At 72.4% G+C, this 223,199-nt stretch carries 207 protein-coding genes, 1 tRNA gene, 1 other RNA gene and 2 pseudogenes (2 of these 211 running past the window's edge); 97 read left to right on the top strand and 114 right to left on the bottom strand.

Going from position 1 to position 223,199, the window contains the following annotated elements:
- The 4 genes from L7N97_RS05885 to L7N97_RS30155 form a co-directional block, all read left to right on the top strand.
- Positions 1 to 3,225: the 3' portion of a DEAD/DEAH box helicase gene (locus L7N97_RS05885; protein ID WP_237477409.1), read on the top strand. 171 nt of this gene lie to the left of the window's left edge; only the last 3,225 of its 3,396 coding nucleotides appear in the window; its start codon lies beyond the left edge, outside the window; it ends in the stop codon at positions 3,223 to 3,225.
- 563 nt (positions 3,226 to 3,788) lie between these two features.
- The gene (locus L7N97_RS05880) at positions 3,789 to 4,361 is read left to right on the top strand and encodes a hypothetical protein (RefSeq protein ID WP_237477408.1); all 573 of its coding nucleotides are present in this window, start codon (positions 3,789 to 3,791) and stop codon (positions 4,359 to 4,361) included.
- A 114-nt stretch (positions 4,362 to 4,475) separates the two neighbouring features.
- Positions 4,476 to 5,177 (top strand): response regulator, encoded by a 702-nt coding sequence (locus tag L7N97_RS05875; RefSeq protein WP_237477407.1) that lies wholly within the window; start codon positions 4,476 to 4,478, stop codon positions 5,175 to 5,177.
- A complete protein-coding gene (locus tag L7N97_RS30155; RefSeq protein ID WP_309242762.1) occupies positions 5,174 to 7,132 on the top strand; it encodes a DUF2809 domain-containing protein in 1,959 nt (652 codons plus the stop codon). Before L7N97_RS05875 ends, L7N97_RS30155 begins: the two co-directional genes overlap by 4 nt.
- On the opposite strand, the gene L7N97_RS05860 is transcribed toward L7N97_RS30155, so the two are convergent.
- On the bottom strand, positions 7,125 to 8,072 hold the full coding sequence (locus L7N97_RS05860; protein ID WP_237477406.1) for a beta-keto acid cleavage family enzyme: 948 nt from the start codon (positions 8,070 to 8,072) through the stop codon (positions 7,125 to 7,127). The genes L7N97_RS30155 and L7N97_RS05860 overlap by 8 nt on opposite strands.
- A gap of 385 nt (positions 8,073 to 8,457) precedes the next feature.
- Between L7N97_RS05860 and L7N97_RS05855 the strand changes: the two genes are divergently transcribed.
- The 5 genes from L7N97_RS05855 to L7N97_RS05835 all read left to right on the top strand — a co-directional run bounded on the left by L7N97_RS05855 (position 8,458) and on the right by L7N97_RS05835 (position 14,123).
- Entirely contained in the window at positions 8,458 to 9,369 is a 912-nt protein-coding gene (locus L7N97_RS05855) for an alpha/beta fold hydrolase (RefSeq protein ID WP_237477405.1), read from the top strand.
- Positions 9,370 to 9,452: 83 nt separating this feature from the next.
- Positions 9,453 to 10,634 carry a substrate-binding domain-containing protein gene (locus L7N97_RS05850; protein ID WP_237477404.1) on the top strand — a complete coding sequence of 394 codons (1,182 nt, stop codon included), beginning with the start codon at positions 9,453 to 9,455 and terminating at the stop codon, positions 10,632 to 10,634.
- A 14-nt stretch (positions 10,635 to 10,648) separates the two neighbouring features.
- The gene (locus tag L7N97_RS05845; RefSeq protein ID WP_237477403.1) at positions 10,649 to 12,142 is read left to right on the top strand and encodes a sugar ABC transporter ATP-binding protein; all 1,494 of its coding nucleotides are present in this window, start codon (positions 10,649 to 10,651) and stop codon (positions 12,140 to 12,142) included.
- Positions 12,126 to 13,109, top strand: a complete 984-nt coding sequence (locus L7N97_RS05840) for an ABC transporter permease (protein ID WP_237477402.1) — start codon at positions 12,126 to 12,128, stop codon at positions 13,107 to 13,109. The genes L7N97_RS05845 and L7N97_RS05840 overlap by 17 nt, the downstream gene beginning before the upstream one ends.
- Before the next feature lie 159 nt (positions 13,110 to 13,268).
- Positions 13,269 to 14,123, top strand: coding sequence for a hypothetical protein (locus L7N97_RS05835; protein WP_237477401.1), 855 nt, complete (start codon positions 13,269 to 13,271; stop codon positions 14,121 to 14,123).
- A gap of 40 nt (positions 14,124 to 14,163) precedes the next feature.
- Here L7N97_RS05835 and ptsP read toward each other — a convergent pair whose 3' ends face one another.
- From ptsP to L7N97_RS05810, 5 genes are all read right to left on the bottom strand, one after another.
- Entirely contained in the window at positions 14,164 to 16,122 is a 1,959-nt protein-coding gene (gene ptsP / locus L7N97_RS05830; RefSeq protein ID WP_237477400.1) for a phosphoenolpyruvate--protein phosphotransferase, read from the bottom strand.
- Between the two features lie 12 nt (positions 16,123 to 16,134).
- Positions 16,135 to 16,515, bottom strand: a complete 381-nt coding sequence (locus tag L7N97_RS05825) for a PTS glucitol/sorbitol transporter subunit IIA (protein WP_237477399.1) — start codon at positions 16,513 to 16,515, stop codon at positions 16,135 to 16,137.
- Positions 16,516 to 16,723: 208 nt separating this feature from the next.
- Positions 16,724 to 17,743, bottom strand: a complete 1,020-nt coding sequence (srlE, locus tag L7N97_RS05820) for a PTS glucitol/sorbitol transporter subunit IIB (RefSeq protein ID WP_237477398.1) — start codon at positions 17,741 to 17,743, stop codon at positions 16,724 to 16,726.
- A gap of 29 nt (positions 17,744 to 17,772) precedes the next feature.
- Positions 17,773 to 18,534, bottom strand: a complete 762-nt coding sequence (gene srlA, locus L7N97_RS05815; protein ID WP_237477397.1) for a PTS glucitol/sorbitol transporter subunit IIC — start codon at positions 18,532 to 18,534, stop codon at positions 17,773 to 17,775.
- Positions 18,535 to 18,558: 24 nt separating this feature from the next.
- On the bottom strand, positions 18,559 to 18,969 hold the full coding sequence (locus L7N97_RS05810; RefSeq protein WP_237477396.1) for a transcriptional regulator GutM: 411 nt from the start codon (positions 18,967 to 18,969) through the stop codon (positions 18,559 to 18,561).
- Positions 18,970 to 19,169: 200 nt separating this feature from the next.
- Between L7N97_RS05810 and L7N97_RS05805 the strand changes: the two genes are divergently transcribed.
- Complete coding sequence (locus L7N97_RS05805; protein ID WP_237477395.1) at positions 19,170 to 19,808, top strand: hypothetical protein; 639 nt, start codon at positions 19,170 to 19,172, stop codon at positions 19,806 to 19,808.
- A gap of 94 nt (positions 19,809 to 19,902) precedes the next feature.
- On the opposite strand, the gene L7N97_RS05800 is transcribed toward L7N97_RS05805, so the two are convergent.
- From L7N97_RS05800 to L7N97_RS05760, 9 genes are all read right to left on the bottom strand, one after another.
- Positions 19,903 to 20,652 (bottom strand): hypothetical protein, encoded by a 750-nt coding sequence (locus L7N97_RS05800; RefSeq protein ID WP_237477394.1) that lies wholly within the window; start codon positions 20,650 to 20,652, stop codon positions 19,903 to 19,905.
- Between the two features lie 151 nt (positions 20,653 to 20,803).
- Positions 20,804 to 22,264 (bottom strand): acetoin dehydrogenase dihydrolipoyllysine-residue acetyltransferase subunit, encoded by a 1,461-nt coding sequence (locus L7N97_RS05795; protein ID WP_237477393.1) that lies wholly within the window; start codon positions 22,262 to 22,264, stop codon positions 20,804 to 20,806.
- Complete coding sequence (locus tag L7N97_RS05790; RefSeq protein ID WP_237477392.1) at positions 22,264 to 23,262, bottom strand: alpha-ketoacid dehydrogenase subunit beta; 999 nt, start codon at positions 23,260 to 23,262, stop codon at positions 22,264 to 22,266. The genes L7N97_RS05795 and L7N97_RS05790 overlap by 1 nt, the downstream gene beginning before the upstream one ends.
- Positions 23,263 to 23,494: 232 nt before the next feature.
- A complete protein-coding gene (locus L7N97_RS05785) occupies positions 23,495 to 24,517 on the bottom strand; it encodes a thiamine pyrophosphate-dependent dehydrogenase E1 component subunit alpha (protein ID WP_237477391.1) in 1,023 nt (340 codons plus the stop codon).
- A 74-nt stretch (positions 24,518 to 24,591) separates the two neighbouring features.
- Positions 24,592 to 25,920: an NAD(P)H-dependent oxidoreductase gene (locus tag L7N97_RS05780; protein WP_237477390.1), complete on the bottom strand. Its 1,329-nt coding sequence runs from the start codon at positions 25,918 to 25,920 to the stop codon at positions 24,592 to 24,594.
- Positions 25,921 to 26,122: 202 nt separating this feature from the next.
- Positions 26,123 to 26,779, bottom strand: a complete 657-nt coding sequence (locus L7N97_RS05775; protein ID WP_237477389.1) for an HAD family hydrolase — start codon at positions 26,777 to 26,779, stop codon at positions 26,123 to 26,125.
- Positions 26,780 to 26,995: 216 nt separating this feature from the next.
- Positions 26,996 to 28,708 (bottom strand): glycerol-3-phosphate dehydrogenase/oxidase, encoded by a 1,713-nt coding sequence (locus L7N97_RS05770; protein ID WP_237477388.1) that lies wholly within the window; start codon positions 28,706 to 28,708, stop codon positions 26,996 to 26,998.
- Positions 28,709 to 28,719: 11 nt separating this feature from the next.
- Positions 28,720 to 29,754 (bottom strand): zinc-dependent dehydrogenase, encoded by a 1,035-nt coding sequence (locus L7N97_RS05765; RefSeq protein ID WP_237477387.1) that lies wholly within the window; start codon positions 29,752 to 29,754, stop codon positions 28,720 to 28,722.
- Between the two features lie 83 nt (positions 29,755 to 29,837).
- Positions 29,838 to 31,349, bottom strand: a complete 1,512-nt coding sequence (locus L7N97_RS05760; RefSeq protein ID WP_237477386.1) for an FGGY-family carbohydrate kinase — start codon at positions 31,347 to 31,349, stop codon at positions 29,838 to 29,840.
- A gap of 283 nt (positions 31,350 to 31,632) precedes the next feature.
- Between L7N97_RS05760 and L7N97_RS05755 the strand changes: the two genes are divergently transcribed.
- The 4 genes from L7N97_RS05755 (at position 31,633) to L7N97_RS05740 (ending at position 36,294) form a co-directional block, all read left to right on the top strand.
- Entirely contained in the window at positions 31,633 to 32,589 is a 957-nt protein-coding gene (locus L7N97_RS05755) for a substrate-binding domain-containing protein (protein WP_237477385.1), read from the top strand.
- A gap of 219 nt (positions 32,590 to 32,808) precedes the next feature.
- The gene (locus L7N97_RS05750; protein ID WP_237477384.1) at positions 32,809 to 34,293 is read left to right on the top strand and encodes a sugar ABC transporter ATP-binding protein; all 1,485 of its coding nucleotides are present in this window, start codon (positions 32,809 to 32,811) and stop codon (positions 34,291 to 34,293) included.
- A 13-nt stretch (positions 34,294 to 34,306) separates the two neighbouring features.
- A complete protein-coding gene (locus tag L7N97_RS05745; protein ID WP_237477383.1) occupies positions 34,307 to 35,296 on the top strand; it encodes an ABC transporter permease in 990 nt (329 codons plus the stop codon).
- 47 nt (positions 35,297 to 35,343) lie between these two features.
- Complete coding sequence (locus L7N97_RS05740) at positions 35,344 to 36,294, top strand: sugar-binding transcriptional regulator (RefSeq protein WP_237477382.1); 951 nt, start codon at positions 35,344 to 35,346, stop codon at positions 36,292 to 36,294.
- A gap of 13 nt (positions 36,295 to 36,307) precedes the next feature.
- Here the strand turns inward: L7N97_RS05740 and L7N97_RS05735 are convergent, their stop codons facing one another.
- Positions 36,308 to 37,324: a carbohydrate kinase family protein gene (locus tag L7N97_RS05735; RefSeq protein WP_255721615.1), complete on the bottom strand. Its 1,017-nt coding sequence runs from the start codon at positions 37,322 to 37,324 to the stop codon at positions 36,308 to 36,310.
- Between the two features lie 247 nt (positions 37,325 to 37,571).
- Here L7N97_RS05735 and L7N97_RS05730 point away from each other — a divergent pair, with 247 nt between their 5' ends.
- The gene (locus L7N97_RS05730; protein ID WP_237477381.1) at positions 37,572 to 38,375 is read left to right on the top strand and encodes a tetratricopeptide repeat protein; all 804 of its coding nucleotides are present in this window, start codon (positions 37,572 to 37,574) and stop codon (positions 38,373 to 38,375) included.
- A 337-nt stretch (positions 38,376 to 38,712) separates the two neighbouring features.
- On the opposite strand, the gene L7N97_RS05725 is transcribed toward L7N97_RS05730, so the two are convergent.
- The 4 genes from L7N97_RS05725 to L7N97_RS05710 all read right to left on the bottom strand — a co-directional run bounded on the left by L7N97_RS05725 (position 38,713) and on the right by L7N97_RS05710 (position 43,360).
- Positions 38,713 to 40,320: a hypothetical protein gene (locus L7N97_RS05725; protein WP_237477380.1), complete on the bottom strand. Its 1,608-nt coding sequence runs from the start codon at positions 40,318 to 40,320 to the stop codon at positions 38,713 to 38,715.
- A 12-nt stretch (positions 40,321 to 40,332) separates the two neighbouring features.
- Entirely contained in the window at positions 40,333 to 41,202 is an 870-nt protein-coding gene (locus L7N97_RS30040) for a protein-methionine-sulfoxide reductase heme-binding subunit MsrQ (protein ID WP_305069249.1), read from the bottom strand.
- A gap of 105 nt (positions 41,203 to 41,307) precedes the next feature.
- Positions 41,308 to 41,649: a cupin domain-containing protein gene (locus L7N97_RS05715; RefSeq protein ID WP_237477379.1), complete on the bottom strand. Its 342-nt coding sequence runs from the start codon at positions 41,647 to 41,649 to the stop codon at positions 41,308 to 41,310.
- Positions 41,650 to 41,728: 79 nt separating this feature from the next.
- Positions 41,729 to 43,360, bottom strand: a complete 1,632-nt coding sequence (locus L7N97_RS05710) for a hypothetical protein (protein ID WP_237477378.1) — start codon at positions 43,358 to 43,360, stop codon at positions 41,729 to 41,731.
- A gap of 188 nt (positions 43,361 to 43,548) precedes the next feature.
- On the opposite strand from L7N97_RS05710, the gene L7N97_RS05705 reads away from it, so the two are divergent.
- The 3 genes from L7N97_RS05705 (at position 43,549) to L7N97_RS05695 (ending at position 46,786) form a co-directional block, all read left to right on the top strand.
- Entirely contained in the window at positions 43,549 to 44,499 is a 951-nt protein-coding gene (locus tag L7N97_RS05705; protein ID WP_237477377.1) for an acetyl-CoA carboxylase carboxyltransferase subunit alpha, read from the top strand.
- Positions 44,500 to 44,540: 41 nt separating this feature from the next.
- Positions 44,541 to 45,182: a hypothetical protein gene (locus L7N97_RS05700; RefSeq protein ID WP_237477376.1), complete on the top strand. Its 642-nt coding sequence runs from the start codon at positions 44,541 to 44,543 to the stop codon at positions 45,180 to 45,182.
- 191 nt (positions 45,183 to 45,373) lie between these two features.
- Positions 45,374 to 46,786, top strand: coding sequence for a L,D-transpeptidase family protein (locus L7N97_RS05695; protein ID WP_237477375.1), 1,413 nt, complete (start codon positions 45,374 to 45,376; stop codon positions 46,784 to 46,786).
- Positions 46,787 to 46,947: 161 nt separating this feature from the next.
- Here L7N97_RS05695 and L7N97_RS05690 read toward each other — a convergent pair whose 3' ends face one another.
- From L7N97_RS05690 to L7N97_RS05680, 3 genes are all read right to left on the bottom strand, one after another.
- On the bottom strand, positions 46,948 to 47,592 hold the full coding sequence (locus L7N97_RS05690) for a class I SAM-dependent methyltransferase (RefSeq protein ID WP_237477374.1): 645 nt from the start codon (positions 47,590 to 47,592) through the stop codon (positions 46,948 to 46,950).
- Between the two features lie 4 nt (positions 47,593 to 47,596).
- Positions 47,597 to 48,376 carry a transcriptional initiation protein Tat gene (locus L7N97_RS05685; RefSeq protein WP_237477373.1) on the bottom strand — a complete coding sequence of 260 codons (780 nt, stop codon included), beginning with the start codon at positions 48,374 to 48,376 and terminating at the stop codon, positions 47,597 to 47,599.
- A gap of 61 nt (positions 48,377 to 48,437) precedes the next feature.
- The gene (locus tag L7N97_RS05680; protein WP_237477372.1) at positions 48,438 to 49,583 is read right to left on the bottom strand and encodes a glycosyltransferase; all 1,146 of its coding nucleotides are present in this window, start codon (positions 49,581 to 49,583) and stop codon (positions 48,438 to 48,440) included.
- Positions 49,584 to 49,750: 167 nt separating this feature from the next.
- Here L7N97_RS05680 and L7N97_RS05675 point away from each other — a divergent pair, with 167 nt between their 5' ends.
- From L7N97_RS05675 to L7N97_RS05655, 5 genes are all read left to right on the top strand, one after another.
- Positions 49,751 to 50,719 (top strand): SMP-30/gluconolactonase/LRE family protein, encoded by a 969-nt coding sequence (locus tag L7N97_RS05675; protein ID WP_237477371.1) that lies wholly within the window; start codon positions 49,751 to 49,753, stop codon positions 50,717 to 50,719.
- Complete coding sequence (locus tag L7N97_RS05670; protein ID WP_237477370.1) at positions 50,716 to 52,509, top strand: thiamine pyrophosphate-requiring protein; 1,794 nt, start codon at positions 50,716 to 50,718, stop codon at positions 52,507 to 52,509. Before L7N97_RS05675 ends, L7N97_RS05670 begins: the two co-directional genes overlap by 4 nt.
- 220 nt (positions 52,510 to 52,729) lie before the next feature.
- Positions 52,730 to 53,680 carry a hypothetical protein gene (locus L7N97_RS05665; RefSeq protein WP_237477369.1) on the top strand — a complete coding sequence of 317 codons (951 nt, stop codon included), beginning with the start codon at positions 52,730 to 52,732 and terminating at the stop codon, positions 53,678 to 53,680.
- Positions 53,673 to 54,320, top strand: coding sequence for a gluconate 2-dehydrogenase subunit 3 family protein (locus L7N97_RS05660; protein ID WP_237477368.1), 648 nt, complete (start codon positions 53,673 to 53,675; stop codon positions 54,318 to 54,320). The genes L7N97_RS05665 and L7N97_RS05660 overlap by 8 nt, the downstream gene beginning before the upstream one ends.
- Entirely contained in the window at positions 54,310 to 55,953 is a 1,644-nt protein-coding gene (locus tag L7N97_RS05655; protein ID WP_237477367.1) for a GMC family oxidoreductase, read from the top strand. Before L7N97_RS05660 ends, L7N97_RS05655 begins: the two co-directional genes overlap by 11 nt.
- A 137-nt stretch (positions 55,954 to 56,090) precedes the next feature.
- Here the strand turns inward: L7N97_RS05655 and rpoH are convergent, their stop codons facing one another.
- From rpoH to L7N97_RS05600, 11 genes are all read right to left on the bottom strand, one after another.
- On the bottom strand, positions 56,091 to 56,999 hold the full coding sequence (gene rpoH / locus L7N97_RS05650; protein WP_237477366.1) for an RNA polymerase sigma factor RpoH: 909 nt from the start codon (positions 56,997 to 56,999) through the stop codon (positions 56,091 to 56,093).
- A gap of 289 nt (positions 57,000 to 57,288) precedes the next feature.
- Entirely contained in the window at positions 57,289 to 57,552 is a 264-nt protein-coding gene (locus L7N97_RS30150) for a YdcH family protein (RefSeq protein WP_309242761.1), read from the bottom strand.
- A gap of 129 nt (positions 57,553 to 57,681) precedes the next feature.
- Complete coding sequence (gene murA / locus L7N97_RS05640) at positions 57,682 to 58,980, bottom strand: UDP-N-acetylglucosamine 1-carboxyvinyltransferase (protein ID WP_237477365.1); 1,299 nt, start codon at positions 58,978 to 58,980, stop codon at positions 57,682 to 57,684.
- Between the two features lie 362 nt (positions 58,981 to 59,342).
- Positions 59,343 to 61,028, bottom strand: coding sequence for a peroxidase family protein (locus L7N97_RS05635; protein WP_237477364.1), 1,686 nt, complete (start codon positions 61,026 to 61,028; stop codon positions 59,343 to 59,345).
- A 128-nt stretch (positions 61,029 to 61,156) separates the two neighbouring features.
- Positions 61,157 to 62,149: a type I pantothenate kinase gene (coaA, locus tag L7N97_RS05630; protein ID WP_237477363.1), complete on the bottom strand. Its 993-nt coding sequence runs from the start codon at positions 62,147 to 62,149 to the stop codon at positions 61,157 to 61,159.
- Positions 62,150 to 62,157: 8 nt separating this feature from the next.
- Positions 62,158 to 62,517 (bottom strand): phosphoribosyl-ATP diphosphatase, encoded by a 360-nt coding sequence (locus L7N97_RS05625; RefSeq protein WP_237477362.1) that lies wholly within the window; start codon positions 62,515 to 62,517, stop codon positions 62,158 to 62,160.
- Positions 62,514 to 63,290, bottom strand: a complete 777-nt coding sequence (hisF, locus tag L7N97_RS05620) for an imidazole glycerol phosphate synthase subunit HisF (RefSeq protein ID WP_237477361.1) — start codon at positions 63,288 to 63,290, stop codon at positions 62,514 to 62,516. The genes L7N97_RS05625 and hisF overlap by 4 nt, the downstream gene beginning before the upstream one ends.
- Complete coding sequence (gene hisA / locus L7N97_RS05615; protein WP_237477360.1) at positions 63,290 to 64,033, bottom strand: 1-(5-phosphoribosyl)-5-[(5-phosphoribosylamino)methylideneamino]imidazole-4-carboxamide isomerase; 744 nt, start codon at positions 64,031 to 64,033, stop codon at positions 63,290 to 63,292. The genes hisF and hisA overlap by 1 nt, the downstream gene beginning before the upstream one ends.
- A complete protein-coding gene (gene hisH / locus L7N97_RS05610; protein WP_237477359.1) occupies positions 64,030 to 64,683 on the bottom strand; it encodes an imidazole glycerol phosphate synthase subunit HisH in 654 nt (217 codons plus the stop codon). Before hisH ends, hisA begins: the two co-directional genes overlap by 4 nt.
- Positions 64,680 to 65,150 (bottom strand): DUF2628 domain-containing protein, encoded by a 471-nt coding sequence (locus L7N97_RS05605; RefSeq protein ID WP_237477358.1) that lies wholly within the window; start codon positions 65,148 to 65,150, stop codon positions 64,680 to 64,682. Before L7N97_RS05605 ends, hisH begins: the two co-directional genes overlap by 4 nt.
- A 100-nt stretch (positions 65,151 to 65,250) precedes the next feature.
- Positions 65,251 to 66,822, bottom strand: a complete 1,572-nt coding sequence (locus L7N97_RS05600) for a hypothetical protein (RefSeq protein ID WP_237477357.1) — start codon at positions 66,820 to 66,822, stop codon at positions 65,251 to 65,253.
- A 234-nt stretch (positions 66,823 to 67,056) separates the two neighbouring features.
- On the opposite strand from L7N97_RS05600, the gene holA reads away from it, so the two are divergent.
- The 13 genes from holA (at position 67,057) to L7N97_RS05535 (ending at position 80,864) form a co-directional block, all read left to right on the top strand.
- On the top strand, positions 67,057 to 68,076 hold the full coding sequence (holA, locus tag L7N97_RS05595; protein ID WP_237477356.1) for a DNA polymerase III subunit delta: 1,020 nt from the start codon (positions 67,057 to 67,059) through the stop codon (positions 68,074 to 68,076).
- Positions 68,077 to 68,200: 124 nt separating this feature from the next.
- On the top strand, positions 68,201 to 69,016 hold the full coding sequence (locus tag L7N97_RS05590; RefSeq protein ID WP_237477355.1) for an SCO family protein: 816 nt from the start codon (positions 68,201 to 68,203) through the stop codon (positions 69,014 to 69,016).
- 85 nt (positions 69,017 to 69,101) lie between these two features.
- The gene (locus tag L7N97_RS05585) at positions 69,102 to 69,776 is read left to right on the top strand and encodes a cytochrome c3 family protein (protein WP_237477354.1); all 675 of its coding nucleotides are present in this window, start codon (positions 69,102 to 69,104) and stop codon (positions 69,774 to 69,776) included.
- Between the two features lie 4 nt (positions 69,777 to 69,780).
- A complete protein-coding gene (locus L7N97_RS05580) occupies positions 69,781 to 72,762 on the top strand; it encodes a TAT-variant-translocated molybdopterin oxidoreductase (RefSeq protein WP_237477353.1) in 2,982 nt (993 codons plus the stop codon).
- A 2-nt stretch (positions 72,763 to 72,764) separates the two neighbouring features.
- Entirely contained in the window at positions 72,765 to 74,192 is a 1,428-nt protein-coding gene (nrfD, locus tag L7N97_RS05575) for an NrfD/PsrC family molybdoenzyme membrane anchor subunit (protein ID WP_237477352.1), read from the top strand.
- Positions 74,179 to 74,742, top strand: a complete 564-nt coding sequence (locus L7N97_RS05570) for a DUF3341 domain-containing protein (protein WP_237477351.1) — start codon at positions 74,179 to 74,181, stop codon at positions 74,740 to 74,742. Before nrfD ends, L7N97_RS05570 begins: the two co-directional genes overlap by 14 nt.
- Positions 74,739 to 75,278, top strand: coding sequence for a c-type cytochrome (locus L7N97_RS05565; RefSeq protein WP_237477350.1), 540 nt, complete (start codon positions 74,739 to 74,741; stop codon positions 75,276 to 75,278). The genes L7N97_RS05570 and L7N97_RS05565 overlap by 4 nt, the downstream gene beginning before the upstream one ends.
- Positions 75,275 to 76,363: a hypothetical protein gene (locus tag L7N97_RS05560; protein ID WP_237477349.1), complete on the top strand. Its 1,089-nt coding sequence runs from the start codon at positions 75,275 to 75,277 to the stop codon at positions 76,361 to 76,363. Before L7N97_RS05565 ends, L7N97_RS05560 begins: the two co-directional genes overlap by 4 nt.
- On the top strand, positions 76,350 to 77,171 hold the full coding sequence (locus tag L7N97_RS05555; protein ID WP_237477348.1) for a hypothetical protein: 822 nt from the start codon (positions 76,350 to 76,352) through the stop codon (positions 77,169 to 77,171). Before L7N97_RS05560 ends, L7N97_RS05555 begins: the two co-directional genes overlap by 14 nt.
- 19 nt (positions 77,172 to 77,190) lie before the next feature.
- Positions 77,191 to 78,135: a cytochrome c oxidase subunit II gene (gene coxB / locus L7N97_RS05550; RefSeq protein WP_237477347.1), complete on the top strand. Its 945-nt coding sequence runs from the start codon at positions 77,191 to 77,193 to the stop codon at positions 78,133 to 78,135.
- A 91-nt stretch (positions 78,136 to 78,226) separates the two neighbouring features.
- Complete coding sequence (gene ctaD / locus L7N97_RS05545; RefSeq protein ID WP_237477346.1) at positions 78,227 to 79,870, top strand: cytochrome c oxidase subunit I; 1,644 nt, start codon at positions 78,227 to 78,229, stop codon at positions 79,868 to 79,870.
- The gene (locus L7N97_RS05540; protein ID WP_237477345.1) at positions 79,867 to 80,538 is read left to right on the top strand and encodes a cytochrome c oxidase subunit 3; all 672 of its coding nucleotides are present in this window, start codon (positions 79,867 to 79,869) and stop codon (positions 80,536 to 80,538) included. The genes ctaD (L7N97_RS05545) and L7N97_RS05540 overlap by 4 nt, the downstream gene beginning before the upstream one ends.
- 5 nt (positions 80,539 to 80,543) lie before the next feature.
- Positions 80,544 to 80,864: an oxidase gene (locus tag L7N97_RS05535; RefSeq protein WP_237477344.1), complete on the top strand. Its 321-nt coding sequence runs from the start codon at positions 80,544 to 80,546 to the stop codon at positions 80,862 to 80,864.
- 1,298 nt (positions 80,865 to 82,162) lie between these two features.
- On the opposite strand, the gene L7N97_RS05530 is transcribed toward L7N97_RS05535, so the two are convergent.
- On the bottom strand, positions 82,163 to 84,346 hold the full coding sequence (locus tag L7N97_RS05530; protein WP_237477343.1) for a TonB-dependent siderophore receptor: 2,184 nt from the start codon (positions 84,344 to 84,346) through the stop codon (positions 82,163 to 82,165).
- 915 nt (positions 84,347 to 85,261) lie between these two features.
- Here L7N97_RS05530 and L7N97_RS30145 point away from each other — a divergent pair.
- On the top strand, positions 85,262 to 85,756 hold the full coding sequence (locus tag L7N97_RS30145; protein ID WP_237477342.1) for a tellurite resistance TerB family protein: 495 nt from the start codon (positions 85,262 to 85,264) through the stop codon (positions 85,754 to 85,756).
- A 3-nt stretch (positions 85,757 to 85,759) separates the two neighbouring features.
- Here L7N97_RS30145 and L7N97_RS05520 read toward each other — a convergent pair whose 3' ends face one another.
- From L7N97_RS05520 to coxB (L7N97_RS05485), 8 genes are all read right to left on the bottom strand, one after another.
- Positions 85,760 to 86,521 carry an SURF1 family protein gene (locus L7N97_RS05520; RefSeq protein WP_237477341.1) on the bottom strand — a complete coding sequence of 254 codons (762 nt, stop codon included), beginning with the start codon at positions 86,519 to 86,521 and terminating at the stop codon, positions 85,760 to 85,762.
- A complete protein-coding gene (locus L7N97_RS05515; protein WP_237477340.1) occupies positions 86,518 to 86,892 on the bottom strand; it encodes a DUF983 domain-containing protein in 375 nt (124 codons plus the stop codon). The genes L7N97_RS05520 and L7N97_RS05515 overlap by 4 nt, the downstream gene beginning before the upstream one ends.
- Positions 86,893 to 86,959: 67 nt before the next feature.
- A complete protein-coding gene (locus tag L7N97_RS05510) occupies positions 86,960 to 87,829 on the bottom strand; it encodes a cytochrome c oxidase subunit 3 (RefSeq protein WP_237477339.1) in 870 nt (289 codons plus the stop codon).
- Positions 87,830 to 88,045: 216 nt separating this feature from the next.
- Positions 88,046 to 88,636, bottom strand: coding sequence for a cytochrome c oxidase assembly protein (locus L7N97_RS05505; protein ID WP_237477338.1), 591 nt, complete (start codon positions 88,634 to 88,636; stop codon positions 88,046 to 88,048).
- A 14-nt stretch (positions 88,637 to 88,650) separates the two neighbouring features.
- Complete coding sequence (locus L7N97_RS05500) at positions 88,651 to 88,818, bottom strand: hypothetical protein (RefSeq protein WP_237477337.1); 168 nt, start codon at positions 88,816 to 88,818, stop codon at positions 88,651 to 88,653.
- Positions 88,819 to 88,825: 7 nt separating this feature from the next.
- Positions 88,826 to 89,770 (bottom strand): heme o synthase, encoded by a 945-nt coding sequence (locus L7N97_RS05495; protein ID WP_428980961.1) that lies wholly within the window; start codon positions 89,768 to 89,770, stop codon positions 88,826 to 88,828.
- Positions 89,771 to 89,865: 95 nt separating this feature from the next.
- Positions 89,866 to 91,536, bottom strand: coding sequence for a cytochrome c oxidase subunit I (ctaD, locus tag L7N97_RS05490; protein WP_237477336.1), 1,671 nt, complete (start codon positions 91,534 to 91,536; stop codon positions 89,866 to 89,868).
- Positions 91,537 to 91,559: 23 nt separating this feature from the next.
- Complete coding sequence (gene coxB / locus L7N97_RS05485; RefSeq protein WP_237477335.1) at positions 91,560 to 92,444, bottom strand: cytochrome c oxidase subunit II; 885 nt, start codon at positions 92,442 to 92,444, stop codon at positions 91,560 to 91,562.
- Between the two features lie 295 nt (positions 92,445 to 92,739).
- On the opposite strand from coxB (L7N97_RS05485), the gene glcF reads away from it, so the two are divergent.
- Positions 92,740 to 94,119 carry a glycolate oxidase subunit GlcF gene (gene glcF / locus L7N97_RS05480; RefSeq protein ID WP_237477334.1) on the top strand — a complete coding sequence of 460 codons (1,380 nt, stop codon included), beginning with the start codon at positions 92,740 to 92,742 and terminating at the stop codon, positions 94,117 to 94,119.
- 147 nt (positions 94,120 to 94,266) lie between these two features.
- Here the strand turns inward: glcF and phoB are convergent, their stop codons facing one another.
- The 8 genes from phoB to L7N97_RS05440 all read right to left on the bottom strand — a co-directional run bounded on the left by phoB (position 94,267) and on the right by L7N97_RS05440 (position 102,539).
- Entirely contained in the window at positions 94,267 to 95,010 is a 744-nt protein-coding gene (gene phoB, locus L7N97_RS05475; RefSeq protein ID WP_237477333.1) for a phosphate regulon transcriptional regulator PhoB, read from the bottom strand.
- Between the two features lie 16 nt (positions 95,011 to 95,026).
- A complete protein-coding gene (gene phoU / locus L7N97_RS05470; RefSeq protein WP_237477332.1) occupies positions 95,027 to 95,737 on the bottom strand; it encodes a phosphate signaling complex protein PhoU in 711 nt (236 codons plus the stop codon).
- 13 nt (positions 95,738 to 95,750) lie between these two features.
- On the bottom strand, positions 95,751 to 96,566 hold the full coding sequence (gene pstB / locus L7N97_RS05465) for a phosphate ABC transporter ATP-binding protein PstB (protein ID WP_237477331.1): 816 nt from the start codon (positions 96,564 to 96,566) through the stop codon (positions 95,751 to 95,753).
- Complete coding sequence (gene pstA / locus L7N97_RS05460; RefSeq protein ID WP_237477330.1) at positions 96,563 to 97,405, bottom strand: phosphate ABC transporter permease PstA; 843 nt, start codon at positions 97,403 to 97,405, stop codon at positions 96,563 to 96,565. The genes pstB and pstA overlap by 4 nt, the downstream gene beginning before the upstream one ends.
- A 7-nt stretch (positions 97,406 to 97,412) precedes the next feature.
- Positions 97,413 to 98,408, bottom strand: a complete 996-nt coding sequence (gene pstC / locus L7N97_RS05455) for a phosphate ABC transporter permease subunit PstC (RefSeq protein WP_237477329.1) — start codon at positions 98,406 to 98,408, stop codon at positions 97,413 to 97,415.
- Between the two features lie 225 nt (positions 98,409 to 98,633).
- Entirely contained in the window at positions 98,634 to 99,683 is a 1,050-nt protein-coding gene (gene pstS / locus L7N97_RS05450) for a phosphate ABC transporter substrate-binding protein PstS (RefSeq protein ID WP_237477328.1), read from the bottom strand.
- Between the two features lie 205 nt (positions 99,684 to 99,888).
- Entirely contained in the window at positions 99,889 to 100,932 is a 1,044-nt protein-coding gene (locus L7N97_RS05445; RefSeq protein WP_237477327.1) for an ATP-binding protein, read from the bottom strand.
- A 131-nt stretch (positions 100,933 to 101,063) separates the two neighbouring features.
- On the bottom strand, positions 101,064 to 102,539 hold the full coding sequence (locus L7N97_RS05440) for an MDR family MFS transporter (RefSeq protein ID WP_237477326.1): 1,476 nt from the start codon (positions 102,537 to 102,539) through the stop codon (positions 101,064 to 101,066).
- A gap of 187 nt (positions 102,540 to 102,726) precedes the next feature.
- Here L7N97_RS05440 and L7N97_RS05435 point away from each other — a divergent pair, with 187 nt between their 5' ends.
- Both L7N97_RS05435 and L7N97_RS05430 read left to right on the top strand, forming a co-directional pair.
- Positions 102,727 to 103,977, top strand: coding sequence for an NAD(P)/FAD-dependent oxidoreductase (locus L7N97_RS05435; protein ID WP_237477325.1), 1,251 nt, complete (start codon positions 102,727 to 102,729; stop codon positions 103,975 to 103,977).
- Positions 103,978 to 104,096: 119 nt separating this feature from the next.
- Complete coding sequence (locus tag L7N97_RS05430; RefSeq protein ID WP_237477324.1) at positions 104,097 to 104,678, top strand: GNAT family N-acetyltransferase; 582 nt, start codon at positions 104,097 to 104,099, stop codon at positions 104,676 to 104,678.
- On the opposite strand, the gene L7N97_RS05425 is transcribed toward L7N97_RS05430, so the two are convergent.
- The 3 genes from L7N97_RS05425 to L7N97_RS05415 are packed head-to-tail and all read right to left on the bottom strand — an operon-like array spanning position 104,639 to position 106,801.
- Positions 104,639 to 105,259: a ParB-like protein gene (locus tag L7N97_RS05425; RefSeq protein ID WP_237477323.1), complete on the bottom strand. Its 621-nt coding sequence runs from the start codon at positions 105,257 to 105,259 to the stop codon at positions 104,639 to 104,641. The genes L7N97_RS05430 and L7N97_RS05425 overlap by 40 nt on opposite strands.
- A 34-nt stretch (positions 105,260 to 105,293) precedes the next feature.
- On the bottom strand, positions 105,294 to 106,286 hold the full coding sequence (locus L7N97_RS05420) for a P1 family peptidase (protein WP_237482055.1): 993 nt from the start codon (positions 106,284 to 106,286) through the stop codon (positions 105,294 to 105,296).
- 53 nt (positions 106,287 to 106,339) lie between these two features.
- On the bottom strand, positions 106,340 to 106,801 hold the full coding sequence (locus L7N97_RS05415) for a hypothetical protein (protein ID WP_237477322.1): 462 nt from the start codon (positions 106,799 to 106,801) through the stop codon (positions 106,340 to 106,342).
- Between the two features lie 158 nt (positions 106,802 to 106,959).
- Here L7N97_RS05415 and L7N97_RS05410 point away from each other — a divergent pair, with 158 nt between their 5' ends.
- Entirely contained in the window at positions 106,960 to 107,691 is a 732-nt protein-coding gene (locus tag L7N97_RS05410) for a cytochrome c biogenesis CcdA family protein (protein WP_237477321.1), read from the top strand.
- Positions 107,692 to 107,807: 116 nt separating this feature from the next.
- On the opposite strand, the gene L7N97_RS05405 is transcribed toward L7N97_RS05410, so the two are convergent.
- Positions 107,808 to 109,145 (bottom strand): MFS transporter, encoded by a 1,338-nt coding sequence (locus L7N97_RS05405; protein WP_237477320.1) that lies wholly within the window; start codon positions 109,143 to 109,145, stop codon positions 107,808 to 107,810.
- 221 nt (positions 109,146 to 109,366) lie between these two features.
- Here L7N97_RS05405 and L7N97_RS05400 point away from each other — a divergent pair, with 221 nt between their 5' ends.
- On the top strand, positions 109,367 to 109,657 hold the full coding sequence (locus tag L7N97_RS05400) for a YggT family protein (RefSeq protein ID WP_237477319.1): 291 nt from the start codon (positions 109,367 to 109,369) through the stop codon (positions 109,655 to 109,657).
- Positions 109,658 to 109,746: 89 nt separating this feature from the next.
- Here L7N97_RS05400 and L7N97_RS05395 read toward each other — a convergent pair whose 3' ends face one another.
- Positions 109,747 to 110,760 carry a bile acid:sodium symporter family protein gene (locus tag L7N97_RS05395; protein ID WP_428981047.1) on the bottom strand — a complete coding sequence of 338 codons (1,014 nt, stop codon included), beginning with the start codon at positions 110,758 to 110,760 and terminating at the stop codon, positions 109,747 to 109,749.
- A 116-nt stretch (positions 110,761 to 110,876) separates the two neighbouring features.
- Here L7N97_RS05395 and L7N97_RS05390 point away from each other — a divergent pair, with 116 nt between their 5' ends.
- Positions 110,877 to 111,443 (top strand): GNAT family N-acetyltransferase, encoded by a 567-nt coding sequence (locus L7N97_RS05390; RefSeq protein WP_237477317.1) that lies wholly within the window; start codon positions 110,877 to 110,879, stop codon positions 111,441 to 111,443.
- A 27-nt stretch (positions 111,444 to 111,470) separates the two neighbouring features.
- On the top strand, positions 111,471 to 112,034 hold the full coding sequence (cobU, locus tag L7N97_RS05385) for a bifunctional adenosylcobinamide kinase/adenosylcobinamide-phosphate guanylyltransferase (protein ID WP_237477316.1): 564 nt from the start codon (positions 111,471 to 111,473) through the stop codon (positions 112,032 to 112,034).
- Here the strand turns inward: cobU and L7N97_RS05380 are convergent.
- The gene (locus tag L7N97_RS05380; protein ID WP_237477315.1) at positions 112,021 to 113,274 is read right to left on the bottom strand and encodes a cation:proton antiporter; all 1,254 of its coding nucleotides are present in this window, start codon (positions 113,272 to 113,274) and stop codon (positions 112,021 to 112,023) included. The two genes, cobU and L7N97_RS05380, sit on opposite strands and share 14 nt — an antisense overlap.
- Positions 113,275 to 113,596: 322 nt before the next feature.
- Here L7N97_RS05380 and L7N97_RS05375 point away from each other — a divergent pair, with 322 nt between their 5' ends.
- Both L7N97_RS05375 and L7N97_RS05370 read left to right on the top strand, forming a co-directional pair.
- Positions 113,597 to 114,565, top strand: a complete 969-nt coding sequence (locus L7N97_RS05375) for a ferritin-like domain-containing protein (protein ID WP_237477314.1) — start codon at positions 113,597 to 113,599, stop codon at positions 114,563 to 114,565.
- 188 nt (positions 114,566 to 114,753) lie between these two features.
- Positions 114,754 to 115,914 (top strand): MFS transporter, encoded by a 1,161-nt coding sequence (locus L7N97_RS05370; RefSeq protein ID WP_237482054.1) that lies wholly within the window; start codon positions 114,754 to 114,756, stop codon positions 115,912 to 115,914.
- Positions 115,915 to 115,941: 27 nt separating this feature from the next.
- Here the strand turns inward: L7N97_RS05370 and L7N97_RS05365 are convergent, their stop codons facing one another.
- Positions 115,942 to 116,934: a class 1 fructose-bisphosphatase gene (locus L7N97_RS05365; protein ID WP_237477313.1), complete on the bottom strand. Its 993-nt coding sequence runs from the start codon at positions 116,932 to 116,934 to the stop codon at positions 115,942 to 115,944.
- A 176-nt stretch (positions 116,935 to 117,110) separates the two neighbouring features.
- Here L7N97_RS05365 and L7N97_RS05360 point away from each other — a divergent pair, with 176 nt between their 5' ends.
- The 3 genes from L7N97_RS05360 (at position 117,111) to L7N97_RS05350 (ending at position 121,571) form a co-directional block, all read left to right on the top strand.
- Positions 117,111 to 118,613: a malonate--CoA ligase gene (locus tag L7N97_RS05360; protein WP_237477312.1), complete on the top strand. Its 1,503-nt coding sequence runs from the start codon at positions 117,111 to 117,113 to the stop codon at positions 118,611 to 118,613.
- A gap of 219 nt (positions 118,614 to 118,832) precedes the next feature.
- Positions 118,833 to 119,042 (top strand): cold-shock protein, encoded by a 210-nt coding sequence (locus L7N97_RS05355; RefSeq protein WP_237477311.1) that lies wholly within the window; start codon positions 118,833 to 118,835, stop codon positions 119,040 to 119,042.
- A gap of 177 nt (positions 119,043 to 119,219) precedes the next feature.
- Positions 119,220 to 121,571: an ATP-dependent helicase gene (locus L7N97_RS05350; RefSeq protein ID WP_255721613.1), complete on the top strand. Its 2,352-nt coding sequence runs from the start codon at positions 119,220 to 119,222 to the stop codon at positions 121,569 to 121,571.
- Positions 121,572 to 121,578: 7 nt separating this feature from the next.
- Here the strand turns inward: L7N97_RS05350 and L7N97_RS05345 are convergent, their stop codons facing one another.
- From L7N97_RS05345 to phaR, 5 genes are all read right to left on the bottom strand, one after another.
- Complete coding sequence (locus L7N97_RS05345) at positions 121,579 to 122,064, bottom strand: hypothetical protein (RefSeq protein WP_237477310.1); 486 nt, start codon at positions 122,062 to 122,064, stop codon at positions 121,579 to 121,581.
- 1 nt (position 122,065) lies between these two features.
- Positions 122,066 to 122,368 (bottom strand): hypothetical protein, encoded by a 303-nt coding sequence (locus L7N97_RS05340; RefSeq protein ID WP_237477309.1) that lies wholly within the window; start codon positions 122,366 to 122,368, stop codon positions 122,066 to 122,068.
- Between the two features lie 43 nt (positions 122,369 to 122,411).
- Positions 122,412 to 123,149, bottom strand: coding sequence for a COG4705 family protein (locus L7N97_RS05335; RefSeq protein ID WP_237477308.1), 738 nt, complete (start codon positions 123,147 to 123,149; stop codon positions 122,412 to 122,414).
- A gap of 201 nt (positions 123,150 to 123,350) precedes the next feature.
- The gene (trpS, locus tag L7N97_RS05330) at positions 123,351 to 124,391 is read right to left on the bottom strand and encodes a tryptophan--tRNA ligase (RefSeq protein WP_237477307.1); all 1,041 of its coding nucleotides are present in this window, start codon (positions 124,389 to 124,391) and stop codon (positions 123,351 to 123,353) included.
- Between the two features lie 100 nt (positions 124,392 to 124,491).
- Positions 124,492 to 125,103, bottom strand: coding sequence for a polyhydroxyalkanoate synthesis repressor PhaR (phaR, locus tag L7N97_RS05325; RefSeq protein WP_237477306.1), 612 nt, complete (start codon positions 125,101 to 125,103; stop codon positions 124,492 to 124,494).
- 266 nt (positions 125,104 to 125,369) lie between these two features.
- Here phaR and L7N97_RS05320 point away from each other — a divergent pair, with 266 nt between their 5' ends.
- Complete coding sequence (locus L7N97_RS05320; RefSeq protein WP_237477305.1) at positions 125,370 to 126,551, top strand: acetyl-CoA C-acetyltransferase; 1,182 nt, start codon at positions 125,370 to 125,372, stop codon at positions 126,549 to 126,551.
- A gap of 101 nt (positions 126,552 to 126,652) precedes the next feature.
- Here the strand turns inward: L7N97_RS05320 and L7N97_RS05315 are convergent, their stop codons facing one another.
- Positions 126,653 to 126,910, bottom strand: coding sequence for a hypothetical protein (locus tag L7N97_RS05315; RefSeq protein ID WP_237477304.1), 258 nt, complete (start codon positions 126,908 to 126,910; stop codon positions 126,653 to 126,655).
- 190 nt (positions 126,911 to 127,100) lie between these two features.
- Between L7N97_RS05315 and L7N97_RS05310 the strand changes: the two genes are divergently transcribed.
- Positions 127,101 to 127,334: a hypothetical protein gene (locus L7N97_RS05310; RefSeq protein ID WP_237477303.1), complete on the top strand. Its 234-nt coding sequence runs from the start codon at positions 127,101 to 127,103 to the stop codon at positions 127,332 to 127,334.
- A 31-nt stretch (positions 127,335 to 127,365) separates the two neighbouring features.
- Positions 127,366 to 127,605 carry a hypothetical protein gene (locus tag L7N97_RS05305; protein WP_237477302.1) on the top strand — a complete coding sequence of 80 codons (240 nt, stop codon included), beginning with the start codon at positions 127,366 to 127,368 and terminating at the stop codon, positions 127,603 to 127,605.
- A 43-nt stretch (positions 127,606 to 127,648) separates the two neighbouring features.
- On the opposite strand, the gene L7N97_RS05300 is transcribed toward L7N97_RS05305, so the two are convergent.
- The 3 genes from L7N97_RS05300 to L7N97_RS05290 form a co-directional block, all read right to left on the bottom strand.
- Positions 127,649 to 128,686 carry an aspartate-semialdehyde dehydrogenase gene (locus L7N97_RS05300; RefSeq protein ID WP_237477301.1) on the bottom strand — a complete coding sequence of 346 codons (1,038 nt, stop codon included), beginning with the start codon at positions 128,684 to 128,686 and terminating at the stop codon, positions 127,649 to 127,651.
- Between the two features lie 124 nt (positions 128,687 to 128,810).
- Complete coding sequence (gene cax, locus L7N97_RS05295) at positions 128,811 to 129,896, bottom strand: calcium/proton exchanger (RefSeq protein ID WP_237477300.1); 1,086 nt, start codon at positions 129,894 to 129,896, stop codon at positions 128,811 to 128,813.
- Between the two features lie 96 nt (positions 129,897 to 129,992).
- A complete protein-coding gene (locus tag L7N97_RS05290) occupies positions 129,993 to 130,382 on the bottom strand; it encodes a flagellar export protein FliJ (protein WP_237482051.1) in 390 nt (129 codons plus the stop codon).
- 507 nt (positions 130,383 to 130,889) lie between these two features.
- On the opposite strand from L7N97_RS05290, the gene ctrA reads away from it, so the two are divergent.
- The gene (ctrA, locus tag L7N97_RS05285; protein ID WP_237477299.1) at positions 130,890 to 131,591 is read left to right on the top strand and encodes a response regulator transcription factor CtrA; all 702 of its coding nucleotides are present in this window, start codon (positions 130,890 to 130,892) and stop codon (positions 131,589 to 131,591) included.
- A gap of 290 nt (positions 131,592 to 131,881) precedes the next feature.
- Here ctrA and L7N97_RS05280 read toward each other — a convergent pair whose 3' ends face one another.
- A complete protein-coding gene (locus L7N97_RS05280; RefSeq protein ID WP_237477298.1) occupies positions 131,882 to 132,247 on the bottom strand; it encodes a response regulator in 366 nt (121 codons plus the stop codon).
- Positions 132,248 to 132,266: 19 nt separating this feature from the next.
- Positions 132,267 to 133,055 (bottom strand): histidine phosphotransferase ChpT, encoded by a 789-nt coding sequence (gene chpT, locus L7N97_RS05275; protein WP_237477297.1) that lies wholly within the window; start codon positions 133,053 to 133,055, stop codon positions 132,267 to 132,269.
- A gap of 264 nt (positions 133,056 to 133,319) precedes the next feature.
- Between chpT and cysQ the strand changes: the two genes are divergently transcribed.
- Entirely contained in the window at positions 133,320 to 134,177 is an 858-nt protein-coding gene (cysQ, locus tag L7N97_RS05270) for a 3'(2'),5'-bisphosphate nucleotidase CysQ (protein ID WP_237477296.1), read from the top strand.
- Here cysQ and L7N97_RS05265 read toward each other — a convergent pair.
- From L7N97_RS05265 to L7N97_RS05245, 5 genes are all read right to left on the bottom strand, one after another.
- Entirely contained in the window at positions 134,114 to 134,605 is a 492-nt protein-coding gene (locus tag L7N97_RS05265; protein WP_237477295.1) for a YsnF/AvaK domain-containing protein, read from the bottom strand. The genes cysQ and L7N97_RS05265 overlap by 64 nt on opposite strands.
- A gap of 31 nt (positions 134,606 to 134,636) precedes the next feature.
- Complete coding sequence (locus L7N97_RS05260) at positions 134,637 to 135,911, bottom strand: DUF2382 domain-containing protein (RefSeq protein WP_237477294.1); 1,275 nt, start codon at positions 135,909 to 135,911, stop codon at positions 134,637 to 134,639.
- Positions 135,912 to 136,202: 291 nt separating this feature from the next.
- Positions 136,203 to 136,904, bottom strand: coding sequence for a YoaK family protein (locus tag L7N97_RS05255; protein ID WP_237477293.1), 702 nt, complete (start codon positions 136,902 to 136,904; stop codon positions 136,203 to 136,205).
- A gap of 8 nt (positions 136,905 to 136,912) precedes the next feature.
- Entirely contained in the window at positions 136,913 to 137,854 is a 942-nt protein-coding gene (locus tag L7N97_RS05250) for a Gfo/Idh/MocA family protein (protein WP_237477292.1), read from the bottom strand.
- A gap of 100 nt (positions 137,855 to 137,954) precedes the next feature.
- Complete coding sequence (locus L7N97_RS05245; RefSeq protein WP_237477291.1) at positions 137,955 to 138,563, bottom strand: FMN-dependent NADH-azoreductase; 609 nt, start codon at positions 138,561 to 138,563, stop codon at positions 137,955 to 137,957.
- A 71-nt stretch (positions 138,564 to 138,634) separates the two neighbouring features.
- Between L7N97_RS05245 and L7N97_RS05240 the strand changes: the two genes are divergently transcribed.
- From L7N97_RS05240 to L7N97_RS05210, 7 genes are all read left to right on the top strand, one after another.
- Positions 138,635 to 139,048, top strand: coding sequence for a winged helix-turn-helix transcriptional regulator (locus L7N97_RS05240; RefSeq protein WP_237477290.1), 414 nt, complete (start codon positions 138,635 to 138,637; stop codon positions 139,046 to 139,048).
- A gap of 125 nt (positions 139,049 to 139,173) precedes the next feature.
- On the top strand, positions 139,174 to 140,202 hold the full coding sequence (locus L7N97_RS05235) for an iron ABC transporter substrate-binding protein (protein WP_237477289.1): 1,029 nt from the start codon (positions 139,174 to 139,176) through the stop codon (positions 140,200 to 140,202).
- A gap of 85 nt (positions 140,203 to 140,287) precedes the next feature.
- Entirely contained in the window at positions 140,288 to 141,781 is a 1,494-nt protein-coding gene (locus L7N97_RS05230; RefSeq protein WP_237482050.1) for an ABC transporter permease, read from the top strand.
- A gap of 24 nt (positions 141,782 to 141,805) precedes the next feature.
- Positions 141,806 to 142,837 carry an ABC transporter ATP-binding protein gene (locus tag L7N97_RS05225; protein WP_237477288.1) on the top strand — a complete coding sequence of 344 codons (1,032 nt, stop codon included), beginning with the start codon at positions 141,806 to 141,808 and terminating at the stop codon, positions 142,835 to 142,837.
- A 79-nt stretch (positions 142,838 to 142,916) separates the two neighbouring features.
- Complete coding sequence (locus L7N97_RS05220; RefSeq protein ID WP_237477287.1) at positions 142,917 to 144,512, top strand: peptide chain release factor 3; 1,596 nt, start codon at positions 142,917 to 142,919, stop codon at positions 144,510 to 144,512.
- A gap of 285 nt (positions 144,513 to 144,797) precedes the next feature.
- A complete protein-coding gene (locus L7N97_RS05215) occupies positions 144,798 to 146,741 on the top strand; it encodes a PAS domain S-box protein (RefSeq protein ID WP_237477286.1) in 1,944 nt (647 codons plus the stop codon).
- Between the two features lie 90 nt (positions 146,742 to 146,831).
- The gene (locus L7N97_RS05210; RefSeq protein ID WP_237477285.1) at positions 146,832 to 147,554 is read left to right on the top strand and encodes a response regulator; all 723 of its coding nucleotides are present in this window, start codon (positions 146,832 to 146,834) and stop codon (positions 147,552 to 147,554) included.
- A gap of 127 nt (positions 147,555 to 147,681) precedes the next feature.
- Here L7N97_RS05210 and L7N97_RS05205 read toward each other — a convergent pair whose 3' ends face one another.
- From L7N97_RS05205 to pqqA, 5 genes and pseudogenes are all read right to left on the bottom strand, one after another.
- The gene (locus tag L7N97_RS05205) at positions 147,682 to 148,089 is read right to left on the bottom strand and encodes a c-type cytochrome (RefSeq protein WP_237477284.1); all 408 of its coding nucleotides are present in this window, start codon (positions 148,087 to 148,089) and stop codon (positions 147,682 to 147,684) included.
- 96 nt (positions 148,090 to 148,185) lie between these two features.
- Entirely contained in the window at positions 148,186 to 149,292 is a 1,107-nt protein-coding gene (pqqE, locus tag L7N97_RS05200) for a pyrroloquinoline quinone biosynthesis protein PqqE (protein ID WP_237477283.1), read from the bottom strand.
- Positions 149,289 to 150,310, bottom strand: a pseudogene (gene pqqC / locus L7N97_RS05190) (pyrroloquinoline-quinone synthase PqqC). The gene pqqE and the pseudogene pqqC overlap by 4 nt, the downstream one beginning before the upstream one ends.
- Positions 150,311 to 150,324: 14 nt before the next feature.
- Positions 150,325 to 151,221 (bottom strand): pyrroloquinoline quinone biosynthesis protein PqqB, encoded by an 897-nt coding sequence (gene pqqB / locus L7N97_RS05185; protein ID WP_237477280.1) that lies wholly within the window; start codon positions 151,219 to 151,221, stop codon positions 150,325 to 150,327.
- Positions 151,222 to 151,242: 21 nt separating this feature from the next.
- Positions 151,243 to 151,338: a pyrroloquinoline quinone precursor peptide PqqA gene (gene pqqA / locus L7N97_RS05180; protein ID WP_237477279.1), complete on the bottom strand. Its 96-nt coding sequence runs from the start codon at positions 151,336 to 151,338 to the stop codon at positions 151,243 to 151,245.
- Between the two features lie 145 nt (positions 151,339 to 151,483).
- On the opposite strand from pqqA, the gene L7N97_RS05175 reads away from it, so the two are divergent.
- Positions 151,484 to 152,110 (top strand): class I SAM-dependent methyltransferase, encoded by a 627-nt coding sequence (locus tag L7N97_RS05175; RefSeq protein WP_237477278.1) that lies wholly within the window; start codon positions 151,484 to 151,486, stop codon positions 152,108 to 152,110.
- A gap of 7 nt (positions 152,111 to 152,117) precedes the next feature.
- Here the strand turns inward: L7N97_RS05175 and L7N97_RS05170 are convergent, their stop codons facing one another.
- The 3 genes from L7N97_RS05170 to L7N97_RS05160 form a co-directional block, all read right to left on the bottom strand.
- Complete coding sequence (locus tag L7N97_RS05170; protein ID WP_237477277.1) at positions 152,118 to 152,444, bottom strand: c-type cytochrome; 327 nt, start codon at positions 152,442 to 152,444, stop codon at positions 152,118 to 152,120.
- A gap of 86 nt (positions 152,445 to 152,530) precedes the next feature.
- Positions 152,531 to 153,787 carry a PQQ-dependent sugar dehydrogenase gene (locus tag L7N97_RS05165; protein ID WP_428980960.1) on the bottom strand — a complete coding sequence of 419 codons (1,257 nt, stop codon included), beginning with the start codon at positions 153,785 to 153,787 and terminating at the stop codon, positions 152,531 to 152,533.
- A gap of 152 nt (positions 153,788 to 153,939) precedes the next feature.
- A complete protein-coding gene (locus tag L7N97_RS05160) occupies positions 153,940 to 154,473 on the bottom strand; it encodes a hypothetical protein (protein ID WP_237477276.1) in 534 nt (177 codons plus the stop codon).
- A gap of 85 nt (positions 154,474 to 154,558) precedes the next feature.
- Between L7N97_RS05160 and L7N97_RS05155 the strand changes: the two genes are divergently transcribed.
- Positions 154,559 to 154,999, top strand: coding sequence for an ABA4-like family protein (locus L7N97_RS05155; RefSeq protein ID WP_237477275.1), 441 nt, complete (start codon positions 154,559 to 154,561; stop codon positions 154,997 to 154,999).
- Here the strand turns inward: L7N97_RS05155 and L7N97_RS05150 are convergent.
- The gene (locus L7N97_RS05150; protein ID WP_255721611.1) at positions 154,986 to 155,615 is read right to left on the bottom strand and encodes a TetR/AcrR family transcriptional regulator; all 630 of its coding nucleotides are present in this window, start codon (positions 155,613 to 155,615) and stop codon (positions 154,986 to 154,988) included. The two genes, L7N97_RS05155 and L7N97_RS05150, sit on opposite strands and share 14 nt — an antisense overlap.
- A 169-nt stretch (positions 155,616 to 155,784) precedes the next feature.
- Between L7N97_RS05150 and L7N97_RS05145 the strand changes: the two genes are divergently transcribed.
- From L7N97_RS05145 to L7N97_RS05135, 3 genes are read left to right on the top strand one after another with little or no spacing between them, the layout of a single operon-like run.
- The gene (locus L7N97_RS05145; RefSeq protein ID WP_237477274.1) at positions 155,785 to 156,081 is read left to right on the top strand and encodes a hypothetical protein; all 297 of its coding nucleotides are present in this window, start codon (positions 155,785 to 155,787) and stop codon (positions 156,079 to 156,081) included.
- Positions 156,075 to 159,254: an efflux RND transporter permease subunit gene (locus L7N97_RS05140; RefSeq protein ID WP_237477273.1), complete on the top strand. Its 3,180-nt coding sequence runs from the start codon at positions 156,075 to 156,077 to the stop codon at positions 159,252 to 159,254. Before L7N97_RS05145 ends, L7N97_RS05140 begins: the two co-directional genes overlap by 7 nt.
- An 11-nt stretch (positions 159,255 to 159,265) precedes the next feature.
- The gene (locus L7N97_RS05135; RefSeq protein ID WP_237477272.1) at positions 159,266 to 160,432 is read left to right on the top strand and encodes an efflux RND transporter periplasmic adaptor subunit; all 1,167 of its coding nucleotides are present in this window, start codon (positions 159,266 to 159,268) and stop codon (positions 160,430 to 160,432) included.
- A 166-nt stretch (positions 160,433 to 160,598) separates the two neighbouring features.
- Here L7N97_RS05135 and L7N97_RS05130 read toward each other — a convergent pair whose 3' ends face one another.
- The 3 genes from L7N97_RS05130 to L7N97_RS05120 form a co-directional block, all read right to left on the bottom strand.
- Positions 160,599 to 160,856, bottom strand: a complete 258-nt coding sequence (locus L7N97_RS05130; protein WP_237477271.1) for a hypothetical protein — start codon at positions 160,854 to 160,856, stop codon at positions 160,599 to 160,601.
- 134 nt (positions 160,857 to 160,990) lie between these two features.
- Positions 160,991 to 161,335, bottom strand: coding sequence for a DUF1622 domain-containing protein (locus L7N97_RS05125; RefSeq protein WP_237477270.1), 345 nt, complete (start codon positions 161,333 to 161,335; stop codon positions 160,991 to 160,993).
- A 10-nt stretch (positions 161,336 to 161,345) separates the two neighbouring features.
- Positions 161,346 to 161,726 carry a DUF1622 domain-containing protein gene (locus L7N97_RS05120; protein ID WP_237477269.1) on the bottom strand — a complete coding sequence of 127 codons (381 nt, stop codon included), beginning with the start codon at positions 161,724 to 161,726 and terminating at the stop codon, positions 161,346 to 161,348.
- Between the two features lie 260 nt (positions 161,727 to 161,986).
- Here L7N97_RS05120 and L7N97_RS05115 point away from each other — a divergent pair, with 260 nt between their 5' ends.
- Together L7N97_RS05115 and L7N97_RS05110 are read left to right on the top strand one after the other, a co-directional pair.
- Entirely contained in the window at positions 161,987 to 163,891 is a 1,905-nt protein-coding gene (locus L7N97_RS05115; RefSeq protein WP_237477268.1) for an AMP-binding protein, read from the top strand.
- Between the two features lie 102 nt (positions 163,892 to 163,993).
- Positions 163,994 to 164,158, top strand: coding sequence for a hypothetical protein (locus L7N97_RS05110; protein WP_237477267.1), 165 nt, complete (start codon positions 163,994 to 163,996; stop codon positions 164,156 to 164,158).
- Positions 164,159 to 164,174: 16 nt separating this feature from the next.
- Here the strand turns inward: L7N97_RS05110 and L7N97_RS05105 are convergent, their stop codons facing one another.
- The 9 genes from L7N97_RS05105 to L7N97_RS05065 form a co-directional block, all read right to left on the bottom strand.
- Positions 164,175 to 164,387, bottom strand: a complete 213-nt coding sequence (locus L7N97_RS05105; RefSeq protein ID WP_237477266.1) for a hypothetical protein — start codon at positions 164,385 to 164,387, stop codon at positions 164,175 to 164,177.
- Positions 164,388 to 164,549: 162 nt separating this feature from the next.
- Positions 164,550 to 164,822, bottom strand: coding sequence for a hypothetical protein (locus tag L7N97_RS05100; protein WP_237477265.1), 273 nt, complete (start codon positions 164,820 to 164,822; stop codon positions 164,550 to 164,552).
- 66 nt (positions 164,823 to 164,888) lie between these two features.
- Positions 164,889 to 165,953, bottom strand: a complete 1,065-nt coding sequence (locus L7N97_RS05095) for a CgeB family protein (protein WP_237477264.1) — start codon at positions 165,951 to 165,953, stop codon at positions 164,889 to 164,891.
- On the bottom strand, positions 165,950 to 167,035 hold the full coding sequence (locus L7N97_RS05090) for a CgeB family protein (protein WP_237477263.1): 1,086 nt from the start codon (positions 167,033 to 167,035) through the stop codon (positions 165,950 to 165,952). The genes L7N97_RS05095 and L7N97_RS05090 overlap by 4 nt, the downstream gene beginning before the upstream one ends.
- Positions 167,032 to 168,162 (bottom strand): CgeB family protein, encoded by a 1,131-nt coding sequence (locus tag L7N97_RS05085; RefSeq protein ID WP_237477262.1) that lies wholly within the window; start codon positions 168,160 to 168,162, stop codon positions 167,032 to 167,034. Before L7N97_RS05085 ends, L7N97_RS05090 begins: the two co-directional genes overlap by 4 nt.
- 218 nt (positions 168,163 to 168,380) lie before the next feature.
- The gene (locus tag L7N97_RS05080; protein WP_237477261.1) at positions 168,381 to 169,457 is read right to left on the bottom strand and encodes a glycosyltransferase family 4 protein; all 1,077 of its coding nucleotides are present in this window, start codon (positions 169,455 to 169,457) and stop codon (positions 168,381 to 168,383) included.
- A gap of 23 nt (positions 169,458 to 169,480) precedes the next feature.
- Positions 169,481 to 170,770: a TIGR04295 family B12-binding domain-containing radical SAM protein gene (locus tag L7N97_RS05075; protein WP_237477260.1), complete on the bottom strand. Its 1,290-nt coding sequence runs from the start codon at positions 170,768 to 170,770 to the stop codon at positions 169,481 to 169,483.
- Between the two features lie 59 nt (positions 170,771 to 170,829).
- Positions 170,830 to 171,927, bottom strand: a complete 1,098-nt coding sequence (locus L7N97_RS05070) for an NAD-dependent epimerase/dehydratase family protein (RefSeq protein ID WP_237477259.1) — start codon at positions 171,925 to 171,927, stop codon at positions 170,830 to 170,832.
- Positions 171,927 to 173,039 (bottom strand): NAD-dependent epimerase/dehydratase family protein, encoded by a 1,113-nt coding sequence (locus tag L7N97_RS05065; protein WP_237477258.1) that lies wholly within the window; start codon positions 173,037 to 173,039, stop codon positions 171,927 to 171,929. Before L7N97_RS05065 ends, L7N97_RS05070 begins: the two co-directional genes overlap by 1 nt.
- Before the next feature lie 204 nt (positions 173,040 to 173,243).
- Here L7N97_RS05065 and L7N97_RS05060 point away from each other — a divergent pair, with 204 nt between their 5' ends.
- Both L7N97_RS05060 and L7N97_RS05055 read left to right on the top strand, forming a co-directional pair.
- A complete protein-coding gene (locus L7N97_RS05060; RefSeq protein ID WP_237477257.1) occupies positions 173,244 to 174,254 on the top strand; it encodes a M23 family metallopeptidase in 1,011 nt (336 codons plus the stop codon).
- A 192-nt stretch (positions 174,255 to 174,446) separates the two neighbouring features.
- The gene (locus L7N97_RS05055) at positions 174,447 to 174,866 is read left to right on the top strand and encodes a hypothetical protein (RefSeq protein ID WP_237477256.1); all 420 of its coding nucleotides are present in this window, start codon (positions 174,447 to 174,449) and stop codon (positions 174,864 to 174,866) included.
- Between the two features lie 278 nt (positions 174,867 to 175,144).
- Here the strand turns inward: L7N97_RS05055 and L7N97_RS05050 are convergent, their stop codons facing one another.
- A complete protein-coding gene (locus tag L7N97_RS05050; RefSeq protein WP_237477084.1) occupies positions 175,145 to 176,194 on the bottom strand; it encodes an IS110 family RNA-guided transposase in 1,050 nt (349 codons plus the stop codon).
- A 214-nt stretch (positions 176,195 to 176,408) separates the two neighbouring features.
- Entirely contained in the window at positions 176,409 to 176,816 is a 408-nt protein-coding gene (locus L7N97_RS30495; protein WP_428980959.1) for a hypothetical protein, read from the bottom strand.
- 462 nt (positions 176,817 to 177,278) lie between these two features.
- On the opposite strand from L7N97_RS30495, the gene L7N97_RS05040 reads away from it, so the two are divergent.
- The gene (locus L7N97_RS05040; RefSeq protein ID WP_237477084.1) at positions 177,279 to 178,328 is read left to right on the top strand and encodes an IS110 family RNA-guided transposase; all 1,050 of its coding nucleotides are present in this window, start codon (positions 177,279 to 177,281) and stop codon (positions 178,326 to 178,328) included.
- Positions 178,329 to 178,651: 323 nt separating this feature from the next.
- Here the strand turns inward: L7N97_RS05040 and L7N97_RS05035 are convergent, their stop codons facing one another.
- Both L7N97_RS05035 and L7N97_RS05030 read right to left on the bottom strand, forming a co-directional pair.
- Positions 178,652 to 179,755, bottom strand: a complete 1,104-nt coding sequence (locus L7N97_RS05035) for a 2OG-Fe(II) oxygenase (protein ID WP_237477255.1) — start codon at positions 179,753 to 179,755, stop codon at positions 178,652 to 178,654.
- Between the two features lie 560 nt (positions 179,756 to 180,315).
- Positions 180,316 to 180,405 (bottom strand) — tRNA-Ser (locus L7N97_RS05030).
- Between the two features lie 210 nt (positions 180,406 to 180,615).
- Between L7N97_RS05030 and L7N97_RS05025 the strand changes: the two genes are divergently transcribed.
- Positions 180,616 to 180,936 (top strand): hypothetical protein, encoded by a 321-nt coding sequence (locus tag L7N97_RS05025; protein ID WP_237477254.1) that lies wholly within the window; start codon positions 180,616 to 180,618, stop codon positions 180,934 to 180,936.
- 56 nt (positions 180,937 to 180,992) lie between these two features.
- Positions 180,993 to 181,649, top strand: coding sequence for a peptide-methionine (S)-S-oxide reductase MsrA (gene msrA / locus L7N97_RS05020; protein WP_237477253.1), 657 nt, complete (start codon positions 180,993 to 180,995; stop codon positions 181,647 to 181,649).
- Positions 181,650 to 181,665: 16 nt separating this feature from the next.
- Here the strand turns inward: msrA and L7N97_RS05015 are convergent, their stop codons facing one another.
- A complete protein-coding gene (locus L7N97_RS05015; protein WP_237477252.1) occupies positions 181,666 to 182,181 on the bottom strand; it encodes an RNA pyrophosphohydrolase in 516 nt (171 codons plus the stop codon).
- A gap of 198 nt (positions 182,182 to 182,379) precedes the next feature.
- Here L7N97_RS05015 and ssrS point away from each other — a divergent pair.
- From ssrS to L7N97_RS04965, 10 genes are all read left to right on the top strand, one after another.
- Positions 182,380 to 182,532: non-coding RNA, 6S RNA (ssrS, locus tag L7N97_RS05010), on the top strand.
- A gap of 28 nt (positions 182,533 to 182,560) precedes the next feature.
- A complete protein-coding gene (locus L7N97_RS05005; protein WP_237477251.1) occupies positions 182,561 to 183,136 on the top strand; it encodes a 5-formyltetrahydrofolate cyclo-ligase in 576 nt (191 codons plus the stop codon).
- Positions 183,137 to 183,140: 4 nt separating this feature from the next.
- Positions 183,141 to 183,965, top strand: coding sequence for a TIGR00282 family metallophosphoesterase (locus tag L7N97_RS05000; protein WP_237477250.1), 825 nt, complete (start codon positions 183,141 to 183,143; stop codon positions 183,963 to 183,965).
- 161 nt (positions 183,966 to 184,126) lie between these two features.
- Positions 184,127 to 185,302: a toxic anion resistance protein gene (locus L7N97_RS04995; protein ID WP_237477249.1), complete on the top strand. Its 1,176-nt coding sequence runs from the start codon at positions 184,127 to 184,129 to the stop codon at positions 185,300 to 185,302.
- Positions 185,303 to 185,332: 30 nt separating this feature from the next.
- Positions 185,333 to 186,610 carry a VWA domain-containing protein gene (locus L7N97_RS04990; protein WP_237477248.1) on the top strand — a complete coding sequence of 426 codons (1,278 nt, stop codon included), beginning with the start codon at positions 185,333 to 185,335 and terminating at the stop codon, positions 186,608 to 186,610.
- On the top strand, positions 186,607 to 187,272 hold the full coding sequence (locus tag L7N97_RS04985) for an FHA domain-containing protein (protein ID WP_237477247.1): 666 nt from the start codon (positions 186,607 to 186,609) through the stop codon (positions 187,270 to 187,272). Before L7N97_RS04990 ends, L7N97_RS04985 begins: the two co-directional genes overlap by 4 nt.
- 1 nt (position 187,273) lies before the next feature.
- Entirely contained in the window at positions 187,274 to 188,713 is a 1,440-nt protein-coding gene (locus tag L7N97_RS04980) for a hypothetical protein (RefSeq protein WP_237477246.1), read from the top strand.
- Between the two features lie 5 nt (positions 188,714 to 188,718).
- Entirely contained in the window at positions 188,719 to 189,852 is a 1,134-nt protein-coding gene (locus L7N97_RS04975; protein ID WP_237477245.1) for a hypothetical protein, read from the top strand.
- A gap of 64 nt (positions 189,853 to 189,916) precedes the next feature.
- On the top strand, positions 189,917 to 192,277 hold the full coding sequence (locus tag L7N97_RS04970; protein WP_237477244.1) for a serine/threonine-protein kinase: 2,361 nt from the start codon (positions 189,917 to 189,919) through the stop codon (positions 192,275 to 192,277).
- The gene (locus tag L7N97_RS04965) at positions 192,274 to 193,182 is read left to right on the top strand and encodes a protein phosphatase 2C domain-containing protein (RefSeq protein WP_237477243.1); all 909 of its coding nucleotides are present in this window, start codon (positions 192,274 to 192,276) and stop codon (positions 193,180 to 193,182) included. Before L7N97_RS04970 ends, L7N97_RS04965 begins: the two co-directional genes overlap by 4 nt.
- Before the next feature lie 46 nt (positions 193,183 to 193,228).
- Here L7N97_RS04965 and L7N97_RS04960 read toward each other — a convergent pair whose 3' ends face one another.
- Together L7N97_RS04960 and L7N97_RS04955 are read right to left on the bottom strand one after the other, a co-directional pair.
- Entirely contained in the window at positions 193,229 to 194,125 is an 897-nt protein-coding gene (locus tag L7N97_RS04960; RefSeq protein ID WP_237477242.1) for an MBL fold metallo-hydrolase, read from the bottom strand.
- A 112-nt stretch (positions 194,126 to 194,237) separates the two neighbouring features.
- Positions 194,238 to 194,629: pseudogene (locus L7N97_RS04955) on the bottom strand (VOC family protein).
- A 67-nt stretch (positions 194,630 to 194,696) separates the two neighbouring features.
- On the opposite strand from L7N97_RS04955, the gene L7N97_RS04950 reads away from it, so the two are divergent.
- Positions 194,697 to 195,077: a VOC family protein gene (locus L7N97_RS04950; RefSeq protein ID WP_237477241.1), complete on the top strand. Its 381-nt coding sequence runs from the start codon at positions 194,697 to 194,699 to the stop codon at positions 195,075 to 195,077.
- A 43-nt stretch (positions 195,078 to 195,120) separates the two neighbouring features.
- Here L7N97_RS04950 and L7N97_RS04945 read toward each other — a convergent pair whose 3' ends face one another.
- Positions 195,121 to 195,582 carry an Lrp/AsnC family transcriptional regulator gene (locus L7N97_RS04945; protein ID WP_237482045.1) on the bottom strand — a complete coding sequence of 154 codons (462 nt, stop codon included), beginning with the start codon at positions 195,580 to 195,582 and terminating at the stop codon, positions 195,121 to 195,123.
- Between the two features lie 165 nt (positions 195,583 to 195,747).
- Between L7N97_RS04945 and L7N97_RS04940 the strand changes: the two genes are divergently transcribed.
- On the top strand, positions 195,748 to 196,470 hold the full coding sequence (locus tag L7N97_RS04940; RefSeq protein WP_237477240.1) for an aspartate/glutamate racemase family protein: 723 nt from the start codon (positions 195,748 to 195,750) through the stop codon (positions 196,468 to 196,470).
- 718 nt (positions 196,471 to 197,188) lie between these two features.
- Here L7N97_RS04940 and L7N97_RS04930 read toward each other — a convergent pair.
- The gene (locus L7N97_RS04930; protein ID WP_237477239.1) at positions 197,189 to 197,656 is read right to left on the bottom strand and encodes a cupin domain-containing protein; all 468 of its coding nucleotides are present in this window, start codon (positions 197,654 to 197,656) and stop codon (positions 197,189 to 197,191) included.
- 238 nt (positions 197,657 to 197,894) lie between these two features.
- Between L7N97_RS04930 and fumC the strand changes: the two genes are divergently transcribed.
- From fumC to L7N97_RS04915, 3 genes are all read left to right on the top strand, one after another.
- On the top strand, positions 197,895 to 199,307 hold the full coding sequence (gene fumC / locus L7N97_RS04925) for a class II fumarate hydratase (protein ID WP_237477238.1): 1,413 nt from the start codon (positions 197,895 to 197,897) through the stop codon (positions 199,305 to 199,307).
- A 141-nt stretch (positions 199,308 to 199,448) separates the two neighbouring features.
- Positions 199,449 to 200,006: a hypothetical protein gene (locus L7N97_RS04920; RefSeq protein ID WP_237477237.1), complete on the top strand. Its 558-nt coding sequence runs from the start codon at positions 199,449 to 199,451 to the stop codon at positions 200,004 to 200,006.
- Positions 200,007 to 200,012: 6 nt separating this feature from the next.
- Complete coding sequence (locus tag L7N97_RS04915; protein WP_237477236.1) at positions 200,013 to 200,465, top strand: hypothetical protein; 453 nt, start codon at positions 200,013 to 200,015, stop codon at positions 200,463 to 200,465.
- A 52-nt stretch (positions 200,466 to 200,517) separates the two neighbouring features.
- Here the strand turns inward: L7N97_RS04915 and L7N97_RS04910 are convergent, their stop codons facing one another.
- From L7N97_RS04910 to bla, 4 genes are all read right to left on the bottom strand, one after another.
- Positions 200,518 to 201,498, bottom strand: coding sequence for a type II secretion system F family protein (locus L7N97_RS04910; RefSeq protein WP_237477235.1), 981 nt, complete (start codon positions 201,496 to 201,498; stop codon positions 200,518 to 200,520).
- 19 nt (positions 201,499 to 201,517) lie between these two features.
- Entirely contained in the window at positions 201,518 to 202,474 is a 957-nt protein-coding gene (locus L7N97_RS04905; RefSeq protein ID WP_255721888.1) for a type II secretion system F family protein, read from the bottom strand.
- A 35-nt stretch (positions 202,475 to 202,509) separates the two neighbouring features.
- Entirely contained in the window at positions 202,510 to 203,946 is a 1,437-nt protein-coding gene (locus L7N97_RS04900) for a TadA family conjugal transfer-associated ATPase (protein ID WP_237477233.1), read from the bottom strand.
- 149 nt (positions 203,947 to 204,095) lie between these two features.
- Entirely contained in the window at positions 204,096 to 204,989 is an 894-nt protein-coding gene (bla, locus tag L7N97_RS04895; RefSeq protein ID WP_237477232.1) for a class A beta-lactamase, read from the bottom strand.
- Between the two features lie 129 nt (positions 204,990 to 205,118).
- Between bla and L7N97_RS04890 the strand changes: the two genes are divergently transcribed.
- Together L7N97_RS04890 and L7N97_RS04885 are read left to right on the top strand one after the other, a co-directional pair.
- Entirely contained in the window at positions 205,119 to 206,075 is a 957-nt protein-coding gene (locus L7N97_RS04890) for a cation diffusion facilitator family transporter (RefSeq protein ID WP_237477231.1), read from the top strand.
- 14 nt (positions 206,076 to 206,089) lie between these two features.
- Positions 206,090 to 206,902 (top strand): SDR family NAD(P)-dependent oxidoreductase, encoded by an 813-nt coding sequence (locus L7N97_RS04885; RefSeq protein ID WP_237477230.1) that lies wholly within the window; start codon positions 206,090 to 206,092, stop codon positions 206,900 to 206,902.
- Here the strand turns inward: L7N97_RS04885 and L7N97_RS04880 are convergent.
- Positions 206,897 to 207,610, bottom strand: coding sequence for a sulfate transporter family protein (locus tag L7N97_RS04880; RefSeq protein WP_309242760.1), 714 nt, complete (start codon positions 207,608 to 207,610; stop codon positions 206,897 to 206,899). The genes L7N97_RS04885 and L7N97_RS04880 overlap by 6 nt on opposite strands.
- A gap of 92 nt (positions 207,611 to 207,702) precedes the next feature.
- On the opposite strand from L7N97_RS04880, the gene L7N97_RS04875 reads away from it, so the two are divergent.
- On the top strand, positions 207,703 to 208,092 hold the full coding sequence (locus L7N97_RS04875; RefSeq protein WP_237477229.1) for a response regulator: 390 nt from the start codon (positions 207,703 to 207,705) through the stop codon (positions 208,090 to 208,092).
- 57 nt (positions 208,093 to 208,149) lie between these two features.
- On the opposite strand, the gene L7N97_RS04870 is transcribed toward L7N97_RS04875, so the two are convergent.
- Entirely contained in the window at positions 208,150 to 208,854 is a 705-nt protein-coding gene (locus tag L7N97_RS04870) for a hypothetical protein (RefSeq protein WP_237477228.1), read from the bottom strand.
- 202 nt (positions 208,855 to 209,056) lie between these two features.
- Between L7N97_RS04870 and L7N97_RS04865 the strand changes: the two genes are divergently transcribed.
- From L7N97_RS04865 to L7N97_RS04855, 3 genes are all read left to right on the top strand, one after another.
- Positions 209,057 to 211,399: a hypothetical protein gene (locus L7N97_RS04865; RefSeq protein ID WP_237477227.1), complete on the top strand. Its 2,343-nt coding sequence runs from the start codon at positions 209,057 to 209,059 to the stop codon at positions 211,397 to 211,399.
- Between the two features lie 131 nt (positions 211,400 to 211,530).
- Positions 211,531 to 213,333: an ABC transporter ATP-binding protein gene (locus L7N97_RS04860; RefSeq protein ID WP_237477226.1), complete on the top strand. Its 1,803-nt coding sequence runs from the start codon at positions 211,531 to 211,533 to the stop codon at positions 213,331 to 213,333.
- Between the two features lie 51 nt (positions 213,334 to 213,384).
- Positions 213,385 to 213,639, top strand: a complete 255-nt coding sequence (locus L7N97_RS04855; RefSeq protein ID WP_237477225.1) for a hypothetical protein — start codon at positions 213,385 to 213,387, stop codon at positions 213,637 to 213,639.
- Positions 213,640 to 213,663: 24 nt separating this feature from the next.
- Here the strand turns inward: L7N97_RS04855 and L7N97_RS04850 are convergent, their stop codons facing one another.
- Both L7N97_RS04850 and L7N97_RS04845 read right to left on the bottom strand, forming a co-directional pair.
- Positions 213,664 to 214,452, bottom strand: coding sequence for a Crp/Fnr family transcriptional regulator (locus L7N97_RS04850; RefSeq protein ID WP_237477224.1), 789 nt, complete (start codon positions 214,450 to 214,452; stop codon positions 213,664 to 213,666).
- 163 nt (positions 214,453 to 214,615) lie between these two features.
- On the bottom strand, positions 214,616 to 215,008 hold the full coding sequence (locus L7N97_RS04845; RefSeq protein ID WP_237477223.1) for a response regulator: 393 nt from the start codon (positions 215,006 to 215,008) through the stop codon (positions 214,616 to 214,618).
- Positions 215,009 to 215,392: 384 nt separating this feature from the next.
- On the opposite strand from L7N97_RS04845, the gene L7N97_RS04840 reads away from it, so the two are divergent.
- Positions 215,393 to 216,109, top strand: a complete 717-nt coding sequence (locus tag L7N97_RS04840) for a Crp/Fnr family transcriptional regulator (protein WP_237477222.1) — start codon at positions 215,393 to 215,395, stop codon at positions 216,107 to 216,109.
- A gap of 34 nt (positions 216,110 to 216,143) precedes the next feature.
- On the opposite strand, the gene L7N97_RS04835 is transcribed toward L7N97_RS04840, so the two are convergent.
- Together L7N97_RS04835 and L7N97_RS04830 are read right to left on the bottom strand one after the other, a co-directional pair.
- Positions 216,144 to 220,889, bottom strand: a complete 4,746-nt coding sequence (locus L7N97_RS04835) for an AAA domain-containing protein (RefSeq protein WP_237477221.1) — start codon at positions 220,887 to 220,889, stop codon at positions 216,144 to 216,146.
- A 138-nt stretch (positions 220,890 to 221,027) separates the two neighbouring features.
- Entirely contained in the window at positions 221,028 to 221,294 is a 267-nt protein-coding gene (locus L7N97_RS04830) for a phosphopantetheine-binding protein (protein WP_237477220.1), read from the bottom strand.
- A 295-nt stretch (positions 221,295 to 221,589) separates the two neighbouring features.
- On the opposite strand from L7N97_RS04830, the gene L7N97_RS04825 reads away from it, so the two are divergent.
- Both L7N97_RS04825 and L7N97_RS04820 read left to right on the top strand, forming a co-directional pair.
- Positions 221,590 to 222,816: an acyl-CoA dehydrogenase family protein gene (locus tag L7N97_RS04825; protein ID WP_237477219.1), complete on the top strand. Its 1,227-nt coding sequence runs from the start codon at positions 221,590 to 221,592 to the stop codon at positions 222,814 to 222,816.
- A 38-nt stretch (positions 222,817 to 222,854) separates the two neighbouring features.
- Positions 222,855 to 223,199 carry the start of an amino acid--[acyl-carrier-protein] ligase gene (locus L7N97_RS04820; protein ID WP_237477218.1) on the top strand. 588 nt of this gene lie beyond the right edge of the window, so 345 of the gene's 933 nt are visible here — the first part of the coding sequence; its start codon is at positions 222,855 to 222,857; its stop codon lies off the right edge, out of view.

The raw sequence follows: 223,199 nt of genomic DNA, 5'->3' as shown, positions 1-223,199 counted from the left end.
GTGAAGGAGCGCAAGGGGCGGCTCAGCATCGTGGGCACCTGTTCGTGCCCGGTCGGGGCCGACTGCAAGCACGTGGCCGCGGCCCTCTACCAGGGCCTGGCGGTGCTGGCCGAGGCCCGCGCCGCCGCCGAGCGCACGCCCGAGCGGCGCCTCGCGCGTCTGACCGCGCCGCTGCCGCAGCCGGCTTGGCGGCCGCCGGAGCCCGCCGCGGGCGAGCTGCCCGGCGCCCTCGCGGCCTGGCTCACGGAGCTCGACCGGGCCGCGAAGACGGTGGACGAGGACTACCCGCCCGGCATCAACCAGCGCATCGTCTACCTGCTGGTGCCGCTGCGCGACGAGCCGCACCTGCCGCAGATCGGCGTGCAGCCCGTCACGGCGAAGCTCCGCAAAGACGGGACCTTCCTGCCGGAGGTGAAGCCCTATTCGGCCCACCGCGCCTCGTCGGGCGGCGCCAAATACCTGCGCCCGTCCGACGACCGCATCATGCGCGACCTCGCCCGCGTCCCCTCGGTCTACGGCGCGGCGACCCACCGCCTCGCCGGGGAAGGCGGCGCCGAGATCCTGGCCGCGATCCTCGACACCGGCCGGGCCCGCTGGGGTGCCGTCGGCGGGCCGGCGCTGGCGGGCGGGCCGGCGCGGGACGGCGCGCTGGCCTGGGGCGAGGTCGAGGGCGGGTCGCTGCTGCCGCGCCTCGAGGTCGACGGCGCCGACCACGTCCTCGCCGGGACGCCGCCCGTCTACGTCGACGTCGAGGCCGGCCTCCTCGGCCCGGTCGAGACGGGGCAGCCGGCCCGCATCGCCGCGGCCCTGCTCAGGGCGCCGCCCGTGGCGCCGGTCGCGCTGGCGGCCCTGAACGAGAAGCTCGCGCGCCGCCTGCCGTCGATGGCCGGGCTGACGCCGCCGACGCCGCCGGTGGAGCGCCGGACCGGGGTGGCGCCGCGGCCGAGCCTGCGCCTGCTGCGGGGCGCGACGCAGGGCACGCCGGTCTACAACGCCTACGGCATCTCGGCCGTGCAGATCACCCCCGTCCCCGTGGCCCTGGCGCGCCTGTCGTTCCGCTACGGCGACGCCGTCGTGCCGCTCGGCGAGACCAGGCCGACGGTGTCGCTCTACGCCGGCGGCCGGCTCGTCGAGGTCGAGCGCGACCCCGAGGCCGAGGCGGCAGCGGCCCGCGCGCTGATCGAGCGCGGCTTCGCGCCCGCGCCCGAGCTGCACCCGCACCTGGCGCGCGAGCACGCCCGCGACCTCGTGGCCGGGCCCGACGAGGATGCCTGGCTCGACGCCGTGTCGGACGCGGTGCCCGAGCTCGGGCGCCTCGGCTGGGACGTGTCCGTCGACGCGGACTTTCCCTACCGCGTGGTCCGGGCCGACGGGGCGATCGACGCCGACCTGCATCAGACGACGGGCATCGACTGGCTGGAGCTCCACCTCGGCGTCACGGTGGACGGCGAGCGCGTCGACCTCGTCGGGCCCATCGTGGGGCTGATCTCGTCGCCCGACTTCTCGCTCGACACCTTCGCGGCGCTGGCCGAGAACGACGACAAGCCGGTGTTCCTGCCGCTGCCGGACGGCCGCCTCCTGTCCATGCCCATGGGCCGGCTGCGCCCCATCGTCGAGGGCCTGCGCGACCTCGCCTTCGGGCTGGAGCGCGACGGGGCCGGCCTGCGGCTGTCGGCGCTCGACGCCGCGCGCCTGTTCGAGTTCGAGGCCGCCACGGCCGGCGCGGCCCTGCGCTGGCGCGGCGGCGAGGCGATCCGCGACCTCGGCCGCAAGCTCGCCGCAGCCGGCGGCGTGCCGCCCGTCGCGGTGCCGCCGGACTTCGCCGCGACGCTGCGGCCCTACCAGGCCGAGGGCGTCGCTTGGCTGTCGCTGCTGCGCGAGGTGGGGCTCGGCGGCATCCTCGCCGACGACATGGGGCTCGGCAAGACCGTGCAGGCCCTGGCCTTCCTGTCGATCGAGAAGGCGGCGGGCCGGCTCGACCGGCCGGCGCTGGTGGTTGCGCCGACGAGCCTCATGGCCAACTGGGCGCGCGAGGCGGAGCGCTTCGCCCCCGCCCTGCGCGTCCTGACGCTGCACGGGCCGGACCGGCACGCGCGCTTCGCGGAAATCGACGACCACGACCTCGTGCTCACCACCTACCCGCTGGTCGGGCGCGACCGGACCGTGCTGGCCGAGACGGAATGGCACGTGCTTCTGCTCGACGAGGCGCAGACGATCAAGAACCCGGAGGCCGCCACCACCAAGCTGATCCTGTCGCTCGGCGCCCGCCACCGCTTCTGCCTCACCGGCACGCCGCTGGAGAACAACCTCGCCGAGCTGTGGTCGCTGTTCTCCTTCGCCTGCCCGGGCCTGCTCGGGGACCGCAGGCGCTTCACGATCGACTGGCGCACGCCGATCGAGAAGACCGGCAACGCCGAGCGGGGCCGCCTGTTGGCGCGGCGCGTGCGGCCCTTCCTGCTGCGCCGCACCAAGGAGCAGGTGGCGCGCGACCTGCCGCCCAAGACCGAGATGGTGGAGCGGATCGCCTTCGAGCCGGCGCAGCGCGACGTCTACGAGACGATCCGCCTGTCCATGCACCAGCGCATCCGCAAGGCCATCGAGGACAAGGGCTGGGCCCGGAGCCGCATCGTGGTGCTCGACGCGCTGCTCAAGCTCCGGCAGGCCTGCTGCGACCCGCGGCTCCTGAAACTCAGGACCAAGGCGGCAGCCACGGCCGGCTCGGCCAAGCTGGAGCGGCTGGAGGAGATGCTGCGCGAGCTGCTCGCCGAGGGGCGGCGCGTGATCGTCTTCTCGCAGTTCACCTCCATGCTCGACCTGATCCGCCCGCGGCTCGACGCGGCCGGCATCCGCACGAGCCTGCTCACGGGCGACACGCGCGACCGCCCGGCCGCCATCGCGGCCTTCGAGTCCGGCGACGCCGAGGTGTTCCTGATCAGCCTCAAGGCCGGCGGCGTCGGGCTGAATCTCGTGGCGGCCGACACGGTGGTGCTCTACGACCCGTGGTGGAACCCCGCCGTCGAGGCGCAGGCGGTCGACCGCGCCCACCGCATCGGCCAGACGAAGCCCGTCTTCGTCCACAAGCTCGTCGCCTCGGGCACGATCGAGGAGAAGATGGAGGTGCTGAAGGAGAAGAAGGCGGCGCTCGCCGCCTCGCTCTTCGACCCCGACGGCGAGCCGACCCTCGCCATGACCGAGGCCGACATCGAGATGCTGCTGGGGGCGTGAGGGCGCGGCCGGGCGGGGCGTGGCGCCCCGCTCCGGGCCTTCCCCTCCACCGTCGTCGCGAGCGCGGCGAAGCGATCCGGCGCGCCCCCTCTGAGGGACGCGCCACCCGTGGGAGCGCCGACCGCGCGAGCGGCTCACGGCGGTTCTGGACCGCTTCGCTGGGGACGGCGGATCGGAGACCGTCTCCGGGCGGCCAGGCTCCCGGCCGCCGTCTGCACGGGATCTGCACGGGACCCGACATCGCCCTGCACGCGGGCCGGCGATCCTGCCCCCATGCAGAACACGCCCCCTCCGCCCCGCCCCTCGCTCCCGCGCCGCCTGCTCGACGACGCCTGGTGGCTCGCCGGTGCGCTCACGGTTCCCCGACCGGCCAGGATCATTCCTTTCCCCACGCCACGGCGTCTCGACGGCTCACGCGAGGCGTCACGATGACGGCGACAGCGATTCGCCGACACACAAGGAACCGCCGCCAGTTCGGCGCTAGCTGATCGAGCGGCTTGGTCGGCCGCGGCGTCCTGCTGCGGCCGCCTGAATAGCAACGATGCTGTAACGGAGATCGAGAGATGATCCGATGGATCGCCATTCTGTGCTTTATCGTTTCCGCGAATACCCTAGCGCGAGCAGAGGAAACATTCGATGCTGATTCTCTTGTGTTTCACAATGTTTTCTGCAGCAGAAAAGGTGATAGAGTGTCATATTCGATCGTCGGCACCGGAGCTTTTCGAGCGCCGCGAGTCGAGACCATCGAAACATTCATCGTGTCGTGGCTGAATCGACACCCGCACGCGACAGCGAGGATCGTAGAGCAGAGCACCTTGGGTCCGAAGCTGGGTCTGATGGATTACATCTGGATCGACAAGGGTAACGACAGCCTCAACATCGACCTTGTCAGGCAGGGCATCGTTCCAGGAGGCATGATGGCAGACGGAGTGGAGTACCTGACCTCGATCAAGGATGCGATCCATCTCGATCTCACCAGCCCTGACTTCCCCAAGCGCGTGATCGATGAGGGGGCGTATCATGTCTTCATGGACAGGGTCGTGATCGCCGAATCGGCAGCCCGGTCCGACAGGATCGGACTCTGGTCGGACGAGTATCGGGAGATGATGAAGCAGGAAGGATACATTCCAGAATGATCCATCAAACGATCATCCGCTCCTCCAAGCGTCAGCCTGTGCCGGAAGGCGGCTCATGCGCTATCCCGACGCTGCGGGCTTCATCGGCCGCGCGGCGACCATGACGGGTGACGGATGACGGCGGTGCCCTCCATCCTGGTGGCCGACGACGACCCCCACATCCGGGACGTCATCGGCTTCGCGCTCGGGCGCGCCGGCATGGCCGCCGCCATGGCGCGCGACGGCGCCGAGGCCCTGGCGCTGGTCCGCCGCGAGGCCTTCGACCTCGCCGTGCTCGACGTCGGCATGCCCGAGATGGACGGCCTCGCGCTCTGCCGCGAGATCCGCCGCGGCTCGGCGCTGCCGATCCTGTTCCTGTCGGCGCGCGACGAGGAGGTCGACCGCGTGCTCGGCCTGGAGATCGGCGGCGACGACTACCTCACCAAGCCGTTCAGCCCGCGCGAGCTGGTGGCGCGCATCCGGGCGATCCTGAAGCGCAGCCGCCCGGCGCCCGCCGCCGACGCCGCGCTGCGCCGCGGCCGCCTCGCGCTCGACCCCGAGGCGCGGCTCGTCGCCTTCGGCGGCACCGCCGTGCCCCTGACGGCGCTGGAATTCGCCATCCTCCAAGCCCTGATGGCGCGGCCCCGCATGGCCTTCACGCGCGACCGCATCCTCGACGCCGCCTACGGGGTCGGCGCCGCCGTGTCGGACCGCACGGTGGACAGCCACGTGCGCGGCATCCGCGCCAAGCTCGCCGCCGCCGGCTGCGCGGACGCGGTCGACACCGTGCACGGCGTCGGCTTCCGCCTCGGGGCCTGCGGCGGCACGGCGCCGTGAGCCGCGTGTGGCGCGACGGGCGGCCGAGCCTCGGCCTCGTGCTGGCGCTGGTGCTCGGCACCGTGCTGGCGCTGCCGCTGGCGGGCGTGCTCGCCTCCGGGGTCTACGACGACGGGCTCCTGCGCCGCACCGAGGCCGAGCTGATGGCGCAGGCGGCCGCCCTGGCCGCCGAGGCGGGCCGCACCGCCGCGGAAAGCCTGCCGCCCGACGCCCCGCTCGGCCCACCGGCGCCGGCCGGCCCGGCCCCGGACCTCGCGCCCGACCTCGGCGCGCTGCGGCCGCGGCGCCCCGACGCGGCCGAGCCCGCGGCCCCGCCGGCGCCGGCCTTCCTGGCGCTCGGCGCGCGGCTCGCGCCGGACCTCGCCGCCACGCAGGCCGTGACGCAGGCGGGCTTCCGGCTGCTCGACCCGTCCGGCACGGTGATCGCCGGGCGCGACGAGGTCGGCCGGTCGCTGGCCGGCGTCGAGGAGGTGGCGGCGGCGCTCGGCGGGCGGACCGCGGCGGCGCTGCGCCGGCGCGTGTCGAGGCACGCCTACCCGGCGCTCGGCTCGCTCAGCCGCGGCCGGCCGGCGCGGGTCTTCGTCGCCGTGCCGGTCGTGGCGCGGGGCCGGGTGGCGGGCGCCGTCTACGCGTCGCGCACGCCCGTGGACCTGCTCGGCAGCCTCTACGGCCAGCGCCGGGCCCTCGGCCTCGCCGCGGCGGCCGTGGTAGCCGCGGCCGTGCTGGCCGGGCTCGTGCTCCACCGCGCCATCAGCCTGCCGGTGCGCGAGCTGATCGGCCTTTCGGCCGCGATCGGGGCGCGCGACGCGGCCGCGGTGGCGTCGCACCGCCACCACGGCACGGTGGAGTTCGCGGCCCTCGCGGCGAGCCTGCGCGGCATGGCGCGGCGCCTGACGGAGCGCGGCGACGCCGTGTCGAGCTTCGCGGCCCACGTGTCCCACGAGCTGAAGTCGCCGCTGAGCGCCATCCGCGGCGCGGCGGAGCTGCTGCGCGACGACGACCCGGCCGACCCGATGGCGCCCGACGAGCGCCGCCGCTTCCTCGACCACCTGCTCGCCGACACGGAGCGGCTCGGCGCGCTGCTGGAGCGGCTGCGCGAGATGGCCCGCGCCGAGGCCGAGCCGACGGCGGGCCGCTCGGCGCTGCGGCCGGCGCTCGGCGCGCTCCGGGCCCGCTTCCCCGCCCTCGCGCTGCGGGCCGGGGGCGCGCTCGACGCCGAGATGCGCGTCTCGGCCGACAACCTCCTCGTTCTGCTGGGCCACCTCGCCGACAATGCGGGGCGGCACGGCGCCCGCGCGCTCGACGTGACGGCGCGGCCGGACGGGCCGGGCCTGCGGATCGAGGTCCGGGACGACGGCACCGGCATCTCGCCGAACAACCGGGCCAGGATCTTCGACAGCTTCTTCACGACGCGGCGCGAGGACGGCGGCACCGGCATGGGGCTCGCCATCGTGCGGGCGCTCCTCGGCGCGCACGGCGGCACGGTGGCCCTGCTCGACACGGAGGGGGGCGCCGGCTTCGCGCTGTGGGTGCCGGTGGCGGACGCCGCCGCGGCTCGGCGGCCCCGGTCCCGCCGCCGACGGCGGGTCCTCGCCGCGACGGCGCTCGTGGTGCTGGCCGGGCTGGCGCTGCGCGGGTGGGGCCCGGCGCTCGGGCTGCCCTTCGCCGTCACCAAATACGGCGGCTCGGTCCTGTGGGGCGCCATGGTCTACGGGGTCGCGGCGGCGCTGCGCCCCGCGGCCCGGCCCGGGCGGGTGGCCGCCGCGGCCCTCGCGGTCGCGGCACTGGTCGAGCTGTCGCGGCTCGCCCACGCGCCCGCCCTCGACGCCTTCCGCCTCACGGCGGCGGGCGCCCTGCTGCTCGGCCGCGTGTTCTCGCCCTGGAACCTGCTGTGCTACGCCGCCGGCATCGCGGCGGCGTGGGCCTGGGACCGCGGCGATCCGAGGGTCACGTGATCGCGTAGATCTTGCGCGCGTCGTCGTGGGTGGCGAGCGGGCGGCCGACCTCGCGGGCGATCTCCTGGACCTCCTGGAGGAGCTGGAGGTTCGTCGGGTTGCGGTCGGGGTCGTAGAACAGCTCGAGGCCGGTCTTGACGTGGCCGCCGAGTTCGATCGTGCGCTTGATGATCGGCCGCGTGTCGAGCCCGCCCTCGCCCCAGATCGAGATGCACCAGGGCAGCTTGTGCTTCGCCTCGGCGATCATGCCGAGGTAATAGTACAGGCTCTCCAGCGACGGCTCCATGCCGCAGGTGCCGATGGGCTTCGACGAGGTCAGGCCGTATTTGCCGACAAGGTAGAAGTCCCACATCGAGCCCGGGCTCGCCATGCCGCGGTCGACGTAGTGGCGCGCCACGCGCAGGTGGCCGGGCTCGTAGACGCCGAAGATCATGGCGATGTCGTTGGCCCGGCAGAAGTCGACCTGCCCGGCGACGCGCTTGAGGTTCCAACCGTATTCGCGGCCGAGGAGGTGGCCCCCCTCGTCCTCGTCGATCGCGAACATGTCGATGCCGGTGTCGACCACCGCGACCTGCACGTTGGCGGTCTTGTTGAGCACGGCCACGTGTTCGAGGCCGGTGTCGTCCTCGCCGCAGAGCAGGTTGTTGCAGGTGGTAGGATACCAGATCATGTCCGGCCGCGCCTTCAGAATGCGGTCCCAGGCCGGCATGTAGTCGTCGGCCGCGGCCGCCCCGCGCAGGTCGAAGTCCGAGTTGTGGACGTGGATGGCGCTGGCGCCCGCGTCCCAGCAGCGGATCGCGTCCTCCACCACCTCGTCGTAGGAGACGGGCGTGTTGGGGTTCATGGCCTTGGTGCGCACCCCGTTCTGGTGCGACTCGATCATCACCGGCGTGTCCCAGCTCGGCTTCATGTCGGCGAAGCGGTCGAGTGCGGTGGCCATCTCTGTTCCCTCCCTGTGTGTTCGACGATGCCGCCGCGGCGGGCGGCGCGGGTCGCAGATCGGATCGGTGCTGGGTTCGCGTCGGCGCGGTTCGGCCTCGCGCCCCGCGGGGCGCCCGAAGGCCATCGATCCTCCCGATCGCCGCGTTCGACCTTTGGGCGGCGTTTGACACATTTGTGCAGCGCGTGAACATCGCTGTCAAGCCGTACCCCCCGCGCCGCGGGGTTGAACATGGAGCGATGGGGGATAGATCGAGACGGTATGCCGGAAGCCGGCGAGACGCGCGCCATACAAATATAACGATACCGTTACAAAAGTACGGAAGGCCTCGCCTCGACGGGGCCGCGCGGGCGCCTCGACGGCGCCGCACCACCGGGGAGGGACCATGGCCGAGATCTTCGACCACGCCGGCAATCCTGTGAAGCACGGGCGCGCCCGCGCCAACGGCATCCGGATGCACTACGTCACGGCGGGGCAGGGCGAGCCGCTGCTGCTGCTGCACGGCACGCCCAAGAACCACTTCTACTGGCACAAGCTGATCCCGCTCTTGACCGAGCATTTCACGGTCGTCGCGCCGGACCTGCGCGGCTTCGGCTACACCGACAAGCCGCCGGCCGAGGAGGGCTACGACAGCGTCACCAACGCCCACGACGTCGCGGCGCTGATGGAGGGCCTGGGCCACGGCTCCTACCACGTCCACGGCGAGGACCGCGGCGCCGAGTTCGCCTACGCGCTCGCCGCCACCCACCGCGACCGGGTGAAGACGCTCTCCTTCTGCGAGATGCTCCTGTCCGGCGAGGGGCTGGAGGCCTGGTCCAACTTCACGCCCGAGAACGTCTCCGCCCAGTTCCGCGAGAAGGGCGTGTGGGTGTGGCACATCCCGTTCTTCTGGATCCCCCACCTGCCCGAGATGCTGATCACCGGCCGCGAGCGCGAGTTCTGGGAGTTCTGGATCAAGGCCGAGACCTACAACCCGACCGCCATCTCGGAGGAGGCGCTGGACGAGTGGATCTCCTGCCTCAAGGCGCCGGGCGGCCTGCGCGGCTGCATGGAGACCTATCGGGCCGCCATGAAGAACGCCCGCAACAACGCCGAGCTCAAGACGACGAAGCTGACGCTGCCGATCATGACGGTGGGGGCGCCGGAGTTCTTCGGCCCGCTGGTCGAGGAGCAGATGGCCCGGGTGTCCGAGGGCGTGGAGCGCGCCGCGGTCTTCGCCGAATGCGGCCACAGCCTCGCGCTGGAGGCCGAGGACCGGCTCGCCGCCATGCTGCGCGAGCACATGCTCGGGCGCTGAATCGCCCGGTTCCCACGCGAGCGGGCCGCGAGAACGCCCGCCGCGCCGGCACATCCCAACAACCTCCAGGAAGGAAACTCCCCGTGATCCGCACACCCTCGCGCGGCCTCGCCGCCGCCCTGCTCGCCGCCACCTGCCTCGCCGCCCCGGCCCTCGCCGCCGACAACATCGCCGCCGACATCAAGCAGCCGCTGTGGTATCAGGCGCCCTCGGCCAAGACGCTGGAGCTCGCCAAGATCGACGACCTGTCGAACACGGTGGTGAGCGACGGCCAGCGCGGCGAGAAGGGCGTGCTGGCCTCGACGCTGCACCTCACCGACGACCAGATCGCCAAGGTCAAGGCCGGCAACTTCACGGTCGCGATCTCGCTCGGCTGGCTCGGCGACGACTGGGCCTCCGAGCAGACCAAGGGCCTCAAGGAGACCTTCGCCAAGCTCGGCATCAAGGTCGTGGCCGAGACCAACGCCAACTGGGACGACGCCAAGCAGATCTCGGACCTCGACGCCATCGCGGTGCTGAAGCCGAGCCTGCTCGTGTCGATCCCGCTCAACGGCCAGACCACGGCGGCGGCCTACAAGAAGATCGCCGACGCCGGCACCAAGGTCGTGTTCATCGACCAGGCGGTCGACGGCATGAACCCCGGCAAGGACTACGCCTCGATCATCTCGTCCGACAACCTCGCGCTCGGCATGTACGTGGCCGACCTGCTGGCCAAGGCTGTGGGCGGCAAGGGCGACGTCGGCGCCATGTATTTCGCCAACGACTTCTACGTCACCAACCTGCGCTACGAGGGCTTCGTGGCGCGGCTGATGGCCAAGTACCCGGACGTCCACCTCGTGGTGGCGGCCGGCCACGACGACCCCAACAAGGGCCAGGAGGTCGCCCAGGCGGTGCTGGCGCGCTACCCCAAGATCAAGGGCCTCTACGGCTCCTGGAGCATCCCGGCCATGGGCGCCGCGACCGCCGCCGAGGTGGCGGGCAAGACGCCGGCCGACTTCAAGATCGTGTGCGAGAACTTCGACCAGATCGTCGCGGCCGACATGGCCAAGGGCGGCTTCATCGCCGGCATCTCGTCCCAGCGGCCCTACCAGCAGGGCGCCGCCGAGGCGACGGTGGGCGCCATGGCGCTGATCGGCGAGACGGCGCCCCCCTACGTCGTGGTGCCGCCGCTGGCGGTCGACCGCGCCAACCTGCCCGAGGCCTACCAGATCATCTACCGGACGCCGCTGCCGGCCGCGATGGTGGCCGACCTCAAGAAGTCCTGACCGGAGCCGGGGCCGTGGCGGAGGGCGACATCCTCGCGATGCGGGGCATCGAGAAGGGCTTCAACGGCATCCCGGTGCTGCGGAAGGCCTCCTTCTCCCTGCGCCGCGGCGAGGTCCACGCCCTGATGGGCGGCAACGGGGCCGGCAAGTCGACCCTGATGAAGATCCTGACCGGCGTCTACGCGCGCGACGCCGGCACGGTGGAGATCGAGGGCCGGGAGGTCGACTTCGCCGGCGCCATCGACGCCGAGCGGGCCGGCGTGGCCATGATCTTCCAGGAGTTCAGCCTCGTGCCCACCCTGACGGTGGCGCAGAACATCTTCCTCGCGCGCGAGCCGCGCCGCGCGCGGGGCCTGCTCGACGACGGCGAGGCGGTGCGCCGCGCCCGCGCCGTGCTGGCCGAGCTCGGCGAGGACATCGACCCGCGCACGCCGGTCGAGCAGCTCAGCGTCGGCCTGTGCCAGATGGTGGAGATCGCCAAGGCGCTGTCCAAGGAGGCGCGCATCCTCGTCATGGACGAGCCCACCGCCTCGCTCAGCGAGAGCGAGACCGAGGCCCTGTTCCGCCTCGTCGCGCGGCTGAAGGCGAGCGGCATCTCCATCGTCTACATCTCGCACCGCATGGCCGAGATCTTCCGCATCTGCGACCGCATCACGGTGATGCGCGACGGCGAGACCGTGCTGACCGACGAGGCGCGCGACCTCACGATGGACGGCCTCGTCGAGACCATGCTGGGCGGCGGCATGGAGGCCTCGCTGGCGTGGCAGGAGCGCGCCCACGCGCTCGGCGAGACGCCCGTGCTGGAGGTGGAGCGCCTGTCGCTCGCCGGCCAGTTCGAGGACGTGTCCTTCAAGGTCTACCCGGGCGAGGTGGTCGGCCTCGCCGGGCTGATGGGCTCGGGCCGCACCGAGATCGTCGAGACGGTGTTCGGCATCCGTCGCGCCGACTCAGGGTCCGTGACGCTCGACGGCAGGCCGATCCGCACGGTCGCGGAGGCGATCGCGGCCGGCGCCGGCCTCGTGCCGGAGAACCGGCGCACGCAGGGCCTCGTGCTCGACCACTCGCTGCTCCACAACGTGATGCTGCCGAGCCTCGGCCGCTTCACGCGCGGCTTCGTGCTCGACGAGGCGGCGGGCGGGCGGGCGGCGCGGGACTACATCGGCAGGCTCAAGATCAAGACCGACGGACCGAACAAGGTCGCGCGGCTGCTGTCCGGCGGCAACCAGCAGAAGATCGTGCTCGCCAAGTGGCTGGAGCGCAAGCCGCGCCTCCTCATCCTCGACGAGCCCACCATCGGGGTCGACATCGGCGCGAAGTCCGACATCGCCGCCATCGTGCGCGAGATCGCCGCCTCGGGCGCGGCGGTGCTGCTGATCTCGTCCGAGTTCGAGGAGCTGCTCGCCATGAGTGACCGGCTGCTCGTGGTCCACGACGGGTGCGTCAGCCGCGAGATCGACCGGCGCGACATCGAATCCGAGGAGACCCTGCACCATGCCGTCCAAGGTTGAGACGCGGGACCCGCGCCCGTCCTTCGCGATCCCCCGCTTCCGCGTGCAGCTCAACGACTACGTCGTCTACATCTGTTTCGCGGTGGTGATCGTCTTCTTCGGGCTGACGATCGGCGACAAGGGCTTCCTCACGGTCGCCAACCTGTTCAACATCACGCGCACGACCTCGATGATCGCCGTGATGGCGGTCGCCATGACGTTCGTGATCTCGGCCGGCGAGCTCGACCTGTCGGTCGGCTCGACGGCCGCCCTGGCGGCTCTGATGGCGGCGCTCGCCATCCAGGCCGGCTTCGGCGTCGCGGGCGGGGTCGCGGCCGCGGTGGCGTCGGGGCTGATCGTCGGGGCCGTGAACGGCTTCTTCGTCACGGTGGTCAACATCCCGTCGTTCCTGGTGACGCTGGGCATGCTGCAGTTCGTGCGCGGCCTCGACATGCGCGTGACCTACACCAAGCCCGTCGCCATCGCGAACGGCACCTTCACGGGCATCTTCGGCTTCGGCAGCGTGGCGGGCCTGCCCTCGCTGTTCCTGTGGTCGCTGCTCGCCGCGGTGCTGGGCCACGTCGTGCTGAAATATACGCCCTTCGGCCGCGCCGTTCTGGCGACGGGCGGCAACCGCCTTGCCGCGCGCTATTCCGGCATCCGGACCGCGCGGGTAAAGTTCATCTGCTTCCTCATCAGCGGCGGCGCGGCGGCGCTGGCCGGCATGCTGTATTCGGGCATGATGCAGACGGCCCGCTACTCCTTCGGCACGGGCGGCGAGCTCGCCGCCATCGCGGCGGTGATCCTCGGCGGCACGAGCCTGTTCGGCGGCAAGGGCACCATCGTCGGCACCTTCGTGGGCGCGCTGCTGATCGGCACGATCAACAACGGGCTCATCATCATGGGCCTCGACGTCAGCGAGCAGAACATGGTGGCGGGGGCGATCATCATCCTGGCGGTGGCGTTCGGAAGAAGGCCGGCGGGGTAGTGTGGGAGTCTGCGACCACCTAAGTGACAACTATAATCTCATCGCGACCGCATGGCTACGTGGGAGACTGAATCGACAGTGACATGGAGAAAATGCTACCTCCAAGCCTGTGAAATCACATATCATTGACGACGTCTCAAACGGGCTTGCAGGCTTCTTATGCGGGGCAAAAGAAATACGCTTTCGGTAATATACTCAAATGAGCTCCGGGGGGAGAAGCGCGTAGATCTCTTGCCGTGGTTGAATATAGGTATGAGCGTAGAAGGGATGTACGGATCGGGATCGCTTCCTGAAAAAACCTTTCACGATACAGAGGCGTTTATCTTCCTCCTTACTGAGGAGAGTAGCGACGTCGAAAATTTCCGAAGGCTGAGGCTGAGATTTCCGAAACGAAAAGTTGGCCTGATTTGGCTTGGGTCAAAAGCTGATGGATTGAAGAATGTACTTAGGATTAAGCCAAATAAATTTATTTCTGTATTACCGTCCGATCTCACGTCAGACTCGGTGAAGCTATTCGTCGATAATGTATTGGCAATTGAGTTTGAACGGGAGGCCAAGACCGTCAGGATGTCAATGTCTGAGCTGGCGGACAGGATCGATTTAGCAGCAAGTGCTGTTGGCGATCTCAGATTGAACTCAACAGGAGCCCTTGTAGATGGGCTTAGATCAATATCGGGTGAGTTGCGAGGCCTATCTCTCGATGGAGGTCGAAAAGGAGCTTTGGTCGGGAACCCTAGACCTGTCCTGCAAAGAGTCTTCGTTGCTATATCTTCTGTGTACGATGTTGTCGAGAATAGCGGAATAGCATCAATGGTTGTTGCGGGTTGTGTGACTGCTTTGGTGAGTTCCGGCGGTTGGTCATCAGTGACCTGTCTGGGGCTCACGCTGGCGAGTTGGAACGGCAAGGATACTTTCCTAGCCGCCATTGCCCGCCTGCCGGTAGCTATTGAGACTAAGCAGAAAAAGAAGAAGTCTCGCTTCGAACACGTGCACCCTAGCGTATCAGAAGGGTAATGCGCCGCCTCTGTTCCACATCGAAGGCTTGTAAGCGCGCCTACTCGGCCTCCATCACTGCCGCCTTCGCGCGCGGGATGGACGCCGGGCTCATCGACAGCTCGCCGACCCCGTAGCGCAGGAAGGTCGGGATCAGGTCGACTCGCGCCGCGGCCTCGCCGCAGATCCCGACCCAGATGCCGGCCTCACGCGCGGCCGCGCAGACCATCTCGACCGCGCGCAGCACCGCCGGCTGGTCGGCGCGGTTGAGGTCGGCGACGCGCGGGTTCAGCCGATCTGACGCCATGACGTACTGGGTCAGGTCGTTGGTGCCGATCGAGAAGAAGGCGACGTGCCGGGCGAGGTCGCCCGCCATCAGGGCCGCGGCCGGCGTCTCCACCATGATGCCGAGCTCGAACTGCCCGGCCTCGGCGCCCTCCGCGTCGAGCTCGGCCCGGCACTCGGCCACCAGCGCCTTCACGCGCAGCACCTCGTCCACCGTGCTGACCATCGGCACCATCACCTTGACGTTGCCCGACAGCGCCGCGCGCAGCAGCGCCCGGATCTGCGGCTTGAACACGTCTGGCCGGTCGAGGCACATGCGCACGCCGCGCCAGCCGAGGAACGGGTTGTCCTCGTGCGGGAAGGCGATGCCAGCCACCGGCTTGTCGCCGCCGATGTCGAGCGTGCGCACCACCACGGGGTGAGGCGCGAAGGCGCGGGCCAGCTCGGCGTAGGTGCGGGCCTGCTCGTCCTCGGAGGGCAGGCTCTTCCGCTCCATGAACAGCAGCTCGGTGCGGAACAGCCCGACCCCCATGGCGCCGGCCTCCAGGGCCGGGCCGATCTCCTTGAGGGAACCCAGGTTGGCCGCGACCTCGATCGGCCGGCCGCCGCGCGTCGCGGGGTGCACGCCGCGCAGGTGGGCCAGGGCGGCGCGGGCCTTGCGGTCGCCCGCGACCCGCGCCTCGATGCGCGCCGCCGTCGCGGCGTCGGGGTCGACCCACACGTCGCCGGTCGAGCCGTCGAGGGCGACGCGCGTCGCTGAGCGCAGCGCAGCGCCGCCGTCGCGCCAGCCGAGCACCGCCGGCACGCCGTGGGTGCGGGCCATGATGGCGAGGTGCGAGGTCGCGGCCCCTTGCGTGCACACGATGCCGGCGAGCCGGCCGGCCGGCACCTTGGTGAAGTCCCAGGCCGACACCTCGTCGGCCACCAGCACGGCGCCCTCCGGCACGGCGGACAGGTCGGCGTCGGCGCGGCCGAGCAGCGACAGGGCGAGCGCGCGGGTGACGCCGCCCACGTCCTCGGCGCGGGCGCGGATGTAGTCGTCCTCCACGCGCTCGAACGAGGCCGCCAGCGCCCCGCCGGCGCGGAGCACCGCCGTCACGGCGTCGCGCCCGGAGCGGATCTCCGCCTCGACGGCGCCGACGAACTCGGCGTCGCGCGCGACCTCGATCAGCGCGTCGATGATGCCCACGTCCTCGGGCGTGGCGCCGCCTTCGAGCTTGTTGGCGATCAGCGCGCCCGTGGTCGCGTCGAGCGCCGCGTGCAGCCGCGCGACCTCGTCCACCGCCTCGTCGGGCGGGACCGCGCGGTCGGGGGCGACGATCACCTCGGGGAAGAACGGGAAGGCCGGGCCGATGCCGGCGCCCTCGCTGGCCGGCACGCCGGCGGCGCGCGAGGGCAGGCCGGCCGGGGGCGGCGTGAAGGTGCCGGAGGCGGGCTCGGGCAGCCCCGCCGGCCCGGCCGTCGGCGCCGCCGTGCCGGCCTCGTGGGTGGCGAGGTAGGCCGAGAGCGCGTCGAGCGCCGCCTCGGCGTCGTCGCCCTCGGCCTCCAGCACGACCTCCTCGCCCTCCTTGACGGCGAGCAGCATCAGCTTGACGGCGCTCTTGGCCTTGGCGGGCGCCCCGTCCGGGCGGCGCAGGCTCACCTCGGCCACGTAGGTCTTGGCGAGCTTGGCGAACTCGGCGGCGGGGCGGGCGTGGAGCCCGTCCTTGCACGCGACGGCGACGGTGCGCTCCACGGGCGAGCCTCCTCAGGCCGAGATGGTCAGGACCGCGCCGGGCTTGATGGCGGCGAGGAGGTCGGGCGCCTCGACCCGGCTCGCCGAGATCTCGCCGGGGCGGTTCGTCTCGGTGCCGCCGTCGAAGTTGATCACCACGTGGCCGATCTCGGCGACCTTGGCCCAGGCGTAGCCGCCGATGGCGGTGAGCTTGGCGCTGAGCTCGCCGATCGTGATGGTGGCGCCGACGGGCGGCGCCTCGGCGGTCGGCCCCTGCTCGACGCGGTGCAGCACCGACACCTCGGCGAGCTCGGGCGGCGCGCCCTCGGCGAACAGGATCAGGATGCCCCCGTCGAGGAGGTCGGCGACGTCCGGGCCGACGGCCGTGAGCGCGGTGCGGTAATACGTGGTCATCGGGTCCTCGGGATGGATCGTTGCCGCGGAAGGGACGCGCCCTTCTCCCCTTCGGGGAGAAGGTGCCCGACAGGGCGGATGAGGGGAAACCCGACGCGTGCCGCATCACCCCTCATCCGGCGCTGCGCGCCACCTTCTCCCCCCGGGGGAGAAGGGCATACCTCCCAGCCGACGAGACTCGGCACGCCGCTTGGTCGGGAGAGGAAGCTCACATCACGAAGAGCGAGAACACGTAGGCGATGACCACGGACAGCGGCCCCATCACCTGCCGGCTGATCAGCACGGCCGGCACGCCGATCTCGATCGTCTTCGGCTTGGCCTCGCCGAGCGCGAGGCCGACGGGCACGAAGTCGCAGCCCACCTGCGTGTTGTAGGCGAACAGCGCCGGCAGGGCCATGGCGGGCGCGATGGTGCCGTTCTGGATCTGCGGGCCGATGATGGCGACGCCGATCACCTGGGCGATGACGGCGCCCGGCCCGAGGATCGGCGACAGGAACGGCAGGCCGCACACCGCCGAGATGACCAGCAGGCCGAGGATGTTGTTGGCGAGCGGGCCCATCGGCTTGGCGATGACGTCGCCGATGCCGGTGTAGAGGATGATGCCGATCAGCATGGTCACGAAGGCCATGAAGGGCAGCACGTTCCTGACCACCTGGTCGATGGTGCGGCGGCCGGCGTTGAAGAAGATGCCGACGACGCGGCCCATCACGCGGCCGATGGAGGCGATGAGCTCGATGAAGCCGCCCCCGCCCGTCTCGGGCGCCGGCGCGGGCTTGGCCGTGGCGGCCACGGCCGCCTTGGCGCCGATCGGCGAGGCGCCGGCCGCCACGGGCGCGGCGGAGCCGTCCGCGAACTCGATCTGCTTCTCCTTCACGCCGGACACGTAGATGTCCTCGGTGATGAACTGGGCGAGGGGCCCCGACTGGCCGACGGGCGTCAGGTTGATGGTGGGGATGCGCTTGCGGGGGTAGACGCCGCAGCGCGCCGTGCCGCCGCAGTCGACGATCACGCAGGCCATCTCGCTCTCGGGCGGGGGCTGGCGGAAGCCGTCGACCGCGGTGCCGCCCGTCATCTCGGCGATGAGCCTGGCGAGGGGCGGGATGCCGCCGCCCGTGACCGCGACGATCTTGTCGCGCTGGCTCGTCGGCTCGATGACGAGCGGGCCGCCCCAGCCGCCCGGGCCCGGGCTGACCTTGACGGCCTTGAACTTGGTTTCCAACAGCGCCATGGCGCGATCCTCCCCGATTGGCCTTGCGATCAGAGTTCCACGCCCTGGCGGCGCGCCATGAAGGCCGTCACGCGCTCGGTCACGATCCCCTTGAGGAAGATCACGATGAGGCCGACGATGAAGTACCAGATGGCCAACTTCACGTGGTACCCGTCCGGGATCACGCCGCGCTTCTCGAGGTCCAGCAACGCCACCAGAACGCCGCCCCACACGAAGTATTCGCCGGCATTGGCATGCGGGAACAGGCCGAGGATCGGGTGAACGAAGGACACAGCCGAGTCGTAGAAGGCCGGCTTGTGCTTCTCTTCGAGGAAGGTCCCGAACGTGTAGGCCATCGGGTTGGTGAGGAAGAACACGGACAGCACGGGCAGCACGGTGTAGCGCGTGAGCGCCGTGCGGCCCATGAGCTGGGCGAAGCCGTGCACCCGCTCCTCGCCCACCATGCCGGTCAGCGCGTAGAAGGCGGTCATCAGCACCACCAGCGTCGGGATGATGCCGGTGACGAAGCCGACGAAGACTTCGCCGCCCTTCTGGAACATGCCGATGAAGTGGGTGCCGATCGTGCCGAGCCAGCCGAGCTGGTCGGCGTTGGGCTTCAGGTTCTTGACCTCGTTCTGATACTTGGTGAGCGCGTCCGCGGCGCTGACGGGCGCCGGCTCGCCCGGCACGCCGACGTCGGTCGCGGCCAGGATCAGCCGGCCGGCGCCCCGCGCCGCGTGGGCGCCGAGATCGCCGACCCCGTGCAGCGTCGCCCAATCCGCCCCGTGGGCGATCGCCATCATCAGCGCCATGCGCGTCCCCTCCCTGTGCGGCCGTCAGGCGGCCTTCGATCGTTCTTCGCTTCGGGCCCGCCCGGCGGCCCGCTCGACCTGTTCGGCCGCGATCATGAGCGCCGCGCGGTCGGCCGGCCGCAGCGCGGCGTGATCAGCGACCGCGGCGAGCGGCAGGCCCTCGACCTCGGGCAGGCGCCGGAAGCGAGCGAAGACGGTGACGCCGCGCATGACGAGGAGGCGGCGCACGGCCCGGTCCGGGCCGACCACGAGCAGCAGCACCGTGCCGGCGCCCCAGCGCGACCGCGCCTTGCCGGTGCCGACGTAGCCGTCGCTCCAGGATCGGGTGGCCTGGCCCATCGCCGCGGAATAGTGCTGGATCTGGCGCCAGGTGCCGTAGGCCTGGAGCGACCAGGCGACGGCGAGGCCCGCGATGGCGAGCGCCATGGACGGCATGCTGTCCTCCCCCCGACGACCTTTGAACGGCCGCTCGACTGTTGCGGGACGCGATCGTACTTTTGTTTCGTCGGGTGTCAATATGTCCGAAAGCCGGGCCGGGGCATGACGGCGGAAAAACAACGTCGCCGCAGGCCGTCTTTCGGCCAAAGCGGCGTTGTCCCATCATCGCCTCATCCCGCGGCCGATCGAGAGAGACCATGGATCTGGAACTGCTGAATCAGGCCGAGGACGTCGCCGACATCCGCCACCGCGTGCGGCAGCTCCGCTGGTTCAAGACGACGTTCAAGCAGCACGCGCGGCTGATCGCCGGCCGCTACGGCGTGCCCTACGAGATCGACGACGGGCGGCTGACGGAGGCCTTCCTGAACTGGGCCGAGGCCTTCTCGCAGGACCTCGGCTATTCGGACCTCGACCGGCGCGACTTCATCACCTTCGCGGCCGGCCTGCTGGTGCGCGAGCTTCTGCGCAGCGCGCCCGCGGCGGCGACCGTGACGGAAGGCGAGCCGCCGATGCCGGGCGACGCGACGGGGTCGATCGCCCGCTCCTGGCCGGAAGGGTTCCTGTACACGAACTACTGCCTGTGCGTGCTGCACATCGTGCTGGAGCAGGAGGGCGTGAGGCTGACCCTGCCGACGCTGGCCGACGACCTCAGGACGTGGTGGTCCTATCGCGAGAACGTCGGCGACGACGCCAGCCTCGCCGTGCCGTTCTTCGACCTGCTGACCGGCAACGAGCCGAACTGGTATTTTCCGGCCTCGGTGGTCAGCCGCAAGGCCGTGCGGCGCGCGATCGAGCGCCGCATCGTGCCGAAGGCGCTGGCGAGCGAGCCGGCGTGAGGGGGACGCGAAGTGACTTCGGCGCCCTTCTCCCCGCGAGGCGAGAAGGGCGGACCCCGCCGGCCGGAGGGACGTGTGAACCGGCGAGGGTCCGTCAGGGCAGGAAGGGAACCAGCTTGCGGTATTCCGCCGCGACCGCCTCGGCGGCATCCTCGCCGGCCAGGGCCCGGCGGAACCGGTCGAAGCGGGCGTTGACGGCGCTGTCGGCGCTTTCCAGCAGGGCGGCGCCATCCCCGGCGGCCTCGGGCTGGGCGGACGCGACGGCGATCATCAGGCCCGCGACGAGGCCGCAATAGCGCGCCGGGGCGCCGGTGAAGTTGGTCTCGGTCGCGCCGGCTTGGTAGCCGAGCTGCCGCACGGCCCCGGTGCGCGCCACGGCTTCGGCCAGCACGGCGCAGGCCAGCACGGGGTCGACGCCGGCGCCCCCGGCGGGCAGGCGCTTCGCCACCGTGCTCCAGGCCGCGTCGAGCGCCTGTTCGGCCACGAAGACGCTCGGGCCGTGCTTGGCGTCGATGATGCGCTTGAGCAGTGCGAACATCTTGTCGACGAACTCGAAATGGTCGGCGAGGTAGCCGTCGACCGGCTCGACCACGACCTGGCCGCCGCGGCACGGGGCGCCGAGCAGGTCCATGGCGATGGTCTCGACCCGCGTCACGAGCCCGTCCGCCAAGCGGAAGGCGGGCATGCTCACCACCGAGCCGAGGCTGGTCAGGCGCCGCACCTCCCGGCTCTGCAGCGCGCGCGGGACCATCGAGCCGGGCATGTGGGCCTCGGCCCGGATCGAGTATTTGACGTTGCGGATCTGGTCCTTGAGGGCGTGGAGCAGGCTGTTCGTCGAACTCATGGAACGGGACCTCGATCTCGCCTGAGGCGGCACGGGTTCACATGAATCAATATAGACCGGCGGGATCATCCCGCCAACGTCCGCGTGGGTCGAAAACCCTGCGGCCTCAGAGCTTCGGCGGTCCGGGGCGGCGGCGCGCCCCGGAGCACGCCTAACCGCGCATCGCCTGCGCGATGATGGCCTGCACGGTCTCGCGCGCCTCGATCTGGGGCAGGTGGCCGACGCCCGGCAGCCGGTGCAGGGCGACGAGGGCCGGCAGGCTGTCGGCGTGGCGGGCCGGCACGATGCGGTCCGCCGTGCCGACGACGACGCGCACCGGGCAGGCGACGCGGGCGAGGTCGGCGCGGATCGAGAAGCTCTGCGTGCCGTCCGGGAACACCGCGGCGGCGATCCGGCGCTGGCTCTCGACCGCGGGCTCCCGCGCGCGCAGGCTCAGGCGCACGAAGGCCGGGGTCACGAGCGCGGGGTCGGCCACCAGCTCGCGCAGCCACGGCGCCATCGACGCCTCGGAGGCGGCCGCGAGGTAGCCCTGCACGAAGCCGCCGTTGATCTCCGGGCCGAGGCCGGCCGGGGCGAGCAGGACCAGCGCTTCGAGGTCCACCGCGCCCCGCGCTGCCACCGCGGCCGCGACCGCGCCGCCGAGCGAGTGGCCGACCAGGGTGAAGCGCCCGAGCCCCGCCTCGGCCAGCGCCGCCTCGACGTCGTCGACCAGCGCGTCGAAGCCGGCCGCCCCGTCGAGGGCCGCGCCGCCGTGGCCCGGCAGGTCGAGCGCCAGCACGGGCCGGCCGCCGTCGTAGCCCTGCAGGAAGGGCCGCCAGCCGTCGCGGTCGGCGCCGAAGCCGTGCAGCAGCACCAGCGGCGCGCCCGCGCCGTCGCGGAAGGTCGCGAGGCGGCCGGCGTCGGACCGGCGGGCCGGGGCGGATGCCGCGGGTGCCGGCGCGGCGGCGGGCGCCGGGGCAGGGGCGCGCGCGGCGACGGCCGGCGGCGTCGCAACGGCCGGCGGCACGTCGGTCGGCGCGTCGCGCAGCACCGCGACGGCCCCGGGAGCCGGGGGTGCCGTGGTGGCCGAGATGGCGGCCGCGGCCGCCACGGCGCCCGGCACGTCGGAGGCCTGGACGCGGCCGCGCGGGCCGGTGCCGTTGAGGCCGGCGAGGTCGTGGCCGCGCTCGCGCGCCAGACGGCGGGCCAGCGGGGTGGCGCGGGCGCGGTCGGCGGCGCCGTCCAGGCTCTGCGCGTGGCCGTTCGAGGCCTGAGCGGCGACCGGCGCGGCGGCGCCGGAGGCGGGCGGGGGCGCCGCGTCGGTCCGGCCGTCGCGCAGCAGGGCCTCGGTCGCGGCCGGAGCCGCGGGCGCGGCGGCCTCCGCTTCGCTCTCGCCGTCGCGGTAGATCAGGGCCACGACGCTGCCCACCGCCACGTCCTCGCCGCCGGCCTGCGCCAGGGTGCGGACCGTGCCGGAGGCCTCGGCCTCGATCTCCATCGCGGCCTTGTCGGTCTCGATCTCGAACAGCGGCTGGCCCTTCTTCACGGGGGCGCCGTCGTCGACCAGCCATTTCGAGATCTTGCCGGTCGCCATGTCCATGTCGACGCGGGGCAGGATGACTTCGCTGGGCATCAGACCCTCCCGCGGGCGAGGGCGCGGGCGCCCTCCAGGATGGACGCGACCTGCGGCACGGCGGCCTTCTCGAGATCGGGGTTGTAGGGGATGGGGCAGTCGGCGCCGCCGAGCCGCATGATCGGCGCGTCGAGGTAGTCGAAGGCCTCGCTTTCCGCGATGGCGGCCGAGATCTCGGCGCCGATGCCGAGCGTCTTCACGCCCTCGTAGACCGAGATCAGCTTGCCGGTCTTCTTCACGCTCTCGGCGATGGTGGCCGTGTCCATGGGGCGGAGCGAGCGCAGGTCGATCACCTCGGCCTCGATGCCCTCCTCGGCGAGCTTCGCCGCGGCGTCGAGGGCGCGGTGCACCATGATGGAGGTGGCGACGATGGTGAGGTGCTGGCCCGCGCGCCGCACCTCGGCCTTGCCGATCGGCACGGTGTAGTGGCCCTCGGGCACCGGGCCCTTGCTCTTGTAGAGCAGCTTGTGCTCGTAGATCATCACCGGGTCGGGGTCGGCCAGGGCCGCGAGCAGCAGGCCCTTGACGTCGTGGGGCGTGGAAGGCTGCACCACCTTCAGCCCCGGCACGTGGGCCAGCCACGCTTCCAGGCTCTGGCTGTGCTGGGCCGCGGCGCCGGTGCCGGAGCCCGACGGGAAGCGCATGACGAGCGGCACGCTCACCTCGCCGCCCAGCATGTAGCGCATCTTGGCGGCCTGGTTGACGATCTGCTCCATCGCCAGCGTGGCGAAGTCGGAGAACTGGAACTCGAAGATGGGCTTCAGGCCCGTCATCGCGGCCCCGACCGCGACGCCGGCGCCGCCGAGCTCGGAGATGGGCGTGTCCATCACCCGGTCCTCGCCGAAGCGGTGGACGAGGTCGCCCGTCACCTGGAAGGCGCCGCCGTAGACGCCGATGTCCTCGCCCATCAGCACGACGGTCTCGTCGGCCTCCATGGCGAGGGCCATCGCTTCCTGGATGGCCTGGGCATAGGTGAGTTCGCGGACGGCGGCGTCCATGGTCGTTCCCTCGTGTCGCGTTTCTTGTGGAGCGCCGCGGGCGGCGCGACGGCAGGATGAGCGGCCCGGAGCCGTGAGGTCCCGGTCTCCTCATCCTCAGTCGGCCGCGGGGCGGCCGTGTCGAAGGCGGAGCGTCGGGATCGTCCCGACCCGGCGTGAAGCCCCGGACCCCTCGTCAGGCTCGGGGCGGGCCCGGCTGAGGACGAGGGCAGGGGCTTCGGTCGGTCCGAGATCAGTCCGCGTAGACGAAGCGGGTCAGGTCGGCGGGGGTCGGCGCGGGGCTCGCGGCCGCGAAGGCGACCGCCTCCTCGATCTCCTTCTCGGCCTCGGCCCTGATCGCGTCGATCTCGCCCTGGTCGATCAGGCCGAGGCTCGCGAGTTCGCCCTCGAAGGCGAGGATCGGGTCGCGGGCCTGCCACTCGGCGATCTCCTCCTTGGTGCGGTAGCGGTTGCGGTCGGAGCGCGAATGGCCGCGGATGCGGTAGGTCTTGCTCTCGATGAGGCTCGGCCCCTCGCCGCGCCGCGCCCGGTCGACCGCCTCGAACGAGGCCGCCGCGACGGCGCCGAAGTCGTTGCCGTCCACGATCACGCCCGGCATGTTGTAGGCGACCGCGCGGGTGGCGACGTCCGGCACGGCGGTGGAGCGCGCCGTCGAGGTCGACATACCGTAGCGGTTGTTCTCGCACACGAAGACGACCGGCAGCTTCCACACGGCGGCCATGTTGAGGGCCTCGTGGAATGCGCCCTCGTTGTTGGCGCCGTCGCCGAAGAAGGACACGACCACGCTGTCGGTCTTGCGGCGCTTGGCCGAGAGCGCGGCGCCGACCGCGATCGGGATGCCGCCGCCCACGATGCCGTTGGCGCCGAGGTTGCCCTTCGACACGTCGGCGATGTGCATGGAGCCGCCGCGGCCGTGGCAGTAGCCCGTCTCCTTGCCGAAGAACTCGGCGAACATCCGCTTCACCTCGGCGCCCTTGCCGATGCAGTGGCCGTGGCCGCGGTGGGTCGAGGTGATGTAGTCGGCGTCGGTCAGCGGCATGCAGATGCCGACCGCACTGGCCTCCTGGCCTATCGACAGGTGCATCGTGCCGTGGATCAGGCCGCGCATGTAGGCCTGCTCGGCGCCCTCCTCGAAGAGGCGGATCAGGTGCATCTTCTTCAGGGCGCCGCGCAGGGCATCGGCGCCGAGGCGTCGGTAGATGTCCGGCAGGTTGCCCGCGGCGGCGGCCGGCGGGATCGTGGCGACGTCGACCATGGTGGGGCTCGTCCGCGAAAGGTGGGGAAACCCGCGGGCGGCGCCCGCGGGCATGGCTTCGTGGCCCGGAGGCGTCAGGCGGCCGCGCCGGTGACGAAGCGGGCGTCCGCCTGGTCGAGCCGGCGGCGGATCTGCGTGACGATGAGGGACTCGTCCGGCACGCAGTTGGCGTAGGTGATCTTCTCGCCCTTCCTGATCGGCTGGGTGACGCGGGCCTTCTCGGCGAGGCCGAGCGGCATGGCGCCCTCGCGGCGCGCGTCCTCCCAGGCCATGGCGAAGCCGCGGTAGTCGTTCATGCCGATGGCTTCCAGCGTCTGGCCGGGCTGGAGGTCGCGCTTCGCCACCGCGATGCTTTCCGCGACGGGGCGGTCGAGCGGCACCATGTCGGCGCGCCGGTGCAGCACCGCGCGGGCCGCCGAGAGCGGCACCTCGAGGCTGGTGAGGTGGTAGGGCCGCAGCAGCGAGAAGCAGGGGCCGGGGCCGACCTTGAGGTCCACCATGCGCTCGTTCACGCGGTCGTGGCGCGGCTTGACGATGCAGAACACGCCGGGCGCGACGCCCTTGCCGATCGAATAGTCGACCACGCCGGTCTTCTTGAGGATGCCGCCGTCGGCCTCGGTGCAGAGCACCTGGGCGAGCTGCTCGCGCGAGGCGGCGGGGCCGTGCATGCCGGGCACGTCGGGCACGAGGCCCGTGGCGTTGGCGATGGCGGTCATCTCGATGGCGGTCTTGGAGCCGTCCACGAACTCCACCAGCATGCGGGCGCTCATGTTGCGGGCGCGCGCCTGCTCCTCGTAGTCGGCCGGCATGGCGTCGAACTGAAGGGCGTTGTTCTTGCCCTTGCCGGCCGCCACGACCTCGAAGCCGCAGCTCTGGGCGAAGGCGATCAGCTCCAGCGCGCAGGCGGGCTCGTCGCCGGCCGCGCCGGTGAAGACCACGCCGGCCTTGTCGGCCTCCTCCTTGAGGTAGCGGCCGATGGTGATGTCGGCCTCGACGTTGAGCAGCACCACGTGCTTGCCGTTGCGCATGGCTTCGAGCGCCACGAGCGTGCCGACGTTGGGGTTGCCGGTGGCGTCGATCACCACGTCGATGTGGCCGGACGAGCAGAGCGCCTTGTAGTCCGCCGTGACGGCGATGCGGTTCGTCTCGATCGCGCGGTCGATGTCGGCCGCCGAGGACGCGTCGACGATGTCGCCGCGCTCGCGGCCCGACATGAGGATCGCGTCGATCGCGTTCTGCATCCTGAGCTCGGACACGGCGCCGATGCGCACGCCCGGCATCAGGCCGACCTGCACCACGATGTCCGTGCCCATCTGGCCCGCGCCGGCGAGGCCGATCGTGACCGGCCCGTGCTTCTCGGCATGGGCGGCGAGCTCCGCCGCGAGACCCACCATCCCGATCATGGCCATCCTCCCCCTGTGTTTATGCCCGGACCGTACTGAACATTTGTACGGTTCGCAATACAAATCATCGGCCGAACCGAGGCGTTTCGGCAGGGCGGGGTCGCGCCATACGAAGCCCGAGCCGGCGTGCGGCGTTCCGCATCCGGAGGTCGAAGACGCGAGCGTCACGATGCCTCACGGGCGCGGCTCCGCCCGGCGCCGGTCAGGCGGCGAAGAGCCGGCGCTCGACCTCGGCGAAGGTGGCGAGCGCGGCTTCGGCGCCGTCGGCGAGCAGCTTCGCCCCGTGGTCCGGCACGATGTGGCTGCCGCCGAGGAAGCCGATGGCCCGCATGCCCGCCGCCCGCGCGCCCTGCATGCCGAACACCGAATCCTCGATCACGGCGCAGCGCTCCGGCAGCGCGCCCATTCGTTCGGCGGCGAACAGGAACAGGTCCGGCGCCGGCTTGCCGCGCGCGACCATCTGCGAGGAGAAGACGTGCTCGCCGAAGAAGTCGGCGAGCCCGGTCTTCGCCAGGCTGAAGCGGATGCGCTCCAGGCTCGACGAGGAGGCGACGCAGCGCGGCCGGTCCCCCAGCCCCGCGATGAATTCGGCCACGCCCGGCATGGGGCGGAGGCTCCGGTCGAACAGGGCGCGGGTCGCCGGCCACAGGGCGTCCGCCACGGCGTCCGGCACCGCGACGCCGGTGTCACGCTCCACGCTCCGCAGGATGTCGGCCTGCTTCATGCCGAAGCAGCGGGCGATCATCGCGGGCTCCGCCGGCACGCCCGCCGCGACCAGAACCTCGCAGAAGGCCTCGACGGCCAGCACCTCGCTGTCGACGAGGACGCCGTCGCAGTCGAAGATCACGAGGTCGGGCATTCGGGGGACTCCGGAAAGCGTCGAAGGTCGGACGACCTGCAACCTCCTCCATCCTGAGCCGGGCGCGGAGCGCCCGTGTCGAAGGGCGCAGGCGCCCGCCGCGCGGCAGCGGCCTGCTGCTGTGTCCCCCCGATGAACTCGGGGCAGGCTCTTCGACACGGCCCTGCGGGCCGGCTCAGGATGAGAGGGGTAGCGGAAAGAGGAGCGTCACGAGGTTCAGGCGGCCTCGCCGGGCGCGAAGGCGCGGTCCATGCCGTGGAAGGCCGCGGCGCGCTCGCCCACGCGGCGCAGCTCGTCGGCCTGGCGCGCCGCGTCCCAGCCGAGCACGTCGCCGCCGACCGCGGCGGCGGCGCGCGCCACCTCCGGGGTCAGGCGGCCCGACAGGGCGATGTCGGTGCGGCGGAACAGCAGGTCGGTCAGCCGGCCCACCATCTCGTTCTCCATCATATAGCCGAGCTCGGCGCGCGTGTAGGCCGGCAGGGCGGGCAGGGGCGCGTCCTGGCGGTCCGCGCACCAGCGCGCCACCGCACCGGCCCGCGTGCCGTAGCGCTCCAGCAGCGTTTCGGCCCGGGCCGGCGAGGCCCCGGCGCGCGCGATGGCCGCGAGCAGGGCGCGCCGCTCATCCGCCGTCGCCGGATAGTCGCGCCCGCCGCCGATCGGCATGAGCTCCGTCGAGAGCCGCCGCGGCCGGCCGAGGTCCTTCAGGACGAGGTCGGCCGCCTCGGCCGCGAAGCCGCGGAAGGTGGTCCACTTGCCGCCGATGAGGGAATGCACCGGCGCGCCCGAGCCCGGCAGCCGGTCGGTGCGGATCGAGTGGTCGCGGCTCACCGAGCCCGGGTCGGAGGCGTCGCTGCGCGGCAGCGGCCGCACCCCGCAATAGGTGTAGACGACCTCGTCCGGCTTGATCGGGATATGCGGGAAGATCTCCCGCACCGTGCCGATCATGTAGTCGCGCTCCTCCGGGGTGCAGCGGACCTCGTCGGGGTCCGTCACGGGGATGTCGGTCGAGCCGACCAGCACGAGGCCCATGAAGGGGTAGAGCAGGGCGACGCGGCCGTCGGCGGCGCCGAAATACACCATGCGGCCGCCGAGCGCGTGGAGGAGCCGCGGGTTGTCGACGAGCAGGTGCGAGCCCTTGTTGCCGCCGATGTACCGGGTCGGCAGGCCGAGGGCCTCATTGGCGCCGTCGATCCAGGCGCCGGCGGCGTTCACCACGATGCCCGCCTCGACGCGGTGCAGCGCGCCCCCGACCGTGTCGCGCAGCAGCAGGGCGCCGCCTTCCGCGCCCTCCAGCGCGAGGTGGTTCACCGCGAGGCTGCCGGGGTTGGCCTCCATGCCGTCGAGGAGGAGTTCCAGCCCCAGCCGCTCGGCGTGGGTGATGCGGGCGTCGTAGTAGGTCGCGGTGGCGACGATGTTGTCCGCCATGTCGGGGAAGTCGGCGCGGGTGCGGGCGTGCAGCGCGACGCCGTGGCGCGGCATGACGCGGTGGCGCCGGCCGAACCAGTCGAACATGGCGAGGCCCGCCTTGGTGATGAGGACGCCGCGGTCCTTCAGCTTGGCGGGCCGGCCGAGGAAGCGCAGGATCGAGGGCACGATGCCGCCGAACCAGGACGGGATCGGCAGCACCGTCTCGATCGGCTTCACGTAGTGGGGCGCGTTCTTGAGCAGGAGGTTGCGCTCCAGCGTCGACTGCGCGACCAGCCGGAACTCGCCCGTCTCCAGGTACTTGATGCCGCCGTGGATCAGCCGCGACGGCCCCGCCGAGGCGCCGGCGCAGACGTCGTTGGCGTCCGCGATGAGGCAGTCCACGCCCTGCAGGCTGAGGTCGCGGAACAGGCCCGCGCCGTTGATGCCCGCCCCGACGATGACGACGGGATAGCGGGCCGCGGGGGCGCGGGCGCGCCGGAGGGCGGGGTCGGCGGACGCCATGATGCGGCTCCTCAGCTCAGGATCGCGACCTTGATGGCCGAGCCGCCCTCGGCGGTGGCGAGCGCCTCGCCGAGGCCGGCGAGGCCGAAGCGGTGCGTCACGAAGGGCTCGACGTCGATGCGCCGCGACGCGATGAGGTCGAGCGCCCGCTCGAAGTGGACGCGGCCGAGCCCGAACGAGCCCGTCACCAGGATCTCGCGGTAGTGGATGGCGTTGATGTCGATCTTCGCGCTGTCCCCGACCGAGAAGCCGGCGAAGAGGTTGACGCGCCCGCGCCGGCGCACGAGGCCGAGCGCGGCGTCGGCCAGGGCCGGCACGCCGATCGCGACGATCACCACGTCGGCGCCGACCCCGCGGGTCGCGCCCCTGACGATCTCGGCCAGGTCCTCGGCGGCCGGGTCGACGGCGATGTCGGCCCCGGCGTCGAGCGCGGCGCGGCGGCGGCCGGGGCTCGGCTCGCTGACGATCACGGAGCGGGCGCCCGACAGGCGCGCGAGCTTGACGTGGAGCAGGCCGATCGGCCCCGCGCCCAGCACCACCACGGATTCGCCGGCCGACACGCCGACGCGCTCCTGCCCGTTGATCACGCAGGCGAAGGGCTCGGCCAGCGCGGCCTGCTCGAAGGGCAGGTCGTCCGGGATGACGTGGACGTTGCCGCTCTCGACCGCGCGGGCCGGGATGCGGATGTATTCGGCGAAGGCGCCGTCGACCTCGTAGCCGATGGCGGTGAGGTTCTCGCAGATGTGCTCGTGGCCGAGCTTGCAATACGGACAGTGGCCGCACGGGATGGCGGGATCGACGCAGACGCGCTGGCCCGCGCGGAAGGGGCCGCCCTCGGGCGCCTCGGCGATCTCGCCCGAGAACTCGTGGCCGATCACGGACGGGTAGCGCACGCCGGCGGTCTTGCGGCCGCGATAGATGCGGATGTCCGTGCCGCAGACCGTGGCGGCGCGCACCTTGAGGATGAGGTCGCCCGGGCCGCGCTCGGGATCGGGCACGTCTTCCAGCACGAGCGTGTTGGGCGCCCTCAGCAGTCCTGCCTTCATGGCCGTTCTCCAGATGTCGCGTCGGGCCGCCAGGGCGGGCCGTCGAGCCCGTGCACGGGCTCGCGCTGTTCGATTGTCGCGCGTCAGCCGAAGTCGACGCGCGCCAGGGCGCGCGCGACGGCTTCGAAGCGGGTGTATTCGCGGTCGTAGATGGCGGCCCGCGCCGGGTCGGGCCGGTAGCGCCGCGCGATGCGGACCATGCCGTCCGCCGCGGCCTCCAGCGACGGGTAGTGGCCGAGCGCCACGGCGGCCGCCATGGCGGTGCCCTTGGCGCCGAGTTCGCCACCCTCGGGCACCTCGACGTCGAGGCCGAGCACGTCGGCGAAGACCTGGGGCCAGATGGGCGAGCGCGACGCGCCGCCCGCGAGGCGCGCCACGCGCGGGGCCGCGGCATCGCCGCCCGTCTTCAGCCTGGACACGTCCATCCTGTGCGCGAAGGCGATGCCCTCGAACACGGCCCGCACCACGTCGGCGATGTCGTGGCTGGCCTTGAGGCCGACGAGCCCGGCCGGGGCGCCGTCCGGCCCCCCGAACAGGAAGGGCAGGAACAGCACGCCGCCCGGCCGCTCCAGCGCCGTGCCGACCCAGTCGCCGCACAGGTCGTAGATGGACCGGCCGCCCGCGGAGGCGCGCGCCGCTTCGGCGCCCAGCACCGTGCGGCACAGCCATTCGAGGTTGCCCGCCGAGGTGGCCGAGCACTCGGTCGCGAGATACAGGCCGCCGATCGGGTAGGGGATCTGCAGCACGGGCGCGGAGGAGCGGCGCGGGGTCTCGTGCAGGGTCTGGTTGATCGAGAAGGTGCCGGCGATCACCGACATGGTGTCGACCGCGCCGACGCCGGACGCGACCGCGCAGGCCACCACGTCGGTCAGGCCGCGCACCACGGGGGTGCCCTCCCGCAGGCCAGTCGCGGCGGCGCCCTCGGCCGACACGGCCGCCGCCACCTCCAGCGAGGGCCGGATCGGCGGCAGCTTCGGCAGCATGCGGGCGAGGCCGAGCCGCTCGAACAGCGCCGACGCGTAGCCCCCCGTCGACAGGTCCGCGAGGCCGGACACGGCCGCCTCGGTGATGTCCGTCGAGATGTCGCCGGTGAGGCGGGCGCGGATGTAGTCCTTCGAGCCGAAGATCCCGGCCGCGCGCTCCAGCGCCTCCGGCCGGTGCCGCTCGAACCAGCCGAGCAGCGGCAGGGTCTGGCCGGGCCAGAAGCGCTGCATGATGGCGGCGCGGGCCGCCTCGCCGTAGCCGGCGGCCTCCCATTCGGCGCCGACGCTCCCGGCGCGGCTGTCGGTCGAGATGATGCCGGGGGCGACCGGGCGGGCCTCGGCGTCGACGGCGTGGAGCCCGTTGCCGTGGCCGGTGGTCGAGACCGCGATCACGTCGCGCGGGTCGGTGCCGCTCGCCTCCAGGGCGCCGCGCGCCGCGCGGCAGGCCGCCTGCCAGAACCCTTCCGGATCGACCTCGGTGTGGCCGGGCGCCGGAAACGAGACCGCGTTGGGGCAGCGGCTGCTCGCCACTTCAAGGCCGTCGAGGTCGAACAGCGCGGCCTTGGCCATGGTGCCGCCGGTGTCGATGCCCAGGATGCGTCGGGTCCCCACGGCGCGCCTCCCCTTTACGAAGGCCGCCTTCTCCTGGGCCGCCCCGGCGCAATCAGACATTTGTCCGCGCAGATGTCAATATGTCCAGGACGCGTCCGGCCCAGGCCGCGGCAGGACTGTCAACAGAACGGTCAGCACGCGCCGAGCCGCGCAGGATCCGTCCAACAATTGTATTGACGGCCGTACAATTTTCGAGAAAGCTCGCCGGAACGGCGTCGAGGTGGAACACCACGGGCGCTGCGCGAGCGGCGTCGGCCGCCGCGGAACCCGACGGAGGACGCCCATGGAACGCCGCCTGCTGACGACGACGCTGCTCGCCGGCCTTCTCGCCGCACCCGCCGCCCACGCGGCCGGCGGCGCCGACCAGAGCACCCTGATCCACCCGATCACCAAGCCGCTGACCGTGATCTTCGTGCCCAAGGTCATCCACCCCTGGTACGAGGTGGTCAAGGCCGGCTCGGAATTCGCCGCGAACGAATACAAGAAGCAGGGCATCAACGTCGACGTGATCTGGGACCAGCCGCCCCAGGCCGACGTGACGGACCAGAACGCCCGCATCGAGACCGACATCACCCGCCACCCGGACGGGCTCGTGGTGTCCTGCCTCGACCCCGCCACGAACAACCAGGTGCTCGACGAGGCCGTGAAGGCCGGCGTCAACGTGTCGACCTTCAACTCCTACTGCGCCGACCGCTTCCCCTTCGTGGGCCAGAAGGACTCCTACCAGGACGGCTACGACCTCGCCGAGTACCTGGCCAAGCAGATCGGCGACAAGGGCAACGTCGGCATCCTGTCGGGCAGCCTGACCGCGCAGGACCACATCCGCCGCATCCAGGGCTTCAAGGCCGCCATGGCCAAGCATCCGGACGTCAAGATCGTGTTCGAGCAGCCCGACAACGACGATCTCGACAAGGCCGTGCAGCTCACGGAGAACGAGCTGCAGGCGCACCCCGACCTCGTTGGCATCTTCGGCTGCAACGCGTCGAACCCGATCGGCGCGGCCCGCGCGGTGCAGAACGCCGGCAAGGCCGGCAAGGTGAAGATCGTCGGCCTCGACGACCTGCCGGAGACCATCCAGTTCATCAAGGACGGCGTGATCACCGCCACCATGGCCCAGCGCCAGTGGGAGCAGGGCTACTGGTCGGTGGTCTACGCCGTGGCCAAGAACCAGGGCCACACGATCCCGATGGACCACGAGACCGGCTCGCGCCTGATCACAAAGACCGACCTGACGAACTGAGCGGCCCACAGGGCCGCTCATCCCCGAGCATGCGGGGATCCAGCGCGAAAAGGCGGCCGCAGGCCGGCGAGATGACTGCGGGTCCTGCCTGGACGAGGGCGGGAGGACGTCGTCGGCCTTCGGCCGGGCATCATGCGCTGGGTCCCCGCCTTCGCGGGGACGAGCGGGGGAATCCATCCTCGCTGTCAGACGATTCCTGAACTTTCGGAACCCACCGCCATGACCCCCGACGTCTTCGAGGCCCGCGCGATCGAGAAGACCTTCGGGCCCGTGCGGGCGCTCGGCGGGGTGTCGCTCGGCGTGCGGGCCGGCGAGGTCCACGCCGTGATCGGCGAGAACGGCGCCGGCAAGTCGACCCTGATGAACATCTTCTGCGGGCGCCTCCAGCCCACGGCCGGGGAGCTGCTGCGGCACGGCCGACCCGTCGTCTTCCGCACGCCGGGCGAGTCCCAGGCGGCCGGCATCGGGATCGCGCCGCAGGAGGTCAACGTCGTCCCCAAGCTCAGCGTGGCCGAGAACGTCCTGCTCGGCGCGCAGAACGGCGGGAGGGCGCTGGTCGACTGGGCGGCGACGAGGAAGCGCGCCGCGGCGGCCCTCTTCGAGATCGACGAGTCGATCGACCCCGCGGCCCCGATCGACAGCCTGTCCAAGGCCCAGCAGCAGCTCGTGCAGATCGCGCGCGCCGCGGCCAGCGAGGCCGAGATCCTGATCTTCGACGAGCCCACCGCGGCCCTCACCACGCGCGAGACCGAGAAGCTCTTCGCCTTCATCCGCGCGTTCCGGGCGCGCGGCGGCTCCATCTTCTACATCTCCCACCGCCTCGACGAGATCCTGGCCCTCGCGGACCGGATCACCGTGCTGCAGGACGGCCGCTCGGTGGCGGCGCTCGATCCCTCCACGACCACCAAGGAGGAGATGGTCAGCACCATGGCGGGCCGCGAGGTCACCGCCACCCACGCGCCGCGGCCCTTCGTCGAGCGGTCCGAGATCGTGCTCAAGGTGCGCGGGCTGACCCGCGCGGGCGAGTTCCGCGGCGTCGACCTCGACCTCCACCGCGGCGAGATCCTCGGCGTCGCGGGCCTCGTCGGCTCGGGCCGCACCGAGCTCGGCAAGTGCCTGTTCGGCGTGACCGCGGCGGACAGCGGCACGGTCGAGGTCTTCGGCGAGCCCGCCGCGATCCGCCACCCGGCGGACGCGATCAGGCTGGGCCTCGTCTACCTGCCCGAGGAGCGCAAGGCCGAGGGCATCTTCCCGGTGCTGTCCATCGACGAGAACGCCGGCATCGCGAGCTATGGGCGCTTCGGCTCCTGGATGGGGCTCAACTTTGGCGAGATGGTGCGCGAGGTGGCCGAGCAGGTGCGCCGCATCCGCATCAAGATCGGCTCGGGGGCGGACCCCATCACGAGCCTGTCCGGCGGCAACCAGCAGAAGGTGATCCTGGCCCGCTGGCTGATGCGCGACACGAGGATCCTGATCCTCGACGAGCCGACGCGCGGCATCGACGTCCACGCCAAGTTCGAGATCCAGACGGTGCTGCGCTCGCTCTGCGACGCCGGCCTGTCGGTCGTCTACATCTCGTCGGAGCTGGCCGAGGTGCTCGAAGTGTCGGACCGCATCCTCGTGCTGCACGAGGGCGAGGTGAAGGGCGCGCAGCGCGCCGACGAGGCCACGCAGGAATCGCTGCTGCAGATGGCGATGAGCTGAGGGGGAGAGGGCCATGGCGGACCAGACGATGGAGGGGGCGCTCGCGCGCCCCGCCCGGCGCCGGGCGTCCCCGCTCGCGCGCTTCCGGCGCTGGGAGGCGAGCGGCGTGCTGGTCGCGCTCGTCGTGCTCTGCACGCTCCTGGCCGTGGCCTCGCCCAACTTCTTCACGCTGAGCAACCTGCCCATCGTGATGCGCAACGCGTCCTTCGTCGGCCTCGTCGCGCTCGGGCAGACGCTGGTGCTGCTGATCGGCGGCATCGACCTGTCGGTCGGCACGGCGGCGGGCCTCAGCGCCGTCGTGGGCGCGCTGATGCTGACCAAGCTCGGCCTCAACCCCTACCTGGTCTTCGTGCTCACCGCGCTGTTCGGCCTCTGCCTCGGCTTCTTCAACGCCGCCTTCATCGCCAAGCTGCGCCTGAACCCCTTCATCGTCACGCTGGCCTCGGGCGAGATCTTCGCGGGGCTCAACCTCGTCATCACGCAGGGCTACCCCGTGCGGCCGCTCGGGCCGACCTTCCGCTCGGTCGGGCAGGGCGAGGTGTTCGGCGTGCCGGTGCCGGTGCTGGTGTTCCTGTTCGCGGGGGCCCTCCTGTGGTTCGTGCTGTCGCGCACGCGCTTCGGCCGCAACATCTACGCGGTGGGCGGCAACCGCGACGCCGCCAACCTCGTCGGCATCCGCGTGTGGCGGGTCGAGTTCCTGGTGTTCGGGCTCGCGGGGCTCTTCGCCGCCCTGGCCGGCGTGCTCTACGCCAGCCGCATGGACGCGGCGCAGCCCTCCGTCGGCGAGGGCTGGATGCTGAGCGCCATCACGGCCGCCATCATCGGCGGCACCAGCCTGCGCGGCGGCGAGGGCACCGTTGTGGGAACGGTGCTCGGCGCGATCCTGTTGACCGTGTTGCAGAACGGCACTGTCCTGCTGAACGTTTCCGGCTATTGGCAGCGGGTCATCATCGGGTCTGTGGTGCTCGTCGCCGTGCTGGTCGACCTGTTCCGCCGGAAATAGGCGGTCGCGGGACCGGGCTGGGACGCCTGGGCGGCCGGGAGTTGCTCATGAACGGCGAAATCTTCGACCTCGACGCCGACGTGCGGACCCGGGCGGCCTGGCTCTACTACATGGAGGGTCTGACCCAGGACGCGGTCGCCCAGGCGCTCGGCATGACGCGCGCCCGCGTGCTCCGCATGCTGGCCTCCTGCCGGGAGGACGGCACGGTGCAGATCACCGTCACGTCCCCGATCACGCGTTGCGTGACGCTGGAGCGGCAGGTCGAGACGCGCCACGGCGTCGAGCGCGCCATCGTGATCCCGCGCCCGCAGGACCCGGCCGACACGGCCGACCTGATCGGCGCCGCCACCGGCACCTACCTGTCGTCGATCCTGACAGACGGCATGACGATCGGGCTCGGCTGGGGCCGCACGCTGAGCTCCAGCCTGTCGGCGCTGCCGCAGCGGCAGTTCGGCAAGTTCACGGTGGTGTCGCTGCTCGGCGGCCTCACCCGGGCGACGGCCTTCAACCCGTCCGAGTTCGCCTGGCGCTTCGCCGACCGGCTCGGCGCCGAATGCTACATGATGGCCGCGCCGGTCTTCGCGCCGAGCCCGGACGTGCGCGACGCCCTGGTGCGCCACACCGGGATGGAGGACGTGTTCGCCCAGGCGGGCCGGCTCGACGTGGCGCTGGTGAGCGTGGGCGAGCTGTCGCCCTCGTCCACGCTGGTGCGCTACAACCTCATCGGCAAGGACGACGTCAGCGCCCTCAGCCGCGCCGGGGCGGTGGGCGACATCCTGTGCCGCTTCATCGACGCCGAAGGGCGGCTGATCGACCACCCGCTCAACGACTGTGTGATCTCGGCCGATCCCGCGCTGCTGCGCCGCTCGCGCCGCATCGTGCTGTCGTCGGGCGGCTGGGAGAAGGCCACCACGGTGCTGGCCGCGGTGCGGCTGCTCAAGCCCGAGGTGCTGATCATCGACGAGGTCGTGGCCGAGTTCCTCGCCGAGCGGGACTGAGGACGGAGCGCCTTCAGGCCGCGCGCCGCTCGCGGTGGGGCGTGCGGAGCATGAAGTCCCAGGTGTGGTCGAAGCTTTCCACCCCGGCCTGCGAGCCGAGCCCGAGGGCGTTGAGGGCGGAGGTCGCCTGGGCGAAGCGCACGGCCGTCTCCGGATCCATGCCGCGCACCAGCGCCACCGCGAAACCCGCGTCGAAGGCGTCGCCGCAGCCGCAGGTGCAGCGCACGTCAATTTGGAACGCGGGCACGCGGAAACGCGTGCCGTCCCGGTGGTGGTAGTAGGCGCCCTCCGCCCCGAGCGTGAAGACGCAGCACCTCACCCCGCGATCGAGGAAGAACTCCGCCGTGCCTTCGAGGTCGCTCCGACCCGTCAGGGCGTGGGCCTCCTCGATCGAGGGCATGAAATAGTCGGTGTGGGGCAGGATGCTCGCAACGGCGGGCAGGTCGTCGGGCGAGCCCGCGAAGACGTCCGCCGTGGTGACCGCGCCGCCGGCCTGCGCCAGGCGCGCCAGTTCGGCGTTGCGGCCCCGGTCCATCGCGTCCATCAGGCCGACGCCGCCGAGATGCACGACGCGCGCGTCGATCACGGACGGCATCAGGTCGTCGTCGACGAAGAACTGCCCCGTCGCGCCCTTCATGTGGAGGGCCGGCCGCTGGCCGTCCGGCCGCGTCGTGACGATGGACGAGGAGGTGCGCCAGCCGGGCCGGCGCTGCATCGCCGCCGTGTCGACGCCGAACTGGCCGAGGCGCTGGAGCACCCAGTCGCCCATCATGTCGTCGCCGACCCCGCCCACCGCGCGGGCCGACAGGCCCATCTTGGCGGCCGCGATCACGGCCGTGCCGGCCGCCCCCGACACGGCGAGCGTGAGGTCCTGGATGAAATGCGTTCCGCCGCCCTCGGGGATGGCCGTCACGGGCCAGCCGAGGCAGTCGAAGGTGATGAAGCCGATGGACGAGTAGTCGAGGCGGCCTTGCTGCGCGCGCTCGGCTTCTCCCCGCGCGGCGTCCGCGCGATCGTGATGGTCCGCCAAAGACGTTCCCTCCCTGCTTCGGCCGCGGCGTCCTGTCGACGCTCTGCCGGCTCGCTCGAAGTCGCGCTCTTCGTACAATTGTCACGACGGTATGTCAATTGTACGAGGGCGGTCGGGGCGCAGATTTCGCGCCTCGACGGCCGCTCCCCGGCGCGCCCGCACGGTTAATACGGCGTTAGGCTCTGCGGATTATGCCCGTCCCATCCGGGGATCGGCCCGGATCCCCGACAGGATGGGCGCCGCCGCCATGCCGCAAGATGCCGCCCCGCCGCGCTCCGCCGTCCTCCGCCGCGCCGTCGCGGCCCTGGCACTGGCGTCGGCCCTCGGCGGCTGCGTGGCGGACCGCGACGCGACGGGCTCGATCAACGCCGCCTTGCCCGACGATCCCGCGGCGCTGAGGGCCTTCGCGGCCACCTGGCAGGCGAAGCACGAGGCCTCGCCCGGCGACGTCGAGGCGACGATCACCTACGCGCGCGCGCTGCGCGGCCTCACCCAATACGCCCAGGCCACGGCCGTGCTGGAGGCCGCCGCGGCCCAGCGCCCGAACGACATGCCGCTGCTCGCCGCCTACGGCAAGGCGCTGTCCGACGCCGGCCGGCCGCGCGAGGCCATGGCGGTGCTGGAGCGCGCCCACACGCCGGACCGGCCGGACTGGTCCGTGCTCTCGGCGCAGGGCGCCGCGGCGGATCAGCTCGGCGACCACGCGGGAGCGGTGAACTATTACGACGCGGCGCTGAAGCTGCGGCCCGGCGAGCCCGCCGTGCTGTCGAACCTCGGCCTGTCCTACGCGCTTGCCAAGGACCTCCCCAAGGCCGAGGAGATCATGCGGCTCGCCGCCGCCAACCCCAGGGCCGACGCGCGGGTGCGCCAGAACTACGCCCTGGTGCTGTCGCTGGAAGGCAAGTTCAAGCAGGCGGAAGGCGTGGCCGCGGTCGACATGCCGCCGGCCGACGCGGCCGCCAGCGTGGACGCGATCCGCCAGACCATCGCCGAGGATCCGCGCTGGCGCGGGGCGCGGGCCTTGCCGGCGGGAAGCAGCCCATCCCGGTAGGTCGGATCCCTCGCACGGGTCGGACGACATCGCCCGTCTTCGAACCTCATGATGCCGGATCGCACAGGCCGGCTGCTGAAGGCGACTCCGCCGTATATGGGCGCGAGTGAGGCGAAGAAGCCGAGGCCAAGCGCGATCACGACGGCGAGGCCCGGCGCCGGGCGATCGCGTCCTGCTCATGCTTCGCGTGCGGCATCGCCGACCGGCGACGGTCTCGACCGGGACGGACTTCAGGTCGGCCGTTCGGGAGCTCGATCGCGAGGCGCGGCAGCGGCGCGTCGGACGGGGCCCTGACGGCGCCATATGGGCTGCCGGAGGCGGAGCCCCGGCGCGCGCCTCACCCCCGCCGCAGCCGCCGCGCCTCCACGGTGCTCTCCGCGATGGCGCGCAGCAGCGGCACCTCGGGGGCGGGGCGGTCGCCGAGCAGCGCCGCGGCCGCGAGGGCGAAGCGGGTGGCCTCCTCGCGGGCGTCCGCGTCGGCGGTGATCAGCGCCGTCCAGGCCAGCATCTCGCCCCAGCGCCGGCGGCGCGGCGCCACCACGGCGTCGAGCACCACGTCCACCTTGCGCGCCCTGGACAGGCCCTTGCGGCCGAGCAACGCCTCGTCGACCGCGGCGTCGTCCTCGAACCAGCTCCCCATGAAGCCGTAGCGCGCCGGCCAGGTCGCGGCGTCGGCCAACACGTCGAGGCCGTCCGGCTCGCCCTCGTCCTCGCCGAGCGCCAGCGCCACCACGTCCTCGGGCGTCGCGGGTTCCGGATTGACGATGCCGAGGCCGAGCGCCTCGGCGGCGTCGAGCGCGCCGAAGGGCGGCGGCGCGCCCTCGGCGTTGAGGCCGAGCATGTGGGCCAGGAGCCGCCGCACGGTGGCGCTCGACACCGGCACGAGGTCGATCTCGCCCGCCACGCGGTCGACCTGCGCCCGCGCCTCGGCGCGGCCGAGGTCGCGATGCACCCACGCGTCGCGCACGCCGTGGCCGAGCTTGAACAGCAGCGACGCGACGGCGTGGCGCTTGCCGGCGCGCACCAGCGCGAAGACGCTGGCGGCGCCCGAGCCGTCGAAGCCCGAGATGCGGAGGTCCTCGACCGCGGACGCCGGCGGCGGGGCGGGTTCGGAGCCCTTGCGCCGCGCCGTCCGCACGGCCGCGTCGACGCCGGGCCGGGCCGCCGCGGGCAGCCAGTTGCGCACCGCCACGAGGCGGCGCAGCGCCGTGCCGCCGAGCCGGCCGGCCGCGGCCTCCTCGACCAGGGACCCGCACAGGGCGGGCGCGACCTCGGGGTCGGGGTCGAAGAGCCAGCCCAGCGCGGCGTCCCGCACGGGGTCGGCGTCGGAGGCGAGCATGAAGCTCGCCATGGCGAGGCGGTGGTCGATGGGGAAGGAGGAGGCGGTCTCGGACAGCTCGCCGTGGATCGCGAAGGCGTCGTCGCCGAGCTCGCGCGCCAGATCCACTAGGTGGCGCTCCATGTCGAGGTCGCCGGCCCCCGCTTCGGCGGCCTCGTCCGACTGCTCGTCGAGCATGTCGCCCATGGCGCCGCGCAGCTCCTCGCCGATGTCGAGCTTGGCCACCGCGAACTGCTTGGTCACGAGCATCAGCACGCCGGCGTCGGCCCGGTCCGAGCGGGCCTCGCGCACGAGGCGGCCGCGCACGGCGTCGAGCATGGCGGCCGCGTCCGGGTCCTGGCGCTCGACGCCGTAGCGCAGCGTTTCCAGCGCCTGCCCGCACATGAAGGCGAGGGCCGCGACGAGGTGGGCGTCCGGGCGGCGGCGGCGCGCCTCGCGGCCGATGAGCCCGACGATCTCCAGCGTCGCCTGCGGCATGGCGGCCAGCGCGTCGCCGACCGTGCCGGCCGTGTCGCCGCCGTGGCCGGCCCGCATCTCCTCGGCCACGGCGGCGCCGAGCTTGAGGAGGGCTTCGCGCTGGGCGGCGCGGTCGGTGCGCGGAGGCATATCAGGGAAACCTCATTCGGCCGCGGCCCGCAGGCGGCGGGCGGGCTGCGGGCGGCGGCTCCAGAGCGGGCGGGCGACGCGCAGCGCCACGACGAGGAGCCCGGCGATCAGGACGAGCCAGACCGGGCGCAGCCCGTCGTCGAGGCTGAGGTCGGCGGACAGCACGTCGGCCACGTCGATGCCGTTGCGGACGTGGTACCACCCGGCCTCGAACAGGGCCGTCACGACCGGCGCGGCGACCGCCAGGGCCGCGAGGGCGGGCAGGCTTTCGCCGCGCTTGAAGCGGTTGAGCAGGCGCCAGCCCATCAGCCACAGGAACAGGCCGACCAGCAGCAGGGGGGCGCTGACGTCGAGCTTGGTCTGCAGCATGTAGTGGATCAGCGCCAGCACGCCGATCGGGTAGGCCAGCGTGTGCAGCCTGTTCCAGCGCGCCGGGCCGATGCGCCGGATCATGGCGTCGGTCGAAGTGGCGCCGAGCGCCGCCAGGCCCAGCAGGGCCGCGAAGCCCACGGTGAGGTAGAGCCGGAGCGCGATCTCGCTCGCCACGTGGACGAGGTCGCCGCCCTGCTGGACGATGTAGAGCGTGAAATGCCCCAGCACGTAGAACAGCACGGCGACGCCCAGCATGCGGCGCACGGCGATGAGCTTGTTCCACCCCCCGATGCGCCGGAGCGGCGACACGGCGAGGGACACGATCAGGATCCGCACGGCCCACAGGCCCGACTCGTGGATGAGCGACTTCACCGTGTCGGAGTTCAGCCATCCGAGGTCGAATTGCACCGCGATCCAGGCGGCCGGCGCGAACAGGGCCACGAAGACGAGGAGTTTCAGGATCGACAGGTGGCCCGAGCGGTCCAGCCAGGGGAAGAAGCGCGCCTGCATCGATGATCGCTCGGACTGGGGGAATCGTCGACGACAGAGTGGTGCGCGACCGCGTCGCCATCAAGGCGACGCGGCGAAGGGCCCCTCACCGGACCGGCGGAGCCGTCAGGCCGCGTCGCGGCCGTGCGACTCGGCGGGCGGGGCGGTGGCCTCGACGGCCGTGAAGGTTTCGAGGATGCGGTAGGTGTGGGACGCGCCCTTCGGCACGACCCAGGAGGAGCCCTTCGCGAGCGTGGTCGTCTGCCCCTCGATCTCGAGCTCGGCGCGGCCCGCGATCACGTAGCCCACGGTCTCGTAGTCGCGGCGCACCGGGTCCTTGGTGGCGCCGGAGGGCTCGCCTTCCCACAGGCGCATCGACAGCGACCGGCCGCTGGCGAGATACTTCTGCCCTTCCGGGCCTTCGGCGGCCGAGCCCGCCTCGACCTTCGCCCCGCTCGCATCCGCCATGGCCCGTCCCCCGAGTTTCCGCGGCGGCGCCGGCCGCCGCCGTGGCACGCCAACGCCGGCCTCCGGCGAGGGTTGCCGGTCAGCCGACGCGGCGGCGCGACGGCGGGATGGTGCCGCGGAGGCCGAGCCGCGCGGCGGGCGCCGGCTCCGCCCGGCGCCGGGGGAGCGGCGACGGGCGGGGGGCGGGGACGGGGGCGGGCTCCACCAGCACGGCGCCGCAGGGGCGGCCGCCGCCGTCGAGCGCCCGGGCCGCGGCGGCGAGCGCCGCGGGGGGCACGTCGGCCGGCGCCGCGATGAGGACGAGGTCGGCGCTGGGCGCCAGCGCGGCGGGGTCGTCGCCGACCAGGATCACCGTGTCGAAGGCGTCGAGCCCGCGCAGCCGCGCGGCGCCCGGCCGGGCCGCGGCGGACGCGGCGGCCTCCGCCTCGCCGGGGTCGCTCGGCAGCAGGGCGACGGGGGCGCCCTCGGGGCCGAGCCGGTACAGGGTGCGGACCGCGCCGCCGGCCTCGATCGCGACCGGCACGGCACCCGCGGGGGCGAGGGCGCCGCGCAGCCGGCCGCGCGCGCGGGCCTCCATCAGCAGGGGGCGGCGACCCGCGGCCGCCGCGGCGAGCGCGAGCGCGAAGGCGCCGGCATCGGCGTCGCCGAGGGGGAGGTCGGCCGCGGGCGCCACCAGGACGGTCATCCGTGCCGCGGCCTCGCCGAAGGCGGCCCGCAGCGTGGCGTGGAGCCCCGCCATGGCCTGTGCCGAGGGGGCCGCGGAGGCCTGCAGGGACAGGCGCCCGAGCACCGGCACGCCGTCCGGGACGGAGGCCGGCGCCGGCTCGGGCGCGGGCCGCGGCGTCTCGGGCGCGGGGATGGGCTGCGGCTCCGGCACGCTGGCGAGCGCGGGTTCGACCCGGCGCACCGGGGACGGGAAGGCCCGCGGCCGGCGCGGGCGCAGCAGGCGCAGGGCCGCCCAGGCGGCGCTGAGGAGCGCCAGGCCCAGGGCGGCGGCCGCGAGGGCGAGGCCGCGCAGGGAATGGCGCGCGGGCGGAGCCGCGGCGGCGCCCGTGCGGTCCACGCGCGGCGCGGCGGCCGGCGCCGCGTCGGCGGGCGGCAGCGCCAGCGGCGAAGCGGCGCGGCGCGCGAGCGGGGCGACGGTGCCCGTGGCGTCCGCGCGGGCCCCGGCCGGGAGGGCGCGCGGCGGCGGGACGGCCGCCGCCGCGGCGAGGCGGCGCTCGGCCGCGGCCACGTCGGCGCGGGCGTCGGCGGCGTCGCGCTCGGCCGAGGCCAGCGCCCGGCGCGTGCCGGCGAGGAGCTGGCCGCGGAGGTCCTCGAGGAGCTGCTCGGTCGCCACCAGGGTCGGGTGCTGGTCGCCGAGGGTGGCGCGGTAGCCGGCGGCGCGGCGCTGGGCGTCGGCGTAGTCCGAGCGCAGCGACGACAGGCCGAAGGTGCGGTCGACCTCCGGCATCGGGTCGGTGAGGTGGGCCGGCTGGAGCTCGCGCTTGAGGTCCTCGATCGCGTCGGCCGCGCGGGCGGCGCGGTCCTGGGCCACCGCCAGGGCAGCGCGGTCCTGCGCGGCATCGTAGGCCGCCGGAGCCGAAGCCGTAGCCAGGGCCGGAGCCGCGGGCGCGGCCGGACGTGGGGGCGCCGCCAGGGCAGCGCCGGCCAGCACCAGGGCCACGGCGGCGGGCAGGGCGAGCCGTGCGGGGGCGGGGAGGGGCGGCATCGTGCGGTCTCGTCCGGCGCCCGAGGGGTGGGCTTCAGGGCACGTTAAGGACGAATCCTTACCAGTCCTTCACCCTGTCGGGCGCGCCGGCGCGCCTTGACGGGCGATCCCTGAGCCGTCACGGTCCCGCGCCTCCGCGGCGGAGCCCCTCCGGCGCGCCCCGCCGAACCCGCGAGTCCCCGGATCCCATGCGCCTCTTCCTCGACTTCGAAAAGCCCGTCGCCGAGATCGAGGCCAAGATCGAGGAGCTCCGGCAGGTGGCGAGCAACGAGGACGCCATCCCGATCGGCGACGAGCTGACGCGGCTGGAGGTCAAGGCCGCCCAGGCGCTGGCGGAGCTCTACAAGACCCTGACGCCCTGGCAGAAGACCCAAGTGGCGCGCCACCCGCAGCGCCCGCACTTCTCCGACTACTGCCGGAGCCTGATGACGGACTTCACGCCGCTGGCCGGCGACCGCGCCTTCGGCGAGGACGAGGCCATCGTGGGCGGGCTCGGCCGCTTCCGCGGGCGCGCCGTCTGCCTCATCGGCCAGGAGAAGGGCTCCGACACCGACAGCCGCATCCGCCACAACTTCGGCATGGCGAAGCCCGAGGGCTACCGCAAGGCGGTTCGCCTGATGGAGCTGGCCGACCGCTTCAATCTCCCGGTGGTGTCGCTGGTCGACACGGCGGGCGCCTTTCCGGGGATCGAGGCCGAGGAGCGCGGGCAGGCCGAGGCCATCGCGCGCTCGACGGAAGCCTGCCTGGAGCTCGGCGTGCCCAACGTGGCCGTGATCATCGGCGAGGGCGGCTCGGGCGGCGCCATCGCGATCGCGGCCGCCAACGCGGTCATCATGATGGAGCACGCCATCTACAGCGTGATCTCGCCCGAGGGCGCGGCCTCCATTCTGTGGCGCGACCCGGCCCGCGCGCAGGACGCCGCGACCTCGATGAAGATCACCGCGCAGGACCTGCTGCGCTTCGGCATCATCGACGCCGTGGTGGCCGAGCCCGCGGGCGGCGCCCACAGCGACCCCGGCGCCGCCATCGCGGCGGCCGGCGACGCCGTCGAGGCCGCGCTGGCGGGCTTCGACGGCTGGTCGCGCGAGCGGATCCAGGCGGCGCGGGCCGACAAGTTCCTGGCGATCGGGCGGCGCTGACGGCCCTTGCGCGGAGGTTCGCGGGCGGGGAAGGTGGGGCCATGCCGCTGCATCCCCTCGCCATCGACCGCTTCGCTTCCGCCCTCCTGGAGGACATGACGCCCGGCGAATGGGCCTCGATGCGCGACGTGGTGTCGGACCTCGTCGCCGCCTTCCGCGGCCAGCGCGAGGGCGGGCGGGCCGACGTCCGCCCCGGGCCGGACGCCCGCGAGGTGGTGGGCGACCTGATCGCCAAGCTCGAGGCGCCGCCGGTCGCCTCGGCCCTGCAGGCGCGCCTGTGGACCCTGTCCGACCGGCCGAAGCACCGCGCCGAGGGCGCGGCCTGGCTCGACGCCCATCCCGAGGCGGCGGCCGCGCCGGGCGGGCAGTTCGACGACGAGAACCTTGAGTTCGTGTTCGATGCGCCCTTCACGGAGGAGGACGAGACCGCGCTGCCGCGCATCCTGCGCGTCACGGCGGCCCAGGACCGCGAGATGGGCGGCTGGAACGCCAGCAGCCCGGACGGCCTCGCCATCCGGGCCCCGACCAAGGCCGAACTCCTGGATGGTCTGGCCGGGGCCGCGCCGGGCTTCCTGCGCGACCGGCACGGCCACGCCGGCCCGGCCACGGTGATCGTGGATTGGCACGAGGCGGGGCGCTCCCACAGCACGACGCTGTCGGTCGGCTCCGCGAAGCGCGGATGACCGTCTCGGCCTCGTCGGCCGACAAAGCGTCACCTCAAAGACGCAGATTGACTCAAAATTTACCGAACGGGTTGGAACCTTTTGGGGATCGTCGCCCACGAGTTGCGGTAACGCCGGCTTAAGCCTTAAAACCGCATCCGTGTGGCCGGCGAAATATCCGACCAGGGGCGCGAGCAGTGGACATCGGCGACATGCGGTCAGGACGCGCGTTGGGGATCCTCGGCCGGCTCGCCCTCGTGGCCGCCGGCGCGGCGCTTCTGGCGGGCTGCAACGAGGACCTCGGCGTCACCGGCAACGCGCGCGCCTATTCGCCGATCCCCGAGGCCACGCTCAAGTCGATGACCGCCAAGTCGACGACCAAGAACGCGCCGGTCCTGATCCGCGCCTACAAGAAGGAGGCGGAGCTCGAGATCTGGAAGCAGCAGGCGGACGGCCGCTACGTCTACCTGAAGACCTTCCCGATGTGCCGCTGGTCCGGCCAGCTCGGCCCCAAGATGCGCGAAGGCGACCGGCAGGTGCCGGAAGGCTTCTACACGATCACGCCGGGCTCGATGAACCCGAACTCGGCCTACTTCCTGTCGTTCAACGTCGGCTATCCCAACGCCTACGACCGCGCCTGGGGCCGCACCGGCGGCTCCATCATGGTGCACGGCATCTGCTCCTCCGCGGGCTGCTTCTCCATGACGGACGGGCAGATCGAGGAGATCTACGCCATCATGCGGGAAGCCTTCGCGGGCGGGCAGCACGCGGTGCAGATGCAGAGCTTCCCCTTCCGCATGACGGCCGAGAACATGGCCAAGGCGCGGCTCGACCCCAACATCGCCTTCTGGCGCGAGCTGAAGAAGGGCGCGGACGAGTTCGAGGTGACCAAGATGCAGACGCCAGTGGGCGTGTGCAACAAGCACTACGTCTTCGCCAAGGCCAAGGGCGGCGCGAGCTTCGACGCCGAATCGGCCTGCCCGCCGCTCGACCTCGACGGCGAGGTCGCCCGCGCCCTCACCGACAAGGAGGCGAAGGACGAGACGGAGATCAAGAAGCTCGTCGCCGAGGGCGTGAAGCCCGTCCGCATCGTGTACCAGGACGGCGGCCAGAACCCCGCCTTCGCGCACCGCTTCGCCGAGGTCAGCCGGCCCGACGCCATCGCGGCCGCCCCCACCGAGTTCGTGCTCGACGACGGACCGAAGGCCAAGCCCGCCGCGGTGCAGATCGCCGCCGCGCGCAAGTCCGTGGGCGACGGGCTGTCGAAGCCCGAGCCCGTCGTGGCGCTGGCCGCGGCCGCGATCCCGCCCGCCCCGGCGAAAGCCCTTCCCAAGGGCGCCAAGCCGGTGCTGACGGCCTCGGCCAAGCCCGCCACCATGCCCGACGTGACCGGCTCGGTGCCGGCGGCCTTCGCGGCCGCCCCCTCGGCCTACGCCAAGGAGGAGCCGAAGAGCGCCACCCGCGCCTTCTTCGACCGCCTGATGGGCAGCGCCGACGCGCCGGCCGAGGCGGCCCCCGCCGCGCAGGCCGCGGGACCGGCCGCCGCCAAGCCGGGGACCCAGGCCTCGGCCAGGAAGCCCGGCCTCGATCCGACCGCGGTAGCGCTGTCGCCCGCGGCGGAGTAGGCGGGGCGACCCCCGACCTCCTGAGCAGATCGAGGAGGGGCGCGACTCCTAACGTGCCTCGTCCTTCGACACGGCCGCTCCGCGGCCGGCTCAGGACGAGGCTCGTTGCAGGCCGTGTGGGACGCTGCCGAAGCTCATCGTGCCGAGATCACCGTCCCGCCTCAGCCTCTCACCCGCCACACGCCGCCGCGCTTGACGTCGGCGTCCTCCAGCAAGCGCATCACCGGCACGTCGTAGGCGGCCAGGGGCTCGAAGGCGGTCGGGTCGAAGTAGCTGCGGCCGGGGTCGCCGACGATCACGCGGGCGCCGCGCCGCGCGAGGCTCCGCAGCCAGGGCGTGACGGCGCCCGCCGTGTCGCGCTCGTAGAAGACGTCGGCCACCAGCACGGCGTCCCAGCCCTCGTCGCGGCCGACGAGGTCGTCCCCGCGCGCCTCCACCGCGACGCCGTTCTCCGCCGCGTTGAGCGCGATGGCGGCGAGCGCGAAGCCGTCGATGTCGGCGGCCTCGACGCGCGCGGCGCCCGCCAGGGCGGCGGCGATGCCGACGAGCCCCGAGCCCGACGCGAAGTCGAGCACGCGGGCGCCGCGGACCTCCTGGGGATGGTCGAGCACGTAGCGCGCCAGCGCCTGCCCGCCCGCCCAGGCGAAGGCCCAGAAGGGCGGTGGCAGGTTCGCCTGATCGAGGTCGGCCTCGGTCATGGCCCACAGGTCGGTCGCGTCGTCGGCCGCGTGGAGCAGCACCTCCGGCACCAGCGGCACGGGCCGGAGCCGGGTGTTGCGGCGGATGAAGGCGGCGCGGTCCGGCACGGGATCAGACCGCGAGGTGGAAGCCAGCGTCGGCGAAGGCCGGCAGCGTGCCGGTGGCGCCGGGCGTCAGCACCACGCCAGGGACGAGGTGGTCGGTGAGGGCCGCCGCGAGCTTGGCCTGCCCGGCCTTGTCGGGGTCGCGGCCCGAGGAGCCGAGCACCCCGGCGAGCCCCCACAGCGCAATGTGGCAGGCGAGGAACACGGCGCCGCGCGCCTGCAGCGCCGGGATTGAGGCGTCGTCGGCCGAGAAGGGGCCGCGGGGATCGCGGATCGGCGCCGGATCGCCGGCCTCGGGCGGCCGGGGCTGAAGGAAGACGTTGCTGTTCGGCGCCTCGGCGTCGAGCCCGGCGAGGCCGTACTTGTCCCAGGCCGGCTGATCGAGCAGCGCCATGAGGGCCGGCCCGCGCGTCAGCGAGGCGACGAGGAAGTCGGGGTGCCGGTAGCTGTAGACCTGCACGTCGAGGGCGTTGCGCATCGCCGTCAGCCACGGCCAGCCGAGCGCGGAGGCCGACCACACCTGCTTCGGCCCGCCGCCGTAGGCCAGCACGGCGGCGAGGGCCTCGGCGTCCCACTGCGACGGGTCGCTCAGCACCGCCGTCGTGGTCGTGACGTTGCGGCGGCGCGGCAGGGCGGCGAGCTTGAGGCCGAGGTCGCCAAGGGACGCGAAGCCGCCCCCCTGCGCGGCGGCCGGCGTCGCGGCGACGGCCGCCGCCGGGGCGGCCGCCAAGCCCAGCCCCGCCCCCAACAGCTTCAGCGCGCTGCGCCGGCTGGCCGCGTCGTCCATGGTCTCGTCCCCCTCCCGGATCATGTCGGTCCCGAACGCCTCGCCACCGCCAAAAGCTGCCTCACCGCAGCCCCTCCGCGAGCCCGCGGTAGACGCCGACGAAATCCGCCGCGACCCGCTCCGCTGTGAAGCCGTCGAGCACCCGCGCGCGGGCCGCCTGCGCGAAGCGCTCGACCAGCGCGGGGTCGTGGGCCAGCGTCACCAGCGCGTCCGCCAGCGCGTCGGCGTCGTCCGGCGGCACCACGAAGCCCTCGACGCCGTCGCGCGCGAAGGTGGCGCAGCCGGGCGTCGCGGTGGTGATCACGGCGCGCGCCGCCGCGGCGCCCTCCAGCAGCGAGCGCGGCAGGCCCTCGCCGCCGCGCGAGGGCACCAGCACGACGTGGTGGGCCCGCCACACGGCGGCGACGTCGCGCGCGTGGCCGTGCCACGCGATGCCGGGCTCGGCCCCCCAGGCGCGGAGCTGCTCCTCCGTCACCGCGCGGGGGTTCTCGGGGTCCGGCGCGCCGCAGAGCGACAGCTCGACGGGCGCTCCCGCGGCCCGCGCCCGGCGGACCGCCTCCACGGCCACGTCGACGCCCTTCGAATGCACCATGCGGGCCACGAGCGCGGCGCGCAGGGGCGGCATCGGGGGCAGGGGCTGCGCGGGCTCGCGCGCGGGGTCGATGCCGGCGCCGCCCACCACCGTCACGCGCGGCCCGTCCGGGTCCATCCCGAGCAGGGCCGGGTCCTCGCGGTTCTCGAAGACGTGGTGGGCGCGCTTCCCCCCGAGCGGCCCGCGCAGCAGGCGGCCGAGCGCGGCGCGGCCGGCGCGCGCCTTGGCGCCGCGGCTCGCCCCCATCAGGCCGAGCCCGGTCACGGCCTGCACGCGCCGCGGGACCCCGGCCATCAGCGCGCCGAAGCCTGCCAGCACGATGAGCCGCACCGACACGAGGTGGACGATGTCGGGCCGCTCGGCGCGGAACAGTTTCGCGAAGGCCCGCGCGTGGCCGAGCATCGCCAGCGGACCGAAGTGCCCGCGCTCGTGCGCCGACGGGATCACCCGCACGCCGGCGGCCTCGATGCGCGCCTTCAGCGCCTCGTCGCGCACCCGCACCGTCACGGACACGTCGAAGCCGGCGGCGCGCGCCGCCACGGCGACGGACAGGAAGTGCGAGACGAAGAACCAGTCCTCGGTCACGACGAACAGCAGCTTCGGCGGGCGGCTCATCGCGCCGGCACCGCATCGGGGCAGGGCATCGGGTGGCCGCCGGGTGTCCCGGCAGCGATGGGGCGCTTCATCATCTCGCGTTCGCGGTCGTCCGGGGTCATCGGGGGGCGGCCGGGGGCCGGCCGTCGGGGCGGGGAACTTCGGTCGAACGGTCCCGTTTCGCCACCATGAAGAATGTGCCCGAGCTCATCCGCTCAGCCTTCGGCGGCCAGGCCCCGGTGGTCGAGCCCGTGCCGGTGGAGCTCCTGCTGCGCGCGGGGGCGCTGAACGGCGAGCGCCCCGGCTGGGACGCGGGGAGCCAGAGGCTGTTCTGGGTCGACATCCGCGAGCCCGCCCTCCACATGTTCGATCCCGCGACCCGCGACGACGTCTCGTGGGAGATGCCGGCCTGGATCGGCTGCTACGCCCTCGACGGGCGCGGCGGCGCCATGGTGGCGCTCGCCACGGGCCTCTATCACATCACGCTCGACACGGGCACGCTGACGCCCTTCGCCCACGCGCCCTTCGACGCGCGCCGCTTCATCTTCAACGACGGGCGCTGCGACCCGCGCGGGCGCTTCTTCGGCGGCACCATGTACCTGCCGCTCAGGCCCGGCGACATGAGCGGCGAGGCATCGAGGACCCCGCTGTGGCGCTACGACGGAGCGGGGCGCTGGACCGGCGTGACCGACCCCGTGTCCATGTCGAACGGCCTCGCCTGGAGCCCCGACGGGCGCACCATGTACCACGCCGACACCGAGCCCAAGACGATCTGGGCCTACGACTACGACCTCGACACCGGCACGCCCTCGAACAGGCGCGTCTTCGCGCAGGTCGAGGTGAGGGACAGGTCGGGCGGGCCGGACGGCGCCTGCGTGGACAGCGAGGGCTTCTACTGGTCCTGCATCTACGCCAACGGCGAGCTGCTGCGCTTCGACCCCGACGGCAGGATCGAGCGGCGCGTGCCGATGCCGGTCAAGTACCCGACCATGCCGGCGCTCGGCGGGCCGGACCTGAAGACGCTCTTCGTCACCTCGGCGACCCACGCCATGTCGCCCGAGGAGCGCGCCCGCCACCCCGACGAGGGCGGGCTCTTCGCCTTCGAGGCCCCGGCCGCCGGCGTCCTCCCCAACCTGTTCTCCGGAGACTACAGATGAGCATGACCTGCGGCGACTTCCTGATCGAACGCCTGCACGCCTGGGGCGTGCGCAGGATCTTCGGCTATCCGGGGGACGGCATCAACGGCGTGTTCGGCTCGCTGCAGCGCGCCGAGGGCAAGATCGAGTTCATCCAGGCGCGGCACGAGGAGATGGCGGCCTTCATGGCCTCGGCCTACGCCAAGTTCACGGGCGAGCTCGGCGTGTGCATCGCCACCTCGGGCCCCGGCGCCTCGCACCTGCTGACCGGCCTCTACGACGCGCGGCTCGACCACATGCCGGTGCTCGCCATCGTGGGCCAGCAGGCCCGCACCTCGATCGGCGCGCACTACCAGCAGCAGCTCGACCTCCAGTCCATGTTCAAGGACGTGTCGGGGGCCTTCGTCGAGACCGCCATGGCGCCGGCGCAGATCCGCCACCTCGTCGACCGCGGCGTGCGGACCGCGGTCGCCGAGCGCGCCATCGCGACGATCATCTTCCCGAACGACCTGCAGGACGAGCCCTACGAGGAGCCCAAGCGCGCCCACGGCTTCACCTTCTCGGGCATCGGCTATGCACGGCCCAAGGTCGTGCCCTACGACCGCGACCTCCAGGACGCGGCGAGGATCCTCAACGAGGGCCGGAAGGTCGCCATGCTGATCGGCGCCGGCTGCGTGGACGCGGTCGACGAGGTCATCGCGGTCGCGGAGAAGCTCGGCGCGGGCTGCGCCAAGGCCTTGCTCGGCAAGTTCGTGCTCGACGACGGCCTGCCCTGGAACACCGGCACCATCGGCCTGCTCGGCACCGAGGCCTCGTCCAACATGATGGCCGAGTGCGACACGCTGCTGATGGTCGGCTCCGGCTTCCCCTGGGCCGAGTTCATGCCCAAGGAGGGCCAGGCCCGCGGCGTGCAGATCGACATCAAGGGCGACATGCTGTCGATCCGCTACCCCATGGAGTGCAACCTCCAGGGCGACGCGGCCGAGACGCTGAGGCTGCTGCTGCCGCTGCTCGAGAAGAAGTCCGACCGCTCCTGGCAGGAGAAGGTCGAGGGCTGGGTCAAGCGCTCCAAGGACGTGGTCGCGGCCCAGGCGAAGAAGAAGGCCAACCCGGTCAACCCGCAGCGCGTGGTCTCCGAGTTCTCGCCGCGCGCGCCCGAGCGCTGCATCGTCACCTCGGATTCCGGCTCCTGCGCCAACTGGTACGCGCGCGACTTCCACGTGCGGCGCGGCATGATGGGCTCGCTGTCGGGCTCGCTCGCCTCGATGGGTGCGGCCGTGCCCTACGCCATCGGCGCCAAGTTCGCCCACCCGGACCGGCCCGTGGTGGCCCTGGTGGGCGACGGCGCCATGCAGATGAACAACATGTCCGAGCTGATCACGGTGGCCAAATACCACCACCTCTGGCCCAACAAGACCTGGATCTGCTGCGTCTTCAACAACGAGGACCTGAACCAGGTGACCTGGGAACAGCGCGTGATGGAGGGCAACCCGAAGTTCGTCGCCTCGCAGCAGATCCCCAACGTGCCCTACCACAAGTTCGGCGAGCTGATCGGCTTCGAGGGCATCTACGTCGACGATCCCGAAAACCTCGCCGAAGCCTGGGACCGCGCCCTGCGCTCGACCAAGCCCGTCGTGCTGGAGGTGAAGACCGACCCCGAGGTGCCCCCGCTGCCCCCGCACATCACCCTGCAGCAGGCCGCGCACTTCATGTCGACCCTCGCCAAGGGCGACCAGCGCGAGGGCAACATGATCGTCGGCGCGGCCCGCCAGGTGCTCGGCTCGATCCTGCCCGGCCACGGCGACAAGTGACCTAGCGCGGCGCCCAGTCGCCTCCTCCACCACCCTTCGGGTGGTCCCCCTCCTCCGCAGGCGAAGGAGGATCAGCAGCGGGTCAACCGCTGTAGGCTTTGGACCCGTCGGGAAGGCACCTCATGATCCTCCTCCGTCTGCGGAGGAGGGGGACCGCGCACAGCGCGGTGGAGGAGGCGACGGGGCGCGACCTATCCGTCTCCATCGAGGACCTAACCCCATGTCCGGACCCACGCGCGAGGCGGATTTCGCCGACCTCGCCGGCGATCCCGCGCCCGCCCACATGGCACGCGAAGGCGGCCCGCCCGCTGCCGGCACCGCCCGCTTCAGCGCGGCGTCGAGGCCCGCCTCGGTCGAGATCGGGCAGGTGAGGATGGTGCACGGCGCCGCCGCCATGCTGGCCCTCTCCGTGCTGGCCGACAGCGGCATCGAGCACAGCCGCGGCCAGTACCACAACCCGGCGATGTTCACGCCGCTCGTGTCCTCGACCCTGTCGATCCTCGCCAGCGCGGACGGCGCGCTGCGCAGCGAGAAGAGCGCGCATCCGCTGCGCCTCGCCTCCTACGGCATCGCCATGGCGGTGGGCGTGGTCGGCACCGCCTTCCACGTCTACAACATCACCAAGAAGCCCGGCGGCCTCTCCTGGGAGAACCTGTTCTATCAGGCGCCCATCGGCGCGCCGGCGGCGCTGTCGCTGTCCGGCCTGCTCGGCCTCGCGGCCGAGGGCATCCGGAACGAGACGCCCGGCGGAAGCCCGAGGCTGCTCGGCCTGCCGGCCGCGCCGGCGCTGGCCGGCCTCACCGCGCTCGGGCTGATGGGCACCACGGCGGAGGTGTCGCTGCTGCACTTTCGCGGCAACTTCCAGAACAAGCTGATGTACCTGCCCGTGGCGCTGCCGCCGATCGCGGCCGCGCTGACCGCCGAGGCGGCGCTGCGCCCCCACAGGCGGGCGCGGCCGCAGGCGAAGCTGTGGCTCGGCATCACGGCGGCGCTCGGCGTCGCGGGCGTCGCGGCCCACGCCTACGGCACGTCGCGCTACTCGGGCGGCTGGCGCAACTGGCGGCAAAACCTCGTCGACGGCCCGCCGCTGCCGGCGCCGCCGGCCTTCTCGGGCCTGGCCATGGCCGGCCTCGCGGCCCTCGCACTCCTGGAGCGGCACGGCGATGACTGAGCGGTCCTTCCCCGGCTACGACGTCCTCGACAAGCGCGACACGCCCTCCTGGAACGACGCCACGCGCAGCGCGATCGACGCGCGCCTCGCCGTGCCGCGCGAGCCGCGCTTCTTCACATCCGACGAGTTCGCGACGCTGGAGGCGGTGTGCGACCGCATCCTGCCGCAGCCGGCCGACCGGGCCGAGCCGGTGCCGCTCGCAGCCTACGTCGACGCCAAGATCTTCTCCGGCCAGCTCGACGGATACCGCTTCGGCAAGCTGCCGCCGCAGGGCGAGGCGTGGAAGATCGGCCTCGCGGCGCTCGACCACGAGGCCAAGGCGCGCCACAACGCGCGCTTCCGCGACCTGTCCCGCGCCGACCGCGATCGTCTCCTGCGCGACATGCAGCATGGGCGCCTCGAGGGCGACCATTGGCAGGGGATGCCGCTGGAGATGTTCTTCACCAAGCGCCTCGTCCACGACGTGACGGACGCCTATTACGGCCACCCCACCGCCTGGAGCGAGATCGGCTTCGGCGGCCCGGCTGCCCCGCGCGGCTACGTGCGCATGGACAAGAACCGCCGCGACCCCTGGGAAGCCGCCGAGGCGAAGCCCGGCGAGGAGGAGCGCGCGCTCCGGGAGAACAAGCATGTCGTCTGATCCCTTCGAGCGCCCCCGCGCCGCGCACGGCCGCGCCCCGGACGTCTTCAGGACGGGCGGCTGGATCCCGATGAACCAGCACCGGGACGCCGACGAGGTGGACTTCGCCATCGTCGGCACCGGCGCGGGCGGCGGCACGCTGGCGGCGCGGCTCGCCGAGAAGGGCTTCTCGGTGGTGGCCTTCGACGCCGGCCCCTACTTCCGCCCGCTCGAAGACTTCGCCTCGGACGAGACCGAGCAGGAGAAGCTCTACTGGAACGACCCGCGCGTGGTGGAGGGGGCGGACCCCATCGTCATGGGCGGCAAGAACTCGGGCAAGACCGTCGGCGGCTCCATGGTGCACTTCGCCATGGTGTCGCTGCGCTTCCGGCCCGAGTGGTTCAAGTCGCGCTCGACGCTCGGCTACGGCGCCGACTGGCCCATCGGCTGGGAGGAGATGTGGCGCTACTACGACCAGGTCGAGCGCGACCTGTCGATCTCGGGGCCGATCAACTACCCCTGGGGGCCGCCCCGCCCGCGCTACCCCTACCGGCCACATCCGATGAACGCCGCCGCCGAGGTGCTGGCGCGCGGCTGCGAAGCGATGGGCATGAAGTGGACGCCGACGCCGCTCGCCACCGTGTCGGCGCCGCGCGGCGAGGCGCACCCCTGCGTCTACCGCGGCTTCTGCCGCTTCGGCTGCTCGACCAACGCCAAGCAGAGCACGCTCAACACCTACATCCCCCGCGCCATCCGGGCCGGCGCCGAGATCCGCGACCTCGCCATGGTGGGGCGCATCGAGGTCGACGCGCGCGACCGCGCGACCGGCGTGCACTACCACCGCGAGGGGAAGTGGCGCTTCCAGCGCGCCCGCAACGTCGTGGTGGCGGGCTACGCGGTGGAGTCGCCGCGCCTGCTGCTGAACTCCGCGACCGACCGGCACCGCGACGGGCTCGCCAACGCGTCCGGCCTCGTCGGCAAGTACCTGATGACCCAGCCCAACCAGGCGGTCTACGGCCTCAGCAAGGACGAGATCCGCTGGAACAAGGGGCCACCCTCGCTCGCCATCACCGAGCACTGGAACTACGACGACGCGAAGGACTTCCACGGCGGCTACTGCTGGATGGGCCAGGGCCCGCTGCCGATCGAGTGGGCCAAGACGGTGACGGCCTCGCGAGGCCTGTGGGGCGAGGAGCTGCGCCTCGCCATGCAGGACTACAACCACCAGGTCGGGGTGAAGATGGTGGGCGAGTGCCTGCCGAGCGAGAACAACACCGTCACGCTCGCCGACCAGAAGGACCGCTACGGCCTGCCCGTCGCCAAGGTCACCTTCGGCTGGGGGGAGAACGATAAGGAGCTCATCAAGCACGCGCTCAACCAGATGGAGATGAGCATGGAGGCGGCGGGCGTCACCGACCTGTTCCGGCAGGAGGAGGACGCGAACCACCTCGGCGGCACGGTGCGGATGGGCGACGACCGCCGCACCTCGGTGGTGGACGCGGACTGCCGCTCCTGGGACGTGCCGAACCTGTTCGTCTGCGACGGATCGGTCTTCCCGACGGTCGGCGGCGTCAACCCGTCGCTGACCATCCAGGCGATCGCTCTGCGCACGGCGGACCGCATCGAGCAGCTCGCGGCGCACGGCGACATCTGAACGTTCTCGAGGAGGCCCGGTCCGAGCTCCCTCGACGCCGTGTCGGACGTGGAAAGGCCGCCGACAGGCTCCGTCGGCGGCCTTTTCGCGTCCGGAACCCGCCCACCCCCGCCAGCGCGGGGATGGGCGGGAGGGCGTCAGTGCGCCGGCAGGGCGGCCGCCTGTGCGCGGGCCGGGATCGACTCGATGCGGGCCATGCCGGCCTTCACGGCCGTCTGCACCTTCTCGAAGGCGCGGACCTCGATCTGGCGCACGCGCTCGCGCGAGATGTTGAACTCGTCGGAGAGCTGCTCCAGCGTGATCGGGTCCTCGGCGAGGCGGCGCGCCTCGAAGATGCGGCGCTCGCGCGGGTTCAGCACCTTGAGGCCGTCCACCAGCGCGTCGTGGCGGTTGTGCTTCTCCTCCTCGTCGGCCAGGATCGCCTCCTGGCTGGTCGAGTCGTCGACGAGCCAGTCCTGCCACTCGCCCTCGCCGTCCTCGCGCATCGGCGCGTTCAGCGACGTGTCGCCGCTGAGGCGGCGGTTCATGTCGATGACGTCCTGCTCGCTCACGCCGAGCTTGGTCGCAATGGTGGTGACGTGCTCGGGGCGGAGCTCGCCCTCCTCCAGCGCCGAGATCTGGCTCTTCGCCTTGCGGAGGTTGAAGAACAGCTTCTTCTGGCTGGCCGTGGTGCCCATCTTCACGAGCGACCAGGAGCGCAGGATGTATTCCTGGATGGAGGCGCGGATCCACCAGATCGCGTAGGTGGCGAGGCGGAATCCCTTGTCGGGCTCGAAGCGCTTCACCGCCTGCATCAGGCCGACGTTGCCCTCCGAGATGACCTCGCCGATCGGCAGTCCGTAGCCGCGGTAGCCCATGGCGATCTTGGCCACGAGGCGGAGGTGGGAGGTCACGAGTTCCTGCGCGGCGTCGCGGTCTTCGTGCTCGCGCCAGCGCTTGGCGAGCATGTATTCCTGCTGGGGCTCCAGCATCGGGAACTTGCGGATCTCGTTCAGATAGCGTGTGAGCCCGCTTTCGCCCGAAATGATCGGAAGCGCGTAGGCCATGGTGTTCTCCTTCTGGAGCCCGCGAAGCGGCGGACCCCGGCAAGCGCCCCTCGGAGCTCGCTCGCCAACCCCGTCTTATAGCGGCTCGGCGGCGGCACCCCTAGGACCGAACCGCGAGATGGCGAAGAATTAATGCCCCGCGCCCCGTGTCGATCGTCTCGGGCTCCAACGCCGCGGATTCGCGGAACGATCCGCCGGTGCGACGACAGGGCGGCCATGCGTGAAAAAGGCGCGGAACCTGTCCGGTCCCGCGCCGCGAAGTCCTGTCGATGATTGTGGGACGGCCGCCTCAGTGCTTGAGCTTGGCCATTTCGTCCTTGAGCAGCAGCTTCTTGCGCTTGAGCTCGCTCAACCTGACGGGGTCGCAGGCCGGGTGGGCCTTCTCCGCCTCGAGTTGCTTGTCGATGGTCTGGTGTCGACGGCTCAATTCAGCGATATGGCCCTGCAAGGACATCCTGAACTCCGAATGTTCGATCGCGCGACGTGACGGCGCGACGACGGGAGCATGACACGCCGGCGACGCCGCACAAGCCGGCTCGGCCCCGGAAGCCATCACAGTTCCGTTATGTCGTCCGACGTCGTTGACCGGCGGTGGACGCGATGGTTCGCATGCCACCGATGGGGGCGTCGGCCCCGCCCGTGCGCCGCGCGGGCCCCGCGGACCGGCCGGCGATGAGTCCGGTCAGCCGTGGCCGGAGATGCGCTCCACGATCGCGCCGCACTGGCCGAGCTTGTGCTCCAGGTGCTCGAAGCCGCGGTCGAGGTGGTAGACGCGGTTGACCGTGGTCTCGCCCTCGGCCGCCAGCGCCGCGATGACGAGCGACACGGAAGCGCGCAGGTCCGTCGCCATCACGGGCGCGCCCTGCAGCTTCGGCACGCCGTCCACGATGGCGGCGTCGCCGTCGAGCCGGATCTTGGCGCCGAAGCGCGACAGCTCGCCGACGTGCATGAAGCGGTTCTCGAAGATCGTCTCGGTGATGCGCGACGAGCCGGAGGCCCGCGTCATCAGCGCCATGAACTGCGCCTGGAGGTCGGTCGGGAAGCCCGGGAATGGCGCGGTCGAGATGTCCACGGGGCGGATGCCGTTGCCGTTGCGGCGCACCCGGAGGCCCTCGGCGGAGCCGTCGAGCTTCGCGCCCGCCTGTTCCAGCGCCTCGGTGGCGCCGCAGAGCAGGTCGGCGCGCGCGCCCTCCAGCAGCACGTCGCCGCCCGTCATGGCCACCGCCATGGCGTAGGTGCCGGCCTCGATGCGGTCCGGCAGCACGGCGTGGCGGGCGCCGTGGAGCCTGGCCACGCCCTGGATCTCGATCGTCGAGGTGCCGGCGCCGGTGATCCGGGCGCCCATCTTGTTCAAGCAGTCGGCGAGGTCGACGATCTCGGGCTCGCGGGCGGCGTTGAGCACGGTCGTGCGCCCGTCCGCCAGCGCGGCCGCCATCAGCGCCGTGTGGGTGCCGCCCACCGTCACCTTGGGGAAGCTGATCTCGGCGCCGCGCAGGCCCCCGCTCGGGGCGCGCGCGATCGCGTAGCCGTTCTCGATGCCGATGGTGGCGCCGAGCCGCTCCAGCGCCATCAGCAGGAAGTCGACCGGGCGCGTTCCGATGGCGCAGCCTCCAGGCAGCGACACCCGGCACTCGCCCATGCGGGCGAGCAGCGGCGCGATCACCCAGAAGGACGCGCGCATCCGGGACACGAGGTCGTAGGGCGCGGTCGTGTCGACGATGCGCTCGGCGCGCAGGTCCACGGTCTGGCCCGACTGGATCTCCTCGCCGGGGCGTTTGCCCTTGAGCGTGTAGTCGACGCCGTGGTTGCCGAGGATACGCACCAGCATGTTGACGTCCGCCAGGCGCGGCACGTTCTCCAGCGTCAGCGCCTCGTCGGTGAGCAGGCTCGCGATCATCAGCGGCAGCGCCGCGTTCTTGGCGCCCGAGATGCGGATGGTGCCGTTGAGGGGTCGCCCGCCGACGACGCGAATGCGGTCCATGTGTGCTCGCTCCTCGGGCGGCGCGGTCCGGCGCGGCCCCTCCTGTCGGATGGTTCAGCTGTCGCGGCTCGGGACGTCCGCCTCCGAAGAGACCTCCGGGTCGTCGTGCCGAGCCTGATCCCGCGCCCTGGTCTGGGCCTTGCGGCGCTTGAGATTCGCGCGCAGGGCCTCGGCGCGGCGGTCGGGCTTCGGGCGATCCGACGTGGGTGCGGGCGGCCGCCCGCTCCCGGCGTCACCTCCGGCCGATGCCATCCCGCCGCTCCGTCGCGCGCCGCCGCGACCGGGAATGGCGCGGCGAGCCGTCATAGGCGCGTCGCGGGTGCCGGGCAAGGCGTCGCCGGGCCGTCGCGGCGGCCCCGGCTTCAGGCCGCGAGGGCCTTGGCGATCAGGTCTCTCAGCCGGAAGATCCCATCCTTGCCGTAGCGCGGCTTCCACAAGGGGAACTGGGACAGGTAGCTGCTCGAATCCGCCAGCATGATGCCGGCGAAGGTTTCCGCGACGATCCGGCCCCCCACCGGCCCGAGCTTGGGTGTCTTGATGGTCAGCAGTCTGTCGGCGGCCTGGAGCGTCACGTCGATCATGGCCGGCAGCCGGGTCTCGGCCAGCACGTAGACCCAGAGCGGGCAGTTGTCCGCGAAGACCTTGCCGAAGGTCGTGATGGGCTTCTGGGCGTCGATGTCGCCTCGGTCGAGCGTGAACTTGCCGATCAGGATCTCCTCGTCGCGCAGGACGGGGACCCCCATGGCGCGTGCGACGTCCTGGCCGCTCGGCAGGCGCAGGCGCCAGCCCCGCAGCAGGTTGCGCAGCGCGAGCGAGTTCGGGTTGGCCCCGACGCTGTCCGGCAGCGCGCCGAGCGGCCCGACGAGCGACGTGTCGATGCGGTAGGCGAGCTGGGTCCGCTGCGTGGACTGCGAGTCACGGGGTTCCACGTCGGCGAACAGGGCCCAGTCGATCGCCCAATTCTTCGGGAAGGCCCGGAAGCCCGTCAATCCGCTGCCTCCGGAGGTGAAGACGGGTTGCACGCCCACGGTCTCGCTCAGGCGGTAGCCGGGCCGGACCATGGAATGACCGAACCGATAGGCCGCGACCGAGAATTCCAGGGGCATGAAGGCGTCGCGCTTGGCGCGATAGAACGCCAGGGTCGGCTTGTCCCGGAGGATGTCCGTCTTCTTGGCGACATGGGGCAACACCGCAGCGAGCACGTCCGGCTGCACGAGGGTCGGCAGGAAATCGTTGATCACGACCCATTGGTAATGCCAGCGGACCTCGCGTTGGATCTCCTCGAACGAGTAGCCCTGCGGCGCGAGGTCGGCGAAGACGGCGTTGTGGAAGCGGTGGAACAGCCCCTGCAACTGCGAGACGATGGTGTTCTCGTCGTTGCGGGGATCGCCGATGACGGCGCGGGCGGGATCGTCCTGGCTTCGGGGAAGGTCGCGGGCCTTCGGGTTGGCCTTCGCGCCCGACAGGGGCTGGCCCAGCAGGAACCTCCCATCCTTGTCGTAGAAGTAGGGATCGTCGTCCTTTCCCCTCCCATAGATGTTGTCGAGGTCGAAGCGCGGCGTGCGAAAGTCGACCAGCGCCTCCGGATCGCTCTGCTTCTGGAGGCTGCTCGACGGATCGAAGGTCAGGTCATGATCGATGAACTGGCCGAAATAGGTATAGACGGCCGGGATGCCGCTTTCTTCCGCATCCGGCCCGTCCTTCGGCGGATCGTTGCCCACCATGGCCGTCGCGAGATCCTGGAGCGCTTTGCCGGTCTGCTCGTCCGTGTCGCCGAAATCGGCCGGAGGCAAGGCTCGGAACATGCGCCCGAACCGTCCCTCGAACAGTTGGGAGCCGCGGGACAGAGTGAGCCCGCGCACGCCCGTCCCGTGCGGGCGTATGGGCATGGGGGGCGGCGCGTCGATGTGGAGGGTCGGCGCTGGCGCGGCCGGCTTCGCGAGCGGGCCTGCGGGCTTGATGTCGGCTTCCGGCGTCGCGGCGCTGGGGGCCTGCGAGGGGGCCGTCGGGGCGGCGTTGGCGGGTTTGGACGTGACGGGATCGGCCATGGCGAAGATCTCCGGCTCGAACGGCGCTCTCCGCGGGACGGAACCGTCGCCGTCGGGCGCGTTCAGGCCGCAATCTCCGGCTGGTGTTCGGGCCCGTCATCACCCGTTTGGGGGGGCCTCGAACGATTCTACAGCTTGCGCAGCGCCACCCGCTCGATCCCGTGGCTCGCCCCCTTGCGCAGGATCAGGCTGGCCCGCGCGCGGGTCGGCCGCACGTTCTCGACGAGGTTCTTCAGGTTGATGCGCGTCCAGATCCCGCGCGCCGTGGCCTCGGCCTCCGCGGCGCCGATGTCGGCGAAGCGGCAGAAGTAGCTCAGCGGGTCCCGGAAGGCCGTCTCGCGCAGGCTCATGAAGCGAGACACGTACCAGTCCTCGAGCAGGTCCTCGCCGGCGTCGAGGTAGATCGAGAAATCGAAGAAGTCCGACACGAAGGGCACGTCGCGCCCGTCCCGCGCCTGCCGGTTCGGCATCAGCACGTTCAGCCCCTCGACGATGAGGATGTCGGGCCGGTCCACCAGCACGACCTCGTCGGGCAGCACGTCGTAGGTGAGGTGGGAATAGACCGGCGCCGCCACGTTGCGCTTGCCGGCCTTCACGTCCGACAGGAAGTGGATCAGCGCCGAGCCGTTGAAGGACTCCGGGAATCCTTTGCGCTCCATGAGTCCGAGCTCCTGCAGGGCCCGGTTGGGGTGCAGGAAGCCGTCCGTGGTGACGAGCTCGACCTTCGGCGTGTTGGGCCAGCGCGACATCAGCGCCTTGAGGACGCGCGCGGTCGTGGACTTGCCGACCGCGACCGAGCCGGCCACGCCGATGATGTAGGGCACCTTGCCGTCGCCCGCGCCGAGGAAGCGCTGCGTGGCCTTGAACAGACCCTGCGTGGCGGCGACGTAGAGCGCCAGGAGCCGCGACAGCGGCAGGTAGATGGCCACGACCTCGTCGATCGAGATCGGGTCGTTGGTGGCGCGGAGCTTGCGCAGGTCGTCGACCGTGAGGGTCAGCGGCGTGTCGGCGCGCAGGGCCGCCCAGGCGTCCCGCGTGAAGTGGTGATAGGGCGAGCCCGCCAACCCCGTCTCCGGGAAGCCGTCGTCGACGGGATGCGCGGAGGTGGACAGGTCGAGCATCGCGGAGCTCAGGTCTGTTGAGGCCGCGAGGCTTTCTCCTCGTGCCCCGATTGGCGCGTGCGCCGCCCCAGTTCTCCAACCACCTGATCCAGGGACAGGTTCGAGGCGTGCAGCAGCACCAACAGATGGTAGATCACATCCGCCGCCTCGGAAAGGAGGGCGGGCTTGTCCTTTTCCACCGCGGCGATGACGGCCTCGACGGCCTCTTCGCCGAACTTCTTGGCGATGCGCGGCACGCCCGCGTCGAGCAGCGAGCGCGTGTAGGACTTGTCCGCCATGGCGTGGCCGCGCTCGGCGATCAGCCGCTCGAGCTCGCCGAGCGTGAAGAGGCGGTCGCCCCCGCCGGTCGACGTCGTGGTGATGCTCATCCGTCGAGCCTCACGGGGAGACCCGCCTCGGCCATGAAGCGCTTGGCTTCGCCGATCGTGTGCTGCCCGAAGTGGAAGATCGAGGCCGCCAGCACCGCGCTGGCGCCCCCGTGCCGCACCCCCTCGACGAGGTGGTCGAGCGTGCCGACGCCGCCGGACGCGATCACCGGCACCGTCACGGCGTCCGCCACCGCGCGGGTGAGGGCGAGGTCGAAGCCGACCTTCGTGCCGTCGCGGTCCATGGAGGTCAGCAGGATCTCGCCCGCGCCGCGCTCGGCCACGTCGGCCGCGTAGGCGACCGCGTCGATGCCGGTGGGCCGGCGCCCGCCGTGGGTGAACACCTCCCAGCGGGGCGCCTCGCCGTCCGCGGAGACCCGCTTGGCGTCCACCGCCACCACGACGCACTGGCTGCCGAACTTCTCCGCCGCGCGCGACACGAAGCTCCGGTCCGTCACCGCCGCCGACATGATCGAGGCCTTGTCGGCCCCGGCGAGCAGCAGGGTGCGGATGTCGCCGACCGTGCGGACGCCGCCCCCCACCGTGAGCGGCATGAAGCAGGCCTCCGCGGTGCGGCGCACCACGTCGAGCAGGATGCCGCGGTCCTCCGAGGAGGCCGTGATGTCGAGGAAGCACAGCTCGTCGGCGCCCGCGGCGTCGTAGGCCAGCGCGCATTCGACCGGATCGCCGGCGTCGCGCAGCTCCACGAAGTTGACGCCCTTGACGACGCGGCCGTCCTTGACGTCGAGGCAGGGGATGACGCGGGACTTGAGCATCAGGCGACCGCGTCCCGCGCCGCGCGGATCATCGCCAGTGCGGCGGCGGGGTCGAGGCGGCCGTCGTAGAGGGCGCGGCCCGTCACGGCGCCGGCCAGCACGGCGCAGTCGGGCTCGAGGAGCCGCGACACGTCCGCCAGCGAGGCGAGGCCGCCGGAGGCGATGACGGGCAGGTGCACCGCCTCGGCCAGCGCCACCGTGCCGGCGAGGTTCAGCCCCTTCATGGCGCCGTCGCGCCCGATATCGGTCATCACGATCGCGGCGACTCCCGCGTCCTCGAAGCGGCGTCCGAGGTCGACGGCCGACAGGTTCACGGTCTTGGCCCAGCCTTCCACCGCCACGAGCCCGTCGCGCGCGTCGATGCCCACCGCGACCTGGCCGGGGAACAGCCGCGCGGCCTCGCGCACGAAGCCGGGGTCCTTCACCGCCGCGGTGCCGAGGATCACGCGCCGGACGCCGCGCTTCAGCCACATGTCCACCGTGCGGATGTCGCGGATGCCGCCGCCGAGCTGCACCGGCAGCGACACGCGGTCGAGAATGCCTTCCACGGCCTCGGCGTTCTTCGGCCGCCCCGCGAAGGCGCCGTCGAGGTCGACGAGGTGGAGATAATCGAAGCCCTGGCGCTCGAACGCCTCCGCCTGCGCGGCGGGGTCGGGGTTGAACACGGTGGCCGACCCCATCTCGCCGTGGACGAGGCGGACGCACTCGCCGTCCTTGAGGTCGATCGCGGGGAAAAGGATCAAGGCTGCCACCGGAGGAAGTTGCCGAGGAGCTTCAGGCCGAGGGCCTGGCTCTTCTCGGGATGGAACTGGGTGCCCGCCATGTTGTCGCGCGCCACCACGGCCGTGACGGGGCCGCCGTAGTCGGTCACCGCCAGAACGTCGCTGTCGGCCGCGGGCTTGAGCGCGTAGCTGTGCACGAAATAGGCGTGGAGGCCGCCGTCGCCGGTCGGGATGTCCTCCAGCAGCGGGTGGATGGAGCGCGCCCGCAGCGTGTTCCAGCCCATGTGCGGGATCTTCAGCGCGGGGTCGGAGGGCTCCAGCGCGCTCACGTCGCCGGGGATCCAGTCGAGCCCGTAGGCGGTCTCGTGTTCGAGGCCGCGGGTCGCCATGAGCTGCATGCCGACACAGATGCCGAGGAAGGGCCGGCCGCCGTGCACCACGGCGTCGGTGAGGGCACCGACGAGGCCCGGCACGGCGTCGAGGCCGCGGCGGCAGTCCGCGAAGGCGCCGACGCCGGGCAGCACCAGCCGGTCGGCGCGGCGCACCCGCTCGGGATCGGAGGTGACGACGACCTCCACGTCGAGGTCGGCCTCGCGCGCGGCGCGCTCGAAGGCCTTGGCCGCGGAGGCGAGGTTGCCCGAGCCGTAGTCGAGGATGGCGACGTCGCTCACGCGCGGCCTCCGGAAGGCGGGAACAGGCCGATCACCGGCCGGGGACCGCCCGCGCGCGCCGCGGGGCGGGAGGGCACGGGCTCGGCGAGGGGCGCCGCGCCGGCGAAGAACAGCCGCTCCGCGTCGCCGCGCGAGCGGGCCGACACCAGGGCGGCCCCGATGAAGCCCGCGCGGCCGAGGGCGGCCCGGCGCCCGTCGCAGGCTTCGAGCCCGGCCAGGGTGGCGAGCACGAGGTAGAGGAGCAGGCGGGGCAGGAAGCCGAGGCCGGCCAGCACCGCGGCCGCGAACAGGACGGCCGCGGCGGCGGCCCAGACCAGGGTGCCGAGCCACAGGCCACGGTACAGCAGGGCCAGGGGGCCGAGCAGGAAGGCGCCCCAGCTGAACCCCTCGCGCACGAAGACCGTGGCGTCCGCCCGCGCGGCCGCGTCGTCGACGCCGGACGGCACGTGGACCGTGTAGGTGGGCATGGGACTCCTCGGATGCGCCGTGCGGCCCCTTGTCGTGCAAGCCGCGGGCCGGGGCAAGCCCGTCCCGACGCCGGACCCCGGGCGCGTCAGCCCCCGCGGCTCACTTCCAGGCCTTCAGGGCGTCCTCGATCACGCGCTGGCCGCCGGCGCCCTTCTCGAAGGTGAGCTTGCCGAGCTTGCCCGAGCTGAACAGCAGCGACACGTCGAACCAGTTGCGCTCCGTGATCAGCCGGATGTTCTGAGCCTCGGCGGCCCCGCGCGTCAGCCCCACGAGGAAGTAGTTCTCCGTGATGGCCACGGGCACGCCGGCCAGCGGGTCGCCGGTCGGGGCGTCGTCGTCGCGGCGCATCTCGGGCACGTTGACCTGCTTCACGGGGCCCAGCGTGTTGCCGGGCTGCGGCAGAAAGTGGAACTCGATCGTGTGCGAGGCGGGGAGCTGCGGCTCCGGGTTCCTCTGCATCAGCATCGTCACCTTGAGCTTGGCGTCGGGGATGTCGACGTCCGCCTTCACGGCGCTGGCGAGCGGCTGGCCGCCGCCGGGGCTGACGCTGTCGAGATGCCACACGACGGTCCCCACGTAGGTGCGGACGCGCTGGGGGTCCTCCGGTGCGTCGACCAGCAGGGCGGCGCGCTGCGCCACCGCGATCGAGGGCGCCGTATTGGCCGTGTCGAGCCCCTGCGGGACGGGGGCGGGCACGCTCGCGCCGGAGGTCGGCACGGCGTCGGCCGCGTCGGCGGACGGCGCGCGCTCTGCCGTCTTGCCGGCCGTCGCCGCCGGGTCGGACGCGTCCGCCGCGGGCGCGGCCGTCGCGACGACCTGCTCGGGCCGGTCGCGCAGCCGGTAGGCCGCGACGCCCATGCCGCCAAAGACCAGCACGACCCCGGCCAGCCCGGCCGCGATCGCCTTCCGGCTCCAGCCGAGCCCTTCGCGCGGGCGGGGCGCGGGCGGGCGTGCCCCAGAATCGCGGGAGCGGGGCGGGGTCGCCGCCTCGGCCGGGGGAGGCGCGGCATCGCCGTCGGCGCGGGCCGCCTCGTCGAGCGCGGCGGCGAAGCCGGAAGCGGCGGCGGGCGCCTTCGGGCCGATGGGGGCGGCCTCGGCGGCCGGCTTCGGCTCGGTGGACGGCTTGGCTTCGGCGGCCTCCGCGGCCGGGGCCGCCTCGTCGCGCGCGGGGACCGGCGCCACGGGGCGCAGGGCCATCACGGGCCGCGTGCCGCGCGCCGGCGGGGGCGGGCGGGTCGCGGAGGCGAGGCGCGGGGGCGCGACGGCGGGCGCCGCGCCGGCGCCGGGCGCCGGCCTGGGGCCGAGGACCGGCCGCTCGCGGGACGGCGGCGGCACGACCGGCGGGGCGCCGACGGGCAGCGGCGGAGGCAGCACGCGGGCCGGCGTGGCCGGGGGAGGGGGCAGAGCCGCCGCCGGCGCGGTCTCGATCGCCGGCGCTTCGGGCGCGCGTTCCCCGCCATGGTCGGGGAACAGGGCCTCGACGCGCGCGATGGCCTCGTCGAGCGCGGCGCTTTCGCGCGCGATGTCGTCCTCGGGGACGGGCGGGTCCATGCGGCGGAGCTGGCCGATCAGCGCCGTGCGGGCGCGCTCGTAGATCGACCGCCGGGCCTCGGCGGTCGGCTCCGTCAGGCCGGAAACGGCGCGGTCGAGAAGCGGAAAATATTCGGCCATGCGGATCTCTGACCATCCCGCGCCCGAACCGTCAACCGAAGCGCCACCATGGCGCGTCCCGCCGCACGACGCGCCTGTCCGTGGCTCGGGGAGCGTGTCGAAACGGACACGCGGGAGGCGGGCAGGGCCGCCCACGGCGCGCTCGCCCGTGTGGATCGTGACCACGGCCGACACACGATCGGGTCCGGCGAAGCCCGCCCCTCGCCGCCGGCGCCCTGCTATAGGGAGGGCACCATGGTGGCGATCAAGAATCACGAGGCCGAGCGGTTCCTGCAGCGGGACGTCGGCAGCTACTCGACCTTTCTGCTGCACGGCACCGACGTGGGCCTCGTGTCCGAGCGCGTGCGCCGCATCGTCAAGGGCCTGGTCGACGATCCCGCCGACCCGTTCCAGCTCGTGCGGCTCGCGGGCGAGGACCTGTCGGGTGACGCCGCGCGGCTCGTCGACGAGGCGCTCACGGTGCCGCTGTTCGGCGGCCGGCGCGCCGTGCTGCTCGACGCCACGGCGGGCAAGAAGGTCGAGGCGGCCGTGGACCTCCTGCTCGCGCAGGCCGGCGCCTGCCCGGTGGTGATCTCGGCCGGCAACCTGAAGAAGGACTCGGGCCTGCGGAAGGCGGTCGAGCGCTCGCGCACCGCGGCCGCGATCGAGTGCTACCCGGACGGCGACCGGGAGCTCGCCGCACTCGTCGACGTCGAGGCGGCCGGCGCGGGGCTGACCATCGACGCCGACGCGCGCAGCCTGCTCGTGTCGCTGCTCGGCTCGGACCGCCTCGCGTCGCGCTCCGAGATCGGCAAGCTCCTGCTCTACGCCCACGGCAGCAAGGCGATCACGGCTGAGCACGTCGTCGAGGCCGTGGCGGACGCCTCCGTGCAGGCCAACGACGACGCCGTGGACGCGGCCTTCTCGGGCGACATGGCGTCGCTCGACGCCGCGATGAACAAGCTGCACCTCGGGCCCGTCGAGGCCGGGCTGCTGCTCGGCGCGGCGCTGCGCCACGGGAGCGCCCTGCACAAGGCCAAGCTCGCGGGACCGGGCGGCGACTCGCCGTTCCGCTTCGGCCTGTCGCCGAAGCGCAAGGCCGCTGTCGAGCGGCAGCTCGCGGCGATCGGGCCCGACGCGCTCGCGCGCAACATCGTGCGGATCGGCGAGGGGATCGCGCTCGTGCGCCGCGAACCCCGCCTCGCCGTGGACCACGCGACCCGCGTGCTGTGGGCTGTGGCGCTTTCGGCACGCCCCCGCGCCGGTCGCGGCTGAACCTGGGCTCAGCTGGAACAAAGCCTCGAAGGCCCGCCTTGCTCCCCCGTGGGACGAGATCGTCCCGCGCCAGCGGCCAGATGACCCGTGGCCGCTAGGCTGGATCCATTCTAACCACGCGTCCATGAAGCTGCGTCCGACCCTCCTCGTCGCCCTGCTGCTCGCCGCGCCCGCCGCGGCGCGGGCCGACGACCTGTCGGATTTCGCCTTCGAGCAGCGGCCCGGCGCCGCCGTGCCCGCGGCGCCGGCCTTCACCGAGGCCGACGGGCGCCGCATCGCCTTCGGAGACCTCCTCGGCCATCGCCCGGTCGTTCTGGCGCTCGGCTACTTCAGCTGCCCGACGCTGTGCTCGGTCGTGCGCGACGACCTGCTCGAAGCCCTGTCGCACACCGGCCTCCGGGCGGGGGCCGACTACGACCTCGCGAGCGTCAGCATCGACCCCGCCGAGACGCCCGCCGACGCCGCGAAGGCCGAGGCCGACGACGCCGCGCGCTATCCCGGCGCCGCCGGCGCTCCGGTCGTCGCCGGCGGCGGGACGACGCCCCTGCCGCCCGGCTGGCACTTCCTCACCGGCGACGGCGCGTCCGTGGCCGCGGTGGCCGCGGCGGTCGGGTTCAGGAGCCGCTACGACGCGCACCTGAAGCAGTTCCTCCACCCCGCCGGCATCGTGGTGCTGACGCCGGAGGGCCGCGTGTCCGGCTACGTGCTCGGCGTCGGCTACCACGCGGGCGACCTGCGCACCGCCGTGACGGTGGCCTCGACCGGCGGCATCGCCCGCGCGGCGCTGCCGCTGCTCCTGCTGTGCTTCCACTTCGACGCCGAGACGGGGCGTTATTCCCTGTCCGTCATGAAGGTGTTGCGCGCCGCGGGCGTCGTCACCGTGCTGGCCATCGCCGGCACGATGCTGCTCGCCTTCCGCCGCGAACGGGTGAAGACGTGAGGGGAGCCGCCATCCATGACGCCCAGCCGAAGCGAGACCGCATGACGACGACGATGCAAGGCGGGCGCACCACCGGGGCCGCCGCGTGAAGGCACCGCTCCAGCGCCAGCTGTTCAAGCCGGGGGCCGACGCGGTGTTCCGGCTGGCCCTGGCCGTGTGCGTCTTCGGGCTCGTCGGCGTGCTCTACGCCGCGGCGGCCTTCTCGTCGTCGAACTACGTCACCGGCGTCGGCATCGCGCGCGAGCAGCCCGTGCCCTTCAGCCACAAGCACCACGCGGCCGAGCTCGGCATCGATTGCCGCTACTGCCACGCCCAGGCCGAGTACCTGGAGACGGCCGGCATCCCGCCGACCTGGACCTGCATGACCTGCCATTCGCAGATCTGGACGGGGTCGGAGATGCTCGCCCCCGTGCGCGACAGCCTCGCCAAGAACATGCCGCTCGTGTGGGCGCGGCTGAACCAGCTGCCGTCCTACGTCTATTTCAACCACTCGATCCACATCCAGAAGGGCATCGGCTGCACGAGCTGCCACGGCGCCGTCACGTCGATGCAGCTGACCTACCGCGCCAACGCCTTCGAGATGGAGTTCTGCATCAACTGCCACCGCCACCCGGAGAAATACGTCCGCAAGCCCGGCGAGGTGTGGAACATGGACTGGTCCCCGCCGGCCGACCAGGACGCGATCGGGCCGCAGCTCGTGGCCGACTACCACATCGCCGGGCCGGGTCGGCTCACCGACTGCTCGATTTGCCACCGGTGAGCTGATGCCCCATCCCCACGACATCGCCGACCTCCGCGCCCGCCTCGCCTCCGGCGACGGCCCGCAGGTGTGGCGGAGCCTCGAGGCCGTAGCCGAGACCCCGGCCTTCCGCGACTTCCTGTCGAAGGAGTTCCCGAGCGCGTCGCGCCTCGCGGACGGGCCGGACCGCCGCCAGTTCTTCCGACTGATGGCGGCCTCCTTCGCGCTGGCCGGCCTGTCGGCCTGCTCGGCCGACCCGTCGAACCCGCGCAACCACGAGATTCCCTACGTCCGCAACCCGGAGCGCGTGGAGCCCTCGGCCACGCTGGCCTACGCCTCCGCCGCGCTGCTCGACGGCGTCGCCAACGGCGCCACCGTCACGACCTTCGACGGGCGCCCCCTCAAGGTGGAGGGCAACGACCGGCACCCGTGGAGCCGCGGCGGCACGGACGTGTTCCTGCAGGCGTCGATCCTCGACCTCTACGACCCGCTGCGCGCGCAGACGGTGCTGTACCTCGGCCGCATCTCGTCCTGGGACGCGTTCCGCGGCGCCACCCTGGGCCGCTTCGCCGCCATCCGCGCGGACGGCGGCGAGGGGCTGCGGCTGCTGACCGGCCCCCTCACCTCGCCGACCCTGCTGGCCTCCATCGACGCCATGCGGGCCGCCTATCCGAAGATGAAGTGGCACGTCCACGCGCCGGCGGCCGGCGAAGCCCTGGCCGGGGCCGCGGCCGCCTTCGGCCGGCCGCTCCAGGCCCGCTACGCCTTCGACAAGGCCGAGGTCGTGGTGGCGCTCGACGGCGACTTCCTCGACGCCGGGCCGGCGCAGGTGGGCACCTCGCGGGCCTGGGCCCTGGCCCGCCAAGCCTCGGCCAAGGCCGGCAAGCTGCTGACGCTGCATTCGGCCGCCCCCACGCCGGGCCTCACCAGCGCCAAGGCCGACTTCCACGTCGCCGTGAACGCCTCCGACCTGCCCGACATCGTCGCGCGGCTCGGGGCCGAGGTGGGGACGCCGACCGAGCCCGCGGCGGGCGACCTCGTCGGCCAGTGGGTGAAGCGCGCCGGCGCGGCGCTGGCGGCCGCGCGGGGCAGGGGCATCGTCACGGCCGGCGCCGCGCAGCCCGCGGCCGTGCACGAGGCCGTGCACCGGCTCAACGGCGCGCTCGGCAACCACGGCGGCCCGGCCTTCTTCACGGCGCCCGTGGTGGCCGCGGCCGAGCCCTTCGACGCCCTCGTGCACGACATGCAGGCCGGCGCGGTGAAGAGCCTCGTCATGCTCGACACCAACCCGGCCTACACGGCGCCGGGCGACCTGAACTTCGTGGAGGCCGTCCAGAAGGTGCCGCTGCGCATCCAGTGCGGCACGACGGTCGACGAGACCTCGGCCTACGCCGACTGGCATCTGCCGCGCGCGCATCCGCTCGAATCCTGGGGCGACGCCCGCGCCTGGGACGGCACGGTGAGCCTGTACCAGCCGACCGTGTATCCGCTCTACAACGGCCGCTCGGACCTCGAGGTGCTGTCGATCCTCGTCGATCCGCAGCCGCGCGACGGCTTAGCGATCCTGCGGGACTTCCACGCCAGGGGCCGCGACCCGGCCACCTTCGACGCCTTCTGGCGCAGGACGCTGCTCGACGGCTTCGTCGCGGACACCGCCTTCGCGCCCGAGACCGCGATCCTGGCCCCGGCCGGGCCGACCCCGGCCCGCCCCGCGCGCGACCCGAAGCTCCTCGACGTGGTGTTCCGCCCCGACCCGACGGTCTGGACGGGCGGCAGCGCCAACAACGGCTGGCTCCAGGAGCTGCCGAAGCCGCTCACCAAGGTGGTGTGGTCGAACTACGTGGCGGTCAGCCCCGCCCTGGCCGAGCGCGAGCACCTCGCCACCGGCGACATGGTGCGGGTCGCGGTCGGGGAAGGCAGCGTCGAGGGCCCGGCCTGGGTCATGCCCGGCCAGGCGCCCGACACGGTGACGCTGTACCTCGGCTACGGCCGCGCCGTGCCGGACATGCTGTTCTCCGGCCTCGGCTATTCGGCCTTCCCGCTGCGCGCCTCGGCCACGCCGGGCGCGCGCCCCGGCGCCACGCTCACCAAGCTCGGCAAGCAGATCCGCCTCGCCACGACGCAGGACCACTCCACCATGGAGGGGCACGACCTCGTGAAGCTGCACCGCGTCGGCGGCGCCGAGGTCGAGAGCTTTCCCACCGACGCGCCGTCCTTCTACGATTTCACGGCCCGGAAGGGCGAGGACGACGGCCGCGCCTGGGGCATGGTCATCGACCAGGACGCCTGCATCGGCTGCAACGCCTGCGTGGTGGCCTGCCAGGCCGAGAACAACATCCCGGTGGTCGGCGCCCACGAGGTGTCGATCGGCCGCGAGATGCACTGGCTGCGCGTCGACCGCTACTACTCGGGCCTCAAGACCGGCGCCGGCCTCGACGACCCGGACACGCATTTCCAGCCGGTGCCCTGCATGCACTGCGAGGAGGCGCCCTGCGAGGTGGGCTGCCCGGTGGAGGCCACGCTGCACGACCACGAGGGCCTGAACCTCATGGTCTACAACCGCTGCGTCGGCACGCGCGCCTGCTCGGGCTACTGCCCCTACAAGGTGCGCCACTTCAACTACCTCGACTACACGGGCGGCATGGCCCCGGTGACGCAGCTCCAGCGCAACCCGGAGGTGACGGTGCGGGCGCGCGGCGTCATGGAGAAATGCACCTACTGCGTCCAGCGCATCGCCTCGGCCCGCATCGAGTCGGACAAGTCGGGCGCGCCGATCGCCGACGGCGCCGTGCAGACGGCCTGCCAGGGCGCCTGCCCGACGCGCGCCATCGCGTTCGGCGACCTCAAGGACCAGGGCAGCGCCGTGCTCGCGGCGCGCAAGGACCCGCGCAACTACGCGCTGCTCGGCGAGCTCAACGTCAAGCCGCGCACCACATACCTCGCCGAGCTGGCGCCGGCGGATCCGGCGGCCCGCGCGGGCGACCCGCCACCCACGCGGAAGGGCTGAGCATGACCGACGTCATCGAAGCCCCGCGCCGCTTCATCGGCCCGTCCGAGTCCTTCTCCTCGGTCGGCCTCGACGTGTCGGGCATCGCCTTCGGGCACCCGCTGCGCCTGCGCTGGTGGCTGGCCTTCCTGGGCGCCATGGGGCTGCTCGGCCTCCTGGTGCTGATGATCGGCCTCGTCCTCTTCGAAGGCGTGGGCGTGTGGGGCAACAACGTGCCCGTCACCTGGGCGCTCGACATCGTGAGCTACGACTGGTGGATCGGCATCGCCTCCGGCGGGCTGCTGATCTCGGCCGTGCTGATGCTGTTCGGCACCGAATGGCGGGGCGCCCTTAACCGCCTGACCGAGACGGGCGCGCTGATCGCCGCGGCGGCGGCGGCCTGCTACCCGATCATCCACCTCGGCCGGCCCTGGTTCTTCTACTGGAACCTGCCCTATCCCAACACCTTCCTGCTGTGGCCGCAGTTCCGCTCGCCGCTCTACTGGGACGCGGTCGACATCATCTCCTACCTCCTGATCGCGCTGACATTCTGGATCATCGGCCTGCTGCCGGACCTCGCCACGCTGCGCGACCGGGCGCTGGAGCGGGCGCGCGAGACCGGGCAGGGGCACACCCGCGCCTTCCTCTACGGCATCGCGGCGCTCGGCTGGCGCGGCTCGGCCCGCCACTGGCACCGCTGGCTTCAGGCCTACCGCACCGTGGCTGTGGCGGGCGTTCTGCTGGTCTTCTCGCTGCAGACCGGCGCCGCGGTGATGTTCGCGGGCTCCGTCGAGCCCGGCTGGCACGACCCGCTGCTGCCCTTCGCCTTCGTGGCGGGCGCGATCTTCTCCGGCGTCGGCTTCATGGCCGCGGCCGCGGTGGCGATGCGCTGGGTGTTCCGCCTGCGGAGCATGATCACCGACGCGCATCTCGAGGTGATGGCCTGGCTGCTGCTGCTGCTAGGCCTCGTGAACCTCTACTGCTACGCGGACGAGCTCTTCACGACGCTGCTCGGCAACGACCCCTACGACGTCGCCGTGCTGGGCCGCCGCTTGGTCGGCCCGCACGCCTGGGCGTTCTGGGACATCGTGATCCTGGCGCTGCTGCCCGTCCACGTCTTCTGGCTCAAGGCCGCGCGGCGCTCGGGCCTCGCCATCGGCCTCGTCGGGGTCGCGGTGAACTCCGGCATCTTCGGCGACCACTACATGGTCATCGTCACCACGCTGCAGCACGACTTCCTGCCCGCCGCGGCGCACGACTTCTCGACCGCGATCGGCGGCGTCGCGACCTTCGCGGGCTCGGTGGGGCTGTTCTTCGCGCTGGCGCTGCTCGGCCTGCGCTACCTGCCGATCGTGTCGATCGTCGAGGTGAGGCGGCTGAGCCGGCTCCGCGACGAGGCGCGGGTGCAGGCCCGCCCGCAAGCCGCGGGAGGCGCCGATGGCCGCCGCTGAGGGACGCGCCGACGAGGCCCCGATCCACGCCATCGCGGCGGAGTTCGACAACGGCGACGCGCTGCTGGCCAGCGTCCACGCCCTGCGGGGCCGCGACCTCGGCCGGCTCGACGCCATGTCGCCCGTGCCGATCGCCGGCATGGGGGAGGCGCTCGGCATGTCCTCGTCCTCGCTGTCGGTCGTCGCGGTCGGCGCCACGCTGCTCGGCTTCGCCGCGATGATGGGCATGTGCATCTACGCCACGGCGGTCGACTACGTGTTCAACATCGGCGGTCGGCCGCTCGTGTCCTGGCCGGCCTTCGTGGTGCCGAGCGCGTCCTTCTCGCTGATGGCGGGCGCGGTCGCCACCACCCTCGCCATGCTGTTCCTGAACCGCCTGCCGCGGCTCAACCACCCGGCCTTCAACATCCCGGACTTCACCCGTGTGACCCAGGACCGCTACTTCCTCACCGTCTCCGAGGACGGCGGCGCGCTCGACCTCGACGCCATCGAGGCGGCGCTGGACGGCCTCTCCGACCGCCCCGTGCGCGTGACGCGGGTGCCGCGGTGAGGGCCGCCCTCATCCTCGCCGGGCTCGCGCTGGCGGCGCCGCTGCTCGCGGGCTGCGGCAAGGCCAACATGGCCTCGCAGGCCAAGGCCAAGCAGTGGGACGAGAACCAGTTCTTCGCCGACCACTCGTCCATGCGCCAGCCCGTGCCCGGCACGGTGGCGCGCGACGCGCCGGACGCGCCGGCCCCGCAGCCCGCGGTCATCACCGCGGCGCTGCTGGAGCGCGGGCGGACGCAGTTCAACATCTTCTGCTCGCCCTGCCACGGCCAGTCCGGCGACGGGCGCGGCATGATCGTGCAGCGCGGCTTCCCGGCGCCGCCGCCCCTATGGCTGCCGCGGCTGGAGCAGGCCCGGGCCTCGTACCTCTACGACGTCATCACGAACGGCCACGGCGTCATGTATTCCTACGCGGACCGCGTGAAGTCCGCCGACCGCTGGGCCGTGATCGCCTACGTGCGCGCGCTCCAGCAGAGCCAGGACGCGCACCCGGCCGACCTGCCCGAGGCCGACCGCCGGCTGCTGGAGGCCGCCAAGTGAGCCGGGCGACCCTCTCGGCGCTCGCCGTCGGCGGGCTCTGCGCGGCCGGCGTGGCCGTGCTGGCCGTTCTCGGCGAGCCCGTCATGCCGTCCTACCTCGGCGCCTGGCTGTTGCTGCTGGCGCTTCCGCTCGGCGCGCTGCCGGTCGTCATGGGCTGCGAGCTGCTCGGCGTGCCCGAGACCGCGCTCGTGGCCGCGCTCCGCCGCCTCGCCGCCGTGATGCCGCTCGCCGCCGTGCTGGCGATCCCGGTGCTGCTGCGGATGGGCGCGCTCTACCCGGCGCTCTCCGCGGCGAAACCCGGCCTCGCCGGCTGGTGGATGACGGAGCCCGCCTTCGTGGTGTGCACCGTGGTGGTCCTGCTCGTGTGGTGCGGGCTGTCGCTCGTCTTCGCGCGGCCCGACCATGGCCGGCGGATCGACGCCCGCCGGCCGGCCCTCGCCGGGGCCGGCCTCGCGCTGCACCTCGTGATGGGCACGCTGGCGGCCCTCGACTGGGCGCAGGAGGTCGAGCCGGCCTTCAACTCCTCCGCCTTCGGCCTGACCCTCATCGCGGCGCAGTGCTCCATCGCCGTGTCGATGGCTGTGCTGATGGTCGTCGTGGGCCGGCCCGAGGCCGAGGCGTCGCACCGGCTCACCTCCGGCCGGCGCGACCTCCTGGCGACGCAGCACGTGGCCACGGCGCTGGCCGTGCTGGTCGGCGCCTGGGGCTTCATGGTGTTCACCCAGTACCTCGTGGTGTGGTCCGCCAACCTCCCCAAGGAGGTGGTCTGGTACCAGCACCGCGCGGCCGGGATCGGCCTCGCGGCCGAATACTGCGCCGCGATCCTGTGCGCGCTGGCGCTGGCGGCGCTGCTGCCGCGGGCGCCGGCCCGCCACGCCGGCCTCGTGGCCTGGGTGGCGGCGGCGCTGCTCGTGCTGCACGGCGGCGAGATGCTGTGGCTGGTGACGCCGGCCTTCCGCGCGGCCTTCACGCTGACCGTGGCCGACGTGGTCGCGGCGGCGGCGGCGGTGGGGCTCGGGCTCGGCGCGGCGCTGCTCTTCGGCGAGCGGATCGGGACGGGGAGGGTCGGCCGTGGCGCGGCGTGAGCGGAAGCGCGAGGGCGCGAAGACGGGCGCGACGAAGCGCTGGCGCGAGGCGGCGCTCGGGGGCGCCCTCGTGGCGCTCGGCGGTGCGCTGTTCGGCGCGGCGCGCGGCGCCCCCAAGGCGCCGGCCGAGCCGGGGACCAAGCGCGGCGGCTCTTCGGCCAAGCCCGGCAACAACGACGGCGGCCGCAAGCCGGACCCGCAGTCGCGCCCGACGGTCGGCCGGTCGAAGGTCCGCACCAAGCCGAACGCCCCCGAGGCGGCGGGCCGGACGCAATACTGGCCGCCCCCGCCGCCGAAGCCGCGCGACGTCTACGACGACGGCGTGAACCCGCCCGAGGCGGAGGTCCAGCGCACCCACCTCGCGGTGGACGAGGCGGCGGTGAAGCGCGGCTACGAGTCCGGCGACGCCAGGCCGGGCACGATCGTCAAGGTGATGCTGGGCTCGGCCTTCGCCATCGTCTGCGCCATCGCGGGGCTGTTCTACCTCATCGGGCGCCAGCACAGGGACGACGTGCAGGGCCCTCCGCTGACGCCCCAGCAGCTCGCCGTCATCGTGCCGCCCGGCCCGCACCTCCAGGACCATCCGCTCCACGACATCGCGACCGAGAACAAGCGGGAGTTCGATCTGCTGACATACTACGCCTGGACCGACCCGGACCACCGGGCCGGCCGCATCCCCATCGCGCGCGCGCAGGCGCTGGTGATCGGCCGCCCGCTCGACCCGCTGCCGACCCCCGGAGCGCGGCCGGCCGGCGGCCCCGCCGCGGCGCCGACGGCGCCCGCGCCCGCGCCGGCCCAGAACCCGTGACCGCCGAGGACGCCTGACCATGTTCGGACACGCCCTCGACATCTGGCCGGCCGCGGCCTCGGCCAACGCGGTCGAGACGGATCACCTGATCATCGCCTTCACGGTGCTGACCGTGCTGCTCACGGCGCCGATCTTCATCGGCTTCACCTGGTTCGCGATCCGCTACCGCCGGGGCGTGAAGGCGGACCGCCGCCACGGCGAGGTCCGGTCCTCGGCGATCGAGATGACCTGGATGATCGGTCCCTTCCTGCTGACGCTGTTCTTCTTCGCGTGGGGGGCGCAGATGTTCATGCGGGACAAGACGCTGCCGGCGGGCGGGCTGCAGATCGATGCCATCGGGCGGCAATGGATGTGGAAGTTCCAGCACCCCGGCGGCCAGTCCGAGATCAACGACCTCCACGTGCCGGTCGGCGAGAACGTCACCATGCACATGATCTCGCAGGACGTGATCCACGCCTTCTACATCCCGTCGCTGCGCATCCAGATGGACGTGCTGCCGGACCGCTACACGAACCTGTGGTTCAAGGCCAACCGGACGGGAAGCTACCACCTTTTCTGCTCCGAATACTGCGGCACCGACCATTCGGTGATGGGCGGCACCATCACGGTGATGGAGCCGGCCGCCTACCAGCAGTGGCTCGGCGCCTCGGGCTCGGACATGTCGCTGGCCAGCGCCGGCGAGGCGCTGTTCCAGTCCTACGGCTGCTCGGGCTGCCACCAGGGCCAGTCGACCGTCCGGGCGCCGTCCCTCGTCGGCCTCTACGGCAAGCCCGTGCCGCTCGAGGACGGGCGCACGGTGGTGGCCGACGACAGCTACATCCGCGACAAGATCCTCAACCCCAACAACAATCTCATCGCCGGCTACAAGCAGGTGATGCCGGCCTTCAAGGGCGTGATCGCGGAGGACGACCTCCTGCGCCTCGTCGCCTACATCAAATCGACTGGCGTCAGGGCGCCCATGTGAATGAGTGCTTCTTCGAGCGAGACGACAGTTTGGACAGATCGGTGAACCGAAGCACTCATTCCCATGGGGACCCCATGACCGGGAGCCTGCAATGACCTACGCCGCCCAGCGCGACGCCCACGTCCCGCACGCGACCATCGACGCGCCGAAGGACTACCTGCATATCACCCACACGGTGAAGTCCTGGCTGCTCAGCACCGACCACAAGCGGATCGGCATCCTCTACCTCATCTCCATCACGGGCTTCTTCTTCGTCGGCGCCGTGGCGGCCGGCCTCCTGCGCCTGTCGCTGGTCGTGCCGGACGGCTCGATCTTCACCAACGACACCTACAACAAGCTCTTCACCATCCACGGCGTCGTGATGGTGTGGTTCTTCATGATCCCGTCGATCCCGGCGACCTTCGGCAACTTCCTGCTGCCGATCATGATCGGCGCCAAGGACCTCGCCTTCCCCAAGCTCAACACGACCTCCTGGTACGTGTTCATGACGGGCGCGCTCTTCGCCATGCTGTCGGTGCTGTTCGGCGGCATCGACACGGGCTGGACCTTCTACGCGCCGCTCTCCACCGCTTTCTCCAACACCTACGTGTCGCTGGCGCTGGTCGGCGTCATCGTGGTCGGCTTCTCGTCGATCCTGACGGGGCTGAACTTCATCGTCACGGTCCACACCATGCGGGCGCCGGGCATGACCTGGTTCCGCATGCCGATCTTCGTGTGGACCATGTACGCGGTGAGCATGATCTTCCTGCTCGCCACGCCCGTCATCACCATGGCGCTGATTCTGCTCGTCATGGAGCGGACCTTCAAGATCGGCGTCTTCGACCCCGCGCTCGGCGGCGATCCCGTCCTGTTCGAGCACCTGTTCTGGTTCTACTCGCACCCGGCCGTCTACATCATGGTGCTGCCCGGCATGGGCGTCATCTCGGAGATCGTGCCGGCCTTCGCCCGCAAGAAGCTGTTCGGCTACAAGTTCGTCGCCTATGCCTCGATCGGCCTCGCCACCATCACGTTCTTCGTGTGGGGCCACCACATGTTCGTCAACGGGCAGAGCGACTACGCCAGCGTCACCTTCTCGTTCCTGAGCTTCGCCGTCGCGGTGCCCTCGGCCGTCAAGGTCTACAACTGGACCGCGACGATCCACAAGGGCACGCTCGTGCTCGACACGCCGATGGTCTACGCCATGGGCTACATCGGGCTCTTCGTCATCGGCGGCCTGACGGGCCTGTTCCTGGCGACGCTGTCGATCGACGAGCACGTCCACGACACCTACTTCGTCGTGGCGCATTTCCACTACATCATGGTGGGCGGCACCGTGCTGGCCTTCCTCGGCGGCCTGCACTACTGGTGGCCGAAGTTCACCGGCCGCATGTACAACGAGGCCTGGGGGCGCATCTCGGCCGTGCTGATGTTCGTCGGCTTCAACGTGACTTTCGCGCCCCAGTTCATCTTAGGCTACCTCGGCATGCCGCGGCGCTACCACGTCTATCCGGCCGAGTTCCAGCTGATGAACATCATGTCGTCGGCCGGCGCCACCATCCTGGCCTTCGCCTACGTGTTCCCCTTCGTCTACCTCCTGTATTCGCTGTGGTTCGGCAAGAAGGCGCCGGACAACCCGTGGGACGCCAAGGGGCTGGAGTGGATGACCACGTCGCCGCCCCCGCTGCACAACTTCATCAAGCCGCCCGTGGTGGACTTCGAGGCCTACGACTACGCAGCCAGGGTGCCCGAAGCATGAGCGAGGCCTTCGTCACCCCGGACCTCGCGCCCGGCGTCGGGCTGAAGGTCGTCGAGCATTTCGAGGACGCCGAGCAGCAGCGCGCCGCCGGCCAGCTCGGCATGTGGGCCTGGCTGGTGACGGAGCTCCTGCTCTTCGCCGGCCTGTTCCTCGTCGCCACCGTGCTCCGGGTGCAGTATCCGGACTCCGTCCACCGGGCGGTCGAGCACCTGAAGTTCTGGATCGGCGCCACCAACACGGGCGTGCTGATCGTCTCTTCCCTCACCATGTCGGGCGCCATCCAGGCGTCGCGGCTGGGGCTGCAGCGCCTCGCCGTCTATTGCATGTTCGCCACGGCGGGGCTCGGCACCCTGTTCATGGGGCTGAAGCTCTACGAGTGGTACGTCGACATCGTCGAGCACATGGCGCCCTGGCTGGACCAGCCCTACGAGCTCGCCTTCGACAAGCAGTCGACGCTGTTCACCAATCTCTACTGGGTGACCACGGGCCTGCACGGGCTCCACCTGACCACCGGCGTGTCGATCCTGCTCGTCCTCACCCTGCAGGCGCGGGCGAAGGGCTACCTGTCGCGCCACCAGAACCGGATCGAGATCTTCGGCCTCTACTGGCACTTCATCGACCTGATCTGGATCATCGTGTTCCCCACGCTCTACGTCATCGGGAGGTGAGCGCGATGGACGGTCCCCTGTTCACGGAGGCGCAGCGGCGCGCGTTTCTCGGCAAGATGAACATCCCGATCAGGGTCTTCGTCGGGCTGATGCTGTCGCTCGGCACCATGATCCTGTTCGGCGCCACCCACCCGGCGCCGTGGATCTGGATGCTGGAGATTCCGGTGCTGCTGGTGATGATCGTCGTCACGATGCTGTATTCGATGGAGGTGATGGAGGACATCCCGCTGATGCGGATGTGGTCCGTCGTCGGCTTCGCTTGGCTGTGCATCCTGTTCGGGATGGTTCTGATCGACTATCTGACGCGCGGCAGGTTCCCGATGTGACGGCGGGCGCCGGAAGTCCCGCCCCGCCGCCCGATCCTTCGCCATCGTGCGATACGAGGGCCAGCGCCCTCGGCCAGGACGGCGGCCGGGCTCCCACCAGCCCTAGCTCCGCACCTGCCTCGGCGCCACCGCGATGTTCCGCGGCGAGGTGAAGCGCTGGGCGGCCCCGAGGCTCTCACTGGGTTTCCGAATGTCCTGCGCGCGGCCTCCGTGCTGGCCCGCAAGCTGCGCGAGGCCGTCCCGCGGGAGCGCTCAGATTTCGAGGGCGAACGATCTACCGAACGGCGACCTGGACATTGAAGTTTTTGGGGTCGCCGTTCGCGTCCACGATCTGAAGAACAAACGAATCGGTTCCGCGAAACCCTGGATTCGCCCTGTACCAAACCTTGGTTCCCTCGATACGGCGCTTGTTGCACACAAAGCGCGGGTTGGTCGAAGAGAACGAGGGAAAGTCACGTGAATGAACGGACAAGACCTGCCCGCCTTGAGGAGGGCTCCCCACGGCCGCAGTCGCGAAGCCCCTGGCGCTGCAGTCAGGATTTATGCTGTAATAAAATCCCAGATTCACGTCTTTTCCATGGTCTACGACTTTGTAGTATACGGGACTCTGAGCCAGAGCGGGACGGGCGAAGCTGAGTGAAAGCAATGCGCATGCCGCAGCACGGATTGTCAGGCCCATCGTCGTCTCCCCCTGTTGAGCGAAAACCACTCAATGAGGGAACCGTAACACGCGATAGCAGCTCAACACCACTGCAATCTGATTTACTCGCGACGTTCGTGCGGCCTGGAGCCGAATGCGCTTGGAGCTCGCCAAGCTATCCGCTGACCGTCGAGTCTACGCGCGATTCTGAGGGCTACGCCGGCCGTACACGCTTGCCTTCTGTCCCCCATCGTCAGGCACGCCGACGCCCAGCTTTCGACGCCTCGCCGCGGCGGTGGCGAGGTGGCGTCCCTCCGCGCTCGCGATCAACCCGTGCTCGTGATCATCGTCAGGGTCGATGCAGGATCGTCCTGAACGTTTGGATGCACTCGAATGGGCGATGGCGAGGCGGAGGCTGGCGTCGTGCACGTCCCACCCCTCGGCCGCGATGACGTGCCGGCCTGTCGATGGCGGCGGGAACGAACAGGCGGACCGGCGCGGCGACATCGAGGAGATCGGCCCGTTCGGGAGAGGCCGAGTGTCGTCGAGGGCCGTGTCGTCCGTCATAGAAGGCGGTGCAAGGGATGGAGCGCCTGTGGCGCTTGCGCCCTGATGCCGGGCGGGCATCGCTGCCCGCCCGGCCGCCCCATCCTCCGCCTCACCACGTGAAGCTGAGCGTGCCCAGGATCGTGCGGCGGTCGCCGTAGAAGCACGAGGTCGAGGTGTTGCAGCTCGACACGTAGGTCCTGTCGAACAGGTTGCGCGCGTTGATGGCGATCCGGTAGCCGTCGCGGTCGTAGTGGATGCCGGCGTCGGTCAGCCAGAAGTCCGGCACGCGCTGCGTGTTGAGCGCGTCCGCGTAGGAGGCGCCGACGTAGCGCTCCCCCGCCACGAAGCCGAGGCCGCGCAGGGCGCCCTCCGGGATGGTGTAGTCGACGAACAGCGAGGACAGCATCTCGGGCGTCGCGACCGGCACCTTGCCGAGGATGGTCCTGTCCGTGTCCTTGGTGTTCTGGATGCTGAAGGCCGTGAACGACCCCACCGCCGAGAGGCCCTCGGCCAGGGTCGCGTTGAGGCCGAGCTCGATGCCGCGCGAGCGCTCCTCGCCGGTCTGGACCTGCAGCAGCGGGTTGGTCGGGTCCGGGTTCAGCACGTTGGACCGGGTGAGGTTGAACAGGGCCAGCGTGGCCAGGATCGGCCCGCCGGTCCGCCCGTATTTGACGCCGACCTCCTCCTGCTCGCCGTCCTCGGGCCGCAGCAGCTGCTGGGTCGAGAAGTTGGTGCCGAGCACCGGGTTGAACGAGGTCGCGTAGCCCGCATAGGGGTGCAGGTCGAACGCCGCGTCGTAGATGGCCGCGACGCGCCCCGTGATGTGGTTCGACCCGACTTCGGTGTTGTTGGCCGGGACGAGGTGGTTGTTGAGGCTCGTGTCGAGCAGGTCGTCGCGCGCGCTCAGCACGACGTTGAGATCGTTGAACCGGATCTGGTCCTGGCCGTAGAAGCCGAGCTGGTCCTGCGTGTTGGTCGAGCGGCCGTAATAGCCGGTCGAGGCCGTCGTGACCTGGCCGTAGCGCGGCGCGAAGATGTTCAGCGCCGGGGGCAGGAAGTCGAAGGCCTGGTTGTCGTTGATGATGAAGTGCTTGTAGTCGACGCCGCCCAGGAACGTGTGCTGCAGCGCGAAGGTGTCGGCGTTGGCCTGGAGCTGGTTGTCGACCGTGACCTCGCGCCCGCGGTCCCGCGCGAGGAAGTTGAACCGCGCGAGCTGCGCGGAGGCGCCGGTGCCGTCCGCGTAGCCGGAGCCGATCGGCCCGCGGTCGAGCACGTCGACGTAGGAATAGCGCAGGTTCTGGCGCACGGTGAGGTTGTTGGCGAAGCTGTGCTCGAACTCGTAGCCGAGGAAGGCCTGCTGGCGCTCGAAGGTCGAGAGCGCGGTGTCGCCGGTGAAGAGGTCGGTCGGGATGCGGCCGAACGGGGCCGGGCGCACGGTGCCGTTGTAGGGCAGGAACTGGTTCGGATCGGTGAAGTCGCGCTGGTACTGGCCGAGGAAGGTCAGGGTGGTGGTGCCGTCCGGCCGGTAGGACAGGCTCGGGGCGACGAAGCCGCGGTCGGCGTCGAAGTGGTCGACCTGCGTGCCGCCGCCGCGGCCGAGGGCGGCGACCCGATAGGACCAGGCGCTGCCCGGCGACACGGGGCCGCTGAGGTCGAAGGCCCCGTAGGCGTTGCCGAAGTTGTTCACCCCCACCTCGACGCGGTGGTAGGGCACGGTGGTCGGGCGCTTCGAGATCGAATCGATGATGCCGCCGGGGCCGGAGCCGCCGTAGAGCGACGAGGCGGGGCCGCGCAGCACGTCGAAGCGCTCCAGGCCCCAGGGCTCCACCTGGAAGGCCGCGAAGGCGTAGGAATAGAGCTGCAGGCCGTCCAGGTAATAGCCGACGTCCTGGACGTTGAAGCCGCGGATCTGCAGGAAGTCGGTGCTGGGCGTGAAGCCGAACTGGTTGGCGAAGATGCCGGGCGTGTAGCGCAGCGCCTCGGGCAGGGTCTGCGATCCCGTGGCCTGGATCTGCGGCTGCCCCACGACGGAGACCGAGGCGGGCGTGTCGACGATCGGCGTGCCCGTCTTGGTGCCGGCCGTGCTCCGCGCCGCGGTGAAGCCCTGCACGGGGCCGGTGGCGTCCTGGTAGGCCGTGCCGGCCTTCGGCTGGCCCTGAACGTCGATGGTCTCGAGCTCGACCGTGTTGCCGGCTGCCTTGGCCGGGGCCTGCTGGGCCCGCGCGACTTGGCCGCACATGAGCGCCGCGATCGCGCAACCGGCCAGCAGGAACGCCGGCCCTCCGCGGCGCAACCGGACAGCATCGTGCGGCCGATCCGTGCCGCACGATCCGTCGTCCCGAGTGCCTCCGCTCCGCTCGACCATGGTTCCACGCTCCTGACGCAACAAATGCCGATACTCTCCGGTTCTGTAGCGAGCGTGAGCGCATCGGAACACAAGGAAGTCGCTCATTCGACCAAATCGTAGGCTTTCCAAACTTCGTTTTCTGTTTTTAGAATAATTTCATCTTCGCCCGTCGGTGGGTCGATCGCCTTCGGCACGGCGCGCGACGCGCCGGCACGCGGCAGGGCGGCAGGTTGTCGGCGTGCTGCCGCAGGGATGCCTCGGCCTCGGCGGCCCGCCGCGGTGCCCGGCCTGCCGATCGCCGGCCGTCCCATGCTCGCCCGGGCCCTGGTACTGTGTATCGTGCCAGACCACGGGTCGCTCGGCCGCTGCTCGCACGCCATCGGCGCCGACCGGCGAAGGACATCGCCTTCGACGGCCCGAAGAGCCTCTGTGCGCCCGACAACGGGCGTCGGGAGGATGTCGTCGTCAGCCGGGGCGGCGTGCTGGGGGGCGAGGTTCGGCTGCCCGCCGATCCCGACCAACCCCCGCCTGACGACGTCATCGCTGCTTCCGGACGGCGACGATGCGCGTCCTGCCCGGCGAGAGATGCCCCGGATCCTCCCCCGCCCGCCTCATGGGAGCGGGGACGATGAACGAGATGTAATCCGCTCTCCCCTTGCTCTCCGGCGCCGCCCGCGACACTTTGGTGTCACTGAGCCGGGCCCCTCTGGCGCCCTCCGACATCGTCGGGGGCGCGATGTCGGATCAGTCTGCGCGAGGCTCCGACGACGTCGGGGCGCCGCTCCGACGGGTCCGAGCCCATGCTCCTCCACCCCGACCGGACGCGGCCAGCGCGGTTCAACCCATCGCTGGAGGTCCATCGTGGTCTATCGTTCCCCCCGCCCGCCGTCCGACCTCGCCGCCGACGCGGCCGAGTTCCGCGAGCCCGCGTTCCGGGACGCCCTCGTCGCCGGCGTGGCGATGGTGTCGCACGCCGACGGCGCCCCGTCGCCGGCCGAGCGCAGCCGCTTCCTGTCGCTGCTGGAGGAGGATCCGGCCCTCGCCACCTTCGACCGCGCGGCCGTGCTCGACGACCTCGCCGTCCACGAGGGCAACTACCGCTTCGACGTCGAGGTCGGCACCCTGATGGCGCGCGACAAACTCGTCCGCATCGCCGGCCGCACGCGGCTCTGCGCGGCGCTGGTCCGCATCTGCCGCGCCGTGATCCCGGCCGACGGCGTCATCCACCCGGCCGAGCACCGCGCTCTGGCCGAGATCCGCTCCGTCCTCGGCGTCACGGCGCGGCCGGTGGTGTTCGGCGCCTACGGGGCTTCGGCCTATGTCGCGGCCCCGGTCCGGCAGACCGCGGCGGAGTGAGGCTCAGGTCCCCCTGACCTGCCGCCACGCCCAGACGCCGAACACGCCGACGAGCGCCAGCGCCAGCCCGAACCACGTCAGCGCGTATTGGAGGTGGCTGTTGGGGAAGTCGAGCACGGTCTCGCCGCCCTGCGGCAGGCCGCCCGGCGCCTGGCCGGCGTCCTCGTCGACGACGAAGGGCGCGGCGTCGTCAATCCCGTAGACCTTCGCGACCGCGCCGGGGTCGGCGGTGAACCACTGGTTCTTCGCCGTGTCGTCGGCGGGGGTGAAGCCGTTGCGCTCCTGCGGCGAGCGCATCAGCCCGGTGACGGTCACCGGCCCCCGCACCTGACCGGCCGCGCGCGTCGCGGGGTCGAGCCGCTCGTTCGGCACGAAGCCGCGGTTCACGATCACGGTGCCGCCGGAGGCGAGGTGGAGCGGCGTCAGAACGACGTCGCCGACGCCGTGGAACGGCCCGCGCGCGCTGACCAGCGGCCGGTAGACGTGCACCTCTTCGGCGTGGTCGAAGGTGCCGGTGGCCGACACGCGGCGGTATTCGTAGTCGGCGGGCTTCAGCGCCGCCCAGTCGGCGCGCGGGGGCAGGGGGACGGGGGGCGCCACCGTGCGCTCCTCGACGGTGCGGATCAGGGCCTCCTTCCAGGCGAGGCGGTGCAACTGCCACACGCCGAGGGAGACCAGCCCGGCCGCCACGGCGAGCGCCACGACGGCGGGCGGGATCAGGCTCGCCCAGCGCGCGGGCGGGCGCCCCGCCGCCGCGGGCGTCACCGGGCGATGCGGCCCTGCTCGGCCTTGTTGCGGTACTGCAGGCCGATGATCAGGCCCTTGATGGGGCGCAGCGTCCCCAGGCACAGGAGCAGCACCAGCGGCAGGAGGATGAGCATCAGCAGCCATATCGGAGGCTCGTAAGCGGCGTCGACGACCAGCGCCAGCCCCACCACCACGATCAGCGCCGCGAAGGACACGAAGAAGGCCGGCCCGTCCCCGGCGTCGGCGAAGCGGAAGTCGAGCCCGCAGGCGTCGCAGCGCTCGGCGACGTCGAGGAAGCCGCGGAACAGCCGGCCGCGGCCGCAGCGCGGGCAGCGGCCCCGGAGGCCGGCGGAACCGGGGGACGCGGATGGGTGGTCGGCGGGCACCATGGCGAGCGGCCTCTCAAACGGCGGAGGGCGGCCCTTCGGCCGCCCCGTCGTCCTTCCGGCGTCCCGGTCAGCCCGCGGCGCCGGTGGTGGGCACGCCCCAGGAGCCCCAGACGTAGATGGCCACGAACAGGAACAGCCACACCACGTCGACGAAGTGCCAGTACCAGGCCGCGAACTCGAAACCGAGGTGGCGGCGCGGGGTGTACTGCCCCGCCTTGGCCCGCATCAGGCAGATCGCCAGGAAGACGGTGCCGATGACGACGTGGAAGCCGTGGAAGCCCGTCGCCATGAAGAAGGTCGAGCCGTAGATGTTGTTGTGGAAGGCGAAGGGCGCGTCGCTGTACTCGTAGGCCTGCACGCTGGTGAACAGCAGCCCGAGCAGCACGGTGAGGACCAGCGCGAAGGTGACCGAGCGCTTGTCGCCGAGCAGCATGGAATGGTGCGCCCAGGTGATGGTGGTGCCGGAGGTCAGCAGGATCAGCGTGTTGAACAGCGGCAGATGGAAGGCGTCGATGGTGGAGACGCCCTTCGGCGGCCAGTGCCCGCCGGTGAAGTCCGTGCGCAGGAACTGCTGGGCGAAGTTGGGGAACAGGCTGACGTCGAAATAGGCCCAGAACCAGGCCACGAAGAACATCACCTCGGAGGCGATGAACAGGATCATGCCGTAGCGCAGGGAGATCTGCACCACGCGGGTGTGGTCGCCCTGCTTCGACTCGCGGATGACGTCGCTCCACCAGGACAGCATGGTGTAGAGCACGCCGAGCATCCCGGCGCCGAACACGTAGGGGCCGATCGGCGCCCCGAGGATCGGCATGTGCTTCATCCAGGCGATGCCGCCGATCGCCATCACGAAGGCGCTGAGCGAGCCCACGAAGGGCCAGGGGCTGAGCGGCAGGATGTGATAGTCGTGGTTCGGCTTGGCGTGTCCGTCGGCCATCGTGGTTCCTCTCGGGGGCGGGCGGACGGATCCGCCGCGTCGGTCTGGCGCCGACGTCGATCGGCCGGCATGTTACGCGTGCGGCGTCACCGCGGCAACGACCTCTCCGCCGTCATCGCGAGCGCAGCGAAGCGATCCAGCCTCGGGGAGCCGCGCCCGGCGTCGCGGCGGGCGGGACGCGGTCTGGATCGCTTCGCTGCGCTCGCGATGACGGTGTCAGAGTCTCGGCGGCGCGGAAACGGCCGCCGCCGCAGCCTTGGCCGGCTTGGCGGCGAAGAACGTGTAGCTCAGCGTCAGGCTGTCGACGTCCTTCATGGTCGGGTCCGCTTCGAGCTTGGGGTCGAGGAAGAACACCACGGGCAGCTCGGCCGTCTCGTCCGGGCCGAGGTGCTGCTCGTCGAAGCAGAAGCAGGCGATCTTATCGAAGTAGAAGCCGCCGATGTCCGGCGTGATGTTGTACTGCGCCCGGGCGGCGGTGTCGCGCGGCGCCGTATTGCGCACGCGGAAGAACACCGTCACGGTCTGGCCCGTGCGGACCGCCATCTCGGGCGTCTCGGGCTCGAAGCGCCAGGGCAGACCCGGCGCCACGTTGGCGTCGAAGCGCACGTTGAGGGTCCGCGCGCCCCGCGACGTCGCCGCGGCCGTCGCGACCTGCGGCGTGCCGCCGTAGCCGGTGGCCCGGCAGAACACGCGGTAGAGCGGCACCGCCGCATAGGCGAGCCCCAGCATCACGGCCACCATGCCCAGCACCGCCAGGGCGGTGCGGCGGTGGTGGGCGGCGTTCGGGATGGCGTTGGGGTCGGCCAAAGCATCCGCCTCCGTCAGAGGGCCCGGTCGCCGACGTGGCCGCCGAGCTTGGCGATGGTCAGCGCGTAGACCAGCACCACCAGCAGCGCGATGGCGACGCCGATCGCCATGTTGCGGGCGCGCCGGCTGCGCTGCTGCGCGGGCGACAGCACCAGCCCGTCGCGGTCGTCCGGAAGCCGCACCGGCACGTCAGAGCCCGAGGTGCGACGCGAGGGCCAGCCCCCGCTCGGCCAGCAGCACGGCGAACAGCAGGAACAGGTACAGGATCGAGAAGGCGAACAGGTTCTTCGCGGCCTTGTCGGCCTCCGGCCCGACGCGGACGCTGTAGCAGCGCCACGCCAGCAGCAGCATGACGGCGCCGGTGGCGGCCGCGACCACGCCGTAGACCGGGCCGGCCAGCCCCGTGAACCAGGGTGCCACGCCGAGCGGCGCCAGCACGAGCGTGTAGAGGAGGATCTCCACCCGCGTGCGCGCCGTGCCCTTGACGTTGGGCATCATGGGGATGCCGGCCTTGGCGTAGTCCTCGGACTTCAGCAGCGCCAGCGCCCAGAAATGCGGGGGCGTCCACATGAAGATGATGAGGAACAGGATGACGCTGTCGACCGTGACCGAGTTGGTCACGATGGAATAGCCGATCATCGGGGGCAGGGCGCCGGCGGCGCCGCCGATCACGATGTTCTGCGGCGTCGCCCGCTTCAGCCACACCGTGTAGACCAGCGAGTAGAACACGATGGTGAAGGCGAGCAGCGCCGCCGACAGCCAGTTCGCCGCGATGCCGATCAGCATCACGGAGAAGACAGACAGCACGATGCCGAAGGCGTAGGCCTCGCCCGAGGTGACGCGGCCCGTGGGGATCGGGCGGCCGGCGGTGCGCTTCATCACGCCGTCGATGTCGGCCTCGTAGGCCATGTTGAGCGCCCCCGAGGCGCCGGCGCCGACGGCGGTGGCGAGCAGCGACACCAGCGCCACGACGGGGTTGACGTGGCCCGGCGCCACCACCAGCCCCGCCGCGGCCGTGAAGATCACCAGCGACATCACGCGGGGCTTCAACAGCTCCCAATAGTCGCCCGGCAGGGCGAGCGACCCGGCGAAGGCGGCGTCAGCGCGGCCGGCCGGCTCGGTCATCATGGTCATGCGATCGACGATCCGTTCTGCACTCAACGGCTCAGCTCAAGCCGAGCCTCCCGAAAGCGTTCAGGGCGGCCCCGGGGGGCCGCCCTGTCCTCATGTCAGTGGTCCGCGCCCGTGATGCGAGGCAGCGTCTCGAACTGGTGGAAGGGCGGCGGCGACGACAGCGTCCATTCCAGGGTCGTGGCGCCGGGGCCCCACGGGTTGTCGCCGGCGACGCGCTTCTTGGCGAAGGCCTCGGCGACGATGAACAGGAACAGCGAGATCGAGGCGACCGACAGGATGGCGCCGACCGACGACACCTGGTTCCACAGCGAATAGGCTTCCGGATAGTCGACGTAGCGGCGCGGCATGCCGGCCAGGCCGAGGAAGTGCTGCGGGAAGAAGGTCACGTTCACGCCGACGAACATGATCCAGAAATGGATCTGCCCGAGCCGCTCGTTGTACATGTAGCCCGACATCTTCGGGAACCAGTAGTAGAACCCGGCGAACAGGGCGAAGACGGCGCCGAGCGACAGCACGTAGTGGAAGTGCGCCACGACGTAGTAGGTCTCGTGCAGGGCGCGGTCGACGCCGGCGTTGGCCAGCACGACGCCGGTCACGCCGCCGACCGTGAACAGGAAGATGAAGCCCACCGCCCACAGCATGGGGGTGCGGAACGCGATGGAGCCGCCCCACATGGTGGCGATCCAGGAGAAGATCTTGATGCCGGTCGGCACGGCGATCACCAACGTCGCGAAGACGAAGTAGCGCTGCGTGTCGAGCGACATGCCCACCGTGTACATGTGGTGGGCCCAGACCACGAAGCCGACCACGCCGATCGCCACCATGGCATAGGCCATGCCGAGGTAGCCGAAGACGGGCTTCCGCGAGAAGGTCGACACGATGTGGCTGACGATGCCGAAGGCCGGCAGGATCAGGATGTAGACCTCGGGGTGGCCGAAGAACCAGAACAGGTGCTGGAACAGCAGCGGGTCGCCGCCGTTCGCGGGGTCGAAGAAGGCCGTGCCGAAATTGCGGTCCGTCAGCAGCATCGTGATGGCGCCGGCCAGCACGGGCAGCGACAGCACGAGCAGGAAGGCGGTGACCAGCACCGACCAGGCGAAGAGCGGCATCTTGTGCAGCGTCATGCCGGGGGCGCGCATGTTGAAGATGGTGGTGATGAAGTTGATCGCGCCGAGGATCGACGACACGCCGGCGAGGTGCAGAGACAGGATCACGAAGTCCATCGCCGGGCCGGGATGGCCCACGTTGCCCGACAGCGGCGGATACATCACCCAGCCGCCGCCGAAGCCCTCCATGCCGGGTGCGCCCTCCATGTGCATGGAGATCATCAGCAGCAGGAACGAGAAGGGCAGCAGCCAGAACGAGATGTTGTTCATGCGCGGGAACGCCATGTCGGGCGCGCCGATCATGATGGGCACGAACCAGTTGCCGAAGCCGCCGATCAGCGCCGGCATGACCATGAAGAAGATCATGATCAAGCCGTGCATGGTGATGTGCACGTTGTAGAGGTTCTTGCCGGCGTCCACCATGGTGGACGCATCGGCCTGCCCGACCCACTCGGCCATGTGGCCCATGAAGTGCCAGTTCGGGTTCATGAGCTGGATGCGGATCATCAGGCTCATGACGGCGCCGACCGTCCCCGCGAAGACCGCGAAGAACAGGTACAGCGTGCCGATGTCCTTGTGGTTGGTGGAGAACAGGTAGCGGCGCCAGCCGTGCGGCAGGGCGTGGTCGTCGCCGTGGGCGGCGGTCGCGGTCGTGGCCATGATGGTCTGTCGCTCCGTCGGGATCAGCGCTGGAGGGTGTCGGCCGCGCCGGCCGTGGACGCGTCGGCGAGATGCACCGTCTGCCCGCCGTTCTGCGCGTATTTCTTCTTGGCGTCCTGGAGCCACGCCTCGTAGGCGGGCTGGCTCACAACCCGGATGGCGATGGGCATGTAGGCGTGGTCCTTGCCGCAGAGCTTGGAGCACTGGCCGTAATAGACGCCCTCGCGGTCGGCGCGGAACCAGGTGGAGTTGAGCCGCCCCGGCACGGCGTCGATGCGGACGCCGAGCGACTGCACGATGAAGCCGTGGATCACGTCGGCGCCGGTCACGTTGACCTGGATGTTCTTGTTCACCGGCACCACGGCCTCGTTGTCGACCGACAGGAGGTTGATGAAGTCCGGCACGGTCTTGGCGTCCTTCTCCTCGACGCGGGTCGAGTCGAAGCCGAAGCCGCCGTCCTGGTCCTTCGGGTAGTCGTAGGACCAGTACCACTGCTTGCCGGTGGCCTTGATGGTGATGTCGGGCTTGGGAAGTTCGAGCTGCTTGGTCAGCAGGCGGAACGAGGGGATGGCGATCACGACGAGGATCAGCACCGGCACGATGGTCCAGGCCACCTCCAGCATCGCGTGATGCGTGGTCTTCGACGGCACCGGGTTGGCGCGCTCGTTGAAGCGGAAGATGCAGATGCCGAGCAGCACCAGCACGAACAGGCTGATGACCGTGATGATGGGGAACAGCAGGTTGTCGTAGAAGCCGTGGATGTCGCGGGCGATGTCGGTGACGCCGACCTGGAAGCCGATCTGGCCCGGCAGGGGATGGCCGACGCCGTCCTCGGCGCGGGCGGCGCCCGCCGCGAGGAGCATCGGCAGGGCCGCCGCGCGGGCCCGCAACCGTCCGAACTGTGGCATCGATCCGCCGCTCCCGTTGGCCGCGCCCGATACGATGCCGGGGCGGCTCGCGCGCCCCCGCCGCTCGCCTCCCGCGGCGGACCCGCGGCCGGATCAAAACCACATCGGCGGTGGGCGCGCAACCGCCGGGCGTCGCCCGCGCTGCGTCATAGGGTCGGGGGAGGTTCCCTGCGCGGCCCGGCGGCGCGGGCGGTCCGGCCCGCGGCGATGCTGCATCGCGCAAAGCGCTTGGGGCCCGGCGCGAGGCGCGCTAGCCTGTCGGCAAAACAGCGACAACCCCCGATCGAGCCCGTCCATGCAGACCCGCTTCGCCCCCGCCCAGCTCGCCGACGCGCAGACCCGCGAGTCCGAGAAGATCCTGCGCACCTGCGTGCATTGCGGCTTCTGCACCGCGACATGCCCGACCTACCTGCTGCTCGGCGACGAACTCGACAGCCCCCGCGGCCGCATCTACCTCATCAAGGACATGCTGGAGGGCGGCAAGCCCGCCACCGCCGAGGTCGTGAAACACGTCGACCGCTGCCTGTCCTGCCTGTCCTGCATGACGACCTGCCCGTCGGGCGTGCATTACATGCACCTCGTCGACCACGCCCGCGCCCACATCGACCAGACCTACGAGCGGCCGAAGGCCGACAAGGCCCTGCGGGACCTCTACGCCCGCGTGCTGCCGCACCGGGGCCGCTTCCGGGCGGCCCTGATGGCGGCGCGGCTCGGCCGCCCCTTCGGGAGCCTGATGGGCCGCGTGCCGGGGATCGGGGCGCGGCTCGCGGCGAGCCTCAAGCTGTCGCCGACGAAGCCGCTGCCCAAGGCGAAGTACCGGCCCGGCGACACGGTGCGGCCCGACGCCGGGCCGCGGCGCGGGCGCGTGGCGATCCTGACCGGCTGCGCCCAGCAGGTGCTGCGCCCCACCATCAACGAATCCGCCATCCGCCTGCTCGGCCGGCACGGGATCGAGGTGGTGCTGCCGAAGGGCGAGGGCTGCTGCGGCGCCCTCGTCCACCACATGGGCCGCGAGCACGACGCGGCAGCCTACGCCAAGGCCAACATCGACGCCTGGACGCGCGAGATCGAGGGCGAGGGGCTCGACGCCATCCTGATCACCACGTCGGGCTGCGGCACCACCGTGAAGGACTACGGCTTCATGCTGCGCGAGGACCCGGCCTACGCGGCCAAGGCCGCGCGCGTCGCGGCACTGGCCAAGGACGTGACGGAATACCTCGGCACGCTCACCCTCGACGCCCCGGTGCGGACCCTCAAGGGGCCGCTGGCCTATCACTCCGCCTGCTCGATGCAGCACGGGCAGAAGATCACCGACCTGCCGAAGCGGCTGCTCAAGGAGGCGGGCTTCGCGGTGAGCGACGTGCCGGAAGGGCACATCTGCTGCGGATCGGCCGGCACCTACAACCTATTACAGCCGCAAATCGCGGACGATTTGCGGGCCCGGAAGGTCGCCAACATCCGCAAGGTCGCCCCCGTGGCGGTGGCGGCCGGCAACATCGGCTGCATGACGCAGATCGGCATCGGCACCGAGATCCCGGTGGTGCACACGGTGGAGCTGCTCGACTGGTCGCGCGGCGGCCCCGCCCCCCACGGCTGGGATATCCCCGACGCGCTCGTGGTGAAGCCGGAGGTGGCGAAGCCGGCCGTGAGCCCGCTCGCGGCGGCGCTGGGGTGAGGCCCGGAGACCCGGTCGAACACTTCTCCGGTGTCGTCCCGGCTCAAGGCCGGGACGACCGTTCGGAGAGGGAGGCGATCGCTTGAAAACCCGCTCCGGGGCTCCGCCCCGCGCCCCGCCGAAGGGCGAGCCCTCCGGAATCCCGGATCAGCCCTTGCCGAACGTCTCGTCGAAGCTGTAGCCGGCGCCGCGCACCGTGCGGATCGGGTCGCGCTCGCGGCCGCGCGACAGCGACTTGCGCAGCCGCCCCACGTGCACGTCCACCGTGCGCTCGTCGATCTCCACCGCCTGGCCCCACACGCCGTCGAGCAGCTGGGAGCGCGAGAACACCCGGCCGGGGCGCTCCATCAGGTAGTCGAGCAGGCGGAACTCCGTCGGCCCGAGGTGGATGTCGCGCACGCCGCGGCGCACCCGGCGCGTCTCGCGGTCGAGGTCGAGGTCGCCGGCGGACAGGCGGCTCGCCACCCGCTCGGGCCGCGAGCGGCGCAGGAGCGAGCGCACCCGCGCCATCAGCTCCGGCACCGAGAAGGGCTTCACCACGTAGTCGTCGGCCCCCACCGACAGGCCGCGCACCCGCTCGGCCTCCTCGCCCCGCGCCGTCAGCATGATGACCGGCAGGGTGCGGGTCGCCTCGCGGGCGCGCAGGCGGCGGCAGATCTCCAGCCCCGACACGCCGGGCAGCATCCAGTCGAGGATCACGAGGTCGGGCACGGCCTCGCCCAGCCGGAGCTCGGCCTCGTCGCCGCGCTCGGCCCGCTCCACCGAGAAGCCTTCGGCCTCGAGGTTGTAGGACAGCAGCGTGCCCAGCGCCTGCTCGTCCTCGACGACCAGGATGTGGGGCGCGGTGCCGCCGCCCGTCGCCCGCACGGGGGCGCTGCGCATCACGTTCATGGCTCGCGCTCCCCGCTCAGGGCGCCTCGGGCGCCAGGCTCGCGCCGGGCCGCGTCTTCGGCCGGTCGAGCGGCATGGTGCCGCCGGTGACGAGGTAGAACACCGTTTCGGCGATGTTGGTGGTGTGGTCGCCGACGCGCTCGATGTTCTTCGAGCAGAACAGCAGGTGCGTGCAGAACGAGATGTTGCGCGGGTCCTCCATCATGTGGGTGAGGAGGTCGCGGAAGATCGAGTTCTCCAGCGCGTCGAGCTCGGCGTCGCGCGTCCACACCGCCTGGGCGCGCTCGACGTCGCGCTCGGCGTAGGCGTCGAGCACGTCCTTGAGCTGGTTGGCGGCGAGCTCGTTCATGTGCCGCAGGCCCACCACGGCGCGCGGCACGCGCTGCTCGCCCGCGATCAGGATGGCCCGTTTGGCGATGTTCTTGGCGAGGTCGCCGACGCGCTCGAGGTCGCCCGACACGCGGATCGCCGCCACGATCTCGCGCAGGTCGACCGCCATCGGCTGGCGCTTGGCGATGGTCATGATGGAGGCGGATTCGACGTCCCGCTGCAGGAGGTCGAGCCGCGCGTCGGCGCTCACCACCGCCTGCGCGAGCTCCGTGTCGAGGTCCGACAGCGCGTCCATGGCGTCAGACAGCATCTTCTCGGCGATGCCGCCCATCTCGGCGATCTTGCGGCCGAGGGATTCGAGTTCCTGGTCGTAGGAGGTGACGGTGTGCTGGGCCATGGATCGCGTCTCCTCAGCCGAACCGGCCGGTGATGTACTGCTGGGTCTGCTTCTGCGACGGCGAGGTGAAGATGTGCTGGGTGTCGCCGAACTCGATCAGCTCGCCGAGGTACATGAAGGCCGTGTAGTCCGAGCAGCGGGCCGCCTGCTGCATGTTGTGGGTCACGATGGCGATCGTGTACTGGCCCTTCAGCTCGTCGATCAGCTCCTCGACGCGGGCGGTCGAGATCGGGTCGAGCGCCGAGCAGGGCTCGTCGAGCAGGATCACGTCGGGCTTCAGCGCCACCGTGCGGGCGATGCACAGCCGCTGCTGCTGGCCGCCCGACAGGGACAGGCCGCTGGCCGACAGCTTGTCCTTCACCTCGGGCCACAGGGCCGCCCCCTTCAGCGCCGTCTCGACGCGGCCGTCGAGCTCCGACTTCGACACCTTCTCGTAGAGCCGGATGCCGAACGCGATGTTCTCGTAGATCGACATGGGGAAGGGCGTCGGCTTCTGGAACACCATGCCGATGCGGGCGCGCAGGAGGTTGAGGTCGGTCTTGGGGTCGAGGATGTTCTCGCCGTCGAGCAGCACCTGCCCCTCGGCGCGCTGGCGCGGGTACAGGTCGTACATGCGGTTCAGCACGCGCAGCAGCGTGGACTTGCCGCAGCCCGAGGGGCCGATGAAGGCCGTGACCTTGTTGGCCTCGAGGTTGAGCGACACGCCCTTGATGGCCATGCTGTCGCCGTAGAAAAACTTGAGGTCGCGCACGGCGACCTTGTTGGTGCGGTCCGCACCGCTGCGGTCCTGCGCGGCCGGGCGGGAGGGGGCGTCCGTGGCGAGGGTCATTTCGCTGTCCTTGTGGAACCGAGCGAGCGGGCCGCGATGCTCAGCAGCAGCACGGTGGCGGTGATGATGAGGGCGCCCGTCCAGGCGAGCTGCTGCCAGTCCTTGTAGGGGCTGAGCGCGAACTGGAAGATCACGGTCGGCAGGCTGGCGGTGGGCTGGTTGAGGTCGGTGTTCCAGAACTGGTTGTTCAACGCCGTGAACAGCAGCGGCGCCGTCTCGCCCGAGATGCGCGCGAAGGCGAGCAGCAGCCCCGTGACGATGCCGGGCCGCGCCGCCGCGTAGGCGACCTTCCACACCACGTGCGAGCGCGGAAGGCCCATGGCGGAGGCGGCCTCGCGCAGCGTGTTCGGCACCAGCAGCAGCATGTCCTCGGTCGTGCGGGCCACGACGGGGATGACCAGCATGGCGAGGGCCAGCGCGCCGGCGACGCCCGAGAAGTGGCCGAGCCGCGTCACCACCACCTCGTAGACGAAGAGGCCGATGATGATGGACGGCGCGGACAGCAGGATGTCGTTGAGGAAGCGCACGACGATCGTGAGCTTCGAGTAGCGGCCGTGCTCGGCCATGTAGGTCCCGGCCAGGAGCCCGATCGGCGCGCCGATGAGGAGGCCCAGCACGGTCATCACCACGGAGCCGTAGATGGCGTTGAGCAGCCCGCCCGCGGAGCCGGGCGGCGGCGTCATCTCCGTGAACACGGAGGGCTTCAGCCCCGCGATGCCGTTCCACAGCAGCGCCGCCAGGATGAACACCAGGGCGACCAGACCCAGCGCGGCGGCGCCGAAGCTGAGGCCCAGGAAGACCGCGTTGCTGGTCCGCCGCTTCTTCGAATAGCTCGGCATCTGCGGCTCAGGCTCCGGCGCGGCGCTGGATGCGCAACAGCATGTATCGGGCGATTGCCAGCACGATGAAGGTGATGACGAAGAGGATGAGGCCGAGCTCGATCAGCGACGAGGTGTAGAGGTCGCCCACGGCCTCGGTGAACTCGTTGGCGATGGCGGCCGAGATGGTGGTGCCGGGCAGCAGGATCGAGGCCGAGATCTTGTGCGCGTTGCCGATCACGAAGGTGACCGCCATAGTTTCGCCGAGCGCGCGGCCGAGCGCCAGCATGACGCCGCCGATGACGCCCGTGCGCGAGAAGGGGATGACGACGTTGCGCATCACCTCCCAGGTGGTGCAGCCGAGCCCGTAGCCCGCCTCCTTCAGCACCGGCGGCACGGTCAGGAACACGTCGCGCGACACCGACGAGATGAAGGGCAGCACCATGATGCCGAGGATGAGGCCGGCGGTGAGCACGCCGATGCCGTAGGGCGGCCCCTGGAACAGCGCGCCGAACACGGGGATCGGCCCCAGCACCGCGATCAGCGCCGGCTCGACGGTGCTCTGCAGGAAGGGCGCGAAGACGAACAGGCCCCAGATGCCGTAGATGATGGAAGGGATGCCGGCCAGCAGCTCGATCGCCATGCCGATGGGCTTGCGCAGGCCGAAGGGGCAGAGCTCGGTCAGGAAGATGGCGATGCCGATCCCCACGGGGATCGCGATCGCCATGGCGATGAGGGAGGTGACGATCGTGCCGTAGATGGCGCCGAGCGCGCCGTAGACGTCGTCGTTGGGGTTCCAGGTCTGCGTGACGAGGAAGCGCCAGCCGAAGGCGTTGAAGGCCGGCAGCGAGCCGACGACCAGCGACACGAGGACGCCGCCGAGCAGCACCAGCACCAGGATCGCGGCGCCGAGCGTCAGGCCGGCGAAGATCGAATCCACCGTGCGGAAGCGCGACAGCACGGCGGCGCGCCCCGCGTCGATCCTGCGGGCGACGGGCCGGTCCTGCAGCGTGATGTCGGCCATGGAGGGTCCTCGAGAAGGCTGTGGGTGCCCTCGCCGCTCATCCCCGCGGAGGCGGGGATCCAGCGCGAAGAGCCGGCCGCAGGCCGACCATCCTGCCCCGAGCAGTCCGGTCAGGCCCACGCGAGGGACGGCGGCCTGCGGCCGACATCCTGCGCCGGGTCCCCGCCGCCGCGGCGGGGCCGCGGCTTGCGGGGATGTGCGGTCGGGGCTGTTCGCCCTTCCCGCTCACTTCATGTCGTAGACGGGCTTGCCGCCGGACATGATGGAGCTGTCCACCTTGGCGGCGATCAGCGTCACGACCTTCTGCGGGATCGGGATGTAGTCGAGCGCCTCGGCCTCCTTCTGGCCGTTCTTGAACGCCCAGGAGAAGAACTTCAGCGCTTCGGCCGAGGCCGCGGCGTCCTTGGGGTCCTTGTGCATCACCACGAAGGTCGAGGCCGTGATCGGCCAGGACTGGGCGCCGGGCTGGTCGGTCAGGATCTGGTAGAAGCCGGGGGCGTGCTCCCAATCGGCGTTGGCGGCCGCCGAGGAGAAGCTGTCCATCGCGGGAGCTACGGTCTTGCCGTCGTGGTTCACCATCTTGGTGGTCACGAGGTTGTTCTGCTTGGCATAGGCGTATTCGACGTAGCCGACCGCGCCCTTGGTGTTGGCGACGTTCTGGGCCACGCCCTCGTTGCCCTTGGCGCCGAGGCCCACCGGCCACTCCACCGCGGAGTTCTCGCCGACCTTGCCCTTCCAGTCCGCCGACACCTTCGACAGGTAGTTGGTGAAGTTGAAGGTCGTGCCCGACCCGTCCGAGCGGTGCACCACGACGATCGCGGTCTCGGGCAGCTTCACGCCGGGGTTCAGCTTGGCGATGGCCGGGTCGTTCCAGGTCTTCACCGTGCCCATGAAGATCTTGGCGAGCGTGTCGCCGTCGAGCACGAGCTCGCCGGCCTTGACGCCGTCGAGGTTCACGACCGGCACGATGCCGCCCATGATCATCGGCCACTGCACGAGGCCGTTGTCGTTCAGGTCCTTCTCCATCAGCGGCGCGTCGGTGGCGCCGAAGGTGACGGTGTTGGCCTTGATCTGCTTGATGCCGCCGCCCGAGCCGATCGACTGATAGTTGATGCCGGTGCCGGTGTCCTTCTTGTATGTGTCGGCCCACTTGGCGAAGACGGGATAGATGAAGGTCGAGCCGGCGCCGGAGATGTCGGCGGCGCGGGCCGACAGGGCGCCGGCGGCCAGCACGGTGGCGGCCAGGGCCGCGCGTGCGATCACTTTCATGGTCATGGTTCGCCTTGGTTCTGTCGGCGGACAGGTGGGTCCCGTCGCGCGGGTGTCGTCACCCCTCGTGCGCCGACCCGGAGGGACGATCCCTCCGCTGTGGTCGGACGATCGGGGTGGCGGCCGGAGGGATAGCCGAAACGCGGATCAGTTTTACGACAGCGGGCTTACGGGATTGTGACAGGGTAAGCCCATATCCACGTTGCCGAATTCAGGATTTCAGCGGGATCGACACCGTGATCAGCGTGCCGTGGCCGACTTCCGAGTGGATCTGCAGCCGGCCCCTGTGGCGCGCCACGATGTGCTTGACGAGCGCGAGCCCGAGGCCCGTGCCGCCCTTGGCGCGGCTTTGGCCGGCGTCGATGCGGTAGAAGCGCTCGGTGAGGCGCGGCAGGTGCTCGGGCGCGATGCCGGGCCCGTAGTCCCGCACCGTGAGTACGCCGGAGCGGCGCTGCACCCTCACCTTCACCTCCACGCGGCCGCGTCCGTCCGCGTATTTGATGGCGTTCTCGACGAGGTTCTCGGCCACGCGGACGATCTCGTCGCGGTCGCCCGCCACCACCACGGGCTCGTCGGCCTCGACGTCGACCGTCGTGCCGCTGTCGGCCGCGAGCGGGCCCAGGGTCTCGGCCACGTGGCGCGCCGCCAGCGCGAGGTCGACGGGCTTGTCGGGCCGGACGTGGAGGTTGCTCTCGATCCGCGACAGCGACAGGAGGTCGTCGATCAGCCGCGCCATGCGCCGCGCCTGCTCGCCCATGATGGCGAGGAAGCGGTCCCGCGCGCGGGCGTCGTCGCGCGCCGGGCCCTGGAGCGTCTCGACGAAGCCCAGCAGGGACGCGAGCGGCGTGCGCAGCTCGTGGCTGGCGTTGGCGACGAAGTCGGCGCGCATGCGCTCGATGCGCAGCGATTCGGTGACGTCGCGCAGCGTCAGCACCAGCGCCCGGTCCTCGCCCGGCCGGTCGAGCGGCGCGACCGTGACGTCGAAGACGCGCTCCACCGGCACCCTGTCGCGCCAGGACACCTGCTCCATCTGGCCGGACGCGAGCACGCGGTCGACGGCGTCGAGGATATCGGGGTCGCGCAGCGCCACCGTGAGCGGGCCGCCGATCCGGAGCGCCGGCATCACGGCCTTGGCGTGGGCGTTGGCGGCCAGCACCCGCCCCTCGGCCGTCACGGCCAGCACGGGCTCCGGCATGGCGTCGATCAGCGCGGCGAGCAGGCTCGCCGGGGCGGCCGGCTGCGTCTTGTCCAACATGTCCCGCTCAGCCCCGTCCATCCGCTCACCCGCATCCCGTGTGGGAGTGTCGGGGCACGGCCGTGACGCCGTGATGACAGGCGGAACGGCGGCTGTCGCCCCGCGCCGCCGGCGGACCGGGCCGAGGGGCATCAGTCGACGGCCAGCTCGCGCGGGCCGTCCGAGATCGCGACGCGCGGCACCAGCAGCGACAGCAGCAGCGTCATCACCGCGACGGCGAAGATGCTCCAGAAGGTGGCGTGCAACGAGTGGCCGAGCGCGACCCGCACGGCGTCGGCCGTGGCGGCGAGGCTTTCGGGCGCGTCGAGCAGGCGCTGGAGCTGGTCGGACGACACGGCGGTGCGGTCGCCCGACGGGTGGGCGAGCCCGTAGTTCAGCACGGCGCCGAACACGGTGGCGCCTAGCGTCTGGCCGAGCTGGCGCGCGAAGATGTTGGAGGCCGTGGCCGAGCCGCGCTGCGCCCAGGCGACCGAATCCTGGATGATGACGATGCAGGCGGTGGACAGGAAGCCCATGCCGAAGCCCATCACCACCGAGCCGAGGCCGGCCAGGACCGGCGACGAGGACGAGCCCAGCACCACGAAGGCGACCGAGCCGAGCGGCAGCAGGGCGGCGCCGAACAGCAGCGTGGGCCTCAGGCCGAAGCGCACGAAGTTGCGGGCCGCCAGCGTGGCGCCGACCGGCCAGCCGAACACCATGGTGGTGAGGGTGAAGCCCGCCACCAGCGACGACTGGCGCATCACGCCTTGCACGAACATCGGCAGGAAGGCGGTGAGCCCGATCACCGCCATGCCGCTGAGCAGCGTCGCGGCGTTGGAGGTGAGGATCGGGCGCTGCGCCCACAGGCGCGCGTCGAGCATCGGGTCGGCGGCGCGGCGCTCCTGCAGGACGAACAGGACGGAGGCCACCACGAAGACCAGCCCCGGCCAGAACACCGCCGCCCCGGAGGCGCCGATCTCGGTCAGCGCCAGCATCAGCGACGCGATGGCGAGCGTGAACAGCGCCGCCCCGGCGACGTCGATCGCGCGCTCGCGGTGCTCCACCTCCTCGTGCAGGAACAGCACGAAGCCGGCCGCGGCCAGCGAGCCGACCGGCAGGTTGATCCAGAAGATCCAGGACCAGGAGATGTGCTGCACGATCAGGGCGCCGGCCAGCGGCCCGATCACGGACGAGATCCCCCACACGGAAGCGAGGTAGCCCTGGATGCGGCCGCGCTCCTGCACGGTGTAGAGGTCGCCCACCACCGTGATGCCGATCGGCTGGATCGCGCCGGCGCCGATGCCCTGCACCAGCCGGAACACGATCAGCATGGGGATGGATGTCGCGAAGCCGCAGAGCAGCGACCCGAGCAGGAACACGCCGATGCCGACCAGCAGCACCGGGCGCCGGCCGTACAGGTCGCTGAGCTTGCCGAACACCACCGTGGTGGCGGTCTGGGTCAGCAGGAAGGCCGAGAACACCCAGGCGTAGAGGTGGATGTCGCCGAGCTGGCCGGCGATCTGCGGCATGGCGGTCGACACGATCGTCGCCTCGATGGCGATCATGAACATGGCCGCCATCACCGAGGCGAGGACGAGCGGCCGGTTTGTGCGTGATTTGTCGGACATGTATGCCGGTGTAACGTCCGAAGCCGGCGATTGCAGGTGCGCCGGGGCCGGGCGGGTTAAAAAGATCTTTAACGTCCCCTCCGGGGGCCGGTCGGCGCGAGCCCGGCGCCGAGCCGCGGGGCCGCCTCTCGAACGGCCGCGCCCCCGCATTACGTACGGGGAAGGCGGGCGAGGCGAGGAACGCGACATGGATCTCAGGGCCGACGTCGTGGTGCTGGGCGCCGGGATCGTGGGCGTGTCGGCGGCGCTGCACCTACAGGAGCGAGGGCGCGACGTCGCCCTCGTCGAGCGCGCGCCGAAGGCCGGCATGGGGACGAGCTACGGCAATGCCGGGCTGATCGAGCGCTCCTCGATCTACCCCTACGCGTTCCCGCGCGACCTGCGCTCGCTGCTGCGCTACGCCACGAACCGCACCACGGACGCGCATTACCACCCCTCCGCCCTGCCGGGGCTGGCGCCCTTCCTCGTGCGCTACTGGTTCAACTCGTCGCCGAAGGGCGTCGAGCGCATCGCGCGGGCGGCGCGCCCCCTCATCGAGCGCTCGATGGTCGAGCACGAGCGCCTGATGAAGGAGGCCGGCGCCACGGAACTCATGCGAAGGGTGGGCTGGATCAAGGGCTTCCGCTCGCGGCGCTCGCTCGACAAGGGCCGCCGCGACGCCGCCCGCCTCGACGGCATGGGCCTCGCCGTGGAGGAGCTCGACGCCGCGGCGCTCGCCGAGCGCGAGCCGCACCTCGGCCCCGGCATGGCGGGGGCGCTGCACTTCCGCGATCCCGGCTCCGTGTCCGACCCGGGGCTCCTCGTCGAGCGCTACGCGGCGCTGTTCCGCCGGCGCGGCGGCCGCTTCCTCAAGGGCGACGCCGCGACCCTGGAGGAAGCCGCGCCGGGCTGGCGCGTGAAGACGCGCGACGGCTGGCTCGGCGCCCGCGACGCCGTGGTGGCGCTGGGGCCTTGGTCCGACGCCGTGTTCGGCAAGCTCGGCTACCGGCTGCCCTTCGGCATCAAGCGCGGCTACCACATGCACTTCCGGGCGCGGGGCAACGCCGTGCTGAACCACACGATCGTGGACGTCGACGGCGGCTACCTGCTCGCCCCGATGGACCAGGGCATCCGCCTCACCACCGGCGCCGAATTCGCCCGCCGCGACGCGCCGATGACGCCGGTGCAGCTGGAGCGCGCGCTGCCCACGGCGCGCTCCCTCTTCCCCCTGGCCGAGGCGCTGGAGGACATGCCCTGGATGGGCTCGCGGCCCTGCCTGCCCGACATGCTGCCGGTGATCGGCCGGGCGCCGAAACACGACGGCCTGTGGTTCGACTTCGGCCACCAGCACCACGGCCTGACGCTCGGCCCCGTGTCCGGCCGCCTCCTCGCCGAGCAGATGGCGGGCGAGACGCCCTTCACCGATCCGGCGCCCTACAGGATCGAGCGGTTCGGGTGAGGGGCAGCGCCCGGCCCTGATTCGCACTGGACCCCTGCGCGCCGGTCTCGCATGACGGGCCGGGCTGCCGATCGCAGGGTCGGCAGCCCCCGCGCAGACCACCGTCCGACGGATCCATCATGCCCGCCGCCCTCGGCCCCACGCTCGAAACCGAACGCCTGATCCTGCGCCCACCGGCCGCGGAGGACCTCGACGGCTTCGCGGCCTTCGGAGCCGACCGCGAGGCGACGCGCTTCCTCGGCGGCCCGGGCCCGCGCGCGGCGGCGTGGCGCGTGCTCTCGGCCTTCGCGGGCTCCTTTGCCCTGCACGGCTTCGGCATGTTCTCGGTGGTCGAGAAGGCCACGGGCCGCTGGATCGGCCGGGTCGGGCCCTGGCGGCCCGAGGGCTGGCCCGGCCCGGAGGTCGGGTGGGGGCTGCTGAGCGACGCGCAGGGGCGGGGCTACGCCTTCGAGGCCGCGGCGGCGTCGATCGACTGGGCGGTGGACGGCCTCGGCTGGGACGAGGTGATTCACACCATCGACCCCGCCAACGCCCCCTCGATCGCGCTGGCGCGGCGCCTCGGCTCGATCGATCGGGGACCGGGCCGGCTGCCGGCGCCGTTCGAGGGCCGGACGGTCGACGTGTGGGGCCAGAGCGCCGCGGACTGGCGGGCGCGCCGCGCTCAGCTCCCGTCGTTCGGCCCGCACCAGCCCGGCAGGTAGCGGGCGTCGCGGCTCTTGGCGAACTCCAGCGCGCGGAGCAGGGCGCCCGAGAAGGACTCCTCGACGTCGCGCCGCCTGATGCGCCGGCGCAGCGCGTCGGCCCACATGAACTCGGTGAAGGGCACCGTCTCCTTGGCGTAGCCGCCCGCGCGCCGCAGCGCCCCCGCGAGGGAGCGGTAGGGGTCGTCGGCGAGGTCGGCGATCGAGCGCGGGATGTCGGCGAAGCCCGCGCGCCGGCCCTCCGAGTCGTAGGGGTGGCACCAGCCGCGGTTGTCGGCGAAGACCCAGAAGGCGTCCTTGTCGAGCATGCTGAGGTCGGCCACGACGTTGACCAGCACGCCCTCGCAGCCCTCCTCCAGCAGCGCGCGCGTGAGGTGGTGGTGGTCGATCACGTAGGAGCGCTTCTTGGGGCCGAGCAGCACGGGGATCATGTGCCGTCCGAGCCATTCCGCGCGGTCGCCCTCCGCCCGCTCGGCCCAGTCGCGGCGCTTCTCCGCCACCTCGCGATAGCCGACCGTGACCTGCGTCGGCCGGAGCTCGGCGATGGGCACGGTGCGCAGCAGGGGTTCGCGGGTCGACATGGTCTGATCCTCGTGTGGCGGTCCGGCCGCTGTATCAGGCCGCGGCGAAGCGGTCGCGCCAGCTCGGGGCGGCGCCGGGGACGGGCAGGGCGCGGGCTTCGAAGACGCCGCGCGCCACCGCGCGGGCCAGCGTCTCGGCCGCCAAAGCCCCGATCTCGGTCAGGTCGGCCGCCGTGACGGGGCGCGGGTCGAGCGCCGTCGCGGCGGCGAAGACCACGTCGCCGTCGAGCGCCGCGTGGGCGGGCCGCAGCGCCAGGGCGAGGCCGCCCTGCGCCACCACGGCCAGGCGCTTGCACTGCGCCTTGGTGAGCGGGGCGTCGGTGGCGACGACGCAGATCGTGGTGTTCTCCGGCCGAACGCCCTTGGTGCGGAACGGCGGCGCCCCGTCGGCGCCGAACCGGGGCAGCCCGAGGCCGCCGAACTCGGCCCCGCGCTCATAGGGCGCGGCCCAGAAATGCGGGCCGTCGCCCACCGTGGCCTGGCCGAGCGCGTTGACGGCCGCGATCGCGCCGACCGTGTAGCCGCGCGCCGTCGCGGCCGAGGCCGAGCCGAGCCCGCCCTTGAGGTCGGCCGTGGTGGCGCCGAGCCCGGCGCCGTGGCTGCCGAGGGCGAAGTCGAGCCCCGCCGCCTCGACGGCCGCGTGGCCGAGGTCCCAGTAGGGCGGGCGCCGGCCCCAGGCCTTGTCGCCGCCGTTGTTGAGGTCGAACAACACGGCGCCGGGCACGATGGGCACCCGCGCGGCCCCGATCCTGAAGCCGCGGCCCCGGGCGTGGAGCGCCGCCATGGCGCCGCCCATGCCGTCGAGCCCGAAGGCCGAGCCCCCCGACAGAACGAGGGCGTCGATGCCCTCCACGGTCATCTCGGGTTCGAGCAGCGCCGTGTCGCGCACGCCCGGCGCGCCGCCGTGGATCGCCACCGAGGCCGCGGCGGGCGCGTCGAAGACGACGGCCGTGACGCCCGAGGCGAGCGCGCGACCGTCCGCGTGGCCCACCCGCAGGCCCGGCACGTCGGTGACGAGGTTGCGCATAGGCGCGCTCATGGACGCCCCGTCCGGTCGGCTCGGGTCGACCCGGAGCCGGCTCAGTATTTGCGGCGGAGCACGATCTCGTGGCGGACGCGGCGGTGGCGCACGGAGCCGCAGACCGGCGCCCGGCCGAACTCGCGGCGATACTGCGCGCGGGCGTCGGCCAGCGCCTCCGCGTCCTCGTGGTCGGCCGCGACGCCGGGCCCCTGCCACGGGTAGCCGGCGTCCCAGCCGAAGTGCCGGCGGAAGCGGTCGCCGACCTTGTAGGCGCCGGGGCCTTCCCAGCCCGAGCGGTAGCGGCAGTAGGTCGTGGCGTCCCACTTGAACTCGGCGAAGCGGCGGGCCCGGTGGTCGATCGCCGCGTAGGTCGTGTCGTAACGCGCGTAGTTCAGCTTCCAATAGGGGTAGTCGCCGTTGGCGAGCAGCGGCGAGGTGGCGGACGCCGGCGCCGCCGCGGCGGCCAGCAGCGTGCAGGCCGCGAGGGCCGAGGACCCGAGGGCCGAGAACCAGTGACGCAAGCTCATCTCCCGCGCGGCCCTGCCGCCGAATCGTCGGCCATCTAACGCCGAAGCCCCGGCCGCCGTCGCAGCCTATCGCGCGCGGCTTTCGCGAAACCCGCGCGGTGTCGCAGCGGCGCAACGATGCGCGCCGCCCCGCGATCGGCTAAAGCGGGGCCATGCCGACACACGTCTCGTTCCCGGCCGCGGTCCTGGCCGGGCTGATCTCGTTCCTGAGCCCCTGCGTGCTGCCGCTGGTGCCGCCCTACCTGTGCTTCATGGCGGGCACGACCCTGGAGGAACTCCAGGGCGGCGACGCGGCGCGGTCGCGGCGCGGCGCCTTCCTGGCGAGCCTGCTCTTCGTCGCGGGTTTCTCCACGGTCTTCGTGGCGCTGGGCGCGACCGCCTCGGCCTTCGGCACGCTGCTCCGGCAATACGGCGAAGCGCTGTCGATCGTGGCGGGCGTCGCCATCATCGTCATGGGCCTGCACTTCGTCGGCCTGTTCCGGCTCGGCGTGCTGTACCGGCAGGCGCGCGTCGAGGTGAGCCGGCCGCCGGGGCTGTGGAGCGCCTACGCGATGGGCCTCGCCTTCGCGTTCGGCTGGACGCCCTGCATCGGCCCGATCCTCGCCGCCATCCTGGCCGTGGCGGGCTCGGCCGCGACGGTGGGCAACGGCGCGGCGCTGCTTCTCGCCTACTCGCTGGGGCTCGGGGTGCCCTTCGTGCTGGCCGCCGTGGCCATGGGCACCTTCACGGCCTTCCTGCGCGGCTTCCGGCGCCACTTCCACACGGTGGAACGCGTAGCGGGCGCGGCGCTGGTCGTGACCGGCATCGCCTTCCTGTCGGGCGGCATGCAGCAGCTGTCGTTCTGGCTGATCGAGACGTTTCCGGGCCTGGCGCGGCTGGGGTGAGGGCGGTTTCCAAAGGCCCCCGGCCTTTGGCGGGTTTCAGGGCGGAGCCCTGAGAGGGGGGCCGTGCGGGGCGCCGCCCCCCGCCCCGCCGAAGGGCTCGCCCTTCGGAAACCGGGTCAGGCGGCTCGCCCGACCCACCCCTCGCGGCGCTTCAGCCCGAAGCTCGCCGCGAGCGCCACGGCGGCGAAGACCGCCACGATCAGCGCGGGCGCGGTCGCGGCGCCCGTGGCGCTCACCAGCGCCGCGGCGAGGAGCGGCACCGTGCCGCCGAACAGCGTCTGCGAGATGTTGTAGCTCACTGCCACGCCCGAGAAGCGCACCCGCGTCGGGAACAGGTCGGCCGCGATCATGGCGAAGGTGCCGTTGATCAGCGAGGCCACGAGGCCGGCCAGCACGAACAGCGGCAGCAGGCCGAGGCTTCGCGCCTGGAGCGCCGCGAAGAACGGGTAGGCCAGCACGACGAGCAGCGCCGCGCCGGCGCCGAGCAGCAGGCGCCGCGGCATCCGGTCGCCGAGCGCCGAGACGGTGAGCAGGCCGAGGCTCGTGGTGGCGAGGCCGACGTTCTGCGCCAGCGAGGCTTCGGCGGGCGTGTAGTGCAGCGCGCCGACGAGGTAGGCCGGCAGGTAGGCGAACATCATGCCGTTGAACACCGCCGTGGCGGCAGAGGTGCCGGCGCCGATCGCGAGCGCACCGGCATGGCCGGCGAACAGCTCGCGCAGCGGCGTGCGCGACGCTGCGGCCCGCATGGCGGCATATTCCGACGACTCGTGCAGCCGCCGCCGCACCAGGAAGGACAGCAGGCCCGTCGCGCCGCCGATCACGAAGGCGATGCGCCAGCCGATGGCGGCCGCGGCCTCGGGCGCCATCAGCCCGTTGATGGCGAGGCTGACCAGCGCCGCGAGGCTGACGCCCGAGTTGACGCAGAAGAACAGCACCCCGCAGGCGAAGCCGCCGCGGCGCGGCGCGGTCTCGACCGCGTAGACGATGGCGCAGGGCAACTCGCCGCCGAGGCACAGGCCCTGGACGAGCCGCAGCGCCACCATGGCGAAGGCCGCGCCCGCGCCCCAGGTCGCGTAGCCGGGCAGGAGGCCCATCAGCACGGTCGAGCCCGAGATGAGGCCGAGCGAGACCAGAAACACGTTGCGCCGCCCGAAGCGGTCGCCAAGCGCGCCGAGCATGAGGCCGCCGAAGGGCCGGGCGAGGTAGCCGCCCGCGAAGACCGAGAAGGCCAGCACCTGGCCGACCAGCGGGTCCGTGTTGGGGAAGAAGGCGCCCGCGATGGCGCGGGCGAAGACGCCGTAGACGATGAAGTCGTAGAACTCGAGCGCGCCGCCGAGGCTCGCGAGCACGATCGTGCGCCACTGCGCGCCCGTCAGCCGCGCGCCGGGGACGCCGCTTTCCGCGACCCGTGCCGCGCTCCCCGGCGCCGCGCGCGGGGCTTCCTCGATCGACATGCACTCGCTCCCACGGGCCCCGCGCCGGGCCCGGCCTCGTCCACGATCCCTGGATGCACGGTTCCGGCGCGCGGGGGAAGCGCCATCTCGGCGGGGGCGGGCCGGGTTGCGATGCGGGATGCGGGTCGCTACATCCGGGCCGTTCGGACACGGGCGATGCGGTCCTCACGGGGATGCGTCCCGTGGGAGCCCGCACGCGGCGCTGTCCCGTCGGAGCCCTCATGCGCGCGCTGCTCGAGATCGTCCTGCTGGTCCTGAACTGGTACAGCTACCTCATCATCGCCATGGCGATCCTGTCGTGGCTGGTGGCCTTCGACGTCATCAACTTCCGCAACGACATCGTGCGCTCGATCTGGCGCTTCCTCGAGGCCGTCACCGAGCCCGCGCTGCGCCCCATCCGGCGCGTGCTGCCCAACCTCGGCGGCATCGACGTGTCGCCGGTGATCCTGCTGCTGATCATCCTGTTCGTGCAGAAGCTGATCGTCGAATACGCCTACCCGGCGGTCTATTGACGTCCGGCGAGCGTCCTTCCTTCCCGTTCCCGGGTCCGTCATCCCGGCTCAAGGCCGGGATGACGGACCCGAGAGGGTGCCGCCTCCGCTCACGCCCTGACGGGCGCACCCTCGACGGAGGCCGGGGCCTCCAAGGGCCGGCGCGCGTAGCGCTGCGCCAGCGTCGCGCAGGCGAAGAGCTGGATCTGGTGGAAGATCATCAGCGGCAGCACGATCGCGCCCACGGCCGCGCCGGGGAACAGGATGTTGGCCATGGGGATGCCCGAGGCCAGGCTCTTCTTCGAGCCGCAGAACACGATGGTGATCTCGTCCTCCTTGGAGAAGCCGAGGGTCCGGCTCACGACCGTGGTGAGCGCCAGCACCAAGGCCAGCAGGGCGGCGTCGAGCGCGAAGACCAGCACGAGGCTCCACGGGTCCATGTGGCTCCACACGCCCGCCACCACGCTCTCGCCGAAGGCCGCGTAGACGACGAGCAGGATCGAGCCGCGGTCGACGTAGGACAGGACGTGCTTCTGCCGCGTGATCCACGGACCCACCCAGGGGCGCAGCACCTGGCCGAGGCCGAAGGGCAGCAGCAGCTCCAGGGCGATGTCGGTCAGCGCCTTCAGCGAGAAGCCGGAGCCGTGGGTGGCGAGCAGCGCCGCGACGAGCAGGGGCGTTAGCACCATACCGGCGAGGTTCGACACCGAGGCGCTGCACAGCGCCGCCGGCACGTTGCCGCGCGCGATCGACGTGAAGGCGATGGACGACTGCACGGTGGACGGCAGCACGCAGACGAACATCAGCCCGGCGGCGAGGTCCACCGGCAGCCAGCGCGACAGCGCCGCCGTCAGCCCGAGGCCGATCAGCGGGAACAGCGCGAAGGTCGACAGCAGCACGAGGCTCTGCAGCCTCCAGTGGGAGATGCCCTGCACCACCGCCTGCGTGGACAGGCGCGCGCCGTACAGGAAGAACAACAGGAACACGGCCGCGTAGACGGCGTATTTGGCGATCGGCGCGGCCGCGCCCCGCGCCGGCAGCACGGCCGCGATCGCCACCGTGGCGAGCAGCGCCAGCAGGTAGTAATCGAACTTCACGCGGGACAGGAGGCGGCCGAGCGGCATTGGCTGCATGCAATCTTCTGGATGGAGCACCGGCTTATCAGGTTTCGCGCTCCGGGGAAGGGGCGCGCGCTTGCATCTGGGTTGCGCTTCGCGACGGGGCGGCGGAGGATTCCACCATGGACGAGGCGATCGCCGGACCGGAGGCCCGCGCCTTGATCGAGATCCGCCGCCTCGTCCCCGGCGACGCACCGGCCTACGTCGCCTTCCGCCTCGCCGCCCTGGCGGTCCACCCCGCCGCCTTCACCTCCAGCGCCGAGGAGGAGCGGATGAGGCCGCTGTCCTGGGCGGAGGCGCGCATCCGGGACCCCGCCCGGCCCGACGACTTCATCCTCGGCGCCTTCGCGGGCGAGCGCCTCGCCGGCACGGCGGGGCTCAAGCGCGGCGTGCGGCCGAAGGAGCGCCACAAGGCGACGCTGTTCGGAATGGCGGTGGCACAAGAGGCGGGGGGCCGGGGGATAGGCGGCCTGCTGGTCGACCGCCTCGTTGCGGAGGCGCGCGCGGTCCCGGGGCTGTTGCAGGTCGGGCTCACGGTGTCGGAGGGCAACGCCGCGGCCGAGCGGCTCTACGCGGCGCGGGGCTTCGTCGTCTTCGGGCGCGAGCCGCGCGGCGTGATCGTGGACGGCGTCCCGATCGCCAAGCTCCACATGGCGCTGATGCTGGACGCCCCCGCGGCGGGCGGCTAGCCTCCCGGCCATGACGTTCGGCCCGCGATGGCTCCTCGGGTGAGCCCGCCCCACACGCTGGTGATCGGCGGCGCCCGCTCGGGCAAGAGCCGCCACGCCGAGGCGCTGGCGCTGGGCACCGGGCTGGAACGCGTCTATCTCGCGACCGCCACCGCGTGGGACGACGAGATGCGCGAGCGCATCGCGCTTCACCGCGAGGCCCGCGCCGCCGACGGCTGGCGCACCGTCGAGGAGCCGCTCGGGCTGGCGGAAGCCCTGTCCCGCGAGGCGGCGCCCGGCCGCGTGGTTCTGGTCGACTGCCTGACGCTGTGGCTCACCAACGTGATGCTCGGCGCCCCCCCTGAGGCCGCGCGCGCGGCCGTCGAGGCGGCCTGCGCGGGCCTCGCCGCGGAGCTGCCGCGCCTCGCCGGGCCGGCCGTGTTCGTGTCGAACGAGGTCGGCTGGGGCATCGTGCCGGACAACCGCCTCGCCCGCGACTTCCGCGACGCGCAGGGGCGGCTGAACCAGCGGATGGCGGAGGCCTGCGGGCGCGTCGTGCTGGTGGCGGCCGGGCTCCCGCTGGTGCTGAAGGGGGGCGTCACCCCGCCGTGACGGTGCGGCGCACGACCGGGCCGAGCGTGCCGCCCTGCATCACGACGCTGAACAGCACCACCGCGTAGGTGGCGGCGAGCAGCGTCGGCTTGGCGGGGTCGTCGGGCATCGACAGGGCCAGCGCCACCGAGATGCCGCCGCGCACCCCGGCCCAGGTGAGGAAGGGCACGTTGGCGGCCGACACGGCCCCGCGCCACCCGAAGAGCAGCGGCGAGCCCGCCACCGCGGCGAGGCGGCCCAGCAGCACCAGCGGCACCGCCAGAACCGCGAGGCTCACCGCCGGCCGCTCGTGGCGCAGCACCAGCACTTCGAGGCCGATCAGCAGGAACAGCAGCGAGTTCAGGACCTCGTCGATCAGCGTCCACAGGCCGAACAGGTAGGTCTGGGTCCGCTCCGTCATGGCGTAGCGGGGCCCGCGGTCGGCGATGAGCAGGCCGGCCGCCACGACGGACAGCGGCCCGCTGGCGTGCAGCCGGCCCGCCAGGGCGTAGGTTCCCATGACCAGGGCGAGGGAGATCAGCACCTCGATCGCGAAATCGTCGATCGCCCGCATGGCCCGGTAGGCGAGGTAGCCCGTGACGGTGCCGAGCAGCAGGCCGCCGCCGGCCTCGGCCAGCAGGAGTTCCACGATGCCGAGCGGCGTGGTGCCGTGGCCGTCGTCGCCGGCGGCGAAGCGCAGCATCACGGTGAAGAGCACGATGCCGACGCCGTCGTTGAACAGCGACTCACCCTGGAGCTGCGCCTCCAGAGCCTGCGGAACCTTCACGGCCTTCAGCGCGCTCATCACCGCGACCGGGTCCGTCGGGCTGATCAGCGCCCCGAAGGCCATGCACCAGTAGATCCCGATCGGGTGGCCGACCAGCGCCGCCGAGGCCCAGAAGCCCGCCCCGACGACCGCCGTCGAGATGGCCGTGCCGAGGCAGGCGAGCGCGACGACCGGCAGCGCCCGCTGCCGGAGGAGGTCGAGGTCGATATGCAGCGCGCCGGCGAACAGCAGGAAGCCCAGCATCCCGTTCATCACGACGTCGTGGAAGTCGATCTGCAGCAGCGCGTCCGTGAGCGGATCGAACAGCCGGCGGTCAGGGATCACGAGGTCCACGGCGATCAGGGCCAGCGAGGCGAGCAGGCCGGCGAGCAGGAGCCCCATCGTGTGGGGCAGGGGCGAGTAGCGGTGGTTCAGCCATCCGAAGGCGGCCGAGACCACGAGCAGGAGGGCGGCGAGATCGTAGATCGACGGCACGGGACGGGTCTCGCGGGGGTCGGGGCGCGGCCGGGACCCCGGCGCCGCCGCACCTTAGAGCACGGGAGCGCGGGCGCGGCGACCGTCCGCGCCGGCGGCCGCGGATCCTGCGGCGGGCGCACCGGCAGGCGGACCGGGATCGGCCGCGCGGGAGTGCAACCGCTGCCGCATCTCGCCGCACGCGGGCCGGATGACCCAAAAAGCACGATTATGTTCTCAAAAGACGGCGACGGAACCGTGATCAGAACCTTAACGTGTCAGAACTGCGGCTTTCCCCGGCACCACGGCGCGGGCTCAGCCGGCAGATCGGGGACGAAACGACATGACCCACACTTCTTCGACCGAGGCCACCGAGGCGGGCGCCGGGCGTCCGCTCGACATCGAAGCCGGCCGCCGGGCCTTCATGAAGGCCGCGGGCATCACGGGCGCCCTCGCGGCCTTCGGGACCGCCATGGGGGCCACCGAAGCCAGGGCGCAGTCGTCCGACGTCGACACCGCCATCCTGAACTTCGCCCTGAACCTCGAATACCTCGAGGGAGAATACTACAACCGCGGGGTCTATGGCCAGGGCCTGCCGGCGAACCTCACCTCCGGCAAGGGCTTCTCCGGCGGCGGCGTGCGCGGCGGCAGCAAGGTCAACTTCCAGAACGTGGTCGTGCTCGACACGATGGCCGAGGTCGCCAACGACGAGAAGAACCACATCGGCTTCCTCCGCTCGACGCTCGGCAGCGCCGCGGCGGCCGAGCCCATCATCTCGCTCGACACGGCCTTCACGGCCTTCGCGGCCGCGGCCGGCCTGCCCGGCAACTTCAGCCCCTATTCCGACGACTACAACTTCCTGCTCGGCGCCTACATCCTCACCGAGGTCGGCGTCACGGCCTACAACGGCGCGGCGCCCTTCATCACCAGCAAGACGATCCTCGCCGCGGCCTCGTCGATCTTCGCCGCGGAGGCCTACCACCTCGGCACGATCCGCTCGCTGCTCTACGCCCAGCAGAACGCCGGCTACACCAACGCCACGGCGCTGATTTCGGCGGCGCGCGCGCAGCTGTCGGGCACGGTGGACGACGAGGGCATCGGCGCCGACCAGAGCACGCTCGCGGGCGGCTTCCCGTCCCCGGCCAACATCACCGACACCGACGCCAACAGCCTCGCCTGGGCCCGCACGCCGCGCCAGGTGCTGAACGTCGTCACGGGCAAGGCCGGCTCCAACAGCGGCGGCTTCTTCCCGAACGGCCTCAGCAACCCCGGCGGCGAGCTGGGCCGGCTGCTCGCCGCCACGGGCGGCTAGTCGGCTGGGCGGCGCGCCGGGGCCGCTCGCCCCGGCGCGCCGCATGGCAGGCTTCCGCGCGCGTGGGTTGACCGGCGCCGCCGCCGAGGTCCACCGCAGCCTCTCGGAACCGCGGGAGCCCGCCCTTGTCCACGCTGACCACCGCGTCCGGCGATCCGCCGGCGATCCATCCCGCCGTGCCGCGCGGCATGACGGTCCTGCTCGCCGCGACCTGCGGCCTGATCGTCGCCAACCTCTACTATGCCCAGCCCCTGGCGGGCCCGATCAGCGCCTCGCTCGGCCTGTCGCACGCCGGCGCCGGGCTGATCGTCACCATGACGCAGCTCGGCTACGGGGCGGGGCTGCTGTTCATCGTGCCGCTCGGCGACCTCGTCGAGAACCGCCGGCTGATCCTCGCCGTCACGGCCCTGGCCACCGTGGCGCTGCTCGGCGCCGCCCTGGCCCCCACGGCCGGCGCCTTCCTGCTCGCCGCGCTGCTGATCGGCATCGGCTCGGTGGCGGTGCAGATCCTCGTGCCCTACGCGGCCCACCTCGCCCCGGAGGCGAAGCGCGGGCAGGTGGTCGGCAACGTGATGAGCGGGCTGATGCTCGGCATCATGCTGTCGCGCCCGGTGGCGAGCTTCGTCGCCCAGGTGTCGTCCTGGCACACGGTATTCTTCGCCTCGACGGCCGTGATGCTGGTGCTGATGGCCGTGCTCACGCGCGCCCTGCCGGCCCGCGTGCCGGCGCACCGGCTCGGCTACGGCGCGCTGCTGGCCTCGATGCTGAACCTGGCCCGCACCATGCCGGTGCTGCGCCGCCGCGCCCTCTACCAGTTCTGCCTGTTCGGCGCCTTCTCGCTGTTCTGGACCACGACGCCGCTGCTGCTCGCGGGCCCGCTGTATCGCCTGTCCCAGTTCGGCATCGCGCTGTTCGCGCTGGCGGGCGTCGCCGGCGCGGTGTCGGCGCCGCTCGCCGGCCGCGTGGCCGACCGGGGCTGGATCCGCCCCGCCTCCGGCCTCGCCATGCTGACCGTGGCGGCCGGCTTCGCCGTGACCCACGTCGCGGCCCCCGGCTCGCCGCTGGCGCTCGCCCTCCTGGTGGTCGGCGCCGTCGTGGTCGACTTCGGCGTCACGGCGAACCTCGTGCTCGGCCAGCGCGCCATCTTCTCGCTCGGGGCGGAATACCGCGCCCGGCTGAACGGCATGTTCATGGCGTTCTTCTTCGTCGGCGGCGCGGTCGGCTCCGCGGCCGGCGGCTGGGCCTACGCCCAGGGCGGCTGGCCGCTGGCCTCGTCCATCGGGGTCGCCCTGCCGGTCCTGGCGCTGCTGCTCTGGCTCACCGAAGCGTTCGGCCGCCGGGGCTCCTGACCCCGGCGCCGGCGGCGGTTCGGGCCGTCACGCCGCGGCGTGGTGGCCCTCGATGCGGGCGATCTCGTCCCGCGAGCCGAAGATCAGCGACGCGCGCTGGTGGAGCTTCCTCGGCTCGATGTCCATCACGCGGCCGCCGAAGCCCGTGACCGCGTGGCCGCCGGCCTGCTCCACCACGAAGGCGATGGGCGAGGCCTCGTAGAGCACGCGGATGCGGCCCTCGCCGTAGCCCGGCCGCGCGTCGCCCGGATACAGGAACACGCCGCCGCGCATCAGCACGCGGTTGCAGTCCGCGACCAGCGACGCCACCCAGCGCATGTTGGTGTTCTCGCCGCGCGCGCCCTCGGCGCCCTGCAGGCACTCATCGATGTAGCGCTTCACCGGCTCCGGCCAGTGGCGCTGGTTCGCCATGTTGATGGCGAACTCCTTCGTGGCGCGCGGGATGTCGAGCCTGGCGTGGGTCATCGCGAAGGCGTCGCGCTTGCGGTCCAGCGTGAAGCACACCGAGCCCGCGCCCACCGTCATCACGAGGGTGGTCTGTGGGCCGTAGAGCACGTAGCCGCCGGCGAGCTGGGCGCGGCCCGGCTGCAGGAAGCTCTCGTCCGAGGCGGGGTCCACGCCGTCGAGCCGCGGCAGCACGGAGAAGATGGTGCCGATCGACACGTTGATGTCGATGTTGGAGGAGCCGTCGAGCGGGTCGAAGGCGACGAGCAGCCTGCCGTCGGGATCGACCGGCACGGGGTGTTCGTCCTCCTCGGAGGCCACGGCCGCCACGGGGGCGCGGCGGCAGGCCTCGATCAGCAGGCGGTCGGTCAGCTCGTCGAGCGCCTTCTGGGTCTCGCCCTGGACGTTCTCGGTCACCGCGGCGCCGAGGTCCTGTTCGAGGTTGCCCTGCGCCACCAGGGCAGAGATGCCGCGGCAGGCGTCGGCCAGCGCTTCCACGGTCGCGGCGACGTCGCGCCGCCCCGCGTCGGCCCCGGCCCAGCGGGAAAGGTAGTCGGCGAGAAGTTCGGCGGCCATGGCGTGCCCTCGTGTCCGTGTCGTGGTTGCACCCACCGGGTTACCACGAGACGGGGCGCGGTGGCAGGCGGCGCCGATGCGGGCCCGGCGGCTCGGCCCTGGACCCCGCGGCGCTTTTTCACGACAGTCGCGCCGCGCCCGGCCCGCCACGACGGCCGGGGACCGCGGGAGGAACCATGCCGAACCACCTCGTCGCCGGCCTCAGGGCCCGGGCGCCCCACCCCGACCGCCGCGCGATCGAGACGGCCGCGGGCCGCGTGCTGTCCTACCGCGACCTCGACGCGCTGTCGGGCCGGATCGCGCGGGCGCTGGGGGCGCTCGGGGTGAGGCCGGGAGACCGCGTCGCCGCCCAGGTCGAGAAGAGCGTGGAAGCGCTGGCGCTCTACCTCGCGACCGTGCGGGCCGGGGCCGTCTACCTGCCGCTCAACATGGCCTACACGCCGGGCGAGCTCGGCTATTTCGCGTCCGACGCGGCGCCGCGCCTGCTCGTGGTCGACCCGGCCCGCCGGGTCACGCTCGCCGGCCTCGCGGGCGGCGAGGCCGGCACGCGGATCGAGACCCTGGGCGCGGCCGGCGACGGCACCCTCATGGCGCTGGCCGCGGGCGAGCCGCCGGACTTCGCCGACGCGGAGCGCGGGCCGGGCGACCTCGCCGCGATCCTGTACACGTCGGGCACGACGGGGCGCTCGAAGGGCGCCATGCTGACCCACGACAACCTGCTGTCGAACGCGCTGACCCTGGCGGAGCTGTGGCGCTTCACGGCCGAGGACGTGCTGCTCCACGCCCTGCCGGTGTTCCACACGCACGGGCTCTTCGTCGCCACCAACACGCTGCTGGCGGCCGGCGGCGCGATCCTGTTCCTGCCGCGCTTCGATCCCGCCGAGGTGCTGCGCCTGCTGCCGCGCGCGACCGCCATGATGGGCGTGCCGACCTTCTACACGCGCCTGCTCGCCGAGCCGGGCCTCGAGGCGGCGGCGCGGAGGCTGCGGCTCGTGGTGTCGGGCTCCGCGCCGCTGCTCGCCGACACGCACGCGGCCTTCCGGGCGCGCACCGGCCACGCGATCCTCGAGCGCTACGGCATGACCGAGACCAACATGACGACCTCCAACCCCTACGACGGCCCGCGCGTGCCGGGGCGCGTCGGGCCGCCGCTGCCGGGCGTGGAGGTGCGGGTGGTCGACCCGGCCAGCGGAGGCCCGCTGGGCCTCGGGGAAACCGGCATGGTCGAGATCCGCGGCCCCAATGTCTTCGCGGGCTACTGGCGCAACCCCGAGAAGACCGCGGCCGAGTTCACGGCCGACGGCTGGTTCGTGTCGGGCGACCTCGGGCAGTTCGACGGGACGGGCTCGCTCGCCATCGTGGGCCGGGCCAAGGACCTCGTCATCACGGGCGGCTACAACGTCTACCCGAAGGAGGTCGAGGAAGCCATCGACGCCCTGCCGGGCGTGGTCGAGAGCGCCGTCATCGGCCTGCCGGACGCCGACCTCGGCGAGGCCGTCACCGCCGTGGTGGTGCGGGCCCGCGAGGGCGGACCCGACGCCGAAGCCGTGCTCGGCGCGCTCGCCGGCCGGCTCGCCCGCTTCAAGCAGCCGCGGCGCGTCGTCTTCGTCGACGAGCTCCCGCGCAACGCCATGGGCAAGGTGCAGAAGGCTGCGCTGCGCGCGCACTTCACCCCTTGAATGCAATCCAGAGCACGCTTTTTACCCGATCGGACTTGAACGGGACAGCGGTTCGGATTAATCTCATGGGATCGATATTACGGCCGGACGAATTGGCTTCGTGCGCTCCATCACGGCGCACCGCTGACGACTTCTCTCCTCAAATCGGTACCACCCGCCGTCCAGTCCCGCATCGCTGGAATGGACGGCAAATCCTGATTTCAGGAAAGGACAGACATCATGGCGACCGGCACTGTGAAGTGGTTCAACGCGACCAAGGGCTTCGGCTTCATCCAGCCCGACGACGGCAAGCAGGACGTGTTCGTCCACATCTCCGCCGTGGAGCGCGCGGGACTGTCGAGCCTCAACGAAGGACAGAAGATCACCTACGAGCTCGTCGCCGACCGGCGCTCGGGCAAGATGGCGGCCGACAACCTCAAGGCTGAGTGATCCCCCTCACGGGGTCAATCCCATCCAACATCGAAGGGCCGGACGTGTTCCGGCCCTTTCCGCGTTCCCGTCCCGAGCCCCTTCCGCGCGGGGCGGGATCGGCCTAAAGGTTCGGCTTCTGTTCCCGTCCCGCGCGCGGGACGGCCCCGCCCGGGGCCGGTCCCCCAGGAGCCGCCCTTGGCCGAACCCACCTCCGCCCAGCCGGCATCCGTTCCCTCGGTGCACGCGCCTTCGGCCCCCGCGCCGCGCCCCGGCGGCATCGCCGATCGCGCCCGGGCCCAGATCGCGGCGCCCTATCTCGACGGCCTCAACGCCGAGCAGCGCCGCGCGGTGGAGACGCTCGACGGCCCCGTGCTGGTGCTGGCGGGCGCCGGCACGGGCAAGACGCGCGTGCTCACGACGCGCATCGCGCACCTGCTCGCGACGGGCCGCGCGCGGCCGCACGAGATCCTCGCCGTCACCTTCACGAACAAGGCGGCGCGCGAGATGAAGGAGCGCATCGGCAGGCTCGTCGGCCCGGCCGGCGAGGGCATGCCCTGGCTCGGCACCTTCCACGCCATCTCGACCAAGATCCTGCGCCGCCACGCCGAGCTCGTCGGTCTGAAGAGCGGCTTCACCATCCTCGACACCGACGACCAGATCCGCCTGCTGAAGCAGGTGCTGCAGGCCGCCAACGTCGACGACAAGCGCTGGCCGGCGCGCGGCCTCGCCCACCAGATCGACGCCTGGAAGAACCGCGGCCTCGACCCCGCCCGTGTGCCGCCCGGCGAGGCCGGCGCCTTCGCGGGCGGCAAGGGCGGCACGCTCTACGCCGCCTACCAGGCGCGGCTGAAGACGCTGAACGCGACCGACTTCGGCGACCTCCTGCTCGAATGCCTGCGCCTGTTCCGCGAGAACCCGGACGTGCTGGAGCGCTACCAGTCGTGGTTCCGCTACATGCTGGTCGACGAGTACCAGGACACCAACGTGGTCCAGTACTTGTGGCTGCGCATGCTGGCGCAGGGGCGCCACAACCTGTGCTGCGTCGGCGACGACGACCAGTCGATCTACGGCTGGCGCGGCGCCGAGGTCGACAACATCCTGCGCTTCGAGCACGACTTCCCCGGCGCCGCCGTGGTGAAGCTGGAAAACAACTACCGCTCGACCGGCCACATCCTCGGCGCCGCCTCGGGGCTGATCGCCCGCAACGAGGACCGGCTCGGCAAGACCCTCTACACCGAGGGCGAGGCCGGCGCGAAGCCCGTCGTCTCCGGCGTGTGGGATTCGGAGGAGGAGGCGCGGCAGGTCGGCGAGGAGATCGAGCAGCTCCACCGGCAGAAGCACTCGCTCGATGGGATCGCGGTCCTCGTGCGTGCCTCGTTCCAGATGCGCGAGTTCGAGGAGCGCTTCATCACCTTGGGGCTCCCGTATCGCGTGATCGGCGGCCCGCGCTTCTACGAGCGGCTGGAGATCCGCGACGCGCTGGCCTACCTGCGCTGCGTCGCCCAGCCCGACGACGACCTCGCCTTCGAGCGCATCGTCAACACGCCGAAGCGCGGCCTCGGCGACTCGACGGTCGGCGTGCTGCGCGCCTTCGGCCGCGACCGCGACCTGCCGCTGATGGCCTCGGCCGCCATGATGGTCGAGACCGACGAGCTGAAGCCCAAGCAGCGCCAGACCCTGCGGGCGCTGGTGTCGGACTTCGCGCGCTGGCGGGCCGCCCTGGGCTCGGTGCCGCATTCCGAGCTCGCCGAGCGCATCCTGGAGGAGTCGGGCTACACCGACTTCTGGCAGAAGGACCGCTCCGCCGAGGCCGCGGGGCGCCTCGAAAACCTCAAGGAGCTCGTGCGCTCCATGGAGGAGTTCCCCGACCTCGTGTCCTTCCTGGAGCATATCTCGCTCGTGATGGACGCGGAGAACGCCGGGACGGAGGAGCGCGTCTCCATCATGACGCTGCACGGCGCCAAGGGGCTGGAGTTCGACACGGTGTTCCTGCCGGGCTGGGAGGAGGGGTTGTTCCCGCACCAGCGCTCGCTCGACGACAACGGCCGCGCGGGCCTCGAAGAGGAGCGGCGCCTCGCCTACGTGGGGATCACCCGCGCCAAGCGCCGCGCCTTCATCTACTTCGCCACCAACCGCCGCATCCACGGCCTGTGGCAGACCACGATCCCGTCGCGCTTCCTCGACGAACTGCCCGAGGCTCACGTCGAGGTCGCCGAGGCGGCGCGCGAGAAGCGGTCGGGCTACGGGCCGTCGCGCTTCGACACCGTGCAGGCCTTCGGCGCCTCCACCTACGCGACGCCGGGGTGGCAGCGGGCGCAGCGCCAGGGCGCCGGCGCGACCTCGGGCACGGCGCGCCTGCCGGGGGTGATCGAGGGCGAACTGATCGCGAAGTCGACCCAGACGGCGCATTTCACCGTCGGCGCGCGCGTGATGCACCAGAAGTTCGGGCCAGGCGCGGTGGCGGCGGTCGACGGCAACAAGCTCACGGTGGACTTCGACCGCGCCGGGCGAAAGATGGTGCTGGAGAGTTTCGTGCAGGCGGCGTGAGCCGACGTCAGCTCCGGCCGCCGCCGAGCATCAGGGCGAGCAGGTCGGATCGCTCATCGTCGGGCGCGGCAGCGAACGAGGTGCTGGCCTGTTCGGCGCGACCGATGGCCGCAAGGGCATCCTCGTGTTGAAGCCTCACCGCTGGATCGTAGTCCGCGGCATGCCGTGAAGCTTGAAGTAGAACGAAAGCGCCGGCGAACCTGCGGAGGCCGGGGTCGAACGAGGTGCGCCTGAGTTGCCTCTGCAGCGTCGGAGCAAGACTGCTCCGGGCTGCATCCTCGCAGACACGCTTCATGCGGCCGTGGTCGAAGGATCGGTACAGGATGGCATGACCCGCCTGAGCGCGCTTGTGCGCGCCGAAGAACCGATCAGCCCCAGCCTCAAGCACAGTATGAAACAGGGCGTAGTAGGCTGTCGAGATCGAGCGACGGACCATTGCATCGTTCGGCGGTCCGACCTGCGACGAGGCGAGCAGCCTAGCGACGTCGAGCAACTCACTCGGCCGCGGCACTGCGCGCGAACGTCCAAGTTCCATCAGATTTGATTCGCACGAATGGAAAGTGCTCGTCCTCTCTCGCGTCGAGATCGTCGATTATGGCAGTGGTGATCTCTGCCTGAAGAGCAGAAGCGCGGCGCCAATCGGCTTCCGTGTGAAATGTGATCGTGAAGTGGTATGCTCCCTTGCCCTCGAAATCCGGACCCGCTTCGGCGTCCAGACGCTCGAATGCGTCGCCGATCACGCGCCGGATGGCCGTGATCCCGAGGGCTCTCAACTCGTCGCGCTTGAGGTATGCCATGGGCGGGAGCGTCGCGCGCTTCCCGCCCGGCGTCAACGCCGCCTCAGGCCGCGCGCAGGCCGACCAGCGCGGGGCGCGGGCGCCACAGCGCCACGAGCGCGCCGAAGGCGAGGCCCGTCAGCGTCGTCGACAGCGGCAGGCCGAGGCCGAGGCCGCCGTGGCTCGCGAGCCAGTCGCCCACGTTGGTGCCGGCCGTGCGGACCGACACCACCGCCAGCCAGTAGGCGGCCTTGACGCGGAAGCCCGCCTTCAGGCCGAGGCCCAGCAGGGCGGCGAGGACGAGGAGGTTGACGGCCGCGGCCGAGCCGGCGTCGAGCCCGAGATCGTCGGCGCAATGGTCGCCGAGCGCGGTGCCGAGCACGCCGGCGGTCAGCATCGTGGCCCAGTAGCGCGCGTCCGTGTCCGGCACGCCGTCGCGCGCGTCGAGGCGCGCGAGGCTGCCCCGCTCGGAGAACACCAGGGCGAGGAGGATCAGCGCCAACACCGCGATCACGCCGAGCGGCGCGAGGTGCAGGTCGTGGTCGAGCAGGTCGGCCACGTTGGTGGCGGCGGTCCGCATCGTCACGATGGCGAACCAGTAGAAGGCCTCGGTCGCAACCGTCGCGCGGGACTCGGCGAACAGGATGGCGCCGAAGATCACCGCCAGGGGGATCAGCCCGATCGCGTGGCCGAGGTGGAGATCGTGGGCGGCGAAGTCGCCCGTGTTGGCGCCGAAGGCGCTGGCCAGCACCAGGGCCGCCCAGTAGCGGGCCCCGAGCGCGGGGACGTTGACGGATCTCATGGTCGGTTCCCTCGACGGATGCACGGTCTCGGGCCCGATCTGTGACGCGGCTGTGCGAGAGTTTGATGACGGGGCCTTGGCTCCGCCATACCCGTCGCCGGACATGCCGACGCCGGTCCGGCGGATCACGCCGCACGAGCGGCGGCGCGCATCCGCGCTGGCCGAGGGTCAGGAGGTCTGACCCTCGGCATCAGCGGAAACTCAACCGAGCAGGCCGACGATCGCCTTCACGTCGCGCATCGTGGCCTCCGCGATGGCGTTCGCCCGCTCGGCGCCGCTCCTGAGCACGCCGTCGATGTAGCCGGGGTCGGCCTGCAGCCGCCGCATCTCGGCCGCGATGGGCGACAGGCGCTCCACCGCGAGGTCGCTGAGCGCCGCCTTGAAGGTCGAGAACTGGCTGCCGCCGTGATCGCGCAGAACCTCGGCCTTCGTGCGCCCGGCGAGGCCGGCGAAGATGGCGACGAGGTTGTCGGCCTCGGGGCGCCCCGCCAGACCCTCCACCTCGGAGGGCAGGGCGTCCGGGTCGGTCTTGGCGCGGCGCACCTTGCCGGCGATCGTGTCGGCGTCGTCGGTGAGGTTGATGCGGGAATTGTCGCTCGCGTCCGACTTCGACATCTTCTTCGCGCCGTCGCGCAGGCTCATCACCCGCGTCGCCGGCCCCTGGATCAGCGGCTCGGGCAGCTTGAAGTAGCTGTCCGCCCCGGTCTTCTCCGCGATGCGGGCCGCGAAGTCGTTGTTGAACTTGGTCGCGATGTCGCGCGTGAGTTCGAGGTGCTGCTTCTGGTCGTCGCCCACCGGCACCGCGTCGGCGCGGTAGAGCAGGATGTCGGCCGCCATCAGCACCGGATAGGCGTAGAGGCCCACGGAGGCGTTCTCGCGGTCCTTGCCGGCCTTCTCCTTGAACTGCGTCATGCGGTTCAGCCAGCCGAGGCGGGCCACGCAGTTGAAGATCCAGGCGAGTTCGGCGTGGCCGGGCACGCGGCTCTGGTTGAAGATGGCGTGGCGCACCGGGTCGATGCCGGCCGCGATGAAGGCCGCCGTCACCTCGCGGGTCGTGGCTTCGAGGGCGGCGGGGTCCTGCGGCACCGTGATGGCGTGGAGGTCCACCACGCAGTAGAGGCAGTCGTGGTCCGCCTGCAGGTCGACGAAGCGCGTGATGGCGCCGAGGTAGTTGCCGAGGTGGAGGTTTCCGGTCGGCTGGACGCCGGACAGGATGCGGGGGCGTGCGGAAGGGGAGGCCATGGTGGGCTCGGCATCTCGTCGGGTGGAGGGACGGGAGGCCGTGATTAGAGCAGATCGCGGGCCGGTGGAACCGCCGGATCACGCGGACCTGCCGGGGGCATCATGGCTTGGTGGACAGCCGCGCCAGGCGCTTCTGCATGTCCTCCATGTCGCGTTTGATCGTTTCGAGGTCGTCCGCCTTGGGGGGCGGGGGCTCCGGTTCTGGCGCCGCGGCCGACGCGAAGGCGCCGGTGAAGGGGTTGAACATCGTCAGGGCCTGCGAGAACATCTTCATGTTTTTGCGGGTCTGGTCTTCGAGCTGGTCGAACATCTGGTTGCGGATGGCGCTGCCCGGCAGCAACTTCGCGCCGAACGAGTTTTCGATCTGTTCGCGGAAGTTGTGCTGGTCGTTGGCGAGCTTGTCGAGCGTGAATTCGAGGTAGCTCGGCACCAGCATCTGCATGCTGTCGCCGTAGAAGCGGATGAGCTGGCGCAGGAAGGACGTGGGCAGCAGGCTCTGGCCGCTCTTGCCTTCCTGGTCGAAGATGATCTGGCCCAGCACGGAGCGGGTGATGTCGTCGCCCGTCTTGGCGTCGTAGACCACGAAGTCCTCGCCGCGCTTCACCATGGCGGCGAGATCCTCCAGCGTCACGTAGGTGGAGGTCTCGGTGTTGTAGAGTCGACGGTTTGCATATTTTTTGACCGTCACGGGTTTCTTGCCGTCCGCCGTCATCTCACCGACCCGCTCTGCCCGCCACCGACGTCCATGCCGGACAAGATAGGTGGGATGTCCCGGCGGGGGAATATGAATTTGACGGTTGCCGGACCGCCCGGTCTTTTCCACATAGGATGAGCACGCGGTCGAGGCCGGAAGGGCTGCCCGAACCGTGAGCGGAGCCGTGAGGTTTCTGCTCCGAAAAGAGGCAAATACCGCGCGACGCCGCGCCCCCGACGAGCGGGGACCGCGGACCCATTTCGCAGAAAATCCAGGGAGAACCCATGTCCACCGACATCGTCATCGTGTCCGCCGCCCGCACGCCGGTCGGGTCCTTCGCGGGCGCCTTCGCCAACACGCCCGCCCACGAGCTCGGCGCCGTTGCGGTGAAGGCCGCCATGGAGCGCGCCAACGTCGATCCGTCGGACGTCGACGAGGTGATCCTCGGCCAGGTGCTGCAGGCCGGCCAGGGCCAGAACCCCGCCCGCATCGCCGCCATGGCGGCCGGCGTGCCCAAGGAGAAGACGGCCTGGGGCCTCAACCAGCTCTGCGGCTCGGGCCTGCGCGCGGTCGCGCTCGGCCTCCAGCAGATTGCCAACGGCGACGCCAAGATCATCGTGGCGGGCGGCCAGGAGTCGATGAGCCTCGCCCCACACGCCGCCTACCTGCGCTCCGGCCAGAAGATGGGCGACATGAAGTTCGTCGACACCATGCTCAAGGACGGCCTGATGGACGCCTTCCAGGGCTACCACATGGGCACCACGGCCGAGAACGTCGCCGGCAAGTGGCAGCTCACCCGCGAGGAGCAGGACCAGTTCGCCACCGCGTCGCAGAACAAGGCCGAGGCCGCCCAGAAGGAGGGGCGCTTCAAGGACGAGATCGTCCCCGTGACGGTGAAGACCCGCAAGGGCGACGTCGTGGTCGACCAGGACGAGTATCCCCGCCACGGCTCGACCGTCGAGGCGATGGCCAAACTCAAGCCCGCCTTCTCCAAGGAGGGCTCGGTCACGGCCGGCAACGCGTCCGGCATCAACGACGGCGCCGCCGCCGTGGTGCTGATGACCGCCGAGGAAGCCGAGAAGCGCGGGCTGAAGCCGCTCGCCAAGGTCGTGTCCTGGGCCACCACGGGCGTCGACCCGGCCGTGATGGGCACGGGCCCGATCCCCGCCTCGCGCAAGGCGCTGGAGAAGGCCGGCTGGACCGTCAAGGACCTCGACCTCGTGGAGGCCAACGAGGCCTTCGCGGCACAGGCGCTGGCGGTCAACAAGGACATGGGCTGGGACCCGTCGATCGTGAACGTGAACGGCGGCGCGATCGCCATCGGCCACCCGATCGGCGCCTCTGGCGCGCGCTGCCTCACCACCCTGCTGCACGAGATGAAGCGCCGCGACGCGAAGAAGGGCCTCGCCACGCTGTGCATCGGCGGCGGCATGGGCATCGCCATGTGCGTTGAGCGCCCGAACTGATCCGACGCGCTTCCCTGGGTCATGGATGGAGGGCGGGGCTTCGGCTCCGCCCTTTCGCATAGTGCCTGCCGCTTCGCCGGTGTCGGCGAGCGGCAGTCGGCTCACTGCTCGTATTCGTTCTTGTGGTAGTCCTGCGCCGCCCTCGCCTGCTTGGCCGACTGCCAGCTGTTGTAGCTGCCGTCCGTGGGCGACGGGTACAGGGTCCAGTAGACTTCGTCGAACACGGCCTTCGCCTCTTCGGCCGTGTGGGCGCGGCCGGAGGCCGCGATGAGGCCGCCCGCGAGAGCGCCGGCGGCCGCCTGGCGCGACGCGTGGACCAGTTCGCTGAAATCGGATGCGGTGCCTTCTGCCAGGGCCATGCGACTCTCCCTCATCGGTCCGGGCGTTGATTCGTCCCCGAACGACCAAAAATAGGCTGATGCTGCCTGCGATCAAGGCATTTTGGCGCATTTTGGCGCACGAAGGGCAGCGACGCTCGGCTGCGAGGCCCGCCGGGAACTCCCGGCCGTGCCCCCTGTTGTCACCCGCAAACGATGAGGGAGCAGCCGCATGGCATCCGCCGGCAAGTCCAAGGGCACGAACCAGGAAGACAAGGTCCACGATCCGGACAAGCACAACACCGCCTCGAAGGGCATGGCCGAGTTGCCGCGCGGCGCCGGCGGCTCGGGCGACCCGGAAGCCCCGGACGACGCCGACTACGTCCGCCCGGCCGGCACGGGCGACGTCGAGCGCGGCCGCTCCCACGAGGAGCACAAGCGGTTCGGCGACCGCAGCAGCACCTGACCGCCGATCCACCCCTCCAGGAGATCACGAGATGAGCAAGCACATCGACGGGCAGCGCAAGGGCGACGAGGTCGCCATCGGCGAGATCACCGTCCAGGACGATCTGAAGCGCAACCCGGGCATCGGCCAGTCGAAGGGCCTCGAAGGCGCGTCCGACGACGAGGTGGACGCCATCGCGGCGGACAGCACGGCCGAGGGCGACGTCGCCAACGAGGTGGACGCCCGCACCGGCGGCATCGACCCGAAGCACATGGGCCGCACCAACAAGTGATGCAGACACCCCTCCCCACATCGTGGGGAGGGGGAGCGTCGCCTCAGGCCGCCTTGCGCCCCTTGGCCTCGATCAGGCCGCGGTTGACCAGCACCTCGGCGATCTGCACGGCGTTGAGGGCCGCGCCCTTGCGCAGGTTGTCGCTGACGCACCAGAACGACAGGCCGTTCTCCACCGTCGCATCCTCGCGCACGCGGCTGATGTAGGTGGCGTCCTCGCCGGCCGCCTCGTGAGGCGTGATGTAGCCGCCGGGCTCGTGGCGGTCGATCAGCAGGCAGCCCGGCGCCTCGCGCAGGATTTCCTTCGCCTCCTCGGGCGTGATCGGCTCCTCGAACTCGACGTTCACGGCTTCCGAGTGGCTGATGAAGACGGGCACGCGCACGCAGGTGGCGGTGAGCTTGATCTTGGGGTCGAGGATCTTCTTGGTCTCGACCACCATCTTCCACTCCTCCTTCGTGTAGCCGTCCTCCATGAAGACGTCGATCTGGGGGATGAGGTTGAAGGCGATGCGCTTCGGGAACTTCTTGTTCTCCAGGGCATCCGACACGAAGACGGCGCGCGTCTGGGTGAAGAGCTCGTCCATGCCCTCCTTGCCGGCGCCCGACACGGACTGGTAGGTCGCCACCACCACGCGCTTGATGCGGGCGCGGTCGTGCAGCGGCTTCAGCGCCACGACGAGCTGCGCCGTCGAGCAGTTCGGGTTGGCGATGATGTTGAGCTTGCGGAAGCCTTCGATCGCGTCGGCGTTCACCTCCGGCACGATCAGCGGCACGTCGGCGTGCATGCGCCAAGCCGAAGAATTGTCGATCACCACGCAGCCCTGCGCGCCGATGCGCTGCGACCATTCCTTGGAGATGTCGCCGCCGGCCGACATCAGGCAGATGTCCGTGTCCGACCAGTCGTGCTGGTCCAGCACCTTGCACTTCAGGACCTTGTCGCCGAACGAGATCTCGGTGCCGCGCGAGCGGTTGGAGGCCAGGGCCACGACTTCGCTGGCCGGAAAGCCGCGCTCGGCCAGGATGCCGAGCATCTCGCGGCCCACGTTGCCGGTGGCGCCGACGACGGCAACCTTGAACGCCATGTGTGAATCTCCTCGGGGGCAGGGGTCTGCGGAAGACGAGGGCGTTGCATAGCCGAGATCGCGGCGCGGTGGAATCACCCCATCGCGGGACGGGGCCCGCGCGCCGCGCCATGCCCGGGCGCCCTCAGCCCGCGAACAGGAAGGCCAGCGCCAGCAGCGCGTAGACGCCGACGAGCAGCAGCCCCTCGAACCACGTCGTTTCCCCGTCGGCCGCCACGGCATTCACCGCGAAGGCCGTGGCCGCGATGGCGAACAGGTCGAGCGGGTTCGCGAAGACCAGCGTCATCGGCCGCCCGAGCAGGAAGGACGCCACGACGAGCAACGGCGCCACCACCAGGGCGACCTGGATGGCGGAGCCGATGCAGATGTCCATCACGAGGCCCATGCGGTCGCGGTGGGCGAACAGCGCCGCGGCGAACAGGTCCGCCGAGGTGCCGACCAGCGCCAGCACCACCACGCCGAGGAACAGCGGCGACAGGTGGAGCTGCGTCGCCGTGGCCTCGAGCGCGCCCGAGACGAGTTCGGCCTCGAAGGCCAGAACGGCGGTGCCGCCGATCATGATGCCGAGCGGCTTCCACAGGCCGCCGGCCCCCTCGCCGCCCTCGGCAGCCTCGCCGCCCGCTCCTCCCCCCTGCCGCGAGAACACGTCGCGGTGGGTGATCAGCGTGTAGACGAGGTTGCCGGCGTAGAGCGTCAGCAGCACGACCGCCACGCCGAGGCTGAGGTGCTCGTCCGACAGGGCGACGTCGGCGCCCTTGGGGTTCGCCCGCACCACCATGTCGAAGACCGCGGGCAGCAGCAGCGCGATCAGCACCACGATGAGCAGGCTCGACAGGAGGCCGGCCCGCTCGCGCTTGAAGGTCTGGCGCTCGCGCGTCAGGCCCCCGACCAGGATGGCGAGGCCGAGGCCGAGCAGGCCCGTGCCGATGATCGAGCCCGTGATCTGGGCCCGCACCACGGCGGCCTGGCCGTCCGCCAGCACGAACACCGCGAGCACGAGTTCGGCCACCGAGCCGAAGCTGACGTTGAGCAGGCCGCCGACCGCCGGGCCGGCCGTCTCGGCGACGGTCTCGGTCGCCTCGCTGATGTGGTAGGCCAAGGCCATGACGCCGACCGAGGCGACGACGAAGACCCAGAGCGGCGACGCGCCCACGCCGTAGCGGAGCGCGGCCGACAGCGGCACGGCGGCGAGGGGGAGCAGGGCGAGCATGGCACGATCCGGGGATGCCATGCTCAATGCGCGAGCGGCTTGAGCGTTGCCGTGAGCCGCCGCTCAGAATCGCCGGCGCCCCGGCGCCGAGAAGCGTCAGGCCCGCGCCAGGCGCGCCATCCCGACGTCGCGGGTCGCGGCCTCGATGGCGGGCATCTTCTCCCGCCCGTCGAGGCTCTCGACCTTCTTCAGCTCCTCCTGGGCTTCGCCGAGCAGCCCCCTGGCCTCGTCGAGCTGGTCCTTCAGCTCGCCCGAGGAGCGCTTGAGGTTGTCGCGTCGCGCCACCGCGGCGCGGGCGAAGGTGGGATAGGCGTAGTGGTTCGGGTCCGAGATACCCGAACGCTGTTCCTCGGACGCGATCTCGCGGTCGAGATCGACCACCATGCGCGCGAAATCCGCGATCATGGACTCGATCTGCGCCACGCGACGGCGCCGCTCATCAACTTGAAAACGTTTGAGGCGGATGAGGTGATCCCGCGACTTCACCATGCAAAACTCCAAGACGCGAGGGCGGAAATCTTTTTTTCGACCCTTCAGGACCGTGCCGACGCCGCGAGACGGTGCACATTCACCCATGGAAGTTGCTCTTTTCTTACCCAAAACGGCTGGAAGTAAGGGTAATGCGCGGGCTGTGGCCCGCGCGCCGCATTCACCTTCCGTTTACCTTTTCGCGACAGATTGCGGGTTGGAGCCTCACCCGCCCGTCCGCGTTCACCGTTCATCAGGTGATCGCCTCGGCGGGGCCGGGCGAGAAGGCGGAGCGGGGCCGGGCTGGATGTTGACGCGGGCGTGGTGGCGCGGCCAGATCGGCGGCGCGTCCGAGGTGGTCGATTTCGAGGCGGCGGCGCGGCTTAACTAAAGCGGTTCCGTTAACCTTTCGCCGCTAATGATGAATGATGGCACGGGGCCGGCACTGGCCTTCGACCGCCAGGCCGAGCCGCGCGGGGCGCGCGTCGCAGGCCGGGCTGACGGGATACAAGGTGGGAACCTCACATGCGCGTTCTCCTGATCGAAGACGACAGCGCTACCGCGCAGAGCATCGAGCTGATGCTGAAGTCCGAGAACTTCAACGTCTACACGACCGACCTCGGCGAGGAAGGCATCGACCTCGGCAAGCTGTATGACTACGACATCATCCTGCTCGACCTGAACCTGCCCGACATGTCGGGCTACGAGGTGCTGCGCACGCTGCGGGTCGCCAAGGTGAAGACGCCGATCCTGATCCTGTCCGGCCTCGCCGGCATCGAGGACAAGGTGAAGGGCCTCGGCTTCGGCGCCGACGACTACCTCACCAAGCCGTTCCACAAGGACGAGCTCGTCGCCCGCATCCACGCCATCGTGCGCCGCTCGAAGGGCCACGCCCAGTCGGTGATCGCGACCGGCGACCTCATCGTCAACCTCGACCAGAAGACCGTCGAGGTCGGCGGCGCCCGCGTGCACCTGACCGGCAAGGAATACCAGATGCTGGAGCTGCTCTCGCTCCGGAAGGGCACGACCCTGACCAAGGAGATGTTCCTCAACCACCTCTACGGCGGCATGGACGAGCCCGAGCTGAAGATCATCGACGTGTTCATCTGCAAGCTGCGCAAGAAGCTCGCCAACGCGAGCCACGGCCGCAACTTCATCGAGACCGTGTGGGGCCGCGGCTACGTGCTGCGCGAGCCGACCGAGGCCGACAACCGCATCACCGCCTGAGCGGGACGGCGCGGACGACAAGGGCCCCGATCCGTGAGGATCGGGGCCCTTGTCGTTTCAGGGGAGGCTCGCGGTGGCGGTGGGGTTGACGGGGTTCCGCCGAACGCCAGCGAAGCTCGGCGCTGGCCGCTCCGCTCTCACTTCCGGCCGCGATGTGCGGAGACGGTAGCTTGCGGCACAGGGGAAGGACCGCCAGCCGAGGACCCGCGTGGATCTCTCGGCCCGGTTTGCACGAGAAAAAAGGGCGCGTCCGCCCCGTCATCCGGAGCGGCGCACGCCTCGTGCGGTCGTCACGCCAGGCCCACCGCCGCCATCTTGAGGCGAAGCACGTCCTTGTCGAAGGGCTTCATCATCGTGTCGTCGGCGCCGGCGTGGCGCGCCTTGGCGAGGTGGGCCGGGTCGTTCTCGGTGGTGCAGAACACCACCTTGGGGGCCGCCCCGCCGGGCATCTTGCGGAGCGCCTTCAGCACCGCGTAGCCGTCCATCTCCGGCATGTTCCAGTCGAGCAGGATGCCGTCCGGCATGGAGGCCGCGCAGGCGTCGAGCGCCGCCTGCCCGCTCTCGGCCTCGTCCGCGTCGATCGACAGACCTTCGAGGATCCGGCGCGCCACCTTGCGGATGACGCTGGAATCGTCGACCACCAACACCCGGGTCATGGCCGCGCTCCGTCGAGGGTCAGGCCGCGGCGACGCGCGACGCGGGCCCGAGATCCACGGCGGCGGCGGCGCGCATCTGGTCCGCGAGGTCGGCCGCAACGCTGGCCGCGTCCGGCAGGGCCGCGTCGGGCAGGGCCCCGCCGGCCTCCGGCATCGCGGCCTCGGCCACCACGGGATGCGCTTCCACGACGATGCCCTCGGGCTCGGCGCGCACGCTGGCCACCATGCCCACCTCGCGGGCCACGAGGCCGGTGAAGAAGGGCTGGATCGCGTGGGCGTCGACGGCGCCGTGCTCGGGGGCGCCGGCCAGCAGGGCTGCGACGCCGGCCGGCACGCGCGCGTAGCTGCCCTTGGCGACGATCCGCACCGCGGCCGCGTCGCCCTGGCCCTCGACCTCCACGGTCATGGTGCCGCCGCGCGGGATGGTCCCGGCGGCGATGAGGCACAGGTTGAGGATCAGCTTGACCTTGTTCTTCGGCATCAGGATGCGCGGCGCGCGCCAGTCGAGCTTGATCTTGTCGTCGCCGAACAGGCCGCGCGTCACCGTCTCGGCGTCGCCCGTGTCGATCGAGGCGCCGGCCGAGCCGGCGGCCCCGAAGGCGAGGCGGCAGAACTGCAGCTTGGCCGAGGCCATGGTGGCGCTCTTCTTGACGAGGTCGAGCGCGAAGGTCCGCATCTCGGGGTCCTTCTCCTCGTCGAGCACTTCGAGGCCGTTCACGATGGCGCCGACCGGGCTGATCACGTCGTGGCAGACGCGCGAGCACAGCAGGGCCGCGAGGTCGAGGGCTTCGAGCGCGATGGTGGTCATGGGGCATCCGTTGTGTGAGGCGGCGCGCGCCCGCGAAGGGGCCCGACCTGCGCCGACAGGGGTGGGGAGCCATCGGCGGACCGAACGCGGCTCAGGGTTTCCGGCTCAACCGACACCCCATAGCCTAGAGACTCTTCCGGAAAAGTTAACCAATCTTTGCCGGGTGCGACCACCGGGCGGCGCGCGATTCCCGGCCTGCGCGCGGTGCGCGGGAGCCCGCGATGGCGTAGGGCAGGGGACACGCCCTCTCGCCCCCGAGCCGCCATGCCGACCCTGCCGCCGCTGCCCGCCCCCGACGCCCCGCTCGACGACGCGGCCCGCGACCGCATCGCCGAGTGCTTCGCCGCGATCTGCGTCGAGGCCGGCGCGATCGTGATGGAGGTGTACCGCGCCGGCGGCGAAGCGCGCCTGAAGGCGGACCGGAGCCCCGTGACGGAGGCGGACGAGCGCGCCGAGGCCCTCATCCTCGCGCGCCTGGCCGAGCGGCTGCCGGGCTGGCCCGTGCTGGCCGAGGAGGCCGCCTCGGCCGGGCAGGGCCTCGACGCCTGCCAACGCTTCATCCTGGTCGACCCGCTCGACGGCACGCGCGAGTTCGTGAACCGCAACGGCGAGTTCACGGTCAACATCGGCCTCGTCGCGGACGGGGTGCCGGTGGCGGGGGCGGTCTACGCGCCGGTCCTGGAGCGGCTGTGGTCGGGCGGCGCCGCGGCCCGCCTGCGGCGCGTCGCGCCCGGCGCGTCCCTCGCCGAGGCCGCCGAGGATCGCGCGATCCGGACCCGCCCGGCGCCCGAGGCGGGCTGGACCGCGCTGGCCAGCCGCTCGCACGGCGACCCCGAGACGGAGGCGCTCCTGGCGCGCCTGCCGGTGGCCGAGCGCCGTTCGGCGGGCTCGTCCATGAAGTTCTGCGTCGTCGCGGAAGGCGGGGCCGACGTCTACCCGCGCTTCGGGCCCACCATGGAATGGGACACGGCCGCCGGCGAGGCCGTGCTGCGCGCGGCCGGCGGCACCGTGCTGCGGCCCGACGGCGCGCCGTTCCGCTACGGCAAGGCGGAGGCCGGCTACCGCAACGGCGCCTTCGTGGCCTGGGGGGACCCCGCCGCGTCGGGCCGGTCGGAGGGCTGAGCGCCGCGCTCGACCCGGTCCACCGCGGCGCGCTGGCGGCGCAGCGCCACGGCCTCGCGCTTCACCTCGCGCTCGACGACGTGGCGGATGTGGATTTCCTCCGTGAGGACGAGCTGCTTGACCACGACATAGCGCTCCTCGAGCACCGGCACGATCGTGGTGTCGCCCTCGGACCGCGCGGGCGGGGCCGCCTCGACGACGCGGCCGACCGGCACGCGGGTGACCTCGACGCGGTAGCGGTCGAGCGCGACCTCGGCGACCTCCTCTGCGGTCTCGGTCGTGGTGGAGATCCTGACGGTCTCGCCCGCGACGCGCCGCTTCGCCACGGCGAGGCGCTCCTCGACGAGGCGCAGCGTGAGCTCGTCGCGGCCCGCCTCGGCGGCGGGATCGTGTGGCGGGCCGGCGCCGTCGGGGATGGATGTGGTCACCGCGCCCCTCCCCGTGCCGCCCACCCCCGGATCAGGCCGTGGCCCAGCGCGCCCTGGCCTCGGCCGCCGTGACGGCCAGCACCACCCGGCCGGCGACCGACGCCACGATGTCCTGCGTCAGCCAATGGTGCGCGCCGCCCGAGGCGGGGTCGGACTTCCTGAGCTTGATGCGCTCGCCGTCGAGATGGTCGACCGTGCCGACATGCGCCCCGTCCGAGCCGACCACGTCGAGGCCGTCGCGGATCTCGGACGCGAAGCGGCCCGCGGTTCCCGTCGCGGCGCCCGCCACGGCCCGGCCGGCGCGGTCGTCGTCGACGTCGACCTTGGTCGAGCGCAGCGTCTCGCTGACGGTCTCGACCCGATCGGTCGCCTCCTTGCGGATGCCGATCTCCTCGACCAGGTGGGCCGACTTGGCCACGACCGCCTCCTCGGCGAACTCTTCGAGCTCGATCGTGCGCTCCCGGAACGGGTCGGCGTCGAGCGCCGCGGCCTCGACGGGGCGATCGATCGTCCGGCGGTCGACCGTCACGGTCTCGCCGTGCAGCGTCACGTCCTCGCTCACCTCGCGCGACACCACGCTGGTGCGGACCCGAACCTTGCCGCGGCTGACCGAGCGCTTGCCGACGTCGAGCCGCTCCTCGTAGACCTTCACGGTCTCGTCGGCCGCGCCGATCCCGCGCGCGGCCGTCGGCGCGACCGCGCGGTCCGCCGCGGGCGCGGCGACAGAGGGGGCCGGCGTCGCGCTCGCCCGGCGCTCGCCGACGGCGGCTGTGCCGAGCGCGCCGGCTCCCGCGCCGAGCGCGCCGACCCCCGGCGTCGCGGTGCCGCTGCGGGACGCGTCGCCCATGGCGGTCATGCCGGGGTCGTCCGGGCCGAGGCCGCGGCTGCCGGCCGCGGCGGCGCTCGACGAGGTCGTGGAGCCGGTGCCGGACAGGGGCGAGCCGCCCGTCCAGCCTTCGCTGCGCCAGCTCTGCTCCCGCTCGTCGAGGTCGACGGAGCCGTGCCGCTCCAGGATGTCGACGATGGCGTCGAGGCGGTCGTCGTCGGCCCGCACGGTCAGCATGATGCCGCCGCGGCGGATGCTTTCCGCGTAGGTGGCGTGGTCGTCCGTGCCGCCGAAGAGCTGCTCCAGCGAGCCCCAGAAACCCCTGCCGCCGGTGCCGGTCTCGGCCGAGGCCAGGGCCTCGCCGTCGGCCGGCAGCAGCGTGATGTCGGCGGCGGAAACGCCGGACGACCTCAGCTCCGCCTCGGCCTGCTCGGCGTGGCTGCGCGTGTCGAAGACGGCGGTGATGCTGTGCTTGGCCATGGACTGCCCCGAACAAGGATGGTCGATGAGACGCGAGGGTCCGATCGGGTCAGGCCGCAGCGGCATCCCCGGCACCGGAAACATCCGCGAGCGCGACCAGCCGCATCGATGCGCGGCAGGGCCGTCGCTCGCCGAGCGAGGCAAGATCAGATCGACGATGTCCTCGTCGGATGTCGACCTTAAAAGGTGCGGACTGGCCTACGTGTTCCTGTGAAAGGGATTTTTTAATTCAAATCGCCGTGGCGATACTTTTCGCGCGCCGGCAACAAATGTTATGGACCGATCGACAATTCAGTGCGTCGTCCGACGCCCGGCGAGCACGCCGGCGTAGACCGCCAGCAGGCTGCCGATGCCGGCGGCCGACACCATGGCGACGTCGAGCCCGGCCAGGGTCGCGGCGGCGCCCGCCAGCGCGCCGCCGCACAGGCTGACCCAGAACCCCGCGAAGGGCAGGGTCTTCCGCCAGGGCTCCGCGCCGCGCAGGGCCGCCGCGATGGCGCGGCCGGCGTTGACCAGCGTGCCGGTGACGTAGGTGAGCGCGACGCTGACGCCGTCCGCCTTGTGCACGGCGGCGGTCTGCACCCCCATGGCGAGGCCGGCCACCGAGGCCGTGACGCCGTCGCCCCAGCCCTCGATCGTCGACGCCGCGGCGAGCCACAGCAGCGCCGTCTCGACCGCCACGACGGCGGGGCTGCGCCAGCGCCCGGCGCGGTGCGCGACGAGCTCGCCGCAGATCACCCCCACCACGAACATCAGCAGCGTCCGCCCCGCCTCGCCCATGCCGTGCCAGTCGGCGACGGCCAGGGTGGCGCCGAGCTGGGCGGTGTTGCCGCTCATGAACGACACGTAGAGGCCGCTCCAGCGCACGAAGCCGGCGCCGTCGATCCATCCGGCCAGCGCCAGCAGCCCGAAGCCGAGCACCAGGGTGGCGCGCTCGAAGGCGAGGTCGTCGCCCTCGGTCTCGGGGGACGGGCGCGGGCCGAGGTGGTCCACGGGACCGGTCAGTCCTCGAAGGGCTCGACGTCCTCGCGCCGGCCCACCAGGAAGGCGTCGGCGACGAGCTCGAACGGGGCCGGGTCGACGTGGCTCGCGCGCGACGCCACGAGCTCCGCGAAGCGCGCGTAGATGCGGTCGTATTCGTGCCGCGGCGCGTCCTCGACGACCGAGCCGTCGACGGTGAGCGTGGTGCCGCCGCCGGTCAGGCGCAGCGCCGTGCCGTCCGCGAGGTCGGCGGCGATCTCCCAGGTCTGTTCGCCGGTCTGGCGCCAGTCGAAGGCGGCCGTCATCTCGCCCCCCTCGGCGAGCGCCCGGCTCGCGAAGGCGATCTCGGCCGCGATCGGCATGGCGCGGTTCGCGGGCGTGAGCAGCCGCGCCGAGTGCACGAAGGCCGGCTCCGGCAGCACGCGGGTCAGGATCGACAGGGCGTTGATGCCGGGGTCGAAGACGCCGAAGCCCGCCGCCTCCCAGATCCAGGCCTGCCCCGGGTGCCAGCGGCGCACGTCCTCCTTCCAGGTGATGGCGAGGCGGCTCAGCGTCTGCCCCGCCAGCCGGGCCTTCAGGGCGTCCACGGCGGCGTTGTACTGGGAATGCCAGGTGGTGAAGAGCACGCGGCCCTTCGCCCGCGCGTGGTCGGCGAGGTCGCGCAATTCGCCCACGGTCGGGGTCGGAGGCTTCTCCATCAGAACGTCGACGCCGGCGTCGATCGCCTGCCGCACGAGCCCGGTGCGGGCGGAGGGCGGCGTGCAGATCGCCACCGCGTCGATCGCCGGGCCCGCGGCGTAGAGTTCGGCCGCGTCGCGGAAGGTGGGCACGCCCGGCACCTCCGCGCCGCTGCCGCTGACCACGGCGGCGAGCGCGAAACGATCATCGCGCGCGATGGAGGGCAGGTGCTCGTCGCGGGCGATCTTGCCGACGCCGATCACGGCGATGCGGATGGGGGCCATGGGAGTCCTCGGGCGGTGGGGCAGGAGCTGCCCCGCGATTCGTCGGACATGACCCTTAAAGAACGCGGGGCGCTTCGGCGAGAGCCCCGCGGCCGGGCGCTCAGGCGGCGTGCAGCGCCTTGGCCTGATCGAGCGCGGCCTTCAGCGAGGCTTCGCGCACCTCGGGGCCGCGGGCCACGCCCTCGGCGCGGATCACCTCGACGTCCGCGATGCCCATGAAGCCGAAAACGGTCTTGAGCCAGGACTCCTGGTGCTCCATCGCCGCGGCCTGCCCGTCGAGGTAGTGGCCGCCGCGCGACACGGCGAGGACCACCCGCTTGCCCCCGGCCAGGCCCTCGGGCCCGGACTCGGTGTAGCGGAAGGTCTTGCCGGCCACGAGCACGCGGTCGACCCAGGCCTTGAGCTGGCTCGGCACGGCGAAATTGTACATGGGCACGCCGATCACCACGACGTCGGCGGCCTGGAACTCGGCCAGCGTGCGGCCGCCGAGGTCGAGGTCCTCCTGCAGGGCCTGGTCGTGCTTCACGTCGGCGCTCTGGCCGGCCAGGTAGGCGCCGGACAGGTGGCCGATGGGCGCCGAGCCGAGGTCGCGATAGGTCACTTCGACGCCGGGGTTCTCGGCCCTCAGGGCCTCGACGATGCCGGCGCTGATCTTCCGGCTGACGGAATTGTCGCCCAGGATGGATGAATCGACGTGCAGGAGCTTCATGGGAGCCTCGCGGTTACAATCCGTAACCGCCGTTTTATGCTCAAGCTTCCGGGACCCCGCAAGGAGGCACAATGTTGGGACCTGATCACACCGGTGATACCGCCCCGAGCCTCGACCGCGCCGACCTGCCGGCGGCCGATCGGGCCAGCGCCTGCCAGGCGGTGGCGCCGGTGCTGGCCCGCGTCGGCGACAAGTGGAGCGTGCTGATCGTCCGCGCGCTCGGCTCCGGTCCGCGGCGCTTCAACGACCTCAAGCGCGACATCGGCGGCATCTCGCAGCGCATGCTGAGCCTGACCCTGCGCGGGCTGGAGCGCGACGGCCTCGTGACCCGCACGGTGTTCCCCACGGTGCCGCCGCGCGTCGACTACGCGCTGACGGGGCTCGGCCGCTCGCTGTGGGAGCCCGTCGAGGCGCTGGGGGCCTGGGCGCAGCGCCACCATCCCGAGATCGCGGCGGCGCAGCGGCGCTACGACGCTCAGGTGTGACGGGCGCCGGCCTCCGGGCCGCGTCGGAGCTTCGACTTGGAAGAACTCCAGAAGAGCGGCGTTGACGGACCGCGTCTCCGGCAACCAAGACACGGCCGGGAAACACGCTGGAGCAAGTCCGTCCGATGAAGCCGTCTGGTCACCGCCGCCCCGCCGCCCTGCGCGCCTCGATCGCCGCCTCGCTGGCGTTGGTCGCGCTGCTCGGCTCCACGGCGCTGGCCGGTGCCGTCGAGCTGACGGTCTACAACGCCCAGCACGAGAGCCTCACCAAGGCCTGGGCCGAGGGCTTCAAGCGCGACACCGGCATCGACGTCGTGATGCGCAACGCCAACGACACCGAGCTCGGCAACCAGATCGTGCAGGAGGGCGCGGCCTCGCCGGCCGACGTCTTCGTCACCGAGAACTCGCCCGCCATGGTGCTGGTCGACCGCGCCGGCCTGTTCGCCCCGCTCGAGCCCGCGACCCTCGCCGAGGTGCCCGAGGCCTTCCGCCCCGCGGACGGCCACTGGATCGGCGTCGCGGCGCGCAGCACCGTCTTCGCCTACGACAAGCGCAAGCTGACCGAGGCGCAGCTGCCGAAGTCGCTGATGGACCTCGCCGATCCCGCGTGGAAGGGGCGCTGGGCCGCGTCGCCCTCGGGCGCCGACTTCCAGGCCATCGTGTCGGCCATGCTGCAGCTCAAGGGCGAGGCCGCCACGGCGGACTGGCTCAAGGCCATGAAAACCAACGCCGTGCCCTACAAGGGCAACACGGTCGCCATGAAGGCCGTCAACGCGGGCCAGGTCGAATCCGCGGTGATCTACCACTATTACTGGTTCGGCGATCAGGGGAAGACCGGCGAGAACAGCGGCAACGTGGCGCTGCACTTCTTCCGCAACGGCGGCCCCGGCTCCTTCGTCAGCGTGTCGGGGGCGGGCGTGCTCGCGTCGAGCAAGCACCCGGCCGAGGCTCAGGCCTTCGTCAAATGGATCGCCGGCCCCGCCGGCCAGGCTGTGCTGCGCGACGGGACATCCTACGAATATGCGGTGGGCAACGGCGCGGCCTCGAACCCCAAGCTGCCGCCGCTCTCCACCCTCGACGCGCCGAAGGTGGACCCGTCGCAGCTCAACAGCCGCGCCGTGACCGACCTGATGACGAACGCCGGCCTGATGTGACGTCCGCGTGACGGTCATCGGGCTCGGCCCGGCCGGGCGCAGCCGCGTCCTCGCGACGGGCAGACGGCCGCGCCCGGGGAGCGGCATGGCGGTCGCGGCGGCGCTCGTCACCGCGGCCGCGCTGGTGCCGCTCGGCTTCGTCGCCGCCGTCGCGGTCGAGACCGGCTGGCGGCGCGTCCTCGCCCTGGTGGTGCGCCCGCGCGTCGGCGAGCTGCTCGTCGACACGGTCCTGCTGGTCGGCCTCGTCGTGCCGCTGTCGGCCGCGCTGGCGCTGCTGCTGGCGTGGCTCGTCGAGCGCAGCGACCTGCCGGGCGCGCGCCTGTGGTCCTGGGCCGCCGCGGCCCCGCTCGCGATTCCCGCCTTCGTGCAGGGTTACGCCTGGGCCAGCGTCGCGCCCGGCCTCGACGGGCTGCCCGCGGCCGTGCTGGTGTCGGTGCTGAGCTACTTCCCCTTCGTGTTCCTGCCCGTGGCCGCCACGCTGCGGCGGCTCGACCCCGCGCTGGAGGAGAGCGCCGCGGCGCTCGGCGACCCGCCGGCCCGCGTGTTCCGCCGCGTGGTGCTGCCGCAGCTCCGCCTCGCGCTGCTCGGCGGCGGCCTGCTGGTCGGGCTGCACCTGCTCGGCGAATACGGCCTCTTCGTCATGATCCGCTTCGACACGTTCACGACCGCCATCGTGGACCAGTTCGCCTCGACCTTCGAGGGGCCGGCCGCCAACATGCTGGCCGGCGTCCTGGCGCTCTGCTGCGTCCTCCTGCTCGCGGTCGAGGGCCGGCTGCGCGGGGCCTCGCGCTACGCGCGGCTCGGCTCCGGCGCGGCGCGGCCCCTGCGCCGCGCCCGCCTCGGCCGCGCGGCCGCGCCGGCCCTGATCGGCTTCGCCGCCGTGGCGCTGGGCGCGCTCGGCGTGCCGCTCGCGACCCTCGCCCGCTGGCTCGCCGCGGGCGGCGCGGCCGTGTGGCGCGCGGACGGCCTCCTGCCCGCGCTCGGCGAGACCGCGGTCCTGGCGCTCGGCGGCGGCCTGCTGACGGTCCTGGCCGCGCTGCCCATGGCCTGGCTGTCGGTGCGGCGGCCGGGGCGGCTCACGCGCCTGCTGGAAAGCGGCAACTATCTCGTCGGCTCGCTGCCCGGCGTCGTCGTGGCGCTCGGCCTCGTCACCCTGGCGATTCGTGCCGTGCCGGTCCTGTACCAGACCGAGGCGACGCTGCTCGCCGCCTACGCGATCATGTTCCTGCCCCGCGCCCTGGTGGCCCTGCGCGGCAGCGTCGCCCAGGCGCCCGTGCGGCTGGAGGAGGCGGCGGCCGGGCTCGGCCGCTCGCCGCTGCGGGCGCTCGCCGCCACCACGCTGCGCCTGGCGCTGCCGGGCGCCGGGGCGGGGCTGGTGCTCGTCGGGCTCGGGATCAGCAACGAGCTCGCCGCGACGCAGATGCTGGCCCCCACCGGCGTGCGGACGCTCGCCACGGGCTTCTGGGCGCTGAGCGGCGAACTCGACTATGCGGGCGCGGCGCCCTATGCGCTGCTGATGATCCTGTCCTCGCTCCCCCTCGTCGTCATGCTCCACGCCCGCACGGCCGCGGAACCGTGAGGGTCGGGCCTTGAGCGCGGAACCGTGAGCCGCCTGGAGCTCGCCGGCGTCACCAAGCGATACGGGGCACAGCCGGCGGTGGACAGCCTCGACCTCGCCGTGCCGGCGGGGTCGCGCACCGCCATCCTCGGCCCCTCCGGCTGCGGCAAGACCACGCTGCTGCGCCTCGTCGCCGGCTTCGAGGCGCCGGACGAAGGCACCGTGACGATCGACGGCGAGGTCCTGGCGGACGGGCGGGGCAGCCTGCCGGCGCACCGCCGCCGCGTGGGCATCGTCATGCAGGACGGCGCGCTCTTCCCCCACCTCAGCGTCGGCGACAACGTCGGCTTCGGCCTGGCCACCGCCGCGCCGGTGCGCCGCGCCCGCGTGGCCGAGCTGATGGAGCTCGTCGGCCTGCCCGCCGCCCTGGCGGCCCGCCGGCCGGACCAGCTCTCCGGCGGCCAGCAGCAGCGCGTGGCGCTGGCCCGGGCGCTGGCGCGCGAGCCGCGGCTGATGCTGCTCGACGAGCCCTTCTCGGCGCTGGATGCCGGCCTGCGCGCCGCGACCCGCGAGGCCGTGGCGTCGCTGCTGGCCGCGCGCGGCGTCACGGCCGTGCTGGTGACGCACGACCAGGCCGAGGCGATGAGCTTCGCCGACCAGGTGGCGGTGATGCGCGAGGGCCGCATCCGCCGCGTCGGCCCCGCGCGCGACGTCTATCTCCGGCCCGGCGACGCCGCCGTGGCGGCCTTCCTCGGCGACGCCGTGATCCTCGACGCCGGGATGGCGGGCGGGCGGGCCCTCTGCCGCCTCGGCGCGCTCGCGGTTGACGATCCCGCGCGGCGCGGCGCCGTGCGGGTGATGCTCCGGCCGGAACAGCTCCAGCTCGCCGCGGTCGGGACGGAGGGCGCCGTCGCGAGCCGCGTGCTCGCCGTGTCCTTCGCCGGGTCCACCGCGACGGCGCGGGTGAGCGTCGCCGGCGAGACGGTGACGCTGGGCCTCCCCGGCTACCGGGCGCCCGCGGCCGGCGACGAGGTGCACATCCGGGTCGACGGGCCGGCCCACGTGCTGGACGGCTGAGCGTCCGCGGGCCGCCGATCCCCGATCCGGGGGCGCCCTCCGCTTTGCGTCGCGCCCCGGCTTCGCTTATCTCCGGGCCATGTCGACCCACACCAGCCCCGCCGACCCGGTCACGCGCCGGCGCACCTTCGCCATCATCTCGCACCCGGACGCGGGCAAGACCACGCTGACCGAGAAGCTGCTGCTGTTCGGCGGCGCGATCCAGCTCGCCGGCGAGGTGCGCGCCAAGGCCAACCGGCGCCAGACGCGCTCGGACTGGATGGGCATCGAGCGCGAGCGCGGCATCTCGGTGGTCACCTCCGTGATGACCTTCGAGCACGCCGGCTGCGTGTTCAACCTGCTCGACACGCCGGGCCACGAGGACTTCTCGGAGGACACCTACCGGACGCTGTCGGCCGTCGACTCGGCCGTGATGGTGATCGACGCCGCGCGCGGCATCGAGAGCCGCACCCGCAAGCTGTTCGAGGTGTGCCGCCTGCGCGACATCCCGATCGTGACCTTCGTCAACAAGATGGACCGCGAAACGCGCGACCCCTTCGACCTGCTCGACGAGATCGAGAAGGTGCTGGCGCTCGACACGGCGCCCGTCACCTGGCCGATCGGCCGCGGCCGCGCCTTCGCGGGCACGTTCGACCTCGCGCATTCGATGATCCGCAAGCTCGACAGCGACGTGGAAGCGCCGATGGTGCCGGTCGACGGCCCGCGCGACCCCGCCATCCGGGCGCTGCTGCCGTCCCACGAGGCCGACGCCGCCATCGACGAGCTGGAGCTCGCGCGCGAGGCCTGCCGCCCCTTCGACCGGGACGCCTTCCTGGAGGGGCACCTCACGCCGGTGTTCTTCGGCTCGGCGCTGCGCACCTTCGGGGTCGCCGACCTCATCAACGCCCTGGCGGCGTTCGCGCCCCCGCCGCGCGGGCTGCAGGCCGAGTCCCGCTACGTGGAAGCGCGCGAGCCCAAGATGACGGGCTTCGTGTTCAAGATCCAGGCGAACATGGACCCGAACCACCGGGACCGCATCGCCTTCATGCGCGTGTCCTCCGGCAAGCTCACGCGCGGCATGAAGGCCAAGCTCGTCCGCACCGGCAAGCCCATGGCGCTGAACGCCCCTCAGTTCTTCTTCGCGCAGGAGCGGGCGCTCGCCGAGCAGGCCTTTGCGGGCGACGTGGTGGGCATCCCCAACCACGGAACCTTGCGCATCGGCGACACGCTGACCGAGGGCGAGGACCTCGTGTTCCGCGGCGTGCCCTCCTTCGCGCCCGAGATCCTGCGCCGCGTGAAGCTCAACGACGCCATGAAGGCCAAGAAGCTGAAGGAGGCGCTCCAGCAGATGGCCGAGGAGGGCGTGGTGCAGACCTTTGTGCCCTACGACGGCGCCGGCGCGATCGTCGGCGTGGTGGGCGCGCTGCAGCTCGACGTGCTGGTGGAGCGGCTTCAGGTGGAATACGGCCTGCCCGTCACCTTCGAGTCGAGCCGCTTCGAGATCGCCCGCTGGGTCACGGCCGAGCCGCTGGAGCTGCGCCGCTTCCTCGACGCCTACCCGTCCTCGACCGCCGAGGACCTCGACGGCGCGCCGGTGTTCCTGGCCTCCTCGGCCTTCACGCTGCGCTACGAGCAGGAGCGCTGGCCGCAGGTGACCTTCTCGGACATCAAGGACTACCAGCGCGCGGCGGTTTGAGCGACGGGGGCGGGTGGGCCAGCCCCCTCGACGCGCCTGAGGCCCGCGGGACGTCTCCGCACCGACGCCGCGGCCGGGCCCGGTCGGTGCGATCCGAGTGGCCTGGTCCCGGACGGTCATCCCGGATAGCGGGCGCCGAGGTCTAGATCGGACCGGCGGAGCGGCTCGGTTGACGCATGGTGAACCGAATCGGCTCGAAGGCCGTTCAGAATGGGGATCGGATCGGGACGCGCGGCGCCCGGATGACCGCGTGACCATGTCGACGATCTCCGCATCGCTCCCCACATGACTTCGACACACGACATCGCCGAACTGAACCGCAGGCTCGCGGTTGCCGAAGAGGCCGCGGCCGCCCTGCGGGAAAGCGGTGCGCGCCATCGCCTCCTCGTCGGAAGCTGGGCGCAGGCGGTCTGGGAGACCGATCCGGCCGGCGTCGTCGTGGCGGACAGCCCGAACTGGCGGGCCTACACGGGGCAGACCCTGGAAGAGTGGCTCGGCCGCGGCTGGTTGGACGCGATTCACTCGGACGACCGCCCCTACGCCGAGCGGCGATGGCGCGAGGCCACGGCGGCCCGCCGGTGCGTCGACGCTGAATTCCGCCTCCGGTCCCCCGGCGGCGGGTGGCGCTGGACCAACGTGCGCGCCGCCCCGGTGCTCGATGCGAGCGGCGACATCGAAGAGTGGGTCGGGATGAGCGTCGACATCGACGACCGTAAGCGCGCCGAGGAGACCCTGTCCCAGAGCGAAGGCCGGCTGCGGACGCTCTTCGATTCCATCGATGAAGGTTATGCGGAGTTCGACGTGATCTTCGGCGAGGACGGCCTCGTCGTCGACTGGCGCTATGTGACTCTGAATGCGGCGTTCACGCGGCTGACCGGGATGGAGGACGTCACTGGACGCCTGATCAGCGAGATCGTGCCCGAGCTGGAACCGGAGTGGCGGGAGACCTACACGCGCGTGCTCGAAACCGGCGAACCCATCCGCTTCGAGCAGGCCGCCGTGTCCCTCGACCAGTGGTACGAGGTTTACGCCTCACGATCCGGCGGACCGGGAAGCTGCCGCATCGTCGTCGTCTACAACAACATCACCGAACGCAAGCGCGCCGAGATCGCGCTGCGCGAGGGCGAGGAGCGGCAGGCGTTCCTGCTCAAGCTCAGCGACACGCTGCGCGGCGAGCAGGGCGTGGACGCGGTCGCCGAGCGCGCGGTGCGGATGGTGGCCGACAGGCTGGCGCTGGACCGGTTCTACCTCGTGTCCATCGACGGCGACCACGTCGTGGTGACGCACGAGACCCGGCGCGAGCACATGGCGCCGATCCTCGGCTCGTATCGCGGCTCCGACTTCCCGGCCGCGTTCGAGGAGATCTTCGGGCGGACCATCGCCTACGACGACGTCGCGACGGATCCGGGCCTGACCGACCTGGACCGGCGGTCGCTGGCCGGGCTCGGCGCGGGCAGCCTCGCCGCCGTGGCGGTGCGACGGGGCGGCGAGCGGATGATATGGGCCGCCGGCGCCATCTCGTCGGCGCCGCGGCGATGGACGGCGGCCGACCTCGCCCTCCTCGAGGACGTGACCGAGCGCACCTGGGCGGCGGTCGAGCGGGCGCGCACCGAAGCCGCGCTGCAGGAGAGCGAGGCGCGCTTCGCGCAGTTCGCCGCATCGTCCTCGGACGCTCTGTGGATCAGGGACGCGGCCACGCTCGCGATGGAATACGCGAGCCCCGCCATCGCGGCGATCTACGGCGTCCCGCCGGATGCGCTGCTCGGCGATCCGAAGCGATGGGCCTCGCTCATCGTTCCCGAGGACCGCGACGCCGCACTGGAGCACCTGGAGCAGGCCCGGCGCGGCGAGGCGGTGGTCCACGAGTTCCGCATCCAGCGGCCGTCGGACGGCGTCTTCCGCTGGATCCGGAACACGGACTTCCCGCTCCGGGCCGACGGCCACGTGCCCCGCATCGGCGGCATCGCCCATGACGCGACGGACGAGAAGCTCGCCGCCGAGCACCAGGGCGTGCTCCTCGCGGAGCTCCAGCACCGCGTCCGCAACATCATGGCCATCGTCCGCGCGATCGCATCGCGCAGCGCGGAACGGGCGGGCAGCGTGCCCGAATATGCCGAGATCCTCGCCGGCCGGTTGCTGGCGTTCTCGCGCGTCCAGGCCCTGCTCACGCGGGCCGCCAACGTGAGCGTCGGCCTGCGGACCATCGTCATGGACGAGATCAGCGTCTAGGCGCAGCATGAGGGCCAGTACGATGTCGGAGGTCCCGACATCGAGATCTCGCCGAAGGCCGCCGAGGTCCTGACGCTGGCGTTCCATGAGTTGTCGACCAACGCCTTGAAATACGGGGCGCTGTCCGTCCCCGACGGCAAGGTCGACGTCCGTTGGGAGATCGTGGAGAAGCGCGGAACACGCTGGCTGTCGCTCGACTGGGCCGAGCATGGCGCGCCCGAGCGGCCGGTCCCGCGATCGGACGAGCCCCGTCGCGAAGGGTTCGGCAGCGAGTTGATCGAAGGCCGCATCCCCTACGAACTCCAAGGGCGCGGAAGGTTGGTCATCACGCCCGAGGGGGCCCGATGTCACTTCGAGTTCCCGCTGAAGGGCGGCGCGAGCGTGCTGGAAACCGGGGCGCCGCAACGCGCCACCGTGTTCGGGGGAGTGCTGGACATGACGGGCGAACCTGATCTCAGGGGTGGCCGCATCCTCGTGGTCGAGGACGACTACTATCAAGCCACCGACGCGGCGCGTGCGCTCCGGAGTGCCGGGGCGGAGGTTCTGGGCCCCTGCGGAAACGAGGCTGCCACGCGAGAGGAGCTGGCCGAGCAGCGTCCCGACGCCGTCCTGCTCGACATCAACCTCGGAAACGGCGCGACGTTCAAGATCGCCGAGATCCTGAAGGACCAGGGCATCCCCTTCGTGTTCGTCACCGGCTACGATCAGGTCGTCATCCCGGCGGAGTTCGAAGGCGTCACGAGACTGGAGAAGCCGGTGCTCCCTCGCGAGATCGTCGGCGCGGCGGCGAAGCTGCTGTCCGGGACTTCATAGCCCGGCGTCAGATGCTGTCCGGGTCGGAGCGGGACCGATCCGGCCGGTTCGTCGCGGGTGTACGCCGAGCGGACCAGACGGACCGCCGCTCGTCCCGGAGCGGCGGCCGAGACCGGACCGAGAGCCCTCAGGGCACCTTCTTGCCGTCCGGCGCGAAGCTCTTCAGGTAGGCCGTGACGTTGTCGATGTCGCTCTGCTTCTGCAGGCCCGCGAAGGACATCTTGGTGCCCGGCACCTTGGCCTTGGGGTCGCGGATGTACTCCTTGAACGTCGCCTCGTCCCAGGTGAGGCCGGAGTTCTTCATGGCTTCGGAATAGCTGTAGCCGTCGACCGAGGCCGCCTTGCGGCCGATGAGGCCGTTGAGCTCCGGGCCGACCGCGTTGTGGGCGCCCTCGCCGATCTGGTGGCAGGCCTTGCACTTGGTGAAGACCTTCTCGCCCAGCGCGGCGTCGCCGGCGGCGGGCGCGTCGTCGGCCGCGGCACCGGCGAGGCTCGCGAGCAGCGCCAGCGTCGCGACGGCACATCTTGTCAGCATATCCATCCCCACGTGAGCCGCCCGTCGTCGGGCGGATTGGAAGCATTACAGGTTGGCGCGCGGCGCTGTCCCGCGGCTTTCGCGCTCCGCCGTGCCTCAGCCGATCGTCGCGCGCTCGCGGCCGCGATAGGCATAGTCGTCCACCGGCCCCTCCGTCTCGGCCAGCACCACGGCGTCGATCCGGTCGTGGAACGGCGACAGATGGCACACGGGGTCGGCCTCGCGGGCGTCGCCCGTCAACGCCAGCGCCTGGCAGCGGCAGCCGCCGAAGTCGGTCGCCTTGCGCGGGCAGGAGCGGCAGGGCTCGACCATCCAGTCCGTGCCGCGGTAGGCCCGGAAGGCCGGCGAATCGGCCCAGATCTCGCCGAGCGCATGGTCCCGCACCGACCAGAACTCCAGGCCGGGGATGGATTCCGCCGCGTGGCAGGGCAGAACGCGCCCCGTCGGCGTCACGTTGATGAGCCGCCGCCCCCAGCCGCCCATGCAGGCCTTGGGATATTTGGCGTGGTAGTCCGGGATGACGTGGTCGACCACGATGGTGCCGGCGTGGGCGGCCTTCAGCCGCTCGATCTCGGCGATGGCCGTCACCGCCTCGGCCCGGCTCGGCATCAGGGCGGCGCGGTTGCGGCGCGCCCAGCCGTAATATTGCGCGTGGGCGATCTCGACGCGCCGCGCGCCCCATTCGACCGCGCGCTCCAGCACGGCGCCGGCGCGGTGGACGTTGGCGCGATGGATCACGGCGTTGACGGTCAGCGGCAGGCCGGCGCGCACGACCTCGTCGGCCACCTCTCGCTTCTTCGCGGAGGCGCCGCGGTAGCCGGCGATGCGGTCGGCGCTGTCCTCGTCGGAGTCCTGGATGGAGAGCTGGACGTGGTCGAGCCCGGCCTCGGACAGCGCCGCGATCCGCGCGGGGTTCAGCCCGATCCCCGACGTGATGAGGTTGGTGTAGAGCCCGACCGTCGCGCAATGCGCCACCATCTCGACGAGGTCGCGCCGCGACGCCGGCTCGCCGCCCGACAGGTGCACCTGCATCACGCCGAGCGCGGCGGCCTGCGTGAACACGCGCCGCCAGTCGTCGGTGGACAGCTCGTCGCGGACCGCGTCGAGCTCCAGCGGGTTCGAGCAATAGGGGCAGCCGAGCGGGCAGCGGTGCGTCAGCTCGGCCAGCAGGCCGACGGGCGCTGGCAGGGGCGGCGCGCTCATCGCATGTCCACCAGCCGCTTCGCCACGAGGCCGGCCAGCATGGCGTCGACGTCGGCGGCGATGCGCTCGCGCGGCGCCGCGAAGGCGCTGGCCAGGTCGTCCACGATAGCGTCGAGCGAGGCCTCGCCGGTGCAGCGCTTGAGCACCTCGACCGACACGGCATCGAGCTTGAGCATGCGTTCGGGCGCGAGCAGCACCCAGCCGCCGCGCAGCTCGTCGTGCTTCAGGCGCACGCCGCGGGGCAGGGTGGGCTTGCCCGAAGGATCGAGCGTCCCGGTCACGCGGCGATCTCCCGGTCCACGGCTTCGCCCGGCCGCCACGCGCCCGGCGGCACCGCGCCCGCCACGTAGGCGCCCCACAGCGCGTCGAGTTGCACCCACAGCACGTCGCATTTGAAGCGCAGCGCGGCCAGCACGGCCTCCTGCTCGGCGCGGGTGACGGCGTGGCGGCGGACGTGATCCAGCGCGAAGTCGCTGTCGCGCTTGGCCTGGGTAGGGCGCGCCGTGAAGTAGCTCAGCGTGTCGCGGCTGACGAAGGGATAGTGGGCCAGCATGCCCGACACCCGCTCGCCGATGATCTGCGGCGAGAACAGCTCGGTCAGCGAGGAGGCGATGGCCTCCAGCAGCGGCCGCTTGGCGCAGAAATCGACGTAGGCGCCGACCGCGAAGCGCGTGGCCGGGAGGATGCCGCGCGTCGAGGTGACGTAGTCGTCCGGAAAGCCGAGGCTCCCCGTGAGCTTCAGCCAGCGCGCGATGCCGCCGTCGCCGGCCTCGCGGCCGTCGTGGTCGAGGATGCGCTCGCGCCACTCGCGCCGCATCGCGGGGTCCTCCATGCGGCTCAGCACGGTCGCGTCCTTGATGGGGATCATGGACTGGTAATAGTAGCGGTTCAGCGCCCAGGCCCGCACCTCGTCGATGCCGCAGAGCCCGTCGTGCAGGCGGCGGTGGAACGGATGGAGGTTGTGGTAGCGCTCGGCGCCGATGCGGCGCAGGCCGGCCTCGAGCTCGTCGGGGGACATGGGATCGGAAGCGGTCACAGCCTGAACTCCATGCCGTCGTGGGCGACGCGCCAGCCCGCGGCCTCGACCGTCCGGCGCTCCGCCGAGCCCTCGACCAGCGCCGGGTTGGTGTTGTTGACGTGGACGTAGACCTTGGCGCCGACCTCCGCGCCCGCCAGGGCTTCGAGCGAGCCGCCCGGCCCGTCCATCGCCACGTGGCCCATGCGGGCCGCCGTCTTGGGCGACAGGCCGAGGCGGGGCATCTCGTCGTCCGTGTAGGTCGTGCCGTCGAACAGCAGGAGGTCGGCGCCGCGCACCCGCTCCAGCAGCGACGGCGTCACGGAAGCGCAGCCCGGCACGTGGACGAGGCGGCGCCCGTTCGCCCGGATGTCGAGCCCCACCGTCATGTCGGTCTCGGCGCCGACCGCGACCTCGCCGGATTCCAGGAACAGCGGCACCTTGCCGGGCACCGCGAAGGGCGTGACCGCGAGGCCGTTCACAACGTTCGCCTCGCCCATCAGCAGGGCGTGGCGGGACACGAAGGCGCGGTCGAGCACGGCGAAGACGGGATCGACGTCGATCATGGCGTGCAGCGAGGGCGAAGCGTGGAGCGCGAAGGCTTGGCGCTCGCGCAGGGTGATGAGGCCCGCCATGTGGTCGACGTCGCCGTTGGTCAGCACCACCGCGGAGATCGGCGAATGGCGCGAGCCCCCGCGCGGGTGGAGGGCGGGCGTCGCCAGGATCTGCTGGCGCAGGTCGGGGGACGCGTTGACCAGCGTCCAGTGGAGCCCGTCGGCGCTCACGGCGAGCGAGGATTGCGTGCGCGGGGTGACGCGGGGGTCGCCCGCCCAGGCGAGGGCGCAGGTGGGGCAGCGGCAGTTCCACTGCGGAAAGCCGCCGCCCGCGGCCGAGCCTATGACGATGACGTGCATGGCTCGGCCTTCAGCCGTGGATCAGAACTCGATCTCGGCGGACTCGTAGGAGGTGATCTCCATGCCGAGGCAGATCTCTTCGACGACGGGGGTGTTCCAGGCCATGACCTTCTCCAAGGGTTGTGGGCCGGCCCGGAAAGGCCGGCGGTGCTCGCCGTGATGTCGCGCCACGCCGCCGCGGACTGCGGAGCGGGTCGCGTCGTCGCCCGGCTACGACGAATTGTCCCGCGAACGCTGCCGCGCCCTCGGGTGTTGGGGACATATGAGCGACTTCCCAGAGCTGCCAGCCCAGGCCTTCGCCAAGCGGGACCCCTCGCCGGACGGCCTGTTCTACGCGGAGCCCCGCTTCGTCACCCACATCGACGACCGCGCCGTGGCGGCCGTCACGGAGCTGTACCGCACGACCTTCCGGCCGGGCGACCGCCTGCTCGACCTGATGTCGAGCTGGGTCAGCCACCTGCCGCGGGAGATCGCCTATGCCGAGGTGGTCGGCCTCGGCATGAACGCCGCCGAACTCGCCGCCAACCCGCGCCTCGGCGGCCGCACCGTGCAGGACCTCAACCGCGAACCCGCGCTGCCCTACGAGCCCGCGAGCTTCGACGGCGCGGCCTGCTGCGTCTCGATCCAGTACCTCCAGCAGCCCGTCACCGTGCTGCGCGAGGTGCTCCGCTGCCTGAAGCCCGGCGCGCCCGCCGCCATCACCTTCTCGGACCGCTGCTTCCCCACCAAGGCCGTGGCGATCTGGCAGGCCGACGCGGTGGACAACGCGGACCTCGTCACCGTGTACCTGTCCCGCGCCGGCTTCGACCGGGTCGAGGCGCGGCAGATCCTCGCCCGCGACCGCTTCGGCGACCCGCTCTGGGCCGTCGTGGGCCGCCGTCCGGGCTGACCCCGCCTTACTTGGGCGGGACCTTGGCGGTGATCTCGATGGCCGAGTAATAGGCCGCCGCGTTGGCGATGTCGGCGTCCGACAGGGTCGGCGCGATCGTCGACATCATGTCGTTCTTGCGCTCGCCCGATTTGTAGGCGTTCAGCGCCGAGGTCAGGTAGACCTCGGACTGGCCGGCGAGGTTGGCCGCCTCCGGGATCTTGGCGATGCCGTCCATGCCGTGGCACGCCTGGCACTGCAGTGCCAGCTTGCGGCCGGCGGCCACGTCGCCGTCGGCGTAGGCCAGCGCTGGAGTGAGGGCTAGCAGCCCTGCCACGATGAGGGTCGACCGCATAGACTCGATCCGTTCCGGGGTGGAGGCGGGGCGTCGGAACGCCCCGCCCGCGTCCTTTCGGCGCCCCGCTCTCGGGGCGCCGCTCGTCACTTGGCGGCGGAGGGGTCGTAGGTGATGCGGTAGACCGCGCCCGCGAAGTCGTCCGACACCAGGAGCGAGCCGTCGCGCAGGGGCGCCACGTCGACCGGGCGGCCGAGGTAGGAGCCGTCCTCGTCGAGCCAGCCTTCCGCGAAGGGCGTCGAGGTGGCGGTGCCGTCCGGCTTCATGGTGGTGACCATCACGCGGGCGCCCACCGGCACCGTGCGGTTCCAGGAGCCGTGCTGGGCCGAGAAGATCGCGCCCTTGTACTGCGCCGGGAACATGTCGCCGCGGTAGAAATTCATGCCGAGGTCGGCGGCGTGCGGGGCCTCCTCCACCACCGGGAAGGTGATGTCGGCGGCCGGCGTCTGGTCCTTGTACTCGACGGTGCGGACGTGGCCGCCGCCGTACCACGGGAAGCCGAAGTTCATGCCGGCCTTGGGGGCGTGGTTGATTTCGCCGGGGGGCGTGTCGTCGCCCATGCCGTCCACCTGGTTGTCGGTGAACCACAGGGTCTTGTCCTTCGGGTCGAAGTCCATGCCGACCGAGTTGCGGATGCCGTGCGCGAAGACCTCGCGGTTCGCGCCGTCGCGGTCCATGCGGATGATGCCGCCGATGCCGGTCTTGTAGTAGAGGTCCTGCTTGGCGACCGGCGGGACGTTGAAGGGCTGGCCGAGCGCGATGTAGATCTTGTTGTCCGGCCCGATGCGGCACACGCGCGCCGAATGGTTGAAACTCTCCTCCGCGGTCGGGATGAGGTCGCCCTGCTTCACCACCTCGGCGGCGGCGACGTCCGGCGTCTCGTAGAAGAACTCGGCGCCCGGATAGGCCATCACCCTGTTCTGCTCGGCGCTGTAGAGGATGCCGTCCCTGGAGAAGCAGATGCCGTTGGGGTTCTTCTTGGCGACGACCGGGGCGAATTCCTTCACCTCGTCGGCGACGCCGGAGTTCGTGCTGTCCTTGACGGAATAGATCTTGTCCTTGCGGGTCGACACGAAGGTGACGACGCCCTGCGGGCCGACCGCGATCATGCGGGCGTCCGGCACCAGCGCGTAGAGCGAGATCTTGAAGCCCGGCGGCAGCTTGATCTTGGCGAGCGTCTTGTTGATCGCGTCGGCCTTGGGGCCACCCTGCTGCACCGGCTTCAGCGCCGACATCGGCGTGCCGGTCGACTTCATCGCCTCGAGCTGGTCGAGGTTGTCGGCCGACGCCATGCAGGTCGTCGACAGAAGGGCTGCGGCGAAGACCGCGGTCCTGGTACGCATCGTCGTGTTCCTCCCGGAGATGGATGCACTTTGGCGTCGCGAGGGCTCGACACGCCCCTCTTGTTGGCCGGGAACTTACTCACACCTCATCGGGTCCACAAGCAGCGGCGAGCGTTTCGGCCGCATCGCATTTTGCTTCGTCGGACGAAACATCACTGTATGGGGTCGGGGAGCGAGCAGATGAGCTCGCCAGTGTCCGACTCGAAGTCGTCGTCGTCCGGGGCGGTCCCCTGGCGCCGCAGCAGACCCGTCCCGTCGACGCGCCAGAACAGCAGGTCCCGCCGCCCGCTCGGCAGCAGCGCGTGCACGCCGAGCCCTCGCACGCTGTCGTCCTGGAGCGCGCAGGCGAGGAGCGACCCGCCCCGCGGCAGCACCACCACGTCGCGCACGGCGCAGTCGGCCGAGCCCGCGGCGGGGCGCGCGAGCACGAAGGCGAGGCGGTCGCCCTGCTTGCGCCGGACCGACACCAGGGCGTCCCCGATGCGCCAAGCCGCGGGCGCGTCCTCGTCGGGCGCGAAGCCGCCGGCCTTGGTTCCCCCGGCGCAGGGCAGGCTCCCCACGGCCCGGGCCTCGGACAGCACCGCGGCGTCGACGGGCAAGGGCTCGACGGCGGCGCGCGCCGCCCCGGGGGCGAGCAGAACAGCCGCCGCGACCGCGCGGGCGCCGCATCTCAACATCGATCGCATGTCCGTCCCGTCCTCCGGCCCGCATGTGCCCGCGGTCGCGGCGATGCTATCCGGGGTGCGGTCGCGACGCGAGGGGAGATGCGGGATGACGGACGAGGCGCTCTTCAACCTCGCCAACGCGGTGCCGCTCGTGGGCTGGCTGGCGCTGGCCTTCGCGCCCCTGGCGCGGGCGCGGCTCGTCGCCCTGGCGCGCGTGGTGGCCGTGGTGCTGGCGGTCGGCTACGCCGCGATGGTGGCCGCCGCGCTGCTGAAGGGTGGCGGGAGCCTGCCCGACCTGTCGACCCTGCCGGGGCTGGCGCGCGCCTTCTCGGACCCGCACGTCATGCTGGTTGGCTGGGCGCACTACCTCGCCTTCGACCTGTGGACCGGCGCCTGGGAGGCCGAGGAGGCCGGGCGGCGCGGGATGCCGCACGGGGCCCTGCTGCCGTGCCTGGCCTTCACCTTCCTGGCCGGGCCGGTCGGGCTCCTGCTGTTCCTCGCGCTGCGGGCGGGGTGGCGCCGCGCGCCGGGCCTCAGCGCGCCGTGAAGGCCGCGATCATCGCCTCCGCGATGCGCATGAACTTGGCGTGCGGGTCGGCGATGCCGCCGCTCTGGCGCGCCACGCGCGCGCCCTCCAGCAGGAGGCTCAGCGCGTCGGCGAGCAGCTCCGCCTGGCTCGCGCCGGCCGCGGCGCAGAGGTCGGTGAGGCGCACCCGGTAGGCGGCCTTGCGCTCCTCGATGTAGCGGCGCGCCGGGTGGCCCGGCTCGGTGATCTCCACGGCGGCGTTGGCCATGGTGCAGCCGCGGCAGTCGTTCAGCACGTAGTCGGCCTTCTCGCGCACCCAGGCGAGCAGCTGCGCGCGCGGCTCGCCCCGGTGCCGCTCCTCCATGGCCTGCCACAGCGCCTCGCCCTCGGCGAAGACCGAGCGCAGGCATTCGATGATCAGCTCGTCCTTCGAGCCGAAGTGCCGGTACAGCGTCATCTTGTTGGTGCCGGCCGCCTCGGCGATGGCCTCGACGCCGACGCCCCGGAACCCCTGCGCGTGGAACATCTCGCGCGCCGTCGCGACGATGCGGTCGCGTGGCCTGCGCTTTGCAACCGCGGCGCAGGGGTCTACCCTCGCGCCGGCGTCGTCCAGAACCGCCGCAGAAACTTCGACCATGGCCCTTGACGCTGATGTTACCGACCGGTAACGTCCGGCCTGTTACTGATCGGTAACAGAACCGCGGCGCGGGGTCAACGACGACCTGCCGCCGCGGGCGACGGCTCCACAGCCGTCACGCCGGACCATCGGCCCGGCACCGGGCCGCGAGGCCCGGCAAGGAGGCACCATGAGCTGGAACCGCGACCTCACCCTCGACGAAGCCCTGAACGATTTCATGATCGCCGCCGCCCTCCGGGCCGACCGCGTCGACCCCCGCCAGTTCGAGGCGTTGCTGCGCTCGACGGCCCGGCGGCTCGACGCCGAGCGCGCCCCGGCGGCGTCCCGCGCGTCGGGGGGGAGCGACGGCGGCGAGGCCGGCGATCCCGACGAGTGGTGCTTCCGTCCGGGCCGGGCCGCGAGGCCGGCCGCTTTCCTGGCCGCCCGCGCCTGCCGTCCCGCCCCCGGAGACCGTTGCACGTGGTAGAGTTCTTCACCCGGCGGCCCATCTTCGCTTCGGCGGTCGCCCTCGTCATGCTCATGGCGGGGGCGATCTGCTACAGGCTGCTGCCCGTCGCCCAGTTCCCGGACATCACGCCGCCGCAGGTGGTGGTCAGCGCCGTCTACCCCGGCGCCAGCGCGCAGGTCGTCGCCGACACGGTGACGACCCCGCTGGAGCAGCAGATCAACGGCGTCCAGGGCATGACCTACATGTCCTCCTCGTCGTCCAACGACGGCTCGGCCACCATCACGGTGACGTTCGACGTCGGCTACCCGCTCGCCATCGCGGCGGTGGACGTGCAGAACCGCGTGTCGCAGGCGGCCTCCTCGCTGCCCGCCATCGTCAACCAGGCCGGCGTGACGATCAAGAAGCAGAACCCGAACTTCGTCCTCATCGTCGACCTGACCTCGCCGGACGGCTCGGTCGACCCCGTGGCCCTGTCGAACTACGCCTACCTGCAGATCGTCGACCCCCTGAAGCGCCTCAACGGCGTCGGCGACGTGCAGATCTTCGGCGAGCGGCGCTATTCCATGCGCGTGTGGCTCGATCCGGACCGGCTCGCCAAGCTCGGCATCACGGCCACCGACGTGCAGGGCGCCATCCAGGAACAGAATGTCCAGGTGGCGGCCGGCAAGATCGGCCAGTCGCCCGCGCCGGCCGGCACGGCCTTCGAGATGCAGGTCAACGCGGTCGGCCGCCTGTCGACGCCCGAGCAGTTCGGCGACATCGTGGTGCGGGCCGACCCGGCCGCGGGCTCGGTGGTGCGGCTGCGCGACGTCGCCCGCATCGAGCTCGGCGCGCTGCAATACGCGTCCTCGGGCTTCTTCGGCGACAAGCCCGCCGTGGTGCTCGGCGTGTTCCAGCAGCCCGGCTCCAACGCGCTGCAGCTCCAGGCCGACGTCGAGGCCACGATGCGCAAGCTCAAGGAGCGCTTCCCCAAGGGCATCGACTACGGCATGCACTACGACACGACCAAGTTCGTGTCGGCCTCCATGCACGACGTGGTGATCACGCTGGCCGAGGCGCTCGCCCTCGTGGTGATGGTCGTCTACGTGTTCCTGCAGAGCTGGCGCACCACGATCATCCCGACCATCGCAATCCCCGTGTCGCTGATCGCGACGCTGGCCGTGATGGAGGTCTGCGGCTTCTCGCTCAACATGCTGAGCCTGCTCGGCATGGTGCTGGCCATCGGCCTCGTGGTCGACGACGCCATCGTGGTGGTGGAGAACGTCGAGCGCCAGCTCGAGATGGGCCACCCGCCGCTCGAAGCCACGCGGCGCGCCATGCGCGAGGTGACGAGCCCCATCATCGCCACGACCGCGGTGCTGATGGCGGTGTTCGTGCCGGTGGCCTTCATCCCCGGCGTGGCGGGCCGCATGTACAACCAGTTCGCCCTCACGGTGGCGATCTCGGTCGGCATCTCGGCCTTCAACTCGCTGACGCTGAGCCCCGCGCTCTCGGCCGTGTTCCTGCGCCACCGGCACGGGCAACCCTTCGTGCTGTTCCGCTGGTTCAACGCGGGCTTCGACGCGCTGTCGCACGGCTACGCGCGGCTCGTGCGCGGCTTCATCGCTTTCCGCTGGGGCCTGCTCGCCGGCTTCGCGGCGCTGCTGTTCGGGACCTACGGCTTATGGGAGCGCATCCCCTCGACCTTCCTGCCCGTGGAGGACCAGGGCTACTTCTTCGTGGTGATCCAGGGGCCGGACGGCGCCGCGCTCGAGCGCACCGACGCGGTCGCCAAGCAGGTGCGCGAGGTGCTGCAGAAGGAGCCCGGCGTCGAGATCGTCGGCTCCATCTCGGGCCTCAACTTCCTGACCAACGCGGCGCAGTCGAACTCGGCGGTCGAGTTCGCCATCCTGAAGCCCTGGGACGAGCGCCCGCCCGAGCAGCGCGCGTCCGAGATCGTCAACCGCGTGCGCCCGAAGCTGATGGGCCTCACCGGCGCCTTCGCGCTGTCGTTCGACCCGCCCTCGATCCCGGGCATCTCCGCCACCGGCGGCTTCGAGTTCGAGGTGGAGGACCTGACGGGCCGCGGCCCGGCGGCCCTCAACGAGGCCACCCAGGCCGTGCTGGCCGAGGCGCGCAAGCAGCCCGAGCTCGACCCGCACCAGATGTTCACGTCCTTCTCGACCGGCACGCCGGCCTACAGCTACGACCTCGACAGGAACAAGGCCAAGCTGCTCGGCCTCAGCCTGCCCGACGTGTTCAACACGCTGCAGGTCTACCTCGGCTCGCTCTACGTCAACGACTTCAACCTGTTCGGCCGCACCTTCCGCGTCACCATCCAGGCCGACAAGGAGGCGCGCGGCGACAGCTCCGCCCTGACGCGCCTCTACGTGCGCAACAACACGGGCGGCATGGTGCCGCTGTCCACGCTGGGCCAGCTCAAGCCCACCGTGGGTCCGGAAACGGTGCCGCACTACGACAACTACGCCGCCGCCAAGATCAACGGCGCGGCGGCGCCGGGCTACAGCTCGGGCCAGGCCGTGGAGGCCATGCAGCGCGCCGCCGAGGCCGCCCTGCCGCGCGACTTCACCTACGAGTGGACGGGCATCACCTTCCAGGAGCTGAAGGCCGGCTCGGCGGCGAGCCTCATCTTCGGCCTGGCGCTGCTCTTCGTGTTCCTGATCCTGGCCGCGCAGTACGAGAGCTGGACCATGCCCTTCATGGTGCTGCTCGCCGTGCCGCTCGCCCTGTTCGGCGCGCTGCTGGCGCTGTTCGTGCGGGGCATGCAGATCGACGTCTATTCCCAGATCGGCTTCGTGATGCTGATCGGGCTGGCGGCCAAGAACGCCATCCTGATCGTGGAGTTCGCGCGCCGCCTGCGCGAGGAGGGGGCCGGCATCGTCGAGGCCGCCATGGAGGCCGGGCGGCTGCGGCTCCGCCCCATCCTGATGACGGCCTTCGCCTTCATCCTCGGCGTGCTGCCGCTGGTGGTGGCGACGGGCGCCGGCGCAGCGTCGCGCCAGTCGATCGGCACCACGGTGTTCGGCGGCATGCTGGCCGCGACCGTGCTGACGCTGGTCTTCGTGCCGGTGTTCTACGCCGTCATCGAGCGGGCCCGCGAGGGCCGGGGCGCGGACGAGGGCGGCCAGGGCACGCCCGCCACCCCCGGCGTGACGGTGCTGCCGCACCGCCACGCCGAAGCCGCCGAGTAGGGAGAAGCCCCATGCGTTTCCGTTCCATCCCGCTCGGCACCCTGGTGCTCGTCGGGGCCGCCGCCCTGGCCTACAAGGCCGACCCGTCGATCCTCGACCGCCTGCCGCTGCCGCACGGGGCCGCGACGCCCGCCGCGGCCGCCCCGCCGCCGCCGGCCTTCGTCATGCCGGTGCCGGTGGCGCGCGTGGTCGCGCGCTCGATCCCCATCGTGCTCGACTACGCGGCCCGCACCGAGGCGATCCGCGCCGTCAACCTCCAGGCCAAGGTGTCGGCCTACGTGGTCGAGCAGCGCGTGCCGGACGGCGCCGACGTGAAGGCGGGCGACCTCCTGTACCGGCTCGACCGGCGCGACTTCCAGGTGGCGCTCGACCAGTCGAGCGCCCAGGTGGAGCGCGACCAGGCGTCGCTCGACTACCAGAAGGCCTCCTTCGAGCGCGGCGACGCCCTGTCGAAGACCGGCTTCATCGCCAAGGACGGGCTCGACCAGCGCGCCAGCGGCATGCACCAGGCCGAGGCCGCCCTGACGGCGGACCGGGCGATGCAGCGCGCCGCCCAGCTCAACCTCGACTACACGGACATCCGCGCGCCCTTCGCGGGCAGGCTCGGCCGCAACCAGGCGGCCATCGGCACGCTGGCGGGCGCGGGGCAGACGGTGTTGAACACGCTGGTCCAGATCGACCCCGTCTACGTCACCTTCGATCCCGGCGAGACGGACCTCGTGGAACTGCAGAAGGCGCGCCACGCCGGCACCGTGGCGGTGGACGTGACCGTGCCGGGCCAGGACGTGAGGCCGCACGTGGGCGAGCTGACCTTCATCGACAACAGCGTGTCGCGCGCGACAGGCACCGTGACGGCGCGCGCCACCATCGCCAACGCGGACATGAGCCTGCTGCCGGGCCAGTACGTGCGGGTGAAGGTGCACCTGCGCGAACAGCCCGACGCGCTGCTGGTGCCCCAGGTGGCCGTGGGGTCGAGCCAGCTCGGCAAATACGTCTTCGTCGTGGGCGCCGGCGACAAGGTCGAGCAGCGCGGCATCGCGCTCGGGCCGTCGGAGGGCGACCTCGTGGCGGTGACGGGCGACCTCAAGCCGGGCGAGCGGGTGATCACCGGCAACGTGCAGAAGATCGGCCCCGGCATGCCGGTGAAGCCCATGGAGGGCGGCGCGCCGCCGGCGTGAGATGAAGTCCGGTGCCGGTTCCGACACGGACGGGCGCGGGCCGGCCCGCGGCGCCGCGAGGATCGGCGACCTGTGCCGATCGGCCCGATCGTCCCGCCTCATTCCGAGCCGTGGCATCCGGCCCCGGCGCAGGATGGGAGCGAATGGAGAGTGCCGATCGCCGGCCTCACTCGCAGTATTGCTGCTGCTTCTCGCAGAACCGGTTCGGAGCGTTGCGCTCGGCCCGCGCCTTCTGGGCTGCGGAACCTTCCGAACCTGGATAGACGCGGTGCTCATCGGCGACGCGCTGCAGCGAGGACGCGATGCTCGGAGCGGCGATGCTGGCGACGGGCATCGCCACGGCGGACGAAGCAGTCGCGACCACGACGGACGACGACAGGACTGCCAGCAGAGCCGAGCTCTTCGAGACTGTGAGACGCTTCATCTGATCTGATCCCTCTCTCGTCGCGACGGCGCGAGCGATGGATACAGTTACAGACGACGTCGGTTACCGAGTCTACAACGATTGAGTAAAATCTAATTTAGTGGCGCCGGCATGATTCCGCCGTCATCGTCCTGTCACGCGGGGCTCGACGACGCGCCGCGAGGGCGGGCGCGCAGCCGCGCCTCCTCGAAGAGCAGCGCGCGCTTGACGAAGGTGCGCAGGGTCAGCACGGCGGCGAGCAGCCCGATGGCGGTCCAGCTCCGCAACTCGATCGTCTTCAGAAGCGCCGCGGCCGTCTCGAAGCCGAGCGCCGAGAGCACGCCGTCCGCCACGGCGAGCCGCCCGCGGACGACGGCACCGGGCGCCCCCCGCCCCGCCGCCAGCAGGGCGAGCGCGCGCAGGCCCGCGAAGGCGATGACGAGGCTGCCGCCGAACTGGATCAGGGCCGCGGCGCCCCCGATGAGGCCGTCGAGGGTCACGGTCCGGCGCTCAGGGGGCTGCGACGGAGGCCGGGACGGCGCGGCGCGCCTCGGCCTTGTCGATCTCGCCCTGCAGGAAATAGTTCAGCGCCGTGCGCAGCACCGCGATGGCGGCCAACTGGCCGATCTCGTTCCAGGTGGGCGCGACGGCGGTGCGCAGGATGTCGGCGGCGAGCTCGAACTCCAGCGCCACGGCCAGCCATCGCCCGAGCTTCAGTCGGACGTCCTCCTTGCGCCGATCGGCCGTCTCGCCGGGCGCGCCCGTGCCGGGGATGAACAGGATCAGCGCGCGGACCGTGCCCTCGATCGAGGCCAGGCCGATGATGAGCGCCGCCGCGGCCTCGGTGCCGCTCGCCAGCCACAGCGTGATCGCCTTGAACGTGTCTTCCATCGCGCTCCAATCCGGCGGCTCGGGCGTTGGTTGCCGGGCGTACCCGTGCGTGGCGTGAGCGCGATCGAGGGCGCTGGAAGAGCGGCAGGCCCGCATCGCCGCGGCGTCGACCGGCCGGGTGCCGGACGACGAGGCGGGCCTCGACGGAACCGCTGCGGATCACACGCCCGAGCGTCGAGCGGCGCGGATTGCCAAAGCGGCCGCGCTCGCCCAAGCTCCGTCCCGAGGCCGCGCCCGACGGCCCGCGACGGGGACACGCCATGGAGAGCCGCTACGCGCAGGTCTACGCCGCTTGGCGCCGCGATCCCGAGACCTTCTGGCGCGAGGCCGCCGCGGCGATCGACTGGATCAGGCCGCCGGACCGGATCTTCGAGCCCGCTTCCGGCCCCTACGGGCGCTGGTTCCCCGACGCGACGCTGAACGTCTGCCACAACGCCCTCGACCGCCACGCCGACGGCGGCCGGGCCGACCAGGTCGCGCTGGTCTACGACAGCCCCGTCACGGACACGGTGGCGCGGTATAGCTACGCGGAGTTGCGCGACGCCGTGGCGCGGCTCGCCGCGGCCCTGGCCCGCGAGGGCGTCGGCCGCGGCGACCGCGTGGTCATCTACATGCCGATGGTGCCGCAGGCGGTCTTCGCCATGCTGGCCTGCGCGCGGCTCGGCGCCGTCCATTCCGTGGTGTTCGGCGGCTTCGCGGCGCCCGAACTGGCGAAGCGCATCGACGACGCGCGGCCCGCGCTGGTGCTCACGGCCTCCTGCGGCTTGGAGGCGAGCCGTGTCGTCCCCTACAAGCCGCTGCTCGACGAGGCGCTGCGGCTGAGCCGCCACCCCGTGCCGCGCTGCCTCGTGTGGCAGCGCCCTCAGTCGCCCGCCACCCTGGTCGAGGGCCGCGACCGCGACTGGGCCGAGGCGGTCGCGGCGGTGGGCGAGGAGCGCGCGCCCTGCGCCGCGATGGCGGCGACGGACCCGCTCTACATCCTCTACACCTCGGGCACGACGGGCCTGCCGAAGGGCGTGGTGCGCGACGGCGGCGGCTACGCGGTGGCGCTCGCCTGGTCCATGGCGAACCTCTACGGCGTGGAGCCCGGCGAGTGCTTCTGGACGGCCTCCGACATCGGCTGGGTCGTGGGCCACAGCTACATCGTCTACGGCCCGCTGATCCACGGCGCCACGACGGTGCTCTACGAGGGCAAGCCGGTGGGCACGCCCGACGCCGGCGCCTTCTGGCGCGTCTGCGCCGACCACGCCGTGACGGGGTTCTTCACCGCGCCGACCGCCTTCCGCGCCATCCGCAAGGAGGACCCGGAGGGCTCGCTCCGCCGGCGGCACGACCTGTCCCGGCTGCGCACGATCTTCCTCGCCGGCGAGCGCGCCGACCCCACCACGGTGCGGTGGGCCGAGGAGGGCTTCGGCCTGCCGGTCGTGGACCACTGGTGGCAGACCGAGACCGGCTGGTGCATCGCCGGCGACCCCGTCGGGCTGGGGCTGCTGCCGGTGAAGCATGGGTCCGCGACCGTGCCGATGCCGGGCTTCGCCCTGAAGGCGGTCGACGAGGCCGGCGCCGAGGTGCCGCGCGGCACGATGGGGTCGCTGGTCGCGGAGCTGCCGCTGCCGCCGGGCGCCCTGCCGACGCTGTGGAACCAGGACGGGCGCATGCGCGAGTCCTACCTGTCGACCTTCCCGGGCCACTACGAGTCCGGCGACGCCGGGATGATCGACGCCGACGGCTACGTGTGGGTGATGGGCCGCACCGACGACATCATCAACGTGGCAGGCCACCGCCTGTCGACGGGCGGCATCGAGGAGGTGCTGGCGGCGCATCCCGACGTCGCCGAATGCGCCGTGATCGGTGTCAGCGATCCGCTGAAGGGCGAGGCGCCGCTCGGCCTCCTTGTGCTGAAGGCGGGCGCGGGGCGGGGCGGGGCCGAGGTGGAGCGCGAGGCCGTGGCGCTGGTGCGCGACCGCATCGGGCCGGTGGCGGCCTTCAAGCTTGCGCTGGCGGTCGGGCGCCTGCCGAAGACCCGGTCCGGCAAGATCCTGCGCGGCACGATGAAGAAGATCGCCGACGGCACGGCGTGGACGCTCCCCGCCACCGTGGAGGACCCGGCGGCGCTGGGCGAGATCGCGGCGGCCCTGAAGGCGCGCGGGCTGCCGGAGGGCTGAGCCGCCGAACCCGCACGGATCGAGGCGGATTCACCCAAACGGGTGATGACACTCGACGTCCGCCGTGCAATGGGCCGATGCATCGCTCGAAACGAGGTTGCGATGGCGGCGACGATTCTCACTCTCCTGCTGGCCGGCGGCGTCGGCCTCGTCGCGGCGGCGCAACGGCCGGGATCGCGCGCGGCGACGCTGGAGCGGCTCGGCGGGCTGATGCTGGTGTCGGGCCTGCTCGGGCTGGGGTTCGAGCTGGCGCATGCGGGCGGGTGAGGGCGAGAACCGAGGTTCAACAGTGGCAGTCGACGATCGTGAGCCAGTCGTCCGGGGCGGCGTTCGCGATCAGTCGCTCCCACAACTCGACCCAGACCTCGGTGCGGGCGGGGTCCTCGTCCAGGTTGAACAGCTCTGACGCGTGCCACTCGCCCCCGCTGACGACGGCCAAAGTGACAAGCGCCAGCCGACGCGCCCTGGCGAGCACGACCTCGCGCGGGCGGGACAACTGGACGATGTTCTCTCTCCACAGATGGCCCGCTACGCTCCGAACAGCCTGGACGGCGGGGTCCGTGTCGAAATGCCTCCATCCGTCCTCCTCGCCGTGTTGGCGCGTGAGCCGCTCGATGTCGGGGATCTTGCGGCCGGCGAGCGCTGCCTCGATCCGATCTCAGAGCGCAGCCTTGTGGTCCTCGGCTTGGCGTCCAAGCGCTGCGGAATCGAGGTCTCGTTTGCGCCTTTGGCTGCTGTCCCGCACGGGCTTGCAGCCCTCGTGCGTCCAGTCGGGGTCGAGCGCGCCCTCGAACCTGCCCCCGATTTGGAACCAGTCGTACCACGGATCGAGCGCGTCCGGATTGTGGTAGCACCATGACCACAGCACCCGTCCCATTTCGTCCTCGTCCGGTCGGTGGGGAGTGATGACGAGTGCTGCGAAGTGAGTCACGGCGCCCTCCGGTTCGAGCTGAAACCAGTGTGAGCTACCTTAGGTAGTATGTCTACGCAGGCTCGCTCAGCGCAGCCCGGCTTCCGCGATATACCCCTCCAACTCCGCCGCGCGATGGCCCGCCGTGTGCGCCTCCAGCAAGCGCGCCCGGCCCGCGGCGCCGAGCGCGCTCCGCTCCGCCTCGCCCATCCGGGTCAGCGCCCCGAGCACGGCGTCCCCGTCCCGCGCCACCAGGATGTCGCGCCCGTCCCGGAAGATCTCGCCCTGGCCGTCCCAGGGATCGGAGATGATCGGCGTCCCGCAGGCCGCGGCCTCGAACAGCCGCACGCTGGGGCTCCAGCCCGCCCGCACCATGTCGGCGCGGGTGACGTTGAGCGTGAAGCGGCTCACCCCGTAGAACTCCGGGTGGTCGGCCGGGCCGACGTGCTCGAAGCGCGTGACGTTGGCGGGCCAGTCGATCGTGGCCGGATATTGCGGGCCCGCCACGCAGAAGGAGAGGTGCGGCGCCCGGCGCGCGGGCTCGATCAGCAGCCGCTCCAGCACCGGCTGGCGGTCGTCCGAATAGGTGCCGAGGTAGGAGAGGTCGAAGCGCTTCTCCCCCGTCCAGGGGCGGTAGCGGCCCTCGTCGACGCAGCAGTAGAGGGCGCGCGGGCCCGGCGAGCCGAACTCCTCCGCGAGGCGGCCGAGCATCGGCCCACCCGTGAAGGACAGGTAGAGGGCGTAGCCGGGGATCAGCTCCGGGGCGAGGTATTCGCAGTCGCCGCGCTCCAGCGCCGCGACCGTCACCGGCGTGTCGATGTCGTAGAAGGCCGCGACGCCGCGCGCGTGCCCCTGCGCCCAGGCCCCGACGGCGCGGCCCTCCGGCACGTAGGAGCCGACCACCACGGCGTCGGCGGCCGCGACCTCGCCGCGGAAGCCGTCGAGGCCCGCGAGGTCGTCGTAGAAGGCGAGGCGGCAGAAGTCGGGCTCGGCGAGGTCGCGGTTTCGCCCCCCGTACCAGGGCACGTCCCGCTCCAGGAACAGCACCTCGTGGCCCCGGGCCGCGAAGGCGCGCAGGAGCGAGCGGTAGGTGGTGGCGTGGCCGTTGCCCCAGGACGAGGACAGCGACAGGCCGAGGACGACGAGCTTCATGCGCCGGCGCGCTCCGCCCGGCGCGCCTTGAGCAGCGCGTCGACCTCGGCGCCGCGGCGCGCGTAGGTGTGCTCGCCGAGGATGCGGGCGCGGGCGGCGTCGCCGATCGCGCGGGCGCGCTCCGGCGTCAGGGCGGCGACGTGCTCGGCGACGTCGCGCCCGTCGCGCGCGACCAGCACCTCCGTGCCCTCGGCGAGGAACAGGTCGAGCCCCACCCAGGCGTCGGTGATCAGGCAGGCGCCGGCCCCGGCCGCCTCGAACACGCGGGTGGCGGGCGAGAAGCCGACCTCGGCCATGGAGTCCCGCGCGACGTTCAGCACCGCCAGCGGCGAGGTGTTGAACGCGTTGTGGTCGCGCGTGCCGACGTGGCCGATGCGGCGCACGTTGTCCGGCATGGGTTTGCCGTCCCAGCCGTTGCCGCCGAGCAGGAAGCTCCGCTCGGGCAGGCGCGCCGCGGCGTCGAGGAAGAAGCCTTCCACGCGCGCTTCGCGGTCCGGCAGGCGGTTGGCGAGGAAGGACAGGTCGGCGCGGAACCGCGCCTCGGCCGGCACAGGGTGGTGCGTCGTCGGGTCGAGCGCGTTGTAGATCGGCACGCAGCGGCGCGCCCCGAAGCCCTCGTAGGCTGCGACCACCGGCGGGCCGCCCCCGTAGGTGAAGACGTAGTCGAGGCCTGGCAGGGCGCGGCGCAGCGCCTCCTCGGAACCGGCGCGCAAGGCCGCCAGCGTCGCGGGGGCGTCGACGTCCCAGAAGACCCTGAGCGCGTCGGCGCGGGCACGCGCCATCACGCCCTCGACCAGGGCGTCGTCGAACACGCCGACGCCGCTCGCCTTCACGACGACGTCGAAGCGCGGGGCCGCCTCGAGCACCTGACGCAGGCCCTCCTCGGTGGCGGGGTAGACCACCACCTCGGCCCAGTCCGGCGGCTCGATGTCGCGGTTCTCCTGCCGGCCGTAGGCGTCGGGCTCGAAGAAGGTCGTGCGGTAGCCGCGCGCGTGGAGGTCGCGGATCATGCCGCGGTAGTAGGTGGCGGCGCCGTTCCAGTAGGAGGACAGGAGCGAGGAGCCGTAGAAGGCGACGTTCATGCGGGGACCGATGGGGCGGGGGAGGCCTGGAGGGTTGCGAGCACGGTGGTGAGCTCGTCGACGCGGTGCGCGCAGGTGTGGCGCGCCCGGATCGTGGCGAGGCCCTGCGCGACGAGCCGCGCGCGCAGGTCCGCGTCGTCGCGCAGGGCGGCGATGTGGCGCTCCATCTCGGCGCCCGAGCGCGCCATCAGGAAGTCCTCGCCGACCGTGAACAGGTTCTCGGCGTCGTCCCAGGGCGCGGACACCAGCGGGATGCCGCAGGCCAGCGCCTCGAAGACGCGGATGGTGGGGATGCCCGGCAGCAACTCGACGTAGAAGCGCCGCGGCACGTGCACGGTGGCGAGGTGGCGCGCGAAGACGGCCGGGGCGGAGGCGTTCGGCAGCCAGCCGCGGTACTGCGCCTCGTAGCGGCGCAGCGTGTTCCGAGCCTCCTCGGGGTAGCGCACGCCGTAGATGTCGAGCGGCATGTCGAGCCGCCGCGCCGGGCCGAACAGGAAGTGTTCGAGCTCGGCCGAGCGCTCGCCGTCGCCCCAGTTGCCGATCCACACGAGGCCCCGGCGCTCGCCGGAGGCGAGCCGGTCGCCTTCGACCGCCGGGGGGCGGAACACGCGCGTGTCGGCGGCCTCGTGCCACACGAACACGCGGTCGCCCCAGCCCCAGCGGCGGTACACGGCGGCCAGCGTCTCGCCGAAGGCCAGCACGCCGTCGTAGCCGTCGAGGTCGAAGGCCCGGATGGCGTCGGGCTCCGACACCGCGCGGTGGTGGGTGTCGTGGAACAGCAGGGTGAAGTTGGCGCCGTTCCGGCGCGCGCGGCCGAGCGCGGCCACGAGCGCCGGCTCGTTCCACTCGTGCACGATCACGAGGTCGTCGCCCGCGCAGGCCTCGGCGGGGTCGAAGCCCGCGCCGAAGGAATGCGAGTGGAGGTCCGGGTAGTTCCGGCGGAAGGCGTCGAGGCCGGCCTCGCCGGCGTCGGCCAGCAGGTTGTCGAGGCTCCAGGCGCCCTCGGGCTCGTAGGTCGAGACCGCGTGGCCGCGGCGCACGAGCTCGCTCAGCACGCCGCGCAGGAAATGCGCGTTGCCGTGGTTCCAGCAGGACAGGAGCGAGTGGGTGAAATAGCTGATCTTCATCGACTGTCGGACGGTTCAGGACGCGCTTCCCTTCTCCCCTCGCGGGAGAAGGTGGCCCGGCGGAGCCGGGTCGGATGAGGGGGGCCGGCGCGGCGCTCTCCGATCGAAGGGGGCATCGTCGAGCGTCGCGCCATGCCCCCTCATTCGCCTCTCCTTCGGAGAGGCACCTTCTCCCGCCGGGGGAGAAGGGTGCACAGTCTGAGGGCGTGCCATCGGCATCATCGCGTGCCGAAGGCCGCCACCGCGGCCGCGTGCGCCTTGAGCGTCGCCTCCGCCATGGCGTCGACCGTGTGGCGCGCCGCGCGCTCGCGCGAGGCGGCGGCGCGCTCGGCCCGGTCGGCGCGGTCGCCGAGCAGGCGCAGCACCGCCGCCGCCAGCGCGCGGTCGTCGTGCGGGGCGACGAAGAGCGCGGCGTCGCCCCACAGCTCGCGGAAGGTCGGGATATCGGACAGGACCAGCGCGCAGCCGGCCTGCGCGGCCTCCAGCACCGACAGGCCGAAGGGCTCGTAGAGCGCGGAGGACACGAAGACGGGCCGCTCGGCGAGCCTCGCCCGCAGCGCCGCGGGCCCGAGCGTGCCGAGCGCGACGGTGTGATGCAGGGCGATGCGGGCCCCGTTCGGCCCCGTCAGGGGACCAGCGGCCTCGACCGCCACGGGCAGGCGCGCCGCGGCGCGGTCGAGCACGGCGAGGTTCTTGCCCTCGTCCCACAGCCGGCCGGCGGTCAGCACGGACGGCGCAGGGGCGGCCGGCTCGGCGGCCGCGGGGGCGGGGTCGCGCCCGTTCGGCACGACGAGCGGCGCGGCGCCGAAGCCGTAGACCCGGCGCGTGGCCTCGGCGAAGGCGGCGCTCGGGGCCGCGAGCGCGTCGGCCGCCGCCATGCCGGCCTCGTGCAGGGCCGTGCGCCACCGGAAGTCGCCCGGCATGGGCTCGCCGCCCCGCACGGCCTGCCACCACGTGGCGAGGCAGGAATGGGTGACCGCCAGCGTGGGGCAGGGGAAGGGGCCCGCCGCGCCGAGCGCCGGGTGGTTGAGGTGGAGGAGGTCAGCCGTCTCGCGTGCCGCGAGCCGGGCCAGCGCCCGGCCGCCCTTCTTCACCGCGGCGGCATCGGCGGCGAGCCAGTCGGGCGCGTGGCCGAGGTCGTGGACGGCGAGGCCGCGCTCCGCGGCGTCGGCGCGCTGGGCCTCGTTCGGGGCGGGGCCGAGCACGGCCAGTGTCACGCGGTAGCCGCGGCGTCCGAGCGCCGCCCCGAGGTCGAGCGCGTAGGTCCACACGCCGCCCACCGCGTCGGCCGTCATCAGGACGTGACGGCTCGCGGACGTCACCGGCAGCAGGCCGCTTCGAGGTCGCGGAGCGGCAGGGGCTGCTGGTCCTGGATCTCGCTCATGCGGTCGAACTGGGCGAGGTAGTGCGCGTGAGCGCGCTCCCAGGCCTCGCCGTCCGGCAGGCCGAACAGGCGGCGGTAGTCGGGCGAGGACGGGTAGGGGTAGAGCGGCACGGGGTCGTTGGCCCAGACGCCGCGGGCCCTGAGGCCGTCGCGCCATTCCGCCACGAGGGCCGGGTCGTCGCCCGCCACTTCGAGGAGGTTCGCCTGCACGAAGGGCACGGTGCGCCGCGCGTGGACGAGGCGCTCCGCGAGGTCCTCCGTGGTCATGCGGCAGCTCTTGTCGAGGGCGGCGCGGCCCTCGACCGTGAGGCTCTCGACGCCGGCCTCGATGGACACGCAGCCGGCTTGGCCCAGGAGGTCCAGCATGTCCGGCTTCCACAGGTCGATGCGGGTCTGCACGCCGAACGCGACGGGGCGCGACACCAGCGCCTCCAGGAGCGGCTTCTGGGGGAGGAAGATCTCGTCGATGAAGTAGAGGTAGGTGACGCCCTGCGCGACGAGCCCGTCGATCTCGGCCAGCACGGGTTCGAGGTCGCGCTTCCGGTATTTGTCGCGGAAGTCGATCTTGGCACAGAACGAACAGTGGTAGGGGCAGCCGCGCGAGGCCTCGACCTCGGCGCCGGGCCCGTGCCCCTCGCTGCCGTAGCGGTGGTGGTGGTGGTGGTGCCGGTCGATCCAGGATCGGTCCCAGGTGAGCGGCGCGGCGTCGGTGAAGCGCGCCGAGGCGGGACCTCCGGTGACGCGGACCGCGCCGCCGTCGTGGAAGGCCACCGAGGGCACGCGCGCGAGATCGGTGGCCTCGGCCAGCGCCGCCACGACCTCCTCGCATTCGCCGCGCACCACCACGTCGCAGCCGAGCTTGCGCAGCGCCGTCTCGGGCGTGGCCGAGCCATGCGGGCCGACCGCCACCGTGCGGCCGCCGCGCGCGCCGAGCGACTGGAGGAAGGCGCGGGGGCTCCGGAGCTCGGGCGGGGCGCAGCGCCAGAACAGGTAGGACGGCGCCGTCGTCACCACCGTCATGGCGGGGGCGAAGTCCGCCACCGCGTCGGCCAGGGCCTCGTTCGAGCGCGCCTGGAGCGCGCCGTCGAGCATCAGCACGTCGTGGCCGGCCCGCTCCAGCAGGTTGCGGCAGTAGCCGAGCTCCAGCGGCAGGTGCGGCTCGCGGCAGCCGAAGTAGATCGACTGCGAGAAGTCCCAGGCGGGATCGACGAGGGCGACTCTCACGGGCGGGCTCCGCGGCGGACCGGGCGCGGCAGGGTGTGGGCTGACGTCATGCCGCCACCCTAGCCCGCCGCCCGCGCCTTGTCTGCCGCCGCCGGCAGCGCGACTCCGTGCTCGGCGGCGAGCCAGCCGACGAGCCGCGCGACGCCCTCGCGCCAGGGCCGGAACGGCTTGAGCCCGAGCGCGTCCGAGGCGGCGCGCGCGTCCGACACGTAGTAGCGCTGGTCGCCGGGGCGCCAGCCGTGCGTCTCGGCCCGCACCGGCCGGCCCGTGAGGGCTTCGAGGTGGCGCAGGAGCTGGCGCAGGCTCACCGCGTTGGCGGGGCCGCCGCCGAGGTTGAAGGCCCGGCCCGCCACGCGGTCGATATTGCGCCAGCAGCCCAGGTAGGCGTCGACCGCGTCGTCGACGTCGAGCACGTCGCGCACCTGGCAGCCGTCGCCGTAGAGGCTGATGCCCTGGCCCTTCAGGGCCGAGATGGCGAAGTGGGCCACCCAGCCCTGGTCCTCGGTGCCCATCTGGCGCGGCCCGTAGATGCAGCTCATGCGCAGCACCGCGGTCGGCACGCCGAAGGAGCGCGCGAAGTCGAGCACGTACTGGTCGGCCGCGCCCTTGGAGCAGCCGTAGGGCGTGTGGAAGTCGAGCGGGCGCGCTTCCCCGACCCCCGCCGCGCGGACGGCCTCGTCCACGGGGACGTAGGCGTCGTTGGTGAGCCTCAGCTCGACGTCGGCGAGGTCGCCGTAGACCTTGTTGGTCGAGGCGAAGACCAGCGGCACGGGCTGCCCGCGCCGGCGCAGCGCGTCGAGCAGCGTCACGGTGGCGCGCACGTTGATCTCGAAGTCGTCGAGCGGCTCGACCATGGAGGTCGTCACCGCCACCTGGGCGGCGAGGTGGAACACCGCGTCGGTCTCGGCGGCGGCGCGGCCCAGCGCCTCCGCGTCGCGCACGTCCGCCACCACGGCCGTGACGGCGTCGCCGTGGCGCGCCTTCAGCCAGTCGAGGTTGCGTTGCACCCCGGGGCGCGTCAGCGCGTCGTAGACCGTGACGCGGTGCCCGAGCCCGGCCAATCGGTCCGACAGGTTCGAGCCGATGAAGCCGGCGCCGCCGGTGACGAGGACGTTCGACGGGGTGTCGCCCCGTGCCGCGACAGGGTCGCGGGTCATCAGACGACGAGGCCCCGGGCTTCGAGCTCGCGCCGCGCTTCCGCCACGCGGTCGACGGCCTGCTGCCGCGCGACCCATTCGGCGAGCTCGGCGAGCCCCTCGCGGAAGTCGGCCTGCGGCTCGTAGCCGAGCTGCTCGCAGATGTGGTCGATGTCCGGGATGCAGTGGCGGATGTCGCCCGCGCGGGCCTTGCCGGCGATCTCGGGCGGCAGGTCGCGGCGCCCCATCGACTCGGCCAGCAGGGTCGCGACCTCCTCCACCGTGCGGTCCTCGCCCGAGCCGACGTTGAACACGCCGCCCGCCGCCTTGGGATGGTCGAGCGCCAGGATGAAGGCCCGCGCCACGTCCGACACGTGGACGAAGTCGCGGCGCTGCTGCCCGTCCTCGAAGATCACCGGAGCCACCCCGTTGTGGAGCCGCGAGGCGAAGATGGCGAGCACGCCCGTGTAGGGGTTCGACAGCGCCTGGCCGGGGCCGTAGGCGTTCCACAGCCGCAGCGCCACGCCCTCCATCCCGTAGGCGGGCGCGAGGGTGAGGGTGAGGCGCTCCTGCGTATATTTCGAGATGGCGTAGACGGAGGCCAGCGTCGGGCGCTTCGATTCCGGGGTCGGCACCGGCTCCATCGGGCGGCCCTGCGCGTCGAGCGGGTCCCAGGAGCCGTCCGGGTTGCGGCCGCCGCGCAGCACCCCCTCGTGCAGCGCGCCGTCGCGGTCCTGGTAGAGGCCCTCGCCGTAGATGCTCATGGACGAGGCCACGACGACGCGGCGCACCGGGCGGTCGATGAGCTTCTGGAACAGGGTGGCCGTGCCGACGTCGTTGACCGACACGTAGCGGTCGATCGCATACATGCTCTGGCCGACGCCGACCTCGGCGGCGAGGTGCACGACCTTGTCGACGCCCTGGAGGGCGCGGGCCACGGCGTCGCCGTCGCGCACGTCGCCCTCGTGAACCTCGACGTGGGGGCCGAGCTCAGCCACGGCGGAGCGGTCGTGATGCACCTGGTCGATGAAGGAATCCAGCACCCGGACCTCGTCGCCCTTCTCCAGGAGGGCGCGGGACAGGTGGCGGCCGATGAAGCCGGCCCCGCCGGTGATGAGGACCTTCTCGGCCATGCGTGACTCTGCCTCCGACTCGAACGCTGCGGAGGTTCTTCTAACCTCGTCCGACGAAAGCGAGAAGGGTCGACGCGCCCTTCTCCCCGCCTGCGGGGACGCAGACGTCCGGCGATGAGCGTCATGCGCGACCCTCCACCCCTGCACCCGTCATAGCGCGTCGATCGTCGCCGATCCGCCACATCGGGCCGTCAATCTGCCCCCATGAAGCCCATCCCCGCTCCCGTCCTCCTGGCCGCCGTGGCCGCTTCCTGCCTCGTGCCGGGTGCGGTCCGGGCCGAGGTCGTGCTCGACTGGCCCGTCGCCTGCAGCGTCGGGACCGACTGCGAGATCCAGCACTACGTCGACCACGGCGGGGGCGGCGACGCCAAGGACTACCGCTGCGGGACCGTCACATACAGGGGCCACAACGGCACGGATATCCGCGTCCCCACCCTGGCGGATGAGCGCCGCGGCGTGGCCGTCCTGGCCGCGGCCCCGGGCCGGGTGCTGCGCGTGAGGGACGGCATGGAGGACATGTCGGTCGCCGTGGTGGGGCACGACGCCGTGAAGGACCGTGACTGCGGCAACGCTGTCGTGATCGCCCATGCCGATGGGTTCGAGACGCAATATTGCCACATGGCCAAGGGCAGCGTCGCGGTGAAGCCGGGCGACGCCGTCGTGGCCGGACAGGCCATCGGCCGGGTCGGGCTGTCGGGCGACACCGAGTTCCCGCATCTGCACATCACCGTGCGGCACGCAGGCCAGGTCGTCGATCCCTTCGCCTACGGCGCCGTCGAGGGCTCCTGCGCGGGCGGCACGTCGCTGTGGCGGCCGTCGCTCGCCCCCGCGTTGACCTACAAGAACGGGGCGGTGCTCAACTTCGGCCTGTCGCCCGAGCCGGTCACCATGGCGCAGGTCGACGACGGTTTCGGGGCCGGCCCGCTCGCCCCCTCGTCGCCCGCCGTGCTGGCCTACGTGCGGGCGATCGACCTGCGGCGGGGGGACGTGCAGCGCCTCGTGATCACGGGCCCCGCCGGCACTCTGATCGACCGCAGCGAGCCGCCGCTCCCTTCGAACAAGGACCAGGTCTACCTCGGCGTGGGCCGCCGCCGGCCGCCGCAGGGCTGGCAGCCGGGCCTCTACGCGGCGGACTACACCGTCTCGCGCGACGGCGTCATCGTGGTGCGGCGCAGGGTCGAGGCCAGCGTCGTCGCCGCGGAGGTCAGGCCCTGAGGGGGCGCAGGCTTGGAGGGCACACCCGCGCGGGGCACAGCGGCGGACGCTGGGACCGCGCCCCCGCCTCCGGCACGACATCCGCACCCCCGGATGGTTGTGCGGCCCATGAGCTTCGCCTAGGTTGGGGCGCCGTCGAAACGCCGGGGCGCGTCGCGGGTGGCCTCGCGCACGACCGCTCAGGAGAGATGCTTGACCCGTATCGCGGCGATCACCCCCGCCCATCGCGAGCACCTCCGCCAGCTCAAGGCCGACTTCGACCGGGCCTACGACGCCATCGAGGACGTGACCGACCGGTCGAGCCCGAGCTTCCGAGGCGCCGAGGCCCGGTATCGCACGTGGATCAAGGCGATCGACTCGCAGGCGCTGGCGCTGCTCGACGACCTCGACGCGCTCGACATCGGTGGCGGCGGCCCGCGGCCCCAGGCCTCGCCCCCGGCCCGTGGTCCCTACTCGCCCGTGGCATCGGTGGGCGTCGGCGACGTCGACCACGTGTTCTCGGAGATGGAGGACATGCTCCACGCGCGCGACCTGATCGAGGATGAGGACGAGGGCGCTTCCGAGATCTTGGGCATCTTCGCGCCCGCAGGATCGACAGCCAGATCACGCTGAGAGTCTTCTCTGATTGGGGCTCTGGAGGTCAAGCGCTCCTGTCAGGTTTTTTGTCCCGTTCCCGCGGGTCACACGCTTCTCTTCGCGGTCGGCGTTTCGCCGCCGCATGATGGGGTCAGTCCGGCTCGGTCCCTCGATCTGTTTCACGACCTCGCGACGTCGCCGCGGGCTCAAGACTCTCAACGAGGTGGCCTTACCGATCGTCCCCACGGGAACGGTCCACATCACCCTTTCAGGTGAAGCTCGTGCGGGTGGCGGCCCGCGGTGTCCTCCGAGCGTCAGGCAACTACGGTGGCGGGCGCGGTGGTCGGCCCGGTGCCGAACCGAAAGTCGGTACCGTCGCTCCACATCCGGTGCAGGACCACGGCCAGCTTTCGGGCTACGGCAACGCGCGCCCGCGCCATGCCGCGATGCTTGGCGATCGTCATGCCCCAGGCCCGCAGGCTGGACCATTTCTGGCTGCGCACGAGCAGCGCGTTAGCGGCCTCGTACAGGGCCGTTCGCGCCAGTTCGTCGCCGCATCGGCTGATCTTGCCCTGAATGTCGGTCTCGCCCGACTGGTAGCGCGAGGGCGTCAGGCCGAGATGGGCACCGACGTCGCGCGAATGGCCGAACCGATCGGGTCGGTCGATCGTGGCGCGAAACGCCAGGGCGGTGATCGGGCCGACGCCGGGTGCGCTCATCAGCCGCCGACAGATCTTTTCCTCGCGCACGATCTTCAGCACCTGTTTTGTCAATCGGGCGAGCTGCTGGATCATCGTCGACAGTACAGTGAGCAACGGCTCCACCATCGCCAGCAACGCTGTGTCGTCCGAGCAGAGTTCGCGCACACGCTTGTCGAAGGCCGCCCGGCTCGGCGTGCCGACCTTCAGCCCGGCTTCCCGAAGCATGGCCCGAACGACGTTCTCGATCGACCGCATCTCGTTCAGCACCGTGCGGCGTGCGACCAGCAGCGAGCGCCACAGCCGGCACTGCTGCGACTTGACGTGCACCTGCCGGAACCAGCCGGTGCGCATGATCTGCGCCAGGGCACGCGCGTCGTTGCGGTCGGTCTTGTTGGGCATGGTCTTCATGGCGGCGTTGGCCTGCCGTGTCTCGATGCAGACCGCCGCCAGCCCCGCCGCGCGCAGGCCCTCGTGCAGCCAAGCCGTCAACGAGCAGGCTTCGAGGCCGATCCGCTCGATCGGCAGCTTCAAGCCCTGCAGGGCCGCAACCAGCGGCCCTGGCGCGCTCGCGGCGCGCAGCTCCTTCACGATCCGACCCGCGTCATCGACCACGCAGATCGCGGTCTCTTCCAGGGACACGTCCAGTCCGGCATAGTACGTCATGGTTGCTCCTGTCGCGATGCTTGTGGCCGCTCGACACGGACCACGTTGAACCATCCGGGCAGGAGCAGCCACCGTTGGGCCTGGGCTGGAGCCCCAATCACCCCATCTGTTTGCTTAGGTCGTGTGGACGAGTTTGCTCGAGGACAGTCCCACGGCGAATGCGACGATGGATCGGAAGCTTCTCGCGGTCTTTTCGCATCGGCGGGCGGCACGCTCAAAGCGCTTGAGCCGTCCGATGCGGGCTCGTGCTTCGTAGAGGGGGCGGGCGATGAAGGCCGGCCAATTCTTCCCATCGGCTCTGTGGGGGGATCAGCGGTGCCATGCCGCGCTTCCTCGCGGCGTTCCGCTTGGTTTTCCTGTCATCGCCCTTGTCGCAGATCACGGCACGTGGCCGAATGGCGAGGCCGAGGTCGAACAGGGTTTCGAAGTGTCGCCCGTCGCAGGCTTCACCGCCGGTCAGGCCGAAAGCGATGATGCCGCCGGAAGCGTCGGACTTGGCATGGATCTTCGTGGCGAAGCCACCGCGCGAGCGGACGAGCGCTTGTCCGACCACGCGTCTGGCGGCGTCGGAGCCGCGCGGGCTCCGAACCGGAACAGCCTTGACCGCCTGCCTGTCCACCACGGCCAGGCGCGGGTCGTGGTGTCGGCCCCGCGCGCCCGGCGCCGCGCCATGTGGCACATCAGCGCCTCGAACAGCTCCTTCTCGCCCCAGCGGTCGCCCACGCGCAGATGTCAGGCGATCGCCCCCCACGATCGCGATTGTCGGCACCGCTCGCCCCCTGCGTGGCGGGTCAGCCTGCTCCGGCCACGCCGCCATCCGGCCAACCGCAAGCATCGTCACCATGCTCTTCAGGCCGGCCTCGTGCCGTGCCCGATGCGCTCCGGTCCACATCTCACCCCTCAACGCCGCCCGGCCAAGCGGCTGTTGGTGTTCCACACGGGACAGATGAGGATCAGGCGCAGAGGCGGCTCAGACAGATGGGGTGATTGGGGCTCCAGCCCAGGCCCAACGGTGGCTGCTCCTGCCCGGATGGTTCAACGTGGTCCGTGTCGAGCGGCCACAAGCATCGCGACAGGAGCAACCATGACGTACTATGCCGGACTGGACGTGTCCCTGGAAGAGACCGCGATCTGCGTGGTCGATGACGCGGGTCGGATCGTGAAGGAGCTGCGCGCCGCGAGCGCGCCAGGGCCGCTGGTTGCGGCCCTGCAGGGCTTGAAGCTGCCGATCGAGCGGATCGGCCTCGAAGCCTGCTCGTTGACGGCTTGGCTGCACGAGGGCCTGCGCGCGGCGGGGCTGGCGGCGGTCTGCATCGAGACACGGCAGGCCAACGCCGCCATGAAGACCATGCCCAACAAGACCGACCGCAACGACGCGCGTGCCCTGGCGCAGATCATGCGCACCGGCTGGTTCCGGCAGGTGCACGTCAAGTCGCAGCAGTGCCGGCTGTGGCGCTCGCTGCTGGTCGCACGCCGCACGGTGCTGAACGAGATGCGGTCGATCGAGAACGTCGTTCGGGCCATGCTTCGGGAAGCCGGGCTGAAGGTCGGCACGCCGAGCCGGGCGGCCTTCGACAAGCGTGTGCGCGAACTCTGCTCGGACGACACAGCGTTGCTGGCGATGGTGGAGCCGTTGCTCACTGTACTGTCGACGATGATCCAGCAGCTCGCCCGATTGACAAAACAGGTGCTGAAGATCGTGCGCGAGGAAAAGATCTGTCGGCGGCTGATGAGCGCACCCGGCGTCGGCCCGATCACCGCCCTGGCGTTTCGCGCCACGATCGACCGACCCGATCGGTTCGGCCATTCGCGCGACGTCGGTGCCCATCTCGGCCTGACGCCCTCGCGCTACCAGTCGGGCGAGACCGACATTCAGGGCAAGATCAGCCGATGCGGCGACGAACTGGCGCGAACGGCCCTGTACGAGGCCGCTAACGCGCTGCTCGTGCGCAGCCAGAAATGGTCCAGCCTGCGGGCCTGGGGCATGACGATCGCCAAGCATCGCGGCATGGCGCGGGCGCGCGTTGCCGTAGCCCGAAAGCTGGCCGTGGTCCTGCACCGGATGTGGAGCGACGGTACCGACTTTCGGTTCGGCACCGGGCCGACCACCGCGCCCGCCACCGTAGTTGCCTGACGCTCGGAGGACACCGCGGGCCGCCACCCGCACGAGCTTCACCTGAAAGGGTGATGTGGACCGTTCCCGTGGGGACGATCGGTAAGGCCACCTCGTTGAGAGTCTTGAGCCCGCGGCGACGTCGCGAGGTCGTGAAACAGATCGAGGGACCGAGCCGGACTGACCCCATCATGCGGCGGCGAAACGCCGACCGCGAAGAGAAGCGTGTGACCCGCGGGAACGGGACAAAAAACCTGACAGGAGCGCTTGACCTCCAGAGCCCCAATCAGAGAAGGCTCTGAGTCGCCGCCGGCGGCGACGCGGTCGTGCCGGCGGATGGCCGATCACTCCGCCGCTGCGCTGAGCATCCCCAAGGACCTCAATTGCTCCTCGCGGATCTTCGCTCCTGCTTCGTCGTAGACGAAGGGCAGGAAGGCGTAGCGGCGGCCGTAGGTCACCCGCGACACGGCGTGCAGGATCGCGGCCGGGAACACCACTGCCCAGCCCTGTGGAGCCTTGATGCCGCGCTGGCTGTATTCGGGGAAGCTCACTTCGCCGCCGTCGAAGTCCTCGCTGAGGTTGATCGAAACGGCGTAGCGGCGATGCGCGGTGAGCCCTGGGCCGTTGTCGCGGTGGGGGCGGAAATGGGCGTTGTCCTCGGCGGCGTAGCAGCCGACGATGTAGCGCTCCATGCGGGTGACCTTCGTGAAGAAGATGCGCTCGATCTCGGGCAATACCCGCCGCGCGATCGTGCCCTGCAGGCGGCGGATCAACTGCGGATCCTCGATGGTGAAGTCGCGGCGGCGCTTGAACGAATGGTCGTTCACCCCGACGCCGTTGCGGTAGATGCCCGACTCCGAGCCGCCGTCGGCGTCGTAAAGGCCGACGAGGTGGCGGCACAGCGCGCGGTCGAACACGTTGGGCAGCAGCAGCACCGGCACCGGCAACTCGAAGCCGGCGTAGTCCTTCGGCGCCGGCAGCTCGCGCAGCATGCGCAGCACCGCCTCGTGGTCCTCCGGCCCGGCGCCCAGCGGGACGTTGGCGAGGACGTGCAGCGTCGGGTCCACGACGAGCCAGAAGGGACGCGACGCTCCGGGCAGGCCCGACGCGCCCGGCTCGCGCGCGAGGGCGCCGCAGATGCGGGCTGCGGTGCCCGAGGCGTCGTCCATGAAACGGACACCCGGCAGCATGTCGGCGACGCGGCCCGCCGCCTTGTCGGCCGGGTCGCGCCCCATGCCGAAGAAGCAGGCCCGCTCGTCGTCGAACAGGTGGCGGCCGCCGCGCACCGCCGCCAGCGCGGCCGCGACGGCCGGTTCCGCGGCCGAGGCGTAGAACAGGAACACGAGGTAGCGTCCCGCCACCGTGTGGTAGCCGAAGGGCACGTCGGGCGCATCGCGCAGCGCGGCCCAGGGGAACAGGTCGCCGCGCGACAGGTTCACGAACGACATTCCCGCATCTTCCGCCACCGGCCCGCCCTCCGACGCGTGTTCCGATCGTTTCACCCCAGGTCTTAGCCAAGGCTAAGCGGCGTGACAACGGCCCCGGTGACGTCCGCAGGGCTCCGCACTCGGGTTGTCGGGATGCGTGAAGCCCGAGATCATGACGGCTGGGCAGCCTGCTCCCCAGGCAAGCCACGCCAGGGCAATCGCCTCAGGTTAACGCGGGCTGCGCGGCCGCGAGCGGGTCGACATGGCCTTCGCCTTCTCGGCCGCCTGCAACCTCGTCTGCCTGTCAAAGCTGCTCGCTGGACCAGAGGTGGCGTGAGGTGGCGGGGCATGGGCGCCTGTCCCGCCGCGACGAGCGCCAGCCCCGTCGCGGCGGCAGAGAAGCGGACGGCAAAAAGACCGACCCTCACGCTTTCCGCCATCTACCAGCCAAAAACAACGCAGGAAGAAGCTGAGAGGCTGGACGTCGATCCTTTTTCAGCGACCTGCTGGGGAACGGTCTGGGATATAGCTCAAATCGATGCCGAAAAGAACGATAAAAGCAATGTCTTAGGGGAAAACGTTGGCGGAGAGAGCGGGATTCGAACCCGCGATACGGTTTCCCGTATACACACTTTCCAGGCGTGCGCCTTCAACCACTCGGCCACCTCTCCGGCCGGCGCTCACGCGCCGGGCCGACCCGGAGGTCGGCGGGCCCCCGGTTGGCGGGGCCGACAGCGGTCTATCATCGGAGACGCGCCGAGCGCAACAGCCGGGCCGCGGTTTCCCCCCGCCGCGCGGCATCTCCCGCCGTGGTCCCGGAACGGGCTCCGTTGTAAGGCACCGGGGCGGGCCGCGCCGGCCCGCCCTTTCGACGGCGGTCCATGCTCCGGTTCCTGCTCCGCGCCATCGGCTTCGTGCTGGTGGCCGCCGCCTTCGCGACCCTGGTGGTGGACGGCAGCCGCTCCATCGCCGGCGGGCGCGCGCTCTTCTACACGCTGGGCGAGATCGCGGCCTGGCTCGGCGGGGCGCACTACGCCGCGGCGCTGGCCGCGGCGGGCGCCTGGCCCGGCCCGGCCCAGCGCCTCGTGGCCGGGGTGCTCGCCGTGCCGGGTTTCGCCGTCACCGGGGCTCTCGGCCTGCTGCTCCTCTACGCCGGGCGCCCGCCGGCCGCCGGCGTCGGCGCGTCGAGCCGCCGAGCCTGAATTTCCGCGGCGTCGTCCCCATATCTGCACCGTCGCGGCTTTCGGAGACGATCCCCATGCTGTTCCGCAAGAAATCCACCCTGCCCACGGCCGCCGAGGCCCTGCCGGGCCGGTCCACCCCGCTGCCCACGCTGGACCGGCACCTCGTGCTCGGCACGCCGCTGAAGGGGCCGCACCCCGCCGGCACCGAGGTCGCCTATTTCGGCATGGGCTGCTTCTGGGGCGCCGAACGGCTGTTCTGGCGCCTGGGCGATGGCATCGTCACCACGGCCGTCGGCTACCAGGGCGGCGAGACGCCGAACCCCACCTACGAGGAAACCTGCACCGGCATGACGGGCCACGCCGAGGTGGTGATGGTGGCCTTTGATCCGGCCAAGGTGAGCTACGGGGCGCTGCTGAAGCTGTTCTGGGAGGAGCACGACCCGACACAGGGCATGCGCCAGGGCAACGACGTCGGCACGACCTACCGCTCGGCGATCTACACCACGACCCCCGCGCAGCTCGCCGAGGCCGAGGCGTCCAAGGCGGCCTATGGCCGGGCGCTGGCCGCCGCCGGCCGCGGGCCGATCACGACCGAGATTCGCCCGGCGCCGGAGTTCTTCTTCGCCGAAACCTACCACCAGCAGTACCTGCAGGCGAACCCGCGCGGCTATTGCGGCCTCGCCGGCACGGGCGTGTCCTGCCCGGTGGGCCTGGGCGTCGCGGCCGAATGAGCCGCGCGGGCGGACATCAGCCGCTGAGCGGCTCGTGCGCCCCCAGCGGCCGGAAGCTCTCGACCACGCTCTCGTAGACCTGGCGCTTGAACGGGATGATGAGCTCGGGCAGGCGCTCGATCCGCTCCCAGCGCCAGGCGTCGAACTCGGGCTTGAGGCCGTGCTCGGGTATGTCGATGTTGATCTCGCGCTCGTCGCCCTCGAAGCGGAAGGCGAACCACTTCTGCTTCTGGCCGCGGTAGCGCCCCTTCCAGTTGCGGCGCGTGAGGTCGGCCGGCAGGTCGTAGGTGAGCCAGTGCGGCGCCTCTGCCATGAAGGACACGCTCGACACGCCGGTCTCCTCCCGGAGCTCGCGCAGGGCCGCCGCGCGCGGCGCTTCGCCCGCGTCGATGCCGCCCTGCGGCATCTGCCACTCGTACCCCTGGGCGGCGGGATCGGCGGCGCGCTTCGACCGGCGGCGCCCGATGAAGACGAGCCCGTCGCGGTTGAACAGGGTGATGCCCACGCAGGGCCGGTAGGGTGAATGGGGCATGGTCGACGTCCGACGGCCGGAGTTTCTCTTCGCTGCGCCCAATTTCGCCGATTTCGGCCGAAGCAGAAGAAAAAACTTGCGTCCGCGCCGCCGCATCCCCCGCCACCGCGACGCGTCCCGGCTGGGATCGCCGCGGCGGGACGCGTGCCGTGCCGCGGGGGGCTGGATTTCCGGCGAGGCTCGGCCTACATCGGTCGGGCGGAGCTGCGGGGTGCGTGAGGACTGTATTCCCGGGGCCTTATCGATTCCAACGGGAGCTGTCCCTGTTCTCGACCGTGGTCTTGAGCACACGGCGCCCACCTACGTTGTAGGTTCCCGGGATCGATATCCCACGGCCACTGCGGCCCCGCACTGTTGTCCACGTCGGCGCGAGGCCCTCATGGCGTCCGTCGACAAGACCGAGGTCCGCGCCCGCGCGCTGGCGTGCCGCGCCGCGGTCGGGCCAACCGGGAGGGCTTCCTTCGCCCGCCTCCTGGCCGAGGCCGGGCTCGACCTCGCCCGGCGCCGGTTCCCCTCGGCCGTCTCCGTCTTCCTGCCGATCCGCGGCGAGCCGGACACGCGCCCGCTGCTCGACGCCCTCGCGGGCGCGGGCATCCGCACCGCGCTGCCCGCGACGCCGCCGCGGGGCGAGCCGCTGCGCTTCCGCGCCTGGCGGCCGGGCGACCCGCTCGTGCCGGGCCGCTTCGGCACCGCCGAGCCGGCGCCCGAGGCCGCCGAGCGCGACCCCGACCTCCTGTTCGTGCCGCTCGCCGCCTTCGACCGGCGCGGCTTTCGCCTCGGCTACGGGGCGGGCTTCTACGACGGCGCGCTGGCCCGCCTGCGGGCCGTGAGGCCCGTCCTCGCCGTCGGCGTCGCCTTCGCGGCGCAGGAGGTGCCGGCCGTCCCCACCGAGCCCCACGACCAGCCGCTCGACGCCGTCCTGACGGAGCGCGGCCTCACCCTTTTCGGAGACTGAACCCTTGCGCATCCTCTTCGTCGGCGACGTGATGGGGCGCTCCGGGAGGGCCGCGGTGGCGGCTGAGCTGCCCAACCTGCGCGCGCGCTGGCGGCTCGACCTCGTGGTGGTCAACGGCGAGAACGCGGCCGGCGGCAAGGGCATCACCGAGAAGATCTGCGACGAGATCCTGGATGCGGGTGCCGACGCGGTCACGCTCGGCAACCACGCCTTCGACCAGCGCGAGGCCCTGGTGTTCATCGACCGCCAGCCCCGCCTCGTGCGGCCGCTGAACTACCCGCCCGGTACGCCCGGCCGCGGCGCCGCCCTGGTCGACCTCCACGACGGCCGCCGCGCGCTCGTCCTCAACGTGATGGGCCGCGTCTTCATGGATCCGCTCGATGACCCCTTCGCCGGGCTGGAGCGCGAGATCGAGGCCTGCCCGCTCGGCGTGGCCTGCGACGCGGTGGTGGTCGACGTCCACGCCGAGGCGACGAGCGAGAAGGTGGCGCTCGGCCACGTGCTCGACGGCCGGGCCTCGCTCGTCGTCGGCACCCACACCCACATCCCCACGGCGGACGGCCGCGTGCTGCCGGGCGGCACGGCCTACCTGACCGACGCCGGCATGACGGGCGACTACGACAGCGTGATCGGCGTCGCCAAGGAGGAGCCGATCCGCCGCTTCGTCCAGCGCACGCCCGGCTCCCGCTACGAGCCCGCCGACGGCCCCGCGACCCTCTGCGGCATCGCGGTCGAGACCGACGACCGCACGGGGCTCGCCGTGAGGGTCGCGCCCGTCCGGATCGGCGGGCTGCTGTCGCCGGCCGTGCCGGAGTTCTGGGAAGGGTAGCGTCGCCGTCTGGCGTCGCTAGGGGGATCGATGTAGCCTCGGCGCCGTGGCTTCGCTCCGCACTCTCGCCGTCAACCTCGCCGCCGTCGTCGGGCTGCTCGCCGCGGGCGCGGCGCCGTCCGACCGCCCGCCGGCGCCCGGACCATGACCGAGGCTCGACCGTGACCGCCGCCGACCCCCACGCCGCCCCCACGGCCGCCGCCGTGCCCGACCTCGCCGCCCGGTGGGACGCCGAGCGCAGGCTCGACCTCGCGCGGCTGTCGCCCGACGACCGCGCCGCGGCCGAGCGGATCGCCGCGGAGCTGCCGGCGCTCGACGGCGCCGCCGTCAACGGCTTCGGCGCCGACACCCAGACCCGCGCCAACAGCTTCCTGGACGAGCTGCTCGACGGCATCCGTACGGCCGACGCCGGCGTGTCCGGGCGGCTCTTGGCCGAGCTCGCCAGCGGCGTGAAGGCGCTCGACATCCCCGGCCTCCGGCGCGAGGCCGAGGGGCGCGGCACCGCGCTGGTGCGGATAGCGGGCGACCTGCCCGTGGTCGGCCGATACGTGTCGGCCTTCACGCGCTTCCGCGCCGACTACCGCCTGGTGATCGACCAGTTCTCCGACATCGAGAAGCGCGGGCGCATCGAGATGGGCCGGCTCGCCGCCATGGACAGCCGCATGGACAAGCTGGTGGCGGAGAACCTGCGCTCCCTGCGCGAGCTGGAGGTGCAGGTGGCGGCCGGCCAGATCGTGCTCGACCGCGAGCGCGCCCGCTTCGCCCGCGAGCGCCGCGACGCGCTCCGATCGCGCGACCCGAGCGCGCTGGCGGCCGTGCGGGACTTCGGCGAGCAGATCAACGGCTTCGAGACGCGGCTGCTGCGCCTCGCGGTGGCCATGGGCGACGCCATGCTGTCCGTGCCGCAGACCCGCAACGCCCAGACGGCGGGGCGCATCGAATACCGCAACATCCTCGACACGCTGCTGTTCGACCTGCCGCGGCTGAAGTCCGCCATCCTGCGCATCGCGGCGCTGAAGAGCATCACCGACGCGTCCAAGGCCAGCGAGGCCCGCCGCCGCCTGGCGCAGCAGATGAACGTGGCCGGCGTCGACGCGCTGGAGGCCGCCTACCTCCGCGCCAAGGAGAGCGAGGGCGGCGCGCTCGGCGAGGTGGCCGCCATGGGCGAGATCGCGGACCGCATCATCGGCATGATCGACCGGGGCGCCGCCATCGACGCCCGCAACCGCGCCGAGCGGGCCGAGGCGCAGCTGGCACTCGAAGGCACGAAGAAGCGTTACGTGGACGGGCTCGCCGCCGCGGGCGAGCGGGCCGTCCAGGCGGAACGCCCGGCCTGATCCGGGACGGGCGGGCGGGGGCAGGGGATCATGCAGTTCAGGCTGGACAGCTTCTTCAACCCGCACCTCGCGCCCGGCGTGCGGCGGCTCGACGCCATCCTGACCGTGACGGCGGACGGCGAGGCGGGCACCGGCGGGGCCCGGCGCGCGGTCGGCATCGTGCTCGACAATTCGAGCTCCATGAACGTCGCCGGCAAGATGGAGGCGGCCCGCCACGCGGCGCGGCGCTGCATCGACCTGCTGCCGCGGGACGCGCTGTTCACGGTGATCACCTTCGGCACCGCCTCGCAGATCGTGGTGCCGCTCTGCGAGGCGACCGACGCCAACCGCGCCGCCGCGCACCGCGCCGTGCAGAACATCTCGGCCAACGGCGCGACCTTCATGTCCAAGGGCCTGTCCGCCCTGCGCCGCGAGTTCGAGCGCGCCCCGGACGCGATCTGCTACGCCTACTTCCTCACGGACGGACAGAACGACGTCGACGACCGCGAGGACCTCGGCCGCGCCGTGGAGGCCTGCCGCGGGCGCATCGGCGTCGACTGCCGCGGCGTCGGCACCGACTGGGAGCCGGACGACCTGCGCCGCATCTCCACCGTGCTGCTCGGCACCGCCGACGCCGTGCCCGAGCCCGCGAACCTCGAAGCCGACTTCCGCGCCTGCCTCGGGCGCGCGCTCAGCAAGGCCACCGGCCGCGTGGCCCTGCGCCTGTGGCAGCCGGCCTCGTCGCGGCTCGTGTCGCTGCACCAGATGAACCCGGACGACATCGACATCACCGCGCTCGGCGAGCCCGAGAGCGCGCGCGCGACCCTGTGGAACCTCGGCGCCTGGGGCCGCGAGGCGCGCGACTACCACGCGGTGTTCGAGGTGGGCGACGGCGCGGTCGGCGAGGACATGCTGGTGTGCCGCCCGACCGTGGTGTGGGGCATGGGCGCAGGGGATGGCGCGGGCGAGCAGAAGGCCGCGGGCGCGCCGGTGGTCGCCACCTGGAGCGAGGATTCGGGGCTGACGGCGCGGCTCAACCCGGAGGTCGCCCACTACACCGGACAGGCCGAGATCGCCGCCTCGATCCGCGACGGGCTCGAAGCGCGCGACCGCGGCGACGACGCGGCCGCCACGCGCCTGCTCGGCAAGGCGGCCCGCATCGCCGCGGCCTCGGGCAACGAGGACGTGACGCGGCGGCTCAACAAGGTCGTCGACGTGGTCGACGCGACCTCGGGCACGGTGCGGCTGAAGCGCGGCGCCGGCAAGGCCGAGGCGCTGGAGCTCGAGATGGGCGGCACCCGCACGGTGCGGCGGCGGCCGGGCGCATGACCGAGGCCGTCTGCCCGCGCGGGCACCTGTCGGACGATCCGGACTTCTGCTCCGAATGCGGGCTGCGCATCGCCGCGGCGGCGCCCGCCGGCCCGACGCCGCCGGCCGCCGCGGCGACGGCCGCGCAGCTCTGCCCCGATTGCGGCACGCCGCGCGTGCCGGGCGCGCGCTTCTGCGAGGTGTGCCGGCACGATTTTTCGGCCGCTTCGTCCCCCGCACCGGCCGCGCCCCCGCCGCCGCCCGCAGCGCCGCCTCCGTCGCTCCCACCCGTGGCTCCGCCGCCGCTGTCGCCCTTCGCCGACGCGGGCGCGGTCGGCAACATGTGGGTGGTGGTGAGCCGCGACCCCGCGCGGCTCGACGCCGACGCCCCTCCGGAGCCCGACCGCGCCTACCCCTTGGACCTCGCCGAGAACCTCGTCGGGCGCCGCAACGGCCGGCGCGACGTCCATCCGGAGATCCCCGTCGCCGACCCGTCGGTGTCGGCGCGCCACCTCAAGATCTGCCGCCGCCCGGACGGCAGCCTCTACGGCGTCGATGTCGGATCGTCGAACGGCACTCTGCTGAACGGCGCCCCCCTGACGGAGGGCGTCGAGGCGCCCCTGAAGGCGGGCGACAGCCTCATCCTCGGCGCCTGGACGCTGCTGACGCTGGAAGCGCGGTGAGATGAGCCTGCCCGCCCCCGCCGGCCTCAGCGTGGCGAGCTTCCGCGCCGGCCTCGCGCGCGGCGTCGCAACGGCGGCGCCGGTCCTGCACCTGTGGCTCGGGCGAACGGCGCCGGGCGAGTATCGCTCGCCCTTCCCGGCGCGCCTTAGGGTCGGCCGCGCTGCCGTCGTGGTGATGGCGCTGCTGTGGCTCGCCGCGGGCTTCTCCGGGCTGAATGCCACGGCCGGCATCGTCCGCACCGTCGGCCACGACGCGGCGCCCTCCGTGTCGGCCGCCGAGGCGATCCGCACCGGCCTCGCGGCCGCCAACGCGGATTACGCGCTGGCGATGCTGTCGGGCGAGGGCCTCGACGGTCCCTCCCTGTCCGCCATGCGGTCGCGGCTCGGCGCCGTCCGCACCGCGATCGTGGACGCGGCCGTCAACGTCACCTACGGCGAGGAGGAGCGCGGCCCCATCATCCGCGTGTTGCAGGGGCTCGGCGATTACGAACAACTCGTCGGCCGGTCGGTCGCGAGCACCGCCGACGCCCGCCGCGACCTCGCCTTCGCGGCCGACGACCTCCTGCACTCGATCGTGCTGCCCGCCGCCGTGGACCTTGAGCGCGTCAATGCCGACCATCTCGACCGGGAGCACCGAGCCTACCTCGGGCGATGGCCGATCTGGTGGATGGCGGCAGCCGGCGGCCTGCTGATGGCCGGCCTCGTCGCTGTGCAGGTGGACGTGGCGCGCACGGCCAAACGCCTGCTCAACCCCGGCCTGCTCGTGGCGACGCTGGCTGTCGCCACGGTCACGGCGTTGCTCGGCTGGCGCCTCCTGGCCGCGCAAGTCGACCTGCACGTCGCCAAGTCCGACGCCTTCGACTCCGTCTCGGCCCTGTCTTCGGCCGGTGCCGTCGCCACGGATGCAGAGACGGCTCAGGCTTTCTCCTTGCTCGCCGATCCGGGGAGCGATCGCCGGGGTCGGTACGCCGCGACCTACGCATCGTTGGTGCGGCGCTTGCTCGACATGGATGCGGAGCGGGTCGAGCAGATCCTGAAAGGCACGTCCGTCATACCGAACGGCGGGGGCTACATCGGCGAGGAACTGCGCAACATCACCTTCCCGGGGGAGCGGAACGCCGCCGTGGCCCTCGTCGGCGCTTGGCGCCGCGTCATCACGGCCAACGATGCCCTGCGCGCGGACGACTCACACGGTCAGCGCGGGATCGCCATCGCCTCGCTGACCCAGAACGGTCCCGGCACCGCGCGCCGGGCCTTCGCCGGTTTCGACGATGCTCTGGGCAAGGTGCTGGACATCAATCGTGCGGAATTTGCGGCTCACATCGCCGCCGCCGAGGGCGACGACGCCCCGCTCGGCGCCGTCCTGGTGGCCGGCTTCGTCCTGGCGGTCGCGGCGGCGTGGTTCGGCATCGGCCGGCGCCTCGACGAGTACCGGTTCTGAGCCCCGTGGAGCCCGCGCGCCGCGCCGTGGAGATGTGGCGGGACCGCCTCGCCGCGGCGGCGCGCAACCTCGCCGACCTCAACGGCAGCGACGACGTGCGGCGCCTGCGCGCCCGCCTCGCCGGCGAGGGCGCCTACGAGGGCGCGACGCTGGCCGCGGCCCGGCGGGTCGCGGCTGCGCTCGACGGGCTGTGGGCCGACTACCTGCTCGTGTCCCGCACCGTCGAGGAGGCCGCCGCCCTGGCGCGCCGCCCGCTGTTCGGCCAGTCCCGCGACGGTGAGGCGGCGGCGCTGCTCGACGGCGCCTCGATCCGCCTTCCGGCCGTCGCGGTGCCGCTCGGCGCGCGCGGCCTGCTCGACGCCGCCGAGCGCAGCGCCGCCATCACCCCCGCCGCCGTGCTCGACGCGATGGTGGAGGGCTTCGAGGCGGCGCGGCGCGGCGCCGCCGCGATCGCGGCCGCAGCGACGGCCGGCCGCCTGAAGCTCGACGCGCTGCGCGCCGAGCCGGCCGCCGCCGAGGCGCCCCTGGCGGCGAGGCTCGACGCCGCGGCCCGCGCGCTCGACCGCGACCCGCTGGCGGCCGCCGGCCTCATCGCCCCCCTCGCGGCCGCCCTGGCGGCGCGGCGGGCGGAAGTGGGGGCCGCCGGGCGTCGGCGCGCGGCGCTGGCCGACGGCCTCGACCGCGCCCACGCCGACCTCGCGGCCCTGCGCGACGCGCTCCGGCGGCGCGACGGCGCCCGGCGCGACGCCGCGGGCCTGCTCGACCTGCCGCCGGCCGTGGATGGCGCCGACGACCTCGCCGCCTGGCTCGACCGGCTGGCCGCCGCCGGCGCCGCCGGGCAGGGCGACGCCGCCCTGGTCGGCCTCGAACGATGGTCGCAGGGCTGCGCCGCCGCGCGCGGCGCCGCCGAAGCGGAGGCGGAGTCCGTCGCCGCGCGGCTCCGCGAGCGCGACGACCTGCGCGGCCGCTTCCGCGCCCTGCGGGCCAAGGCCGCCGCCCTGGCGGCGCGGGAACCTGCCGCCCCGCATTCGTCGGCCGTCGCGGCGGCGCTCGACACGAGACCCTTCGACGCCGCGCGGGCGCGGGCGCTGCTCGCAGCCTGGGAGGACGGGCTCGCCGCCAGCCGGCGGACGCCATGATGCGGTCGCACCCCGTCCCGAACCATGGCGAGACAATGAGCGGAAGCCTCGGAAGGAGCGCACCATGGCGGCCCTGACCTGCACCCGCGTCGACGCGCGCGGCCGCGTCTGCGGCGGCGAGATCGACGAGGGCGTGTGCTCCACCTGCGGCCGGCCCGCCGAGAGCGGCGCGCTGGCCGGCGCCGTCGCGACGGCGGCGGCCGCCACGGCGTCGCCGAACCTCGCGGCCCAGCCCGGCCCCTGGGGCGCCGCCGCGGCGCCTGCGGCTCAGGCCGAGAGCCCCCTCGCGGCCGGCGGCTGGAGCGGCGCCACCGTGTCGCGCACGACCGGCACGGCCGCCCGCACCGGGCCGCTCGGCCACACGGTCGGCCACACCAAGGGCAGCCGCGCCAGCCGCCGTCAGTCGCGCGGCACCACCAGCCGGCGCCAGTCGCTCGGCGGCGGCCTCGTCTCGCTCCCGCCGCAGCCGAGCCAGGACCCGCTGTCGCTGGTCATCGCGCGGCCGGAGGTGTCGCTCGGCAAGCGCCGCTGCCCGCACTGCGACGCGCGCGTCAACCGCGTGAAGGGCTTCTGCCCGCAGTGCTCGGAGGCCTACGACTTCGAGCCCAAGCTGAAGCCGGGCGACGTTGTGGCCGGCAAATACGAGGTCAAGGGCGCCATCGCGTTCGGCGGCATGGGCTGGGTCTACCTCGGCTGGGACGCGGTCCTGTCGCGCTGGGTGGTGCTGAAGGGCCTCCTCAATTCCAAGGACCCCGAGGCGGTCGCGGCCGCCCTGGCCGAGCGGCAGTTCCTCGCCGCCGTGAAGCACGCCCGCATCGTCGGCATCTACGACTTCGTGAGCCAAGGCCCCGAGGGCTTCATGGTGCTCGAATACGTGGGCGGCCGCACCGTCGAGGCGATCCGCGAGGAGCGCGGGCCGCTGCCGCCCGAGGAGGCCATCGCGTACATCCTCGGCATCCTGCCGGCCTTCGGCGCGCTCCACGCGCAGGGCTTCGTCTATTGCGACTTCAAGCCCGGCAACCTGATGGTCGAGAGCGACGACGTGAAGCTCATCGACATGGGCGCGGTGCGCCGCATCGGCGACCCCGACGGCGCGGTCTTCGGCACCGACGGCTATTCGGCCAAGGAGGCCTCCGACGAGCCGACGCCCGTGTCGGACCTTTACACGGTCGGCCGCACGCTCGCCGTCCTGCTGATGGACTTCCTGTACCGCGTGCAGAAGGACACCGACCCGGCGACCGGCGCCGTGACCGCCACGCGGCGCATGCGCGCCGACTACGTCCACGCCCTGCCGACGCCGGACGTCGCGCCGATCCTCGCCGCCAACGACCCGCTCTACCGCTTCCTGATCCGCGCCACCCACGACGACCCCGACCAGCGCTTCCAGACCGCCGAGGAGATGGAGGGCCAGCTCTTCGGCGTGCTGCGCGAGACCGTGGCCCTGAAGTCCGGACCCAGGCCGGCCGAGAGCCGCGTCTTCTTCGGCGACGGCCTCGCCGACGGCTCCGACCGCGCGGGCGCGGCGGCGCCGCTCGCCCGGCTGCTGCCCGCGCTCCGGCTCGACACCGGCGACCCCGGCGCCGCCGACGTCCTGAGCCTCGCCGCGGTGCTCGACCCCGCGCGGCGCATCGACGGCCTCCGGGCGCTGGTTCGGAAGCGCCCGAACTCGGCCGAAGCCAAGCTCCGCCTCGCCGAGGCCCTGATCGCGGTCGGGCGGGGCGATCGCGCCGTCGCGGAACTCGGCGACGCCCTCAAGGCCAACGAGTTCGAGTGGCGCGCCTACTGGTATGCCGGGCTGGTCCACCTCGGCGCCGGCCACGCCGACCGGGCCTACACGGCCTTCGACCGCGTCTACTTCGAGATGCCGGGCGAGCTCGCCCCCAAGCTCGCCATGGCGTTCGCGGCGGAGGCCGGCGGGCGCGACGCCCAGGCGGCCGCGCTCTACCGCCGCGTGGTGGCGACCGACCCGTCCTACGCCTCGGCCTGCTTCGGCCTCGCGCGCTGCGAGGGCCGCGCCGGGCGCTTCGACGACGCCGCGGCGGCGCTGTCCGCCGTGCCGGCGACCCACAGCCTGTCCGTCGCGGCCCGCACCGAGCTGGTGTCGCTGCTGATCGGCATGGGCACGGCAGTCGACGAGGCGCGGCTCGCGCGGGCCGCGGGGGTCATCGAGGGCATCAAGGCCGACACGGCCGAGATGCACCTGCTGACCGCCCGCCTCTTCGCGGCGGCCCTGAAGCCCGTGGCCGAGGGCACCGTGGCCGAGCGGCGGGACGTGACCCTGCTCGGCCGGCCGATGACCGCCAACGCGCTGCGGCGCGGCGCCGAGGCCGCCTACCTCCAAGCCGGGCGGCGCGCCGCGTCCCGCTCCGAGAAGGCGCGGCTGGTCGACCTCGCCCACGCGGTGCGCCCGGTGACGCTGCTGTGAGCGCGGTTTCGAGCCCGCCGCGCTGCCCCGCCTGCGGAGAGCCGGCCGACGACCCGGCCGCGCGCTTCTGCGAGAGCTGCGGCGCGTCCCTGGCCGCGCCCGCGCCGGCCGAGAACCCGGCGGGGCCGCCCGCCGCCGCCTGCGAGGAGGCGATCGACGCGCGCCTCGCCATGGCGAGCGACCGCGGCCGGCGCCACCCCGTCAACCAGGACGCCGGCGCGGTGGCGCGGCGGCCGGACGGCGCCGTGCTGCTCTGCGTGGCGGACGGCGTGTCCTCGGCCGACAACGCCGAGGGCGCCTCCGCCGCGGCCGTCGCGGCGGCGCTGGAGCGCTTCGCGGCGGGGCCGGACGGCGCCGTCTCGGTGATGGGGGAAGCGCGGCGCTGCGTCGAGGCGGCGGCCGCGGCGGTGCTCGGGGTGCCGCGCCTCGGCGTCGACCCGGACCTCGACCCGCCCGAGACCACGGTGGTGCTGGCCGTGGTGCGGGACGGCGTGGCCGGGATCGCCTGGGTGGGCGACAGCCGCGCCTACCGGCTCGCGGGCGCGGACGAGACGCTCCTCACCCACGACGATTCGTGGGCCTGGGACGCGGTGGCGCGCGGCGTCCTCGGCCGCGAGGCCGCGGCCCGCGACCCCCGCGCCCACGCCATCACCCAGTGCCTCGGCATGCCGCTCGACGAGCTGGAGGTGCACGCGCTGTCGGCGGAGCTGCCGGCCGGATCGTCGCTCCTGCTCTGCACCGACGGTCTGTGGAACTACCACGACCACGAGGGCGCGCTCGGCGAGGCCCACGCCGACGCGGCCGCGGGGGGCGCCGACGCGGCGCTGGTGTGCCGCCGCCTCGTCGCCGAGGCGAACGGCATGGGCGGGCGCGACAACATCACCGTGGCGATCCTGAGGGGATGAGCCCCCTGATCGCTTCCGGGGAGGAGGGCGCGCACGGCGGTCGTCGCTACGCCCGCCCGAGACCCGTCACCGCCCGCGGCGTCACCTCCTCCAGCGGCACCGGCCGCGCGTGGGACCGCGTCGCCAGCATGTCGTCGATCAAGGCCAGCGCTTCGCCGCGGCCGCTGTTCACCACCTGCTCGAAGGGCGTGAAGGTCGAGGCGAAGTCGAGGGCTCCGAAGACGTCGCGGTAGCGCCGGAGCTCCTTCGGGGTGAGCGGCACGCCCCGCACGAAGGCCTTGTGGGCCGAGATGGTCGTGGCGCGGCGCCGGTCCGCGGGGTCGAGCTCGAACTTCAGCGCGTCGCCGCAGAACAGGATCCTGCGCGCCCGGTCGTACAGCACGGTATGCCCGTCGAAGTGGCCGGCCGTGAGGTGCAGCTCCAGGCCGGGCAGGGGCTCCAGAAAGTCGTCGAAGGGCCAGGTGACGCAGACCGCGGCCGACCAGGCGAGGTCGCCGGGGTGCAGCGCCAGCTCGGGGTCGAATCGGTCCTGGATCTGCCACAGCGCGCCGTAGCTGTGCGGGTGCGAGGCCGACAGAACCTGCACGCCGCCGCGGCCCGCGATGAAGTCGAGGGCCGCGTCGCTGAAGGCCGCGCAGCCCTCGAACATCAGGTTGCCGCCCGGGCTCTCGACCAGGTAGCTCATCGAGCCGATGCCGCTCACCGGCTCGTTCCAGAAGCGCCACAGGCCGGGCTCCAGCTTCTCCCAGTGGCAGGGATAGAGCGACTGCGCCTCGGCCAGGGTGCGGAAGCTCCAGCCGGTCTGGGGCACCACGTGGCGCGCGTCGAGGCACAGCGGGCAGGAGGGCGGCACCTCGAAGTGGCGCTGCCAGAAGCCGCAGTTGTCGCAGAAGAAGGCCGGCAGATCGAGCGCGCCGGCGAAGGGCAGGTAGCCGGGGCTCACGGTCGCGGCTCCGCGCGAAACGGGACGGGTCGGCTCGGGGTCACGGTGCTCTCCGGATGCGGTCTGCCGGGGACATCGCGCGCCGACGGCCGCGCGTCCAGCCCGGACGGCTTCACGCCCGCGGCTCGATCATGTCCCACAGGTTCCCGTAGAGGTCGGCGAAGACCGCGACCGTGCCGTAGGGTTCGCGCCGCGGGGCCTCCGTGAAACGGACGCCCGCGGCGAGAAAGGCCGCGTGGTCGCGCGCGAAGTCGTCCGTGTGGAGGAAGAAGGCCACGCGCCCGGCCGCCTGCCGGCCCACGGCGGCGCGCTGCTCCTCGCCCTCGGCCCGCGCCAGCAGCAGCCCGGCCCCCCGCCCGGCGGCACCGCCGTCACCCAGCGCCGGCCGGCGCCGTCGAGCGGCTTGTCGTCCGCGACCGCGAAGCCGAGCGCGCCGACGAAGAAGGCCAGCGCCTCGTCGTAGTCGCGCACCAGGAGCGTCGCGAGGGCGATCCGCCGGGCCATGCCGTCACCTCTTCGCGCGCTCGCGCGTTGCCGTGCCGCCCGGATCCGCCGGGCGGCGGAGGGTAGCATGAAGGTCGACAGCCTGGACCACCTGGTCCTCACGGTCGCGGACATCGAGCGGGCCTGCGTGTTCTACGAGGCCGTGCTCGGCATGGAGCACGTCGAGTTCGAAGGCCGCCACGCGCTGCGCTTCGGCGCGCAGAAGATCAACCTCCACCAGAAGGACAACACCTTCGAGCCCAAGGCGGAGCGCCCGACGCCGGGCTCCGGCGACCTGTGCTTCCTCACCGCGACGCCGATCTCCGACGTTCTGACCCACCTCGCGCGCTGCGACGTGCCGGTGATCGAGGGGCCGGTTAGCCGCACAGGCGCGACCGGCCGATTGCTGTCAGTCTACGTGCGGGACCACGACGGCAACCTGATCGAGATCAGCAACCTCGTCGGGTGAGCGGCGATGGGGATGCGGCGGAGGGCGTGGACCGGCGCGGATGTCACGCGAAGCCGGTCGGCAGCGCCGTGTCGTCCTTCAGCGTCTCCATAGAGATCGACGCCGACACGTCGAACAGTTCCACGCGCCCGACGAGGTCTTTGTAGACCTGGTCATAATGCTCGACGTTGGGCAGCACCACCTTTAGCACGTAGTCGTAGTGGCCGGTCAGCCGGTGCACCTCGACGATCTCGGGGATGTCGGCCACGGCGCGGCGGAAGGCGTCGAGCCAGTCGGCGGCGTGGCGCGTCGTGCGCAGCATCACGAAGACGGTGGTGGGCACCCGCATGGCGCGCCGGTCGAGGATCGCCACCTGCCGGGCGACGTAGCCGCTCTCGCGCAGCCGCGCGATCCGCCGCGAGCAGGCCGACACGCTCAGCGCCACCCGCTCGGCGAGGTCCGTCACCGACAGGTCGGCGTCGCGCTGGATCAGGGTGAGGAGCTTGCGGTCGCGGTCGTCGAGCATGCCGCCTTTTGCGGCGGCGCGGAGGTCCACGCAAGCGAGGAGCGTCCCGCCCCGGTTCGGCGCCGGGATCTTGCAGGATTTCGGGCAGCGGCCCGCGACGACGCGCGCCCTTTGTCGCTACCCCACGCCATGATGGCGGCAGGTTCGGAAGAAGGAGCGCGCAGCGTGAAGACGATCGGCCTCATCGGCGGCATGTCCTGGGAAAGCACCCTGGTCTACTACCGCCTGCTCAACGAGGGCGTCCGGGCCCGCCGCGGCGCCCTGCATTCGGCCGACGTGCTGCTCCACTCGCTCGACTTCGAGGCCGTCGTGCGGCTGCAGAAGGCGGGCCGCTGGGACGAGGCCGGGGCGATGCTCGCCTCCGCCGGCGCCGGCCTCGCCCGCGCGGGCGCCGACTGCCTGCTCATCTGCACCAACACGATGCACCTCGTGTCGGCGGCGGTGGAGCGCGCCGCCCCCGTGCCGCTGATCGACATCGTGGCCGAGACCGGCCGCGCCGTGGCCGGGGCCGGTTGCCGCCGCCCGCTGCTGCTCGCCACCCGCTACACGATGGAGCACGGCTTCTACGCGGCGCGCCTCGCCGGCGCGGCCGGCGTCGACCCCGTGATCCCGGAGGCCGAGGACCGCGCGCTGGTGCACGGGATCATCTTCGACGAACTGTGCCAGGGCATCGTGCGCGACGCGTCCCGCGCCCGGCTGATCGAGGCGATCCGCCGCGGCGCGGCGCGGGGCGCCGACAGCGTGATCCTGGGCTGCACGGAGATCTGCCTGCTGCTCGACCCCGCGGGCCTGCCGCTGCCCGGCTTCGACTCGACCGCCATCCACGCCGCCGCGGCGCTCGACTTCGCGCTGGGCCGCGAGGCGCCGGCGCTGCGCGAGGCCGCCTGACGCCGCACGGCGCCCCGTCGTTGCGGCCACCCGGCGGGTGCGGCAGGTCGGGCCGTTCGCCTTGGAGGGCGCGCACGGGTCGTCGAAGAGTGCCAGGGATGGAAGGCCGGAACCCCGCATGGCTGCCGCACCGGCCGAGCGGTGCCCGTCTCGACGCGACCCTGCCCCTCCGGGAGCGGGTGGAGTGACGGGCAACTGAGGGCGTCGAGGCCGGTGCCTCCGCGAGGAGCGCCTCGGCCTGCTACCTGGCCCTCGTCATCGATGTGTTCGCCCGCCGCGTCGTCGGCTGCGGCGCTTGCCACTCGGCCCAAGCCGGCTTCGTGCTGGACGCGTCAGAGCAGTCCCTGCACGACCGGCGGCCTGTCGGAGAGGGCAACACCCTGCATCGTCGAGACAGTGATCGCTCATTCGGTGGTGCAGGCGACAGCTGAAGCGACGCCCTCACGGGAGCCGTCGGCGGCCTGTTCAAAGCCGAGGTGATCCCCCGGTGCGGGCCAAGCCGGCCGTTCGAGGCCGTCGCTGATGCCACGCTCCGGTGGGGCGACTGGACCAGCCACCGCCGATCGCTCGATCCGATCGGCGACATCCCGACGGCCCAAGCCGAAGCGGCCTGCTATGCCGCGCCTGAGGCCACGCCGATGGCGGCGGTATTCCAGCTCAACCGGCCTTGGGGAATCCCCGAGCGGTCCGGCCAAACACTCAGCCGGCTGAGGCTTCCTCACGCTCCGGCGCGGTGAAGGGCCGGCTCGGCCGGGGGGCGCCCCGCCCGGCGCGCCTTCAGGCGATCCTTGGCGTCGCGCCCCGCGCGGGTGACGAGGCCGAGCGGCATCGGGATCTGGCGGCGAAAGAAGGCGAGCTTGCGCACGGGCGTCTCCACCGTCCAGCGCACGGCGGCGCCGGCGGGGAAGAACACCACATCGCCGGGGCCGAGGCGGCGCGGCGGGGCGGCGCCGTCCTCCATCACCACCGAGCCTTCGAGCAGGTGGATCGTCTCGTCGATGTGGTAGCGCCAGGTGAAGACGCCCGGCGTGCAGGCCCAGACCATGGTGGTGGCCATGCCGTCGGCGCTGCGCGACAGCACGGCGTTGCGCGCCACCGGGTCGCCCGCCTCGATCCATTCCGGCCGGATCGGCGCCGGCTTCAGCTCGACGGCCGTGTGCCCGTGGACGATGGCGGTGGCTGGCAACGTGGCGCTCCCTGGTCGCGGTCGGTGTGGGTCCTTCGGCCCCGCGCGGATGATAGCGCGATCCGCCGTCCGGAAACCGCTCCGCCGCGGCGGTGCCACGGTCGATGGAGATCAGCGTTAACCGCCGCCGACCGGGACCTCGTCCGGTGTTCGGCCCCGCGGCTGGATCGCGCGGCGCCGAACGGCTACACGGCGTCGCACCAGCGCCGCGCGCATCCGTCCGAAAGGCCGCCGTTCCATGACCGCCACCGACACCACCCACCGCATCGAGCGCGACTCCCTCGGCGAGGTGCCGGTCCCCGCCGACCACCTGTGGGGCGCGCAGACGCAGCGCTCGGCGACCTTCTTCCCCATCGGCGTCGACCGCTTCGCCTGGGGCCGCCCGGTGATCCGCGCGCTCGGCGTGCTCAAGAAATGCGCCGCCCTCGCCAACGGCGAGCTCGGCCAGCTCCCGCAGGACAAGGTCGACATGATCGCCGCCGCCGCCCAGGAGGTGATCGAGGGGCGGCACGACGGCGAGTTCCCGCTCGTGGTGTTCCAGACCGGCTCGGGCACGCAGACCAACATGAACGCCAACGAGGTGATCGCCAACCTCGCCATCCGGGCGGCGGGCGGCACGCTCGGCTCGAAGAAGCCGATCAACCCCAACGACGACGTCAACCGCGGCCAGTCCTCCAACGACGCCTTCCCGACCGCGATGCACATCGCCATCGTGGAGGAGATCGCGTCCCGCCTCGTGCCCGCCGTGACGGCGCTGCGCGACACCTTCGCGGCCAAGGCCGCGGAAGGCGCCGAGGTGATCCTGGTCGGCCGCACCCACCTCCAGGACGCGACGCCGATCACGCTGGAGCAGGTGTATTCCGGCTGGATCGCCCAGCTCGAGGAGGCGCTCGGCGGCGTCGAGCGCTCGCTGCTCGGCCTCCACGCCCTCGCGCTCGGCGGCACGGCGGTCGGCACCGGCATCAACACGCACCCGCGCTTCGGCGAGGTCGCGGCGGCCAAGATCGCGGCCGAGACCGGCCACCCCTTCGTGACGGCGCCGAACAAGTTCGCGGCCCTGTCGGCCCACGACGCCGTGGTGGCGACCTCCGGCGCGCTGCGGGTGCTCGCCGGCGCCTCGATGAAGATCGCCAACGACGTCCGCTGGTACGCCTCGGGCCCGCGCGCCGGCCTCGCCGAGCTGACGATCCCGGAGAACGAGCCCGGCTCCTCCATCATGCCGGGCAAGATCAACCCGACGCAGTGCGAGGCGCTGACCATGGTGGCCGTGCAGGTGTTCGGCAACGACCACGCCGTGGCCTTCGCGGGCTCCCAGGGCAACTTCCAGCTCAACGTGTTCAAGCCGGTGATGCTGCACAACGTGCTGGAATCGGTGGCGCTGCTGTCGGACGCGCTCCACGCCTTCAACAGCTTCTGCGCGGTCGGCATCGAGCCCAACACGAAGAAGATCCGGCAGAACCTCGACGGCTCGCTGATGCTGGTGACGGCGCTGAACCCGCACATCGGCTACGAGAAGTCCGCCAAGATCGCCCTGCTCGCCCATCGCGAGGACAAGACGCTGCGCGACGCGGCGGTCGAGCTCGGGATCAAGGGCGAGGACTTCGACGCCTGGGTGCGCCCGGAGGACATGACGAAGCCGCTGGCGGAGTGACGCGGCCCTGACCCCCGCGTCCGGCCGGACCGGGCGGCTCGGCCTCCGTGACGGGGCCGGGCCCGCGTGCTAACGGCGGGCGCGGGGCGAGGCCGGCATTCGGCCGCCCGGCGTCGGTTCCTCCCGGGCGGTCGCGCAGAGATGGCACGAGCGGCATTCGATGGCGGACGGCTCGTCGAGGCCTTCGGCCATCTCGGTCGCGACCTCGCATCGCGGGGAGTGTTCCTGGAGCTCGCCGTCTATGGCGGCAGCGCCATCATGCTGCACTACATCTGGCGAAAAGGGACCGAGGGGGTCGATGCCGTCCTGCGGCCCGGGTCCGACGAGCGCCTCCTGGCGCCCTCGGCCGCGCGCGTCGCGGCGCTGATGGGCCTGCCCGACGACTGGATCAACGACGCTGTCGGCATGTTCACGCCCCTTGTCGAAGACGACGCTCTGTTCGACCTGTCGGGCGTCTACCCCGACATCGGCGTGCCGGGGCTGCGCGTCCTGGTCGCCAAGCCGCACTATCTCCGCGCGATGAAGCTCATGGCGCTCTCGAACCTGGACCGGGGCGACAGGGACATGGACGACGCGAGGATGCTGGCGCGGGAACTGCGGATCGGCGATGTCGAGGCCCTCCAGCGTCTCTACGCGTCGATCCACGGCGAGCAGCCGGCGGCGGAGCTGCTGGCGTCGTTCGCCTCCGTTCTGGCGTGAGCCCGCATGCGTCCGGACACCCTGACGGAGGTGACGGGGCGCGCCGCGGCGGACGGCGACTGGGACCATCACCTGCGGGAGTTCCTCGACGCCTTCTACGCCCGCGACGGCCGTGAGGACCTACAGGCCGGCATGATCGCGGCCGACCCCGGCCTGCTCGCCGACGCGCGCGCCGACGCCTTCCTGGGCGGCGTGGGCGAACACCTCGCCCAGCGGTGGAGACTGCCCTTGCCCCGGTGGGTGCGGTCGGACGCGCGCTACCTCACGGAAGCCTGGTTCGTGCCGGACCGCCCCGGCATGCGGGCCTACCTCGTCGCGGCGAGCCCGGTGGCCTTCCGGACCCGGCTGATCTTCACCGGCCCGGATCCCCTGCAGCGGGCGCGCTTCCCCTACGGCCGGGGCACCGTGACCTTCCCGGCGGCCTATCCCCCCGCCCCGGACGGGTCGACGGAGCCCTGAACCGCGGGCGGCTCGGTGGCCCTTGCCCCGGCCTCGGCGGCCCGACGCCGCCTCACTTCGTGGCGTTCATGATCTGGATCGCGGCCGGCGTGCCGATGATCACGAACAGCACCGGCAGAAAGAACAGGATCATCGGCACGGTGAGCTTGGGCGGCAGCGAGGCCGCCTTCTTCTCCGCCTCCATCATGCGGCTGTCGCGGCCCTCCTGCGACAGCACGCGGAGCGCCGCGCCGAGCGGGGTGCCGTATTTCTCGGACTGGATCAGCACGGTCGACAGCGAGCGGACGAGCTCCAGCCCGGTCCGCTTCGCGAAGTTCTCGAAGGCGACGCGGCGGTCCGGCAGGTAGGACATCTCCGCCATGGTGAGCGTCATCTCCTCGGCCATGGGGACCGACTGCACGCCGATCTCGGAGGCGACCTTGCGGCCCGCGTGTTCCAGCGACATGCCGGATTCGACGCAGATCAGCAGCAGGTCGAGCGTGTCCGGGAAGGCCGAGCGGATCGACTTCTGCCGCTTGCCGGTCGCGTTGGACAGGAAGATCTCGGGCGCCTTGATGCCGGCATAGGCGGCGGCGAGGCAGATGCCGCCCTTGAACGCGAAGGCGATGTCGGGGTCCCACACGACGAACACGTAGAACAGGGCGAAGACGAAGAATCCGACCGGCGCGACCAGGCGGAAGAACAGGAACGTGACCTCGGCGCCCTGGCCGCGATAGCCCGCCATGGCGAGCTTCAGCTTGGCGCCCTCGGTGCCGAGCCACTTCGACGCGTTGAAGCCCTCGACCACGCGCGACATGAACGGCTTGGCCTCGGGGCGCAGGTTCGGCTTGCTGCTGCCCTTGGCGAGCTTCTCGCGCTCGCGCGCCCGGATGCGCTCCCGCTCGGACGAGACCTGCTTCATGCGCTTGCCCAGCGTGTCGGTCTCGAGCAGCGGCATGACCAGCGTCAGGATCGTGGCCGCGGCCGCGACCGCGGCGAGCAGCGCCGTCATGAAATGCTGGTCGGACAGCCGGGCGTAGATGATGTCGATCATCGCGAGGGCGCTTGGTCGGTCAGATTTCGAAGTTGATCATGTTCTTCATCACGAAGACGCCGATGCTCATCCAGAACAGCCCGGCGGCCAGCATCATGCGGCCGGTCGAGGTGGTCCACAGCAGCGCGATGTAGTCGGGGGACATCAGCCACACCAACGTGCCGACGATGAACGGCAGGCTGCCGATGATGCCCGCCGAGGCCTTGGCCTCCGACGAGATGGCCTTGACCTTGGCCTTCATCTTCTTGCGGTCGCGCACCACGCGGGACAGGTTGCCGAGCGCCTCGGTGAGGTTGCCGCCGGCCTTGGCCTGGATGGCGATCACGATGGCGAAGAAGTTGGTCTCGGTGATCGGCACCCGCTCGGCCATGCGCTCGACGGCCTCGCCGATGCCGAGCCCCATGGCCTGCGATTCCACGACGCGGCGGAACTCGGAGCGCAGGGGCTCGGGCGACTCCCCGGCGATCACGCGCAGGCAGTCGCCGAGCGGCAGGCCGGCCTTCACGCCGCGGATCACCACGTCGATGGCGTTGGGGAACTCGGCGGAGAACTTCGCCAGCCGGCGCTTCTTGAGGTAGCCCAGGATCCAGGACGGCAGGCCGAAGCCGCCGACCAGCGCCGCCGCGGCCGCCACGGCCCAGCTGTCCTGCACGGCGAGCAGGACCAGGCCGAGCAGCACGCCGAGCGTCGCCGACACCGTGACGTAGGTCTTGCGGCTCCACTCGAGGCCGGCCCGCTGGATGCGGATCTCGAGGCTCGCCTTCCGCGCCTTGCCGCGGCTCTCGACCTCCTTCAGGCTGTCGGCGACCTGCTTGCGCCGGCTCGCGGCGTCCACCACGCGCTCGGCCCCGATGCGCTTCGCGCGGGGGGTCGCCACGGCGGCGCGGCGCTTCTCGGCCTTGATGTCGCCCGTCAGGTAGGGGCTCGCCACGAACAGCGCGCAGCCGACCGCCGCGATGCCGAGCCCGTAGGCCATGGCGGTCTGGCCGTCGACCGCGGGAAGCGAGAGCGTCACAGGAGGCCCCCCTCCTTGAGGTCGGCGCGGTCGAGCGCGGCCGCGAGGCGCTCCTCCTCGCCGTAGTAGCGGGCGCGCTCCATGAAGCGCGGCTGGCCGATGCCGGTCGAGCGGTGGCGGCCCCTCAGCTTGCCCTGCGCGTCCTCGCCCAGGATGTCGTAGAGGATCACGTCCTGCGTGATGACCACGTCGCCCTCCAGCCCCAGCACCTCGGTCACGTGGGTGATGCGGCGCGAGCCGTCGCGCAGGCGCGTCGCCTGGATGATCACGTCGACCGAGGTGACGATCATCTCGCGGATGGTCTTGGACGGCAGCGAGAAGCCGCCCATGGTGATCATGGATTCGAGGCGGCTCAGGGCTTCGCGCGGCGAATTGGCGTGGAGCGTGCCCATCGAGCCGTCGTGGCCGGTGTTCATGGCCTGGAGCAGGTCGAAGGCCTCGGGGCCGCGCACCTCGCCGACGATGATCCGCTCGGGCCGCATGCGCAGGCAGTTGCGCACGAGGTCGCGCATCGTGATGGCGCCCGTGCCTTCGAGGTTCGGCGGCCGCGTTTCCAGCCGCACCGTGTGGGGCTGCTGGAGCTGCAGCTCGGCCGCGTCCTCGCAGGTGATCACCCGCTCGTCGTGCTCGATGTAGTTGGTCAGGCAGTTGAGCAGCGTGGTCTTGCCCGAGCCCGTGCCGCCCGAGATCAGCACGTTGCAGCGCACCTTGCCGATGATCTTCAGCACCTCGGCGCCGTCGGGCGAGATGGCGCCGAACTTCACGAGCTGGTCGAGGGTGAGCTTGTCCTTCTTGAACTTGCGGATGGTGAGGGCGGGCCCGTCGATGGCGAGCGGCGGCGCGATGACGTTGACGCGCGAGCCGTCCATCAGGCGCGCGTCGCAGATGGGCGAGGACTCGTCGACGCGGCGGCCCACCTGGCTGACGATGCGCTGGCAGATGTTCATCAGCTGCGCGTTGTCGCGGAAGCGGATGTTGGTGAGCTGGATCTTGCCGTTGACCTCGATGAAGGTCCGGGTGGCGCCGTTGACCATGATGTCGGCGATGTCGTCGCGCGCCAGCAGCGGCTCCAGCGGCCCGTAGCCCAGCACGTCGTTGCAGATGTCGTCGAGCAGGTCCTCCTGCTCGGCGATCGACATCACGACGTTCTTGATCGAGATGATCTCGTTGACGATGTCGCGGATCTCCTCCCGCGCCGTCTCGGCGTCGAGCTTGGACAGCTGCGACAGGTCGATGGCCTCGATCAGGGCCGAGAAGATCGTGCTTTTCGTGAGGTAGTAGTCGTCCGAGCGGCGGGCCTCGGCCACGGGCGGCGGGGGCGCGGCCGGGACGGCCGTCGGGCGATATCCGCCGGGCGCGCCGGCCGGCTCGGGCCGCGACGGGGTCGGGGCCAGGGCGGGAGCGGCCCCGCCGGACGCGCGTCGTCCGAACATCGTCGCGAACTTCCTTTCCCGCATCGGCCCGGCGGCCCCGCGGCTCCCGGCACCTTGACCGACGAATGGTTACCGTTTCCGGAAAGGGCGGGAGGGCATCCGAGCGGAGCGCGCTTTCGGGGCGCGGCGACCGGTGCGGCGATGCCGTTTCACCCGGCCAGCCCCGCCGCGACCCGGCCGACCTCGGCCAGCACGGCCTCGCGCGCCGCGTCGGCGAGGCCGGGCGCGTCGCAATAGGCCGCCACCACGATCGGAGGCCGCCCGGGCGGCCGCAGCACGGCGACGTCGTCCGCGACCGGCCCCGCGGTGCCGGTCTTGTCGCCGACGGTCCAGCCGGCCGGCACGCCGGCGCGGATGCGCTTCAGCCCGGTCTCGCAGGCGACCGTCCAGCCGTCGAGGCGCGCGCGGGAGGGGGGAGCGAGGGCGTCGCCGAGCAGCAGCGCGCGGGTCAGCCCCGCGAAGGCGCGCGGCGTCGTGGTGTCGCGCTCCCCGTCGGGGTGGTTCAGGGCGGGCTCGACCCGGTCGAAGCGCGACGCGGCGTCGCCGAGCCCGCGGACGAAGCGCGTCACGGCGTCCGGGCCGCCGAGGCTCGCGAAGATGAGGTTCGCGGCGCCGTTGTCGCTGTGCACGATCGCGGCGCGGCACAGGGCGTCCAGCGTCATGCCGCCCTCGGAGAGGTGGGCCGCCGTGTCCGGATCGTAGCCCACGGCGATCTCGGCCGCCGTGTAGGGGACGCGGCGGTCGAGCCGCTCGGCCCCCGCGTCGACCCGCGCCAGAACGGCCGCCACGGAGGCGAGCTTGGTGGTGGAGCACATCAGGAAGCGCTCGTCCGCCCGGTGCGCGAGGCTGCGGCCCGAGCCCGTGTCGAGCGCGAAGGCGCCGAGCCGCCCCCCGCTGCGCCGCTCGACGGCGGCGAGCGCGTCCTCCGCCGCGGCGGAGGCGGCGGGGCAGAGCGCGGCCGCGCCGAGGCCGAGCAGGACCGCGCGCCGGCGCAGGGGGGCGCCGGAGCCGTCGAAAATGCCGGAAAGGGTGTCGGATCGCATCGCGCTTGTCCGTGAGTGGCTGGGCGGCGGCGGGCATATCGTGCGATGACGCGCGAAGTGGGGCCGCCGACCGGGTGCCCGATCCCCGGCGACCGCCGGACCTGAGATCCCGACGAGGAGACCCCGACGTTGCCTCACCCCGCGGACCATGACCACGCCGGCCACGGCCATCACGGGCACGCCCACGGCCCCGGCGGCCATTCCCACGCGCCCGCCTCGTTCGGCCGCGCCTTCGCGCTCGGCATCGCGCTCAACGCCGGCTTCGTGGTGGCCGAGGCCGTCTTCGGGCTGCTCGGCCATTCCATGGCGCTGCTGGCCGACGCGGGCCACAACCTGTCCGACGTGCTGGGCCTGGCGGTGGCGGGCGGCGCCCACGCGCTGACGCGGCGGGCCCCGACGCGGCGCTTCACCTACGGATTCGGCTCGTCGTCGATCCTGGCGGCGCTGTTCAACGCCGTGTTCCTGCTCGTGGTGGTGGGCGGCCTGTCCTGGGAGGCGATCCTCCGGTTCGCGCAGCCCGAGCCCGTCGCGCCCTGGACCGTGATGGCCGTCGCCGCGGCCGGCATCGCCGTCAACGGGGGCTGCGCCCTCCTGTTCGCCGCGGGCCGCCACGGCGACCTGAACCTGCGCGGCGCCTTCGTCCACATGCTCGCCGACGCCGTCGTGTCGGCCGGCGTGGTGGCGGCGGGCCTCCTCATCCTGCTCACCGGGTGGCTGTGGGTCGACCCCGCGGTCAGCCTCGCGGTCAACGCCGTCATCGTGTGGGGCACCTGGAGCCTGCTGCGCGACAGCACCGTCCTGGCCATGGGAGCCGTGCCGCCCGGCATCGAGCCCGCGGCGGTGCGACGCTTCCTCGCCGAGCGGCCGGGCGTGCAGGGGCTGCACGACCTCCACATCTGGCCGATCTCGACCACCGAGACGGCCCTGACCGCCCACCTCGTCATGCCGGGCGGCCACCCCGGCGACGACGCCCTGATGGCGTGCTGCGCGGGGCTGCGCGAGCGCTTCGGCATCGGCCACGCGACGCTGCAGGTCGAGACCGACGCCGCCACCGTCTGCGCGCTGGCCCCCGAGACCGTGGTCTGACAGGAGAACGAAGGATGAGGAACGCGCACCGCTTGACGGACCGCGTCGCGCTGGTGACGGGCGCGTCGCGCGGCATCGGCCGCGCCGTCGCCGAGCTCTACGCGCGCGAAGGCGCGACCGTGGTGGTCAACCATTGGCGCGACGCCGAGGCGGCCGAGGCCGCGGTGGCGGCGCTGCACGCGGCCTCGGCGGCCGAGGGCCATCCCGCCCGCACGCACGCCGCCGCCGAGGCCGACGTGTCGGACGCCGCCGCGGTGGAGCGGATGTTCGCGGACGTCGCGGCCCGCTGCGGCCGGCTCCACGTGCTGGTCAACAACGCCGGCATGCAGGTCCCGACGCCGGGCGAGGGCTTCGACGACGCGGCTTTCCTGCGCGTGCTCGGCGTCGACCTGATCGGCCCGGCCCTGTGCTCGCGCGCGGCGCTGCGCCTGTTCCTGCCGCAGGGGAGCGGCACGATCATCAACACGACGAGCGTGCACGAGCTGATCCCCAAGCCCGGCTACGCGGCCTACTCGGTCGCCAAGGGCGGGCTCGGCAACCTCACGCGCACGCTGGCGCTGGAGTTCGCGTCGCGCGGCATCCGGGTCAACGCGGTGGGGCCGGGCGCCGTCACCACCGACATGAACGCCGCCTGGACCGGCGACCCCGCGGCGCGGGCCGCGGTGGAGGCGCACATCCCCATGGGACGCGCGGCCTCGGCCGAGGAGATCGCGACCGTCTTCGCGTTCCTGGCCTCCGACGACGCGCGCTACATCACGGGCCAGACCGTCTACGCCTGCGGCGGCCTCACGCTCTACGGCGACTTCGCGACGAACTGGGCGTCATAGGGCGCGGCGGCCCTCCCAGGGCTGGAAGCGGCGCGGGTCGGCGCGGACCTCGGGCAGGCGCTTGAACACCCGCACCATGAAGGCGGTAGCGAAGAGCGGCGTCAGCAGGTTCAGCACCGGCACCGCCACCACGGCCGCCATCACGAGCCCGGCGAGGAAGATGCGGGTGCCGTGGCGCCTGCGCAGCGCTTCCGCGTCGGCGGGCGGCAGGTGGCGCAGCGCCACGAACTCGTAATACTGCCGGCCGAGCAGGTAGGCGTTGGCGCCCAGGAACGCCACGGCGTTGACGCCGGGCACGAGCAGCAGCAGCAGCGCCACCAGCGTCACGCCGAGCTGCAGCGCGCCGAACCGCACCGACAACACCACCGCGGGCATGATGTGAAGCGGGCGGCCCGGCGGCGACAGCGGGTCGAGGTCGCGCTCCACGCGCTCCGCGAGGTCGTCGATGAAGAACCCCGCCACGACCGACGACACCGGCGCGACCAGGAACACCGAGCCCACGAGCAGCCCCAGCCCCGCCACGAGGCCGATCAGGGTCGACAGCCAGGCGGCGTGGACGGCCACGAGCAGCAGCAGCCCGTGGTCGAGCAGCGCCACGGCGCCGACGAGGATCAGCAGCGTGAGCCCCAGCACCTTGATGAGCGCCGCGCGGAACGGCGGGGTCAGGATCTCGCGGAAAGCGGCGAGCGCGTCGGCCAGCAGGAGCACGGCGATGACACCTTTTTACGCGTGGTAAAGCATGGTGAACCGGATCGTTCGAATGCTCCGGAACTCCCCCGACAGCGTGTCGTTACGATGACATGGCACAGCTTCACAACTCAGGGTCCCGGCGGACCGTTGTGGTCGTCGAGGACGAGTTCCTCGTGCGCGACCTCGCGGTCTGCGAGCTCGAAGACAACGGCTTCACCGTGGTCGAGTTCGACTGCGCCGACGCCGCCTTGCCCTACCTGCGCGAGCACGGCGGCGAGACGGCCGCCATCGTGACCGACGTGCAGATGCCCGGCTCCGTGAACGGGCTGGAGCTCGTCGCCATCCTGGACCGGCTGTGGCCGGGCGTGCCGGTGCTGATCACCTCGGGCGGCCCGCTGGTCGACCCTCGCCTGCTGCCACCCTGCGCCGGGTTCATCCGCAAGCCCTGGCTGCCGGAGGACATGGTGGCCCGCGTGGCCGGCATGGTGTCGGCGCACTGAACCCGATCCGCCCCGCGGGCGGCCGCCACGCCCCGGCGGGGTCGCGGCGCCCCGGCGTCAGCGGTTCGTGTTGTAGGCGTCCGTGAGGATGCGGCCGGAGCTGATGAAGCCCTGCTTCAGGGCCGACCACGCCGTCCTGGTCGCCGTGGACAGCTTCGCGAGGCGCGCCTGTGCGGCGGCGGCCCGGCCCTTCACGGCCGCGATGCGCGCCTCGACGGCGTCGCGCTGCTCCGCCGTGAGGTCGGCGACCTTGCCCTGCAGGTCGCCGGCGACGCCGAGCCAGTAGCTCTGCTCGGCCTTGAGCCGCGCCTCGACCACGGCCTTGCGCTGGGCGACGTCGAGCCGGAACTGCGCCACGGCGGCGTCGGTCGCCGCGTCGAACTGCTTGTAGGGCGCTTCGAGCGCGGCGCGGGCGGTGCGGAGCTGGTCCACCGTCATCTGCCGGGCCTGGGCCGACACCGTGGCGATCTGGTTCTTGTAGGAGTCGCGCACCGTCTTCAGCGCCACGACGGCGTCGTGGGCCTTCTGGCGGGCGGCGGCATCCACCTTGTCGGCGTCGTCCTGCAGCACGGAGATGGTCGCGTCCATCTCGGCCAGCCGCTCCTGCGCCTGCGCGATGGCGGCGTGGGCGCCGACGGGGTCGGGCTCGGCGCCGGCGGCCCGCGCGTCCGCGGCGGGCGCCGCGGCCGGCGGGGCGGCCAGGACCGCGGCGGGGGCGAGGCCGGCGAGGACGGCCGCGATCGTGATGGCTCGGCGGGACATGGTTCCTCCTGTGACCGGGACGCGGCGACGATGCTGCGGGGCCTCGACCGCGCCAACGCCCGGGCGGCCCCGTCGTTGCGCGGCCGGCCGAACCCATCGGGGCCGATCGGCCGGCGGACCCCGCCCCGGCTTGTGCGGACGCGCCCGCGCCGCTACCGCTCCCGCCGGTGCTCGCCGCGCCGCACCGGACGAACGAGACGCCATGACCGCCACCGACGGACCGGATCGCCCGCCGAAGGGCCGACGATCGACGGCCGGGGCCGCGGCGGTGGCCGTCACCCTCGGGGGCTGGCTCGCGGTCGCGGCCTTCCGTCCCTTCACCCCGGCGGTGCCGCAGCCCGGCCTCGACGCCTCCTGGGTGGCCGTGATGGGCGAGGCCGCGGCGCGTGGCCTGCGCTGGGGGCCCGACCTCGCCTTCACCTACGGGCCGGCCGCCTCGCTGGTGACGGGGTACTTCAACGGCACCTACCTCACGCTGACGCTGCCGATCCTGCTCGCCACCTGCCTGCTGTTCGGGGCCTGCACGGCGCTGGCCGTGCCGCCGGGCCGGCGGGTCGGCGCGGCCCTCGCCGTGGGGCTGATCGCGGCCCTGTCGACCGGCTACCCGGACAGCTTCTTCCTGGTGCTCCCGCTCGCGCCCGCGCTGCTCCGCCTGTCCGGCGCCGGCGCCGGGCCGGCCGCCGTCGCGGGCGCGGCGGCCTTCGCCGTGGGCGCGGTCGGCATGGCGAAGATGAGCTTCCCGCTGGCGGCCCTGCCCCTGTTCCTGCTCGCCGACGCCGCGGCCCTGCTGCGCCGCCGCGCGCCCGTGCTCGCCGCCGCCTGCGCGCTCGGCTTCCTGGCCGCCGACCTGCTCTACGGGCAGCGGCTGAGCGACCTGCCGCTGTTCCTGCAGGGGCAGGGGCAGGTCATCGCGGGCTACAGCGAGGCCATGGCGATCGACGGCCGCCGGGGCGAGGTCGCGGCCTTCGCCCTCGCCGCGGTCGCCCTGGTCGGCCTCGCCGCCGCGTCGGAACGGGCGCGGGGCCGGCACGGCTCGCGGATCGCGCTGCCGCTCGGCCTCGCCTGGCTGCTGCTGATCCTGTTCAAGGCCGGCTTCGTGCGGCAGGACACGCACACGCTGATCGCGTGGTTCGGGCTGGCGCTGGCCGCCGCGCTCGCGGCGCCCGCGCGGTTCCGGTCCCGCGCCGCCGCGGCGGTCCCGGCCGCGGCGGCTGCGGGGGCCGCGCTGCTCGGCCTCGCGCTCGTCGGGCCCGCGGCGGCGCCGGCCGGCTCGCGCGCGGCCGCGGAAAGGGTCCTGGTCGCGGGGCCGGCCGCGCAGCTCGCCGCGGCCGCCGAGCTCGCGCGCGACCCCGCGGGTTTCGCGCAGGCCCGCCGCGCCGCCACGGCGGCGCGCTGGCGCCAGCTCGCCGACCTCGCGCCCCTGCCGCCGCTCCCCGGCGGCGTCGACGTCATCCCGTCGCGGCAGGGCCGGGTGCTGGCCGCCGGGCTGGACTACCGCCCGCGCCCGAGCTTCCAGGAATATTCCACCTACACGCCGGCGCTCGTCGCGATGAACCGCACCTTCCTCGAAGGCCCGCGGGCGCCGGCCTGGGTTCTGTTCGGACCGGAGGGCGCCGGCGGCGGCCTGTCGGTGGACGGCCGCTACCCCAACCTGGCCGAAGGCGGGCTCTGGCTCGACCTCCTGCGGCTCTACCGCCCGGAGCGGCGCCTCGGCGACCTCCTGGCGCTGCACCGGCGCGCCGTCCCGGCGCCCTTCGCGGTCGGCGCGCCGGAGCGGAGCGAGGTCGGCTTCGACGAGGAGGTGCCGGTGGCGCCCCTCGGCGGCGGGGTGCGGGCCGTGCTCGCCGCCGTCGACGTGCGCCCGACGCTGCTCGGGCGGCTGGCCGCCTTCCTGTTCAAGCCGCCGGCCCTGACGATGGCGGTGCGCTTCGCGGACGGCCACGCGGCGTCCTACCGCTTCGTGTCGGGGATCGGCGCGGCGGGCTTCGTCCTGTCGCCCCTGGTCGACGACGCGGCCGATTTCGACGCGCTGGCGGACGGCGTCGCGCCGCCGCCGGACCGCACCGTGGCGGGTTTCAGCCTCCACGTGCCGCCGCGGCTGCGGGCGCTGCTGTCGCCCCGCATCAGCGTCGAGCTGCGGGACGTGACGGGCGGCGACGCCCCGGCCTCGACGGCGCCGACTTCGGCCTGGCAGGCCGTCGCGGACGCTCAGGCCCTCCCGCCGGGGGCGCCCGACCTCGGCACGGCGCCGCCCTCGCGCCTCGCCGTCCCGGTCGCCGGCCTGTCGCGGCTCGACCTCGGCTTCGGCCTCGCGCTGGCCGAGGATGCGCCGCCGGGCGCGGGACGGCTGTGCTTCGCGGTCCGCCCCGCCGCCGGCGAGGCGCCGCTGTGGCGGCGCTGCCTCGACCGCGCCGCCGCGGCCGACCGCGCGCCGCAGTCCATGTCGGTCGCGCTGCCGCCGGGCACGGCGGAGCTGGTGCTGGAGACGACCTGCGAGGCGGGGTGCGAGGAGGGCGTCGGGGGCTACTGGGCGCCGCCTCCGTGACCGCGGGGGCGCGGGGCCGAGCACATGCGTTGGCCCCCCCGCCCTCGATGGGTTAAGGGGATCGCTCAGACGGGGCGCCCCCCGACCCATCCGCCCATTCCCCCGGTGTCCGGCGGGACCCGAGGAGTTCCATGGCGAAGACCGCGACGGTTCCTGCAGACGGGGAGGGCCGCTCCCTCCCGCTGATCCGCCGCCTGATGGCCGAGCACGCCCGCGCCCACGCGGGGTCCTACGCGCTGGCGCTGTTGCTGATGGCGATCAGCGCCGCCGCCTCGGTCGGCTCGGTGGCGCTGCTGCGCCCCGTGGTCAACGGCATGACGGGCATGACGGTCGCCGAGCCCGGCGCCTTCAAGATGCTGCGCAACCTCGCGGTCGCGGTGGCGGTGCTCTACATCGTGCGCGGCCTCGCCACCTGCGGGCAGCTCGTGCTGATGTCGCGGGCCGGCAACCGCATCGTGGCCACCCTGCAGCGGCGCGTCTACGACCACCTGCTGCACCAGCCGGTGCGCTTCTTCGCGGACCGCCACTCCTCCGAGCTGATGGCGCGCCTCGCCATGGCGGCCAACGGCGCGCGCGACGCCGTGCAGTTCGTGATCAACTCGGCCGGCCGCGACGTGCTGACGGTGATCGGCCTCGCCGGCGTGATGGTCTACAACGACCCGCTGATGAGCCTGATCGCCCTGTCGATCGCCCCCGTCGGCGTGCTGATGCTGAGCCGGCTGATGAAGAAGGTGCGCCGCGCCGCGCGCCGCTCCTTCGATGGCTCCGCCGACATCATGAAGCACATGGGCGAGACCGCCCAGGGCATCCGCATCATCAAGAGCTTCAACCTCGAAGGCGTGATGCGGGCCCGCATGGCCCGGGCGGTCGGCGAGGTCGAGAAGGCCGCGAACCGCATGGCGATCGGCATCGCGCTGTCGTCGCCCGTGTCGGAGACGCTGGGCGGCCTCGCGGTCGCGATCATCATCCTCTACGGCGGCTGGAAGGTCGCGGTGGCGCACAGCGACCCCGGCTCCTTCTTCGCCTTCATGGGGGCGCTCCTGTCCGCCTACGAGCCGGCCAAGCGCCTCGGCCGCCTCAACCTCGACCTCCAGAACAGCCTCGTCGGCGCCCGCCTCGTCTACGACCTGCTCGACGAGCCGCTGCCCGACGCGCGCGACGCCGCCAAGCCCGACCTCCGGCCGGGGCCGGGGCGCATCGAGCTGCGGGACGTGTCGTTCTCCTATCGCGAGGGCGAAAACGTGCTCGATCGCATCGACCTCCTGGCCGAGCCGGACAGGACCACGGCGCTGGTCGGCCCGTCGGGCGGCGGCAAGTCGACGATCATCAGCCTGATCCAGCGCCTCTACGAGCCCGGCTCGGGCGCGGTGCGGATCGACGGTCAGGACGTCACGGCCGTCAACACGCGCTCGCTGCGCGACGCCATCGCCTTCGTGGCGCAGGACGTGTTCCTGTTCCGCGGCACGATCCGCGACAACATCGCGCTCGGCCGCCCCGGCGCCACCGAGGCCGAGATCGTCGACGCCGCGCGCCGCGCCCACGCCCACGACTTCATCATGGGCTTCGACCGCGGCTTCGACACCGAGGTCGGCGAGCAGGGCGCCAAGCTGTCGGGCGGCCAGCGCCAGCGCATCGCCATCGCGCGCGCCTTCCTCAAGCGCGCCTCGATCATCCTGCTCGACGAGCCCACGGCGGCGCTCGATTCCGAGTCCGAGCGCGAGGTCCAGAAGGCGCTCGACGAACTGCGCGTCGGGCGCACCACGGTGGTGGTGGCGCACCGGCTGCAGACCATCGTCGACGCCGACCGCATCTGCGTGATCGAGAACGGCCGGGCGGTGGAATACGGCACCCACGACGAGCTGATGGCGCGGCTCGGCTCCTACCATTCCTTCTTCGCGACCCAGTTCGGCGACCGGGCGCGGCGCATCGCCTGATCCCGCGATCCTTCGGCCGCCCCGCGTGTTGGAACCCGCACGGAGGACGGCATGATCAGGACAGCGACGGTGGTGGCGGCGGCGTGGCTGGCGGGTGCGGCGCCCGCCCTCGCCCAGCGCAACGACGGCATCGACAACTCGCCCGACCAGCAACGCGTCGCGGACGAGTTCCGCAGCGCCGGCTCGAAATGCGACGCCCCGGCCTGCCGCAACGATCCGGACGGCGTCTACCCGCCCTCGACCGGGCAGGGCGCGACCGCCAAGACGCCGTCGATCTCGGCCGGGCAGCCGCAGCCGCACAACTGACGCCGGCGCGCGGCGGGGCCCGCATCATCGCGGCATGAACAGCGGCTCGACGTCCAACGCCGGATCCGCGGCGCCGCGTCGGTCGGCCCCCGCCCGCGCGCGCGGGCCTTCGAGGTGCAGGTAATCGGGGTCGAAGTGGCTCAGGCCCTTGAGCGCGCGGTGGTCGTGGATCGTGAGCCAGCGATTCTTCACCGTCAGCACGCCGATTTCCCGCAGCTCCTTGAAGACGCGGTTGACGTGGACGGCGCTGAGGCCGAGCACGTCGGACACCTCGACCTGCGACAGCGGAAGCGCGTAGCCGTCGTCGGTGCTGAGGCCCGCCATCCGGAGCCGGGCGAGGAGCTCGCACAGGAGGTGCCCCAGCCGCTCGCCCGCGGTGCGGCGGCCCAGGCCGAAGCTCCATTCCGTCGCGATGGCGTTCTCCACACATCCCATCCACCAGAAGGCGTCGCGGATCGCGGGCCTCTGGTCGATCAGGTCCCGGAGCTGGGCGTGGGGCAGGACCGCCACGGTGCAGGGCGACAGGGCGCGCACTCCGGAATGGACGGTGTGGAGCAGCAGGCCATCGAGGTCGCAGACGTCGCCGGGCAGGAACAGAGCCGGGAAGTGCTGGCGCCCGTTCGGCAGGCTCTTGTAGCGCGCCGCCCAGCCGTCGACGACCACGTGCAGGCTCCGGGGCCGGTCACCCTGGGGCGCGATGTCGGCGCCCGCCGGGACGGTCCGCGTGGAGCCGCAGAGCCCCTCGATCATCGCGAGCTCGTGCGCGGTGAGGAGGGGCACCAGCCGGAGGCGGGCGATCAATGGACGGGTCATCACCGCTCGAATGCTGCGTGGTGTGCTCGCGGTGCGGACGCGGCGGCGGTGCCGCCGAGGTCGCCCGGTCGCCGAGGATGGGCCGCCAGTGTCCCCGCGCACGCCGATGGGGCGGCCCTTTCACCAGATTACCGACCGCAGGTGGGACGGTGAGTTGCGTCTGCTACCGTACCCTCGGCGGCTGCGCGGCCCGTCGATCCGCGGACAGGTCCGCGCCGAGCCGCTCGACGTCGACCAGCTTGTCGTGCCGCGGCACGGCCGCGTGGCGCTCCGGCATCGGGACCGCGGGGCGGCCCGTGACGAAGACGAACGGCACCGCGCGCCCGGCGAGCGCGTCGGCGACCGGGTGGGCGGCGACGCCGGGCAGGTCGGCGTCCAGCATCGCGCCGTCGAGCGGGCCGGCTTCGATGAGCCGCAGGGCCTCGGCCGCCGTGCCGACGGGCCCGAGGACGTCGGCCCCCGCACGCCGGAGGTCGTCGGCGAGGCAATGCGCGACGAAGTAGTCGCCGTCGACCACCAGGATGCGCCGTCCCGCCAGGACCGCCCGCGCCGTCATCGATCTGCCATGCCCCGTTTCCCCGCCGCGCGATCCCGCACGGCCCCGGTCCGTCCGGGCCCGCTCCGCATCCCGGGGCCGTCCGGCACCCCCGCCTATAGGCCGGCCCGGCGGGGCGGCGGGGAAGCGTCCGCTGTCGTACCGAGCCCGTGGACAGCCCGGGCCGGCAGGGCGATCCGAGCATGGCGCCTGACGTTGAGGAACCCTCGGCAGGAACACAGCAGACGACGGCTTCTCGCGCGATGACAGTCCGATATTTCGGCGCAGAACAACCTGGGTGAAGGACGTCGCCCCGGCGAGGGCCGACCGTCGCCGCCGTCCGCCGGCCCGTCAGGCGCGGACGTCTTGAGGGCGACCTCGCATTACTTCGGCGCCGGGATACGCATGCCCATCCCTTCCAAGATCGACTGCCGCAACCGCCTGCTCGCGCTGATGTCGGACGAAGACTTCGGCCTCCTCGCCCCCTCGCTCGAACACCGCAGGATGAGGAGGGCCGACATCCTCGTCGACGCGGACGGGCCGATCGAGCACCTCTACTTCTCGGAAGGCAGCATCGCCTCGATCATCGTGACCTCACCCGAAGGGCTCGAGGTCGAAGCCGGCCTGTTCGGCAAGGACGGCTGCGGCCCCCTGCCCATCGTGCTGGGGTCGGACCGCTCGCCGCACCGCGTCGTCATGCAGGTGCCGGGCGACGCCTACCGGGTGGCCGGCGCGGTGCTGGTCGGGGCGCTGGAGCGCAGCGCCTCGCTGCGGGGGCTGCTGCTGCGCTTCGCGCAGGTGCAGGGGCTGCAGTCGAACTTCACGGCGCTGTCCAACGCGGTCCATCCGGTGGACGAGCGGCTCGCGCGCTGGCTGCTGATGTGCCACGACCGCAGCGTCAGCGACGACATGCCCCTGACCCACGAGTTCCTGTCGCTGATGCTGGCCGTGCGCCGGCCGAGCGTGACGACGGCGCTGCACGTCCTCGAAGGCAACGGCTTCATCCGGGCGGAGCGGGGCCTCATCACCATCCGCGACCGGCGCGCGCTCGAACTCTTCGCGGCGGACGCCTACGGCCGCCCGGAGGCCGAATACCGCCGCCTGATCGGCCCCTTGACGTGAACGCGGGGCGGGCCCGCCCGGTCGACGCTGCGGCTCACGCGGCCCGCATCACCGCCTCGACCAGGACCCGCGTCGGCGCGGCGCCGGCCTCGGCCACCTCCACCTCGTCGCCCTCCTCGGCGCGCGCCACCGCGGCGCCGAGCGGCGTCGCCACGGACAGGAGGCCGCCCGCGCGGTCGTCGGCGCCCTCCGTCAGGCGCAGCGTCAGCCGGCGGCGGTCGGGGAACAGCAGCGCCACCCGGTCGCCCACCGCGATCCGCTCGGCCGCGCGGGCGTCCCCGGCGCGGTCGAGGCCCGCGGGCACCGGGGCGACGCGGTGCTCGACCAGCCGCGCCGACGCGTCGCGCGCGCCCTCGCCCGCCTGGGGCGCGATGCCCTCGCGCTCCAGCGCCGCCACGAGGTCGGCCATCACGGCGTCGGGGTCGCGGTAGAACGACGAGGCGAAGCAGCGCCAGAAGCGCCAGCCGACGCGCTCCAGGATGCGCTGGCGCCGCATGTCGTCGCGCCAGCGCTCCGGCCCGTGGAAGCTGTCGCCGTCGCATTCCACAGCTAGGCGCCGGCCTTCCGCGCCCTCCACCACGAGGTCGATGCGGAAGCCCTCGGAGCCGACCTGGGGCAGGGTGCGGTAGCCGAGCGCGAGGAGGCGCGCCAGCACGTCGCGCTCGAAGCCCGACTCGCAGCGCTCGGCGAGGTCGCCCGCGGGCGCGGCCGCCGGCATGGGGCGCTCGAAATGCGAGATGAGGCGGTGCTTGAGGTCGGCCGCCGCGAGGTCGTCGAGCCCGACCGAGCGCACCAGCACCAGCCGGTCGCGCGCGCGGGAGGCCGCGACGTTGAAGCGCTGCTCGTAGGGCAGGGCGGTCAGCGTCGTGCGCCGGCGGCGGTCTGCCACCATGGACAGGAACACCACGTCGCGCTCGTTGCCCTGGAAGCCGGCGCTGTTCGAGCACAGCACGCGGTGGCGCTGCATGGCTTCCTCGCCGATGCGCTCCGTGAGGAGCACGCGCACCAGCTCCGCCTGCTCGGCGCCGACGAGCGAAATCACGCCGAGCGAGCGCGCGGCGCCTTCCGGGCTCGCGATCAGCCGCTCGACCTCGTCGACGATGACCTCGGCCTCGGCGCGGTTGATCTTGCGCGCCCCGTCGCGGACCCCGTGCGGCACGTGGATGTCGACCAGCGGCGGGTCGAGCCGCTCCGCCGCGGCCGGCACGCGCAGCGGGATCAGCGTCTCGGGATAGAAGCCCATCGAGAATCGAATGATCGGCTCAACGCAGCGGAAGTGCTCCTTCAGCATCAGCCGGCTGTCGGGGAACACCGCGCGCATCAGGTCGTAGAGGCTTTCGCCCGGCTCCAGCAGCGCCGCGTAGGGCAGGCGGCTCAAGTAGCGGTGGCGGAGCTGCGCCACGGCGGCCTGCGACACGAAGGGCGGCGTCGGGCTCACCTGCCGGTCGTCGCCCACCGCGAGGATCTTGCGGCCGCGCAGCAGGGCCGGAAGCTCCGTCACGTCGGACTGCGACGCCTCGTCGAGCACCACGAGGTCGAAGGCCGCTATGTCGGAGGGCAGCTGCTCGGCGACGCGCCAGGTCGGCATGATCCAGCACGGCACGGCGTCGTAGCAGCGCGCCATGGCGTCCCGCGCCACGCGGCGGTGGCGGCCCGCGCCCTTGCCGGTGCCCTTGCCGAGGCGCCCGAGCGCCCGGACGTATTCCACGAGGGCCGACTTGACCCGCGGCGACAGGCGCCGCTCCAGCGCGTAGAAGGCCCGCTCGCGCACGAGCTCCACGAACAGCTTGCGGCCGCGCCTGTCGAGCGCGTCGCGCTCGCGCGCCAGCGCCAGCAGCGCTTCGCGCCCGTCGGCGCGGGCCAGCTTGGCTTCCGCCGCGGCGCCGTCCCAGGCGCGGCGCCAATCCGCCGGCAGGGCGGCCGGGTCCGGGTCCGCGCGCAGCCGCGCGGCCCAGCGCGGCGCGCCCGCACTCGCGAGGCGGGCCGTGGTGTCGCGCACGAGCGCGAAGGCGCCGGCCCGGTCCGCGACCTCGCCGAGGCGCGCCAGCAGGGCCCGCCACAGCGCGGCGATCTTGTCGGCCGGCAGGTCCGAGCGGCCGACGAGCTGGTCGAGGATCTGCCGCGCCATGACGGAGGTGCGGTCGCTTCCCGGAAACCGCGCGGCCGCCGCCGCCACATCGGCGGCCACGTCGACGAGCCGCGCCGAGGCGGCGGCCGCCTCGATCTGCGCCGCGAGGGCGCGGGCCGCGCCGGGGTCCCGCGCCAGGCGGGGCGGCGGGGGCAGGCGCCGCCCGGCCGGGCCGAGCGCGGCGAACAGGCCCGCCATCGCGTCCGCGAGGCCGAGCAGGCGCGCCGCACCCGCGAGCCCGTCGAGGTCGCCGTCCCCGCCCGCCCCGCCCGCGAGCTGCCGCCACCGGGCCGCGAGCGCCCGGCGCGCGTCGGCCAGCGCGAGCGCGTCGTCGACCGCGGCCCAGTCCCCGGCGTCGCGGCCCGGATCGCGGCCGCGGACGCGGATCGCGGCCACGCGCGCCTTGGCGGTGCCGTGCCCGAGCGACACCAGCGGCCACAGCCGCTCGCCGCGCCGCGCCCGCGCGACCGCGGCGCGCGCTTCGGCGTCGTCCAGGATCTCCGGCGGCAGCTCCACCGCGGCCGCGGCGAGCCGCGCGGCCTCGCGCTCGACCTCCGCCCAGGCGTCGCGGCAGGACAGCAGCGCCGCCGTCGCGGGTGCGCCGTCGCGCGACAGCGTGCCCGGCAGGACCGCCGAGAGCGAGGGCCGCGCCGCCGCGCCCTCGGCCGCCGCGGCGAGGTCGCGCAGCGCCGCGGCGGCGCGGCCCGCGGCGGGGGCGGCCTCCGGCGCGAGGTGGATCGGCGGCGCCGGGCCGGCCGCGCTCGCGGCGAGGAGCCGCTCGCCGTCGAGCAGGTCCTCGTGCCAGGCCGCCAGCGCGGCGGGGTCCGGCAGGGCGTCGGGCCGCGGCAGCGCGGCCTCGGCGTGGTCGAGGAAGTCGCCCGCCGCGGCGCGGGCGTCGCGCAGCCGCGCGAGGTCGGGCTCGGTGAGCCCGGCCTCGGCGGCGTAGAGCGCCGGCGCGTCGTCGAACCAGGCGCGCGCGCCGCGCTCCGCGGCGGTGCGGCGGGCGAGGTCGGCCGGCAGCTCGCCGTCCGGGCCGAGCGGCACGGCCTCGCGCGCCGCGAGCCCGTCCACCTCGGCGTCGATCGCGGCGAGGCGCGCCCGGATCTTCACGATCTCGGCCTCGCAGCGGCGGATGGCGGACAGCCGGATCTCGGGCCGGCTTTCCTCCACCACCGCCTGGATCTCGCGGATCGCGGTCTCGACCTGGCGCAGGCCCTGGCGCTCCGACGACAGGATCGCGATGGTGAGCGGGCGCACCTTCTCGGGCAGCTGGTCGCGCAGGACGCTGAGCGCCGCCTCGCCGCGCGACACGACGAGGACGCGCTGGCCGAGCGCCATGGCGTGGCAGATGACGTTGGCGATCGTGTGCGTCTTGCCGGTGCCGGGCGGCCCCTGCACGACGAGGCCGTCCGCGCCCGCGAGCCGGCGCACGATGGCGACCTGGTCGTCGTTGAAGGGTTTGGGGAAGAACACCTCGCCGAAGGCGGGCTCGTCGGCCCCTGCCGGGCCACCCGGCGCGCCCTCGCCGATCGCGGTGCCGAGCGGCGCCCAGGCTCCGCCCGCGCCGTCTGAGGGCGGCGTGACGAGGCGCTCGGCGAGGCCGTTCACGGGCACGCCGCCGAGCGCCGCCGCGCGGAACCGCGCGATGTCGTCGAGCACCACGTGCTGCGAGCGCGGCCGGGCGTAGAGAACCCAGCCGCCCGACACCGCGGGCTCGCCGTCGCCCTCGTCGGCCGCGGCCGCGTCGGCCTCGTGGAAGGCGCCGCCGGCCGACAGGCGGGTGGCGGCGAGGCGCAGCAGCGGCGCGAAGCCGGCGGGGCGGAACGGCGACAGGCCGTCCTCGGCCTCCAGGGCGGCGAGGCCGGCGCGCAGCGCGGCGTCGAGCGCGCCGAGGCCGTCGGCGCCCATTTCCTCGTGGGGCTTGAGGTCGAGGCGCGCGGGCGCGCCGGTGGGCCGCACGGACAGGCGGCCGTCGGGGTCGAGGTCGAGCTCGACGGCGCATTCGATCAGCGGGCGGTCGACCGCGCGGGCGCCGCGCCGCCACCGCACCGGGCCGATCCCCCACACGGCCTCGACCGCGCCCCCGCCGCCGCCGAGTTCCAGGGCCTGCTGCAGCCTGTAGAGCGCGCCGTAGAGCGCCTGCGTGCGCCGGCGCGGGCCCTCGTCGGCGGCCCACGCGGCCCAGGGCCCGGCCCGGTAGGCGTCGAGCGCCCCGGCGAGGCCGGGCTGGTCGGCGAAGCGGAGGCGCAGGTCGTGGTCGCCGTGGCCTTCCGCGCCCTCGCGGGCCGGGACGGGGGCGAAGTCCTCCTCGGCGGCGCGGTCGGCGGCGATCAGCGCCGCGCGCTCGGCCGGGGACACGGTGCGCAGGATCTCGGCGCGGGCCGCCGGCAGCACCGCGGGGTCGGCGACCTCGGCGAGCCAGGGGCGGAGGGCCTCCGGCGGCGGCGGGGGCGGCACACGGGGGAGCCGCTGCACCGCGAGCCAGGCCGGCGGGTCGCCGTCCGGCCCGTCGAGCGTCACGCCGGGCAGGCCCGCCACGTCGGCGGGGCGGACCGAGAAGGTGGTCCCGTCCGGGAGGCGGTAGTCGGCGACGCGCATCGCCACGCGCTCGTCGAGCCTCACCACCTGCTCCACGTAGTCGAGGAGCTGCACCAGCCGGTCGGCCGCGCTCCCGGCGACCGCGCGGTCCCCGCCTGTGTCCTGTGCGTTCAGGGCCCGACCCTCGGCTGCGTCATCCGCCGCACCAAAGCCGGACGCGCCCGCCAAGGCAAGCGCGGGAGGGGTCCGCGCTCAGGCCGCGTGCGCGATGCGGCCCACCAGGCCCGCGATGGCGTTCACCGAGCGGAAGTTGTCGAGGGTGATGTCGCGCGGCGGGATCGCGAGGTCGAACTCCGATTCCACGCCGAGCATGACCTCGACCATGTCGATCGACGTCAGGCCCAGGCGCGCCAGCTCGGCGTCGGCCGGGAGGGCGTCGCGGTGGCCGCGGCGGGCCAGGATCTCGGTCACGAGGGCGCCGATGCGGTGGGCCGGCGAGGGGGTCACGTTGTCGAGCATCGGTGCGTCCTTTGACTGGCTGGATGATCCAGCGCCTTGCTGAGGCGACAATGGTTTTCGGCTTTTCGACTGTCAACGCAAGTTGAGTCGATTCCGAAGCAAACGAAACCCTTGGTATAGGGTGTCGTGGTCGACTTCGTCGACTTGAATCCGTGATCTTCAGATCCCGTTAAGGATTTGCGGGTTGGTGCGCGCTTAACGATGATCGGGGCAAGTTACTGCAGATGGTCGCCGCTTGGGGTAGGTGATGCAACAGGGCGTGGTGGACGTCGCCGCCCGAGCCGGAGCGGGTGACATGCTTGACGGGACGATCGAGGCCGCGACCATCGCTCCATCGATCTTCGGGCTCGACGGCCGGGAGCCGCAGCCCTTCGCGCTGCGGGCGGAGGCGGTGGCGGGCATCGCGGGCGAACACGCCGCGGCGGTGGACCGGGACGGGCGCTTCCCCGCCGAGGCTCTGGCTGGGTGCAAGGCGCAGCGCCTGATGGGCATGGCGGTGCCGCAGTCGCTCGGCGGCGACGGCGCCTCGCTCGGGGACGTGGCCGACGTGTGCTTCAGGCTCGGCCGTCAGTGCTCCTCCGCGGCGCTGATCTTCGCCATGCACCAGATCAAGCTCCACTGCATCCTGCGCCACGCGGGCGGCTCGGCCTTCCACGAGGGCGTGCTGCGCGGGGTCGCGGCGCAGCAGTGGCTGCTCGCGTCCTCGACCACGGAAGGGCTCAACGGCGGCAACGTGCGCCACAGCGCGGCCGCCGTGGAAGCCCTGGAGGACGGCACGGTCGCGCTCGACCGCGACTCCACCGTGATCTCCTACGGCGCGCAGGCCGACGCCATCGTGACCACGGCGCGCCGGTCCGCGGAGGCGGCCGGCTCGGACCAGGTGCTCGTGGTGCTGCTGCGCGACCATTACCGGCTCGACCCCGGCCAGTCCTGGGACACGCTCGGCATGCGCGGCACCTGCAGCCGCGGCTTCAAGCTCCGCGCCCGCGCGGCGGCCGAGCAGGTGCTGCCGGTCGGCTACGACGTGATCCACGCCCGCACCATGGCGCCCGTGGCCCACGTGCTGTGGGGCGCCGTGTGGAGCGGCATCGCGGCCGCGGCCGTGGAGCGCGCGCAGACGTTCCTGCGCACCGCCGCGCGCAAGGCCAGGGGGCAGATGCCCCCCGGCGCCGCGCATTACACCCGCGCCCAGTCGGGCCTGCGCAACCTGCGCCTGATGGTGCGGGACGGCGTGGCGCGCTGCGAGGCGGCCTTCGCCGACGAGGCGCGGTACGGCGCCTTCGACTTCGCCGTGGCGATGAACCTCCTCAAGGTCGAGGCCTCGGAGGCCGCGGTCGCGACGGTGATGAGCGCGCTGCGCGCCTGCGGCCTGTCGGGCTACCGCAACGACGGCGAGAGCAGCATCGGCCGCCAGCTGCGCGACGTGCTGTCGTCGCCCCTGATGATCAACAACGACCGCATCGTGTCGAGCCTCGCCAGCCCCGCCCTGATGGCGCCGGTGCCGGCCGGCCTCGCCGACTGACCGCCGCCCTCCGCAGACGACACCCCGGAAGCCCCGACATGAACGCGCCGCTCCGCCTGGACGAGACCTTCAACGAGGTCGACGACCGCCTCGTCGGCCTGATGGAGGCCCTGTTCCACCCCACCGGGGTGGCGGGCGTCTACGGCCGCCGCGGCGCCTACGAGGACGTGGTCGAGCGCCTCGCCGCCTTCATCTCCGGCCACCGCGAGGAGGACACGGAGGTGATGCGCTTCCCGCCCGTGATGAGCCGGCGCACGCTGGAGCGCTCGGGCTACCTCAAGAGCTTCCCGAACCTGCTCGGCTGCATGTGCGCGCTCGGCGGCACCGAGCGCGACATCCGCTCCGCCGTGTCGCGCTTCGAGACGGGCGGCGACTGGACCGAG

Origin of the sequence: Lichenibacterium dinghuense, from assembly GCF_021730615.1 — a bacterium.
In the GTDB taxonomy this organism is placed as follows: domain Bacteria; phylum Pseudomonadota; class Alphaproteobacteria; order Rhizobiales; family Beijerinckiaceae; genus Lichenihabitans; species Lichenihabitans dinghuensis.
Note: the sequence above shows the minus strand (reverse complement) of the source record. Positions and strands in the feature narration are given on the sequence as shown.

Excerpts from the sequence above, each read along its gene's own strand:
- ctaD (WP_237477346.1), top strand. The coding sequence starts at position 78,227 with ATGACCTACGCCGCCCAGCGCGACGCCCACGTCCCGCACGCGACCATC.
- pqqE (WP_237477283.1), bottom strand. The coding sequence starts at position 149,292 with ATGAGCGCGCCGCCCCTGCCAGCGCCCGTCGGCCTGCTGGCCGAGCTG.
- L7N97_RS05240 (WP_237477290.1), top strand. The coding sequence starts at position 138,635 with ATGTTGGGACCTGATCACACCGGTGATACCGCCCCGAGCCTCGACCGC.
- L7N97_RS04860 (WP_237477226.1), top strand. The coding sequence starts at position 211,531 with ATGGCGAAGACCGCGACGGTTCCTGCAGACGGGGAGGGCCGCTCCCTC.
- L7N97_RS05090 (WP_237477263.1), bottom strand. The coding sequence starts at position 167,035 with ATGAACGTCGCCTTCTACGGCTCCTCGCTCCTGTCCTCCTACTGGAAC.
- L7N97_RS05035 (WP_237477255.1), bottom strand. The coding sequence starts at position 179,755 with ATGTCGTTCGTGAACCTGTCGCGCGGCGACCTGTTCCCCTGGGCCGCG.
- phoB (WP_237477333.1), bottom strand. The coding sequence starts at position 95,010 with ATGAACGTGATGCGCAGCGCCCCCGTGCGGGCGACGGGCGGCGGCACC.
- L7N97_RS05115 (WP_237477268.1), top strand. The coding sequence starts at position 161,987 with ATGGAGAGCCGCTACGCGCAGGTCTACGCCGCTTGGCGCCGCGATCCC.
- L7N97_RS05685 (WP_237477373.1), bottom strand. The coding sequence starts at position 48,376 with ATGGACGACGCGGCCAGCCGGCGCAGCGCGCTGAAGCTGTTGGGGGCG.
- ctaD (WP_237477336.1), bottom strand. The coding sequence starts at position 91,536 with ATGGCCACGACCGCGACCGCCGCCCACGGCGACGACCACGCCCTGCCG.
- coaA (WP_237477363.1), bottom strand. The coding sequence starts at position 62,149 with ATGCTCGACCTGTCCACCTCCGCGCATCCCGTCGACGACGGCTTCCCG.
- L7N97_RS05135 (WP_237477272.1), top strand. The coding sequence starts at position 159,266 with ATGCGTTTCCGTTCCATCCCGCTCGGCACCCTGGTGCTCGTCGGGGCC.
- L7N97_RS05715 (WP_237477379.1), bottom strand. The coding sequence starts at position 41,649 with ATGGCGGATGCGAGCGGGGCGAAGGTCGAGGCGGGCTCGGCCGCCGAA.
- pqqB (WP_237477280.1), bottom strand. The coding sequence starts at position 151,221 with ATGCACGTCATCGTCATAGGCTCGGCCGCGGGCGGCGGCTTTCCGCAG.
- L7N97_RS04885 (WP_237477230.1), top strand. The coding sequence starts at position 206,090 with ATGAGGAACGCGCACCGCTTGACGGACCGCGTCGCGCTGGTGACGGGC.
- L7N97_RS05130 (WP_237477271.1), bottom strand. The coding sequence starts at position 160,856 with ATGAAGCGTCTCACAGTCTCGAAGAGCTCGGCTCTGCTGGCAGTCCTG.
- L7N97_RS05705 (WP_237477377.1), top strand. The coding sequence starts at position 43,549 with ATGCGCCTCTTCCTCGACTTCGAAAAGCCCGTCGCCGAGATCGAGGCC.
- L7N97_RS05430 (WP_237477324.1), top strand. The coding sequence starts at position 104,097 with ATGCCCGCCGCCCTCGGCCCCACGCTCGAAACCGAACGCCTGATCCTG.
- L7N97_RS05780 (WP_237477390.1), bottom strand. The coding sequence starts at position 25,920 with ATGATCGGGATGGTGGGTCTCGCGGCGGAGCTCGCCGCCCATGCCGAG.
- L7N97_RS05235 (WP_237477289.1), top strand. The coding sequence starts at position 139,174 with ATGAAGCCGTCTGGTCACCGCCGCCCCGCCGCCCTGCGCGCCTCGATC.
- srlE (WP_237477398.1), bottom strand. The coding sequence starts at position 17,743 with ATGGCGCTGTTGGAAACCAAGTTCAAGGCCGTCAAGGTCAGCCCGGGC.
- holA (WP_237477356.1), top strand. The coding sequence starts at position 67,057 with ATGGTGGCGATCAAGAATCACGAGGCCGAGCGGTTCCTGCAGCGGGAC.
- L7N97_RS04875 (WP_237477229.1), top strand. The coding sequence starts at position 207,703 with ATGGCACAGCTTCACAACTCAGGGTCCCGGCGGACCGTTGTGGTCGTC.
- L7N97_RS05335 (WP_237477308.1), bottom strand. The coding sequence starts at position 123,149 with ATGAGATCCGTCAACGTCCCCGCGCTCGGGGCCCGCTACTGGGCGGCC.
- L7N97_RS05060 (WP_237477257.1), top strand. The coding sequence starts at position 173,244 with ATGAAGCCCATCCCCGCTCCCGTCCTCCTGGCCGCCGTGGCCGCTTCC.
- L7N97_RS05310 (WP_237477303.1), top strand. The coding sequence starts at position 127,101 with ATGGCATCCGCCGGCAAGTCCAAGGGCACGAACCAGGAAGACAAGGTC.
- L7N97_RS05445 (WP_237477327.1), bottom strand. The coding sequence starts at position 100,932 with ATGTTGGACAAGACGCAGCCGGCCGCCCCGGCGAGCCTGCTCGCCGCG.
- L7N97_RS05085 (WP_237477262.1), bottom strand. The coding sequence starts at position 168,162 with ATGAAGATCAGCTATTTCACCCACTCGCTCCTGTCCTGCTGGAACCAC.
- L7N97_RS05840 (WP_237477402.1), top strand. The coding sequence starts at position 12,126 with ATGCCGTCCAAGGTTGAGACGCGGGACCCGCGCCCGTCCTTCGCGATC.
- L7N97_RS05410 (WP_237477321.1), top strand. The coding sequence starts at position 106,960 with ATGCCGACACACGTCTCGTTCCCGGCCGCGGTCCTGGCCGGGCTGATC.
- L7N97_RS05635 (WP_237477364.1), bottom strand. The coding sequence starts at position 61,028 with ATGGCCGATCCCGTCACGTCCAAACCCGCCAACGCCGCCCCGACGGCC.
- murA (WP_237477365.1), bottom strand. The coding sequence starts at position 58,980 with ATGGACCGCATTCGCGTCGTCGGCGGGCGACCCCTCAACGGCACCATC.
- L7N97_RS04990 (WP_237477248.1), top strand. The coding sequence starts at position 185,333 with ATGCAGTTCAGGCTGGACAGCTTCTTCAACCCGCACCTCGCGCCCGGC.
- L7N97_RS05775 (WP_237477389.1), bottom strand. The coding sequence starts at position 26,779 with ATGCCCGACCTCGTGATCTTCGACTGCGACGGCGTCCTCGTCGACAGC.
- L7N97_RS05420 (WP_237482055.1), bottom strand. The coding sequence starts at position 106,286 with ATGCGCAACCTCGTCACCGACGTGCCGGGCCTGCGGGTGGGCCACGCG.
- coxB (WP_237477347.1), top strand. The coding sequence starts at position 77,191 with ATGTTCGGACACGCCCTCGACATCTGGCCGGCCGCGGCCTCGGCCAAC.
- L7N97_RS05680 (WP_237477372.1), bottom strand. The coding sequence starts at position 49,583 with ATGAGCCGCCCGCCGAAGCTGCTGTTCGTCGTGACCGAGGACTGGTTC.
- L7N97_RS05795 (WP_237477393.1), bottom strand. The coding sequence starts at position 22,264 with ATGCCCAGCGAAGTCATCCTGCCCCGCGTCGACATGGACATGGCGACC.
- L7N97_RS30040 (WP_305069249.1), bottom strand. The coding sequence starts at position 41,202 with ATGCAGGCGCGCTTCTTCCCCTGGCTGGACCGCTCGGGCCACCTGTCG.
- L7N97_RS05230 (WP_237482050.1), top strand. The coding sequence starts at position 140,288 with ATGGCGGTCGCGGCGGCGCTCGTCACCGCGGCCGCGCTGGTGCCGCTC.
- L7N97_RS05365 (WP_237477313.1), bottom strand. The coding sequence starts at position 116,934 with ATGGCCGCCGAACTTCTCGCCGACTACCTTTCCCGCTGGGCCGGGGCC.
- L7N97_RS04980 (WP_237477246.1), top strand. The coding sequence starts at position 187,274 with ATGAGCCTGCCCGCCCCCGCCGGCCTCAGCGTGGCGAGCTTCCGCGCC.
- L7N97_RS04865 (WP_237477227.1), top strand. The coding sequence starts at position 209,057 with ATGACCGCCACCGACGGACCGGATCGCCCGCCGAAGGGCCGACGATCG.
- L7N97_RS05355 (WP_237477311.1), top strand. The coding sequence starts at position 118,833 with ATGGCGACCGGCACTGTGAAGTGGTTCAACGCGACCAAGGGCTTCGGC.
- L7N97_RS04985 (WP_237477247.1), top strand. The coding sequence starts at position 186,607 with ATGACCGAGGCCGTCTGCCCGCGCGGGCACCTGTCGGACGATCCGGAC.
- L7N97_RS05110 (WP_237477267.1), top strand. The coding sequence starts at position 163,994 with ATGGCGGCGACGATTCTCACTCTCCTGCTGGCCGGCGGCGTCGGCCTC.
- pstB (WP_237477331.1), bottom strand. The coding sequence starts at position 96,566 with ATGACCCTCGCCACGGACGCCCCCTCCCGCCCGGCCGCGCAGGACCGC.
- L7N97_RS05425 (WP_237477323.1), bottom strand. The coding sequence starts at position 105,259 with ATGTCGACCCGCGAACCCCTGCTGCGCACCGTGCCCATCGCCGAGCTC.
- L7N97_RS05535 (WP_237477344.1), top strand. The coding sequence starts at position 80,544 with ATGGACGGTCCCCTGTTCACGGAGGCGCAGCGGCGCGCGTTTCTCGGC.
- L7N97_RS05370 (WP_237482054.1), top strand. The coding sequence starts at position 114,754 with ATGACGGTCCTGCTCGCCGCGACCTGCGGCCTGATCGTCGCCAACCTC.
- L7N97_RS04905 (WP_255721888.1), bottom strand. The coding sequence starts at position 202,474 with ATGGCCTACGGGCTCGGCATCGCGGCGGTCGGCTGCGCGCTGTTCGTG.
- L7N97_RS05675 (WP_237477371.1), top strand. The coding sequence starts at position 49,751 with ATGAAGAATGTGCCCGAGCTCATCCGCTCAGCCTTCGGCGGCCAGGCC.
- msrA (WP_237477253.1), top strand. The coding sequence starts at position 180,993 with ATGCTGTTCCGCAAGAAATCCACCCTGCCCACGGCCGCCGAGGCCCTG.
- L7N97_RS05260 (WP_237477294.1), bottom strand. The coding sequence starts at position 135,911 with ATGGCCAAGCACAGCATCACCGCCGTCTTCGACACGCGCAGCCACGCC.
- L7N97_RS05835 (WP_237477401.1), top strand. The coding sequence starts at position 13,269 with ATGCGGGGCAAAAGAAATACGCTTTCGGTAATATACTCAAATGAGCTC.
- L7N97_RS04830 (WP_237477220.1), bottom strand. The coding sequence starts at position 221,294 with ATGCTCGACAACGTGACCCCCTCGCCGGCCCACCGCATCGGCGCCCTC.
- L7N97_RS05390 (WP_237477317.1), top strand. The coding sequence starts at position 110,877 with ATGGACGAGGCGATCGCCGGACCGGAGGCCCGCGCCTTGATCGAGATC.
- L7N97_RS05215 (WP_237477286.1), top strand. The coding sequence starts at position 144,798 with ATGACTTCGACACACGACATCGCCGAACTGAACCGCAGGCTCGCGGTT.
- ctrA (WP_237477299.1), top strand. The coding sequence starts at position 130,890 with ATGCGCGTTCTCCTGATCGAAGACGACAGCGCTACCGCGCAGAGCATC.
- bla (WP_237477232.1), bottom strand. The coding sequence starts at position 204,989 with ATGCGATCCGACACCCTTTCCGGCATTTTCGACGGCTCCGGCGCCCCC.
- trpS (WP_237477307.1), bottom strand. The coding sequence starts at position 124,391 with ATGGCCTCCCCTTCCGCACGCCCCCGCATCCTGTCCGGCGTCCAGCCG.
- L7N97_RS05280 (WP_237477298.1), bottom strand. The coding sequence starts at position 132,247 with ATGACCCGGGTGTTGGTGGTCGACGATTCCAGCGTCATCCGCAAGGTG.
- L7N97_RS05880 (WP_237477408.1), top strand. The coding sequence starts at position 3,789 with ATGATCCGATGGATCGCCATTCTGTGCTTTATCGTTTCCGCGAATACC.
- L7N97_RS05765 (WP_237477387.1), bottom strand. The coding sequence starts at position 29,754 with ATGAAGGCAGGACTGCTGAGGGCGCCCAACACGCTCGTGCTGGAAGAC.
- L7N97_RS05220 (WP_237477287.1), top strand. The coding sequence starts at position 142,917 with ATGTCGACCCACACCAGCCCCGCCGACCCGGTCACGCGCCGGCGCACC.
- L7N97_RS05590 (WP_237477355.1), top strand. The coding sequence starts at position 68,201 with ATGAAGCTGCGTCCGACCCTCCTCGTCGCCCTGCTGCTCGCCGCGCCC.
- L7N97_RS05570 (WP_237477351.1), top strand. The coding sequence starts at position 74,179 with ATGGCCGCCGCTGAGGGACGCGCCGACGAGGCCCCGATCCACGCCATC.
- L7N97_RS04970 (WP_237477244.1), top strand. The coding sequence starts at position 189,917 with ATGGCGGCCCTGACCTGCACCCGCGTCGACGCGCGCGGCCGCGTCTGC.
- L7N97_RS05120 (WP_237477269.1), bottom strand. The coding sequence starts at position 161,726 with ATGGAAGACACGTTCAAGGCGATCACGCTGTGGCTGGCGAGCGGCACC.
- L7N97_RS05670 (WP_237477370.1), top strand. The coding sequence starts at position 50,716 with ATGAGCATGACCTGCGGCGACTTCCTGATCGAACGCCTGCACGCCTGG.
- L7N97_RS05025 (WP_237477254.1), top strand. The coding sequence starts at position 180,616 with ATGCTCCGGTTCCTGCTCCGCGCCATCGGCTTCGTGCTGGTGGCCGCC.
- L7N97_RS05725 (WP_237477380.1), bottom strand. The coding sequence starts at position 40,320 with ATGCCTCCGCGCACCGACCGCGCCGCCCAGCGCGAAGCCCTCCTCAAG.
- L7N97_RS05400 (WP_237477319.1), top strand. The coding sequence starts at position 109,367 with ATGCGCGCGCTGCTCGAGATCGTCCTGCTGGTCCTGAACTGGTACAGC.
- chpT (WP_237477297.1), bottom strand. The coding sequence starts at position 133,055 with ATGACCACCATCGCGCTCGAAGCCCTCGACCTCGCGGCCCTGCTGTGC.
- L7N97_RS05655 (WP_237477367.1), top strand. The coding sequence starts at position 54,310 with ATGTCGTCTGATCCCTTCGAGCGCCCCCGCGCCGCGCACGGCCGCGCC.
- L7N97_RS05405 (WP_237477320.1), bottom strand. The coding sequence starts at position 109,145 with ATGTCGATCGAGGAAGCCCCGCGCGCGGCGCCGGGGAGCGCGGCACGG.
- L7N97_RS05150 (WP_255721611.1), bottom strand. The coding sequence starts at position 155,615 with ATGGTCGAAGTTTCTGCGGCGGTTCTGGACGACGCCGGCGCGAGGGTA.
- L7N97_RS05395 (WP_428981047.1), bottom strand. The coding sequence starts at position 110,760 with ATGCCGCTCGGCCGCCTCCTGTCCCGCGTGAAGTTCGATTACTACCTG.
- L7N97_RS05810 (WP_237477396.1), bottom strand. The coding sequence starts at position 18,969 with ATGCCGTCCATGGCGCTCGCCATCGCGGGCCTCGCCGTCGCCTGGTCG.
- L7N97_RS05495 (WP_428980961.1), bottom strand. The coding sequence starts at position 89,770 with ATGACCATGATGACCGAGCCGGCCGGCCGCGCTGACGCCGCCTTCGCC.
- nrfD (WP_237477352.1), top strand. The coding sequence starts at position 72,765 with ATGACCGACGTCATCGAAGCCCCGCGCCGCTTCATCGGCCCGTCCGAG.
- L7N97_RS05050 (WP_237477084.1), bottom strand. The coding sequence starts at position 176,194 with ATGACGTACTATGCCGGACTGGACGTGTCCCTGGAAGAGACCGCGATC.
- L7N97_RS05245 (WP_237477291.1), bottom strand. The coding sequence starts at position 138,563 with ATGAAGCTCCTGCACGTCGATTCATCCATCCTGGGCGACAATTCCGTC.
- L7N97_RS04950 (WP_237477241.1), top strand. The coding sequence starts at position 194,697 with ATGAAGGTCGACAGCCTGGACCACCTGGTCCTCACGGTCGCGGACATC.
- cobU (WP_237477316.1), top strand. The coding sequence starts at position 111,471 with ATGGCTCCTCGGGTGAGCCCGCCCCACACGCTGGTGATCGGCGGCGCC.
- L7N97_RS05015 (WP_237477252.1), bottom strand. The coding sequence starts at position 182,181 with ATGCCCCATTCACCCTACCGGCCCTGCGTGGGCATCACCCTGTTCAAC.
- L7N97_RS04945 (WP_237482045.1), bottom strand. The coding sequence starts at position 195,582 with ATGCTCGACGACCGCGACCGCAAGCTCCTCACCCTGATCCAGCGCGAC.
- L7N97_RS05860 (WP_237477406.1), bottom strand. The coding sequence starts at position 8,072 with ATGGCCACCGCACTCGACCGCTTCGCCGACATGAAGCCGAGCTGGGAC.
- L7N97_RS04870 (WP_237477228.1), bottom strand. The coding sequence starts at position 208,854 with ATGTCCCGCCGAGCCATCACGATCGCGGCCGTCCTCGCCGGCCTCGCC.
- L7N97_RS05755 (WP_237477385.1), top strand. The coding sequence starts at position 31,633 with ATGGAACGCCGCCTGCTGACGACGACGCTGCTCGCCGGCCTTCTCGCC.
- L7N97_RS05740 (WP_237477382.1), top strand. The coding sequence starts at position 35,344 with ATGAACGGCGAAATCTTCGACCTCGACGCCGACGTGCGGACCCGGGCG.
- L7N97_RS05040 (WP_237477084.1), top strand. The coding sequence starts at position 177,279 with ATGACGTACTATGCCGGACTGGACGTGTCCCTGGAAGAGACCGCGATC.
- L7N97_RS05510 (WP_237477339.1), bottom strand. The coding sequence starts at position 87,829 with ATGGCCGACGGACACGCCAAGCCGAACCACGACTATCACATCCTGCCG.
- L7N97_RS05175 (WP_237477278.1), top strand. The coding sequence starts at position 151,484 with ATGAGCGACTTCCCAGAGCTGCCAGCCCAGGCCTTCGCCAAGCGGGAC.
- L7N97_RS05710 (WP_237477378.1), bottom strand. The coding sequence starts at position 43,360 with ATGCCGCCCCTCCCCGCCCCCGCACGGCTCGCCCTGCCCGCCGCCGTG.
- L7N97_RS05540 (WP_237477345.1), top strand. The coding sequence starts at position 79,867 with ATGAGCGAGGCCTTCGTCACCCCGGACCTCGCGCCCGGCGTCGGGCTG.
- L7N97_RS05005 (WP_237477251.1), top strand. The coding sequence starts at position 182,561 with ATGGCGTCCGTCGACAAGACCGAGGTCCGCGCCCGCGCGCTGGCGTGC.
- rpoH (WP_237477366.1), bottom strand. The coding sequence starts at position 56,999 with ATGGCCTACGCGCTTCCGATCATTTCGGGCGAAAGCGGGCTCACACGC.
- phaR (WP_237477306.1), bottom strand. The coding sequence starts at position 125,103 with ATGACGGCGGACGGCAAGAAACCCGTGACGGTCAAAAAATATGCAAAC.
- L7N97_RS05875 (WP_237477407.1), top strand. The coding sequence starts at position 4,476 with ATGACGGCGGTGCCCTCCATCCTGGTGGCCGACGACGACCCCCACATC.
- L7N97_RS05805 (WP_237477395.1), top strand. The coding sequence starts at position 19,170 with ATGGATCTGGAACTGCTGAATCAGGCCGAGGACGTCGCCGACATCCGC.
- L7N97_RS30150 (WP_309242761.1), bottom strand. The coding sequence starts at position 57,552 with ATGGCTTCCGGGGCCGAGCCGGCTTGTGCGGCGTCGCCGGCGTGTCAT.
- L7N97_RS04855 (WP_237477225.1), top strand. The coding sequence starts at position 213,385 with ATGATCAGGACAGCGACGGTGGTGGCGGCGGCGTGGCTGGCGGGTGCG.
- L7N97_RS05145 (WP_237477274.1), top strand. The coding sequence starts at position 155,785 with ATGAGCTGGAACCGCGACCTCACCCTCGACGAAGCCCTGAACGATTTC.
- L7N97_RS05095 (WP_237477264.1), bottom strand. The coding sequence starts at position 165,953 with ATGAAGCTCGTCGTCCTCGGCCTGTCGCTGTCCTCGTCCTGGGGCAAC.
- L7N97_RS05745 (WP_237477383.1), top strand. The coding sequence starts at position 34,307 with ATGGCGGACCAGACGATGGAGGGGGCGCTCGCGCGCCCCGCCCGGCGC.
- L7N97_RS05070 (WP_237477259.1), bottom strand. The coding sequence starts at position 171,927 with ATGACCCGCGACCCTGTCGCGGCACGGGGCGACACCCCGTCGAACGTC.
- L7N97_RS05665 (WP_237477369.1), top strand. The coding sequence starts at position 52,730 with ATGTCCGGACCCACGCGCGAGGCGGATTTCGCCGACCTCGCCGGCGAT.
- pstC (WP_237477329.1), bottom strand. The coding sequence starts at position 98,408 with ATGGCCGACATCACGCTGCAGGACCGGCCCGTCGCCCGCAGGATCGAC.
- L7N97_RS05305 (WP_237477302.1), top strand. The coding sequence starts at position 127,366 with ATGAGCAAGCACATCGACGGGCAGCGCAAGGGCGACGAGGTCGCCATC.
- phoU (WP_237477332.1), bottom strand. The coding sequence starts at position 95,737 with ATGGCCCAGCACACCGTCACCTCCTACGACCAGGAACTCGAATCCCTC.
- hisF (WP_237477361.1), bottom strand. The coding sequence starts at position 63,290 with ATGCTCAAGTCCCGCGTCATCCCCTGCCTCGACGTCAAGGACGGCCGC.
- fumC (WP_237477238.1), top strand. The coding sequence starts at position 197,895 with ATGACCGCCACCGACACCACCCACCGCATCGAGCGCGACTCCCTCGGC.
- L7N97_RS04910 (WP_237477235.1), bottom strand. The coding sequence starts at position 201,498 with ATGATCGACATCATCTACGCCCGGCTGTCCGACCAGCATTTCATGACG.
- L7N97_RS05855 (WP_237477405.1), top strand. The coding sequence starts at position 8,458 with ATGGCCGAGATCTTCGACCACGCCGGCAATCCTGTGAAGCACGGGCGC.
- L7N97_RS05515 (WP_237477340.1), bottom strand. The coding sequence starts at position 86,892 with ATGGTGCCCGCCGACCACCCATCCGCGTCCCCCGGTTCCGCCGGCCTC.
- pstA (WP_237477330.1), bottom strand. The coding sequence starts at position 97,405 with ATGCCGAGCTATTCGAAGAAGCGGCGGACCAGCAACGCGGTCTTCCTG.
- L7N97_RS05155 (WP_237477275.1), top strand. The coding sequence starts at position 154,559 with ATGACGGACGAGGCGCTCTTCAACCTCGCCAACGCGGTGCCGCTCGTG.
- L7N97_RS04825 (WP_237477219.1), top strand. The coding sequence starts at position 221,590 with ATGCTTGACGGGACGATCGAGGCCGCGACCATCGCTCCATCGATCTTC.
- L7N97_RS05360 (WP_237477312.1), top strand. The coding sequence starts at position 117,111 with ATGCCGAACCACCTCGTCGCCGGCCTCAGGGCCCGGGCGCCCCACCCC.
- cax (WP_237477300.1), bottom strand. The coding sequence starts at position 129,896 with ATGCTCGCCCTGCTCCCCCTCGCCGCCGTGCCGCTGTCGGCCGCGCTC.
- L7N97_RS05065 (WP_237477258.1), bottom strand. The coding sequence starts at position 173,039 with ATGGCCGAGAAGGTCCTCATCACCGGCGGGGCCGGCTTCATCGGCCGC.
- L7N97_RS05800 (WP_237477394.1), bottom strand. The coding sequence starts at position 20,652 with ATGAGTTCGACGAACAGCCTGCTCCACGCCCTCAAGGACCAGATCCGC.
- L7N97_RS05695 (WP_237477375.1), top strand. The coding sequence starts at position 45,374 with ATGCGGTCAGGACGCGCGTTGGGGATCCTCGGCCGGCTCGCCCTCGTG.
- L7N97_RS04845 (WP_237477223.1), bottom strand. The coding sequence starts at position 215,008 with ATGACGGCGCGGGCGGTCCTGGCGGGACGGCGCATCCTGGTGGTCGAC.
- L7N97_RS05250 (WP_237477292.1), bottom strand. The coding sequence starts at position 137,854 with ATGGCCCCCATCCGCATCGCCGTGATCGGCGTCGGCAAGATCGCCCGC.
- L7N97_RS05825 (WP_237477399.1), bottom strand. The coding sequence starts at position 16,515 with ATGACCACGTATTACCGCACCGCGCTCACGGCCGTCGGCCCGGACGTC.
- L7N97_RS05605 (WP_237477358.1), bottom strand. The coding sequence starts at position 65,150 with ATGCCCACCTACACGGTCCACGTGCCGTCCGGCGTCGACGACGCGGCC.
- pstS (WP_237477328.1), bottom strand. The coding sequence starts at position 99,683 with ATGACCATGAAAGTGATCGCACGCGCGGCCCTGGCCGCCACCGTGCTG.
- L7N97_RS05790 (WP_237477392.1), bottom strand. The coding sequence starts at position 23,262 with ATGGACGCCGCCGTCCGCGAACTCACCTATGCCCAGGCCATCCAGGAA.
- L7N97_RS05700 (WP_237477376.1), top strand. The coding sequence starts at position 44,541 with ATGCCGCTGCATCCCCTCGCCATCGACCGCTTCGCTTCCGCCCTCCTG.
- L7N97_RS05080 (WP_237477261.1), bottom strand. The coding sequence starts at position 169,457 with ATGACGGCCGACGCGGTGGGCGGCGTGTGGACCTACGCGCTCGACCTC.
- L7N97_RS05750 (WP_237477384.1), top strand. The coding sequence starts at position 32,809 with ATGACCCCCGACGTCTTCGAGGCCCGCGCGATCGAGAAGACCTTCGGG.
- L7N97_RS05160 (WP_237477276.1), bottom strand. The coding sequence starts at position 154,473 with ATGCGATCGATGTTGAGATGCGGCGCCCGCGCGGTCGCGGCGGCTGTT.
- L7N97_RS05730 (WP_237477381.1), top strand. The coding sequence starts at position 37,572 with ATGCCGCAAGATGCCGCCCCGCCGCGCTCCGCCGTCCTCCGCCGCGCC.
- L7N97_RS05600 (WP_237477357.1), bottom strand. The coding sequence starts at position 66,822 with ATGGCCGAATATTTTCCGCTTCTCGACCGCGCCGTTTCCGGCCTGACG.
- L7N97_RS04840 (WP_237477222.1), top strand. The coding sequence starts at position 215,393 with ATGCCCATCCCTTCCAAGATCGACTGCCGCAACCGCCTGCTCGCGCTG.
- L7N97_RS05785 (WP_237477391.1), bottom strand. The coding sequence starts at position 24,517 with ATGGTCGACGTCGCCACGATCCCGCCGGCCGCCGCCGCGGGCAACCTG.
- L7N97_RS05375 (WP_237477314.1), top strand. The coding sequence starts at position 113,597 with ATGACCCACACTTCTTCGACCGAGGCCACCGAGGCGGGCGCCGGGCGT.
- L7N97_RS05170 (WP_237477277.1), bottom strand. The coding sequence starts at position 152,444 with ATGCGGTCGACCCTCATCGTGGCAGGGCTGCTAGCCCTCACTCCAGCG.
- L7N97_RS05205 (WP_237477284.1), bottom strand. The coding sequence starts at position 148,089 with ATGCTGACAAGATGTGCCGTCGCGACGCTGGCGCTGCTCGCGAGCCTC.
- L7N97_RS04850 (WP_237477224.1), bottom strand. The coding sequence starts at position 214,452 with ATGACCCGTCCATTGATCGCCCGCCTCCGGCTGGTGCCCCTCCTCACC.
- L7N97_RS05625 (WP_237477362.1), bottom strand. The coding sequence starts at position 62,517 with ATGAGCATCACCACGACGTCGACCGGCGGGGGCGACCGCCTCTTCACG.
- L7N97_RS05660 (WP_237477368.1), top strand. The coding sequence starts at position 53,673 with ATGACTGAGCGGTCCTTCCCCGGCTACGACGTCCTCGACAAGCGCGAC.
- L7N97_RS05580 (WP_237477353.1), top strand. The coding sequence starts at position 69,781 with ATGCCCCATCCCCACGACATCGCCGACCTCCGCGCCCGCCTCGCCTCC.
- L7N97_RS05315 (WP_237477304.1), bottom strand. The coding sequence starts at position 126,910 with ATGGCCCTGGCAGAAGGCACCGCATCCGATTTCAGCGAACTGGTCCAC.
- L7N97_RS04900 (WP_237477233.1), bottom strand. The coding sequence starts at position 203,946 with ATGTTCGGACGACGCGCGTCCGGCGGGGCCGCTCCCGCCCTGGCCCCG.
- L7N97_RS05435 (WP_237477325.1), top strand. The coding sequence starts at position 102,727 with ATGGATCTCAGGGCCGACGTCGTGGTGCTGGGCGCCGGGATCGTGGGC.
- coxB (WP_237477335.1), bottom strand. The coding sequence starts at position 92,444 with ATGCCACAGTTCGGACGGTTGCGGGCCCGCGCGGCGGCCCTGCCGATG.
- L7N97_RS05320 (WP_237477305.1), top strand. The coding sequence starts at position 125,370 with ATGTCCACCGACATCGTCATCGTGTCCGCCGCCCGCACGCCGGTCGGG.
- L7N97_RS04915 (WP_237477236.1), top strand. The coding sequence starts at position 200,013 with ATGCGTCCGGACACCCTGACGGAGGTGACGGGGCGCGCCGCGGCGGAC.
- L7N97_RS05300 (WP_237477301.1), bottom strand. The coding sequence starts at position 128,686 with ATGGCGTTCAAGGTTGCCGTCGTCGGCGCCACCGGCAACGTGGGCCGC.
- L7N97_RS05770 (WP_237477388.1), bottom strand. The coding sequence starts at position 28,708 with ATGGCGTCCGCCGACCCCGCCCTCCGGCGCGCCCGCGCCCCCGCGGCC.
- L7N97_RS05165 (WP_428980960.1), bottom strand. The coding sequence starts at position 153,787 with ATGCGTACCAGGACCGCGGTCTTCGCCGCAGCCCTTCTGTCGACGACC.
- glcF (WP_237477334.1), top strand. The coding sequence starts at position 92,740 with ATGCAGACCCGCTTCGCCCCCGCCCAGCTCGCCGACGCGCAGACCCGC.
- L7N97_RS04920 (WP_237477237.1), top strand. The coding sequence starts at position 199,449 with ATGGCACGAGCGGCATTCGATGGCGGACGGCTCGTCGAGGCCTTCGGC.
- L7N97_RS05440 (WP_237477326.1), bottom strand. The coding sequence starts at position 102,539 with ATGTCCGACAAATCACGCACAAACCGGCCGCTCGTCCTCGCCTCGGTG.
- cysQ (WP_237477296.1), top strand. The coding sequence starts at position 133,320 with ATGCCGACCCTGCCGCCGCTGCCCGCCCCCGACGCCCCGCTCGACGAC.
- srlA (WP_237477397.1), bottom strand. The coding sequence starts at position 18,534 with ATGGCGCTGATGATGGCGATCGCCCACGGGGCGGATTGGGCGACGCTG.
- L7N97_RS05340 (WP_237477309.1), bottom strand. The coding sequence starts at position 122,368 with ATGGCATACCTCAAGCGCGACGAGTTGAGAGCCCTCGGGATCACGGCC.